The sequence below is a fragment of the Nonomuraea sp. NPDC003560 genome (genome assembly GCF_042878785.1).
Lineage (GTDB): Bacteria > Actinomycetota > Actinomycetes > Streptosporangiales > Streptosporangiaceae > Nonomuraea.
Map to the genome: position 1 here is coordinate 56659 of NZ_JBIAOF010000006.1, position 227171 is coordinate 283829.

A 227171-nucleotide genomic window follows, 5' to 3' on the forward strand; every position below is an offset into this window, starting at 1 on the left:
CGCGCGGGCAACCCCGGCTGCGCCGAGCTGCTCGCGGCCCGGCTGCCGGGGCTGGCGTACGTGCCGCACGAGGAGCTGAAGCGGCTGTCGGCGGGGGTGCGGCTGGCCGTCCGCACCGGAGAGGCCACGCCGTACGCGAACGTGATCCTGCGGTGCGGGGTGGCGTTCTAGGGACGCCTGCCCCGCGCCCCTGGGAAGCGGGCGGAGGAAGATCTACTCTGGCGTCGAGGGAGGCGCCATGACCCACGAGGCAGCAGAGCCGGATCCCGCCCAACTCCGTCGCGTCGCCATGGCGAGCGCGGTCGGCACCACGATCGAGTGGTACGACTACTTCATCTACTCCACGGCCGCCGCGCTGGTCTTCGGCTCCCAGTTCTTCTCCCCGCTCTCGCCCGCGTCGGGCACCCTGGCCGCGTTCGCCACGCTCGGCGTCGGGTTCCTGGCCCGGCCCGTGGGCGGCCTGGTGTGGGGGCACTTCGGCGACCGGCTCGGGCGCAAGGCGATGCTGGTCGCGTCCCTGCTGCTGATGGGCGCGGCCACGGTCGGCGTCGGGCTGCTGCCCACCTACGACCGGATCGGAGTGGCTGCCCCGATCCTGCTGCTGGTCCTGCGGCTGCTCCAGGGGCTCAGCGCCGGCGGCGAGTGGGGCGGCGCGGCGCTGCTCGCCGTCGAGCACGCCCCGCCCGGCAGGCGCGGCCGCTACGGGCTGTACTCCCAGGTGGGCGTGCCGGCCGGGCTGATCCTGGCGCAACTGGTGTACGTCGCGGTGACGGCCGGGCTGTCGGAGGCGCAGTTCGCGAGCTGGGGCTGGCGGCTGCCGTTCCTGTTCAGCGTCGTGCTGGTCGCGGTCGGGCTGTTCATCAGGCTGCGAGTGACCGAGACGCCGGTGTTCCGGGCGCTGTCCGCCGAGCAGGCCCGCAGCAGGCGGCCCGTCCTCGACGTCTTCCGCGAGCGGCCGCGGGCGCTGCTGCTCGCCTCGGCCAGCTTCGTCGCCAACACCGCGATCGGCTACGTGTTCCTCGCCTATCTCCTGTCCTACGGCACCCAGGTGCTGAAGGTGAGCAGGAACCTCATGCTCGTCGTGGTGATCGTCGGCAGCCTGACCTGGCTGGCCGGGATCGTGGCCACGGCCATCTGGTCCGACCGGATCGGCCGCAAGCCGGTCTACCTGGCCGGCTCGGTGCTCCTCGTGGTCTGGGCGGTGCCCTTCTTCCTGCTGGTGGACACCAAAGTGGCGGCGCTGATGGTGGTCGCCGTGGTGGTGCTCAACGTGGGGCTCGCCGCGACGTACGGGCCGCAGTCGGCGCTGTTCGCCGAGCTGTTCGAGCCCCGCTACCGCTACAGCGGGGTCTCCTTCTCGTACGCGGTCGGCGCGCTGCTCGGCGGCGGGTTCGCCCCGCTGGTCGCGACCGCCCTGCACGAGGCGACCGGCACGTCGTTGTCGGTGTCGGCGTACATGGCCGGGGTCGGGCTGATCAGCCTGGTGGCGGTGCTGGCCATGAAGGAGACCCGCCCGCCCGTGGCCGCCGGCTGAGTCAGGCCGTGGCGCCGCCGTCGATCACGTGGTCCTGACCGACGACGAAGCTGGACTCCGGCGAGGACAGCCACAACGCGGCCGCGGCGATCTCCTCCGGGGTGGCGACGCGGCCGATGGGCAGGGCGTGCCGCATGCGCTCGTCGCGCTCGGCGGTCGTCTCGCCGGGACGCGTGGACATGGGCGAGTCGATGGGCCCGGGGCTGACGGCGTTGACGCGGACGCCGTCGGCGATGTGGTCGCGGGCGGCGGTGCGGGTCAGGTGGCTCACCGCGGCCTTCGAGGCGGCGTAGGCGGCGGCCCCGGGCAGTCGCCAGTGGGCGCCGAGGTTGCTGGCCACGTTGACGATCACGCCGCCGCCGTGCTCGCGCATGTAGGCGATCTCGTGCTTCATCGACAGGAACACGCCCTTGAGGTTCACCGCGAGCACGGTGTCCCAGGTGTCCTCGTCGTAGTCGGCCACCGGAGCCAGCATGCCGAAGACGCCGGCGGCGTTCAGCGCCACGTCGAGCCCGCCGTAACGGGTGACGGCGGCCTCCACCATGGCGGCGACGGAGGCCGAGTCGGTGACGTCCGCGGTGAAGCCGGTGGCCCGGCCGCCCGCCGCCTCGATCTCCTTGACCACCGCGCCGAGCCGCGCGGTGTCCCGCCCGGCGGCCAGCACGGACGCGCCCTTCCTGGCGTACGCCAGCGCGGCGGCCCGGCCCACGACTCCGGTGGCCCCGGTGACAAGCACGACTTTTCCTTCGAACACGACAAGCTCCTAGAACGATCGGTCTCAAATTTGCACGGCAATCATGGCCTGTTCGACCGCGTCGCGCAGGCGGCGCGGGTCGGGGTCGGCCCGCCCGAGCACGCGCAGGCCCTGGAGCAGCACGAGCAGGAACCGGGCCAGCGCGTAGGGGTCCTTCGACTCGGGGATCTCCCCCTGGGCGCGGGCGCGCACCAGCGCGGCGGCGAGCGCGGTCTCCAGCTCGGCCCAGCTCGCCGTCACCCGGCGGGCCAGCTCGGCGTCGCGCGAGGCGAACTCCACGGCCGTGTTGACGACCATGCACCCGCGCCGCAGCTCGTCGGCGAGGATCTCGGCCACGTACGCGTCGAGGAAGGCGCGTACGGCCGGCACCGCGGGCCCCGGCTGGGCCAGCGGCTCGACCACGTTGCGCCGGGCCAGGTAGCGCTCCAGCGCCTTGACGTAGAGCTCCCGCTTGCCGCCGAAGGTGCCGTAGATGCTGGCCCGCGCCAGCCCCAGCCGCTCCACCAGGTCGGCCATCGAGGTCGCCTCGTAACCGCGCTCCCAGAACAGGTCGAGCGCCCGGTCGAGCGCGACCTCGGGATCGAACTCCTTGCTGCGTGCCACGCGGCGAAGCTACCACATTCAAGAACGAACGGTCTAGTTAGAAGAGCCTCTACGGTTCGCGGAACTCCGGGGCCTGGCCGTCGTCCGGCGGGTTCTGGGGCGGGTTGAGGTATTCGAGCGGCGTGTCGTCGGCGACGGCCCGCTCGGCGGCGGCGGTCTCCTCCACCGGCCGCTGCCGCGGGATGCTCAGCAGGCCCAGGCTGTCCTGCTCGCCGCGCCGCCTGATGACGTCGTTGATCGCCTCGGCCATCTCCTCCCTGGAGTAGCTGCCCTCGGGCACCTCGTTGAGATGGGCCAGCATGTCGGCGGGGATGTGCACGTGCGCGGAGACCCGCGCGTACACCTCGCGCATCGCCACCCGGTCCCGTCCCTGGAACGCCTCGTCCAGGGCTTCCTGCAGTTCGTCCAGCACGGCCTGGTCAGTCATCGCGATATCCCTTCAGTAGGTCTTCGGCCTGTTCTGTCACGTCGTCCACCGAGACGTCGGCGACCCACGTCCCGTCGTGCTCGCAGCGTTCGGCCTCCGCGTCCACGCCGCTCGCGCCGCAGGTCGGGCACCGGGTGGTCCAGGAGATCAGCGGCCGGTGCGCGGTCCTGCTGAGCGGCCCGGCGTTGATGACGTTGACGCACGAGTAGACGGCGACCGTGGGCGTGCCGACGGCCGCGGCGAGGTGGCGCGGGCCGGTGTCGTTGGCGACCACCAGGGCGCAGCGCTCGTACAGGGCGGCCAGGCCGCCGAGGGTGAGCGTGCCGACGACGGGAAGCACCGGGTGCGCCCGCCCGCGCATGGCCGCGACCGTCGCCTCCACCAGGTCCTTCTCGGCCCAGCTCCCGGTCACCGCGACGGGCCGGGCCAGCCGGTCGGCCACCTCGGCGAATCGTTCGGGGGGCCAGCGCCGCCGCGGGTCCGTCGCCCCCGGATGCAGCGCCACCAGCCCGGCCGGCGGCTCGCCGAACGACTCGGCCAGCTCCGCCCGGTCGCGGGCGGTGACGGCCACCAGCGGTTCGAGCCGCTCGGCGACCCCGCCGACCAGCTCGGCGACCTGGAGGAAACGCAGCGTCTCGTGCTGGAAGTCCGTGTAGGGCACCCACCGGTCCAGCTCCTCGGCGTCCGGGGAGCGCAGCCCGGCGGTCACCCGCGCCCCGAGCGAGCGCACGAACGGGTTGGAGAAGCGCCCGCCGCCGTGGATCTGCACCGCCAGGTCGAACGCCCGTTCCCGCAGCTCGGCGCGGGCCCCGCCGGGGACCGGGTAGCCGGTCTCCGACGTCGAGACCCCCGTGATCGGCGGCAGCGCCACCACGCCGTCCACCGGTCCCGGCCGCCCGGACAGGAACTCGGCGTGCCAGGGCGTGCCGAGCAGGGTGAGCCGGGCGTCGGGGTAGGCCAGCTTGATCGCCTCGATGGCCGGCAGCGCGAGCAGGTAGTCGCCGATCGCGTTGGCCCGCAGGACGGCGATGCTCCGCACGCCCTCGACCAGGCCGGGCCGGGCCGTCATGGGGTCCCCGGCATGTAGTCGTAGCATTCCGCGCTCCTGTCCGCGACAGTGGTCGGCAGCTCCAGGCGGCAGGCCCGCCTGGGCGGCAGCCCGGTGTCCGAAGGGCCGTACATAGCGGCCGGGCTACCCGGCAGGGATGGCCCGTAACTTCGGTTTCGGACGAACCTATTTGAGCTGGTATGCGTTTGAGCTGGGCTTTTACAGGTACTCGCCCTCTATGGGCACCCTGAGGGAAGAGACGGTCAGCGCGGTCGTCGTCGGCGACGTCATGCTCGACTCGTGGCTGCACGGCTCGGCCAAGCGGCTGGCCCAGGAGGCGCCGGTGCCCGTGATGAGCCTGGAGGCGGTCGAGGACGCGCCGGGCGGCGCCGGGAACACCGCGGCCAACCTGGCGGCGCTCGGGGCCCGCGTCCGGCTCGTCGGCGTCGTGGGCGACGACGCCTGCGGCGAGCAGCTCGTCCAGGCGTTGCGGCTGCTCGGCGTGGAGACGGACCTGCAGGCGGTGCCGGGGCGGCGGACCGCGCACAAGCGGCGGCTGGTCACCAGCGGCCAGCTCACCGCCCGCTACGACGAGGAGGACCTCGACGTCATCCCGCCCGAGGCCGAACGCGCGCTGCTGGCCCGCGTCTCCGCGGCCGTGGCCGGCGCGGACGTCGTCGTGGCCTGCGACTACGGCGGCGGCGTGTTCACCCCGGCGGTGCGCCGGGCGCTGGCCGGGCTGCCGCTGCTCGTGGTGGACGCGCACGCGGTCGCGCCCTGGGTCGAGTGCGCGCCGGCGGCGGTGCTGCCCAACTACGCCGAGGTGGTGGGCCTGCTCGGCGAGGTGGACGCCGCGGCCGACCGGCCGGCGTACCTGATGGCGCGCTCCGCGCAGATCCTGGCCGCCACCGGGGCCGGGATCGTGGTGACCACCCTGGACGGCGAGGGCACGCTGCTGCACCGGGCCGGCTGCCCGCCGTACCGGACCTACGCCCGGCCCGCGCCGCAGCACATGGCGACCGGCGCGGGCGACACCTACACCGCGGCCTTCTCGCTCTGGCTGGCCGCCGGCGCGACGCCGGAGGAGGCCGCCGAGGCGGGCCAGGCCGCGGCCGGGGTGGTCGTACGCCGTTCCGGCACGTCCATCTGCACCCGCTACGAGCTGCTGCGCGCCCTGCGCCGCCAGGAGGGCACCGTGCAGGCGGCCGAGCGCCTGGCCCAGCTCCTGGACGAGCACCGGCGCAGGGGCGAGCGGATCGTGTTCACCAACGGCTGCTTCGACGTGCTGCACCGGGGCCACGTCAGCTACCTGGAGCAGGCCGGGCAGCTCGGGGACGTGCTCGTGGTCGCGGTCAACAGCGACGCCAGCGTCACCCGGCTCAAGGGCCCTGGCCGCCCGCTCAACCCGTGCGAGGACCGCATGTCGGTGCTGGCCGCCCTGAACGACGTGGACTACGTGACCGAGTTCGACGAGGACACCCCGGAACGCCTGCTCAGGCTCATCAGGCCGGAGATCTACGTCAAGGGCGGCGACTACACCCCGGAGATGCTGCCGGAGGCGCCGCTGGTGCGCTCGCTCGGCGGCGAGGTGCTGGTGCTGGACTACCTGCCCGACCGCTCGACGACCGCCATCATCGGCCGCATGCGCTCGGTGCCCGGCGCCCCGGACGGTGCCACGCCCGTTCCGCCGGACGGGGTCAGGCCCGTTCCGCCAGCACGTCCATGACCAGCGAGCGCACCATCCGCACCGCCTCCTCGACCGCCCCGCGCACCGGCTCGCTCAGCTCCACCAGCACGTCGTCGGTGACCAGCCGGGCCGGCTCGCAGCACAGCACGAGCACCCGCGCGGGCACCCGGCCGAGCTCGCGCGCCATGCGCAGCACCTTGACCGGGTCGAGGCCGTGGCTCTCGGCCGCGATGCCGCCGGGGCCGCCCGGGCCGGGCATGTCCGGTTCGAGCATGTCGGGTTCGAGCAGGGTGAGCGTGCCCGGCGGCTCGCCGCGCGGCGCGGCGTCCACGAGGATCGCGGCCTCGTAGTCGCGCTGGAGCGCGTAGGCCAGGTCGAGGCCGCGGCTGCCGAAGTCGAGCACGTCGGCGGGCAGGTCGTCGTCGGCCAGGCGGCGCACGACCTCGACGCCGAAGCCGTCGTCGCCGAGGAAGACGTTGCCGATCCCGGCCACCAGGACGCGCGGGCGGCAGCCCCCTCCGACGGGTTCGAGCTCCTCTGCCGAGTAGAAGAACCGGTGGCACGGCAGCCTGGACTCGCCCAGATCGCGCAGCGGGTCGCCGGCGAGCGTGACGCCGACGTGGAAGCCGCCGACGTCGTCCCGCTCGACGCTCTCGATGACCGCGAGGCGGCCGTCGAGCGCGAGGTCGAGGATGTCGGCGCGGCTCTTCGGGCGCAGGCGCACCCGGCTGCCCGGGGCCAGCCGCACGCCGTCGACGATCGCCTCGGCCGGGGCCGGCCGTTCCGTCGGGTACCGAGTGTCCATGTCACGTCTCCCGCATGGTGCCGTGCAGGCGCATGAGCTCTTCCGGGGTGAGCGCGGCGCAGTGGTCGAGGAGCTGGTCGATCTCCATGGCGTCGAACGTGCCGCTCTGAGGGGCGACCTTGGGATGGTCGTAGAGGATGACCGGGGCCGACAACATCGTGTGCCGGTCGCCCTCCTCGCCCACCAGCACCGGCCAGGTGCCGATGTTGTGGCAGCCCGCGGCGAGCGCGCGCAGCGCGTCGGGCGGCTCCGTCAGCGAGACGAACCGGCCGCCCGGCGAGCTCACGACCGTGTGCGCGGAGATCAGGGTGTGCTTCATGGCCTCCGCGCGCGAGTCGCCCTGCCACGGGCTGGTGTTCGCCACCCGGACGGTGAGCCGGAACAGGCCCTCGCGCAGCCGCTCGGCGAACACCTCGGCCCGGCCGCTCAGCGCCTCCCAGCCGCGCAGCAGCACGCCCTCGCCGTCGAGCCATTCGGCCCGCTGGCCCGGCGGCACGTGGATCTCCATGCCGGTCGGGCAGGCCAGCAGGTCGGCCAGGCGCAGCCCGGTCTCGGCCACCTCGCGCTCCTTGGCCTCCTCCCTGGGCAGGTGGCGGGCGCCGCCGACGGTCAGCTCGGGCACGCGGACCAGCTCGCCCTCGCGCCGCACGGCCACCTCGCAGGTGACCAGGTGCAGGAAGCGCACGTGCACGTCCACGACGTCGTCGCCGCCGGCCTCCAGCAGGCACTGGGTCTGGGTCAGCCACGGGTTGCCCTCGTGCGCCCGGCCGTAGGACTCGGGGTGCACGCCGCCGAAGTTCCAGCGCCGCCGGTCGGGCGGGGCGGAGTGGCGGCTGGGCCACAGCAGGTAGCCCCCGTAAAGGACGGCGCGGGCGATGCGCCTCACGTGGTCCATCTGCCGGCTCCCACGCCGGGCGCCGACCGGACGATCTCGACCTGCTCGACCTCGGGGGCCGCGTCGCGCACGGCCCGGCGCACCGCGTCCGCCGAGTTCCCGTCGTCGTCCGGGAGCCGCAGGCGTACCAGGTCGCCCTCGACGGCGATCACCTCGGCGGCGGTGCCGCGCAGCGCGTCCTCGACCCGGGTCCGCACGTCGATCGGGTGGAGGTCGTGCAGCAGCAGCAGGTGCGCGACCACGTCGTCGGCGGCCAGCCGGGCGGCCAGGTCGTCGTCGGCCGCGGCCATGATCCGCGTCAGGCCCTCGCCGTAGAGGTCGAGCAGGGCCTGGGCCAGCTCGACGGCGGGCGGTTCGGCCCGTTCGAGCAGGCTCTCGATCCTGCCGATGCGTGCGTTCAGCGACATGACGCCCCCAGGACGGTCACGCCGTCAGGAAACCAGTCGTATTTAGCGGCATTCATCGGCCTTAAGCCCCCCAAGTGGCCATTGCAGAGGTTCAGCCATGGCGTCGTTCGGTATCCGATCAGTACCTCTACGTAGCGGGCATACCGCGTCGACGAAGTCGGCAAACCATGACCCAGACCCTGCGCGCCCGCGCCGCTAGACCAGCCGGACCGGTCCGGCGTCGATCGGCACCCGGAACAGCGCGTACGGGTACCGCCGCCGGTCCTGTCCCTCCTGGAACCTGGCCTGCCGGTGCAGTTGGTTGGCGGTCACGTACAGGTGGCCGTCGGCCACCGACAGCGTGTCCGGCCACAGCAGGCGGGCGTCGTGGACCAGGGTGTCGATCGTGCCGTCGGGCGTCCGGCGCAGCACCGCGTTGTGCTCCCAGTCGGTCAGGTAGATGCGCCCGGCGTCGTCGGCCTCCAGGCCGTCGGCCGAGCCGCCCTTGTCGCCCTCGTCCCTGACCGTCGCCGCCACTTCGGCGTCGTCCAGCGTGCGGTCGACCAGGGCGTCCGTGGACACGCTGTACCAGCGGCGGGAGAGCAGCGGGCAGTACCAGAGCCGCTCGCCGCCGGCCGGGAGCGCGATGCCGTCCGACCCCATCAGGACGGGCGACGGCGGCCCGTCCTGCGGCCGTTCCATGAACGGCCGGCCCTCCACGACCGGCACGAAGTCCGGCGGCCGCGCCGCCTTGGTGCTCGGGTGGTCGTGCAGCCGGCGCCACGCCTGCCCGCTGGCCAGATCGACCACGATGATCCCGTTGGGCCCCTTGTCGGCGGAGTCGGTGAGGTAGGCGACCCCTTTGCGCAGGTCGAACCGAACATCGTTGAGATAGGACGTCTCCAGGGCGACACCGCGGTCGAACATGATGACCTTGACCACGGTGTCGGTCTCCAGGTCCACGCAGACGAGCTTCGGCCCGCCCTTCCTGGTGGGCCGGAACATGGGGCTGCCGGTGTCGAGGATCCACAGCCGGTCCAGGGGATCGACGACCACGCTCTGCACCGAGACCAGCCACTTCGACGGCTCGTCGGCCTCGGTGTTCCACTCCCGGTCGGGATAGGGGACGGCGTTGCCGTCCCGCAGCTCGACCACGGTCGCCGGAACGTCGTCACCCCATTTGGGGAAGTTCACGAATATCCGGCCGGCACGGGAGACCGTGACTCCGGTCGGCATCGGGCCGGACTCGAAGGCGTGCACGAGTTCCAGCTTCCCGATGGGCTGATCGACCGGCTGAACGCCGTCGCGGCCGTTCCCCTTCGCCATGGTCCCCCCGTTCCCCGATCCGCCGGGCATCTGCCCAGCTCAGGCCGGGAGAAACAGCGCCCTCTCCAGCCAGGGCCGCAGGATGGGCAGCACGTTGGCCGCCTGCATGGCCCCTGCGTGGTCGAGCCCGTCGAGCACCTCGACGTCCCAGCCCAGCGCCTCGATGGCGGCCCGCTCGCGGAGCACCGGGCCGGCGATGCTGACGTGGGCGCCGCCCCACCGCTCGTCGTAGACGATCTCGTCGGCGGAGCCGACGAAGCACAGGCGGGGGCAGGACAGGCGCACCTGGCTGTCGTCGAACCCGCGCAGCGCCCGGTACAGGGTGGCGAACTGCCTGGCCTGGCCCTCGCTCAGCGTCACCTCGGTCGACGACCAGTCGCCCGGCTCGCCCGTCCCCGTGGCCGGCGGCGTGGCGGTCTTCGGCTCGACGGCCATCCGGTACGTGGCCTCGGTGACCTTCAACATCTCGGCGTAGGGCCCGCCGAGCGGCGGGAAGCCGCCCATGACCAGCGCCGAGAGCCGGTCGGTGCGCAGGGCGAGCTGGAGCCCGCTGAGCGCCAGCCAGGAGTAGCCGTAGTAGGCGAACCGGTCGGCCCCTGCCGCGTCGGCCACCGCCAGCATGTCGGCCGCCACGTTGTCGGGGGTGAGCGTGTCCGGCTTGGGATGGGCGAGGACGTGGCCCTCGTAGTCGAAGGCCACGACGCGGAAGCCGTCGGAGAGGCCGTCGATGAGCGAGCGGCCGAGCGCGGGGTCGGCCCCCCACTTCCGCATCTCCTCGGCCGCCTCGCCCTCGACCGGCTTGGGGTTGACGGCCAGGAGCAGGACCGGGCCCGAACCGTGGACCTCTGTCTCGATGGTGCTTCCGTCGTGCAGCGTCGCCGTGGTCACCGGGAGCCTCCGTGAATTCGATACGCCGTAAATTATTGGCCTGGGCGAGGATAGCTTATGGCGTAAAGAGTCGCAAAGGGCTGGGCATGGGCACGCAGCGCATGTCGGCGCCGTCCGCCTCCAGCCAGCGCAGCAGCAGATTGGCCTTGGCGGGCACGTACGCGCCGGCGAGCAGCTCGCGCAGCTCCTCGGGCTCGCCGTGGTCCTCGGCGCAGCCGGCGAACACCGATCTCGCCTCGGCCCACAGCTCGGCCCGCAGCTCCGGGTGCCGCTCGGCCACGGCTCCGGCGATCTCGCAGAGGTTGTTGACGACCAGGCAGTACAGCAGCCGCTCCCAGCCGTAGGCGGGGCTCACGACGGGCGTGCGGGCGCCGGGCAGGCTGTGGCGGTCCGCGGTCAGCTTGACGCCCTCGTGGTCGCGGAAGATCGCCTGGCCGGGCAGGCCCCGCTCGTCCACGCCGATGAGCACGTTCTGCAGGTGGCATTCGAGCACCACGCCGTGGCGGAAGTAGGCGTGCAGCACCGGTGGCACGACGTGGTCGAGGTAACGCCGCCACCACCCGAGCGCCTCGGCGGCGTCGAGGCCGTCCAGCGGGTTGCCGGGGAAGCCCTCGCTGACCCCGGCGGCCAGCAGGGCCGTCAGCCCCGGCCGCAGGTGCCCGCCCAGCCCGTCGCGGACGATCACCGCCAGCGCCTCGCCGCCGTCCCCGTCCAGCTCCAGGCTGCGGTAACCGCGGTCGCCGAGGACGGCGGGCCGCGGCCGGTGCGCGGGCAGGTCGTCGAACGCGACGCCCAGCAGGTCGTCGATCAGGCCCAGCCAGCGCAGGTCGTGCAGCCACAGGCGGCGGATGTCGTTGGTGATCCGCACGTCCAGGCTGAACTTGCAGAACAGGTCCGCCTCCGGCAGGTACACCGTGCGGATCGAGGCCGTCGCCACCGCCCGCGCGGGCGTGACGCCGAGATGGCGCAGCTCCTTCAGCCCGCCCAGCAGCTCCACCTGCCAGGGGTGGGCGGGCAGCAGCGTCAGGCCGTCGGGTGCGGGCGGGCCGAGCCGGTCGAGCGCGCTCGCGTCGCCCTGCTCGACCAGCGCCTCGGCGGGCACCCCGAGCAGCGGCAGCGCGAAGCTCGCGCGCGCCTCCGGCGAGTAGGGCAGCCAGGCGTCCGGGCCTGATCCGCCGCGCGCCTTGGGGGCCGGGTGGTAGCGGTGACCGGCGACGAGCGCCTGCTCCGAGCGCAGGTACAGGTCGGCGGGCGGGGTGGTGGCGCGCTGGGCCGACAGCAGCGCGGCCATGACGTCCCTGCTCTCCATGATCTCCTTGGCCAGGGACGGGTTGGCGTGGCCGGTGCGCGTCCGCAGCTCGTCCTCGGTGAGCGCCACCAGTCCGGCCAGGGAGAGCGGGCGCGGGCCGTCGGGGGTGCGCAGGGCGGGGGCGCCGGGGTACCGTCCGGGGCGGACGTGCAGGACCTGTCCGGTCGCGGGCAGCACCCACACGTCGCCCTCAGCGGACGCGGGTTCGGCCACCTCGCGCAGCAGGCAGTTGAGCAGGGCCGTCACCGCGAGGGCCGTGGCCTCGTCCGCGGCCTGGTGGTCTTGCGCCTCGGGTGCCGGACCGGCCGGTGGGAGGAGGCCGTCGATATATGCCATGGCGACCTGTCCTACCCTTTTGTACCGATCAGTGTCCACAGGGTGCTCACCTGGGCATGTTCCTGACATCGGGGGGGTTCATGCGGCATTCTGCGGCGCGGTTCGCGAGGGAGCTGGCCGCCGTGCGCCCGGACCTCGCGCCCGGCTACGCCGCGGCCCTGCCGGGGGCGCGGGCCGCCGTCATGGGACGGCTGTGGCGGGGCCTGCTCTGCGAGCCTCTGCCCGGTCTCGCCGAGCCCGTCGCCGTGGGCGGCGACCTGTGCGTACGGCTCTCGGACGGGCGCGAGCTGACCGGACGGGCCCGGCTGCCCTACGACCTGGCCGACGAGCCGGTGCTGCGGCTGGACGGCGTCCCGTACCCGGACCCGGCCGAGCTGCTGGCGGCGCTCGGCCTGCCCGGCGCGCAGGGGCTGGTCGCCGACCTGGACAACAGCGTCGCCTCCCTGGCGTTGTCCCGGGCGGGCGCGGCCTCCCCGCTCCGCGAGCCGGGCCCCGAACGGTACGAGCAGAGCGTGGTCGACGGCCATCCCTACCATCCGGGCTGCCGCAACCGGCCGGGGGTGTCGGTGGCCGAGCAACTGGCGTACATGCCGGAGCACCGGCCCGTCGTCGCGCTCGACCTGGTGGCGGTGCCCGCCGCCGAATGCCTGGTCACCGGGCCGTGGCCGGGCTCGCTCATGGACGGCGACCGGCTGCTGCTGCCCGTCCACCCCTGGCAGACCCGGCACGTGCTGGCCGGGCTGGGGGTGCGCCCGTACGCGATCGGGGCGTTGCCGTGCCATCCGCTGATGTCCGTACGGACCCTCGCTCCCCTGGACGGCGGCCCGCACCTCAAGACGGCGTTCACCACCCGGATGACCTCCGGCGTGAGGGACATCTCCCCCGGCTCGGTACGCGACTGCGTCCCCCTGTCGGACCTGCTCACCGCCCTGTCGGCGCGGCTCGGCGGCCGTCCGCGCATCGCCCGCTACCTGTCCGGGGCCGCGGGGGCCGTGCGCGGCGAGCACACCGCCGACCTGTCCGTCATGCTGCGCGATCCGACGCCCCGAGTGCCCGGCCACACCGTGCTGCCCGTCGCCGCCCTCACCGCCCCAGCCCAGTGGGACGTGCCGCGTGGCGAGGAGGCCGGCGAGTGGCTGGCGGCCTTCGCCGGCGTGGCGACGGCGGCGGCGCTCGGCCTGCTGGCCCTCGGGGTCGCGCTGGAGGCCCACGGCCAGAACCTGCTGGTGGTGCTGGACCGGCGGGGCCGTCCGGTCGAGCTGGTCTACCGCGACCTGGCCGACGTCCGGATCAGCCCGGCCCGGCTGGCCCGCAACGGCTTCGGGACGCCGCCGGTCAGCCCCCGGCTGCTCAGCGACGACCCCGGCGTCCTGCACGCCAAGCTGTTCGGCTCGCTCGTCGGCACCACGTTCGGCAGTCTGGTCTCCCTTCTGGGAGAGGGCGACCGTGCCGCCGAGTCACGCCTGTGGGCCGTCGTGGCAGGGGCCGCGCGGCGGGCCTTCGACGCGCTCCCCGACACCGCCGACGTGCGCGCCGACCGCGCGGCCCTGTTCGGCGAGCGGATCCGGGTGAAGGCCCACCTGCTCGCCCAGCTCGCGGGCGCCCCGCCCGGCGACAGCTGGACGACGCTGCCCAACCCCCTCACCCAGGGAGCCTCCTGGACCCTCGCTCACGCACGGTGAGCGCCTGGCTCTTTTCCCGAAGGAGGAGGAGTATGGGGCATGCAGCCGGACCCTGCTGCGCGTCGATCTTCGATCACGCAGAGTTCAGGGAAGGAGCGAATCCGATGATGCAGCTCTCAGTACGGCTCGTGCCCGTGGGCGACACCACCCTGGTGGTCGCCCTGGCGGGCGAGCTCGACTCGACGACCAGCCCCATCCTGGCCGCCTTCCTCGACCCCCTGCCGCGCTCGCGGGTGAAACACGTGATCGTCGCGGCGGGCGACCTCTGGTTCTGCGACCTGAACGGCCTCGAACAGCTCGCGATCACCCACCGGGCCATGCAGGAGAAGGGCGGCCACCTGGCCGTCGCCGAGGCCCAGCCCGCGCTGTGCCGCCTCATCGCGCTCATGACCGAGCACGGCGGCACCGCGATCCCCCTGTTCAGCACGATGCCCGACGCCCTGGCCGGGACCGGCGTCGAGATCTACGAGCAGACCGGCCCACCCAGGCCGGTCAGCCGCCACCTGGCGTGCTTCCGCCGGGCCCGCGACCCCCGCTCCGAGCAGCACCACGGCACCCGCCGGCTCCGGGCGCAACGGGACGAGACGCCCATCACCCCCGACCGCCAGGAGAACCTGCCGCCACCCGGCCGCTGGTCCGCGATCGTCGGCCGGCTGCGCTCGGCCAACGCCGACCTGCAACGCGCGAACGACGAGCTGCGCTCGGCCAACGCCGAGCTGCGTCACGCCAACGACGCGCTCACCGCCCGCGCCGCCGAGCTGCGCCGCGCCAACGACGCGCTGGCCGCCCGCACGGCCGAGCTCGACGAGGTCGGCCGGATCACCGCCTCGCTGGTCCACGGGCTGGGCGACGCGGCGGTGGTGCTCGACGCCGACATGCGGGTGCTCATCTGGGGGGCGGGGGCCGAGGAGTTGTGGGGGGTGCGGGCCGGGGAGGCGGTGGGCCGTCCGCTGGCCTCGCTGGGCACGGGGTTGCCGGTGGAGCGGATCGTCCCGCTCGTGCGCGACACGCCGGCCGGGGGCACGGCCAGGGCCGGAGCCAGGAGGGTCGCGCTCGACGTGGTCAACGGCCGGGGCCGGCCGACGCGGCTCACCGTCGAGCTGTCCCGCCTGCGTCCCGGCGACGACTCCGGGCGCGGCCTGATCATCGCCATGAAGGTGCCGCGCCCCGGGGCCTCACATGATCGCTAGCTGGCCGCCGTCGATCACCAGCTCGGTGCCGTGGACGAACGCGGCGTCGTCCGAGGCCAGGAAGGCGTAGGCGGCGGCGACCTCCTCGGCGAGCCCGGCCCGGCCCAGCGGGATGTGGTCGCGTTCGTAGGCGGAGACGAAGTCGTCGGCGAGCCCTGACGAGATCGAGGCGTTCAGCGGGGTGCGGATGTAGCCGGGGCACAGGGCGTTGACCCGGATGCCGTGCCTGCCGAGCTCGACGGCCATGGTCCTGGTCAGCAGCAGCACGCCGCCCTTGGAGGCGTTGTAGTGGGCGTAGTCGGCCTCGCCGCCGAGGCCGTTGGTCGAGGACATGTTGAGTATCACGCCGCCCGTCCCCCGGTCCACCAGGTGGCGGGCGACGGTCTGGGCCATCAGGAACATGCCGCGCAGGTTCACCGCGATGATCCGGTCCCAGTGGGCGGGGGTGATCTCCAGGAACGGCTCCCGCCAGGCCGTTCCGGCGTTGTTGATCAGCACGTCCACGCCGCCCATGGCCTCGATCGCGGCCGCGGCCAGCCGTGCGACGTCGTCCTCCGAGCTGACGTCGCCGGTCAGCCCGCCCACCTCGCCGAGCGGCGCGAGCTCGGCGACGGTGCGTTCGACCTCGTCGCCGTCCAGCCCGGTGAGCACCACCCGGGAGCCCTCCTCCAGGAACCTGCGGGCGGTGGCGGCTCCGATGCCGCTGCTGCCCCCGCTGATCAGCACCCGCTTCCCGGCCAGTCCGCGCATGACGCCGTCCTTCCTCAACGTGCCGCGACGCGCAGACCTGTGGTGACCTGCCCGTCGGGTCATCAGAAAATAGCACTGGTTCCGTATCCTGCACCGGCGTTCCGGTATACGGAACCAGAGGGCTATAGCGGGGATTTCGGAACTGCATTCTGTGACCACATCGGGTGGGGGTGTCACGGCCGGACGACCGTGACACCTCCGCCGAGGCCCTAGCCCGTGACGGGCGGGGCCCCTGTCACTTGCAGGGCTTGTACGGCGTGTCCTTCAGCGAGTAGTCCACGGCCTTCTTGATCGCGTTGATGCCGAGCCTGGCCGCCTTGGGACAGAAGGCCGACGGCGCCGTCTCGTACTCGACCTGGAACACCGGCTTGCCCGCCTTGACGAAGACGCTCAACTGGCCGCACTCGTCGTACTGGAAGCACTCCTCGTTGACTGCGTAGTCGAAGCTGGACACCAGCTCGGCCGCCTGGCTGAGGTCGTTCTTGAGCGCCGCGGACAGGCCCTTGCGGTGGGCCAGGTCGGCCAGCGCCTTGTTGTAGACGAGCTGGGTGGCGGGGCTGACGGTCCAGCCGGTGACCGACTTGCCCTCTTCGTGGGCGTTGACGACGTCGAACTCGACCCCGTCGAAGCCCGCCTGGACGCACTTGTCGACCCGGGCCTCCATCATCTTCAGCAGGAAGTCCCGCTGGCCCTGGTCGTTGTTGATGTTGGCCCAGCGCTCGTTGGGGAACTCCGCACTGAACGGCTTGCCGAGCAGGGAGTTGCCGTGGCTCTTGTGCCAGGCGACGAACTGCTGGTAGTCGGGCCGGTACTCCTCGATCGAGCCGGCGTCGACGTAGCAGACGGCCTTCGCGCCGCGGGCGTGGACGGCCTTCACCGCCGCGGTGTTGAGCGTGGTGTTGTTGCCCACCACGTCGCCGTCGGCGTAGAGGTCGATGTCGAACACCGCCGGCCGGACGCAGGCGCCGCCCGACTGGGGGACCACGCAGATGTCGACGTTGACGCCGCCGGTGGCGGCGTACTTGGCGTTGCCCTGGAGCTGGTACTGCCAGCGGCTCTGCAGCGGCGGCTTCCACACCCCCGCCTGCGCGGCCTGCGCCGCCTGCCCCGTCCGGGCCGTGGCCGGTGCGGCGAGCGCCGCGAGCGGCGCGCAGCTCAGGGCCGCGACCGCGGCCAGCCGGGCTAAGAGAGTCATGGTTCGCACGTTCGCGCCCCTCATTCCGTCTGGTGGAACTCTAGTCTGCATCGTGGATGCGTGACTATACTCGCCGCACGCAGCGGGCCGCCACGCCCGCCGTGCTCTGTGGAGGGAACCCCATGGCACGACTCATTCACCACATCCGCGAGACCGCCCGATGAGGCCCCGTACGACGCTGGCCGTCGTCGCCCTGGCTCTGGCCGCGGCGAGCTGCGGCGGCGGCGGCGGACAGGAACGGGCGGACGGCCCGGTCGAGATCACCATCTGGCACGGCCAAGAGGACGCCTCGGCGAAGTCGATCGAGAAACTGGTCGCCCGGTTCAACCAGAGTCACCCCGACGTCAAGGTCAGCACCGAGTCCGGCGGCGCGACCGCAGACGGCATGCTACCCAAGATCACTGCCGCGCTCACCTCGGACGCCTACCCCGACATCGCCTACCTGTACGGCTCCTGGGCCCCCAACGTGGCCAGGAACCCCAAGACCGCCGACCTCACCTCCCTGGTCAAGGACCCGGCCGTCGGCTGGGACGACTTCTGGGCCAACGAGCGCGAGGCGGTCACCGTCCAGGGCAAGGTCATCGGCTTCCCCGCCGTCGTGGACAACATGGTGGTCCTCTACAACAAGAAGCTGCTGGCCAAGGCGGGCGTCAAGGCCCCCGGCCCCGATTGGACCTGGGACGACTTCCGCGACATCGCCAGGAAGACCACCGACGCGCAGAAGGGCGTCTTCGGCACGACCTGGGCGATCAGCGGCGGCGAGGAGGCCGTCTGGGGGCTCTGGCCGCTGCTGTGGCAGGCGGGCGGCGACATCCTCACCCCCGACCACAAGAAGTCGGCGTTCAACTCCGCGGCCGGGCAGCAGGCGCTCGGCCTGGTCCGGAGCATGGCCGTGGACGACAAGTCGGTCTATCTCGACTCCAGCCCGGCCGAGAAGGGCCAGAAGCTGTTCGAGTCCGGACGGCTGGCCATGTTCCTGTCCGGCCCCTGGGTCCTGCCCGACCTCCAGGCGGCCAAGGTCGACTACGGCGTCGCGCGGCTGCCCGGCACCAACGGCAACCACGAGACCGTCTCCGGCCCGGACAACTGGGTGGTGTTCGAGCACGACGAGCGCCGCGTCAAGGCGGCGACCACGTTCCTGAGCTGGCTGACGGCCGCGGAGCAGCAGCTCGTGTGGATGAGCGACACGGGCTCGCTGCCCATCAGGGAGTCGATCACCAAGCTGTCCGGTTACCAGGACTATCTGAAGAAATATCCGGGCATCGAGGTGATCTCCGAGAACCTGGCCAACGCCAAGCGGGTCCGGCCGCCCACCACCAAGTACCCCCGCGTGTCGTCCTTCGTCGCCGAGGCCATCGCGCAGGCGCTGCTGGGCAAGGCCGACGCCAAGACCGCCCTGGACGAGGCCGCGGCCAGGTCCGACGCGGTGCTGGCGGTGCCGGGTTCATGAGCAGCGCCGCCGTCGGCGCGCCCGCCGCCCGGCACGCCAGGAAGACCCGCGGGCTCGGCGACCACGTCGCGGGCTGGTCGTTCGCGGGCCCCGCCACGCTGATCATCCTCGGGTTCGCGCTGGTGCCGATGGCGTGGGCGCTGGCGCTGTCGTTCACCGACTCCGACCTGATGAAGACGCCCGAGAACGTCGGCCTGGACAACTACCGGGCGCTGTTCCAGGACCCGGTGTTCTTCCAGGCGGTGCGCAACACCGGGCTGCTGCTGGTGCTCTACATCCCCGCCTCGCTGGTCTTCGGCCTGGCGGTGGCGGTGCTGCTGAACAGGAAGGTGCGCGGGATCGGCTTCTACCGGACCGCCTTCCTGGTTCCGTACGTGGCCTCGGCCACCTCGGCCGGCCTGCTCATGGGCTACATCTTCGACCGCGACTTCGGCCTGATGAACGGTGTGCTCGGCCGGCTCGGCCTGCCGCTCCAGGGCTTCCTGAGCAGCCCGTCACAGGCCATGTACGTGCTCACGCTGATCTTCTTCTGGACCCGGTTCGGCTTCGCGGTGGTGATCTACCTGGCCGCCATCCAGGAGATCGACAAGGCGGTGCTGGAGGCGGCCTCCATCGACGGCGCGGGGCGGTGGGCCACGTTCCGGCACATCATCGTCCCGTCCGTACGGCCGATCACGGTCTTCCTCGCGGTCTGGGGCGTGATCGACGCGCTGCAGTTCTTCGACCTCGTCATGACCACCACCCAGGGCGGCCCGGCCAGCGCGACCGTGACCATCGTCTACTACGTCTGGCAGCTCGCCTTCCGCTACTCGGCCGCCGGGTACGGCGCGGCCGTGGCGTACACGCTGTTCGCCGGGACGCTGCTGCTGATCGTCGCGGGCCTGGTGGTCGCGCGGCGGAGAGGGGCCGTGCGATGAGGCGACGCCTGCCCAGCAAGTGGCACCTGGTGCTCGCGCCGATGTCGGTGGTGACGCTGCTGCCGTTCGTGTGGCTGGTGCTCAGCTCGGTCATGACGCAGGCCGAGCTGAACAGGTTCCCGCCGCCGATCCTGCCGGAGGGCATCGACCTCGGCGGCTACCGCACGGTCATGGAGCGCTCCGAGTTCCCCCGCTGGTTCCTCAACAGCGTGCTGGTGTCGAGCGCCATCGTGGCGGCCCAGGTCGTGCTCTGCAGCATGGCCGGGTACGCCTTCGCCCGGATCCGGTTCATCGGCTCCCGGCTGACGCTGGTCCTGATCATCGCGACCGCGCTGATCCCGTTCCAGCTCACCGTGATCCCGACGTTCCTGATGTTCAGCCGGGCCGGGCTGGTGGACACGCTCGGGGCGCTGGTCATCCCGCAGCTCAGCTCGTCGGTCGGGATCTATCTGATGACGTCGTTCTTCCAGTCCTTCCCGAGGGAGCTGGAGGAGGCGGCGCGGATCGACGGGTGCTCGCGGGTCGCGCTGTTCTTCCGGGTGGTGCTGCCGGTCGCCAAGCCGGCGCTGGCGGCGCTCGCCGTGATCACGTTCATCACGGCCTGGAACGACCTCTTCTGGCCGCTGGTGGTGATCAACTCCGAGGCGAACTACACCGTGCAGGCCGGGCTGACCACGTTCCAGGGCCAGCACCGGGCCGACTGGCCCGCGATCATGGCGGGCACGGTGCTGACCACGCTGCCGGTGCTGGCCGTGTTCCTGTTCGGCCAGCGCCGGTTCGTGCAGGCGCTGACCGGGGCGGTCAAGGGGTGAGGCCGCGGTAGGGGTTGGCGGGCAGGCCGGTGTGGGGGGTGCGGCAGCGCCACAGCTCCCCGCCGGCGCCGCCGTCCCAGGCGGTGGTCACGTACAGCACGTTGAGGTCGGGGCCGCCGAAGGCGCAGCTCGTCACGTTGGTCGCGGGGACGTCCACGGTGAGGTTTGTACGCCCGTCCGGCCGCAGCCGCACGACCGCCGCGCCGCCCCACAGCGCGACCCACACGTGGCCGGCGGCGTCCACGGTCAGGCCGTCGGGGCTCGGGAGTGCGGCAAACTCCCGGCGGCCGTCGAGCGTGCCGGTCGCCGGGTCGTAGTCGAAGACGTCGATCCGGTCGGTCGCGGTGTCCACGTAGTACATCAGGCGCTCGTCGGGGCTCCAGCCGACGCCGTTCGAGATCGTGACGCCGTCCAGCACCTTGTCGCACGTACGGTCCTGGGCCAGGCGGTAGAGGGAGCCCGCGGCGGGGGTGTCGTCCTCGGCCTTGGTGCCGGCGAAGAAGCGGCCCGCGCGGTCGCAGGCGCCGTCGTTCATCCGGTTGCCCTCGGGCTCGGGCGGCCGGGCGACCAGGTCGGTGCGGCCGTCCGCGTGGCGGGCGAAGCCGTCCCTGAGTGCCAGCATGAGGCCGCCGGAGGCGTGCGGCACGGCGACGCCGACCGGCTGGCCCAGCTCGATGGTCTCCCGCTCGTCGCCGGCCGGGTCGAGCCGGTGCACGTGACCGGCGGGGATGTCGACCCACAGCAGGGTGCCCGTGGCGGCGTCCCACCTCGGGCCCTCCGCGAGGGCGGCACGGGGGACGGGGACCTGCTCCAGCTTCATGCCTTGCGCCCTTCTGGTCCGTGATACGGAATGCTGTTCCGCGTTCTGTCCGACCGTAGCCGGTCGAGGTCCCTTTGGGGAGAGGGGGGAAGGAGCCGGCGCCACCGCCCGATGCGGCGGCTGGGGTCAGCGCGGCAGGGGGCGGGGGGCTTGTGGGTGGGGGGTCAGACCTGGGCGGAGATGGCGCGGCGGAGGCCGAGGCCGACCTCTTCGAGGCGGGCGACCGACATGCGGTCCTTGATCGCGGTCACGCTCACCGCCGCCACCGGCGCGGTCTTGCCCAGGAAGACCGGCGCCGCCACGCACCGCACCCCCGGCTCGTTCTCCTCCAGGTCGAGCGCGTACCCCTGCTGCCTGACCTGGTCGAGGTGGGTGGCCAGCTTGGCGGGGTTCGTGATCGTGTTCCTGGTCCTGGCGGCCAGCGGCCCGTGGCGTTCGGCCCACGCCTTGACCGACTCGTCCGTCGGGTACGTCCAGGCCAGCAGCGCCTTGCCCACGCCCGTGCAGTGGGCCGCGTTGCGCCCGCCGACCACCGAGGTCATGGTGATCGACCGCACCGCCTCGACCTTGTCCAGGTAGACGACCTCGCCGCCGTCGAGCATGGCCATGTGCACGGTCTCGGAGAACTCCTCGCTCAGCCGCAGCAGCAGCGGCCGGACGAGCGTGCGCAGGTCCATCGTCTCGTAGAACCGGAAGGCCGTGGCCAGCATCTCGGTGCCGAGGAAGTACGGCCCGCTCGGCTCCGGCTGGGCCGCGAAGCCCCGGTGCTTCAACGCCCCGAGCAGGCGGTGCAGCGAGCTCTTCGGCAGCCGCAGCCTGGTGGCCAGCTCGTCGAGCGTCACTCCCCTGCTGTGTCTCCCGATCTCCTGCAGGATCAGCAGGGCACGATCGACGCTCCCCACAGGGGACTGGGTCTCAGCCACTGAACTCTCCCTCGCCTGTTCCGCTGATCGGAATGCTAGCGCGTAATACGGAACTTTCCGCACACGCGGTCGCACAGTGGTTGTCTCAGCGTAGTCAGCACAGCCCTGTGTCAGCACAGAGCTGCGGGAAAGGGACGGGCGGCTACGCCCGGCGGGGGTCGAGCTCGGCGACCGGGACGCGCCGGAAGACGATGCTCTCGTACGGCCCGAAGTCGCCGGTCTCGAACAGCAGCCCCACCGTGTCACCGTCCACCCTGACCAGGTCGGAGTAGGCGGCGGGCAGGCCCGACACGGTGTGCACGGAATGCCAGGTGACCCCGGCGTCGGTGCTCGCCCGTACCGTCATCAGGGCCCGCGCGTCGGGCGCGGCCGGGCCGGAGAACAGCAGCACGCCGGGCGGCTCGCACCACAGCACGCTGCCCTCCACCACCGGCCCCGCCAGCCCGGCCTGCGGGCGGAAGGGCAGGTCGAGCCGCTGCCCGCCGTCGGAGGAGCAGGCGTCGGCGCGGGTGCCCGGCGCCGCGGAGTCCGTCCTGGCGTTGAGGTAGAGGCGGCCGTCGGGCAGCTCTGTCGCGGTGGTCTCGTTGACGTTGACGTAGCCGTCGGGGTTGTCGTCCACGTAGCCGATGCGCCAGGTACGGCCGCCGTCGTCGCTGAGCAGCGCGTGGCCGCCGTTGTAGCGGCCCTCGGTGCCGTCGTCCGAGCCGGACGGGGGCAGGGAGTGGTTGCCCGGCACCACGACGCGCCCGCTCCGGAGCCGGACGGCGTGCCCGGGGCCGGTGGCGTACCAGCGCCACTCGGGGCGCCTGACCTGGGCGGTGATCTCGCGCGGGGCCGGCCAGGTGATCCCGTCGTCCGCGCTGACCTGGACGAACACCCGCCGCCCTGCCGCCGCCTGCACCTGGCCTCGCCTGATCTTCTCCTCCGTCGCCGACGGGCCCTGCCGGACCGTGACGAGCAGGATCCGGCCGTCGTCCAGCACCACGGGCGCGGGGTTGCCCACGGTGCCGCGGCGCGGTTCGGTGGCGACCACCTGAAGGGGACCCCACGTCAGCCCGCCGTCGGCCGACCGCCTGAGCACCAGGTCGATGTGCCCCGAGTCGCCGGCGGACCCGCGCCGCCCCTCGGCGAAGGCGAGGAGCGTCCCGGCCCCGGTCACCACGACCGCCGGGATGCGGAAGGTGTGATAACCCTCGGTCGCCGCCCGGTACACCACCGACGTGGGGTAAGGAGTCATGCGCGAACGCTAGGCCCCGCAGGTGAACGTCTCCCGGCCTCCGGCGGACGTCCCGATGCCAGCCCGGCGGCCAGGCAGGCCAGCGGGAGAGCCGGTACGACGTACCGCACGTCGTACCCGCTCAGGAAGGACGGCGCCACGACCAGCACGGCGGCGGCCACGCCGGGCAGCAGCGCGTCCGGCCGCCGCCGTACGGCCGCCACCGCGAGCGCGCCGCCGAGCAGCGCAAGGAGCACCGGGTACGGCAGGTAGCCGAAGCGCTGGTAGGCCCGCAGCCAGCCCGCGTAGGGCTCGACGATCCGCGTGTCCGCCGGCCCGCCCTCGTACGCCCCGGCGATCCGCCGTACGGACGCGCGCAGCGGGCGCTCCTCGTAGGGGAACCAGTACGGATTGATCTTCCTGTCGGACGCCTTCCTGGCCGTGGTGCGCTCCCAGCGCAGCAGCCACCGCAGGTCGCGCCCGACGGCGGCCAGGTAGTCGCCGGGCTGGGCGAGGACGGCCGCGCGGGCGAAGCGCCCGGCCAGCGCGTTCCGGTCGCCGGGGACGGCGGCCAGGGTGGGCCCCCACATCCAGTGGGCGGGAGAGGGCCGCCCGGCCACCGGCGTCCGCGGGCAGAGGGGGGCCAGCTCGGGCTCCGGCCTGATGACCGAGCAGTCGGCGAAGGTCGTCGTGCGGGCCCACAGGAACAGGCCGTCGGCCTTGGTCAGGCCGAAGGTGCCGCTGGTGGCCCACATCCAGGAGGCGTACCCGAGCAGCGGCGCCGCCCCCGCCAGGACCAGGCAGAGCAGCGCGCGCGGCCCGGGACGGCGCAGCAGCAGGCAGGCGGCGGCCACCACGAGGACGGCCACCCCGATCGTGCGGGTGACGGCGGCCAGGCCGAGCAGCACGCCGCCGGCGGCCGCCGTGGCCGGGGTGAGCCGGTCCGACAGCGCCAGGATCCCGGCCGTGACCAGCACGGTGAACAGCGCGTCCGCCATGATCATGTGTTCCAGCAGGATCAGGAACTCGTCGTACAGCAGCGGCGCGACGGCGGCCGTCGCGCCCCAGCCGGGCAGGCCGCGCCGCCGCAGCAGGGCGTAGACGGCCACGGCGAGCGCCGGCCCGGACGCGTGCTGCACGGCGGCCACCAGCGCCAGGCTCTTCCCGGGCCCGAGCGCGGCCAGGAAGAGCGAGTACCCGAGCGGCCGGAACGTCCCGGGCACGAGGTCGGCCGCGGCCTCCAGATAGGAGAAGGAGTCCGCCCAGAACCACAGCGCGGGCCGGTACCCCGCCATCGCGAGCAGCCGCAGCGCGACGGCGGGCACCAGCGCGACCAGCAGCGCCCGATGCCGCCCCAGGGCGTTTCCGGGCAGCACGAACACAGGAGACGGCGCCGGCATGGGGAAGCTCCTTCATGGGAGTGCCGAGCGGGCTCCCCCGGACGGCGCGGGCATCTACCCGGTCTCTCCGTCGCGGGCCGAAAGGGTTCACGCCCGTGGCCACCTCGGGTGGCGCGGGCAGGGCATGAAAGAGTGCGAATCGAGGACGAGTAATGGGGAGGCAGCGTGGCTGAGGAGTTCGACGTCATCGTGATCGGGGCCGGTCCGGCGGGCGAGAACGTCGTCGCGCGGGCGGTGCGCGGCGGGTTGAGCGCCGCGATCGTCGAGGAGCGGCTGGCCGGCGGCGAGTGCTCCTACTGGGCGTGCATCCCGAGCAAGGCGCTGCTGCGCCCGATCGACCTGGCCGGCGAGGTGTCCCGGGTGCCCGGGCTCTCGCTGGGGCCGATCGACGTGGCCGCGGTGCTCGCCCGGCGCGACGAGGCGGTCTCACGCTACGACGACTCCGGGCAGGTGAGCTGGGTCGAGGGCGTGCCGGCGGAGTTCGTCCGCGGCAGGGGGCGGCTCGACGGCGAGCGGCGGGTGGTCGTCACGACCCCCGACGGCGGCGAGCGGGTGCTCACGGCCCGCCAGGCGGTCGTGCTGGCCACCGGCAGCACGGCGGCGGTCCCCCCGGTGCCGGGCATGGCCGAGGCGAAGCCGTGGACCAGCCACGAGGTCACCGCCGCGACGAAGGTGCCCGAACGCCTGGTGGTGATCGGCGGCGGCGTGGTCGCCTGTGAAATGGCGCAGGCCATGCACGGGCTGGGCGCGCGGCAGACGACCGTGCTGGTGCGCGGCGGCGGGCTGCTCGGCCGGGTCGAGCCGTTCGCGGGCGAGCTGGTGGCCCGGTCGTTCGGCGAGGCGGGCATCGACGTGCGCCTGCACACCGACGTGGTCAGGGTCGAGCGGCCCGAGCCGGGCGGCAAGGTGACCGTGCACCTGTCGGAGGGGCCGCCGCTGGAGGCCGACGAGCTGCTGGTGGCCACCGGCCGCAAGGTCGCCACCCGTGGGATCGGGCTGGACACGGTCGGCCTGCCCGACGACGCGCCCGTCGAGGTCGACGACAGCATGCGGGCCACCGGCGTGCCGGGCGGCTGGCTCTACGCCGTCGGCGACGTCAACGGCCGCGCGCTGCTCACCCACATGGGCAAGTACCAGGCCAGGATCTGCGGCGACGTGATCGCGGCGCGGGCGCACGGCGACGACCTGCCCGCCATGCGCGACCTCGCCGGCGGCTTCGGCGCGCCGCAGGTGGTCTTCACCGACCCGCAGGTCTGCGCGGTCGGCCGTACGGAGGCCGAGGCCAGGAAGGCCGGCTTCCGGGTGCGCGCGGTCGAGTACGACCTCGGCTCGGTCTCGGGCGCGTACCTGCTGGGCGACGGCTACCGGGGCCGCGCCAAGGCCGTGGTGGACGAGGACAGGAAGGTGCTGCTCGGCGTCACCTTCGCCGGTCCCGGCGTCGGCGAGCTGCTGCACGCCGCCACGATCGCGGTCACCGGCGAGGTGCCGCTCGACCGGCTCTGGCACGCCGTGCCGTCGTTCCCGACCGTGAGCGAGATCTGGCTGCGGCTGCTGGAGACCTACGGGTTGTAGGCGACGTCCGACGTCCCCCCGGACCAGGTCGGGGGGACGGGCGGCGGGACGGCGCCCACCGTCAGCTCCGCCACGGTCTCCTCGACGCTGCCGCGCAGCTCGACGTGGGAGAGCAGGTCCGTCAGCCGCAGCACCGACAGCAGGTGGTCGGACGGGCTGACCACGATGATCCGGCCGCCCGGCTCCGCCTCCATCCGCTGGATCGCCGTGGCCAGCACGCCGATGGCGGAGGAGTCGTAGAAGACCAGGTCGGCCAGGTCGAAGACGAGGACGGGTCCGGGCGACCAGTCCCACACCGCGTTGATGTGGGCGCTGAACCTGACCCGTCCCGCGTGGTCGAGCTCGCCCGTGGCGCGCATGACCGTGCACTGCTGATGCCGGATCGTCTCGATGCTCAAACCGTTCCCGCCCACCCATGACAACTGCCCGCAGAGTGGCGTTATCACAACTGATCACCAGTTTTCCCGCCGAAACGGCGGGTCTCGCAGGTCACGCGGGTCGAGGGAACCGGAGCTCCCGCTAGTCCGAGGTGCCCGACTCCAGCGTCGGCAGGACGCCCGGCACCCGCTCGATCACCACGAGGAACGGCGAGACCGTCGGGCTCGGCAGGACGAGCTCGGTGACGTTCCCGTGGACGGTCTGCCCGAAGGGCCCGGCCACGCCGTCCCTGAGGCTGTAGACGCGCTCCACCGTGGGGGCCGCCGTGCCGAGGAGCTTCCTGGTGGCGTGCCGCAGCCAGCGCAGCTCGCTGTTGACCCGCCGCCAGGTCGCCGGGATCATGCTGGCCGCCTCCGCCTTCGTGCCCAGCCGGAGCGTGATCCGCCCGCTGGCCCCGAACGTGTCGCGCAGCACCGGGTTGACCACGAACATGCCCGACCGCAGGACGCGCATGCCCTGCCGGTTGACGTTGGCCAGGCCGCCGCCGCTGATCAGCGAGGACAGCTCGCAGCGGGAGCCGTCGAGCGTGTCGGGGTCGTAGTCGACCTCGGGCGGCTCCTCGAACACGATCTTGTTCAGCCGCAGCCCGGCCGCCCCGTCCTCCTGGACGCGGCCGGACAGGAACGTGCGCACCTCGTCGCAGACGCCGTCGCCCTCCATGACGTCCAGGGCCTCGACGCAGATCAGCCCGTCGTCCGGGATCTCCTCGGGGGTCAGGTCGAAGGCCACGCGGGCGTGCGGGTTGCGGCCGCGCAGCAGCACGCACTGGCGCAGGCGGCCCTGGGAACGGATCTGGACGCACCGGGGCGTCGTGAAGTCGGGGCCCGTCCTGCCGGTGTGCCAGCCGCTGACCGACCGCTCGTCCATGGACAGCGACATCTGCACCCGCAGCGGCCGTCCCTGCGCGGACACCTTGAAGCCGACCAGCCCGGACGTCTCGAACCTGCCCACGATCTGGCTGCCGCGGTGCAGCCGGTCGATCACCTGGAGCGCGGGGAACCGCCCGCTGGTCACGTGCACGGGCGGGATCGCGGGCAGGATCACCGGGTCGAGCTCTGTGATGGGTCCTGTTCCGGTCATCGGGCGCTCCTCGCGGGGGTCAGTGTGGTCTTGGCCAGGTCCTGGAGGTCGAATCGGGTGAGCACGGGGTCGCGGCGCTCCCACATGCGGCGCACCGCCTCGAAGAGCGGGTCGCCGTCGGGCTCGGCGTGCCGCAGGGCGACCGCCAGGGCCCGCGGGTAGTCGGGGCCGAGCTCCCAGCGCGGCAGGACCTGGGTCGGCACGTCGGCGCCGCAGCGGCGCAGCCACAACCACAGGCGGGCGCGCTCGCGCTGCTCCGGGCCGAGGATCGTCTCCGCCTTGCCGTGCACGGCGACGGCCTCGCCGAGCCGGTCGCGCAGCTCCTCCGGCGTGCGCGCGAGGTGGGTGGCCCCGCAGGCGGCGCCCTCCGACCAGCCGGCCTGGATGACGGGGACGCCGAAGGCGGGCAGGTCGCTGCCGCCGAACGTGACGGCGACGTCGGTCATGCTCCACAGGATGTTCGGCGACAGCAGGCCGGAGCGCAGGCGGTCGAGGAACAGCCAGTTGGCCGACTCCTCGCCGGCCGCGTACCGCTCGGCCTCCTCGAACAGCTCGGTGTCGCGGCCCGGCATGTGCCCGAACACCGTGACGGTGGGCCGGCCCGGGTCCAGGCGCAGCCGGGAGCAGCCGTAGAGGCGGAGCTGGCGGCGTTCGGTGTCGGTGCGGACCTGGTAGCCCTCCTTGGCCCGCCAGGCCGTACGCTCGGCGCTCGGCCGGATCGCCTCCCTGTTGGGCCAGATCTGGCGCTCGAAGAACTCCGCGATCCGGCCGGGCAACTCCTCGCCGAAGGAGACGGGCGTCTCACCCGGGAAGAGCGCGTACGCCTGCAACGACCCGGTGCCGTGCACGTGCACGACCGGGATGTCGGTGCGCACGCCGGGATCGATCCGGCTGGTGACCAGCGCGTCGGGCGGCCCGAGATCGGCGGCGGCCCCGAACGCCTCGGCCAGCGGCCGCCACCGCGGGTCGGTGAGCACGACCAGCCGGGCCGACAGCAGCCCGCACACGGCCTTGGCGACCATGACGGTGCGCACGACCGCCCGGACGTCCTCGTCGAACGCCTCGGCCACCACGCAACCCGTGTCGCCCGCGCTGTCCCCCCAGTACGCCCTGGCGGCCGAGACCAGTTGATCGACCTGCTCCTCGTCGTCCACGACACGACGCATGAAACCCTCCACCAAGGCCAGGAAGAATCGCCCCGGTGAACGTTGCCAGACCCTCGCGCGCGCACCCGCGCGACAACACGCTTCTTTGCCGGGCGCTGCCCGAATCTCAGACGGCCTCGACCTGGTCGATGACGAAACGGCTGTTGGGGACGGCCGGAGCGCGCCACGACGGCATGCGCAGGTCCTGGGCCGGCACGCCGTAGGTCATCCAGCGGGTCAGCGCGGTCACCGCCAGCTTCATCAGGTCCACGGTGATCCACTCGCCGGGGCACCGGTGCCCTTCGTAGTGGTCACCGCCGCCCTGGGGGACGAAGTCGTACTCGCCGCCGTCCCATTCGGCGAACCGTTCCGGGCGGAACTCGCCTGGGCGGTCCCACAGGCGCGGGTCGTGGTCGGTGCCGTACAGGTCGAGCAGTGCCCGCCGGCCCTGCGGGAAGTGCTCGCCGTTCCAGGTGAAGGGCTTGGCCACCTTGGCGGCGACGAACGGGAAGAACGGATAGAACCGGCGTACCTCCTGGACGAAGTGCTCGACGAACTGCTCGTCGCCCTCGCGGACGCGCTCGTAGTACTCCGGGTGGGCGTGCAGTGCCATGGCCGCGAACGTCACGAACCTGGCCACCGCCACCGTGGGCCGCAGCACGTTGTGCAGCTCGACGGCCGCGGTCCTGGCCGGGAGCAGGGTGCCGTCGGGGTCGCGGTAGCCCGCGATCAGACCGGTCACCGTGCCGGCGAAGCGGCCGGGGTCGTCGCGGGCGAAGCGGATCAGGCCGGACAGCCACAGGTCGCCCTTGATCCGGGCGTACCGGCCGCGCAGGTAGCGGGGGCCGAGCCCGCCCGCGCCCTCGATGGCCGCCTGGAGGGTGGCGGTGACCTCGGGCACCCGCGCGGGCGGCAGCGGCACGCCCGTCCAGTCGCAGACCGTCTGGCACAGCAGCCTGCTGACCTCCTCGTACAGGACGACCCGCGGCATGCCCTGCCAGGCGCGGATGCGCTCGCGCCAGCGCCGGCCGGCCAGCTCCGCCAGCCGGTCGCGGCCCTCCCGGCCCATCAGCGACATGAACATGGCCTTGCGCGCCCGGTGGGTCTCGCCGTCGAGGGCCTGCACGCCGTTCCTGCCGAACAGCGTCGCCTGGAGCCGCCGGGGCGCGGCGCCGTCCCGGACGAACAGCTCGGGGTCGTAGAAGACCTCGGCGGCCTGCGCGCCGGTCATGCAGATGGTCGGCTGGAGCAGCAGCCGCGTCTCGAAGACGTCGGAGCCGAGCCGCCGCGCCCGGTCGCCGATGAAGCGGTACGGGTCGAGCAGCAGCGTCAGGGTGTCGTCCAGGACCGGCCTCCGGCGGGGAGCGGTGACCGGCTCACGGACCCGCGCCCGCTCGCGTGGCAACACTCGGTGAGAAGTCATGACCACGCCCTATCCCCGCAGACCCACAGGAAACGAATTCGACGGGAAACCCGGCGAACCAAATCCCGTGCTTCGGCGTCTCACCCGGGGTAGAAGCATCCACCGCCGGCGCGCGCTTCGTCTTTTTACAGAGAGCAGGTCATGGGCGGGTTTAGGATGCACCCAAAAGCCGAGATGGGGAGGTTTTTCCGCATGGGTTCCCGAATGTCGAGCATCGTGCGCCTGACCGGGGCTGCGATGGCCGCGGGAGTGGTGGCCGCGGCCATCGCGTTGCCGGCGGTCGGCGGCACCGGAGCGATGTTCGTCTCGGCGTCCGAGGAACTGAACATCAAACCGGAAGACCTCAAAGAACCGCCGCTCGCCGAGAAGACGACGGTCCTCGACGCCAAGGGCAACCAGATCGCCCAGTTCTACGAGGAGTACCGCGAGAACGTCTCGCTCGACGAGGTGGCCGACATCATGAAGACGGCCATCATCTCCATCGAGGACTACCGCTTCTACGAGCACGGCGCGATCGACATCGAGGGCACCGTGCGCGCCCTCGCCAAGAACCTCAGCAGGGGCGGCATCGCCCAGGGTGGCTCCTCCATCACCCAGCAGTACGTCAAGCAGGTGCTGCTCAACTCGGCCACCACCGAGAAGGAGAAGAACGCGGCCCTCGAAGCCAGCTACGCCCGCAAGCTCAAGGAGCTGCGCTACGCGATGGCGGTCGAGGAGAAGTACAGCAAGAACGAGATCCTCGGCAAGTACCTCAACATCGCCTACTTCGGCGCCGGCGCGTACGGCGTCGAGGCGGCGGCCAAGCGGTTCTTCGGCGTGTCGGCGGCCGAGCTGACGCTCCCCCAGGCGGCCACGCTGGCCGGCGCGGTCCAGGACCCCAACCGGACCGACCCCAACCTGGGCAAGGAGTCGCGCGCGCAACTGCTCAACCGGCGCAACGTGGTGCTCGACCGCATGCTGGAGCTCAAGAAGATCACGCCTGAGCAGCACGAGGAGGCCAGGGCCAAGAAGCTCGGCTACAAGGGCACCCCGCTGCCCGGCGGCTGCGGCGCCAGCCAGTACCCGTACTTCTGCATGTACGTGCGGAACGAGATCCTGAGCAACCCGGCCTTCGGCAAGACCAAGAAGGCCCGCACCCAGTTCCTCAACCGGGGCGGCCTGGAGATCAAGACCACGATCGACCCGAAGATGCAGGAGGCCGCCGAGGAGGCCATCAAGAAGCACGTCTACGCCTCCGACAACCCGGTCGCCTCCGAGGCCCTGGTCAAGCCGGGCACGGGCGAGATCAAGGCCATGGCCGCCAGCCGCAAGTACGGCAACTCCAGGCGCAAGCACGAGATGTCGTACAACGTGGTGGCCGACGCGGTGCACGGCGGCGGCGTCGGCTTCCAGGCCGGCTCGACGTTCAAGACGTTCACCCTGCTCACCGCGCTCAAGCAGGGCATGAAGATCAACGACGGCTTCAACGTGGGCAGCGGCTACACCGCCCCCAACTACTGGGCGTTCAAGAACTGCAAGGGCCAGAACGTCGGCGACCCGAGCCACACCGTCACCAACGACGAGGGCGGCGGCGGCTTCAAGTCGCTGGCCACCGGCACCTGGGGCTCGGTGAACACGTTCTTCATGACGCTGGAGCAGAAGGTCGGCCTCTGCAAGGTGGTCGAGACCGCCAAGTCGCTCGGCATCAAGCGCTCCGACGGCGGCAAGCTCCAGGAGTTCGAGACGTTCACGCTCGGCATCAACGAGATGGACCCGGTGACCGTGGCCACGGCCTACGCGGCGATCGGCGCGCGCGGCAAGTACTGCCCGCCGACGGCCATCACCCAGATCACCGACCGCAACGGCAAGGTGACCGAGTACAAGCCCAAGTGCACGCAGGCGTTCGACCCCGAGGTCGCCGACGCGGCGGCGAACATCCTGTCCGGCGTCTTCACCAAGGGCACGATGCGCGCGGTCGGCGGCATCGGCCGTCCGGCGGCGGGCAAGACCGGCACCACCGACGACCAGGCCACCGCCTGGTTCGCCGGGTTCACCCCCGACCTGGCCGGCGCGGTCAGCATCGGCGACCCGCGCGGCTCGACGACCCACAAGCTGAACGGCATCACCATCGGCGGCCGGTACTACTCCTCGGTCTTCGGCGCCTCCATCCCCGGCCCGATCTGGAACGCCACCATGAAGGCCGCGCTCAAGGGCACCCCGCCGACGGCCTTCACCCCGGTCGACTCCTCCCGCTTCGGCGGCTGCGGCCAGGGCTGCGCCCCCCGCAGGCAGGAGCCCGACGACAACGGGGACCAGGGCCTCACCGACGTCAACCCCGACGGCGACTTCGGCCCCGGCCAGGGTTACCAGAACGGCGACGGCAACGGTCACGGCCGCGGCCGCGGCAGGCGCTAGAGACGGACGTCCAGGGGTATCCGGCGCGTCCCGGATACCCCTAACGGATGGTCAATATGTCGTGATCGACCTGCGGCGGGAAAACCTCCGGCGGTGACCACCGCCCCCACCTGAGCAGATTCGGCGGGCGTCCGCACACCTGGGCGCACCCCCTGCAAAGGCCCTATTAACAGCGGCGAAACATTGGTAACGTGGGAGCGCTCCCAGGATCTTTCCGCGAGGTGCTCCATGACCGAGCAGCCCACACTGGCACAGGTGGCGGCCGCTGCAGGGGTTTCCCCCGCGACCGCATCTCGAGTCCTCACGGGCTCGGTGCGGGTCAGTACCTCGACCCGCCGGCAAGTCTACGACGCCGTCTCCCGCATGGGCTACGTCCGACAACGCGCGCCCAGGGGCAGCGCCGCCAAGACGCTGACCGACGGCGTCACGGCGGTGATCTGCGACCATCTCCCCCGCCTGTTCTCCGAGCCCTACTACGCCAGGCTCCTGTCCGCCGCCGGAGCGGTGATCGCCGAGCACGGCACCCACCTCATGGTGACGACCGTGACGCCCACCTCCTCCACGCTGCCCGCGCTGTCGGGCGCCGTCCTCATCGTCGGCGCGCGCGAACGCCATCCGCTGGCCATCAAGCTGTCCACCGCCGGCATCCCGGTCCGCAACATCGGCCGGCCGCCCCACGACCTCAAGCTGCCCTACGCCGACGTGGACAACCTCGACGGCGGCCGGCAGGCGGCCGAGCACCTGCTGTTACAGGGCCGCAGGAACGTGGCGGCCATCGGCGGCCCGCCCTCCCTGCCCGCCGCCCGCGACCGGCTCGAAGGGCTCGTCCGCACCCTGCAGTCGGCCGGCGCGCCCGACGTCCCCGTGGCCTACGGCGACTTCACCGCGGCCTCGGGCACGCACGCCATGCAGTGGCTGTTACGCCACGCGCCGGGCCTCGACGCCGTCTTCGTCGCCTCCGACCTGATGGCGGCCGGCGCGATCCAGGCCCTGCGCCGGGCCGGCCGCAAGGTGCCCGCGGACGTCGCCGTGATCGGCTTCGACGACGCCCCCGTGGCCCGGCACACCGTCCCGGCGCTGACCACCATCCGCCAGCCCGTCGAGGAGCTCGCCACGGTCGCCACCCGCCTGCTCCTGACCGGGGCGACGGGGATCGACCCCGTCCTCCCCACGGAACTGGTCATCCGTGAGTCAGCTTGAGCCGGGGGACGTGCTGGCCCGGCGGTACCTGCTGCTGGACCCGCTGGCCCACGGCGGCATGTCGGTCATCTGGCGTGCCTTCGACCAGTCGTTGCAGCGGCTGGTCGCGGTCAAGGTGCTGACCGCCTCGCTGCACACCGACCACGGCGAACGCGTGCGGGTGCGCAGCGAGGCCCGTGCCGCGGCGCGGTTCATCCACCGGGACTCGATCGAGATCTACGACTACGGCGAGACCGTCACCGCGAAGGGCGGCGTGGCCGCGTACGTGGTGATGCCCCTGCTCGACGGCACCCCCCTGGCCGAGCGCATCGCCGAGGGGCCGCTGCCGTGGACCGAGGCGGCGGCCATCGCCCTGCGGCTGACCCGCGTGCTGATGGCCGGGCACGCCCGCGGCCTGGTCCACCGGGACGTCACCGCCGAGAACGTGCTGCTCACCGCCGACGGCCCCAAGCTGCTCGACTTCGGCATCGCGGCCTGGGCCGGCGACCCCGACGACGACCGCGGCACCCCGCCCTACGTCGCCCCCGAACGCCTCCTCGGCGCCCCCACCCACCCGGCCGTGGACGTGTACGCCCTGGGCGTGCTGCTGTTCGCCATGCTCACCGGGCGCACCCCGTACCCGGAGACGACGTGGGAGGAGATCGAGGCGGCGCGCCGGACCGATCCCCCGCCCCGGGTGACCGGCGTGCCGCACGGCGTCGCCGCGCTCTGCCAGAGCTGCCTGGCGCACCTGCCCGAGGAGCGGCCCACGGCCGAGGAGATCGTCGCCGCGCTGACCTCGGCGCTCGGCACGGCCGGGATCGCCCGGCAGGTGCGGCGCGGGCTGACGGTGGCCGGGTCGGCGCTGCTGGCGCTCACCGTGCTGCTGTGGTTCCAGCGGTCCGACCCGGAGCCGGTGCTGTCGCCGCAGGTCACGCCGTCCGTCACGCCGTCCGTCACGCCGTCCGTCACGCCGTCCGCCGCGGCGTCGGCCTCCCGGGCGTTGCGGAGCTCACCGGCCGGGCCGGTCACCGTCGAGCAGGCCGTGGACGGCTTCCACGACACGCTCGAAGACGGCGAACCGTGCGACGCGACCGACGCGGACGTGGTGCTCGACCTCAAGCAGGTGCTCGACTCGCTGGTCCGCGGCCCCGCGGTCACCGGCACGGCCGAGGTGCGGCGCAAGGTCGCCGACCGGGCCAGGGAGGGCCGCCTGGCCCCCGCCTGCCGGGCGGAGCTGGAGGCCAGGCTCAAGGTGCTCGACCGGGCCATGGAACCCGGCTGAGGAGCACGCCGGGATCGGCGCCCCTCGCGCCCGCCGGATCATGCGCTGACCAAGATCGGCTGAAAGTTTCACCCGGCGTTGTCGGGACGGCGCCGCCCATGGTTCAATGCGCTGGCCGGGCGGGCTGATCGTGGGCGTTCCTGTGTTCCCCTGCACGAAGGAATCTCCATGAAACACTTTCGAACGGCGGCGCTCACCGCCGCCCTGGTCCTGCTGGCCACCGTCCTGATCGCGCCGCCGCAGGCGCAGGCCCACGGCGTGTCCATGTTCCCCGGCGCCAGGACCTTCCTGTGCTGGCAGGACGGCCTGCGCGAGAACGGCCAGATCCAGTCCTACAACCCGGCCTGCGCGGCGGCCGTCGCCCAGAGCGGCGCGACCCCGCTCTACAACTGGTTCGCCGTGCTGCGTTCCGACGGCGCCGGGCGCACCAGCGGCTTCATCCCCGACGGCCAGCTCTGCAGCGGCGGCACCGGCGGCCCCTACGACTTCACCGCCTACAACGCCGTCCGCTCCGACTGGCCGCTGACCCACCTGACCTCGGGCGCGAGCATCCAGATGCGGCACAGCAACTGGGCCCAGCACCCCGGCACCTTCGTCTACTACGTCACCAAGAACGGCTGGAACCCCGACGGCCCGCTCAAGTGGTCGGACCTGGAGTCGTTCGGCAGCGTCACCAACCCGCCCGCCAGCGGCGGCCCCGGCGGGCTCAACTACTACTACTGGAACGCCCAGCTCCCCTCCGGCAAGACCGGGCGGCACATCATCTACACCCACTGGATCCGCTCCGACAGCAACGAGAACTTCTACAGCTGCTCCGACGTCGTCTTCGACGGCGGCAACGGCCAGGTCACCGGCGTCGGCCCCGGCGGCGGCACGCCTTCGGGCACGCCCACGTCCACCCCGACGGTCACCCCGACGGTGACCCCGCCCCCCGGCGGCTGCACCGCCACCTGGAAGGCCACCGACACCGGCTGGGCCGGTCACTTCCAGGGCGAGGTGACGGTGAGGAACACCGGCACGACGTCACTGAACGGCTGGACGGTCAAGTGGACCTACTCCGGCGGCCAGGGCTTCGACGGCGCGCCCTGGAACGGCGTGCTGTCCGCCCAGCCGCCGAACGTCTCCGTCAAGAACGCCTCCTACAACGGTCAGCTCGCGCCGAACGCGTCCACCACGTTCGGCTTCAACGCCACCGGCTCGATCCCGAGCCCCGCACCCGCGCTGACCTGCACGAGCCCGTGACCGGACCACGTCGCGGGAAGATCGCGGCAGGCGTCGCCCTGGCCGGCCTGGCGCTGGCCGGGGCGACGCTGTTCGCCGCCCACCAGGAGTCGGCGCGGCTCGACCAGGAGCTCGCCGCCCAGGTGACGCTGATCCTCGAACGGGCCACGCCCGAGGAGCACCACGACCACGGGCACGGGTTCGAGGCTCGGGTGGTGTGCGCGGTGGAGCCGTTCGGCACGGACCCGCCGGACGCCACCGGCCTGGCCGAGGTGCGCTGGGTCTACGCCCGGCACCTGTGCGCGATCGTCGGCGAGAGCCGTGACTGGGCGATGTCCGTCCGGGCCTCGGGGCCCATCGCCGTCCGCCTGGGCGTGCCGCCGCAGGTCGAGGTGCCTGCCGCCGGGCCCGGATATCCGGAGCGGGTCCGGGCGCTGATCCCCGCGCGCTACCACGACGAGGCGTTCGCCGACTTCTCGGACGAGGCCGCCATCGACGCGGCCCGCGAACGCTTCTCCCACGCCCAGGACCCCCGCTGACCGCCGGGCAAGGCCGAGCCGTGGGTGGTGCAAACGGACGCGGCCGGCTGGGGGTTCGCCGGCCGCGTCCGTCCCATCCGGGCGGGATGGTGTCGCGGGCAGGATCAGTTGATGGGCCTCACCTCCTTCTTCTCTAGCCGGCGCAGGTGTAGCCGGACGGAACGGACGAGTCGCCGTCCGGACGACCGGCCTGGATCCCGAAACCGGTGGCGGCGCCGGGCGCGAGCGTGCCGTTGTAGCTCAGGTTCCGCGCGGTCACGGTCCGCCCGCTGACCGTCACCGCGGCGTTCCAGAAGCCGGTCACGGTGTGGCCCGCGGGCAGCGTGAACGTCACCGTCCAGCCGTTCCTGGCGGTCGTGCCGGTGTTGGTCACCGTGACGGGCTGCAGGACGTACCCGTTGCCCCACTGGCTCTGGACGGTCCCCACGGCCGTGCAGCCGCCGTCGCCGCCCCCGGCCAGGGTGGTGAAGGAGGCCGTGGGCGAGGCGGCCGACTGGTTGCCCGCCGCGTCCCTGGCCTTGACGTGCACCTGGTAGGCGGTCGAGGGCGACAGGCCGGTCAGGGTGATCGAGGTGGTGGCCGTCGCCCCGAGCGGGACGCCGGCCGAGGTGTAGACGTCGTAGCCGGTCACGCCCACGTCGTCGGTGGCGGCCGGCCAGGTCAGGGTGGCGCCGGACGAGGTGACGTTCGAGGCCGCCGGGGTGCCGGGGGCGCTCGGCGGGGTCGGGTCGGTGGTGCCGCCGCCGTAGACGGACGCCTGCCTGGCCGTGGCGGCGATGCCGTTGGGGCCGTTGAACAGCCGCTGCCCCCACGAGGTGAGCCGGGTGACGTCGAAGCCGGTGACCTGGTCGAGGTACTCGACGCCGCCGCCGTTGCCGCTCCACGACCAGCCCAGGTAGCCGAGGCCGCGGCTCACGGCCTGGGCCATGATCGTGTCCTCGTCGGGGTCGCCGTCGGAGTGGTTGAACCCGAACTCGCCGATGACCAGCGGCAGCCCGGCCGTCCGGAACGCGTCCAGGTACGACGTGATCTCGGCGGCGGTGTCGTAGACGCCGTACATGTGCACCGAGAAGATCGTGTTCTTGTCGGGGTCGGCGGCGAGGACGGCCGCGGCGTTGTCCCGCATGACGTTCTGCCAGTCCTGGCCCCAGGCGGGGGCGTCCACCATCAGCGCGTGGTGGATGCCGTTGGCGCGCAGCTTGGCGATCGCGGCCTTGGTGGCCTCGGCCCAGCCGGGCGTGGTGGCGTTGTTGCCGATCGGCTCGTTGCCGATGTTGACGACGACGTAGTCCTCCTGTCCGGCCAGGGCGCTCTTGACGCTGATCCAGTAGTCGGCGGCCTGGTCGAGCGTGTACGCGCCGCTCTGCTCGCCGTACCCGGTGGTGTCGTGGTCCTCCAGCACGCAGATGAGCTTGTTCTGCTTGCACAGGGAGACCACGCCGGCCACGTCGGAGGCGGAGTTGGCGCTCCACCGGCCGCCGCTGAGCACGACGCGCACGGTGTTGGCCTTCAGCGACCTGATGTCGGCGAACGCCTTGGTCTGGGCCGGGTACCAGGTGTGGGCGTGGCTGGTGCCGCGCATCACGAACTCCTGGCCGTTGCCCTCCAGGATCTTCGTGCCGCTCACGTGGATGCCGGTGGCGGCCCGCGCCGCGGTGCCCGGCACGATCAAGGAGGCGGCCACGAGCGCGGCGGCGAGCGCCGGCGCGGTGAACAGTGATCGCATGTGCTGCCTTTCCCTGAGCCGGTGGATCCGCCCCCGCCCCTGCTCGGCGGCCGGGGCGAGGGCGGGGTCGGCGGGCTCAGGCGGGGGTGCAGGTGAGGTCGGGGGTGGACGGGGTGCCGTTGGCGATGAAGCCGAACGTGGTCGTGGCGCCGGCGGCGAGCCCGCCGTTCCACGCCTCGTTCCTGACGGACACGGACGAGCCGGTCTGGGTGAGCTTTCCGCCCCAGAGCTGGGTGATCTGGTTCGCGGACGTCCAGGCGGCCGTCCAGCCCGTGATGGCCGCGGAGCCGGCGTTCTTGACGGTCACCTCGGCCTGGTACGCGCCGCCCCAGGAGTTGGTGACCTTGAACGTGGCCGCGCAGCCGCCCTGGGGCGGGTCGGCGGTCGTGAACGACGTGCCGTCGGACGGCGTCGAGCTGTTGCCCGCCGCGTCCCTGGCCACCACGTGGACGGCGTAGGCCGTGGCAGGGGTGAGCCCGCTGAGGTCGAAGGAGGTGCCGGTGGCCGTGCCCGCCTTGGCGGACCCCAGGTAGACGTCGTAACCGGTCACGCCCACGTTGTCCGTGGAGGCCGTCCAGCTCAGCTTCGCCGCCGTGCCCGTGATCGCGGAGACCGCGGGCCTGCCCGGCTTGCTGGGCGCTGTCGTGTCCTGCTCCTCCGGACCCGGGGGCTCACCCCAGATCTTGGTGGCGCCGCTGTAGAGGGTGATGTTCTTCGTCTGCACCGGCGTCGCGCCCGGCGTGGCCGGGATGCCCTGGTACGACCAGTCGTCGGCCGGGTTCCAGGCGCCCGCGCTGGTGATCCTGAACTGCACCTCCCTGCGGTGCTGCGACTGCCCGGCCGGGGCGATGGCCTGCCCCGAGCAGTCGATGTTCACGTAGAGCACGCTCCCGCCGGCCGAGCCGAGCGTGGGGGCCTTGCACTGCGTGTAGGCCGACGACACGCTGATCTGCGAGGCGGTCGTCGAGCCGTCGAGGGTGAAGTAGTAGCGGAACGAGCCGTCCGACAGGACCCGGGCGGGCCAGGCCGACTGGTTGCGCACGATGGCCTTGATCTCAGTGAAGTTCGTGCCGGAGGCGTTCACGCCGGCCTCGACGAAGATCTCCGGGCCGTCCGGGGTCTCGGCGGGCGGGAAGTTCGCCGCGGGCGCTCCTCCGTACTCCTTGTAGAGCCGGGCCAGGGCGCTGGTGAAGCCGGCGTTGTAGTCGGTCGCGACCTCGTTCATGACGTAGTCGTCGCGTTTGTCGGCGTAGACGTCGTCGGGGTCGGGCGGGCCGCCGACCAGCGCGCCGTACAGCGTGTGGCGGCTGTTGACCGGGTTGGTGATCTGGTCGGTCCACGAGCCGTGCGCCGTGCGGTGGTGCGGGTTCTTCGGCGGGTTGGCCCCGAACCCGATCAGGTACGAGGAGTTGCGCGGGTTGTCGCCGAGCGCGTAGTTGATCTGCCGGACCGCGAAGTCGTGGTAGCGGGCCTTGCGCGCCGGGTCGGTGATCGAGTCGCTGTGCACGAGCGCGACGAACGAGGTGTTGGCCGCGTACCGCAGCGACCCCCACCGGTCCAGCACGGCCTGGCCGCCCGGCGAGTACCTGACCTTGGAGCCGTTGACGCCGACCGTCCACCAGTCGAGCCAGCGGTCGGCGTCGTCCAGGTACTTCTGCTTGCCGGTGAGCTTGTGCAGCAGCACGTACGCGCCGTACGACTTGTCGTCCCAGGCGATCGTCCACTTGTACGACTTCGTCGTGGTCTGCGGTTCGTTGCCCAGGTTGTCGTAACCGGCCTCGGCCTTGGCCAGGTAGGCGGCGTCGTTCGTGGCCCGGTAGAGCCAGATCGCCCCCCAGACCAGCTCGTCGTTGTAGCCGCTCCAGGAGTTGTAGTAGCCCTGGGCGTCGCTGATGCAGTCGCTGTACTTCTTCCTGACCGTGTCGGCGAAGGAGTACAGCTGCTTGGCGTGCGTCACCAGCTTGTCGGCATACGCCGGATCGGTCGGACGGAAGACGATCGACGAGGCCGCCATCGCCGCCGCCGTCTCCCCCGCCAGGTCCGAACCGCCGCAGGACGCGTCGATCTTGTAGGCGGGCCGGTTCATCTGCATGGCCTCGGCCGGGCCCCACCAGGCGTGGTCGGTGCCGCCGTTGCCGACCTGCCCGTACAGCACGTCGGCCGACGGGTGGGCCTTGACGAAGTAGTCGTTGACGAACCTCAGGTTGTTCAGCAGGTGGGTGAGCTGGCCGGAGCCCGCGTAGGCGTCGCGGTACTCCACGCCGCCCCAGGCCAGCATCGTGGCCGAGAAGGCCATCGGGAAGCCGAACTTGACGTGGTCGCCCGCGTCGTACCAGCCTCCGGTCAGGTCCAGCCCGGCGTCCTTGCCGTCGTTCAGGCCCGAGTCGCCGCGCCAGGAGACGCGGTTCCAGGCGGGCAGGTCGCCCGACTGCTGGGCCTCGTAGAACCACAGCGACTTCTGCAGCGCCTCACCGTAGGAGAAGGCGGGCGCGGCCGCGTGGGCCACCGGCCCCACCCCTGCGAGCAGGGGCAGGACCAGCGACGCCGCGGCGATCATCGCCGCCTTTCTCACGGGAAGAGCCGCCCGTACTCGGCCAGGGCCACGGCCACGTCCACCTGCGCCCAGAAGCGGTGGTAGTTGAACGTCGGCGCGGGCCCGGTGCCCTGGAGGTAGGCGTTCACCTCGGGCCAGTCGGGGTCGTTCTTGTAGAAGGACCTGATCGACATGAACGTCGAGCTGGAGTTGATCGTGTTGCCGTTCGGCATCTTGCCGGTCCAGCCCGGGGGCACGTAGACCGGGTCGTTCAGCCGCTTGTAGTCGGTCTTGGTCTCCGACACCGACACGCCCTTGGCGTCGCGGTTCTTCCACACGCCGTCCAGCAGCGCCTTGGCCATGGTCCTGGCCCCGGCGTTGTTCGCCTTGGCCGCGTAGTACATCAGGGCCTTGGCGTACGAGCCGGCCACGCCGACGTCGTTGGTGTAGTCGGCGACCGTCACGTGCAGGCCGGGGTTGGGCGGCGGCATGCCGTTCGGGTCGCTGAAGTCACCGGCGGGCTGGCCGGTCCACTTCAGCGTGGACGGCATCTGGTACGTGCCGTCCGCGTTGATCGTGGTGTTGGCCATCGCCCAGGCGACCCACTTGTCCAGCAGCGCCTTGGCGTCGGCGTTGCCCGAGGCGTAGTAGAGCTCGGCCACCCGCTCCATGGTCCACGCCTGGAACCCGAACCACTGGTTGGACGGCGGGTCGTGGTAGACCGGCTGCCAGTCGTAGGTCATGCCGTGGAACTTCGGCAGCCCGGCCGGCGGGGTGGCGTAGTGGCCCTCCCAGCTGTTGGTCGCGCCGCCCGCGATGGCGCCCTCGGCCGACTGCAGCCAGGTGTAGAACTGCAGCTGGCGGGTCAGGCTGGTGCTCCAGTCGGCCGCGCCGGTGCCGCTCTTGGGCTTCAGCTCGGCCACGTTGGCCAGCGCCCAGGCCGCGAGCGGGTTCTGGTAGCCGGAGTGGTTGTGGCTGGAGCCGATGCGCCAGGCCCAGCCCGCGCTGGTGTCGCTCGCGCCGCCCCAGGCGTAGTACCAGGACAGCAGGTAGTTGGAGGCGTCCTTGCCGGTGCCCGCGGCACACGAGGTGCTGGTGCAGCCGGGCTTCTTGAAGTACTTGTCGTACATCGCGTACCGCAGGTAGTCGCCCATCTTGGCGGCCTTGGCGACCGACGCGGAGATCTGCGACTCCTTGCCCTGCTGCTTGGCCCACGTCTGCGCCCAGTACGCCGCCTGGACGGCCCGCGCGTCGGCGTCGGGCGCGTTGGTGTACTTCCACTGCTTGGCGTAGTTGCTGTCCTTGGTGAACAGGTCGAGGTAGCCGTTGGGGCCGCCGAACTTGAACGTGTCGCAGGACGGCTGCGGGATGGTCTCGAAGACCGACTCCTCCGGGCCGCGCTGGTAGGTGTTGATGTAGGTGTTCTTGCTCGTGCCGTCGCCGCAGCGGCCGAAGCCGTAGGTGTTGTCGACGTCGAGCAGCCAGTGCATGCCGTAGACGTCACTGGTGTTGTACGCGCTCTTCAGCTCGTTGGCCAGCGGGTCCGAGCCCACGGACACCCCGGAGTCGAGCTGCGTCGGGTACTGCTTGATGTCGTTCCACTCACCGGCGTACGTGGCCGGCTTGGCGGGGTTGTAGAAGGAGTTCGTCGGCTGGTCGGCGGTCGAGGGGATGATGTACTTCTCCATCGAGGCCCACGCGTTGTTGAACTTCGCCCAGTCGCCGGTCACCTGCCCGTAGGTCGCCTCCAGCCACAGGTAGTAGCTGTAGGCCTCGGACGTGGTCTCGTGCCCGTGGTCGGGCGCCTCGACCATGAACGTCTCCACCGAGTGGTACGGCACGCCGTCGGGCGAGAAGTACCCGTTGGCCGGGTCGTGCAGCTCGTTGTACATCTCGACGAACCGCTTGACGTACTCGTTGTCGCCGCCGAGGTCGTCGTCCGCCTCGCTGGCCGTGACCTTGACCGGGGTGTAGCCGGTCGCGCTCACCGTGAACTCGGCGGTGCCGCTGGTGGTGTCGGCGTCGTCCGCCGCCGCCAGGGTGACGTTCTGGACGGTGTTCCAGTTGGCCGGCGTGAAGGTGAGCGAGCCGCCGGAGCCGACGGTCAGGTCGGCGTCGCCGCTGGTGCGGGCGGTGGTGACGGTCACGTTCGCGGCGGGCGCCTGCGAGAGCTTCACGCCGAAGCCCGCGGTGCCCTTCTCCGGCACGGAGATCGTGGTCGGGCTCACCACGAGGGCGGGCCCGGTGTTCTGCGAGACGGTGATCCCGACGGGGGCCGAGGTCGTGGTCGCGCCCCCGTCGTCGGTGGCCTTCGCGGTGATCGAGTAGCTGCCCGCGGCCACGTTCTGCCAGGTGTAGCCGTACGGCGCCGAGGTGTCGGTGCCGAGCAGCGTGGAGCCCTGGTAGAAGTCGACCTTGGAGACCGTGCCGTCGGCGTCGGCGGCGTTCGCTGCGATGGCCACGGTGGCCGGGGCGGTGAACGTCTGGCCGGCGGTGGGCGAGGTCAGCGCGACCGTGGGCGGGGTGTTGGCGCCGCCGCAGGTCACGCCGTTCACGGTGAACGAGGTCGGGCTCGGGTTGCTGCCCGTCCAGGTGCCGTTGAAGCCGAGCGTCGTCGAGGCGCCGGTGGCCAGGCTGCCGTTCCACGGCATGTTGGTGGCGGTGACGTGCGTGCCCGACTGCGTCCAGTTGGCGCTCCAGCCGGTGGGCGTGTACTTCTGGCCCGCGGTCGGGAAGTCGAAGCCGAGCGTCCACGAGGTGATCGGGTCGCCGGTGTTCTTCAGGGTCAGGTTGGCGGTGAACCCGCCCTGGCCCGGGCCGCTCGTCCACTGGTTGGCGGTGTACGTCACGTCGCAGGCGACGGCGGCGTGCGCGGGCAGCGCCGCGAGGGTCGTGGTCGTGCCCGCCGCGAGCACGAGCGTCGCGGCTCCGGCGAGCCGCCTCGACAGGCGGGAAAGACGGGAAGGAGGTCTGTGTTTCAAGGGATCTCCATGGGAGTAGGGGGTGTGGGAGCGCTCCCAAGGGGGATTGTGGGTGACCGGCGGCGTATGTCAACGGATCGCCCGTCCGGTGGCCCCCGCGTTTCCTCTCACCAGGCTGCCGATGATGAAAGTTTCATCCACGTTACGGGGCATTCGGCGAGCATGCGGCCCGGGAACGCCCGCCGCACGGCCGCCCTCATTTACAGGGCCGGGAGGGCGTCTCACTATGGGAGCGCTCCCAGCCAACTGACGTTCTGGAGATGATCGCTAGTGAGACTCCACAGCGGCCCACGCCGATGGGCCGTGACCATGACCGCCGCGAGCGTCGCGGCCCTCGGGCTCGTCGTCGGCCAGACCACGGCCGCCAGTGCCGCGGTGAACTGCGACGTGACCTACTCCGCCAACTCGTGGACGAGCAGCCCCGGTCAGGGCGGTTTCACCGCGAACATCACGTTGAAGAACACCGGCGACCCGATCACCTCGTGGACGCTGGGCTTCGACTTCCCCGGCACCGGCCAGAAGTACACCCCGACCGGCTGGAGCGCCAACTGGACGCAGTCGGGCACGCACGTCACCGCGACGAACATGCCCTACAACGGCAGCCTGGCCACCGGCGCCTCCACCACCATGGGCTTCAACGGCACCTGGACGGGCAGCAACAACCCGCCCACCTCCTTCACCGTGAACGGCGTGACCTGCGGCGGCGTCACCCCCACCACCCCCGCGGTGGTCACCTCCGCCAGCTCGGTCGCGGTCAACGAGGGCGGCACCGCCACCTTCACCGCCAAGCTGTCCTCCGCCCCCTCCTCGAACGTCACCGTCACCACCCAGCGGACCAGCGGTGACAGCGACCTGACCGTCAGCGCGGGCGGCTCGCTCACCTTCACGCCCGCCAACTGGAACACCGCCCAGACGGTCACCCTGGCCGCCGCCCAGGACGCCGACACCACCGCGGGCACGGCGGCCTTCTCCGTCGGCGGCACCGGCGTCACCTCGGCCACCGTCAACGCGACCGAGGTGGACGACGACGCGGTCGTGGAGCAGGCGCTGCTCGTGACGCCCACGTCGGTGACCGTGCCCGAGGGCGGGACGGCGGCGTACACGGTCAAGCTGGCCGCGCAGCCGTCCGCGAACGTGACCGTCACCTCGACGGCGGGCAGCGGCGACGCCGACCTGACCGTCTCCGCCGGCAGCAGCCTCACCTTCACGACGGCCAACTGGAACACCGCCCAGACGGTGACCCTGGCCGCCGCCCAGGACGCCGACTCGACCAACGGCACCCGTCCCTTCACGGTCGCCGCCACCGGCCTGACCAGCAAGACGGTCACCGCCACCGAGGCCGACGACGACGGCCAGCCGCCCACCGGCCACGTCGAGAACCCGTACGCCGGCGCCACCGGCTACGTGAACCCGCAGTGGAAGGCCAAGGCCGCGGCCGAGCCCGGCGGCGCCGCCGTCGCCAACACCTCCACCGCCGTGTGGCTGGACCGCATCGCGGCCATCGCCGGCTCCTCCTCGGCCATGGGCCTCCAGGCCCACCTGGACGAGGCCGTGGCCCAGGACGCGCTCAACGGCACGGCCCCGCTGACCGTGCAGTTCGTCATCTACGACCTGCCCAACCGCGACTGCTCGGCGCTGGCCTCCAACGGCGAGCTGCTGATCGCCGAGAACGGCTTCAACCGCTACAAGGCCGAGTACATCGACGTGATCGCGAACATCCTGCGCGACCCCAAGTACGCCAACCTGCGCATCGTCACGATCATCGAGCCCGACTCGCTGCCCAACCTGATCACCAACACCGGCAACTTCCCGAAGTGCGCCGAGGCCAACGGGCCCGGCGGCTACGTGGACGGCGTCCGGTACGCGCTCGACAAGCTGCACGCCATCACCAACGTCTACACCTACGTGGACGCCGCCCACCACGCCTGGCTCGGCTGGGACTCGAACTTCGGCCCCGCCGTGAACCTCTTCTACAACATGGCCGCGGGCACCACGGCCGGCGTGGACAGCGTGGACGGCTTCATCGTCAACACCGCCAACTACTCCGCCACCAAGGAGCCGTACTTCACGATCAACACCCTGGTGAACGGCCAGACCGTCCGCCAGTCCAAGTGGATCGACTGGAACTACTACGTGGACGAGTCCACCTTCGCCACGGCTCTGCGCACCGCACTGGTCAACAAGGGCTTCAAGTCCGGGCTCGGCATGCTGGTCGACACCTCGCGCAACGGCTGGGGCGGCACCGCCCGTCCGGGCGGCGCGAGCACCTCGACGGACGTGAACACCTTCGTCAACCAGTCACGCGTCGACCGGCGCATCCACGCCGGCAACTGGTGCAACCAGAGCGGCGCGGGCCTCGGCGCCCGGCCGACGGCCAGCCCCGAGGCCGGTTTCGACGCCTACGTCTGGATCAAGCCGCCGGGCGAGTCCGACGGCGCCAGCACCGACATCCCGAACGACGAGGGCAAGAAGTTCGACCGGATGTGCGACCCGACCTACACCGGCAACAACCTCAACGGCAACAACATGTCGGGCGCCCTCGGCGGCGCCCCGCTGTCCGGCCAGTGGTTCTCCGCCCAGTTCCAGGAGCTGGTCAGGAACGCCTACCCGCCGGTCAGCTAGCTCACCGAGCCGGCCGGGGGCTCCGGGGCCCCCGGCCGCCGGACGAGGGGCCCGCCTGACCCGGGCCCCTCGTCCGGTGAGGGAACCCGGGCCCCTTCCGCATCGGTGGGTGCGCCGCTCAGCGGCTCTCGCGCCACTCCGACACGACGCGATCGACGTCGAAGGGCATCAGGTTGAGCGGCGGCCCCGGCAGGCCCTTCCTGATCGCCTCGCGGATCTTCTCGTTGACCTCTTCGAGGATCTGCCGCACCTCGGTCTCGGACCGGGCCCCGCGGGCCTGCCGCAGCGCCTCCTCGGCCTCCTTGCGCAGCGCCAGCGTCGGGGGCAGCGGCATGGACAGCCCCTCGCTCTCCAGCTTCTGCTTGATCCACCACATCTCGTCGTCCCGCCGGTCGAGGCCGGGCAGCGGCTTGCCCGCGCCCGGCAGGTCGTCGAACTCCCCACGCTCGGCCGCCTCGCGGATCTGACGGTCGATCCAGCTCTCGAACGGCATGCCCACCGGCTTGCGGTCGGTCACGGACGCGGCTCCTCTCACGCCAGGTTGTGGCTCGGCGCGACCGGCCCGCGCCAGCCGAGCACGGCCTCGGTCATGCGCACGGACGCCACCGTCGCGGCGACGTCGTGCACCCGCAGGATCCGGGCGCCCTTGAGGATGGAGACGACGTTCGCGGCGATCGTCCCCTCCTTGCGCTCGCCCTGCGGGCGGTCGATGGTCTCGCCGATGAAGTCCTTGTTCGACAGCGCGACCAGGGTGGGATAGCCGATGGCGGTGATCTCCTCCAGCCGCCGGGTCAGCTCCAGGGAGTGGAAGGTGTTCTTGTTCAGGTCGTGGCCCGGGTCGATGATGATCCGGTCGGGGGCGATGCCCGCCTTGAGCGCGAAGGCGACCCGCTCGCGCAGGAAGCCGGCGACCTCGGCGACGACGTCGTCGTAGCTCGGGCGGAAGACCCGCCGGCCGGGGCCGCCGAGGCTGTGGGTGACGACCACGCTGGCGCCGGTCTCGGCCGCGACCTCGGCCAGGCCGGGCTCGCGCAGGCCGTTGGTGTCGTTGATGACGTCGGCGCCGGCCTCGACGGCCGCCCTGGCGACCTCGGGGCGGTGGGTGTCGACCGAGATGACGGCGTCGGTCGCGGCCCTGACCTCGGCGATCACCGGGACCACCCGCTCGATCTCCTCCTCGACGCCGATCGCGGCCTGGGCGGCGCTGAAGGCGAACCCGCCGATGTCCACCCAGTCGGCGCCCTCATCGACGGCCCGCGCGCAGGCCGCGACCGCGCGGTCGAGCTCGTACGTGCGCCCCTGGTCGTGGAAGGAGTTGGGGGTCCTGTTGACGATGGCCATGATGGCGATCTGGCGTTCGAAATCGAACTCCCGCCGCCCGATGCGGCGGACCGGAGAAATGATCTCGGGGGGATTGTTTCCGCCGCTCACGTAGTGGCCCCTTCCGTCTCCTGCCGAGCCTACCCGGGGCCGTGGCAGGGCGGTCGGGCGCGCCCGCGCTCAGACCTGGAAGCGCCCGGACGGCCCGCCGCCGCCGGTGACCCGGATGCGCTTCATGGAGCTCGGGGAGACGGACGCGTGCGGCAGGCGCATGGTGAGCCGGACCGTGGTGCCGTCCGGGCCGGTGCGGACGTCCACGACGTCGCACAACCGCCGGATCAGGTAGATGCCGCGACCGGTGTAGGAGAGGCTGGACGGCCGGACGTCCCCGTCGAGGTACGCCTGCGGGATGCCCGTCCCCTGGTCCGTCGTCTCCGAGCGGATGACGCCGTCGACCGTCCACAACGTCAGATGCCCGCGCCCGCCCGCGTGCTCCACGGCGTTGACCACGCTCTCGTGCACGGCGAGCACGAAGTCGTCGAGCCGCCCGTCGCGCAGCCCGCTGCTCTCCGCCTGCTCGGCGACCGCGCGGCGCAGCTTGGTGACGTCGTGGAGGGTGAAGACCTGGGTCAGGAGAAGGGCCATGGCGCTCCTTCGTGTCGTCACGACACGCAGGCCACGCCTCTGGACCTCGCGTAGAGAACCGTCCCCTTCCCCGGCCGGGCGGGCTTACACCTCCGGATCAGGGGTGGGCGCCGACCCCCGTGGCCAGCTCCTTGACCCGGCCCAGCGGGCCGCCGTCGGGGGCGAGCGGCGGGGTCTCCATGCCGGCGCCGTCGTGCAGGCCGTCCAGCAGCTCGCGCATGGCGTCCCAGGACGAGTGCCGCGGCCGCCAGCCCAGAACGTCCCTGGCCTTGTCTGTCTTCATGACGGGGATGCGCAGGGCCAGTTCGAGCAGGCCGGGCGAGGCGGGCACCAGCCGCAGGTGCCAGCCGGCCGACATCAGCGTCCTGGCCAGCCAGGGCGTGACCGGTATCGTCCGCGTGCCGAGGAGCTTGGCCAGGTCGGCGGGGTCGAGCACGGGTTCGGCGGCCAGGTTGAAGGCCCCCGACACCGTCCTGGTCACCGCCAGCCGGTACGCCTCGGCCGCGTCGTCGGCGTGCAGCACCTGGAGCCGCAGGCCGGGCACGTCGGGCACGAACGGGACGCGGCCGGGCCGGATCAGCCGGCGCGGCAGGAACGGCCCGGCGAACAGGCGGCGCTGCTCGGTGGCCGCCGCCCGCTGGAAGATGAACCCCGGCCGCATCCGCACCACGCGGATCGCCGGGTGGTCGTGCTCGAAGACGTCGAGCACCCGCTCGACGTACGCCTTCTCCCGGCCGTACGCGGCGCCCGGCCAGCCGTGCGTGGGCCAGCTCTCGTCCACCGGCCGGTCCTTGGGGCCCGGCGAGTACGCGCCGACCGAGGAGGCGTGGACCAGCGCGGGCACCCCCGCCTCGGCCACCGCGCGGAACACCCGCATGCTGCCCAGCACGTTCGCCCGCCAGGTCACGGCCGGGTCCCTGGTGGGCTGGAACAGCCACGCGAGGTGCACGACGGCGTCGGCGCCCTCGAAGATGCGGGACAGGTCGCCGGTGGCGACGTCGGCCTGCCGCCACTCGGTCCGGTCGATGCGCCATCCCGGCAGGCGGCGGGCCACGCCCACGATCGACGTCACGTTGTCATCCGCGGCGAGCGCGCGTACGACGCTCGTGCCGACATTGCCGGTAGCCCCGACCACCACGACTCTCATGCCCGCACCGCTGCCCGCGCTCCGGATGACGAAACCCCTGGTCAGGGCTGTAGCAGGATCTTTATCGCACCGTTCGCCTTCTTCTGGAACATCTCGTACGCCTGCGGCGCCTCCTCCAGCCGCATGCGGTGGGTGGTCAGGTCCATGACGCCGAGCGGGTCGGAGTCGTCGGTGACCAGCGGCATGAGCCGGTTGATCCACCGCCGCACGTGGGCCTGGCCCATCCGCAGCGTGACGCCCTTGTCGAACATGCGCAGCATCGGCATCGGGTCGGTCATGCCGCCGTAGACGCCGATGACGGAGATGACGCCGCCCCGGCGGACGGTGTCGATGGCCTGGTTGAGCGCGGCCAGCCGGTCGACGCCCACGTGGGACATCAGCGGCGCGGCCACCGCGTCGGGCAGCAGCCCGGTGAGCGTCTGGGCGATCTTGGCGGCCGGTGAGCCGTGCGCCTCCATGCCGACGGCGTCGATCACCGAGTCGGTGCCGCGGCCCGAGGTGAGCTCGCGGATCGCCCCGGGCACGTCGGAGGTCTCGCTGCCGTCCACGACCTCGATGCCGTGGCGGCGGGCCATCTCCAGGCGTTCGGTGACGCCGTCCACGCCGATCACGCGGTGGCCGAGGTGGCGGGCGATGCGGGCGCACATCTGGCCGATGGGGCCGAGGCCGAAGACGGTGACGCTGCCGCCGTCCGGGATCTCGGCGTAGTCCACGGCCTGCCAGGCGGTCGGCAGCACGTCGGACAGGAACAGGAACCGCTCGTCCGGCGGGCCCTCGGGCACCTTGATCGGGCCGAACTGGGCCTCGGGCACGCGCAGGTACTCGGCCTGGCCGCCGGGCACCTGGCCGTACAGCCTGGTGTAGCCGAACAGCGCGGCGCCCATGCCCTGCTCCTTGACCTGCGTGGTCTCGCACTGCGCGTACAGCTCCAGGCCGCACATGTGGCAGTGGCCGCAGGAGATGTTGAACGGGATGACGACGCGGTCGCCGGGTTTGATGTCGGTGACGGCGGCTCCGACGGCCTCGACGACGCCCATGGGCTCGTGGCCGAGGATGTCGCCCTCGGCCATGAAGGGCCCGAGCACCTCGTACAGGTGCAGGTCGGAGCCGCAGATGCCGGAGCTGGTCACCCTGATCACCGCGTCGTTGGGCTCCTTGATGGCCGGGTCGGGGACCTCATCGACCCGTACGTCCCGCTTGCCGTGCCAGGTGACGGCCTTCATGACGCCTCCAGATGGGATTCGGACGGCACAAATCCCGCATACCCCCACATAGAGCTCCAAACGGTTTGCCCCATAACACGGTGATAGGGGTGTTTTGACACGACCACTCCTCGTATTCGGGCTCGTACCGTGCAGACACCCCCCTGTACGCGAGGAGACGTGCACATGCTCCCCAGGAAGACCGTGACGGCGGGCATCGCGATCGCCGTCACCATGATCAGCGTCCCGGCCCTGGCCTTCGCGGCGAAGGGCGCCACGGCCCAGGACGAGACCCCCTACTCCATCGCCCGCGCCAACGCCGAAGCCGTCGCCGACCCCCCGCAGGGCCTGGTCGACGCCATGAGCCGGGACCTCGGCATCACCGGCCAGCAGGCCGAGGCCCGCCTGGTCAACGAGGCCGCCGCGGCCGGGCTCGAACCCACCCTGCGCGCCCAGTTAGGCGCCTCCTACGCCGGCTCCTGGGTGACCGGCCCCACCTCCACCCCGATCACCGCCACCACCGACCCGGCGCAGGTGGCCGCCATCGCCAAGGCCGGTGTGCAGGCCCGCGTGGTGGCCCGCTCACTGAGCAGCCTCGACGGGGTCAAGGCCAGGCTGGACGCCGCGTCGGCCAAGGCCCCGAAGACCGCCCCCGTCTGGTACGTGGACGTCGTCAACAACACCGTCGTCGTCCTCAGCTCCAACCCCGCCAAGGCCGCCGCCTGGGTGCGGGCCAGCGGCGCGGACGCCTCCGCCGTCCAGGTCGTGCGCTCGGCCGAGCAGCCCACGCTGTTCTACGACGTCCGCGGCGGCGACGCCTACTACATCGGCTCCGGCACCCGCTGCTCCGTCGGCTTCTCGGTGACCAAGGCCGGCTCGCAGGGCGGCTTCGTCAGCGCCGGCCACTGCGGCACCGCCGGGTCCAGCACGTCCGGCTCCAACCGGGTCGCCATGGGCACGTTCCGCGGCTCGTCCTTCCCGGGCAACGACTACTCCTGGGTCGAGGTCAACGGCCAGTGGACCCCGACCGGCGTGGTGTACGGCTACAGCGCCGGCATCCTGCCCGTACGCGGCTCGACCGTGGCCCAGGTGGGCTCGGCCGTCTGCCGCGCCGGATCGACCACCGGCTACCACTGCGGCTCGGTCCAGCAGCTCAACGCCAGCGTCACCTACCAGGAGGGCACCGTCTCCGGCGTGACGCGGACCAACGTCTGCGCCGAGCCCGGCGACTCCGGCGGCTCGTTCATCTCCGGCGACCAGGCCCAGGGCGTGACGTCGGGCGGCTCGGGCAACTGCAGCTCCGGCGGCACGACGTACTTCCAGCCGGTCAACGAGATCCTGTCCACCTACGGCCTGACCCTCGCCACCCAGGGCGGCGGCCCCGGCCCGACCAGCACGCCGACGGTCACGACCACCGTCGGCGGCACGTGGGCCGCGGGCACGACGTACGCGGCCGGCGCGACGGTGACGTACGGCGGCTCGACCTACCGCTGCCTCCAGGGGCACACCGCCCAGCCCGGCTGGGAGCCGCCGAACGTGCCGGCTCTCTGGCAGCGCGTCTGACCCCCTAGACGTCCAGGGCGGAGATACCCCCTCACGACCTGGACCGCACGGCCGGGCGATGTCCCACTCCTCCGTCAGGGACATCGCCCGGCCCATGCGCTTCCCGCGACCGTCAGGACGCCTCTCCGGCCAGCCGCAGGGCCTCCTCGACCAGCGTCTCCACGATCCGCGACTCGGGGACGGTGCGGACCACCTCGCCCCTGACGAAGATCTGCCCCTTGCCGTTGCCCGAGGCCACGCCCAGGTCCGCCTCCCTGGCCTCGCCCGGCCCGTTGACCACGCAGCCCATCACCGCCACCCGCAGCGGATGGGGGAACCCGTCGAGCGCCGCGGTGACCCGTTCGGCCAGCCCGTACACGTCCACCTGGGCCCGCCCGCACGACGGGCAGGAGACGATCTCCAGCCTGCGCCGCCGCAGCCCCAGCGACTCCAGGATCCCGATCCCGACCTTGACCTCCTCCACCGGCGGCGCCGACAGCGAGACGCGGATCGTGTCGCCGATGCCCTCGTCGAGCAGGATCCCGAACGCCACCGCCGACTTGATCGTGCCCTGCATGAGCGGCCCTGCCTCGGTGACGCCGAGGTGCAGCGGGTAGTCGCAGCTGCGGGCCAGCATCCGGTAGGCCGCCGTCATCACCTGCGGGTCGTGGTGCTTGACGGAGAGCTTGATGTCGCGGAAGCCGTGCTCCTCGAACAGCGAGCACTCCCACAACGCCGACTCCACCAGCGCGGCCGGCGTGGCCCTGCCGTGCTTGGCCAGCAGCCGGGGGTCGAGCGAACCGGCGTTCACCCCGATGCGGATCGACACCCCCGCGCCGGACGCGGCCCGCGCGATCTCGCCCACCTTGTCATCGAACTTCTTGATGTTCCCGGGATTGACCCGGACCGCCGCGCACCCCGCCTCGATGGCGGCGAAGACGTACCGCGGCTGGAAGTGGACGTCGGCGACGACCGGGAGCTGCGACTTGCGCGCGATCTCCGGCAGCGCGTCGGCGTCGTCCTGGGTCGGCACCGCGACGCGGACGATCTGGCAGCCCGCCGCCGTCAGCTCGGCGATCTGCTGCAACGTGGCGTTGACGTCGGCCGTCACCGTCGTCGTCATCGACTGCACCGAGACGGGCGCGTCGCCCCCCACCGGCACGGACCCCACCATGACCTGCCTGGACGCCCTGCGCGCCCGATGTCGCACCGGCAGTCCGAGATCTACAGCGGCCACCTGTCCAGCTCCCTTCGAACGGTGTGCGCGATGCCCCGACCGGTGAGCCCGGCCTCGGCGAGCAACCCGGCCCGGCTCCCGTGCGCGACGAACTCGCGCGGCAGGCCGAGGTTGACGATGTGCTGCCGGGGCCCGCACTCCTGCCGGAGCAGGGCGCCGGCCCCGCAGGCGGCCAGGCCGTCCTCGACGGTCACCACCAGCCGGGCGGCCCCGGCCGGCCCGCGCAGACCGGCCGGGACCGGGATCACCCAGCGGGGGTCGACCACGGTCACGCCGATCCCGGCGGCCGACAACATGGCCGCCGCGCCCAGGCACGGCCCGGCCATCGGCCCGACCGCCACCAGCAGCACGTCGGGACCGCCCGCGAAGAGCACGTCGACGTCGCCGAGCCGCCCCACGCGCGGCAGCTCGGGACCGGCGGCCGCCTTGGGGAAGCGCAGCGCGGTGGGCCCGGGGTGCTCGACCGCCTCCTCCAGCAGCTCGCACAGCCGGCGGGCGTCGCGCGGCGCGGCCACCCGCATGCCGGGCACCATGGCCAGCGCCGCCAGGTCCCACATGCCGTGGTGGCTGGGCCCGTCGGGGCCGGTGAGCCCGGCCCGGTCGAGCACGAGCGTCACCGGCAGCCGGTGCAGGGCGACGTCCATCAGCACCTGGTCGAGGGCGCGCCCGAGGAACGTCGCGTAGACGGCGACCACGGGGTGCAGGCCCGCCATGGCCATGCCCGCCGCCGAGGCCAGCGCGTGCTGCTCGGCGATGCCGACGTCGAACATGCGGCCGGGGAAGCGCCGCCCGAAGCAGGCCAGCCCGGTCGGCCCCGGCATCGCGGCGGTGACGGCCACCAGGTCGTCGCGGCGCTCGCCGAGCACGCACAGGTGGCGGGCGAACGCGTCGGTCCAGGTGGCGGCGCCGGCCGCGAGGGGGCGGCCGGTGGCCGGGTCGGTGGCCGGGATCGCGTGCAGGTGCTCGTCGTGGTCGCGCTCGGCCGGGTCGTAGCCGCGGCCCTTGCGGGTGACGCAGTGGACCACGACGGGGGCGCGCAGCTCGCGGGCGGCGCGCAGGACCGCTTCGAGCGCGGCGATGTCGTGGCCGTCGACCGGGCCCAGGTAGCGCAGGCCGAGCTGCTCGAAGACGGTCACGTCGGCGGCCGTGCGCAGGCGGGCGAGGTGGTCGGCGATGCCGCCGTGGGTGGGGGCGTAGGAGCGGCCGTTGTCGTTGAGCACGACGACGACCGGCCGGTGGCGGGCGGCGCCCAGGTTGTTGAGCGCCTCCCAGGCCGGCCCGCCGGTGAGCGCGCCGTCGCCGACCACGGCGACCACCGCCCGGCCGGCGTCGCCGGTCAGCAGGCGCGCCTTGGCCAGCCCGTCGGCGTAGGCGAGCGCGGCGGAGGCGTGGGAGTTGTCGACGTGGTCGTGCACGGACTCCTCCCGGCTCGGATAGCCGCTGAGGCCGCCGCGGCAGCGCAGGGCGTCGAACGAGTCGCGCCGCCCGGTCAGGATCTTGTGGACGTACGCCTGGTGCCCGGTGTCGAAGACGATGGCGTCGCCGGGCGAGTCGAAGACGCGGTGGAGGGCGATCGTGAGCTCGACGACGCCGAGGTTTGAGCCGAGGTGCCCGCCGCGGGCGCTCACCTTCTCGACCAGGAAGTCGCGGATCTCGCGGGCGAGGCCGGGCAGCAGCTCGGCGGGCAGGGCGCGCAGGTCTTGGGGAGTGGAAACGTACGGCAACAGGGTCGTCATGACATCCCCTGACGGTGTTGCGGTGAGCCAAAAGAATAGTTGAAAGGCCCAAGACACTTTACACGCTCTGTATTCAAGTAGTAACTATTGGTAGTGCGTCCCGACCAGAAGGAGCCGAGCGGATGCCGGTGAGCTTCACTCAGCACTACCTCGGATCACGGATCGAGCGACGCCTCGCCGACTTCCTTGAGACGTGGCGTTCGCCCGTCTCCGATCCCGACGTGCAGACGGCCTACCGGCTGCTGACCGAGTTCATCCTCGGCGGCGGCAAACGCATCCGCCCCCTGCTGTGCTACTGGGGCTGGCGGGGCGCGGGCGGCGCCGACTGCGACGAGATCGTCAGCGCCGCGGCGGCCCTGGAGCTGTGCCACGCCGGGCTGCTCATCCACGACGACATCATGGACGGCAGCGAGCTGCGCCGGGGCCGGGCGACCATCCACCGCAACCTGGCCGACCTCCACGACGGCCCGTCCGCGGAGGCGTTCGGGCACGCGGGCGGCATCCTGCTCGGCACGCTCAGCCTGGCCTGGTCCGACACCCTGCTGTCGTCGTGCGGCGTCGAGCCCGTCCGCCTGCGGGCCGCCCACCACCTCTTCGACGCCATGCGCACCGAGGTCATCAGCGGCCAGTACCTCGACATCCTCGCCCAGCTCCGCGCCGGCGCGAGCGTGCCGGAGGCGCTCACGGTGATCCGCTACAAGACGGCCAAGTACACCGTCGAGCGGCCGTTGCAGATCGGCGGCGCCCTGGCCGGCGCCTCACCCGAGCTGCTCGACGCCTTCTCCCGGTTCGGCGTGCCGCTCGGCGAGGCGTTCCAGCTGCGCGACGACGTGCTGGGCACGTTCGGCTCGGCGGCCGAGACCGGCAAGTCGGCGCTCGACGACCTGCGCGAGGGCAAGCACACGGTGCTGATCGCGCACGCCATGGCGCACGCCTCGCCCGCGCAGCTCGGCTACCTGCGCGCCTGGCACGGCAACCCGGCGCTCACCGAGGAGCAGGCCACCGGGCTGCGCACCATCCTCATCGACACCGGCGCGCTCGACCAGGTCGAGTCGATGATCGACGAACGCGTGGGCGAGGCCACGGCCGCCCTGGCCCGGGCGCCGATCGGGCCCGAGGCCGGCAGTGCGCTGTCCGTCCTGGCCGACCAGCTCGCGCACCGTACCAAGTAGGGGGCTCTCCGATGGGACGCGTACTGCTCGCGGCCCCGCGCGGTTACTGCGCGGGCGTCGAACGGGCCATCTTCTCCGTGGAGGAGGCGCTGCGGCGCTTCGGGCCACCGGTCTACGTGCGCAAACAGATCGTGCACAACACGTTCGTGGTGGCCGACCTCACCGAGCGCGGGGCGGTCTTCGTCGACGAGCTCGACGAGGTGCCGGACGGCGCGCTGGTGATCTTCTCGGCCCACGGCGTCTCCCCCGCGGTCCGGCAGGAGGCCGGAGGCCGCGGCCTGCGCACGATCGACGCCACCTGTCCCCTGGTCACCAAGGTGCACAAGGAGGCGGTGCGGCTGGCCGAGGCCGGCCACGAGATCGTGCTCATCGGCCACGCCGAGCACGAGGAGGTCGAGGGCACCCTCGGCGAGGCGCCCGGCCGCATCCACGTCGTCGATCCGGCCAGGCCCCACGAGGTCACCGCGAGCGGCGCGGCGCGCATGACCTGGCTGTCGCAGACCACCCTCTCGGTCGACGAGACCATGGGCGCCGTCGCCGAGCTGCGCGACCGGTTCCCCCAGCTGGCCGACCCGCCGAGCGACGACATCTGCTACGCCAGCCAGAACCGCCAGGAGGCGATCACCCGCATCGCCCCCCGCTGCGACCTGGTCATCGTCGTCGGCTCGGCCAACTCCTCCAACTCCCGGCGGCTGGTCGAGGTCGCGCTGCACGCCGGCGCCCCCGCCGCCCACCTGGTCGACCGGGCCGCCGACGCCGACCCGCGATGGCTCGGCGGCGTCGGCACGGTCGGGGTCAGCTCCGGCGCGTCCGTACCCGACGTGCTGGTCGAGGACCTGCTCGGCTGGCTCGCCGGCCACGGCTACACCGACGTGGAGCCCGTGACCGTGACCGAGGAGACGCTCACCTTCTCCCTCCCCCTGGAACTCCGTTCCTCCCGCAACCCCGGCTAGACCCCACACCGAGATTGGCGGTGCACCATGACAGAAACCACCGACTCCAGCGCGCCCTTGAACGGCAACGGGCAGCTCAGCCTCAGTACCGAGGCCGCCAAACAGCTCGCGACCACCACCAAGACGCCCCCGCAGATGCAGGAGATCACCTCCAGGTGGCTGCTGCGGCTGCTGCCGTGGGTGCAGTGCTCCGGTGGCGTGTTCCGGGTCAACAGGCGCCTGACGTACACGCTCGGCGACGGGCGCATCACGTTCTCCACGACCGGCTCCGACGTGCGGGTCATCCCGGCCGAGCTGACCGAGCTGCCCATGCTGCGCGGCTTCGACGACATGGAGGTGCTCGAAGCGCTGGCCGACCGCTTCCAGCAGCGCGAGATCGAGCCGGGCGAGGCCATCGTCAGGGAGGACGACCCGGCCGACCAGCTCGTGCTGATCGCCCACGGCCGGGTCGGCAAGGTCGGGCAGGGCGCCTACGGCGACGAGCAGAACCTCGGCGTCCTGGCCGACGGCGACCACTTCGGCGAGCAGGCGCTGACCGGCGGCGGCACCTACGACTTCACCGCCACGGCCAAGACGCACACCACCGTGCTCACCCTGTCCAGGCAGACCTTCGAGCAGCTGGCCGAGCAGTCCCCGGCGCTGCGCGAGCACATCCAGAGCCGGCAGGCGGCCGGCGACCACGCCCAGAACGCCTACGGCGAGGCCGCGATCGACATGGCCTCCGGCCACTCCGGCGAGGTCGCGCTGCCCGGCACGTTCGTGGACTACGAGCAGTCCCCCCGCGAGTACGAGCTGAGCGTCGCCCAGACGGTCCTGCGGGTGCACAGCCGGGTCTCCGACCTGTACAACCAGCCGATGAGCCAGCTCGACCAGCAGCTCCGCCTCACGATCGAGGCCCTGCGCGAGCGCCAGGAGCACGAGCTGATCAACAACCGGGAGTTCGGCCTGCTGCACAACGCCGACTTCAGCCAGCGCATCCGCACCCGTTCCGGCCCGCCCACGCCCGACGACCTCGACGACCTGCTGGCCGTCGTCTGGAAGGAGCCGGCCTTCTTCCTCGCGCACCCGCAGGCCATCGCCGCGTTCGGCAGGGAGTGCAGCAAGCGCGGCCTCTACCCGCAGGCCAGCGAGGTCAACGGCCACCGCATCCCGGCCTGGCGCGGCGTGCCGATCTTCCCGTGCAGCAAGATCCCGGTCACCGGCAAGCGCACCACGTCGTTCCTGCTCATGCGGACGGGCCAGGAGAATCAGGGGGTCGTCGGCCTGCACCAGACCGGCATCCCCGACGAGTACCAGCCCAGCCTGTCGGTGCGCTTCATGAACATCAACGAGAAGGCGATCATCTCCTACCTGGTCAGCGCCTACTACTCGGCCGCCGTCCTGGTGCCCGACGCGCTCGGCGTCCTGGAGGACGTCGAGCTCGGCAGGAACGGCTAGCAGCCCCTTCGTCCGTCCGGTCCAAGAATTGGTGGTGTTTGTGTTGACGGAGTCGGATCAGCGGCTGAGCCTGGATACCGCCGCGGCGCGGAAACTCGCCACGACGACCAAGACGCCTCCGCAGATGCAGGAGATCTCCTCCCGCTGGTTGCTGCGGATGCTTCCGTGGGTGGACACCGCCGGCACCTATCGGGTGAACCGGCGGCTCACCTACATGGTCGGCGGTGGCCGGGTGAGCTTCTCGCGCACCGGCGCCCGGGTGCGGGTGGTGCCGCCGAGCCTGACCGAGCTGCCGCCGCTGCACGGGCTCGACGACGACCGCCTGCTCGACACCCTCGCCGGGCTGTTCGAGCAGCGGGAGTACGCCCGCGGCGACACGATCGCGCGGGCCGGACGGCCGGCTGACGAGATCATCCTGGTCGCCGACGGCCGGGTCACCCGGTTCCAGCCGGGCGACTACGGCAACCGCCTGGTGCTCGGCACCCTCGGCGAGGGCGACCACGCCGGGACCGAACCGCCGGGCGAGCGGGCCGTACGGCACGACACGCTGGAGGCCGGCACCAGGTGCACGGTGCTGGCCCTGCCGTGGGAGGAGCTGCGCGCGCTGGCCGAGAGCACGCCCGCCCTGCGCGACCGGCTCGACCGCCACCGCGCCCGGCGGGCGGCCCCCCAGACCAAGCACGGCGAGGCGGCCATCGAGCTGTCGGCCGGCCACCGGGGCGAGCACACGCTGCCGGGCACGTTCGTGGACTACGACCCGGGCCCGCGCGAGTACGAGCTCAGCGTCTCGCAGACCGTGCTGCGCGTGCACACCCGGGTCGCGGACCTGTTCGGCGACCCGATGGACCAGACCGAGCAGCAGCTCAGGCTCACCGTCCAGGCGGTGCGCGAGTCGCAGGAGCGCGAGCTGGTCAACAACCGCGACTTCGGCCTGCTGCACAACGTCGACCCGAGCCAGCGCATCCGCACGCTGACCGGTCCGCCCACCCCCGACGACCTGGACGACCTGGTGAGCCGGCGCAAGAAGTCACGGTTCTTCCTGGCCCACCCGCGGGCCATCGCGGCCTTCGGCCGGCAGTGCAGCGCGCGGGGCGTCTATCCCGACACCGCCGAGATCGAGGGCGTGCCCGTGCAGTCGTGGCGCGGGGTGCCCATCCTGCCGTGCGACAAGATCCCGATCAGCCGGGCGGGCACCACCTCGATCCTGTGCATGCGCACCGGCGAGAAGGACCAGGGCGTCGTGGGCCTGTTCCAGACCGGCGTGCCCGACGAGCGGGAGCCGGGACTCAGCGTGAAGCTCACCGGCATCGACCGGAAGGCCGTCATGTCGTACCTGGTCAGCGCGTACTACTCGTGCGCGGTGCTGGTGCCCGACGCGCTCGGGGTGCTGGAGGACGTGGAGGTCGCGAGCTGATGGCTCAGCCGTTCGAACTGCCCGACTTCTACATGCCGTACCCGGCGCGGCTCAACCCGCATCTGGAGGAGGCCCGTACGCACTCCAAGCTGTGGGCGCGCGAGATGGGCATGCTGGAGGGATCGGGCGTCTGGGAGGAGGCCGACCTCGACGGCCACGACTACTCCCTGATGTGCGCCTACACCCACCCCGACTGCGACGGCGCCGAGCTGTGCCTGATCACCGACTGGTACGTCTGGGTGTTCTTCTTCGACGACCACTTCCTCGACGTCTTCAAGCGCTCCGGCGACATCCAGGGCGGCAAGCGGCACCTCGACCGGCTTCCCCGGTTCATGCCGATGGGCGCCGATCTGTCCATGCCGGAGCCGGCCAACCCGGTCGAGGCGGGCCTGGCCGACCTGTGGCTGCGCACGGTGCCGGGCATGTCGGCCGACTGGCGGCGGCGGTTCGCCGAGAGCACCCGCCACCTGCTCAACGAGTCGATCTGGGAACTGTCCAACATCAACGAGGGCCGGATCGCCAACCCGGTCGAGTACATCGAGATGCGCCGCAAGGTGGGCGGCGCGCCCTGGTCGGCGGGGCTGGTCGAGCACGCGGTGCGGGCCGAGATCCCCGCCCGGCTGGCCGGCACCAGGCCGCTGCGGGTGCTGAAGGACAGCTTCTCCGACGCCGTGCACCTGCGCAACGACCTGTTCTCCTACGAGCGCGAGGTCAGGGACGAGGGCGAGCTGAGCAACGGCGTGCTGGTGCTGGAGACGTTCCTCGGGTGCACGACGCAGGAGGCCGCCGACGCCGTCAACGACCTGCTCACCTCGCGCATGCAGCAGTTCGAGCACACCGCGCTGGGCGAGCTGGGCCCGCTCTTCGTCGAGCACGCCGTCGATCCGCTGTCGGCGGCGGGCGTGCTGGCCTACGTCAAGGGGCTGCAGGACTGGCAGTCCGGCGGGCACGAGTGGCACCTGCGGTCGAGCCGCTACATGAACAAGGGCGCGAAGACGGCCCGGCCGCTCGGCGCGAAGTCGCTGGTCGCCGGCACGGGGGCCAAGCGGCTGCGCAACTTCGCCCACACCGGGCGGCAGCGCGTCGGCCCCTCGCAGATCCCCGAGCTGTACGTGCCCTTCGAGCTGCGCCTGTCCCCCCACCTCGACCAGGCCCGGCGCAACGCGGTGACCTGGTGCGCGTCCATGGGCCTGCTGGAGGCCCAGCCGGGCGTCGTGGGCTCGGCGGTCTGGGACGCCGAGAAGCTGGCCGACTACGACCTGCCGTTGTGCGCGGCGGGCCTGCATCCCGACGCCACCCCCGAGGAGCTGGACCTGGCCTCGCACTGGCTGTGCTGGGGCACCTACGGTGACGACTACTTCCCCGTCGTCTTCGGCCGGTCGGGCAACCTGGCGGCGGCCAAGGTCACGGTGTCCAGGCTCGCGGCGTTCATGCCGCTGGACGGCACGCCGGCGCCGCCGCCCGTGAGCGCGCTCGAACGCGGCCTGGCCGACCTGTGGGCGCGTACGGCGGGGCCGATGCCGGCCGGCGCCCGCGCGCAGCTGCGGCGGTCGGTCGTGACGATGTGCGAGGGCTGGCTCTGGGAGCTGGGCAACGAGGCGGCCCGGCACATCCCCGACCCGGTGGACTACCTGGAGATGCGCCGGCTCACCTTCGGCTCGGAGCTGACGATGAGCCTGTGCCGGCTGCGGCACGCGTACGCGCTGCCCGAGGCGCTGTACGAGAGCGGCCCGATGCGGGCGCTGGAGAACGCGGTCATGGACTGCGGGATGTTGCTGAACGACGTCTTCTCGTACCAGAAGGAGATCGAGTTCGAGGGCGAGCTGCACAACTGCGTCCTGGTGGTCCAGAACTTCTTCGACTGCGACTACCCGGCCGCGCTCGGCATCGTCAACGACCTGCTGACCTCGCGGATGAAGCAGTTCCAGCACATCGCCGCGCACGAGTTGCCGATCCTGTGCGACGACCTCGGGCTCGACTGCGCGGCGCGGCAGGCGCTCGACGCGTTCCTGGCCGACTGCCGCCACTGGCTGACCGGCATTCTCAACTGGCACCGCGGCTGTCTCCGCTACGACGAGCCGTCCCTGCGCCGGCACCACCGGCCGCCGGCCTTCCGGCTGTCCGGCCCCCGCGGGCTCGGCACGTCGGCGGCGACCCTGGTCTACAGCGGCACGTCGTACGGGCGCGGGGCGTAGAACCAGCCCATCATGCGCAGCAGACGTCGCAGGTGCGGCGTGACGTTGCGCAGCCGGATCCACCGTTCGTCCGGGGGCAGCGCGGGCAGCGCCAGCACCCGCAGCCCGGACAGGTCGACGAAGGTCAGCTCGCCGGTGTCGACCACGATGTACGTGCTGCCCCCGCGCGAGTCGGACAGCGTGCTGGCGAGCGCGGGGCTGTTGGTGACGTCGACCTCGCCGGACAGGGCGACGGCCGGGGCTCCGGGGACGACCCGCAGCGTGATGCTGAGCTGCCCGTCCTGATAGAGCAGCCGCTCTTCGAGATCGTTCACGACGTGCGCACCCCCCAACAGCTATGGACAGGGGGTTGCCGGCGGGATGACCGTCAAGCTTCCTCCCGGCCGTGGTGGCCGCCCTGAGGAGGTCGCGGTTCCTTCGCCGCGCTGACGATTAACCCGAAGCCAGATTACACGAAGTATGTTTCGCTATGTAATGTTCAGGAGAAAATGACCGAATTGCAGCCGAATAATGAAGGGTTGCACCGGTCTCCCGCAGACGCACGAAGCCGGCCCAGCACGTAGGGCTGGGCCGGCTTCGGACCGTCCTCTCGGCGGGGCCCGCACGCGTCCCGCCGCGGCCGATCCGGGGCGTTCGGCAAGGTGCCGCCACGAGGGGTCGTGGCTGCCGGAACGCCTTCGGGTCAGCCTGACGGGCGCGCGGACGGGCCGCCGCCGGTCAGCGGTCTCAGTTGTTGTCGCCGTAGTTGCTCTGGGCGTCCAGGACGTTGAGCTCGATGTCCTGGAGGTGCAGGGCGGTGAGGACGTCGATGTACTTGACGGAGTCGTTGAGGACGTCGTTGGCCAGCGTCAGGTCGTCCAGGATGGACAGCTGGCTCAGGATGGCCTTGCCGCCGTTGTAGGCGTTGGGGCCGACGTCGGCCGAGGCGCTCGTGGCGGTGAACCCGAACAGCGCGCCGGCGATGGCTGCACCGGTGAGAATGCGACGCATCATTTTTTACTTCCCTTTCATCGGAATCGGCGCAGCGGTGCGCGTCATCATTTATTACCCGCCTCCCGAGTGGCAGGAATTTCGCGAATAACGATCTCGTGGGGCCGCGGCAGGCCGCAAGGAAAATATGCTAAGCCAAAGTCAAGTACCCGCACTTATTCCTTGGCCGTCGATCGGGCGAAAGACATCCCGAAATGCCCCGAAATAATGTGACTCGTCGGGCACGGCGGGTTGTTTTATCCCCATACTCCCGGAGCAGGTAATCGGGAGAAGTCGCTTGAAACGCCGTGCCGTAACGGCGGCACGGCCGGCCACGCGGGGGTGCCGAATATGCCATGAACGGACTACTGCGATTGTTGGCGATTGCATTGGCGCACACCATTGTGTGCGTTTCCCATTCGATGCCCGCGCAGGGCGCCGCAGGCTGCCATCCGCACGGGTGCCGGGCGCAGGCTCCGGCCGTCCGGTCGGCGGCGGGCTCGATCGCGCTGCGGGCGGCGATAGAGATGATCGGCGTCCCGTACTCGTGGGGCGGCGGCGGTCCGGGCGGCCCCGGATTCGGCATCGGCAAAGGGGCCAGGACCTGGGGATTCGACTGCTCGGGCCTCACCGAGTACGCGTGGGCGCGGGCCGGCGTGGCCATCGGGACGACGACGTACGTGCAGTGGCGGTCCGGGATCCGGATACCGCGGGAGGAGATCCAGCCCGGGGACCTGGTGTTCTACGACAGCGACGTCGACACCCCCGGCCCCGAGCACGTGGCGCTCGCGGTGGACGGCACGCAGATCGTGCACGCGCCTTACAGCGGTGAATCCGTACGGCTCGACGCGCTGGAACGGCCGCGCTTCCTGGGCGTCGTACGCCCGAGCCCGGGCCGTTCCGACGCCTAGGCCGAGCCCGACGGGCCGAGTTCGCCGGCCGGGCCCGCCGCGGAGCCGGGTGCGCCTACGCGTGAGCCTCGCGGCCCAGGTCGTCCTGCAGTGATCGACCTGGGCCGCGAGGCGTTCAGAGCTCGGTGCGCACCAAGCCCGTGCCGTGGCCTCGCGAAATGCCACGGCCCGTACTTTCGGTCCACCTCAAGGCACCAGGAAGGCGACCTTGGCCGGGCGGATCCGCGAATTCTGCTGCGGGTCGCCGATCGTCTTCCTGCCTACGCCACGCGAGGAGGCTCAGTTGTTGTCGCCGTACTTGTCCTGGTTGTTGAGGACGTTGGCCTCGATGTCGTTCAGGTGCAGCAGGGTGAGGATGTCGATGTACTTGATGGAGTCGTTGGCGACATCGTTCAGCGCCGTCAGGTCGTCGAGGATGCTCAGCTGGCTCAGGATGCTCTGCCCGTTGTTGTACGGGTTGGGGCCGACGTCCGCGGACGCGGCGGAGGCGGAGAAGCCGAGAGCGGTGACCGCGATAGCTGCACCGGCCAGAATGCGACGGATCATGTTTGCTTTCCTCCATGGATCGGCGCTGAATTTGTGCGCCATGGTCGTTTGTGCAGGGCTGTGAGGTGCCGCAAATAACCATCGCGGCAGGCAGCGAAAATCGCAACTCGGAATGCCCTAACGAAGGTCAAGGGGACGCCTCGATTTCTTGGCACTCGGTTTCCGCGCTCATCGACGGGGCACTGCATATATCCCGGTCGGGCTGCCCGGCGAACGGGATTCTTTTGGCCTTCCGGCGGCGATGTTGGGGCGTTCGTGCCCTGCCGTTCAGGCAACGATCACCCGAAACTTGAGGAACGACCTACGACGCCGGGGCCCGAGTTCGGCGAATTTGGCGACCAGGTGAGTGGTTATCCAGGTGATCGCCTCGGAGGTGCCGTCCGCCATTACCGGACGACGGTCGCGCCAGATGTCCCGCTGACCTGCGAGAACGCCCCCGAACCAAAACCGCCCCCTCCCGTCGAAGGACAGGGAGGGGGCGGGACGCGAGGGGGGAGAGGCGGGGTCAGGGGGTGATCAGGTGGTCGAGGGCGGCGGTCAGGCGGTGGAGGGCGGTCAGGGACTCACGGGCGGCGTCGAGACCGAGCACGTCCACCAGGCGGTCGGCGAACTCGCGGTGGCCGGGGACGATCCCGGCGATCGCCTCGCGGCCCGCCTCCGTCGGCTGGAGGAGCTTGGCGCGGCGGTGGGCGGGGTTGGGCCGGTATTCGGCCAGGCCCCTCTCCACCAGCAGGTCCGCGATGCGCTGCACACCCTGGCGGGTCATGCCCATCACCCGGGCGATCCCCGCCACCGGCAGCGGCTCCCCCAGGACGGCGCCCAGCACCTGCCACCAGGCCGCCGTCATGCCGGCCGGCTTGGCCAGCTCCTCCGCCACGTGCAGGAACTGGCCGTTGAGCCGGAACGACGCCAGAGCCAGACCGGACAGCAGCTCGGCCGCCACACTCTCACCGCCGTCACCGCTCCCCCCTTGCCCGCCACCGCTCCCGTCGCGGCGGGCAAGGGGGTCTCCGGGGTCGGGGCTGCCGCCGGGGGTCATGCGGCCATCAGCACCTCGAACGCCGAGGCGTCGCTCTTGCCGAACAGGCGGTACCAGGCGTCGAGGACGTCGGGCCGGTAGACGTCGAGCCGGCGGAAGATCTCCCGGGCGAAGGCGACGGGCTCGGTCGGGCCGGCGGTGACGAGGTCGCCGTCGAGCACGGCGTCCGTCTCCTGGTAGCGCCCGGCTCCGGCGTAGCCCTGCTGGGCCCCCAGGTACGGCAGCGCCGCGCTGGTGTGGCCGCGGTCGTCGAGCAGGCCCTCGCGGGCGAGGCCGGCCGTGGCGCCGCAGATGGCCGCCACCGGCACCCCCGCCGCCAGGAACTCGCGCGCCTTGCGGGCGAACGGCGCCAGCTCGTCACCCGCGTCCCACAGGTCGGCCCCCGGCAGGATGAGCAGCGAGCTGCCCTCGGGCGTGAGCCGGTCGAGCGCGAGGCCCGGGGTGACCCGCAGGCCGCCCATGCTGACGACGGGCTCGCCGGTCAGGCCGACGTTGACGATCTCGTACGCCCCCGGCTCGCGCTGGAAGCGCTCGCTGCGCAGATGGGCGGTCGCGTGCCCGGTCTCCCAGTCGGCGAAGGTGTCGTAGACGGCGTGGTGGATGATTCCCTTCATGACAACATACTGTCATTTCGACAGCATGTTGTCAATGGAGAACCGTGCGAGGATAGGCGCCATGGCACAGATCGTCGGCGGAGGACGGCCGGTCAACGACGCCGAACGGCGCGTGATCTCCTACTTGCGCGACCACGCCCCCGCCGACTGGCTGCTGCTGCACAACGTCGAGGTCCCGCGAGGCGACGACGTGTTCGAGGTCGACCTGCTCGTGCTGACCGCCCACTCGCTCGTGGTCGTCGACGTCAAGGGCACCCGCGGCCGCATCGAGGTGTCCGGCACCCGCTGGTACCCGCCGCGCCGGGAGGCGTTCGGCTCTCCGGTGACCAAGCTGCGGGGCACCGCCAAGGCGCTCAAGGGCCTGCTGGTGTCCAGGGCCACCCAGCTCGAACGCGTCTACGTCGACAGCCTGGTCGTGCTCACCTCGCCCGACGCCGAGCTGGTCGACCAGGCCGGCCGCGACGCCCCCAACGTCACCGACCTGCCCGGCCTGGTGGCCACACTGGGCGACGTCTCGCGGGTCAGGCGGGGGTGCAGCCCCGACGTGCGCCCCTACCTGACGGCGGTGCTCGACGCGCTCAACCACACCGTGCGCCGCAGCACCGCGCCGCCCAGGTTCGGCAACTGGGAGGTCGAGGAGCAGCTCGGCGGCGACGCCAAGGTCACCGAATACCGCGCGTTCAACGCCACGCTGCCGGGCAGCGAGACCGTGCTGCTGCGGGTCTACCAGGCCGACCCGCTGGCCGACCACGAGGCGCGGGCCGCCGAGCGCCAGCGCATCGCCAACGCCTACCAGTCGCTGGCCCGCATCCCGCCCCATCCGTGCGTCGTGCGCTCGCGCGACTTCTTCGCCATCGACGACGAGAGCCGGTTCGTGCTGGTGCTCGACGACGTCCACGGCGAGGCGCTGCACCTGTCGCTGGGCAAGGGGGCCCGGCTGGGCGTGATCCAGGACCTGCTGCGCGGGCTCGCGCACGCGCACGCCAACGGCGTCGTCCACCGGGCGCTCACGCCCGGGTGCGTGCTGGTCACCGACGACGGGCACGCGGTGCTGACCGGCTTCGACTACGCCAAGCCGGGGCCGCGCAACTACACGGTCGCCCACGAGCTGGGCAACGTGCTCGACGCCCATTACGTGGCGCCCGAGTGCCAGGAGCGTCCCGACCGGATGACCACCGCGTCCGACGTCTACGCGGCCGGGGCCATCGCCTACCAGCTGCTCACCGGGCAGCTCCCGACCAGCTCCGACGCCCACGGCCCCGACGTCCCCGAGGTCGTGCGCCGGATGCTCGACCACTCCCCGGCCAAGCGGCCGAGCGCCGCCGAGGCGCTCGACGCGCTGCAGGGCGTGCCGTTGCAGCAGTCGCGGCTGCGGCGGCTGGTCCGTCGCCTGGTCTCCGGTCCCTGACGTCCTCCTCAGGCCGGCAGGCTGCGGCGCAGGGCGCTGGCGTGCCTGAGATAGTCGAGGGCCAGGCCGGTGCGCCCGGCCGAGCGGTGCAGCTCGCCGAGCAGCTGGGTGGCCGACGCCTCGCCGCTGCGGTCGCCGAGCTCCTGGAAGACCTCCAGCGAGCGTTCGAGGCCGGTCGAGGCGCGGGTCAGGTCGCCGCGCGCCGCCTGGAGGCCGGCGAGGCTCTGCAGCGCGTACGCCCCGCAGTGGCGGTCGCCGAGCGACTCGAAGATCTCCAGGGCGTGCCGGTGGAACGACATCGCCTGGTGCAGCCGGCCCATCTGGAGGCACACGCAGCCCTCGCGGTGGGCGTCCCCCAGCTCCTGGGCCAGCCGCATGGCCTCGCCCAGCGACTCCGCCGCCTGGACGAGGTCGCCGGAGGTCAGGCAGGCCCGGCCGATGGCCTGCCGGGCGAACGCCTCTCCGTGCCGGTCCTCGGAGGCGACGAACATGGCCAGCGCCCGGCGCAGGTACCCGAGCGACTGGAGGTGCCGGCCGCGGAACTGGTTCACGGCGCCGAGCCCGCAGACCGAGGTCGCCTCGGCCCTGACGTCTCCTATTTCATGAAATATCTGGCGGGAGAGGGTGAAGCCCTCGGCGGACTCGTCGTACCGGTCCTGGTAGAGGCTGACCTGGGCCAGGCCCCTGAGCATGGCGGCCTCGCCGTACCGATCGCCGGCGGCGCGGGCGGCGGCCAGGGCGGCGGTGTGCGTACGGCGCCAGGTGCCGAGGTGGCAGTGCAGGTCGAGGTAGGGCACCATGGCGGCGGCCAGCCCCCAGGCCGACTCGGCCAGGCCCAGCTCGGCCGCCAGGTCCACGGCTCCGGCCAGCGCCTCGTGCTCCGACTCGAACCAGGTGATCGGGTCGGCGGTGAGCCGGTCGAGCGTGCGCGCGGGCAGCCGCCACCTGGCCGCCCTGGCCGCGGTGAGGCTGAAGACGGTGGTGGGCAGGCGGGCCATGGCGTGCTCGGTGGTGGCCGTCCAGGCCGCCAGCACCCTGGCCAGCGCGCCGCGGTCGGGGCCGCGGTCGCGGGCGTGCCTGCCGACGAGGTCGGGCACGCGGTAGCGCGGCTGGCCCACGTCGTCGGTGCCGACCGGGTCCAGCAGGTGGGCGTCCACGAGCAGGTCGGTGACGTCGTGGGCGCCGTGGCGGCCGAGTGCCGCGTCCACCACCCAGCCCGGCTGCGCCCCGGCGGCGGGCCCGAGGACGCCGAGCGCGCTCAGGGCACGGGCGGCCTCCACGGGCAGCCTGCGGTACCCGGCGTCGAGGCAGGCCCGCACCTCCTTCAGCTCGGCCAGCCAGTCCTCCTCAAGCCGCTCGCGCAGCACCGACAGCGACCAGCCGGGCCGGGCCGCCAGCCGGGCTCCGGCGGCCCTGACCGCCAGGGGCGACCCGCCGCACAGCGTGACGACGGCCAGGGCGTCGGCCGGTTCGCGGGCCACCCGCCCGGCCCCGGCGACGCCGCCGAGCAGCGCCAGCGACTCCTCCGGCGACAGCTCGCCGAGCTCGACGCGCAGCGCGCCGGGCAGCTCGGTGATCCGCCGCCTGGTGGTCACGATCACGGCGCTGTCGTTGCCGGGGAGCAGCGGGCGTACCTGGGCGGCGTCGCGGGCGTCGTCCAGCAGGACCAGCATCGGGCGTTCGGCCAGCAGCGATCGCAGCAGCGCCGACCGCTCGCCGGGCGTCGGCGGCGCGCCGGTCACGCCGAGCGCCCGCAGCGCCTCGGCCAGCAGCTCGCCCGGCGCCCTGCCGCCGAGCTCCAGGTAGAGCTGCCCGGCGGGGAAGGCCAGGCGCAGGCGGTGGGCGGCGTGCACGGCCAGGGCCGACTTCCCCACGCCGGGCGGCCCGGAGATCACCGCGACCGAGAACGTCCCGGCCAGCGCGGCCAGGGGGGCGGCCCGGCCGATGAAGTCCGGCAGATCGGGCGGGAGCTGCCGGGGCACGGCCGGCGCCGCCCCGCCCTCGTCGGCCAGGATCAGCTCGTACGCGCCGCGCAGCTCGGCCCCCGGCTCGACGCCGAGCTCGTCCACGAGCTGGTCGCGGACCGCCGCGTACGTGCGCAGCGCCTCGGCCTTGCGGCCCCCGCGGTGCAGGGCGAGCAGCAGCCGGCCCCACAGGTCCTCCCGGTAGGGATGCTCGACCAGCAGGCCGCGCAGCTCGTCGGCGGCGCCGTCGTGGTCGCCGGCCTTGAGGCGCCGCTCGATCAGCGACTCGGCGGCCCGCAGCCGCAGCCGGTGGAGGTGCTCGATCCGGCGGTCCCAGACCGGGCTGCCCGGCAGGTCGCTCAGCGGCGCGCCGCGCCAGAGCGCGAGGGCCGCGCCGTACTCGCCGCGACGGGCCAGCTCCTCGAACAGGCGCAGGTCGAGCGCGCCGTCGGCGACGTCGATGGTGTAGCCGGCCCCGGCGGCGCGCAGGCCGACCGGGCCGAGCTGGGACCGCAGCGAGCTGACGTAGGTGCGCACGTTGGCCAGCGCCGAACGCGGCGGACGCCCCGGCCAGAGCACCTCGGCGAGCCGGTCGGCGCCGACCACCTGCCCCGCCTCCAGCAGCAACGTGGCCAGCAGCATGCGGGGTTTGCCGCCGGAGATCCGTAGGGGACGGCCGGCGGAGCGGATCTCCAGCGGGCCGAGGACGTGGAAGGTGACCGTCATGACAGCATCAGCCCCTTTACGGGAGATCTGACAGCTCTTTGTATCGGTTCTGGATGATTCTTGTGCGGCCAATGCGGACTCTGGTGTCACAGATCCCACTGGAAAGGATCACCCCATGAAGCTCAGCCGATCAATGGTCGCCGGCCTGGCATTGTTATTCGGCCTCGGCACGACGACCCCCGCCTTCGCCGACCCGGAGCCGGAGTCCGCGCAGGCGCAGCTCCTCGCGACGAACTTCCAGATGCCGTTCCCCTGCGGCCAGACCTGGACCGGCAACTCCAGCGCGAGCAGCGCCCACCAGTCGTGGGAGATCGACTTCAACAGGGGCAGCACCGCCGACGCCGACCTCGGCGACCCGGTCGTGGCCGCCGCCTCGGGAACGGTGGTGATCTCGGCGCACCAGGGCTCGACCAACGGCTACGGCAACCTCGTCAAGATCGACCACGGCGGCGGCTGGTCCACCTACTACGCCCACCTGAACACCCGGCTGGTCAGCGCCGGCCAGTCCGTCTCGCAGGGCCAGCAGGTCGGCACGGTCGGCAACACCAGCAAGCCGGGCAACTACATCAGCCCCCACCTGCACTACGAGGTGCGCCTGGGCACCAGCTACCCGTCGAACATCCAGAAGGCCGTCTTCAACGGCGTCACCTTCGGCTACCCGGTGCAGACGCTGAGCTCGAAGAACTGCGGCGGGTCCAGCAACCCGTACACGCCGCAGGAGGCGTGCGGCGCCGGCTACGACGTGATCGACTCGGCCGGGCTCGGCACCGACGGGACCGTCTACCTGCTCTACAACGGCTCCAACGGCAACAACTGCGTGGTCACCATGAAGGCGAAGTCGCTCGGCACGGCGACCGCGACGACCGCCTACCTGGAGGTGCAGGGCAGTACCAGGAAGACCGACTCCGGCAACTACGCGTACTACGCCGGTCCGGTCTACGCCGCCGCCGCGAACACGTGCGTCAAGTGGGGCGGCAAGGCCGGCGCCTCGGCCTACGACAGCCCGTTCGAGCACTGCGGCTGAGGCGGCTCAGGCAGGCGTGATCGTGTCGAGGACGTCGATCACGTACAGCATGGGCCTGTCCCCCGGGGAGCCCACGGCCAGCCGGCTGCCGACCTGGCTGCCGACCAGCGCCTCCAGCCAGGCGGGCGGCACCGAGCCGGGCCTGAGCGTGAAGGCGCTGGGACCGCCCTTCCGGTAGGACGAGTCCACCACCGTGCGGGACGGCCAGGACGCGGCCACGTACTGGATGACCACCTTGGAACCGGCCGTGACGTCCCGTCCCGAACCGTCGATGAGGGTCCGGGGCGGGGAGTCCGGCCGCAGGTCGGACGGGATCGCCGGCAGCGCCCGCCCGACGAGCCGCGCGTCGGGCGGGTAGCCGCCGAGGATGTCGAAGACCACCACCAGCGTGTCGGCCGGCGAGACGCCGGTCAGCGGCACGTTCGGGCCCAGAGCCTCGGAGGCCGGGCTGACCAGCATCACCCGGCTGCCGGCCGGCCTGCCGATGAGCGAGGCCCGCCAGGTCTCGGAGACCTCCCTGCCGTCGAAGACGACCGTGGTGGGCTGGTTGCCGTCGTAGGTGCTGAGATACGGCTTGTTTCCCGACCATCGCCGGATGTCCACGTCGGCGAGCACGACGTCCCCCGGGACCGTACGCCGGCCGTTGCCCACGGAGAGCACCGTGATCCGCGGCGTGCGCCCCGGCTTCCCCCGGGGTATGGCGACGACGGGCTTGCTGCCGAACGCGCCCGTCACGACGGGCTGCGAGCCGTCCTCGGCGACGCCACACGAGGTGGCCAGCATGAGTACGGCAGGCCAGAGCAGGCGCACGATTTCCCCCAAGATGCCAGATCCGAAGGGGTTACTTGCCGCGATCGCCAAAAGGAAAGCTGCGGGTCTCGCCATCTCACGACAAAGGGCGCGGGAGACTGGACCGCGTGAGCAAGCCCAACCTGGCCCGCAGGGTCGCAGAAGCAGCCGAGATCGCGTTGACCACCCGCCACTACGTGACGTTCATCGACGTCGTGACGGGGTTGCGCTGGCTGCGGTCCCGGCACGTGGACCTCTGGCGGCAGGGCCGCGCTGGCACGCTGGCCGAACTGGCCGCGGTCGACGAGGAGCGGCTGCTCGTCACGGCCGGGCTGCTGCGGGAATGGGCGCTGGCCAAGGGGCTGCGGCCGGTGGAGACGCCGTACGTGGCCGGCACCCGCGACCGGCGCGACCTGCGCTTCACCTCCGGCCACGGGCAGGACGCCTTCCGCGTCCACTGGCTCTCGCCCGATCTGAGCGAGGCCCGGGTGCGGCGGCTCACCGAGCGGCAGAGCAAGGCCCCCGACCTGGTGGCCGTGGTCTCCGAGAACCCGTGGACGTGCGCGTCCTGCGGCGACACCGGGCCGTACCTGATCATGGAGGACGACCGGCCCCACTGCCTGAGCTGCGCCGACCTGGACCACCTGGTGTTCCTGCCGGCGGGGAACGCGGCGCTCAGCCGGCGGGCCAAGCAGGAGAGCGGGCTGTCGGCGGTGGTCGTCCGGTACAACCGGCGGCGCAAGGTCTACCAGCGCCAGGGCGTGCTGGTCGAGGAGGCCGCGCTGGCCGCGGCCGAGGAGCGCTGCCTGGCCGACGAGGAGGCGCGGCTGCGCCGCCGCGAGCGCGACCATGTGCGCAGGGCCGAGCAGGACGTCGCCTTCCAGGCGGCGATGGCGGCCGAGATCGCCCGGCTGTTCCCGGGCTGCCCGGCCGAGCGGGCCCGCGAGATCGCCGAGCACGCCGGCCGGCGCGGCAGCGGCCGGGTGGGCAGGACGGCGGCGGCCAGGGCGCTCGACGAGAACGCCATCACGCTGGCGGTGATCGCGTCGGTCCGGCACCTCGACACCGACTACGACCGCCTGCTCATGTCCGGCGTCCCCCGGATGGAGGCCAGGGACCGGATCAGGGACGCCATCGCGGCCAGGCTCACGGAGTTCCGGCGACCGCCCCGATGACCGCGCGGGCCCGCCTTCGGTACCGTCCATGCATGGACGACTGGCACACCGTACGTGCGGAACTGCGGGCCTTCGCGCTGGGGCTGCCCGAGACCCACGAGGACCATCCGTGGGGCGAGACGGTCATCAAGGTCAACAAGAAGGTCTTCCTGTTCCTCGGCCTGGACGAGCAGACGGAGAAGTGGGCCCCGACGTTCGGCGTGAAGCTGCTGTCGGAGGCGCACGGCCACGCGCTGACCGTCGAGGGCGCGGCCCCCAGCGGGTACGGCCTGGGCAGGGCCGGCTGGGTGACCGTGCCGTTCCTGTCGGCGCTGCCCGAGACCGACGTGCTGCTCGACTGGGTCGAGGAGAGCTACCGGGCCATCGCCCCGAAGCGGGCGGTCAAGCTACTGGACGGCCAGCCGTAGCGCGAAGGCGACCAGCAGCACGCCGGTCACCCGCTCGACCCTGGCCCGCACCCGCGGCCTGCGCAGCAGCGCGCTCACCCGGTCGATGATCACGTTGTAGAGGCTGAACCAGAGCACGTACAGCACGGCGATGATCCCCGACAGCAGCAGGGCCCGTCCCAGGGTGTCGCCGTGGCCGGGCAGGAACTGCGGCAGCCAGGTCACGAAGAGCAGCAGCACCTTGGGGTTGAGCAGGTTCGACAGCAGCCCCCTGCGCACGTGCACGAGCGGCGAGCCGGTCGGGGGCGCGGCGCCCTCCACGGCCTTGGCCCGGTTCCGGCTCGACAGCAGGGCGTGCACCCCAAGCCAGAGCAGGTAGCAGATGCCGAGGGCGCGCACCACGGTGAAGGCGGTGGGCGAGGCGGCCAGCAGCGCCGACAGGCCGACCGCGGCGGCCGCGGCGTGCACGGACAGGCCCAGCAGGCCGCCGAGCATGGTCAGCAGGCCGGCCACGCGGCCGTGGGCGAGGGAGTTGCGCATGATCAGGGCCGCGTCGGGGCCGGGGATCATGATCATGATCAGCGTCGTGACCGCGAAGGTCAGCAGCATGGCGGGGGTCTCCCGGAGCTGGGGGCGCGCTCCCGCCCGACCCGCCGGGTGTGCGGAGGTCGCACGGTCACGCGGGCGAACATCGTCAGTGCCTTGTGGGCACCGGCCATGATATCTGGATCAGTTTGCCGAAACACGCCAGGAAAGGCGATAAGGGACCTCTGTGACGAAAGCCACCGCGAGGTCCCTGATCTGCCCGGCGCAGGCCGCCTCTATTCGGCGAAGGCCGCCAGTGCGATGCCGAGGCCGCGTTCGTTCTGGCCCTGGGCCTTGGCGTCGGTGGAGTTGAGCGAGTAGACCACGACGCGGCTCAGGTCCTGGGTGGCGCCGATGCCGGCGGAGCTGCCGTAGCGGGCGCCGGTCTTGCCGTACGCGACGATGCCGCCGGGCAGCACCAGCTCGGTCAGGCCCGAGGTGTAGTGGGCCGGCTCGTCCTCGGTGCCGTACATGGTCACCTTCGGCACGGTGAACATCGGCTTCAGCTGCTCGGCGGGCACGAGCCGGCCGCCGAACAGCGCCTTGGTGAACTTCTCCAGGTCGGCGGCGGTGGTGATGAGGTCGCCCGAGGCCCAGGTGGAGGTGACCTCCATCTCGGTGACGTCCACGACGTACGCGCCGCCGTAGGGGAAGGAGTCGGGGAAGCCCTTGGGGACGACCTGGTAGCCCTGGTTGTGCCGGCCGTGGATCTTGACGGACCTGCCGGGGAAGTAGCTCTGGTTCATGCCGGCCGGACGCAGGATCCGGGCGCCGACCTCCTGCTCGTACGACCTGCCGGTGACCTTCTCGATCACCAGGCCCTCGACGAACGTGTTGATGTTGAGGTAGTGCTGCTTGGTCCCGGGGGTGAACTCGATCGGGTTGAGCACGGCCTGGCGGACGTACTCGCGCGGGGTGATCGTCTTGAAGCGGTCGGCGTAGACCCGCTCGAAGCCGCCCTCCGACTTCGGCGCGGGCAGGCCGCTGGTGTGGTTGAGCACCTGGGCCAGCTTGACCGGCGGGTAGTCGGCGGGCAGCAGCCCCGGCAGGTACTCCTGGACCGTGCGGTCGAGGGAGACCTTGCCCTCGGCCACCAACTGAAGCACGACCGCCGTGGTGAGCACCTTGGTCACGCTGCCCGCCCGGAACCTGGCCCCCTCCCTTGCCGGGTGCTTCCCGCGCAGATCGGTCACGCCGGAGACGCCGTGCCAGGAGCCGGCCGAGCCGCTGACCCTGACCTCGGCCGCGGTGGCGTCCGCCGCGGGCAGCCCGGCGATGCTCTTGCGCAGCGCGGTCTCGTTGATCGGCGGCACCTGGACGGCGGCAGCGGCGCTGTGGGCGCCCACCTCCGCATGGGCGGGCGCGCTCACGGTCAGGGCGGACAGGGCCAGGACGGCGGCGGCGAGACGGGTGCGCTTCATGGGGATCTCTCCAGGTCACATCGGCTTTCGATGGGACAATCCTGGCCGGGGACCCCCTGGCGGCGGATCGCCGACGACGGCGATGTTCCGGCTCGCTCTCAGGAGGGAGGGGACTCGCCCGATCAGGTGACCGCGAGCCGCCGGGCGTACCGCTCGTCCCGCCACAGCTCCTTGTCCAGCACCTCCAGCAGCGTGGTGGCCGCGTCGTGGACGTCGGCGTAGCCGATGTAGAGCGGCGCGAAGCCGAACCTCAGGACGTCCGGCGCGCGGAAGTCGCCGTGCACCCCCCGGTCGATGAGGGCCCGCATGACCGGGTAGCCGTCGGGGTGGTGGAAGCAGACCTGGCTGCCGCGCGAGTCCGGCTCGGCGGGCGAGACCAGCTTGAGCGCGTCGCCGACCAGGTCGACGAAGAGCGAGGTCAGGGCGACGCTCTTGGCCCGCACCTGCGCCATCGGCACCCGCTCCCAGATGTCCAGGGCCGCCTCCAGCGCGGCGAAGGACACCACGTGCGGCGTGCTGACCGCGAAGCGCCGGATGCCCTCGGCCGGGCGGTAGCCGGTCTCGAAGGCGAACGGCTCGGCGTGGCCGTGCCAGCCGGACAGCACGTTCTCGGCGGTGGCGTGGTGGCGCGGGTTGACGTAGAGGAAGGCGGGCGCGCCGGGTCCGGCGTTGAGGTACTTGTACGTGCACCCGACCGCGAAGTCGGCCTGCGACACGTCCACCTCCATGGCGCCCACGCTGTGGCACACGTCCCAGACCATGAGCGCCCCGGCCGCCTGGACCTGGGCGGTCACCGAGGGCACGGGCCGCCGGGCGCCGGTGCGGTAGTCCACCTCCGACAGCAGCACGACGGCCGCGTCGTCGAACCGGCCCTCGGCGTAGTCGCGCACCTCGTAGTCGCCGAGCAGCCGGGCCAGGCCCTGGGCGATGTAGTGGTCGGTGGGGAAGTTCCGCGGGTCGGAGACGATCACCTTGCGGCCGGGGCGCAGCCGTACGGCGGCGGCCAGCGCCTGGTAGGCGGCGATCGTGGTGGTGTTGCCCACGACGACCTGGCCGGGGCCGGCCCCGATCAGCGGCGCGAGCCGGTCGCCGGCGGTCAGCGGCTGGTCGTACCAGCCGGCCGCGTTCCAGCCGCCGACCAACTGGCCGCCCCACTCGTCCTCGACCGTGCGGCGCACCCGTTCCGCGGCGCGGCGGGGCATCGCGCCGAGCGAGTTGCCCACGAGGTAGACGACCCCTTCGGGCAGGACGAACTCGTCCTTGAACGGCCGCAGCGGATCGTCGGCGTCGAGGGCGAGGCAGGCGTCGCGGTCCAGCACCGGTTGTGCTCCTTACGAGGGTGAGATGGTGGCGATTATCCGGTTTACACCATTCTGGTACTCGCGGACGTACCAGTTCTGCACCGGATTGTGGGCCGCGTCCAGGCGGAGCGATCCTCGTGGGCCGTCCAGCTCTTCCACCCCGGCCAGCGCCTTCGTCAGGTCGCCGCCGGCGGCCGCCGCCCGGTCGATCAGCCGCATCGCGTCCCAGCTCTGCAGCGCGACCGCGGACGGGTTCCGCCCGGTGCGCGCCCGCCACCCCGCCACGAACGCGGCGTTGGCCGGGTTCCGCAGCGCGGGCGACCAGAGCCCGACGCTGACCATGCCCTCGGCGTCCCGGCCGACCGCGCGCAGGACGTCCTCGTCGGCCAGGTTCTGGCAGGCCAGCAGCTTGATCCTGGCATCGTAGCCGAACCGCTTGAACGCCTTGACGAACGCGACCGCCTCCCCGCCCGCGTAGAAGGCGTACAGAAGCCGCGCCTCGCGCGGTATGCGCGCCAGGTACGGCTCCAGGTCGGCCTGCCCGCCGAACGGCGTCAGGATGCGCTTGAGCGGCCCGGCGCCGTATCCCTCGGCGAAGCCGGTCAGGGTCTCGGCGCCCGCGGAGTAGTCGGAGGCCATGAGCACCACGTCCTGGCCGGCGTAGTGCTCGGCGGCGTACCGGCCGGCCGCGTAGCCGTGGGCGCGGTTGGTGTAGGACACCCGGAAGACGCCGGGCCCGCCGAGCTGGTCGGCGCCCGCGTTCGCGATCACCACCGGGGTGCCGGCCGCCTCCTTGACCACCGAGACGGCGACCGGGGAGGCGAGCAGGCCGGTGAGCACGTCGGCCCCGCCGTCGATCAGCTTCCTGGCCTGCTCCGCGCCGATCTCCGGGCTGCCGGCGTCGTCGGCCACGACCAGCCGGGCCGGTCGGCCGCCGAGCAGGCCGTGGTGGTCGTCCAGGTAGAGCCGCATGGCGGTCTCCATGTCGTCGCCGAGGGTGGCGTACACGCCGGTCTGCGAGATGATCGCGCCGACCCGTACGGGCTCGTCCTCCGCGGCGAGGGGCACCGAGCCGCCGCAGCCGGCGACCATCAGCGCGACCAGCCCCAGCACGGCAACGCGCATGGGAGCCCCCTTCAGCCCTCGCCCGACGCCCCGGGCACGCGCGGCGCGCGGGCGTCGGTGGCCAGCTAGCCCTTGCCGGGGTGCAGCGCGCCGCACCGGTCACACGTGCGGGCCTTCTCGTCGCCGTAGAACGCCTCGAAGACCGGCGGCAGGTCCTTGACGATGTCGCGCACCTGGAGCTCGACCTCGTGGACCTTGGCGCCGCATTCCGCGCAGTACCACTGGAACTTCTCCAGCTCGCCCTCGGGCCGGACGCGCTCCACCACCAGCCCGACGGACCCGGCCTCCGGGCGCTGCGGCGAGTGCGGCATGCGCGCCGGCAGCAGCCACATCTGCCCCTCCCGGACGTGCACGGTCTCGGGGCCGTTCTCGGTCACCACGTTGACGTGCATGTTGCCGCGCACCTGGTAGAACAGCTCCTCGTACGGATCGACGTGGAAGTCGGTCCTGGAGTTGGGCCCGCCGACCACCATCACGATGAAGTCGCCGGCCCCCTCGAAGACCACCTTGTTGCCGACCGGCGGCTTGAGCAGGTGGGCGTGCTCGTCGATCCACTTGGTGAAGTCAATGGGGGGAATCATGGTCGCTCCTGTGGATGGTGGGCGACGACCTGCATCTCGATGAGCAGGTGCGGGTGCGGGAGCTGGTGCACCGCCACCGTGGTCCTGGTCGGACCCTCCTCGTCGAAGAATTCGGCGTACACCTCGTTGTAGCCCTTGAAGTCGTTCATGTTTACCAGGTACGTGGTGATCTGTACGAGATCCGCGAGTGAGCTTCCGGCGGCCGTGAGCAGGTCGCCGATGTTCTCGATGACCGCCCGCGTCTGGGCGCGGATGTCCAGGTCGGTGACGCCGAACCGGTCGGCGCGGGCGCCCGCGAAGGTGCCGTCGGGCCTGCGGGAGCTGGTGCCGGAGACGTACAGGAAGTCGCCCGCGCGCTTGACGTGCGGGAACCGTCCCCGGGGCACGGCCTTGCCGGGGACGCGGATGGCCTCGCGGCTCACGTGCCGAACACCGCCCGCACCGATCCGAGCCCCTCGATCCTGGCCTCGAACACGTTCCCCGCCTCGACCGGCACGACCGGGCCGAGCGCGCCGGTCAGGACGACGTCCCCGGCGCGCAGCGGGTGGCCGGTGGCGGCCAGCGCGCCGGCCAGCCAGAGTGCGGCGTTCAGCGGGTTGCCCATGCACGCGGCTCCGGACCCGGCCGAGACCTCCTCGCCGTCGCGGGTCATCGTCATCGCGGCCGCGCCGAGGTCGAGGTCGGTCAGCCGCTTCGGCGTGGCGCCCAGGACGTACGCGCCGGAGGAGGCGTTGTCGGCGACCGTGTCGGTGATCGTGATGTCCCAGTCGGCGATGCGCGAGTCGGCGATCTCGATGGCGGGCAGCGCGAACTCCACCGCCCTGATCACGTCCACCAGCGTGAACGGCCCCTCGGTCAGGTCCTTGCCGAACACGAGCGCGACCTCGGCCTCGGCGCGCGGCTGCAGGAACCGCTGCACCTTGATGGGCCGGCCGTCGAGCTCGGCCATGTCGGCGAAGAGCATGCCGTGGTCAGGCTGGTCGATGCCGAACTTCCGCTGCAGCAGCGGGTTGGTGGCGCCGATCTTCCGGCCGACCGGCCGCCGGCCCTCCGCCAGCGCCCGCCGGGTGTTGATGTCCTGCACCGCGTAGGCGTCGGTGACCGTGGTGATGAGATCCCTGAGCGGCGCGCAGGGCTTGCCGGTACGCGCGGCCTCGACGAGCCGCTCGGCGGCCTGACCCCGGGTGTCGACGGCCAGGGACCATTCGTCATGCATCGGGTTGCTCCAGTTTGATGGTGATCGTGGTGGGCTCGGAGTAGAAGTCGAGCGACTGCGTGCCGCCCTCCCTGCCGATGCCCGACAGCTTCACGCCGCCGAACGGGGTGCGCAGGTCGCGCAGGTACCAGGTGTTGACCCAGACCAGCCCCGCCTCCAGGCGCTGGGCCACGCGATGGGCGCGGTCGAGGTTGGTGGTCCAGAGGGTGGCGGCCAGGCCGTACTCGCTGCTGTTGGCCAGGTCGATCGCCTCGGCCTCGCTGTCGAAAGGAGCCACGTGGCACACGGGACCGAAGATCTCCTCTCGATTGAAGCGGGACCACTCCGACAACCCTGTCATTACCGTTGGTTCCACGAAATATCCGGAATCGCGGTGGTCGCCGAACGTCGGGACGCCGCCCCCCGTGAGCACCTTGGCCCCCTCCGAGCGGGCCAGGGCGTAGTAGGACAACACCTTCTCCCGATGCCCCGCCGAGATCATCGGCTGCGGCTCGACCTCCTGGGCGCGCGAGGCCAGCAGGCCGCAGAAGTCCTCGAAGATCGGCCGCTCGACGTAGAGCCGCTCGGTGCACAGGCACACCTGGCCGCCGTTGGTGAAGACCGACTTCACCGTGCCCTCGACGGCCCGGCCCAGGTCGCAGTCCTCGAAGACCAGGCCGGCGTTCTTGCCGCCCAGCTCGAACGAGATCGGCTTGACCCGGTCGGCGGCGGTCTTCATGATCTGCGTCCCGGTCGCGGTCGAGCCGGTGAACGTCACGCCGTCCACGCCCGGGTGCTCGACGAGGAGCTGGCCCGCCGGGCCGTGCCCGAAGATGATGTTGACCACGCCCGGGGGCAGGCCGGCCTCGGCGCAGATCTCGGCGAAGACCGCGGCCGAGCCGGGCGTGTGCTCCGACGGCTTGACGACCACGGTGTTGCCGGCGACGAGGGCGGGGGCCAGCTTCCACGTCATGAGCAGGAACGGCAGGTTCCACGGCACGATCACGGCGACCACGCCGAGCGGCCTGCGCACGGTGTAGCTGAGCACGCCGGCGAGGTGGAAGGCGTCGTCGGGGCGCTGGGAGGCGATCTCGGCGAACGCGCGGAAGTTCGCGATGCCGCGCGGCACGTCCAGCGTGCGGGTCTGGCCGAGCGGCTTGCCGGTGTCGGCGATCTCGGCCGTGACCAGGTCGTCGAAGCGGACCTCGATGCCCTCGGCGAGGCGGCGCAGCCATCCGGCCCGCTCGGCCACCGGCAGCCCCGCCCAGTCGCGCGCCGCCTCCCTGGCCGCGCGCACCGCCCGGTCGACCACCTCCGGATCGGCCTCGTGCACCTGCCTGATCACCCCGCCCGTCACCGGGTCGTGGACCGGGAACGCATTGCCCGCCGCCACCGGCAGCCCGCCGATGAAATGGGTCAGCACAGCAGCCTCCTCTAGCCTCACTCCCGGTATAGATCGTCGGGCGACGGTGAGACAACAGTCCGGCGGGGGCGGGAACCGCGCGGGCCCGTCAGGGCTCGGTGGCGCCGGTGACACTGAGCCACCCCTCGGCCGGCCCCCTGGCGGACCTGTCCATACGGACATCTTCCGGTACCCCTCGGCGGCCCGGGATGATGACCAAATGGCGCGCACATGGGAATTGTGGGGAAATATCATTATCGCTGGGGTTTTTGCGCTTCCAGTGGCCTTCCTGGTGATCATCCTGCTCGCCCGCCGCCGGGCCCGCGCTGGGCATCCGGCGCCGCTGCGCACCTCGCTCGCCGACGTCGGCGTCGTCGTGGGGACCGCGCCGTGGATCTGGATGATCCTCACGCCGTCCGCCGGCCGGTCCGGGGTCGGCCTCGTCCCGTTCATGGACCTCGCCGATCTCGCCGGAGCCTCGTGGGAGACGGTGACGGTGCAGGTCGGGGGCAATCTGCTGGTGTTCGCCGCACTGGGCGCCCTGCTGCCCGTACGGACCGCCGCGATGGCCTCCTACGGCCGGGTTGCGGCCGTCGCGGCGGCCTTTTCGGTCACGGTCGAGTTCCTCCAGTACGCCCTGCGACTGGGCCGGTTCTCCTCCGTGGACGACGTGATCATGAACACCGCGGGCGCGCTGCTCGCCGCGGCGGTTACTCGCCGCTGGTGGGCCCCGCGAATAGCGGCCGGGACCGTTCCACGATAACGGTCTGCATAAACGTCCTCGCATTCATCACACAGGCACGATCAGCTCAAAAGAAGCTCGGGACCAACCTCTGTATCTGTGCGATCGTGGACAAGACGGGGCAAGTTCTCTGGAGACGCCACAACCTGGTTGGTGACAGAGGGTGATCGAAACGTGTCTGAATCCCCGGTACCCCACGAGCCCCCTATTTATCGCCGCATCGCCGACGGCCTCCGCGCCCGGATCCTGTCCGGCGAACTGCGCGACGGGGACCGCCTACCGGGCGAGAACGCGCTCATGGCCGACTACGCAATCGCACGCGCCACCGCCAGGCAGGCGCTTGCCGTACTGATCAACGAAGGGCTGGCGGTGCCCAAACGAGGTTCGGGGGTCTACGTGCGCCTGTTCAAACCGATCCGCAGACACGGCTCGCGCCGCCTGTCACGAGAGCAGTGGGGTCAGGGGCGTGCCATCTGGGACGCCGACACCCGGGGCCGTCCCTTCACCGTGGACCAGGTGGAGGTGGTGCTGGAGCGCGCGTCGGAGGAGGTGGCGGGCGTCCTGGAGAGCGGCGAGGTATGGGTGCGTCGGCGCCGCTACTCCGTGGACGGCCGGCCCGTGCAGCTGGCGACCTCCTCCTTCCCCGCCCGCCTGGTCCAGGGCAGCGCCATCACCCTGCCCGACACCGGGCCGGGCGGCGTCTACGCCAGACTCGGCGACCTGGGCCTGCCCCCGGCCCACTTCACCGAGGAGGTGCGGGCCCGCATGCCCGGCCCCCGCGAGACCGGGCTGCTCGACCTGCCCGGCGGAACCCCCGTCATCGTCATCGCCCGCACCGCGTACACGGCGGGCGGCAGACCCGTCGAGCTCAACGAGATGGTCCTGGACTCGGCGGCATACGTACTCCAGTACGACTTCGACGCCTAGTTCAACCCGATCTGTCAAGCGATAGGTTGACCTGTCCATCACGATCATTGATTTCTCTAGAGAGGTCCCTCATCTTCTAAGGAGATGGAACCGTACAGGAGATGGAACCTTCGCCTGGGGCCCGGGAGGGTGCGCGGATGTCCGTTGACCGGCATCTTGCCGAGATCGCCCGGGAGTACCCCAGGTGGACCATCTGGCGGAGCGACGCGGGCCGCTGGTGGGCCACGCGGCACCATCCGCTCGACGCGGCGCAGCGTGCGGCCGGATGTGCGATGACCATCGACGCGGACGACCCGGACGGCCTGCGCGACCAGCTCCGGGACCAGGAGGAACGGACCGGCCGGCAGCCCCGCTGGTGGGCCGGCCCCGCTCCTCCCTGACGCGGGCCGTGGAGCGTTCCGCGGCTCGCACGCGAGCAGCCCGGTGCCGGGTCCAGCGTCTCGGCGGCCCCGGCACCGGGCCCCCAACGGGGCCACGAACGCGGAAGTCTCCGACCCTATCGGGGGCGGGGGCTTCCGCTCCCCGCCCCTTCATCCTCTAGGTGTGGTACTCGCCCAGCCGCAGGATGTGCACGTCGGTGTCGTCGGAGACGCTCTCCCTCGGCTTCTCCTCGTCCTCCTCGACGATGACCCGCACGTCGTCCTGCACGGACTGCTGCGGGGCCGGTTGCGGGGCCGGCGCGGCCTCGATGGCGGGCTCCGGCGCGGGCGCCGGGACGGCCACCGGCTGCTGGGCGGCGACCGGCGCGGGCGGCAGCGCCGACTCCGGCACGAGCTGCCCGGCCGCCGCCTCGGTGCGCATGAGGTCGCCGAGCACCGAGCCGATCTCGGTCAGCCGCCGCACGACCTCGGTGTGGGTGTTGGTCAGGTACTCCACCCGGCGCCCGGCGTGCTCGTCGAGCGAGGCCGTGCGCTGACGCGCCGCCGCCAGCATCGACTCGGCCTCCGCGTGCGCCCCCGCCACCAGCTGCTCGGCCTGCGCGTGGGCGGCCGCCATCATGCGCTCCGCCTCGGCCTGCGCTCCGCCGAGCACCCGCTCGGCCTCGGCGTGCGCGTCGCGCAGCAGGCCCTCGGCCTCACTGCGGGCCGACCCGAGCTGCTCCTCGGCGTCCGCGCCCGCCTGGGCCAGCATGCGCTCGGCCGCCTGCGTGGCCTCGGCCACCCGCCGCTCGGCCTCCGCCTGCGCCGAGGTCAGCATCTTGTCGGACGTCTCGCGCGACGTCGTCACCAGCCGCTCGGCCTCGGCCCTGGCGCTCTCCCGCACGGCGGTCGCCTCGGCCTCCGCGTCGGCGCGCTTGGCCGCGGCCTCCTCCTCGCCCAGCTTGAGGATCTGCGCGAGCCTCGGGCTGAGGTCCTCGTAGCTCTGGGGCGCCTCGACCATCCGCCGCCTGGCCTCCGCCAGCTCGACCCGGCCCTGCTCCGCCTGGTCGATCGCCCGTGCCAGCCGCTCTTCCAGATCCCGGACCTGGTTCCGGGTACGGATCATGTAGTCGTGCACCTGCCGGCGGTTGTAGCCGCGCATCACGACTTCGAAGGTGTCCTCTTGCATCAGATCGGGAATGCTCTCGTGCTGGTTTGTCATGGGGGTTACCTAAGGGTTTGCGTGAGGCGGGGGAAAACTGCGGGTTGTGAGGGTCTGACGACGAGACGTCAGGAAACGACTTTCCTGCCATCTGCCCACGTCCGCAACCGGAACGCCACACCTGGGGCGGGAATTACGATTGGACGAATGTACATAGCAGCGTTGGACGACGGGGCAGTGCCGGACATCCACCCGGAGGCGTACATCGCGCCCGGCGCCGTCGTGGTCGGGAGTGTGCGGGTGGGCCGGATGTCCAGCATCTGGTACGGCTCCGTTCTCCGAGGGGACGACGAGCGGATCGAGATCGGCGAGGAGTGCAACGTACAGGATCTGTGCTGCCTGCACGCCGACGCCGGCCAGCCCGCGATCCTGGAGGACCGGGTCAGCCTGGGCCACAAGGCCATGGTCCACGGCGCGCACGTCGAGACCGGCGCGCTGGTCGGCATCGGCGCGATCGTGCTCGGCGGCGCCCGGGTGGGCGCGGGCACGCTGGTCGCCGCGGGAGCGCTGGTCGGGCCGGGCAAGAAGATCCCGTCCGGGGTGCTGGTCGCCGGCGTGCCCGGCAGGATCGTGCGCGAGCTCACCGACGACGACCGGGCCTCCTTCGCCCGCACGCCGGACAACTACATGGCCAAGGCGGTCAGGCACCGGCAGGCGTCAGCAGTTTGATCAGGACCTGGTCCGACACCGAGGCGGTGTTGAGCGGGTCGGCGTAGTCCGGCAGCTCGGGGCGGAGGAAGCGGACGAAGTCGACGGTCAGCTTGAGATCGGGGGCGCCCTTGATCTGCTTGGCGTTGGCCTTGGCGGCGTCCTTCTTCAGCGCGCCGTAGCTGTCCCAGTCGGTGTAGGCGGTGACACCCCATTGCAGCACCTCGGGGAGGTTCGAGGGCCAGCGTCTGGCGACCTTCCAGGCGCCGCCGTCCTCCTTGTAGAGCGCGACGGCGACCCGGCCCAGCCTGGCCAGGACGAGGTCCACCCAGCCGTCCTTGACCGCCACCTCCAGCGGCTTGGAGCTGCCGTCCTGGGTGAACTTGGCCTCGACCTGCCCGGCCGCGTCGGCGGTGCCGGTGGTGACGGACATCCACACGGGCTTGTCGTACGTGCCGGGCTGGCGGGCCATGAGCCCGCCGAGCGAGAACTTGCGCGCCGGCCTGCCGCCCTTCTTGCCGGTGACCTTGACCCGGGCGTGCATGACGATGTCCCCGGCCAGCTCCTGGTAGACGAAGGGGCCGCGGAAGGCGTCGTACCAGGTGGAGGTCTTCGGCTCCAGGTAGAGGGCGCCCTTGGCGGTCTTGTTCACGTCGAGCTTGGCAATCCTGTCGACGTCCTTCTCGGTGTCGCTCAGCTTGCTCCACACGGCCAGCTCCGCGGCGTCGGCGAACTCGCTGGAGGCCGATCCGACCTCGCCGCCGGGCGCGGGCGCCTGGGCGTTCTGGACGGTGAGCACGCCGGGACCGGTGGGAGTGGGCGGCGCCGCGGCGGTCCCGCAGCCGCTCACCACACCCGCCACTGCCAACACCCCTGCCACCTTTGCCCTCATAGCGGACATTCTGCCGTGAAATGCCGACGGGTGACGTCGGGCGGCCCAGTACGATGACGGCCGTGCGCCCCTGGGATGCGTTCACCTCGGCAGAGGCGGAGGTCCGCGCGATGGTCGCGGACCCGCGCTGGCAGGGCCTGTCCGTGCCCGACCGCGCGCACGTCCTGGCGGCCAGGGTCCTGGTGACCCAGGACGGCGACCGCTGGCTCTACGGCGCGTACGCGCGCTGGCACCTGCACGACCCCGGCGACGGCCGCTGGCACCCCGCGCCGCCGCCCAGGGGCGAACGGGCGCGCAAGGTGGGGCACGCCACGGCCGCGCTGCCGGACCAGGTGGTGCCCACCGGGCCCGACTTCGCCGCCGAGCCCGGCTCGACCCAGGCGTTCATCGGCCCCGACGTGCTGCCGGTGGTGACCGGGCAGATCGCGGAGATGGTCCGCGGCGCTGGGCGCAAGTCGGAGCTGGACTACCCGCTGACCGCCTTCGGGGAGATCTTCGCCGCCGACGTGCCGAGCACGGTCGCCGCCGTCTGGGGGACGATCATGTGGTGCGCGTACGCCCCCGCCTTCGACGGCAACGAGCGCCTGATCACCCTGTTCGGCGAGTACCTGCGCCGCTCGCTGCCCGGCGACGAATGGGTGCGCTGGCTGCCCGCGCCGCCGCTGCTCGACCTGGTCACGCTGGTGTCCGAGCGCACCCGCGCCGGCCGTCCGCGGGCCGCGCTCCGGCTGGCCGCGCTGATCGCCGACACCGCCCAGGTGCTGCTGTCCGACATCCGGTTCAGGCCGCGGGCGCTGGCGCTGCTCACGATGGTGGAGCCGGTGCTGCGCCGGCCCGGCCGCGACGACGCCACGGCCGCGCGGGGCGACGACGCCGTGCGCCGGGCCTGGCTCGACCGCTGCCCGCCGCGGCTGGCGCTGGCCCTGCTGCCGGAGACCGATCCCGACGCGTACTTCGCCCACTCGGTGTACGACCTGGTCGAGGCGCTGGGCTTCGTGCAGGACGCGTCAGGGGCGGCGGCGGCGTACCTGGCCGATCTGTCGGACTCCAGGAGGATGTTGCCCGAGCGGCTGAACCACCGGTTGCGGCGGGCGTACGTGGAGTTGGAGCGTGCCGGGCTGACGGGCACGTCGGCGGCCGAGCGCACCGAGCCGGAGGGCTTCGCCGTGCGTCCGGGCGGTGCGCCCGTGCCGCAGGCGGCGGTGGTGACGCCGCCCGACCGGGAGAGCAAGGCGGCCGTGCTGGGCGCCGCGTACGCCACGTGCCTGGCGTGGGGCCGGCTGACGGGGGCCAAGGTGCCGCAGCACGGCCTGGCCGGCCAGAGCGCGCTGGTCCGTGAGCTGATCCACGAACGGGACGACCATCACATCGGTCACCCCTAACGCACTATTACCGTTATTTCACCCTTACTCCGCCTATATCCCGCTATCACTTCAGTCACCGGGCAATTCGCTGAATTGTGATCTCGACTTCGGGAAATGATCCCTGTGGGGCCCCCGTGACGCCGAAAGGAATGACTCCGATGGGCCATGTCGCGAGAAGGTCCCCCGCCGTAACCTCGTAGAGGGTGTGGGCTGCGGAAGGAAGGACGACGCGGTGGGGCACGACGACCTGGACTCTCGGGTCCACGACCGTGTCGCGTTGGACGAGATTGCGCTCTACGCCGAGGTGCTCACTGCCGTGGCTGTCAGCGAACGGCGGCTGACCTTGGACGAACTCGACGACGCGCTCGGATTGCGGACTTCGGCGAGTCGCTGAAGACCATCGAAAATTACCTGTCCCGGGCTCCTGTGGGGTCCGGGACAGTGGTTCCCGGCTCTTACAGGTAACTAGTCAATCGAGGGTGTGCCTCTCCTACGTATGGAGGAGACGACCCCCTACGACTTGACCAGGCGGGCGATGGCGGCCGACGCCTCCTTCACCTTCGCCTCGGCCTCCGGGCCGCCCGTGTTGATCGCGTCGGCGACGCAGTGGGAGATGTGCTCCTCCAGCAGCCCGAGCGCCACGGCCTGGAGGGCCCGCGTGGCCGCGGAGACCTGGGTGAGCACGTCGATGCAGTAGGCATCGTCGTCGACCATGCGCTGCAGGCCCCTGATCTGGCCCTCGATTCGCCGGAGGCGCGTCAGATATGCCTGCTTGTCTCCGCTGTACCCATGCATGCTTCTACGGTACCCGTAACCCGTATGAGCTAGCGGAGATCTGACAGCAGCTTCTCCCACTGTTCGGCGACTTCCTCGGCCGAATGGCGGACGGCGGTGTCGAGGGCGCCCGCCGCGAGCGAGCGCCGGCGGCGTTCGTCGTCGATGAGCGCGAGCAGCGCGCCCGCGAAGTGCTGCGCCTCGCTCTCGCTCTCGGGCACCAGCACGCCGTTGTAGCCGGTCGCCACGAACTCCCTGGGGCCCCTGGCGCCCTCGAAGGCCACCACCGGCACCCCGCACCCCATGGCCTCCAGCACGGTCATGCCCAGGTCTTCGCTGCGGGAGGGGTTGGCCACGATCGATGCCTTGGCGAACTCCCCCGCCAGGTCGGGCGTGACGCCCATGAAGTAGACGTGGTTGTGCAGGTTGAGCTCGTTCACCAGCGACCGCAGCCGCCGCTCCTCGGGGCCGCCGCCGTAGAGCCGCAGCCGCCAGTCGGGACGCTTGTCCGCCACGATCGCGAACGCCCTGATCAGCCGGTCGTACGCCTTGACCGACACCCACCGGCCCCCGGCAGCCACGATCCGGTTGTCCATCCGCGAACGCGGCCACGGGCCGCCCGGCAGCGCGTCCGGCACGGAGTGGACGGCGGACCCGTCGCCGAGCAGCCTGCCCCACTCCTCCTGGGCCGACTCCGTGGCCGTCACGACCGCGTCGAGGCGCGGGTAGAGCCGCTGCACCGGCCCGGGGACGGCGGGCCGCCCCCACTCCCTGGCGATCTTGAGGGTTTCACGTGGAGCATGCCGCGCCACCTGGACGCCGATGCCCGGCCTGGTGGTGATCAGCACGTCGGACCTGAGCCCGCGCAGCAGCCGCCAGAGCGCCATCTCGGTGCGCATCTGGCCGCGCGGCAGCAGGTGGCGCACCCCCGGACGGGCGTCGACCAGGCTGCGCATGGCCACCTTGGAGCCGATGGGGAAGAACGGCTTCTCCTTCTGCCGCCGGACGCTGATGACCTCGACCTCGTGCCGCTCGGACAGGGCGGTGGCGAGGTTGAGCGTCGCGCGCACGTCGCCGCGCATGCCGTACGCCGACGCGAGCACCAGGCTGACCTTCATCCGCCCACCTCGATGCGCAGCTCGTCGTCGGCGGTGTAACAGGGCCGGACGGGCACGCCGTCGATCTCGGCCGACGGATAGTGCAGCCGTCTTCGTTTGCCGTCGACGTCGTCGAGCCAGGCGCCCAGCCGCAGCGGCGTGGGCACGCCCTCGACCTCCAGCGCGGGCTCCCAGGTGCCGGCCGTGTCGGGGTCGGCCTCGACCACGTTCACCAGCGACACCGCCGCGTGGAAGCGCACCCCCTGGACGGTGGCGTTGGCCGACACCCGTTCCCTGGTCGGCCTGCGGTCGAGGGTGAGCGTGGCCTCGCGGCGCGCGTCGTCGTCCTCCAGCCCGGTGTACGCCAGCAGCCCCGTCACCTCGAACCGGCCCTCCCTGAACCAGATCGCCCGCACCTCGGCCACCGGCGCGGCGTCGGCTATCTTCAGGGCCAGAAACCCGTTCCGCGTCCGGTACGACCGGTAGGCCAGCGTCCGCCGGCACAGCGCGTACGCGTCGAGGTGGTCGAGCGAGAACCCCGGGTCGACGCTGCGCAGCCTGCTGCGGCTGCCCTCGTGCCGCAGGTAGGCGTCCCAGCGGCCGGCGGTCAGCTCCAGCGGCGCCAGCGAGACGGCCAGCGTGGCCTCCCGCGTCCGGCTTCCCGTGCGGCCCAGGCGCACGTCGCGCTCGACCCCCGTGGCGCGATGGCGCAGCACGAGCTCGGTGCCGTCACGCAGGGGCTCATCGATGGCGAGTCGCAGGGAGAGCACGTCGGCCAGGGTGACTTCGGCGTCCGTGACCACGACGCGCATCACTAGCCCCCTCCCCGTCGAATAAGGCCATGCGACGTTGAGGTTACCGTGATTTTCCCGTTATGTGGATGGGAGATTTCCAGCGAGGAGGCCCGTGACGTGCGGAACTCCTCTACAGAGCCTGTAGAGGAGTCCGACTTTCCGTGGTCAGGAAGCGCCCTTGACCGATTTGATCAACAGCTGCGCGACATCCACGACTTCCAGCGTTTCCTTGGCCTCGCCGTTGTTCTTCTTCTCGTTGATCGCGTCGCCGAGCATCACCATGCAGAACGGGCACGCGGTCGAGACGGTGTCGGGATTCGTGGTGAGCGCCTCGTCGACCCGCTCGGTGTTGATGCGCTTGCCGATGCGCTCCTCCATCCACATGCGCGCGCCGCCCGCGCCGCAGCAGAAGCCGCGGTCCTTGTGGCGGTGCATCTCCTGGGTCTGCACGCCGGGCACCTTCGACATGATGTCGCGGGGCTGGGAGTAGACCTTGTTGTGGCGGCCGAGGAAGCACGGGTCGTGGTAGGTGATCTTCTCCTCGATCGGCGTGACCGGGGTGAGCAGGCCCTCGTCCACCAGCTTCGACAGCAGCTGCGTGTGGTGCACGACCTCGTAGGTGCCGCCGAGCTGCGGGTATTCGTTGGCCAGGGTGTTGAAGCAGTGGGGGCAGGTCGCGACGATCTTCTTGACGCCGGCCTCGTTCAGCGTCTCGATGTTCTGCTGGGCGAGCATGTTGAACAGGTACTCCATGCCCAGGCGGCGGGCCGGGTCACCGGTGCACGCCTCCATCGGGCCGAGCACCGCGAACTTCACGCCCGCGATGTGCAGCAGCTCGGCGACCGCCTTGGTGGTCTTCTTGGCGCGGTCCTCCAGGGCGCCCGCGCAGCCCACCCAGAACAGGTACTCGGCGTCCTCGGGCATCTTCTCCTCGACCAGCTCGACCTCGAAGTCGAGCTCCTCGATCCAGTCGGCCCGCTTCATCTCGGACATGCCCCACGGGTTGCCCTTGTTCTCCAGGTTCTTCACCATCACCCCCGCCTCGGACGGGAACGACGACTCCACCATGACCTGGTAGCGGCGCATGTCGAGGATGTGGTCGATGTGCTCGATGTCCACCGGGCACTGCTCGACGCAGGCGCCGCAGTTGGTGCACGACCACAGCACGTCGGGGTGGATGACGCCGTCCTCGCCGACGAGCGGCTTCTCCAGCAGCGCCAGCACGTCGGTGTCGGCGTGCTCGGTGCTGGCGGCCATCAGGTACGGGGCCACCTTGAAGGCGTGGTCGCGCTGGTCGAGGATGAGCATCTTCGGCGAGAGCGGCTTGTCGGTGTTCCAGGCCGGACACTGCGACTGGCAGCGGCCGCACTCGGTGCAGGAGTAGAAGTCGAGGAAGCCCTTCCAGGTGGTGTCGCCGATCTTGCCGCGGCCCAGGCGCTCGGCGTCGAGCTCCTCGTCCTCGAAGTCGACGAGCTTGCCGTCGACGCGCAGCTCGGACGCGGCGCCGAGCCCGTTGGGACGCCGGGAGAACAGCACGTTGAGCGGCGCGGTGAAGATGTGCAGGTGCTTGGAGTTCACCACGATGACCAGGAACACCAGCATGAAGCCGATGTGCAGGAGCAGCGCGATCTCCTCCAGCAGCGGGCTGGCCGGCAGCGCGTCGCCGAGCGCCAGCGAGACGAACGCGCCGGAGGAGTAGGGGAAGTTGCCGTTGGCCGCCGAGGCGCCGCGGGCCAGGAACAGCGTCCAGATGATGTTGAAGATCATGAACAGGACGAGCCACGCGCCGCCGAGGTGCGAGCCGGAGAAACGCGACTTGCGGCCCAGCGTCTTGGGCGAGTTCTTGACCCGGATGATCGCGAAGGCGACCAGGCCGAGCAGACACGCGACGGCGATGAAGTCCTGGAGGAAGCCGAGCACGCCCCAGGTGCCGATGAGCGGGATGTGGAAGTCGGGCTCACCGGTGATCGCGCCCTGGATGATCGCGCCGTACGCCTCGATGTAGACGGTCAGCAGGATGAAGAACGCCCACATGACGAAGAAGTGGGCCGTGCCGGACGGCGTCCACTTCAGCAGCTTCTTCTGACCGAAGACCTCGACGAGCTGGGCCTTGAGCTCGTCGGCGGCGTGCTCCTTGGCGTACTCGACGCGTTCGGGCGCGGGCGGCCCGGAGGTCGCCAGCCTGAACAGGAACAACACCCTGCGGCCGGCGACGGCCACCGCCAGGACGGTCATGACCAGCCCGATGATCGCTACCCAGAGCACGGGGTCCTCCCACAGACGACGATGGCTGCCAGCATACGGACACGTGTTTCCAGGAAGCTTACCGGCCAGTAACTTCCCGGGATGACATCCATACCCTATGGTCAGTGCCCTATACAGAACAATGCTCTACGCCGTGAAGTACCTCTGTATGGTCGGGGCGATCAGCTCGACGAGCTCCTCCGGATCGGCGCTGGCCATCGGCTCCAATTTGATCACGTGACGGCCCATGATCACGCCGTACATCTGGCCAAAAGCTGCCTCGATGCGTAGGTGCGGAACACCAAGGCGGTCGGCCACCTGGAAGAGCAGCGCGTTCGTGATGAACTCGCGGAACATCGCCGCCGCCTGCTCGTTCGTGAGCGCCGAGCGCATCAGGGCGATCATCGGCTCGCGGGTCTCCGGCTCGGCGGTCACCCGCAGGATCATCCGCACCAGCCGCTCGCCGATCTCCTCGCGCGGGCCGTCCAGCAACAGCGGGACGACCTCGTCGGGGGTGATCGGCAGCTGCATGGCCGCCGCGAACATGCCCTCCTTGGTCTCGAAGTAGTGGTGGACCAGAGCCGGGTCGACCTTGGCCTCCCGCGCGATCCCGCGCACCGTGGCCTTGTCGAAGCCCTTCTCGGCGAACACCCGCCGCGCCGCCGTCAGGATCTCGCCGCGCGTGTCGGCCGACCCGGGCCTGCGGCCGGGACGGCGTCGTACGTTGCTCATGGCCGCGTCCCGCCGGTCACCGGCCCACCGCCAGGTACACCCGCATCGGCACCGACAGCACGCCCTCGGGGAAGGCCTTCCTGAGCTCCCCGCGCTGCCGCCCGACCAGCTCGTCGGCCGCGTCCGGCGACAGCGCCGCCATGTACGAGTGGGAGCGCAGGTCGAGCAGGAAGTCCTCGATGCCGACCAGCCTCGTCCACGGGATCCAGCGCTCCTGGACCACCTCGAAGGCCGCGGCGATCGGCGGCACCGACCACTCCTCGACCGCCGGCCCCCAGTACGTGGGCACCGCCTCGGCCAGCCGCGCCTCGTAGGCGGCCAGCCACTCGGCCTGCGCCGCGTGGTGCAGGTTCCAGCAGCCCACGATCGCGCCGCCGGGCCGCAGCACCCGCCTGGCCTCGGCGATCGAGACGACGGGGTCGAGCCAGTGCCACGACTGGGCGTACGTCACCAGATCGGCCACCCCGTCGGCCAGCGGCAGCGCGTTGCCGTCGGCGATCACCGCGGCGACCGCCGGCGGCTCGCCGTCGATCCGCGTGACCAGCCGGGCCAGCATCTCCGCCCCCGGATCCACCGCGATCACCTGGGAGCCGCGGGCCCGCAGCGCGTGCGTCAGGATGCCGGTGCCCGCGCCCACGTCGATCGCGGTGGCGCCGTCGAGCTCGATCCCGGTCACCTCGGTGAGCGCGCGGTACATCTCGTCGGGATAGGACGGGCGGCCCGCGTCGTAGGCGTCGGCCACGCTGTCGAAGACCCGCGCGAGGTCTCTGGTCGGCCCCACGTTCCTGGTCGGCCCCACGTTCATCGGGACGCCGCCAGGTGCAGGCGGGCGAAGGCCAGCGCCTCGGCCAGGTCGTCGACGCGCTCGGTGCGGCTGGCCGCCTTGCGGGTGTTGATCTCCAGCACCACCAGGCCGCCGTAGCCCGAGTTCGCCAGGCGTTCCAGCATCTGGGCGCACGGCTGGTTGCCCCTGCCGGGGACCAGGTGCTCGTCCTTGTTGGTCACGCCCATGCCGTCGGCCAGGTGGAGGTGGGCGAGCCGGTCGCCGAGCTTGGTGGCCATCTCCATGGCGTCGGAGCCGGACACCGCGGTGTGCGAGAGGTCGAGGGTGACCTGCGGGAAGTCGTAGTCGATCGGGTTCCAGTCGGGCGAGTACGGCACCACGTCGTTGCCCCTGGCGCGCAGCGGGAACATGTTCTCGACCGCGAACGTGACATCGGTCTCGTCACGCATGCGGGCCAGGCCGTTCTCGAAGTCGCGGGCGTAGTCGCGCTGCCAGCGGAACGGCGGGTGCACCACGACGGTCGAGGCGCCGAGGCGCTCAGCCGCCTTCTGCGCCCTGACCAGCTTGGCCCAGGGGTCTCTGCCCCACACCCGCTGCGTCACGAGCAGGCAGGGCGCGTGGATCGCCAGGACGGGCACCTGGTAGTGCTCGGACAGCCGCTCGATCACGTCGATGTCCTGGCTCACCGGATCGGCGCCGACCATGATCTCGACACCGTCGTAGCCCAGGCGCGCGGCCAGTTCGAACGCGTCGGGAGTGCGTTCTGGATATACCGAGGCGGTGGACAATGCGATCTTCGCATTGGGCACGCGGATGACATCAGCCACGTTGCCAGCCTAAGCCGGAGAAGCGCCTCTGGCGCGTGAGCCCCACCAGATAGCCCTACCCAACCCCCCATCCCACCTCAAAGACACTCCCTCGAACCCCGCTACGGTTGGGCCCATGCCACGGATAGCCAGAGGCGCGATCCCCAGCCCGAACATCTGGAACGCTCCCCAGGTCTACGAGCTGGAGAACCGCGCCGTGGACCCCGAAGGCGCGGCCGACGCCGCGATGCGCGAGCTGCGCCCCTGGGCCGGCGCCACCGTGCTCGACATCGGCTGCGGCACCGGCTTCCACCTGCCCGTCCTGGCCGCCGACGCGGCCGCCGTGATCGGCGTCGAGCCGCACGGCGACCTGGCCGCCCTGGCCCGCCGCCGCTGCGCGAACCTGCCCAACGTCTCGGTGCACGCCGCCGCCGCCCAGGACCTCCCGCTGCCCGACGCCGGCGTCGACGTGGCCATGGCCCGCTGGGCCTACTTCTTCGGCCCCGGCTGCGAGCCCGGCCTGCGCGAGCTGTCCCGCGTCGTACGCCGCGGCGGCGCGGCGTTCGTCATCGACCTCGACGCCACCCGCGGCTCGTTCGGCCGCTGGTTCTCCCGCACGGTGCCGACGTACTCGGCGCGCGAGGTGGAGGCGTTCTGGGTCCGTCAGGGGTGGCAGCGGCGGCCGCTCGACCTCACGATGACCTTCGAGCGCCGGGCCGACCTGGAGGCCGTGCTGCGCATCGAGTTCGCCCCCGAGGTGGCCGAGCAGGCCGTCGCGGAGACCCCCGGCCTGGAGATCTTCTACCCGAACGTGCTGCGCTGGCGCTACTTCTGAGCTCATGGCCTCACTGCGTTCGGCGGGCTTGACATTGACGTCGGCGTCAACGTTTACCGTGGTGGCATGCGCATCGGGGAGCTGGCGGAACGCACCGGGGTGAGCACCCGTTCACTCCGCTACTACGAGCAGCACGGCCTGCTCTCGGCCAGACGCGGCCCCAACGGCTACCGCGAGTACGCCGAGGAGGACGTCAAGCTGGTGGCCGAGATCCGGTCGCTGCTCTCGGTCGGATTCACGCTGGAGGACACCCGTCCCTTCGTCGACTGCCTGCGCTCGGGCCACAGCTCGGGCGGTTCGTGCCGGGAGTCCGTCGAGGTCTACCAGCGCAAGATCATGCAGATCGACGAGGAGATCCGGGTGCTGCTCGCCCGCCGCGCCGAGGTCGCCGCCCAGCTCGCCCAGTCGTGTCCCGGCTGTTTCGTAAGGGGAGACAAATGATCAAGTTGACCACGGACAACTTCGAGGAGCAGGTTCTCAAGAGCGACAAGCCGGTGCTGGTCGACTTCTGGGCCGAGTGGTGCCCGCCGTGCCGCATGGTGGCCCCCGTCCTGGACGAGATCGAGGCCGAGCACGGCCTGGCCATCGGCAAGCTCAACACCGACGAGAACCCCGAGATCATGTCCCGCTACGGCGTGATGGGCCTGCCCACGCTGCTGCTGTTCGAGAACGGCGAGCCCGTCCGGCAGATCGTCGGCGCCCGGCCCAAGCGCCTGCTGGTGCAGGAACTGGGCCTCACGCGGTAGTCGAGGATTGTCGGCAGGGGCCGCTAGCCTGCTCGACATGGCCAAGACAGCGCAGAAGCCCGGTTACCGCTGTGCCGAGTGCGGCTGGCGCACCAGCAAGTGGGTCGGCAGGTGCGGCGAGTGCCAGGCGTGGGGCACTGTCGACGAAGAGGGCGCGCGCGCCGGGGTCAACGTCGTCCAGGGCGGCGCGACCACCGGGCCCGCGCTGCCCATCGGCCAGGTCAAGGCCGAGGTGGCCGCGGCCCGCACCACCGGGGTGAGCGAGCTCGACCGGGTGCTCGGCGGCGGCCTGGTGCCCGGCGCGGTGGTGCTGCTGGCCGGCGAGCCCGGCATCGGCAAGTCCACGCTGCTGCTGGAGGCCGCGGCCCGCATCGCCGAGCGCACCACCGTCCTCTACGTGACGGGCGAGGAGTCGGCGGCCCAGGTGCGCCTGCGGGCCGACCGCATCGGCGCCATCCAGGACAACCTCTACCTCGCCGCCGAGACCGAGCTGTCGGCGCTGATCACCCACGTCGACAAGGTCGAGCCCAGCCTGCTGGTGGTCGACTCGGTCCAGACGGTCGGCTCGGCCCAGACCACCGGCGTGCCGGGCGGCGTGACCCAGGTGCGCGAGGTGGCCGCCAACCTGGTGCGCATGGCCAAGGAGCGCAACCTCGCCACGGTCCTCGTGGGTCACGTCACCAAAGAGGGCTCGATCGCCGGCCCCCGCACCCTCGAACACCTGGTCGACGTCGTGCTCAACTTCGAGGGCGACCGCCACTCCAGGCTGCGCATGGTCCGCGCGATCAAGAACAGGTTCGGCCCCACCGACGAGGTCGGCTGCTTCGACCTGCACGAGCGCGGCATCGAGGGCATCACCGACCCGAGCGGGCTGTTCGTCTCGCGGCGCAGCGAGCCGGTCGCCGGCACCTGCGTCACCGTCACCGTCGAGGGCACCCGCCCGCTGCCCGCCGAGGTGCAGGCGCTCGTGGCCCGCACCGAGGCCCAGCAGCCGCGGCGCACGTCCTCGGGGCTCGACACCTACCGCGTCCAGATGATCCTCGCCGTGCTGGAGCGCCGGCTCAACGCCCGGCTCGGCGGCTGCGACGTGTTCACCGCCACCGTGGGCGGCATCAAGCTGGCCGATCCGGCCGTCGACCTGGCGGTCATGCTCGCCGTCGCGAGCGCCGCGGGCGACAAGCCGCTGCCGCCCGGTCTGGTGGCCCTCGGCGAGGTGGGCCTGGCGGGCGAGTTGCGCCCGGTCAAAGACGTGCGCCGGCGGCTGACGGAGGCGTCCAGGCTGGGTTTCAAGCGGGCGCTCGTGCCCGCCGGATCCCTGGAGACGGGCGCCGGGAAGCGCAACGGGCAGCGGGCTCTGGTGCCCGTCGGGCCCGTGGCGTTCGCCCCCGGGTTCGAGGTCGTCCAGGCCGAGAACGTCTGGGACGCACTCACGCACGTCACATAGCACGGCTAAGCTGGGCGTGACCAATCGACACGGGGGTCAGGTGGACAGGAGTCTTGACGACCGCCGTCGCGACGCTTTGGCCGCCGTGGCGCCGGGCACTCCGCTGCGCGACGGCCTGGAGCGCATCCTGCGCGGGCAGACCGGCGGCCTGATCGTGCTCGGCCACAACAGAACCGTCGAAGAGGTCTGCAGCGGCGGCTTCGAGCTCGACGTCGAGTTCTCGGCCACCCGCCTGCGCGAGCTGGCCAAGATGGACGGCGCGATCGTGGTGAGCAACGACCAGAAGATCGTGCGCGCGGCCGTGCACCTCGTCCCCGATCCCGCGATCCCCACCGACGAGTCGGGCACCCGCCACCGCACCGCCCAGCGCGTGGCCAGACAGACGGGCCTGCCCATCATCGCGATCAGCAAGTCCATGCGGATCATCGCCCTCTACCTCGACGGCATCCGCTACGTGCTGGAGGAGTCCGCGGCCATCCTGTCCAAGGCCAACCAGGCCCTGGCCACCCTTGAGCGCTACAAGCACCGGCTCGACGAGGTCTCCGGCACCCTGTCGGCGCTGGAGATCGAAGACCTCGTCACCGTGCGCGACGTGTCGGCGGTGGCCCAGCGCCTGGAGATGGTCCGGCGCATCTCCGACGAGATCAAGGGCTATGTGGTCGAGCTCGGCACCGACGGCCGGCTGCTGTCGCTGCAGCTCGACGAGCTGGTGGCGGGCGTCGACTCCGAGCGCGAGCTGGTCGTGCGCGACTACCTGCCGGCCCCCGCGAGCCGCCGCCAGAAGCGCCTGGTCGAGGCCCTGCACGACCTCGACCACCTGTCGGGCGCCGAGCTGCTCGACCTGTCGGCCGTGGCGCACGTGCTGGGCCACGGCGGCGCCGAGCGGCTCGACAGCCCGGTGAGCCCGCGCGGCTTCCGGCTGCTGGCCAAGGTGCCCCGGCTGCCCGCCACGGTGGTCGACCGCCTGGTCAACCACTTCGGCGGTCTGCAGAAGCTGCTGGCCGCCAGCATCGACGACCTGCAGGAGGTGGGCGGCGTCGGGGAGTCGCGCGCCCGCAGCGTCCGCGAGGGCCTGTCCCGCCTGGCGGAGTCGTCGATCCTCGAACGTTACGTCTGAGGCCGGCCGCTCACCGCAGGTGGAAGACGCCCTTGCCGCTGCGCAGCGCGCCCATGCGGGCGGTGGCCACGTAAGTGCCGGGCAGGGCGGAGGCCGGGGACGAGCGGCAGTCGGTGCTCGACCGGCGCCGGTCCCACTCCAGGGTGCGCACGTACGGGATCCCGCGCTGCAGCTCCCTGACCTCGGTGCCCACCCCGCTGACGCAGTCGGCGGTGGACCAGATGCGGTCGGCGCCCGAGGTGATGCGGATCTCCATGGCCCGCGGCCCGACGTCGGCCGTGCACATCACCGGCCCGGTGTTGACCAGCGTGACGATGAAGGTCGGACGCGCCGCGCCGGTGTAGATCGGCTCCTTGCCGCCCTGAAGGCTCAGCACCAGGCTGTCCTGCGGGCACGGCTCCCCCGGCCGCCTCGGCTTGACGGCCGGGCTCTCCTTGGGCGCGGGGGTGGGCGACGGGCTGGCCGTCCCCATGGCGAGCGTGCGCAGGCCCGCGAGCAGCGGATCGGTGGCGGGCGTCGCGCTCGGTGAGCTCTGCGCGCTGGACGAGCGTTCCGGCCCGGAGCCCCCGCTGGAGCACGCCCACGCCACCACGGCCACCACGACGAGCACGGCCACCAGCACGCTCATGCGACGCCGCCAGTAGACGTCACCGCCGTCGCCACCCATCGAATCCGGATCCATAGGCACAGCATGGTAATTGATCGGCTACCAACAGTGACGACACGCCGAACGAGCCCGTCTACGAATACGCTTGACCGCGTGGTTGAGCCGAACCTCCTGCACGCCCCCGTTCTGGAGTGGTACGAGGACAACGCCCGAGACCTCCCCTGGCGCGCCGACGACGCGACCCCGTGGGGAGTGCTGGTCAGCGAGATCATGCTGCAGCAGACCCCGGTGGTCCGCGTCCTGCCGGTGTGGCTGGAGTGGATGGCCCGCTGGCCCACGCCCAAGTCGCTGGCCGCCGAGCCGCCGGGCGAGGCCGTACGGCATTGGGGCCGGCTCGGTTATCCACGCCGGGCGCTGCGCCTGCACGCCTGCGCCCGCGCCATCGCCGACGAGCACGGCGGCGAGGTGCCCGCCGACCACGCGACGCTGCTGGCCCTGCCGGGCATCGGGGAGTACACCGCCGCCGCGGTCGCCAGCTTCGCGTACGGCGGCCGGCACGCCGTCCTGGACACCAACGTGCGCCGGGTGTTCGCGAGGGCCGTACGGGCCGAGGAGTACCCGCCCACGGCCACCTCGGCGGCCGAGCGGCGGCTGGCCGAGGCGCTGCTGCCAGAGCTGGGCGCGGCCCGCTGGGGCGTGGCCGTGATGGAGCTGGGCGCGCTGGTCTGCACGGCCCGCGCGCCGCGCTGCGCCGACTGCCCGATCGCCGACCTGTGCGCGTGGCGGCTGGCCGGCAAACCACCCCACACCGGTCCCGCCCGCAAGGGCCAGACGTACGCCGGAACCGACCGCCAGTGTCGCGGCCGCCTGCTCGCGGTGCTCCGCGCGGCCCACGGCCCGGTGCCGAAGGCGGCCCTCGACGTGGTGTGGGACGATCCGACCCAGCGCGAACGCGCCCTCGACGGCCTGGTCGCCGACGGCCTGGCCGAGGTGCTCGACGACGGCACGTACCGGCTGCCGCACTCCTGAGCGCCCGCTAGGCCATCCACGGGGGCACGGTGCGGTCCGTGCCCTTCGGGGCCAGGTCGCAGGCGTCCGGCGCGGACTCGCCGCCGGGGTTGTAGACCTCCACGCCCGGCGGCGCGACCACGATCGAGACGAACCCGTGCTCGGGGTCGGCGAACATCTGCCGGCTCACGTCGGCCGGGAGGACCATGGTGTCGCCCGCCCCGACCTCGAACCGCTCGCCGCCCAGCTCGACGACCGCGCCGCCGGCCAGCCAGGTCCACACCAGCTCGCGGTCGGCGGCGTGCACCGGGCCCTCCATGCCGGGGTTGGCGTCCACCCGCCACATGACCTGCCCGGCCCCGCCCTGGGTGGGCGAGGCGAGCGTGGTCATCAGGGCGTTGGGCGTACGGACTTCACGGGCGTCGGCGGACATGACGACAGGCATCACACAAGCTCCTTCTTCTCGGCTGGGCACAGCCCCGCGCCGCGCCCGTTCCTGATGACGATCACGCGATCCACGGCGGCGTGCCGACGTCGGTGCCGTCGGGCATGAGGGCCCTGGCGCCGCCGGCGGCGGTGACGACGGCCGTGAAGCCGGCGTGCTCGTCGGCCACCACCCTGCGCAGGACATGAGCGGGCATGACGACGGTGTCGCCCGCGCCCACCGCGAACCGTTCGTCGCCCAGCTCGACGGTGGCACCGCCGGCGAGCCAGCTCCACACCTGCTCGGTGTCGATGCCGTGCTGGGGCCCCGCCACGCCAGGCTTCGCGTCGACCCGCCAGAGCGCGCACGAGGCACCGCCCTGCGTCGGCGAGGCGAAAGTGGTCATGACCCCGCTCGGCGTCTCGGAACGCCGGGAATCCGCGGCACGAATGACAGACACGCTCTGACCCCTTAAGATAGGCAACTACGTTGTCTATATAGTTAACCAGGTTGTCTATCTTGTCAAGCGACACCCCAGGCTTCGAACTGCCTCTACGACTTCTGCTGGCCTTCCGCACGCTCATCGACGAGCTGCACGCCGAGCTGGCCCGCCAGGGCCATCCGGAACTCCGTCCGAACCACGGGTTCGTCATGCAGGCGATCGGCACGCGCGGCACGACCGCCGTCGACCTGGGCCGTACCCTGGGCGTGTCGAAGCAGGCCGCGGGCAAGACGATCGAGACCCTCGAACGCGCCGGCTACGTCGAGCGCACCAGGGACGACTTCGACACCCGGCGCAAGATCGTGCGCCTCACGCCCCGCGGCGTCGACGCTCTCGACCGCTCGGCCCGCATCTTCGACGAGCTGCGCGCCCGATGGGCCGCGGAGCTGGGCGAGGACCGCCTGCGGGCCCTGGAGTCGGACCTGCGCAGAATGACGCCGGCGAACATGTGGCGGCTGGACACGCCAGGCTGGTTCGCCGGCCTCTGAGTAGCTCAGCCGAGCCGGAACCGGCGCGCCGACCTCTGAGTGGATCAGCCGAGCCGGAACCGGCGCGCAGGCTCGACCGGCCCCGGCCTCTTGATCAGGCGGCCAGTTGCAGGCCGAGGCTGGTCAGGTTCGTACGGGCCCAGGCCAGCTCCTCGGCCAGCAGCGACACCAGCGCGCCCGGCCCCTTCGCGCGCCCCGGCACGAACAGGTTGTGCGTCTCGACCTCGATGTGCGCGCTCCCGCTGACCGCGCCGGACAACATCGCGGTCAGCGTGTCGTGCAGCACCGCGCCGGTGCTCGGCGTCTCGCCCGTGTGGTTGTGCACGTGCCCCAGCTTGACGACGGGCGCACCGGCCTCCGCCAGGCCCTTCAGCGCCGCGCCGGGCTCCTCGGCCCCGCAGGCGAGGTGACAGGCGTCCAGGCACACGCCCAGGTGCTCGGAGTCGATGCCGCCCACCCGCTCCAGCGCCTGCTCGGTCGTCTCCAGGACGCACCCCGGCCACGGCTCGAAGCCGACCCTGATGGTCTTCCCGGTCACGCTGTAGATGCCGCGCAGCTCGCGGGCCAGCCGCTCCAGGCGGCGCGTGGCGATGGCGTGCAGGTCGGCGGGCCAGTCGCGGCGCCAGCCGATCGGGATCGTCGAGATGCTGCCGAACCGTACGTCGTCGGGCAGCAGGAAGGCCAGGATCTTGGCCAGCGCCATGGTGTAGCGGTAGCGCTCGGGCTTGGCCCAGTCGGGGCCGGGGACCTCCTGGTTGCGTCCGCCGGTGCCGTTGAGGCTGACGACCTCCAGGCCGCGCTCCTCCAGGGAGCGGCGCAGCCGTACGAGCTCGATGCGGTCGGCCGTGAGGTGGTCGGCGACGCCGGGCGACAACCACAGCCCGATGCCCATCCGCTCCACGCCCAGCCTCTTGCGCACCGGCACCGCGTAGCGGGTCAGGTGCGCGATCAGGTTCTCCAGGTCCTCGGCAGGGTGGATACCTGCGTTGTAGGCGAGGTGAACGAGCGTTCCGTCGTTGTGACGCAGGCGCATCGGTTCCTCCACGGCTTGCTTGAGTGTTCCCGTCGCCCGCCTCAGACGCGCGAACCCTGTGTGAGCATGCCTGCTTCCGGGTGGCGCACGCGTCCGCCCTGAGTCGATTCCTTACTACTCCCCAGGGAGCAGCTCCGACTCTAGGAACACGCTCTTGCGGATCACTTGGATGAGACTTGGCGATGCTCTACGCAGTGTAGTACTACTACCGGTGGCGGCGTACCCACCCATCCAACAATTAAGCAACAACCCACCCCACCCCCCCTCGAAGCCACCACAGAGGCAGCTCGCCCTGAGGGCCGAATGAGAGGCCCAGCCCCCTCATCGACGTCCAAACGTGCCCCGAACCAGGGACACGCGCCGCGCACCGGAACCAGCCACGTACGGCCTCAGTTCCCGCCCCTGCAGGGTCCTCAGCCGCGTACGGCGCCAGGACCCACCGGGCCCGCCGTAACCGGAGCCAAATAACGGCGCCACAGAGAACCAGCGCCCAGAGAAGGGCGCCGCAGAATGCTGGCACCCCGAAGACGTGCGGCGCTGCAACACCAGCGCCCGGTCGGAGGCCGGGGCCGGTCGTCAGCGATCGGCGGTCAGTGGACGGGGGCAGTGGACGGGGGGCAGTGGCCGGGCGCCGTCGGACGGCGGTCGCTGGTCGCTAGCCGGCGGTCGGGCACCGGCGGTCGGGCACCGGCGGTCGGCTGTGAGTGGACGGCGATCGGCCGTCGGGGCCAGGGAGTCGGCCGTCGGCGATCCGCGGTCAGGGGTCGACGATCCGCGGTCGGCCGTCAGGCGCCGGGGGCCGGGAGCCGGGGGCTGGCGGTCGGGGCCGGCGGTCAGTGGACGGCGATCGGGGATCGGCCGTCGGGCGCCGGGCGTCGGGGGCCGGGGGCCGGACCACGGGCGTCGGGCATCGGGCGTCGGGCGTCGGGCGTCGGGCGTCGGGGGCCGGACGCCGGGGGCCGGACGCCGGGGGCCGGACGTCGGGCATCGGAGGCCGGGGGCCGGACCACGGGCATCGGGCATCGGGCACCGGGCGTCAGGCGTCGGGCATCGGGCGTCGGGCGTCGGGCATCGGGCGTCAGGCGTCGGGGGATGGAACGCGAAAACCCCCGCCGGGGCGGGGGTTTTCGGTGGTGGTCGGTCAGTGCTGGATCGGCGCGGCGATCGCCGCCGCCGAGTCCGGGACCGTCGAGGCGGACTCGCCCTTGAAGACGAACTTGGCGTTGTCGCCTTCGCCCTCGATCGTCACCTTCACGACCTGCCCCGGACGGAGCTCGCCGTAGAGGATCTTCTCGGACAGGGAGTCCTCCAGCTCGCGCTGGATCGTACGGCGCAGCGGCCGGGCGCCCATGACCGGGTCGTAACCGCGGTCGGCGAGCAGCTGCTTGGCCTCCGGCGAGACCTCGAGACCCATGTCGCGGTCCTTCAGCCTGGCGTCGACCTGGGCGAGCATCAGATCGACGATCTTGATGATCTCGTTCGGCGTCAGCTGGTGGAAGACCACGATGTCGTCGACACGGTTGAGGAACTCGGGCCGGAAGTGCTGCTTGAGCTCCTCCTGGACCTTCGCCTTCATCCGCTCGTAGTTGGACTCGGTGTCGTTGGACTTCGCGAACCCGACCCCGATGCCCTTGGAGATGTCACGGGTGCCGAGGTTGGTGGTCATGATGATGACCGTGTTCTTGAAGTCGACCACGCGGCCCTGGGCGTCGGTCAGGCGACCGTCTTCCAGGATCTGCAGCAGCGAGTTGAAGATGTCGGGGTGGGCCTTCTCGATCTCGTCGAACAGGACCACGGAGAACGGCTTGCGCCGCACCTTCTCGGTGAGCTGACCGCCCTCCTCGTAGCCGACGTAGCCGGGAGGCGAGCCGAACAGCCTGGAGACGGTGTGCTTCTCCATGAACTCCGACATGTCCAGGCTGATCAGAGCGTCTTCGTCGCCGAAGAGGAACTCCGCCAGAGCCTTGGACAGCTCGGTCTTACCGACACCGGACGGGCCCGCGAAGATGAACGAGCCACCGGGACGGCGCGGGTCCTTCAGACCGGCGCGGGTACGCCGGATGGACCGCGACAGACCCTTGATGGCGTCGTCCTGGCCGATGATCCGCTTGTGGAGCTCGTCCTCCATGCGGAGCAGGCGCTGGGACTCCTCCTCGGTCAGCTTGAAGACCGGGATGCCGGTGGCGGTCGCCAGGACCTCGGCGATGAGCTCCTGGGTGACCTCGGCCACGACGTCCATGTCGCCGGCCTTCCACTCCTTCTCCCGCCGCTCGCGCTTGAGCTGGAGCTGCTTCTCCTGGTCGCGGAGCGCAGCAGCCTTCTCGAAGTCCTGCGCGTCGATCGCGGACTCCTTGTCGCGGCGGACGTTGGCGATCTTCTCGTCGTACTCGCGCAGGTCCGGCGGAGCGGTCATCCGGCGGATGCGCATCCGGGAACCGGCCTCGTCGATGAGGTCGATCGCCTTGTCGGGCAGGTAGCGGTCGCTGATGTAGCGGTCGGCCAGCTGCGCGGCGGCCACCAGGGCGTCGTCGGTGATGGAGACGCGGTGGTGGGCCTCGTAGCGGTCGCGCAGACCCTTGAGGATCTCGATCGTGTGGCTGAGAGAGGGCTCGGCCACCTGGATCGGCTGGAAGCGGCGCTCCAGCGCGGCGTCCTTCTCGAGGTACTTGCGGTACTCGTCGAGGGTGGTGGCGCCGATCGTCTGCAGCTCGCCACGGGCCAGCATCGGCTTGAGGATGCTGGCGGCGTCGATCGCGCCCTCGGCGGCGCCCGCGCCGACGAGCGTGTGCAGCTCGTCGATGAACAGGATGATGTCGCCGCGCGTGCGGATCTCCTTGAGCACCTTCTTCAAGCGCTCTTCGAAGTCACCGCGGTAGCGGGAGCCGGCGACCAGGGCGCCGAGGTCAAGCGTGTAGAGCTGCTTGTCCTTCAGCGTCTCGGGCACCTCGCCCCTGACGATCTTCTGCGACAGGCCCTCGACGACGGCGGTCTTGCCGACGCCGGGCTCGCCGATCAGCACCGGGTTGTTCTTGGTCCTCCGGGAGAGGACCTGCATGACCCGCTCGATCTCCTTCTCACGGCCGATGACCGGGTCGAGCTTGCCCTCACGGGCCGCCTGGGTCAGGTTGCGGCCGAACTGGTCGAGCACCAGGGACGTGGACGGCGCCGACTCCTGGGGACCGCCCGCGGCGGCCGGCTCCTTGCCCTGGTAACCGTGGAGCAACTGGATGACCTGCTGCCGGACACGGTTGAGATCAGCTCCAAGCTTGACCAGCACCTGGGCGGCCACACCCTCACCCTCGCGGATGAGCCCGAGCAGGATGTGCTCGGTGCCGATGTAGTTGTGACCCAGCTGCAAAGCCTCACGGAGCGACAGCTCGAGGACCTTCTTGGCCCGCGGGGTGAACGGAATGTGCCCCGACGGAGCCGACTGGCCCTGGCCGATGATCTCCTCGACCTGCTGGCGCACACCCTCAAGGCTGATGCCGAGGCTCTCCAGAGCCTTGGCGGCTACGCCCTCACCTTCATGGATCAAACCAAGAAGAATGTGCTCAGTGCCGATGTAGTTGTGGTTGAGCATCCTGGCCTCTTCTTGGGCCAAGACGACAACACGCCTCGCTCGGTCGGTGAACCTCTCGAACATCTCGTCGCTCCTCACAGAGCGGTCAGTCAGGCCGGTAAATCCGGTCCCGTCATCCCGCATGCTAGCCCTGGCTCGGCGAACCGTGCCCACTGCCGCTGACACGCTCTATAGCAGAGACGTTCCCCGAGAGCAGGGCGTTCACCCTCTATCCAACTACTGTTCGGGGGTGACGTGTTCCCGATACGCCGCAAGCGAACGATGTTTAGGCGCTTCCCGGAAGCGCCTGGAATTCGACGCCCGCGGCCCAGGGCGGACCAACACGGATCGGCCGTCGGACGCCGGGGCGAAGCCAGCCTTGGGGTGCCCGCCAGCCACGCATCTCCGATGCCCGCGCCCGTATCTGTTACGTAATCATCGTATGTGCTGCTCCAAACCGCGTCCAAGCGCGGGCGCTACGCCCTGAGCACAACTCGGCACGCAACGCACCTCACACGTATTCCCCATCGGGTCAGCCGGGTTACCGATCGCCGGTGCGCACGAGGGTCCCGCGACGGGACAATGCGCGGCACACGGGAGAGGCCACCGGTTTTCCATCGTGCCCCACCAGTCGCACGCCCGCGTTTTGCCGGTCATCCGCGTCCCGGCCCACCAAGAACCCCGAAGAGAAGCCCGAAGAGAGGCCCGACAAGCCCTGAGAACCCCGCACAAGGCCGTAAGAAGACGGAAGTACCCGGTACCGGAACAGGGCTCGCGACGGCGCTTCCGGAAGCACCGGCTGCCCGATTGTGCGGCGGAGGGTCACCGCTTTGCGCGTACGCCGCAGGAGCCGGGAAGGGGAACATTGCGGCGGGTGACGGCATTGGCCCGTTCCGACTGCGGGTGACGAACACGACGACGAACACGGCGACGAACACGGCGACGAACACGGCGGCCAACACGCGGCGAGCCCGGCGGCGCCCGGGAATTGACACGGACGCCGGCCGCAAAGCCCGGCACGTTCCACTCCCGCGCGGGCGCCTTGTCCGGCGACACGAGCGAGCAATACGCCCACATTTGGGCGAATTAGAAGATCAACAAGTGGTCCGGGGATTCACGAACTCCCCACAAAAACGATCATGCGCTTATGGCGCTCGCCGGGGTCCTAGGCGAACGGCATAAGCGCATGGTCAGGAGATGGCTCTCTCGACGAGGCTCAGTGAGCCGCTTCGTACTTCTCCACGACGGTGGAGGCGATCCTGCCGCGCTCGCTGACCGGCAGGCCGTGAGCCTTGGCCCACTGCCGGATCTCCGAGCTCTTCTCGCGGCTCATCGCACGGTTGCCGCCGCGACCACGGCGACGGGCGGACACGGCTCCTGCCCTGCGGGCGTGCTGCACGAAAGGCGTGAGTGCGTCCCTCAGCTTCTTGGCGTTAACGTCGCTGAGGTCAATCTCATAGGAGGAGCCGTCAATAGCGAAGCTGACCGTCTCATTGGCCTCGCCCCCATCGAGGTCATCGATGAGAATCTCCTGGATCTGCTTGGCCATCTACGCAATCCTTTCCCGGAGCATTGTTTCATTCGCTCGCCCAAACATATACCCGGAAAGGCGCGGAGACAATTCAGCGCTACGGGGATTCGGCTGACTGGCAGATCAGTTCTGGTTCTCGGCCTGATCCTGGCGGTTTGCCCGTCGCCCGGCGCCCTCCGATCGCAGCAACTTCACCGCGCCAAAGATGAAGGCGCCGCCGACCACGACCGGGGGGATGAGCGCTGACAATACGTCTGTTACGGCTTCCATTCGTCCTCGCCTCCAGGGCTAGCAGGGTTTCGGGGGCGCTAAATACGCATCCCGGCGCGACCTGCGGGACCTGCGGGAGCACGCCGGACGCTCATGACGCCTAGGTGACAACTCACCCGGAACCGACCATAGCCACACACAGTCGCCCTCAGGGAGCAGGGGCACCGACATCCGGCAACCCGGACGTCCCATAGCCTAATGCCAGTCTCTCCAGGCTCCTTACCGGATCAAGGGAAAATTTTGCGAAAAGGCATCTTCCCAGGTGTGGACGCCTCAACGAAGATCTTTTACCACCCGCGTTCCGGCCAGCCTGTCATGTGGCCCGCGCTCCAACGGCTTGTCGATCAGGATGAGCAGCCCGACGCCGAACAGCAGCATTCCGGCCAGCAGATTGACCACCGGAATGCCCATCAGCATGACAGGCCCGGGATAGACCAGGGCCCGTTTCAGCAGGGCGCCACGCGGAAGGCCGTCCGGCGCCAGGCGAATCTTCATGATCGCCTGGCCGAACGTCCGCCGGCGCAGGCAATGGGCCCGCCAGTCATAGGCCGTATAACACAGGCCGGCCAGGAACCAGGCCAAGAGCCCGGGGAGCCGTCCGCCGAACGCCTCGACCATCCCGACAGTCCGGAAGGCGCCCCACAGCGCGATGAACAGAATGTAATAGAAGACCCCGAAGACCAGCGCCTCAATGAAGCGGGCGGCGAGGCGTTCCCACCATTCCGCGGGCACGGCGCCCGGCCACGACGGTGTCCCGGCCATATCCCACCTCACGCGGTCGGCGGTCGTACCCCCCATATTGGTACGCCCCGCACACACAAAACAGAGGCCGGCGGGAAGCCGGCCCCTGTTTTACGCTGACGCGGGATTACTTGATCTTCACGACCACCGTGCCCGCGAACTTGTCCGCGAACGTCTGCTGCAGCGGCTTGTCCCACAGCTGCGAGGCGCCGTTGACCGCGACGCACGCCCAGGCGAGCAGCGGGCCGAGGAACGGGATGACGCTCAGGATGTAGCCGCCCCAGGTGACGCCGGCGCGCTTGATCGCCAGGTCGGACGCGAGCCCGCCCGGAGGAAGGGCCTGGCCCACCGGCACGACCTTGATCCCCATGACCATCTTGCCGACCGTCTGGCCGTTCATCTTCGTCAGGAAGAACTCGTAGCACACCCAGACGGCGGTCGTCACGATCGCCGACAGGATGCCGATGACGAAGCCCGACAGGATGCCGGAGGTCGAGCCGGTCGCCGAGTCGTAACCGATCGCGAACAGGCCCAGGATGAGGCTGACCACGAAGTTCACGACGCCGAGGATGACGCCGTCGATGATCCTCGCGACCAGACGCTGCCACCACTCCGCCAGGGGGGCCGGAGCTCCCGGAGGCTGCACGCCGACGGGCTGACCGTAGGGCTGGCCGTAGCCGGGCTGGCCGTAGGGCTGCGACTGCTGCTGCTGGCCGTATGCCTGGCCGTACTGCTGCTGGTCGCCGTACTGCTGGCCGTAACCCTGTTGCTGGTCGCCGTACTGCTGCTGGGCGTAGCCGCCCTGCTGGCCGTACTGGGCGTCCTGGCCGTAGCCCTGCTGCTGGCCGTAGTCGGACTGCGGCTGCTGGCCGTAACCCTGCTGACCCGAGGCGGCCTGCTGGCCGTACTGGGCCTCCTGGCCGTAACCCTGCTGACCGGAGGCGGCCTGCTGGCCGTAGCCGGGCTGGGCGTACTGCTGGCCCGAGGACTGCGGCTGCTGGCCGTAACCCTGCTGGCCCGAGGCGGCCTGCTGGCCGTACTGGGCGTCCTGCCCGTAGCCCTGCTGCTGGCCGTAGTCGGGTAGCGACTGCGGTTGCTGGCCGTACTGCTGCTGCTGACCGTAACCCTGCTGGCCCGAGGCGGCCTGCTGGCCGTACTGGGCCTCCTGCCCGTAGCCCTGCTGACCGGAGGCGGCCTGCTGGCCGTAGCCGGGCTGGGCGTACTGCTGGCCGGAGGCGGGCTGCTGTCCGTAACCCTGCTGGCCGTACTGGGCTTCCTGGCCGTAGCCGGGCTGCGTGTACTGCTGGCCCGAGGACTGCGGCTGCTGACCGTAGCCCTGCTGACCCGAGGCGGCCTGCTGGCCGTACTGGGCCTCCTGGCCGTAGCCGGGCTGCGTGTACTGCTGGCCCGAGGACTGCGGCTGCTGGCCGTAGCCCTGCTGCTGGCCGTAGCCCTGCTGACCCGGGGCGGCCTGCTGGCCGTACTGGGGCTGCTGGCCGTAGCCCTGCTGCTGGCCGTACTGCTGCTGTTGCTGGCCGTACTGCTGTTGCTGGCCATAGCCCTGTTGCTGCTGCTGACCGTATGGGGGCTGGCCGAAGGCATCGTCCGCCCGGTAGCCGACCACAGTCACGTCCGGGTCGGGCTCACCGGGCCGACGGCCGTGGTGCTGGCCGTACTCGGGGTTCTCGCCGGAATCGTCCTGTGGGTACGGCGGCTGTCCGGTGCTCACCGTGTCACCTCGCTTCGAGTGCGCATGTGGCACGTGTCAGGACACATGCCTGTGCTGCCCAACGTATCGACATAGGTATCAACAATCACCTTTCCAAGTGGTCAAGGTCCGCGTCACCCGATGTCAGATGCAGCAGCATGCGGGTGTTGCCAAGGGTGTTCGGTTTGACGTGTTCCAGATCAAGGAACTCCGCCACACCCTCGTCGTACGAGGCCAGCAACTCGGCGTAGACCTCGGGTGAGACCGGTGTGCCCTGGATGGGGCGGAAACCGTGCCTCGCGAAGAAGTCGACCTCAAAAGTCAGACAGAATACACGCCGCAGCCCCAGATCCTTCGCCTGCCGGACGAGTGCCGAGACGATCCGCCGCCCCACGCCCAGCCCCCGGCACGCGGGATCGACGGCCACCGTACGGACCTCGGCGAGGTCCTCCCAGAGCACGTGGAGCGCGCCGCAGCCGACGACCTCCCCGCCCCGCTCGGCCACCCAGAACTCCTGGACGTCCTCGTACAGCGTGACCGTGGCCTTCTCCAGGAGCCGCGGCCCCGCGCCCGCGTAGGTGTCCACGAGACGCCTGATCGCACGCACGTCGGGCGTGCGCGCACGCCTGACCACGACCGCGGTCTCGGGGACTGCCACTTCGGCCACCTGCTCCATGGCTCCCCAGGGTACAGATCTCATTACGGCTCGGCCCTAAATCCCACGTCTCGGGCATCTCATCACATCCCGTGGTCAGGTGAACACGGGCCGACTTGGAGCTTTCCTCCAGACCTCAGCACCCCGAATGCTGGACAAAAGGTGCAGAAGCCCGCTTCCGTACGGCTACCCACGAGATCACCTTGTGACCCTTCAGTTGTGAAACCTCTACAGACTCGGCAGTTCCGGTTGAGCGTGAACCCGGAGTGCATTAGTGTCCAGCGACGATGTTCTCCGCGTAATGCGCGCGGAAAGACACGCCCAATTCCCGCAAGGGAAGCCGGGGAACCAACGGCGGCGAGCACCTGGCGCCACCACTTGGGGTGAATCCGACCATCTCGGTAGGGCTGCTCCGGCCCGAACCCGTCAGCTAACCCGGCCGGCGTCGATGAGAGGAGCTCGGTTGGTGAAGCGGACGTTCGACCGCTCGGGGACGTCCGGGGGCAGGCACGCCCGCCCCCAGGAGCAGGCCAGGCGCGCACACCGCCTCGGCGTCATCGGCGTCACCGTCGCCGCGATGCTGTTCGCCGTCCCCGTCGGCTCCGCCGCCGCCGACCCGAAGCCGTCGCTCTCCGAGCTCTCCGACCAGGTGGAGAAGCTGCACGAAGAGATCGAGACGCTGGCCGAGCAGTACAACGAGCAGCGCGAACGGCTGAAGGCCGCCCAGAAGGCCAACGACTCCGCCCAGAAGATCCTGGCCACCAGCGAGTCCGACCTGGCCGCCAAGCGCGCCAGGGCCTCGCTGCTCGCCCAGAACGCCTACATCACCGGCGGCCTGGACAAGGCCCTGGCCTTCGCCCAGTCCGGCGACCCCGAGACCTTCCTCGACCGGGCCGCGACCACGTACGCGCTCGAACAGCAGCAGGGCGAGGAGGTCAACCAGCTCGCCAGGGCCATGGAGGCCGCCGAGCGGGCCAGGGCCGGCGCCAAGACCCGCATCGCCGAGGTCCAGAAGCTCGTCACCGATCTGGAGAGCAGGCGCTCGAAGATCACCAAGCTGGTCACCAAGGTCGAGAGCAACCTCTACCGGCGGGCCGTCGGCGAGGCCGGCCGTCCCGGCACCCGGGCCGTGCGCGTCAACCTGCCGGTCATCGGCGACGGCAAGGCCGCCCAGGCCGTCAAGTGGGCCCTCACCCAGCAGCTCAAGCCGTACGTGTGGGGCGCCGAAGGGCCGCGCTCCTACGACTGCTCCGGGCTGGTGATGGCCGCCTACCAGCGCGTGGGCATCTCGCTCCCCCACTACACCGGCGACCAGTGGACGGCCGGCAGGCAGGTCAGCCGCGACCAGCTGCGCCCCGGCGACCTGGTGTTCTTCTACAGCGACCTGCACCACGTCGGCATCTACATCGGCGGCGGCATGATGGTCCACGCTCCGCGGACGGGTGACGTCGTGCGGGTCGCCCCGATCGGCGGGCGGCCGTTCGCCGGCGGCGTGCGCATCGCGGACTGACCCGCGCGCCGGTTCGCCCAGCGCCACTTCGCCCAGCGCCGGTTCGCCCAGCGTCACTGGATGATGAGCGCCACCGGATGAGCGCCGCTAGATGAGCTGGCGGCGCGCCGCCCATGCCACGGCCTCGATCGCCGTGGCCACGCCGATGCGGTCGCAGATGCCCCTCAGCCTGCGCCGTACGGTCCGTCCGCTGATGTCCAGCCGCCTGCCGACCCGATCGACCGTCACTCCCCTGGCCAGCTCGGCCAGTAACGCCAAATCCGCGTGGCTCAGCTCAACGCCTTCTGTGAGCACATCCACCGGGAGCCCTCCCCCAAACAGCAGAACTCGGACCTTTCAGGCGAAGCAAAGCCGCTCGTCTCGGTGAAGGTAAACGCATCGCGGAAAGGTCGTCAAGCGCCACAATCGGCGCCCTTGACCAGTGCTATTGACATGATCACTTATATGTGACGTACTCCGCATATGTTGGCACGCCGTGGTCCGCTATGAACGGTCCAAACGATCAATTCGGCGGCCCGGTTCCACCTCCGATGAGCGCCACCGACGTGCTGGGTTTTGATCCCTCGGATCCGCAATTTGTGCGCGATCCGTACGTCCGATATCGCGAGCTGCGAGCCGCCGGGCCGATCTTCAGAACGCGCGGCGGGCTGCTCGTCGTGACCACGTACGAGTTGTGCGCGGCCGTGTTGCGCGACCCCGGGTTCGGTCACGGAACGTCCTCGCCCGCGCAGGAAGAGGCAGGTCAGCCCGGCAGGTCGTTCCTGCTCATGGACCCGCCCGATCACACCCGGTTGCGTGCTCTGGTCAGCCGCGCGTTCACGCCGCGCATGGTGACCCGCCTCAGGCCGCGGATCGAGGCGATCACCGCCGACCTGATCGGGCGGCTGCCGGAGGAGGCGGAGCTGATTTCCGGCTTCGCGTACCCGCTGCCGGTGATGGTGATCAGCGAGATGCTCGGGGTGCCGCCGGAGGACCACGACCGCTTCCGCGGATGGAGCGAGGCCCTTGCCCGCGGACTTGACCCGATGCTGACAGACGCCCTCATGTCGGAAACGGAGCGTTCCAGGAACGAGTTCCGCGACTACTTCCGCCACCTGATCGCGCGGCGGCGCGAGCGTCCCGGCGAGGACCTCCTGAGCGCCCTCGCACACGTCGAGGAGCTCACCGAGGCCGAGTTGCTGGCGACCTGCGTGCTGCTGCTCGTGGCCGGCCACGAGACCACCGTCAACCTCATCGCGAACGGCGTGCTGAACCTGCTGCGGCACGACCTGCTGCACCGCGCCGCCGAGCGCCCGAGGGAGGTCGTGGAGGAGGTGCTGCGCTTCGATCCGCCGGTCCAGCTCACCTCCAGGATCGCGCTGGAGGACCGGGAACTGGGCGGGACGCCGGTGCCCGCGGGCTCGGCCGTGCTCGTGCCGATCGGCGCGGCCAATCGCGACCCCGCCGCGTTCGCCGATCCCGACCGGTTCGCCCCCGGCCGCGAGCCCGGCTGCCGGTGCGGCTCAGGCGGTAGCGTCGTAGCGTTCCCTGGCGGCCTCGACGTCCTCGATGTGCTCCTCGGCCCATGCCTTGATGGCGGTGACCAGCGGCATCAGGCTCTGGCCCAGCGGGGTGAGCGCGTAGTCGACGCGCACCGGCACCTGCGGCGTGATCCGGCGCGCCACCAGGCCGTCGCGCTCCAGGCCGCGCAGGGTCTGGGTGAGCATCTTCTGGCTGACCCCCGCGATGTGCCGGGCCAGGTCGCTGTAGCGGCGCTCGCCGGAGGCCAGCGAGCTGAGCACCAGCGTGACCCATTTGTCGCTGAGCCGGTCGAGCAGCTTGCGGGAAGGGCATTCGGCGAAGTAGGCGTCGAAGGCGAGTCTCGCCTGGTCACGCCGCTGCGCCGCCGTCGTGGTCGCCACCGTCTCACTCCTCGCTGTGTGTTACGCACTTCCAGGTGCCTACTTACTGAAAGAGAGTAACTCTTCCTAGGGTCACGGGCATGACGAACATGCGTGCACTCATCGGCGGCTCCGGCGCTCCCCGGCTGGTGTCCGCGCCACTGCCGGTGGCGGGGCCCGGCCAGGTGCGGATCAAGGTGGCCGCGGCCGGGGTCAACCCCTTCGACCTGGCCGTGGCGTCCGGGGCCCTGGCCTCGTACGGGCTGGCCAGGAAGCTCGACTCGTACGGGATCGGCTTCGACGCCGCGGGGACCGTCGACCAGGTGGGCCCGGGAACCTCCTTCAGCGTGGGAGAGGAGGTCGTGGGGCTCTGCGCGCGGCTGGAGCTGCCGTACAAGGCGCAGGCCGAGTACGTCGTGCTGGACGCCCCGGCGGTGGCCCGCGCGCCGCGCGGCGTGAGCCCCGTCCACGCGGCCACGCTGCCGCTGAACGGGCTCACCGCCTGGCAGGCGCTCGACCGGACCGGCGTCGGTCCGGGTGGCACGCTGCTGGTCACGGGGGCGGCCGGGGCCGTCGGAGGCTACCTGGTGGAGCTGGCCGCCGTGCGCGGCGTCAGGGTGGTGGCCGCCGCCGGCGCCGCGGACGAGGAGCTGGTACGCGGCTTCGGGGCGGAATGGTTCGTCCCCCGCGAGGAGGACCTGGCCGAGGCCGTACGGGCGCAGGTGCCCGGCGGTGTGGACGCCGTGGTGGACGCGGCCGTGCTCGGCCTGCCCGCGCTCGACGCCATACGGGACGGCGGAGCGTTCGTGGCCCTCGCGTCGGGGGTCGCGCCGGTGGCGCTGCGCGGCACGGACGTGGCCACCGTGCTGTTCCGCTCGGACGCCCGGCAGCTCGCGGAGCTGGTGCGCCTGGTCGAGGCCGGACGGCTGACGCTACGGGTGGCCGGGACGTACCCGCTGGAGAAGGCGGCCGACGCCCACGCCCGCCTGGCGGAGGGCGGCCTGCGCGGGCGGCTCGTGCTGGTGCCCTGACCGTCCGGACCGGCGCCCCGCACCTGCGCGGGGCGCCGGACGGCGGCTCAGTGGGTGGGCTTGACCAGCGGGAACAGGATGGTCTCGCGGATGTTCTTGCCGGTGAAGGCCATGATCATCCGGTCGATGCCGGCGCCCATGCCACCCGTGGGCGGCATCGCGTACTCAAGGGCCTGCAGGAAGTCCTCGTCGAGCTGCATCGCCTCAAGGTCGCCGCCCGCGGCCAGCAGCGACTGCTCCACCAGCCGGTGACGCTGGTCGATCGGGTCGTTGAGCTCGGAGTAGCCGGTGCCGAGCTCGGTGCCGAACCCGATCAGGTCCCACTTCTCGGTCAGCAGCGGGTTGTCGCGGTGGAGACGGGCCAGCGGCGAGGTCTCCAGCGGGTAGTCCATGACGAACGTCGGCTGCACGAGCGTGTGCTCGACCAGCGCCTCGAACAGCTCCTGGACGAGCTTGCCCGACCCCCACTTGGCGTCCCAGTGGACCTCACGGCGGTCGGCGATCTTCCGCAGCTCCTCAAGGGTGGTCTCGGTGGTGATCTCCTCGCCCACGGCGTCGGACACCAGGTCGTAGAGCCGGACCCGCGGCCACTTCTCCAGGCCGAGGTCGATCTCGACGCCGTCGTGCACGACCACGGTGGTGTCCAGGGCGGCCACGACGGCCTTCTGGTACATGCGCTGCGTCAGGTCGGCGATGTCGTTGTAGTCGAGGTAGGTGCCGTAGGCCTCGAGCATGGTGAACTCGGGGTTGTGCGTGGAGTCGGCGCCTTCGTTGCGGAAGTTGCGGTTGATCTCGAAGACCTTCTCGACGCCGCCGACCACCAGCCGCTTGAGGTAGAGCTCGATCGCGATGCGGAGGTAGAGCTCCATGTCGTAGGCGTTGATGTGGGTCTTGAACGGCCGGGCCGTCGCGCCGCCGTGGATGGGCTGCAACATCGGGGTCTCGACCTCGAGGTAGCCCTCCTCGTGCCAGAAGTCGCGCACCGCGCGCACGGTCGCGCTGCGCACCCGCGCCATCTTCCTGGCCTCGTCGTTGACGATGAGGTCGACGTAGCGCTGGCGCACCCGCGCCTCGGGGTCGGTGAGGCCGACGTGCTTCTCCGGCAGCGGGCGCAGGCACTTGGCGGTGATCTGCCAGCTGTCGGCGAGGATCGACAGCTCGCCGCGGCGCGAGGTGATGACCTCGCCGGTCACGCCGACGTGGTCGCCCAGGTCGACGTCGCGCTTCCAGGCCGCCAGCGACTCCTCGCCGACCTTGTCGAGCGAGATCATGACCTGCAGGTCGGCGCCGCCGTCGCGGAGTGTGGCGAAGCAGAGCTTGCCGCCCACGCGGTTGAGCATGACGCGGCCCGCGACCCCCACCGTCTCACCGGTGGCGGTGTCGGGCTCCAGGCCCTGGTGTTTCTCCTTGACCTCGGCGTTGGTCGCCGTGCGTGGGAAGTTCACCGGGTAAGGGTCGACGCCCTCGCTGCGGAGGCGGTCGAGCTTTTCCCTCCGGATGCGCATCTGCTCTGGAAGTTCCTCGCTCACAACAACAAAGCGTAGGGGATACGGCGAACTGCAAGCGCTCGTGACGGTTCCCTGCAGGGGCGCTGCAAGGACCCTTTTGTACCAATGACTCACGAGCTCCGGGGGGAGCCGGCAAGGAGCCGGCCCGAGGGGAGCTCCGGGAGAGATCATGATGAAGAAGATCGCGACGGGCATCCTCGCCATCGCCGCCACCAGCGCCGTGGCCCTGTCGCTTCCTTCGGCCGCCAGCGCCACCACCGCCGACTTCGACGACTACTCCGACTACTGGGGCCCGGTGTACGCCAAGCAGCACCTGGCCAAGGCCCAGGGTCACGTCAGCGTCGAGTGGGACGAGGAGGACTCCAACGAGGTCCACGTCACCGGCCGGCTGTACGACCTGGACGACCGCGACTACGACGAGGGCGGCAAGTGCGCGTACGTGAAGTTCCAGGCCGAGGACTCCGACAGCGACTGGTCCACGGTCTACGCCAAGAAGTACTGCGGCTTCCCCGGCTACAAGAAGTTCCACTTCGAGGAGAACGACGTCTTCACTCTGCGGGCCAAGGTCTGCCAGGTTCCCGAGCAGGGCGTCTTCGCCACCAAGTGCGGCCCCTGGAGCGAGCTCTACAGCGCCGAGAACGAGTGACCCTCGCAGGCGACACCACGACCGACAGGCGGCCCCCTTCCCGAGCGGGGGCCGCTTGTCACGTTCTAAGCGGTATTGCGGTGATAAATCAGGCGCAAGCCGATGAGGGTCAGCCACGGCTCGTGCACGTCGATCGAGCGCGACTCGCCGACCACCAGCGCCGCGTGGCCGCCGGTCGCCACGACGGTCACCTCGTCGGGGTCGTCGGCCAGCTCGGCGGCCATGCGCTCGACGATGCCGTCGACCTGGCCGGCGAAGCCGTAGATGATGCCGGCCTGCAGTGCCTCGACCGTGTTCTTGGCGATCACCGAGCGCGGCCTGACCAGCTCGACCTTGTGCAACTGGGCGCCGGCGGCGGCCAGGGCGTCGACCGAGATCTCGATGCCGGGAGCGGTGACCGCCCCGACGTACTCGCCCTTGGCCGACACCGCGTCGAAGGAGGTGGCGGTGCCGAAGTCGACGATGATGCACGGGCCGCCGTACTGGTCGATGGCGGCCAGGGCGTTCACGATGCGGTCGCTGCCCACCTCTTTGGGGTTGTCCATGCGCACCGGCACGCCCGTGCGCACGCCGGGCTCCACGATCACGGCGGTGACGTCGCCGTAGTAGCGGCGGCACATCTCCCGCATCTCGTTGAGCACGCTCGGCACGGTCGAGCAGATGGCGATGCCGCTGATGTCGGCGCCCTTGAGCAGGGGTGACTGGGCCAGCAGCCCCTGGAGCACGACGGCGATCTCGTCGGCGGTGCGGCGGGCGTCGGTGGCCAGCCTCCAGTGCTCGATGACGTCCTCGCCCTCGAACAGCCCCAGCACCGTGTGCGTGTTGCCGACGTCGATCGTGAGCAGCATCAATTACCCCCGCAAATCCAGTGCGATGTCCAGGGCCGGCGCCGAGTGGGTGAGCGCTCCCACCGCAAGGTAGTCAACGCCAGTTTCAGCCACATCACGAGCCGATTCCAAGGTCAATCCCCCACTCGCTTCAAGCGCAACCCTGTTTTTCGCCCGACTTTTCACGATTTGTACGGCATGTACGGTGTCCTCGACCGTGAAGTTGTCCAGCAGGATCTCCTCGGCGCCCTCGTCCAGCAGGGGCTCCAGCTGGTCGAGCCGGTCGATCTCGACCTCGATCGGCACCTCGGGATAGCGCTCGCGCACCGCGCGGTACGCCTCGGCCACGCCGCCGGCCGCCACCACGTGGTTGTCCTTGATCAGGGCCGCGTCCGACAGCGACATGCGGTGGTTGACGCCGCCGCCGCAGCGCACGGCGTACTTCTCCAGGGACCGCAGACCCGGCAGGGTCTTGCGGCTGTCGCGCACCCGCGCCCGCGTGCCCTCGATCGCGGCCACCCACCTGGCGGTCAGCGTGGCCACCCCGGACAGGTGCGTGAGCAGGTTGAGCGCGGTGCGCTCGGCGGTCAGCACGGCCCGCGTCGGGCCCTCGACCGTCATCAGCACGTCGCCGGCCGCCACCCGCTCGCCGTCCTTGGCCCGCCGCTCGGCGCGGCCGGCGCCCAGCCGGAGGAAGACCGCCTCGGCCACGGCCAGCCCGGCCACCACGCCGTCCTTGCGGGCCACCACGTCGGCGGCCGAACGCTGCTCGGCCGGGATCGTGGCCAGGCTGGTCACGTCGCCCGCCTCCTGCAGGTCCTCTTCGAGCGCGCGGTCGATCAGCGCGTCGACCTCGGCCGGGTCGAGCCCGGCGGCGGTCAGCTCCTGCGCCAGCCGCGGCGGCATCGCCTCGCCGTGCGGGGTGTACGTCATGCGAAGGCCCTCCTCGGTCAGGGTCACGTCCAGGTGGCCCAGCCACTCATTGTCGTCCCGGGTCTCGTGGTCCTCGCGCCAGTGGGAGCCGCGGGTCTCCAGCCTGGCCGCCGCCACGCCGGTCAGGACGGCGGCGACGGTGAGAAGGTTGCTCGCCTCCCACGACTCGGTGCAGGCGGGCACCTCGACCGGCGTCCAGAGCGCGTCGCGCAGCGCCTTCGACGTGGCCTGCAGCGACGCGCGGCTGCGCAGCACCCCGGCGCCGGCGCTCATGTGCGCCTGGATCCTGGGCCTGGCCCTGGGGTCCACCAGGCCCGTCGCGGCCCGCCCGGCGACCGGCTCGCCCGGCTCGGGACGCGTCCGGTGGATGTCCTCGGCGATGCGCTCGGCGAAGACCAGGCCCTCAAGGAGCGAGTTCGAGGCCAGCCGGTTGGCGCCGTGGACGCCGGTGCAGGCCACCTCGCCGCAGGCGTACAGACCCTCGATCGAGGTACGCCCGGACAGGTCGGCGCGGACGCCGCCGCTGGCGTAGTGGGCGGCCGGGGAGACGGGGATCGGCTCGGTGACCGGGTCGATGCCGTGCTCCCGGCAGACGGCGTAGATGGTGGGGAAGCGGCTCTCCCACTTGTCCCTGCCGAAGTGGCGGCCGTCGAGGAAGACGTGGTCGCGGCCGGTCTCGCCCATGACCCTGGTGATCGCCTTGGCCACGACGTCGCGCGGGGCCAGGTCGGCCAGCTCGTGCACGCCCTGCATGAACCGGTTGCCCTCGTGGTCGACGAGGACGGCGCCCTCGCCCCTGACCGCCTCGGAGATCAGCGGCTGCTGGCCGGTCGAGCCCTCCCCCAGCCACAACACGGTCGGGTGGAACTGCACGAACTCGATGTCGCGCACGACCGCCCCCGCCCTGAGCGCGAGCGCCACGCCGTCGCCGGTGGACACGACCGGGTTGGTGGTCGCGGCGTAGACCTGGCCCATGCCGCCGGTGGCCAGCACCACCGCCCGCGCCAGGACCGCCCCGACGCCGTCACGCGCGCCCTCGCCCATGACGTGCAGGGTCACTCCCCTGGCCCGGCCGCGGGCGTCCTTGAGCAGGTCGAGCACGAGCGCGTGCTCGATCACCTCGATCGATCCGGCGCGCACCGCCTCGACCAGCGCCCGCTGCACCTCGGCGCCGGTGGCGTCGCCGCCGGCGTGCACGATCCGGTGGCGCCGGTGACCGCCTTCCCTGGTGAGCTGAAGCTCGCCGTCGGGGGTGCGGTCGAACCGGGCGCCGCGCTCGATGAGCCGCCGCAGCGCGCCCGGCCCCTCGGTCACCAGGGTTCGCACGGCCTTGGTGTCGCACAGCCCGACCCCGGCGAGCAACGTGTCGCTCAGGTGCTCGTCGGGGGTGTCGCGCGGGTCCAGCACGGCGGCGATGCCCCCCTGGGCCCACTTGGTGGACCCGGCGGACAGCACGTCCTTGGTGACGACCAGGACCTTGGCCGCGGGATCCAGCTCGGCATGGCGCAGCGCCACGGTCAGGCCCGCGACGCCGGAGCCGACGACGACCACGTCCGCCTCGACCGTCCAGCCGGGTTCGGGGGCCGTCAGACGCTGGGGAATCGCCGGTGCACTCATGGGGGTCTCCTCACTGAGGCGATTTCGTCACTATGACGATAACGCCTGCCGCAGCGTGGACATGCCCCGGGGGCACCGTACGGATCAGTGACGAAGGCTCAGGACGACGTTGTCGATCAGCCGGGTGCCGCCCACCCGAGCCGCCACGGCGAGCACGGCCGAGCCCTCGTAGGCGTCGTCGACCTCCTTGAACGTGGCCGGATCGACCAGTGCCAGGTAGTCGAGGTCGAGGTCGGGCCCGGCCTCGTCGAGCACCGCGCGGGCGGTGGACCGGATCGCGCCGGCGGTGAGCTCGGCCGCGCCCGCCCGCAGGGCGCGGGACAGGGCCAGCGCGACCGCGCGGTCGCGCGCCGACAGGTAACGGTTGCGGCTGGACAGGGCCAGGCCGTCGGGCTCGCGCACGGTGGGCGCGCCGACGATCTCGACGGCCAGGTCGAGGTCGGCCACCATGCGGCGGATGACGGCGAGCTGCTGGGCGTCCTTCTGGCCGAAGATCGCCACCTCGGGGCGGACCAGGTTGAACAGCTTGAGCACCACCGTCAGCACGCCGTCGAAGTGGCCCGGCCTGGAGGCGCCCTCGACGATCGTGCCCATCTCGCCCGCGCAGACGCTCACCTGCCGGTCGGGGCGGTACATGTCCTCGGGCGAGGGCGCGAACACCACGTGCACGCCCTCCTCCCGGCACACGTCGAGATCGGCGTCGAACGTACGGGGATAGCGGGAAAAATCCTCGTTAGGACCGAATTGCAGCGGGTTGACGAAGATGCTGACCACGACCTGGTCGGCGCGTACCCGGGCGGCCCTGATCAGCGACCGATGGCCCTCGTGCAGCGCGCCCATGGTCGGGACCAGCGCCACGCTGCCCGTGCCACGCGCCTTCGCCAGGTCGTCCCGGTTGCCGGCCACGATCAGATCCATTGCTGCCCTCCACACCCGACGGTCAGGTCCATATATTGCCCCCAAGCGCGTCGAGCAGCCGCTCCGCCTCCTCCGGTTTGAGCAGCCCCGCGGCCAGCGCCCGGTCGGCGGTGAGCCGGGCCAGCGCGATGTAGGCGTCGGCGGCCTCCGGGGCGGCCAGGATCAGCGCGTCGACGTGTTTGCGCACGGTGCCGGCGTCGCCGCGGACGACCGGGCCGGTCAGCCCGGCGATGCCCAGCCGCAGCACGTTGTCGAGGGCCGCGCCGAGCAGCGGGCCCAGCATCCGGCCCGGGTGCTCGACGCCGATGCGCCCGAGCAGCTCCTCGGACTCGGCGATGAGGGTGACCATGTGGTTGGCGGCGTTGGCCAGGGCCGCGTGATAGAGCGCGCGGTCGCTCTCGGCGATCCAGACCGGCTCGCCGCCCATCTCGATCACCAGGGCCTCGGCCACCGGCCGCAGCAGGTCGGGCGCGGTGACGCCGAACGAGATGCCGGTGATCTTGTTGAGGTCGTCGTCGCGGCCGGTGAAGGTCATGACCGGGTGGAGCGCGAGCGGCAGCGCGCCCACCCCGGCGGCCGGTTCGAGCACCGACAGGCCGTACGCGCCGCTGGTGTGGACGAGCAGCTTGCCCTGGAGGTCGGCGCCCGTACGGGCCAGGCCGGCCACGAGGTCGGGCAGCGCGTCGTCGGGGACGGTCAGCAGGATGAGCTGGGCGGCGGCCACCACCTCGTCGGGCCGTGTCAGCTCGACCCCGAGCCGGTCGGCGGACCACCTCCGCGACCTGTCGGAGACCCCGCTCGCGGCGACGATCCGGTGGCCCGCCTGCGCCAGCGCGGCGCCGAGCGCGGAGCCGACCTTGCCCGCGCCGAGCACGCCGACGGTCAGCCGTGCCGGGCGATCACCTGCGTCCATGACGTCTCACCCCTGTCGACCGTGATGGCACTGCCGACCAGCGTAACCGGCGGGCGGCGGCGCACATGTCGCGGGCCGACGAACGCGGCCAGGCATGTCCGCCGCTTTACCGCCCGTTGTGTTAACGACAAATGCGACAGGGGCATACGAATCGTGCACCCCCTGTCGAAAGAGATGAGGAGAGGGGTCCACGCACGACGACGGGCGCCGAGTCCTGACAACTCGACGCCCGCCTGGATGCGACCTCTTGGAGGTGCACTGACCGGTCATCCGCCGACTGACCGGCCGGGATCAGAGCCCGGACCGCCCGCGAGCGGTCCGGGCTCTCCCTGCCTCAGCGGCTGTAGACCGCGGTGTTGGGGCTCCCCTGGCAGCCGTTGATCGGCACGGCCTGGATGCCGATGTTGTTGCCGCAGACGGGCACGACGGCGGTGATGGGGAGGTGGATCGGGCTGCCGCTCAGGATGCCGTTGTTGCCGTGGGTGACGTCGTCGGCGTACGCGGGGGCCGCCAGCGCCAGCAGGGCAATGGCACCTGCCATGACCAGAGTCTTCTTCACGGGGGGCTCCTCTCAGTATGCGGCCGTGGTGGCCGCAATGCTTTGGTGGAGCGAACCGGCTCGCCGCTTACCGCGGATGGGCGAAACGCAGTCGCTCGGTGACAGTACGTAAACGTTAGCGCAATGTAGCGACCAAGTGTAGTCAATCAATGACTTAGCGTGTTGGGGGCCGGAGTCATGAGATAGTCAGCCTCATGTGGCTCACCTGGCGCGCCGCGACCGAGCGCGCGCTCTACGGCGAGGAGGGTTTCTACCTCCGCGAACGTCCTTCGGGCCACTTCCGCACCTCGGTCGGAGCCTCGGCCGTCTTCGCCGAGGCGGTCCTGGCCCTGCTGGCGGAGGTCGACTGCGACCTCGGCTCCCCCGAGTGGCTCGACCTGGTCGACATCGGCTCAGGCGAGGGCGTGCTGGTCCGCCGCGTCCTCGACCTGGCCGAGCCCGCTCTGCGCGACCGGCTCCGGGTCACGTGCGTCGACCTGTCACCCAGGCCGCCGGGTCTGCCCGACGAGATCGAGTGGCGCCGCTGCCTGCCGTCCAGCATCACCGGGCTGGCCGTCGCCAACGAGTGGCTCGACAACATCCCGCTCGACGTGGCCGAGCAGACCTCCGGCGGCCCGCGTCTGGTCATGGTCAACACCCGCACCGGGGAGGAGCGCCTCGGCGGCCCGCTGCGGCCCGCCGACCGCGAATGGCTCGACCGCTGGTGGCCGCTGCCGCACGTGGGCACCCGAGCCGAGATCGGCCGCCCCCGTGACGACGCCTGGGCCTCCGTTCTGGTACGCCTCGCCCGCGGCCGGGCGATAGCCGTGGATTATGCACACCCTGTGGATAACCGACCGCTCTGTGGCACGCTGACCGGTTACCGCGACGGCGCCGTCGTCACGCCCATCCCCGACGGGACCTGCGACATCACCGCCCACGTCGCGCTCGACGCGTGCGCCGAGGCCGGGCGGCGGGCCGGCGCGATATCCACAACCTTGTCCACACAGCGCGACATGTTGCGGGCGCTGGGCCTCACCGGCGCCCGGCCGCCGGTCGACCTCGCCCGCACCGATCCGCGCGGCTACGTGCGCGCGTTGGCGCGGGCGTCGGAGGAGGGCGAGCTGATCGATCCGGCCGGGCTCGGCGGGTTCGGCTGGCTCAGCCAGAGCCGGTGACGTCGAGGTCGAGCGAGCGCAGGCCGCGGATGACGAAGCCCGGCTTGTAGACCGGCTCCGCGCGCAGTTCGATGGTCCCTACCCGGTCCAGCAGCGCGGTGAACGACTCCGTCAGCTCGATCCTGGCCAGCGGCGCGCCCAGGCAGAAGTGGATGCCGGCGCCGAAGGAGATGTGCGGGTTGTCCGGACGGCCCAGGTCGAGCCGGTCCGGGTCCTCGAACACCTCGGGGTCCCTGTTGGCCGAGCCGAACAGGCAGGCGACCTCCGAGCCGCGCGGGATCCGCACGCCGTGCACCTCGATGTCCTCCAGCACCCAGCGCTCGAAGAGCTGGAGCGGGGTGTCGTAGCGCAGCAGCTCCTCGATGGCGGTCGGCAGCAGCGAACGGTCGGCGCGCAGCCGGGCCAGCTCGCCCGGGTTCTTCAGCAGGGCCCGCCAGCCGTTGCCGGTGACGTTGACCGTGGCCTCGTGGCCCGCGTTGAGCAGCAGCACGCAGGTGCCGGCCAGCTCGTCGAGGGTCAGCTCGGGGATCGCGGCCAGGGCGCTGACCAGGTCCTCGCCGGGGTTCGCGAGCCGGTCGCGGGCCAGGTCCTTGAGGTAGGACTCGAACTCCTCGGCCGCGCGCACCGCCTGGTGCTGGGTCTCCAGGCTGGGGTTGAGCTCGTACATGCCGCACATGTCGGCCGACCACGGGCGCAGCAGGTGGCGGTCCTGCTCGGGGACGCCGAGCATCTCGGCGATGACGGTGACCGGCAGCGGCTCGGCGACCTCGGCGATCAGGTCGCCGCCGCCCTTCTCGACGTAGGCGTCGATCAGGCTCTCGGCGATGGCCCGGACGCGCGGGCGCAGCGACTCGACCATGCGCGGCGTGAACGCCTTGGACACCAGCCGGCGCAGCCTCGTGTGGTCCGGCGGCTCGACCTCCAGCATGCCGTTCCTGCTGACCCGCCAGAAGGCTTCCTGGAACTCCGGCGCGGGCTGCCGGCCGAACTCCTCGTGCGTGGCGACGTGGGTGTAGTCGCGGCCCAGCCGCCGGTCCCTGAGCAGCGCGTTCACGTCCGCGTGCCGGGAGATCAGCCACTGGTTGGACGGCTCGAAGTAGCGGACGGGCGCCTCGCGCCTCAACTCGTCGTACGCCGGATAGGGGTCGACGACGAAATCCGGATTCCAGGGATCAAAGCGCACGATTTCATCTTATGAGACGGGTTGACCTGCTGAGCTTGCGAATCATGCCCGGGTGTCGGTTATAGTGCCGTCGTAGGTCATGAGTGCCAGCGACAAGCCCCGGCTAGCTGGCCGGCAACCCTCGCGTCCGCGGCGGGGTGCCCCGGGTGAAGACCTGGTCCGTCACGAGGTGTGGCGGGCAAGCGCGGGCTCCGTGGCTGCTCCCAGGGGTCCGACCGACCCGTGAGGAGCTGTGCCGTGTCCACGCTGACGATCTTCAACTCCGTTCCCGCCCAGGCCGCCGCCGAGGCCCCCGCCCCTGCCGCCGCCTCCGGACGGTCGATCCCCGCCGTGCTCGGCGCCGACCTCGAAGTGCCGGTCAAGGGCGGCCGGCTGGTGAGCTACGCCAACCTCGACTACGCGGCCAGCGCCCCCTGTCTTGAGCCGGTCAGCGCCGCCGTCGCCGCCGCGCTCCCGGCCTACTCCAGCGTCCACCGCGGCGCGGGCTACGCCTCCCAGCTCACCACCGCCCGCTACGAGCAGGCCCGCCACACGGTCCGAGCCTTCGTCGGCGCCCGCCCGGACGACGCCGTCATCTTCACCCGCAACACCACCGACGCCACCAACCTGCTGGCCGGCTGCCTGCCCGAGGGCACGACCGTCGTCGTCTTCGACTCCGAGCACCACGCCTCGCTGCTGCCCTGGGAGCGGTCCGTGCGCCTGGCGCCGCCCGCCTTCCCCGGCGAGGCCGTCCGCGCCGCCGACGAGGCGCTGGCCGGGATCGAGGGGCCCAAGCTGCTCGTGGTCACCGCCGCCTCCAACGTCACCGGCGAGCTGTGGCCCATCGCCGCCCTCGCCCACATCGCCCACCGGCACGACGCCCGGATCCTGGTGGACGCCGCCCAGCTCGTCCCGCACCGCAGGCTCAACCTGACCGCGCTCGACCTGGACTACGTGGCCTTCTCCGGTCACAAGCTGTACGCGCCCTTCGGCGCCGGCGTGCTGGTCGGACGCCGTGACTGGCTGGCGGCGGGCGAGCCGTACCTGAAGGGCGGCGGCGCGGTGCGCTCGGTCGGCGAGACCACCGAGTGGCACGACGACCCCGAGCCCCGCCACGAGGCCGGCACCCCCAACGTGCTCGGCGCCATCGCCCTGGCCGCCGCCTGCGACGCGCTCACCGCCACGGGGTGGACGGAGCTGGTGCGCGAGGAGGAGCGCCTGATCGCCCGGCTGCGTACCGGTCTGGCCTCGATCGACGGGGTGCGCGAGCTGTCGTTGTGGGGCGAGGACCACCCGCGGGTGGGGATCGTGTCGTTCGTCGTGGACGGCTACTCGGCCCGCGAGGTGGCCGAGGCGCTGTCCGGCGAGTACGGCATCGGCGTGCGGGACGGCAAGTTCTGCGCGCACCCGTTCGTCCGCCACCTGCTCGGCACCTCGGACGGCGGCTGCGAGGACGGCACCGCCTCGGCGGTACGCGCCTCCATCGGCATCGGCAGCACGCAGGAGCACGTCGACCGCCTGGTCGAGGCCCTGCGCGACCTGGTCAGCCGCTGACGCTCAGCGGTTGGGCGGCTTCTGCTGGTGCGGCTCGTCGGACACCAGGGCGTCGATGTCCCGCATGTCCTCGTCGTTGAGGTGCCCGGGGCGCGGCGCGTTGGGCTGCCGCGGCACGTTGGGCTGCTCGGCCTCGCCCTCGGGCCGGGCCGGCGTCGTCGGGCCGCCCTCGGGCCCGACCTGCGCGGCCGGCCCCTCGGTGACGACCGTCGTCGGCTCGGCGCGCCGGGCCGGCCGGTGCGCGGCGAGGTCGTCCTCGGCGATCTGGCGTTCCCTGCGGCGGCGGTACGTCGAGTGGAAGATGCCGTCGAGCCCGATGCGGCCGCCACCCAGCGCGGCGAGCATCAAGGACAGCGCACCCAGCGCGCCCGGCAGTTCCCAGCCCCCGCCCTGCGACAACACCCCGTGGCCCGCGTGCACGAAGACGATCGCGCCGATCATGTCGATGAGCAGCAGCAACGCCACCGGCCGGACCAGCAGGCCGAGGATCAGCAGTGCGCCGCCGACCAGCTCGACGATGGCGGCGAATCCGGCCGACAACTCGGGCATGGGCACGCCCATCTCCCGGAACTGCCCCGCCGCGGCACCGAGCCCGCCCTGCCACTTCTGCCAGCCGTGCGCCACGAAGATCACCCCGAGTACCACCCGGGAGATCAGGGCCGCCACATCAAACAGGACTCTCTTCACAGTGCTTTCTCCCCCCGTTCCCGGTATTGATCCCCATGTCTGGCTTCGGGATGCGTTGCCATACGATTCCTTGACCATCCCCCACGCTGGATCACCCCGTGGGACGGTGGCAGCATGGGCCCTATGACGGAACGCGTGGTCGGGATCGGCGCCGGTGCGAAGGAGCTGGCGACCGAGGACATGATCCTCAACATCGGCCCCCAGCATCCCTCCACGCACGGCGTGCTCAGGCTCCGGCTCACCCTCGACGGCGAGCGCATCGAGGCGGCCGAGCCGATCATCGGCTACATGCACAGGGGCGCGGAGAAGCTGTTCGAGGTCCGCGACTACCGCCAGATCATCATGCTCGCCAACCGGCACGACTGGCTGTCGGGGTTCGCCAACGAACTGGGCGTCGTGCTGGCCGCCGAACGGCTGCTCGGCATGGAGACGCCGGTCAGGGCCGTATGGGCGCGCACGCTGCTGGCCGAGCTCAACCGGGTGCTCAACCACCTGATGTTCCTCGGCTCCTACCCCCTCGAACTGGGCGCGATCACCCCCGTCTTCTACGCCTTCGACGAGCGCGAACGCATCCAGGCCGTCATGGAGGAGATCTCCGGCGGGCGCATGCACTACATGTTCAACCGGGTCGGCGGCCTCAAGGAGGACCTGCCGCTCGGCTGGCTCGACCGGGTCGCCGCGGCCGTCGCCGAGACCCGCCGCCGGGTGCCCGACATCGAGGGCCTCATCCTGAACAACGAGATCTTCCTCGCCCGCACCAAGGGCGTCGGCGTGCTGACCCGCGAGCAGATCCTCCAGTACGGCGTCAGCGGCCCCATCGCCCGCGCCTCCGGCGTGGACCTCGACCTGCGGCGCGACGACCCGTACCTGGCCTACGGGGAGCTGCCGGTCACGGTCGTCACCCGGCGCGACGGCGACTGCCATGCCCGGTTCGAGGTGCTGTTCGAGCAGCTCAAGGTCTCCCTCGACCTGGCCGACGCGTGCGTCGCCCGGCTGCGCGAGCTGCCTCCCGGGCCCGTCAACCAGCGCCTGCCGAAGGTGCTCAAGGTGCCCGAGGGCCACACGTACGCGTGGACCGAGAACCCGCTCGGCATCAACGGCTACTACCTGGTCTCCAAGGGCGACAAGACGCCGTGGCGGCTCAAGCTGCGCTCGGCGTCGTTCGGCAACGTCCAGGCGCTGCGCGAGCTGCTGCCCGGGAACCTGGTGGCCGACATGATCGCCATTCTGGGCTCGATGTTCTTCGTCGTGGGTGACATCGACAAGTGAGCACTCCCGAACGCGACAAGTACGTCGACTGGCTGCGCGCTCTCAGCCTCATCGTCGTGGTGGTCTGGCACTGGGCGTTCACGATCCTGGAGTGGAAGCCCAGCGGGCCCGAGCCCACCAGCCCGCTCGGCTTCACCTCCGGGTTGTGGATCCTGACCTGGCTGCTCCAGGTGCTGCCGCTGTTCTTCTACGTCGGCGGCCACGTGCACCTGCTGTCCTGGAACCGGGCCCAGGCGCGCGGCGTCGGCATCGGGGCGTTCGTCTGGCGGCGCATCCGCGCGCTGTCCCTGCCCGCGCTGTTCCTGTGCGGCGTGTGGATCTCCGTCGGGGCGATCGTCACCTGGGCGTTCCACGTGGAGTGGATGTGGCGCGTGGTGCTGCTCGTGCTCAGCCCGCTGTGGTTCCTCGGCGTCTACCTGGTGCTGATCGCGCTGCTGCCGGTGGCCCTGTGGCTGCACAGGCGCTACGACGTGCTGGCCCTCATCTGGCTCGGCGGCTCGGCCCTGGTCGTCGACGTCGTGCGCTTCCGCTACGGCTTCGAGTGGGCCGGCTGGCTCAACATGATCATCGTCTGGGGGCTGGCCCACCAGGCGGGCTTCTTCTACGACCGGATCGTCGTCCTGCCCCGGCGGTACGACGTCGGCATCCTGTGGACCGGCCTGTTCGCGCTGATCGGCCTGGTCTACTCGGGCATCTACCCGGGCTCGATGGTGGGCGTGCCGGGCGACAAGTGGTCGAACATGGCGCCGCCCACGTTCGTCATCGTCGCCCTGCTCATCTTCCAGATCGGCCTGGTGGAAGTGCTGCGCCCGGCCATGGAACGCGTGCTCGAACGCCCCCGCTGGGCCCGCGCCAACTCCTTCATCAACCGCTACGCCCTGCCGCTGTTCCTGTTCCACACGACCGGCATGGCGATCGCCTTAGGGCTGTCGTGGTGGTTGTTCGGCAACCTCGGCACGAAGATCCCGCCCGACCTGAAGTGGTGGCTGGAGCGGCCGATCGCCATCGTCGGGCCGCTGATCTGCACGCTCCCCGTCATCTACCTCTTCGGCCGCCGCCGCTAGTCGGGTTTGCGCTCGTCGGAGTCCTTCGGGATCCGGCAGCAGTGTTCCAGGTACAGGGCCGCGCAGACGAGCACCACGCAGGCCACGAACGACCCGGCCGCCACGAAGAACTCCGAGCGCGGCGTCTCCCGGTCGAAGATCTGCAGCGTGTACGCGGCGAACCCGGCGAACATCCCCGCGAACACCGCCCCCGCGTACGCCGACGCCTTGGCCAGCGCCGCCAGCCGGGCCACCGCCAGCGGCTCGACCGGCTTGGTGTCGGGTTTCCTGGCGATCCTGGCCTTCGTCACCCATCCGCTGTAACCCTCGCCGAGAGCGAGCAGCAGCACGGTCGGGATGGCCGTCCAGGGCATGATCGGCAGGTCGGAGTAGAAGTGCCGGACCGCCGCCCAGACGACCAGGGCGACGACGAGCAGGAGAGCGGCCAGCCGGCCGGGATGCGTCGGCTTCAATCGGGCCTCTGCAGCTTCAGGTCGTCACGCAGGCGCACGCCGTGCCGGTCGAGCTCGGCCAGCAGGTCGGCCACCCGGCCCCGGCCCGGCACCGTGGCCTCGGGGTCGATCACCGACCACGGCACCAGCACGAACGCCCGCTCGTGGGCCCGGGGATGCGGCAACGTCAGCTCGGGGTCGTCGGAGACGGTCTCGCCCACGACGATCAGGTCGACGTCGAGCGTACGCGGCCCCCACCGCTCCGCACGCACCCGGCCGAACGCGTTCTCCACGCCCAGCGCCCGCTCCAGCAACGTGCGCGGCGGCAGCGCGGTCTCGGCGACGACTACCGCGTTGAGGTACGGCTCCTGGCCGCCCGGCCCCCCGACCGGGTCGGTCTCGTAGACCGGGGACACCTTGACGAACTCCAGGCCAGGGGCGTCGAACAACGTGTCGATGGCTCCCTGCAACGTCTGAAACCGCTCCCCCAGGTTGCTGCCGAGAGCGAGGACGGCCTTCATGCGCGGCTCCGCTCGATCGTCACGATCACATCGTCGAACGGCAGCGGGATCGGCGCCGCCGGTTTGTGCACACTCACCTCGACCTTGTGCACCAGCTCGCTCGCCAGGCAGACGTCGGCCAGCCGCTGGGCCAGCGTCTCGATCAGCTCGACCGGCTCGCCCCCGACCACCTCGACCAGCGCCTGGGCCAGCTCGCCGTAGTGGACGGTCTTGGTGAGGTCGTCGCCGGCCGCCGCCGGGGCGGTGTCGAGGAACAACGTCGCGTCGATCACGAACTCCTGGCCGAGCTCCCGCTCGGCGGGCAGCACACCGTGCCTGCCCCTGGCCCGCAGGCCCTTGAGAGCGATGCGGTCAGACCTCAAGCTCGCCCTCCTCGTCCTCGTCGTCGTCTCCCTGGAGCACCGGGGAGCCGTGGTGCATCCACAACCGCCAGCCCTGCGCGGTGCGGATGTAGACGTTGCTCGCCACCACCTTTCCCGCGGCGAAGCTGGACTCACCCTCCTCGCCCGCCGTCAGGATGTTCTCCACGCAGGTGAGCACGGCCACGTCGCCCAGCACGGTGGTGTTGACGTCGGTCAGCACGAACTGGATGTAGGTGGTGTTGGCCATGATCAGCGCCCACGACCGCAGCACCTCCGACCGGCCGGTCAGCAACGTCCAGCCCGGATGGACGCAGCTCACCTGGTCGTCGGCGGTGTCCTCGGCCCAGATCTCGGTCATCTTGTCGAGATCGGCGCTCTCGATCGCGGTGTAGAACTCCTCGTTGACCGTCTCGATCGCGGCAGTGTCGACGCTCATGTGCCTGCTCCGGCTCTCTTCCATGCGGCCGCCACGCGCACGGCATCGGCATTGGGACCTACCTCGTGCACGCGCACGCACCAGGCCCCCGCCTGAGCCGCCAGCGCGGTGACCGCCAGCGTTGCGTCGTCGCTCCTGCTGAACGGGCGGGGCGCGCCGTCGGGGCCGGCCAGCAGCCGCCCGAGGAACCGCTTGCGCGAGGCCCCGATCAGCAGCGGGAACCCCAGCTCGGCGAGCTGCGGGATGCCGGCCAGCAACGCCCAGTTGTGCTCGGCGTTCTTGGCGAAGCCGAGGCCGGGATCGAGCACGATCTGCTCGGGGGACACCCCCTCGGCCAGCACGAGATCGACCCTCTTGCTGAGCTCCTCGCGCACCTCTGTCACGACGTCGGCGTAGACGGCGCGGCTGTCCATGTCATGGCTGTGGCCGCGCCAGTGCATCACCACGTAGGGCGCTCCCGTCGCGGCGACCACGCGCGGCATCTCCGGGTCGGCCAGGCCGCCGCTGACGTCGTTGACGAGCCTGGCGCCCGCCTCGACCGCGGCCCTGGCGACCTCGGCGCGCATCGTGTCGACGCTGACGGCCACGCCCTCGGCGTCGAGCGCCCGGATCACCGGGACGACCCTGGCCAGCTCCTCCTCCAGCGACACCCGCGCGGCGCCGGGACGGGTGGACTCACCGCCCACGTCGACGATGTCGGCGCCCTCCCGCACCAGGTCGAGCCCGTGCCGGACGGCGGCCTCCTCGTCGAACCACAGGCCGCCGTCGGAGAAGGAGTCGGGGGTCACGTTGACCACGCCCATGACGAGGCACCGCTCCGTGCCGCCCGGCACGTTGATGGGCACGCTAGTCATGGGGCAAGCCTAGGCGTTCCCCCACACCTGCCGACATCTCGGGTCCCCAGTTGTGGATAACGATCGTCACCTGCCGAGAATCAGCGCCATGGCCTCGGAGCGGGTCTTGTCGCTGGTACGGAAGTCGCCGCGGACCGCCGACGTGACCGTCTTGGCCCCCGGCTTGCGCACGCCGCGCATGGTCATGCACAGGTGTTCGGCCTCGACCACCACGATGACCCCGCGCGGCTCCAGCACCCGCATGAGGGCGTCGGCGATCTGCGAGGTCATGCGCTCCTGCACCTGCGGACGGCGGGCGAAGACGTCGACCAGCCGGGCCAGCTTGGACAGCCCGGTCACCTGGCCGCGCTCGTTGGGGATGTAGCCCACGTGGGCCACGCCGTGGAACGGGACCAGATGGTGCTCGCAGGTCGAGTAGACCTCGATGTCCCTGACCAGCACCATCTCGTCGTGGTCGACGTCGAAGACCTTGTTGAGCACGTCTTCGGGGGTCTGGCCGAGCCCGGAGAACTGCTCGGCCATCGCGCGGGCGACCCTGGCGGGCGTTTCGAGCAGGCCGTCGCGGTCGGGATCCTCGCCGATGCCGTAGAGGATCTCGCGTACGGCCTTCTCGATCCGCCCCAGGTCGACCTCGTGCTGGGTCACGCACTGTCTCCGGACTGGAAGGCGTCCTGGTGGCCGGAGGTGAGCGAGCCGTTGGCCGACTGCTCCTTCGGGGTCAGGATCGGCGGGCGGTCGGAGGGCAGCCGCTTGCCGTAACCCGCGTACGAGGGCCGGTGCTCCTTGACGACCACCGGGGCGAAGATCTGCAGGACCTGCTCGCGGGAGAGGGTCTCCTTCTCCATGAGCTCCAGCACCAGGTTGTCGAGCACGTCGCGGTATTCGACCAGGATGTCCCAGGCCTGGTCGTGCGCCGTCTCGATCATCCGGCGGACCTCCTCGTCGATGGAGGAGGCGATCTTCTCGGAGTAGTCGCGCTCGTGGCCCATCTCGCGGCCGAGGAAGACCTCGGCCTGGCCGGTGCCGAACTTACGGGCGCCGAGCTGCTCGCTCATGCCGTACTCGGTCACCATGCGGCGGGCGACCGCCGTGGCCTTCTCGATGTCGTTGGAGGCGCCGGTGGTGGGCTCGTGGAAGACGAGCTCCTCCGCCGCGCGGCCGCCGAGCAGCATCGCGAGCTGGTCCATCATCTCGGACCTGGTGGCCAGGAACTTGTCCTCCATCGGCAGCGTCATCGTGTAACCGAGCGCGCGGCCGCGGGACAGGATGGTGATCTTGTGGACCGGGTCGGAGTTGGGCAGCGCGTGCGCCACCAGCGCGTGACCGCCCTCGTGGTAGGCGATCATCTTCTTCTCCTTGTCGGACATGACCCGCGACTTGCGCTCGGGCCCTGCCATGACACGGTCGATCGACTCCTCGAGGACCTCCATCGTGATCAGCTTCTGGTCGGCCCGCGCGGTGAGCAGGGCCGCCTCGTTGATCACGTTGGCCAGGTCGGCGCCGGTGAACCCGGGGGTGCGGCGCGCGATGACGTCGAGGTCGACGTCGGGCGCGAACGGCTTGCCGCGACCGTGGACCTTGAGGATGCCCTTGCGGCCCTCCAGGTCGGGACGGTCGACCGTGACCTGCCGGTCGAAACGGCCCGGACGCAGCAGCGCCGGGTCGAGGATGTCGGGCCGGTTGGTCGCGGCGATGAGGATCACGCCGCCCTTGACGTCGAAGCCGTCCATCTCGACGAGCAGCTGGTTGAGGGTCTGCTCGCGCTCGTCGTGACCGCCGCCCAGGCCGGCGCCGCGGTGGCGGCCGACGGCGTCGATCTCGTCGATGAAGATGATCGCGGGGGCGTTGGCCTTGGCCTGCTCGAACAGGTCACGCACGCGGGAGGCGCCGACGCCGACGAACATCTCGACGAAGTCGGAGCCGGAGATCGAGTAGAAGGGCACGCCCGCCTCGCCCGCGACCGCGCGGGCCAGCAGGGTCTTGCCGGTGCCGGGCGGGCCGTAGAGCAGCACGCCCTTGGGGATCTTCGCGCCGATCGCCTGGAACTTGGCCGGGGCCTGCAGGAACTCCTTGATCTCCTGGAGCTCCTCGATGGCCTCGTCGGCGCCGGCGACGTCGGCGAACGTGGTCTTGGGGGTGTCTTTGGTGATGAGCTTGGCCTTCGACTTGCCGAAGTTCATCACCCGGGAGCCGCCGCCCTGCATCTGGTTCATGATGAACAGGAAGATCAGCACGATGATGACGATCGGCAGGAAGCTCACCAGGATGCTGAGCAGGAAGTTCTCCTGGGGCACCTCGGTGGTGAAGCTCTTCGTCTTGTTGGCGTCGACCTGGGCCTGCAGCTCGTCGGTCAGCTTCGCGCCGTAACCGCTGACCCAGTTGGACTGGATCAGCTTCGCCGGGGCGTCACCCGGCCGGACGACGATCGGCTTGATGAGGGTGAGCTCGACCCGATTGTCCTTGTCGACGACCTTGGCGCTGGTGAAATTGCCGGCGCGAATCTGCTGGAGGACCGTGGACGTGTCGGCCTGCTTGAAATTGCCCCCGCCGCTCCAGAGCTGGGTGACGAGCAGGAGCAGCACGACGATGCCCAGGATCCACAGCAGTGGCCCACGTGTAAATCGCTTGAGATCCATCCGATGCGGAACCCCTTGCGGGCCCGTCCCTTCCTGACCATGGCCTGGAACCCCGGGCTGGCCCGGGGCCGCGGCATCCGACACCGCGACTTCTGACTACCCGAAGGGGACTTGCGGTCACCCTTCCGGAGTCTGAAGGTACACCGGCACGGCGCACGGAGGGACCCGCCCGCTACACCGGTCTTGCCCTATCAACGTACGTCACGTTGCGCGATGTTCCCGGCCATGGCCGGGATTACTACTTATAAACGTGCGGCGCGAGCGTTCCGATGAACGGCAAATTGCGGTAGCGCTCCGCGTAGTCGAGCCCGTAGCCGATGACGAACTCGTTGGGAATGTCGAAGCCGACGTATTTCACGTCGATCGGCACCTTCACCGCGTCCGGCTTGCGCAGCGCGGCGCAGATCTCCAACGACGCCGGATTGCGCGACTTCAGGTTTTCCAGCAGCCAGTGGAGGGTCAGGCCCGAGTCGATGATGTCCTCGACGATGAGGACGTGGCGGTTCAAGATGTCGGTGTCGAGGTCCTTCAGCACCCGTACGACGCCGGATGACTTGGTGCCCGCGCCGTAGGACGACACCGCCATCCAGTCCATCTGCACCGGCACGTGCAGGGCTCTGGCCAGGTCGGCCATCACCATGACCGCGCCCTTCAGCACGCCCACGAGCAGGACGTCCTTGCCCGCGTAGTCCTCGTCGATGCGCCCGGCAAGCTCTTTGATCTTGGCCTGGAGGTCGTCCTCGGGGATGAGGACCTTCTCCAGGTCTTTGCCCATGTCGGCAGCGTCCACCTGTGGTTCCTTAAACGATGGGACTGATGGCGAGTATCAGGGTGCCATACCGCCGAACTGCGGACAGACCTCCGGGTAGATCCACCGCCTTCTGCCCGTGCCATTGCGTGACCAGCCGATCGACCGCCAGCACGTGGGTGGCGGAAAGCGCGCCGGAGGGCGTGCCCGCCGCGATGGCCGCGCGCCGCAGCACCCTGCGGCGCACGGCGTCGGGCAGTTTCTCCAACTCCGGTACGGACAGGATGACGGACTCTCCGATATCGCTAAGAGCGCAATTCGGGAACGCCGATTCGGCCCACTGGTCGAGGGCGTCGGCGTCCTCCCGCGCCATTCCGGCGGTCCGCGCGAGCGCCTCGGCCACCCCCGGGCCGAGTTCCTCGTCGAGCATCGGCAGGATCCGCTTCCTGACGCGGACGCGGGTGTAGCGGGGGTCGTCGTTGTGCGGGTCGTCCCAGGGGACGAGGGACATGGCCGCGCAGGCGGCGACCGTCGTGGCCCTGGACAGGCCGAGGAAGGGCCGGCGGTAGCGGCCCGCGCGGGCGGCCATGCCGGAGATCGAGCGCAGGCCGCTCCCCCTGGCCAGGCCCAGCAGGACGGTCTCGGCCTGGTCGTCGCGGGTGTGGCCGAGCAGGACGGCGGCGGCCCCCAGGCGGTCGGCCGCCTGCGCCAGCGCGGCGTACCTGGCCTCGCGGGCGGCGGCCTCTGGGCCGCCGTCGGTGCCGACGGTGACGGTGAGCACCTCGGCCGGGGCCAGGCCGAGATCGGCGGCGATGCCGGCGACCTGCCGGGCGCGGTCGGCCGAGCCCGGCTGGAGCTGGTGGTCCACCGTGACCAGGCTCGCGCGCAGGCCGGCGCGGGGGGCGACGAAGGCCAGCGCCGCCGCCAGGGCCAGCGAGTCGGCGCCGCCGCTGCACGCGGCCAGGACCAGCGCGCCGGTGCCGGCGAGGTCGGTCAGCGACTCGCGGACGGCCCGGCGCACGTCGGCGACGGCTGGACGGGGACCCACAGGAGCCATTGTCCCGGCTGGAGGAACCGGCCGCACGCCACGCGCACGGCCAGGTCCCCCGGGGACGGGAAGGTCAGGCGGGAAGGGCCGGGGTGCCGATGACGCGGTGGATCCAGGCGTCGGGGTCGGCGATCTCGGGGGTCGTGGGCAGGGTCTCCGGGGAGGTCCAGACCTTGTTGAAGCCGTCCATGCCGACCCGGTCGACCACCTTGCGGACGAAGGCGGAGCCCTCGGCGTACTGCTTCATCTTGACCTCGATGCCCAGCAGGCGCCGGACCGTGCGGTCGAGCCGGGAGCCGCCCTCGCGGCGCTGGGCGAACTTGGCGCGGATCTCCGAGACCGACGGGACCACCGAGGGGCCCACGGCGTCCATGACGAAGTCGCCATGGCCCTCCACCAGGGTCATCACGGCCGTCAGGCGGTCGAGGATCTCCTTCTGGGCGGGCGACTGGATGGCGTCGATCAGGTTGCCCTCGCCGCCCCTGACCACGTCGGCCACCGTGTCGGCGGCATTGCGCAGGCGGTCGAGGAGCGTGGGCAGGTCGAGGTCGGAGGCGAGCAGGAACTCGGTCATCTGCGACCTGACGTACTCGCGCAGCCAGGTGACGCCGGTGAACTGCACACGGTGGGTCTCCTCGTGGAGGCACACCCACAGGCGGAAGTCGCGGGGCACGACGTTCATCTCGCGCTCGGCGTGGACGATGTTGGGCGCCACGAGCGTCAGGCGGCCGGTCGCCTCCTGGCCGGTCGGGTCGGGCGGCAGGAACAGCTCGTACTGGCCGAGCACCCGGGAGGCGAGGAAGGCGAGGACGGCCCCGACCTCGACGCCGGTGATGCGCGAGCCCACCGCGGTGACGATGGCGGGCGGCGGGTTGTCTCCGCCGCCCATGCGCTGGGTCAGCGGTTCGAGGACCACGCGGAAGCCCTCGACGTTGGCCTTGATCCAGCCCGGCCGGTCGACGATGGTCGCGGGCTGCGGCGCGGTCTCGGTGTGGATCTTCGTGAACTCGCGCACGTGGCCCTCGGCCTCACGTGACAGCGTGCGGAGCTCGGCGACGGCCTGCCTGGCCTCCTCCTTGCTCACCTGAGGACCGGGGCGCACCAGGCGCGTGCCGGTCGTGACGGCCAGATCCCAGTCGATCACCTGCATGACGTCCACCGTACGTTGTTCTCGTCACGCCTGCGAAGAAGCGGCGGTCAGGATCGCGCGACGATCGCGGCGAGCCTGTCGAGCACGGGCTCGGCGTTCACCGGCACGTCGTCGGCCAGGAAGGCGAAGGTGACCAGCCGGCCGTCTTTGGTGGTGGCGAGGCCCGCCAGGGTGTTGACGTTGTTGAGGGTGCCGGTCTTGGCGCGGACGAGGCCGACCTGGCCCTTGCTGTCGGCGCGGGTGAAGCGCTTGCCGTTGCCCAGCGTGCCGGAGAAGCCGGCGACCGGCATGCCCGAGTCGACGGCCCGCAGCTCGGGGTGCGCGGCCGAGCCGGCGATGGCGATGATCCTGGCCATGGCGTCGGCGCTGACCCGGTTGCGGATGGACAGGCCGCTGCCGTCCGCGACGCTGACGCCCTTGGTCACGCCGAGCCGCCGCATGACCCCGATCACCGCCTCCGCGGCCCCCGCGTACGACGCCTCCTTGCCCTCCTTGATGGCGACGTGCCTGGCCAGGGCCTCGGCCATGTCGTTGTCGCTGTGGGTCAGGGTGTGCTCGACCAGGGCGTACAGGGGGGCGGAGTCGACCCTGCCCAGCTCGGCGGCGCCCGCCGCGGCCCGCTCCTGGCGGATGTCCTTGGAGACGGTGACGCCGTACCTGGGCAGCAGCCGGGCGAAGGCGGCGGCGGCGTACGCGGCCGGGTCGGGCACGCGGGGCCGGGCGCCGGGGCGCTGGCGTCCCTCGTCCATGGCCAGGGCGTGGACGGGGGCCGCCTCGCCGTCGGGCACGTAGTTGGGCTTCCAGCCGGGCGCGACGGCCGGCCCGGTGAACAGGCTGTCGTCGTAGGAGAGCGTGACCTTCCTGACGCCCTTGGCCTTCAGCGCGGCGGCGGTCCGGGCGGCCAGGGTGGCGAGGGAGGCCTGCTTGGGGTAGCCGGGTTTGGCCGACGGCCCGGCGAGCATCGGGTCGCCGCCGCCCACCAGGACGATCGCGCCGGGCGCGCGGCCCTGGACGACGCGGGTGGAGAAGCGGGTGTCGGGGCCCAGCGAGGCGAGCGCCGCCGTGGTCGTGACGACCTTGTTCGTGGAGGCCGGGGTGATGCCCGTGTCGGGGTTGGAGGCGAAGATCCGGGCGCCGGTGGCGGCGTCGAGCACGACCGCGCCCACCCGGCCGCCGAGTGCTTTGTCACCCAGCGCGTCGGTGAGCTGGCGGGTCAAAGTACTCTTAGTCGGGAGAGGTCCGTTCCCTGACGTCGCCGAAAGCTGGGCCAGCACAGGCCCCGAGGTGACCACGGGGGCGGGGGGGATTCCCCGGGGAGACGCCGTCGGCCCGATCGGTGACGGCTGCCTCGTCAGCGCGCTCAGGTTGAAGTCGCTGGTCATGGCGTAGACGCCGATGACGATCGTGACGATCTGAAGCACGGCGAGAGTGGCCAGCATCATCGAACGCTCGTGCCGCGCCACGTCGCCTGACCTCTCTCCTGGTGTTCGCCTACGAGACATTAACGCCCAGCCGGGACTTCCCGGGGGCCTTGAGCGGAGGAACCGCGGTGGAGTTCGACGTTGTCGTTGAGATTCCCAAGGGGCAACGGAACAAGTACGAAGTGGACCACGAGACCGGAAAGATCAGGCTTGACCGGCTCCTGTTCACCTCCACGCAGTACCCCGCCGACTACGGCTTCATCGAGAACACCCTCGGCGAGGACGGTGACCCGCTCGACGCGCTGGTGCTGCTCCAGGAGCCGACGTTCCCGGGGTGCTACATCACCTGCCGCGCGGTCGGCATGTTCCGGATGACCGACGAGAAGGGCGGCGACGACAAGGTCCTGTGCGTGCCCTCGACCGACCCCCGGATGCACCACATCCAGGACATCCACCACGTGTCGGAGTTCGACCGGCTGGAGATCCAGCACTTCTTCGAGGTCTACAAGGACCTTGAGCCCGGCAAGTCCGTCGAGGGCGCCAACTGGGTCGGGCGCATCGAGGCCGAGGCCGAGATCGAGCGCTCGTTCCACCGGGCCAAGGACGCGGGTCACCACTGATCCTCACCGGGGCCTGGTGGCGCCCACCAGGTCCCCTCTCCAGATCGGGGCGACCCGTACCACGTCGCCGGTCTGGGGCGCGTGCACCATCTGGCCCTGGCCGACGTAGATGCCCACGTGGTGGATCGTGCCGGGGTCCTCGGTGATGCGGCCGAAGAACAGCAGGTCGCCGCGGCGGAGCTGGTCCAGCGGCACGTGCGGGCCGGACGTCCACTGGGTTCCGGTCCAGTGGTCCAGGCGCACGCCCACCTGCTCCCAGGCGCGCATGACCAGGCCGGAGCAGTCGTAGGTGTCGGGGCCCGCGGCGGCCCACACGTACGGCTTGCCGAGCTGGGTCAGCGCCCAGTTGGCGGCCAGGTTGCCGCCCGCCGAGCCCGCCGCCAGGCCGGCCGCCGACAGGGCCAGGGTCCGCCGTCTGGCCAGCAGCTCGGCGTGGCTGCGGGCGGCGTTCACCCGGTGCTGGAGCTGCCGCCGCTCCACCCGGAGGGTGCGCGTCTCGCGGCGCTGCCGGGCGACGGCCGCCTCCGCGGCCAGCTTCGCCCGCCGGGCGCGCTCCGAGGCGGCCTGCCGGGCGTCGTAGGCGTTCTGCGCCTGCGTCCGCAGGATGGCGGCGACCTCCTGGGCGTCGCGCATCCTGCGCAGGATCTGGGCCCGCTCGTCGCCGAGCTGGCCGAGCACGCTCGCCCGGTGCAGGAAGCCGTCGACGCCGCCCTCGTCGATGAGCATGCCGACGATCGGGTCCAGCGCCGTCATCCCGCCGTAGCTCTGCGCGGCGAGCAGCGCGACGGCCTGCCGGGCGCGCTCGGCCTCGGCGTCGGCCGCCGCCTGACGCGCCTGGGCCTGCGCGTACGACTGCTCGGCCTGCCGGAGCCGGACCAGCTCGCCGTTGTACGCCTCCACCTGCCGTTCCACGGCCGCGGCCAGCTCGTCGAGCCTGGACTGGGCCACGGCCAGCCCGGCGCTGGCCACCCCCAGTTCCTTCGAGCGCTCGCGGGCGGCCGCGCGCGCCTTCTTCACGTCCTTGGCCGACGGCATGGGGTCGGCCAGCACCGGCGAGCCCGGAGTGAGCGGACACAGGGTGGCCAGCAGGACGCACGCCAGGAGCCCAGCCCGAAATGCGCGCATAGGTCCCCCCGGAAACAGATGGTTACTCTATGCACACAGTTCCCAGCGCTTTCATGCGCGTAACGTCATCACCGCAGGCGGAAGAGCCGTTCTATCCACGGACGGACTCCGATGACCACCGGCCGGGCGGCCCGCGGGTAGGTGAAGACGGGGGTCCGGACGCCGTACGCGGCGTGCAGCTCGGCGGCCTTGCACCAGTCGGCGGTCACGCGGGCCGCGGCCCATGCCGCCGCGATGGCCGGTCTGGCCTCCGGATGGCGGTCGTAGGTCTGGAAGAGGGTCATCGCGGCGTCGGCGGCGGCGTGACCGTCGCCCGGGTAGGCGGTGCCGGCCAGGTAGGGGGCGGTGACGCGGCCGCCGTGGCAGGTGTCGAGCACCCAGGTCCAGTTGGCCGTCACCAGCCCGAGCACGGGCTCGGGGACGTCGGCGGCGGCGCCGTACATGCGGTCCTGGCGGGGGCCGGTCAGGCGGCGGGCGTCCCACAGCCAGTCGAGCTCGTCCGGCTGCGTGCCGCCGGCCAGCCAGGACAGCACCGCCAGCCCGCGCGCGGTGCGCAGGCGGCACAGGTCGAGCACGTGGCGCAGCATGCGGGGGCCGCGGTCGAGCCAGGTCGGCCAGTCGACGCGGTGTCCCCTCGGCACCAGCTCGGCCACCCGCCCCGGGACGGGCGACGGGCAGACCCGGCGCCCCAGATGCGCATCCTGACGCACCTCGAACGCCTCCACGACCCGCCCGGCGAGCCGGTCCTGGTGCGTCTCCAGAAGCTCCACGGGGTGCTCAGCCGCTCTCGACGGGGGTGACGGGCTCCTCGGTGGGGGTGTGCGTGGGGGCGGGCGTCGCCGTCTCCGAGGGCGTGGTGGTGGGCGCGGGCGTCTCGGTGGGCGTCGGGGCGGGGGTGGGGGTCGGCACCGGCGGGGTCCGGGTGGGCGGGCGCGTGCCGGGTTCGCCGTGCGGCGGACGGCCCGGCTCACCGTGCGGCGGATGACCCGGGTGGCCGGTACGGCCGGGCAGACCGGGCTGGCCGTACGTCGGCTCGCCGGGGTCCTCGCCGGGCGGGTCGGTCCGCGGCGGGCCGTCGGGCGTCGGCCGCGGCTCGCCGGGCGCGGATTCGGCGGGCGGCGAGCTCGCGTACGTGGGCACGAGCACGGCCGGCGGCACCGGCGTCGTCGAGCCGAGCATGCCGAACGGCTCGGGCGCGGCGCTGTCGAGGATGGGCGCTACGGTCAACTGGGCGTCCTGCGGGTCGGGTTGCCAGGGCAGTCTGATGCCGGGCGGCTCGCCGGTGGCGGGGAACGCGGCCGTCGCCACCCCGGCGAGACCGCCGTTGTCCTTGCCGAACTGGTTGAAGATCACTGCTATCGCCACCACGGTCGCGACCGCCGCCAGCGCGCCCGCCACCGCCTGAGGCCACCTTCGAGCCGCCGTCTGCGTGGGAACGGGAAATCCGGCGGCGTCCAGGGAGGCCGTGCGCCGGGCGACGTAGCGGCGGTAGGGCAGCAGCTCGGGGTCGGCGAAGCAGCTCATGACCCTGATGCGCAGGGCCTCGGGGAGCGCGGCGGCGGGCAGCAGGCCGAAGACCTTGGCGGCCGAGGCCTGGCGGGCGCGGTGGGGGGCACAGACCTCGCAGCGGGCGACGTGCCCGACCAGGTGCTCGCGCATCTCCCTGGTGAGGTCGCCGGTGAAGCCGGCCAGGATCCGGGCCCGGCGCGGGCAGTCGTAGGGGCCCTTGCGCGCCAGGATCTCGGCGGTGACGGCGTCCGTGAGACGATCGCGCGCCTGCTCCCTGGCCTGCTCGACCTGGCGCGGCGGGATCGCGAGCACCTGGGACAGCTCGGCGGTGTCCAGCGCGTGCCTGGTCGCCAGCTCCAGCACCTCGCGGTCGGCGACGGGCAGGCTCACGACCGCGTTCCAGGCCATGAGCCGCAGGTCGGCGTCGGCGGGGTCGTCCAGCGGCGGAGCCTCGGCCAGGACCTCGTCGGCGCCGGGCGGCGCGGCCATCCGGCGGCGCAGGCATTCCTGCCGGGCCAGGGCGAGCAGCCAGACCCGGAACCTGTCCGGCTGGGACAGCGCGCCCGCGTGCGCCTCGGCGGCGATCAGCGTGTCACGCAGGGCCACCTGGGCGCTGTCGGTGTCGAGCAGGAGGGACCAGCAGTAGCGGTAGACGTTCTCCGCGTGCGTGTCGTAGAGCGCGGCGAGGGCTCCCGGGTCGCGGGTGCGGAGTGCCTCCACCAGGACGCGGTCATTCATGTGACCGAAGGTAATGGATCGGTAACTAGTAGTTCTACCGGTTCCGCCGCTTCTACCGCGACCCCGCCAATTTCCCAAGCAATTTGTTCGGACTAATGCCGTTTATTGCTTTACCTGCCCCATGGCCTCGCTCCCCCGGTCCACCGCGAACGGCTCGGAGGTGGGCTTGACCGTGTGCACCGGGAGCGCGCCGCCCATCGCCAGGTCCTCGTAGGGACGGCCGGTCGAGCCCCAGGTCCGGGCGGTGACGTCGGTCTTGGCGACCTTGCTGTCCTTGGGCAGTCCGGCCACGGTGAGGATGAACCTGGGCGGGCTGCCGGCCTTCACGTCGTCCACGAACGTGCTGCCGCCGCCGAGCAGTTTGCCGGCCGCGTCGCGCAGCAACGCGTTCACCACCAGGCTGCTCGCCGGCAATTGATACGGATTCCCGACATAGCCGGTAATAAGGTAAGAGCCGTCTTTTTGGCGCATTGTCTGGACGCGCGTGATCGGGAACGACTGGAACGACGACGGGATGCGCGCGGCGGACCGCCACTGCGCCGGACGGTACTGGATGGTCACCTTCACCGGCTTCTCGGCGGCGGACGCCTGGCCGGTGAAGGCCAGGGAGCCGCCCGGCGGCACGGCGTCGAGCGGCTGGTCCATGCGCACCACCTCGGTGCCGGCGGCGTCGCGGCCCACGATGGTGGCCACCACATGCTCACCGAAGTGCCACGGGTTGGCGTTGCTGAGCACGCCCGCCCAGTTGACGGCGTAACCGTCGGTGGACTTGGCGATGTTCGAGACCTGCTCCTTGAGAACGAGCGGCTTGAGCGATTGGGCGGGCTGGTCCTCACTTGAACAACCGGCGAGGCAGATCGCCCCGAGTGCGAGGAGGCTGACGGTTCGGCTACGCGGGATCACTTTGCCGTGATAACCCGTGCATGGGCACGGCTGGCAGATGACACGCGCCGGGCGTACCAACTCTTTAACGCCTCCGGACGACCCTCGTCTCGTCCCACACCGGCTCGGACGACTCGTAGACCGTGCCGTCGGAGCCGAAGACCAGGAAACGGTCGAAGTCGGCGGCGAACCAGCGGTCGTGGGTGACCGCCATGACCGTGCCGTCGAACGCGTCGAGGCCCACCTGGAGCGCCTCGGCGCTGGCCAGGTCGAGGTTGTCGGTCGGCTCGTCGAGCAGGAGCAACGTGGCACCCGACAGCTCCAGCAGCAGGATCTGCAGCCGCGCCTGCTGGCCTCCGGACAGCGTGTCGAACCGCTGCTCGGCGATCAGCCCGGCCAGCTCGTAGCGGGCCAGCGTCTTCATGGCCTCGTTCTTGAGCTTGGCGTGCTCGTTCATCACGATCTCGACCGGGGTGCGGCCGAGCAGGTCGGGCCTGGAGTGCGTCTGGGCGAAGTGCCCCGGGACGACCCGGGCGCCGAGCCTGGCCACGCCGGTGTGCGCGACGGGCTCGCCGGCCACCAGGCGCAGGAAGTGGGACTTGCCCGAGCCGTTGGAGCCGAGGACGGCGACCCGCTCGCCGTACCAGATCTCCAGGTCGAACGGGCGCATCAGGCCGGTCAGCTCCAGGCCCTCGCAGATGACCGCGCGCTTGCCGGTGCGGCCGCCGCGCAGGCGCATCTTGATGTTCTGGTCGGCGGGGGCCTGCTCGGGCGGGCCCGCCTCGACGAACCTGCGCAGCCGGGTCTGGGCCGCGTGGTACGGGGCGGCCATGCCGTCGTTGTACCTGGCCTTGTTCTTCAGCATGTTGACCAGGGCCTTGAGCTTGGCGTGCTCTTCGTCCCAGCGCCTGCGCAGCTCGTCGAGCCGCTCGTTGCGGGCCTTGCGGGCCTCGGCGTAACCGGCGAAGCCGCCGCCGTGGATCCAGATGTTGCCCGACTCGACCGTGACGATGCGGTCGGCGGCGTTGGCGAGGAGCTGGCGGTCGTGGCTGACCAGCAGCACGGTCTTGGGCGTCTCGCGCAGCTGCTGCTCCAGCCACTCCTTGCCGGGCACGTCGAGGTAGTTGTCGGGCTCGTCGAGCAGCAGGGTCTGGTCGGGGCCGCGCAGCAGCGCCTCCAGGACGAGCCGCTTCTGCTCGCCCCCGGACAGGGTGGCCACGTCGCGGTACTTCACCCGGTCGAACGGGACGCCGAGGGCAGAGACCGTGCAGGTGTCCCAGAGCACCTCGATCTCGTAGCCGCCGGCGTCGGTGTAGTCGCTGATGGCCTGCGCGTAGCGCATCTGCGCCTTCTCGTCGTCGCGCTCCATCATCACCAGCTCGGCCGCGTCGAGCCGCTCGGCCGCCTGCCGCACGGCCGGCGGGGCGACGCCGAGCAGCAGGTCGCGCACGTTGCTCCCGTCGCGCACGTTGCCGATGAACTGGCGCATCACGCCCAGCCCGCCGGAGCTGGTGACGCTGCCCTCGACGGGCTCCAGGTCGCCCGCGACCAGGCGCATGAGGGTGGTCTTGCCCGCGCCGTTGGGCCCGACGAGCGCCGCCTTGACACCGTCGCCGATCCGGAAGGAGACGTCGTTGAGCAGGGGCCTGCCGTCGGGCAGCACGTACGTCAGATGTCCTACTTCAACGTGGCCCATCCGGGCAGGCTACCGGCCGCCCGCGACCACTGGCACCCGGTTTTCGGCCGGTGATCAGGTGGCCCTGGACAGCAAGTGATCTAATGACTAGAACTGTACGGGACTCCCCCAGCCCCTAGGAACCGGTGATGACGCGATTCCGCTCCTCCCTCCTCCCCCTCGCCGTCGCCCTGCTCGGCCTGGTCGCCGTCCCGCAGCAGGCATGGGCCGCGCCGCCCAAGCCGGTGCCACCGTCGGCCGGCGTGCCGCGGGAACCGTCCGGGCCGGTCTCGGCGTGCGCGCCCACCGTGCGCGGCGCGTCCGTGGACGCCCGGCTGACCAGCCTGTTCACCTCGTACGGCAACGACAACAGCCGCCTGGACGACTGGACGGGAGCCGACGGCACCTACTCGCTCCGGCTGCCGAACGGCCGTGAGCTGTGGGTGTTCTCCGACACCTTCCTCGGCCAGGTGAACGCCGACGGCTCCAGGCCGCCCGTCGTCGAGGAGGGCGGCAGCACCGTGTTCCTGAACAACTCCTTCGCCGTCGAGCGGGACGGGCGGCTGTCCACCGTCCACGACGGCACGGCCGCGAAGCCCGAAGCCGTGATGCCGCCGCGCGACGACGAGCACTGGTTCTGGGCCGGGGACGCCACGCTGGCCGGCGGCCTGGTCGAGGTCACCTACCAGGAGTACGAGCGGTTCGGCCCCGGCGCGTGGGACTGGCGCTGGCACCGCAACGTGGTGGCCAGGTTCGCGCCCGGCCGGCTCGACCAGCCGGTCAGCGTGCACGACCTGCCCTCGGGCCACGGCGTCTCCTGGGCCTCCGGCCTGCTGAAGGACGGCGGCTACACCTACGTGTACGGCGTCGAGGACCTCGGCTCGGCCAAGTACATGCACCTCGCCCGGGTCAGGGGCCAGAGCCTGCTCGGCACGTGGGAGTTCCGAACGGCCGACGGCTCGTGGTCACCGGACGAGACCGACTCGGCCCGGATCATGGGCGGGGTGGCGAACGAGTACAGCGTCACCCGGGTCGGATCCGGATATGTCCTGATCACGCATGACACCACCGAGGTGCTCAGCCCCAACATCGTGGCCTACTCCTCCTGCTCGCCCACCGGCCCCTTCACCGGCAAGCAGCACGTCTACACCACCCCCGAGACCAGCGGGAACGTCTTCACCTACAACGCCCACGCCCACCCCGACGTCGCCGGGAACGGCCTGGTGGTCTCCTACAACGTCAACAGCTTCGTCAACACCGACCACTACCGGGACGTGTCGATCTACCGGCCCAGGTTCCTGGACGTGACGTTCGGGTGAGGCGCAACTGGGCGGCGCGCCTGCGGCACCTCACCCTCGACGGGCTGCGGGCGGTCACGCTGGAGAACGAACGGCTGCGCGTGACCGTCCTGCCGGACAAGGGCGGCGACGTGGTGGAGTTCCTGCACAAGCCCACCGACACCGACTTCGTCTGGCTCTCCCCGCAGGGTCTGCGCGACCCGCGCGACCACCGTCACGGCGCGGCCGACGACGTCGCCCAGTTCGTCGACCACTACGAGGGCGGCTGGCAGGAGGTCTTCCCCAACGGCGGCGCGCCGAGCGAGTACCGGGGCGCGCGCCTGGCCCAGCACGGCGAGGTCGCCGGGCTGCCGTGGTCGTGCGAGGTGGTGGCCGACTGCGCGGAGGAGGTCGCGGTGCGGCTCGCCGTGCGGACCCGGCGGCTGCCGTACCGGGTGGAGAAGGTGTTCCGGCTCCGGGCGGGCACGGCCGCGCTGGAGGTCGAGGGGCGGGCGACCAACGAGGCGGACCTCGCGCTGCACGCGATGTGGGGCCAGCACATCGTCTTCGGGGCGCCGTTCCTGCGGGCGGGCGCGCGGATCCGGCTGCCCGAAGGCGTGCGGGTGATCCCGCACGCGACGCCGATCGGCCCGGCCGGGCGCCGGGTGCGGGCCGGCGGGCCGTGGCGGTGGCCGGTGGTGCCCGCCGACGGGGGCGGGGAGACCGACCTGAGCGTGGTGCCCGAGCGGGGCGGGCCGAGCGACATCGTGTACCTCACGGGTTTCCCGGAGGGTTGGTACGAAATTTCAGGGGATATCGGTATCCGGGTGGAGTGGGATGCGGCGCTCCTCCCCTACCTGTGGATGTGGCAGGAGCTCGGCGCGTCCACCGGCTACCCCTGGTGGGGGCGGGCCTGCACGCTGGGGCTCGAACCGTTCGCCGGCATGCCGACCGACGGCCTGGCCGCCGCCGTGGCCAACGGCAGCGCCCTGTCGCTCGGACCGCAGGAGACCAAGGTGTCGAGATGGCGCGTGGAGGTGCTGGCGTGAGTGAGTTCTCCGGCAAGGTGGCGCTGGTCACCGGCGGATCGATGGGCATCGGGCGGGCGGTGGTCGACCGGCTGGCCGACGGCGGCGCGAACGTGGTCTTCTGCGGCGTGGACGAGGACGCGGCGCTCGACAGCGAGCACGTCACCGGCGTCGTCGCCGACGTGCGCCGGGCCGGCGACATGCGCGACCTCGTGGACCTGGCCGTGACCAGGTACGGCGGCCTCGACGTCGTCGTCACCTGCGCCGGCGTCCAGCGGTACGGCACGGTCGAGGACACCCCGGAGGAGGTGTGGGACGAGGTCATGGACGTCAATCTCAAGGGCGTCTACCTCACCTGCAAGGCCGCCGTGCCGAGGCTCAGGGAACGCGGCGGCGGCTCGATCGTGGTCATGTCGTCGGTGCAGGCGTTCTCGTCGCAGGCGCAGGTGGCCGCCTACACCGCGAGCAAGGCCGCCCTGAACGGCCTGACCAGGGCCATGGCGCTCGACCACGCGGCCGACGGCATCCGGGTCAACGTGGTCTGCCCCGGCTCGGTGGACACCCCCATGCTGCGCTGGGCGGCCGACCTGTGGCGGGGCGACCTGTCGCAGGAGGAGCAGGTCGAGCAGTGGGGGAAGGCCCATCCGCTGGGCCGCGTGGGCCGCGCGGAAGAGGTGGCCGAGCTGGTGGCGTTCCTGGCGGGGCCGCGTTCGTCGTTCATCACCGGGGCCGAGCACCGCGTGGACGGCGGCCTGCTGGCCCGGAACCCGGCGGCGCTCCCCGACTAGGTCGAGTAAGTCCCCAGTCGCCTCCCGAACCTGGCAATCGTTGCGTCAATCCGGCGAAGTGCCAGGTGGTGAGCCTGGTAACCAAGGTCTCTGCGTGTATTCGAGGGTGGGTCCCGAGCCCCCTCACAGCACGCTTGGTACGGGTTCCGAAACGACTCACCGATCTAGGAGAGACCTGTGAGGCTCACCAAGAAGGCCGCCGGCTTCATCGCCGCGGCCGCGCTGTTCACCGTGGTCGTCCCGGCTGCCGCGGCTGAGGCCAGCCCACGCTCGACGTGCTACGGCGGCCGCGTCTGCCTGTACGCCGGTTTCGACTACAACCGGGGCCAGAGCGACCACTGGCGCGACTTCACGGCCGACGACTCCGACCTGGCCGACAACAACTGGCTGAACTGGGACTTCAGCAACACCTGGCACAGCATGGACAACGAGACCAGCTCCGTCAGGAACCGGGTCGGCTGCAGCGCCACCCTCTGGCAGCACGCCGACTACACCGGTGCGCACAGCACCTTCACCCACAACTCCAACGACGGTTACCTGTCGAACAACGCCATCGGCAACAACCGCACCAGCTCGATCGACATCTGGTGCCGCTGAGAAATAACGGGAGTGCCGGTTTCCGGGCTTGGCCGCCGGAAACCGGCTGTCGCGGCCTCCTCGCGGGCGCGCTGCTGCTGTCCGTCGCGGCCTGCGCCGCCGGCGAGCCCGTACGCGAGCGGCCCCCGGCGGGCGTGACCTCGGTGTCGCAGCTCGTGTTGCCGTTCGACGCCTACAAGCCGACTCCCGAGCAGCGGGCCGTCCTGGGCAATGCCCACAACCACCTGGTCGCGCGGTGCATGAGCCGCCGCGGCCTCACCGTCACCCCACCCGCGGAGGACGCCGCCGAGCTGGCGGCGATCGACCCGGGCAACTCCCGCCGCTACGGCGTCGTGGACACCTCGGCCGCCCAGCGGTACGGCTACCACCTGGCCAGGCCCCCGTCCCCGGACACCACCGGCTCCTGGGTCAACAAGCTGCCCAAGCACACCCGCCACCGCCTGTACGGCACCGCCGCCGACCGCGGCTGCCTCGACCGCGCCTCCGCCGAGCTGGAGAGGGGCACCCGCCAGGCGGACTGGCCCTGGCTGGGCCTGCAGGACTCACTCACCCTCGAACAGGCCGCCAAGCACGGCGGCGTGGCCGCGGCGACCAGGCGCTGGCAGTCGTGCATGACCCAGGCGGGACACCCCTACCCCGACCCGGAGTCGGCCATCGCCGACTCCCGCTGGAACCTGGAGAAGCCGGACGTGAGCGAGGAGGAGAAGCTGACGGCCGTCGCCGACACGACCTGCAAGTGGGCCTCGGGCCTGGTCGCCGCCTGGTTCTCGGCCGACGCCGAGCTTCAGCGCGCGGTCATCCGGGACAACCGGGAACGCTTCGACGCGCTCGCGGCCAGCCTGCGGCAGCGGCTGGAGCGCGCCTCACGCCTGCTGTCCGAGCACGAAGGCCGCCAGGTCGGCTGACTGGCGCAGCCTGCTGGGCTCGTGCGCGTACATCATGTGGCCGGCCTCGTAGTACTTGAACTCGACGTTGGCGGCCAGCTCGGCGGGCACGGGCAGGTGGGCGAAGGCGTGCTCGGCCGCGTAGTACGGCGTGGCGCCGTCGTGGTAGCCGCAGGCCACGTGCACGCGCAGGTGCGGGTTGGTGCGCATGGCGGCGCCGAGCCGGTCGGTCACGCTGACGTGCACGCCCTCGAACTCCTTGTACGACCACGGGTGCACCCGCGAGCTGAGGATCTCGTAGGGCAGGTCGTTGGCGTACTCCAGCTCGGTCCGCAGGTAGTGGTTGAGCGCGGCGCTGTAGGGGCCGGTGATGGCGTTCATGCTCGGGTCGGAGACGAAGTGCTCGCGCCCGCCGTCGGGGTCCCAGCCGGTGAAGCGGCCGTCGAGCCTGCCGACGGTCAGCCGGCGCTCGCGCAGCAGCTCGGTGAAGAAGCGGATGTGCTCGATGCGCAGGTCCACGCGGTCGACGTAGTCCTCCGACAGGCCGGACAGGGCGGCGACCCTGGAGACCGCGGCGGCGCGCTCTTCGGCCGTGAGGCGGTTGCCGCGGGCCAGGGCCCACGGGTAGTCCCGGGAGGCGTACTCCTCGGCCTCGCGCAGCACGTCGGCCAGCGGGCGGTCGCCGTGCAGCCCGTGATAGTGCGCGATGGCGGCATAGGTCGGGAGATAGAGGGCGTAGGCCACGTCGTTGCCCTCGTTGAACTCGACGGTCGCGTAGTCGAGCACCGAGGAGATCAGCATCACGCCGTTGAGGTACATGCCGTGGCGCGACTGGAGGTGGTCGGCCAGCCCGGCCGCCCTGACCGTGCCGTACGACTCGCCGGCCAGGAACTTCGGCGACATCCACCGCGCGTTCCTGGTCGTCCAGAGCCGGATCACCTCGCCGACCGACTCCACGTCGCCGCTGAACCCGTGGTACGGCTCGGCCTTCTCGCCCTCGGCCGCCCGCGAGTAGCCGGTGGACATCGGGTCGATGACGACCAGGTCGCTCACCTTGAGCAGGGTCTCGTCGTTGTCGGCCAGCGCGTACGGCGGCGGCAGGAGCGCGCCCGCGTCCCCCATCACGACCCGGCGCGGTCCGAGGATGCCGAGGTGCAGCCACACGCTCGACGACCCCGGCCCGCCGTTGAAGGCGAACGTGACCGGCCTGGTCAGCGGGTCGGCGTCGTCGAGGGTGTAGGAGGTGAGGAACACCTCGGCCTTCGGGCGGTGGCCGTCGAACGTGCCGTCCGTGAACACCTCCTCGCGCACCACCATGGTTCCGGTGGTGGCGGTGTACGCCTGACCGGTCGGCAGGGTGTGCCGGGTGGTGACGAGGTGGTCGGCGGGCTTCTTTGTCTGTACTTCGTCGGACATAGCGGCCAATTATGGGGCAACGTCCACCGAGATCGCGGGGTCGGCGAAACGCTCGTTCGGGACGGTGGCGTACCAGCCGGGACGCCCCGGGTCGCGGTCGTAGGGATAGCCGCCGGTCTCCCGGTAGAACTCGGCGTAGCGGGCCACGCGATCGGGGTCGAGACGCACCCCGAGCCCCGGCCCGGAGGGCACGGCGATGGCGCCGTCCGCGTACGGCAGCCTGCCGCCCTCGATCACGTCGTCGCGCAGCTGGTGGTAGTGGGCGTCGGCGGCGTAGGTGAGGTTCGGCAGCACCGCGCCGAGGTGCAGCATGGTCGCGAGCTGGATGCCGAGCTCGCCCGAGGAGTGCACGGCCACCCCGACCTGGAACGTGTCGCACACCCCCGCCGCCTTCACACACGGCCGGACCCCGCCCCAGAACGTCGTGTCCAGCAGCACCACGTCGGCGGACCTGCGCAGCACGTTGGAGGCGAGCTGCTCGAAGTTGACGACCACCGTGTTGGTGGCGAGGGGCACCCTGACCTGCTCCCGGACGGCCCTGAGCCCCTCCATCCCCCAGACGGGGTCCTCCAGGTAGTCGTTGTTCAGCCCCTCGATGGCCCGGCCGAACCGCAGCCCCTCGGCCACCGACAGGACGGCGTTGGGGTCGTACCTGAGCCGGTCGTCCGGGAACGCCTCGGCCAGGGCCCGGTAGCACTCCAGCTCGTAGTCCGGCGGGAAGACGCCGCCCTTGAGCTTGTGCACGGTGAACCCGTGCGCCTGCTTGAGCCGGGCCGCGTGCTCGACGAGCTGGGCGGGGGTGCGGATCTCCGGATGGCCGTCGGCGGCGTACCGGAAGAACAGGTAGGAGGCGAACGGGACCGTGTCCCGCAGCCGCCCGCCCAGCAGGTCGTGGACGGGCACGCCCAAGTGCTGCCCGACGAGGTCGAGGCAGGCGAACTCGACGGCGGCCAGGAGCTGGGTGCGGTTGTTGTAGAGCGAGGCGGTCGGATTGGCGATCTTGAAGCGCAGCGCCTCCAGCTCGAACGGGTTGTGCCCCTTCAGGTACGGGACGAGCGCCCGGAAGGCCGACTCCGCGCTCTCCCCACCGCCGCCCATCTCCCCCAGGCCGACCAGCCCGTTGTCGGCCTCGACCTCGACGATCGTGCGCACGAACCGGCCCCAGTGGGCGCCGTTGCTGTGCCGCAGCGGCGCCTCCAGCGGGACGGCGACCGTCGTGGCCCGGATGTCAACGATCTTCACGCGCGCTTCCCTCCGACGACGGCGACCCCGCAGGCGGGCAGCCGGACCTCGACCGGATCCCGTCCAGGGACCGTGACCGTCGCCGTCACCGGCTCGGCGGCCAGCGACTGCAACCGGACCACCTGCTCGCCGTCCACCCGGCCGATCGAGGTGATCAGCACGTCGGGGTGGTCCACCGAGGCGTAGGTCTCGGTGGCCCCGGGACCGCCGGTGATCAGCGCGCCGACGAACGGCTCGGTCAGCCCCGAGGCCGCCGCCGCCCCCAGCCTGCTGCCCTTGACGCCGGCCGCCGAGGTGACGGCGTACCGGAAGGTGGTCTCGCCCTGCTGCTGGGCCGGGAAGTTGGTGTCCCAGATGTTGTTGAGCGCCCAGGAGTAGACCGTGCCGTCCTCCTGGTCGAGCGTGGGCGGGAACGGCGCGTACGGCATGTGGATGGTGCCGAGCTGCACCAGCGGCGCTTCCAGGGTGGCCCAGGCGACGGTCAGCTCGGGGTCCTCGAAGGCGATCCAGTGCCTGATCGGCAACATGTACTCGGCCGAACCGGGCACGCGCGGCACGCCGGGGCCGCCGACCCCGCCGGTCAGCTCCCAGGCCGTGGCCGGGCCGGTCGCGAACGGGAACGCCAGGAACACCGCCTCCTTGGCCGGGGTGCCCTGCTTGGCGAGCTGGTAGGTCAGGTCGAGCCTGGGCACGCCCCGGTGCAGCTCGATCGTGGTGCGCAGCCAGTCGACGCCCTTGCCGTGGAGCTCGACGACCAGCTTCTCGCCGGCCGCCGTGCGCACGGCCCTGACGATCGTCGCGTTGCGGGCGACGGCCCGGTCGCCGAGGAGCGTCCTGTCGTGCGCCCCGACGTGGCCCGACAGGTGGTTGAAGTGCGGGGCGGTGGCGTAGCGGTCGTAGACGTACTGGCCGAAGCCGGCGGCGGCGTCGCCGTTGACCAGCTCGCGCCCGGCGGACTTGTCGAAGATCGAGCTGATGTGGCCCTCGCGGACGTCGTAGGCGACCCGGTAGAACTCGTTCTCGATCACGCCGTCCAGGTCCGGCTCGACCGGCTCGGGGGCCTGGCCCGGCCCGCGGACGACGTCCAGCCGCGCGTAGCCGAAGCCTGGGACGTCCGGCACGACCGCGTGCACGTGCCGGCCGATCGGGCGGGTCGGCCAGTCGTCGGGGTCGACGTACTCCTCGTGGTGCGGCACGGTCTCACCGGTACGGGCGTCGACCAGCGCGATCGGCACGTCCACGGCCACCACGTCGCGCGGCAGGAACGCGCGCACCACGTCGGTGCGCGCCCTGGTGCCGGGGTTGAACACGGCGAAGGCGGCCAGGGCAGCGCCTTCCGCGCCCGCGCTCTCCGGGGCCGGGGAGGAGAGGGCGGCGGCGAAGCGGCGGGTGGCGGCGTGCAGCAGGTCGGAGGCGTCGTCCTGGGCCTGGTAGGCGCCCGACGACTTGCGGGTCCACTGCAGGCCGCCGGAGTCGCCCGCCTCCTCGGCGTCCTCCCACGGGTTGGCCGCGCCCCAGGTGTGCTCGTTGAACAGGGCGACCTTGTCGTAGGCCGCGTCGATCTCGTCCGTGGCGTCCGTGCCGGCGATCGTGTGCAGGGTCTCGGCGACGCGCAGGGCCGACTGGGCGCGGCGCACGTAGCCGAGCGGGCGGGCGCCCGAGCCGAGCCCGTCGGCCCACCAGTCGGTCCAGTCGCCCTCGTGCACGGCCAGGCGGTCGTGGTAGCGCTCCTCGACGTGCTCGAAGAAGTCGCTGTTGACCGCCGAGCGCAGGCGCGGCCAGGCCCACGTCTCGTTCCACCGGCGGGCGATGGAGGCGGGCACGATCGACGGCCCGGCGTTGTCGGCGTGCGCGCCCTGCACCCGCAGGTGCAGCACGTCCAGCTCGTACGGCTCGCGCGGCGCGTCCGGCCCCTGCCACCCGAACGTCCCCGGCCCGTACGGGTAGCCCCGCGTGGCCAGCGCCGACAGGTAGCGCGGCAGCAGGTCGTCGGCCAGCTCGTAGGAGTCGGTCAGCCCGACCGTGTTGCCCTCCATGTACGCCATCCCGTGCGGCGTGTCGGTGAACCACACGAGCAGCTCGTTCCCGCTCGGCGCCCGCCACCGGAACGGCCTGGTCAGCTTGTCGCCGCCGTGCAGGTACGGCACCGACCGCCCGGCCCAGTTGTGCGCGGCGGCCAGATAACGCACGCCTGAGGCGTTGAGCGCGTCCACCAGGCCGACGACCGCGCCCGGCACGTCGGTGTGCATGGCGGACCTGGTGGCAAAGCCGTACCGGTCCTGGAGCTGGGCGGTGAAGCGGAGCTGGCGGTAGAGCTCCTCGGTCGAGCACGCCTCGGTGTGCAGCTGGAACGGCAGCGCGGTCACCTCGATCACGCCCGCCCTGGCCAGCGCGGCGAACGACTCGACCTGCCCGGCCGGCCGGGCGTCGAGCCATTTGAGCGCGGGCATCGACGACTCGACCGTCCAGCGGAACTTGGCGTCGTCCGGCCAGGAGGCGGTCTCCTCGGCCAGCCGCACGGCCGCGTCGAGGTAGTCGAGGTGGTGGCGGAGCACCGTGCCCTGGGGGTCGGTGTAGCCGATGTCCAGGTGCGAGTGGTGCACGACGAACACGCTCCACCTGCGCTGCGGGGTGACCGTGACCTGCGCGCTGCCGACCACGCCGGCGTCGTCGCGGCACTCCAGGGTGAGCGTGCGCGGCGCGTCCACCTCGGGCACCAGCAGCGTCACGTCCGTGCCGGAGGCGCTGTCGACGCCCACCAGCACGTGGGTCAGGGGTTGCGTGCTGGACACCCTGACCGCCTGGCGGCCGTCGTGCGTGAACAGCGGCAGCACCGCGACCCGCACCTCCAGCCCGCGCGCGCTGATCACCGGGGTCGAGGTGTCGTTGCGCAGCGCCTGCCTGATCCCGTCGTAGTCGGGGCTACCCAGGCTCCGCTGCAGCAACCGGCTCGTCATCTAAACACTCCCTAGGGACAGGCCCCGTGCGAAGAGGCGCTGGGTGGCCAGGAACAGCACGACCGTCGGCAGCGAGACCACCAGGCCCGCCGCCAGGCCGACGGGGACCGGGGTGCCGGCGTAGACGTCGGTCATCAGCCCGGCCAGGGCGGTCATGACCGGCCGTACGCTCTCGGTCTGGGTCAGCGTCAGGCCGAAGATGAGGTCGTTCCAGATGAAGGTGAACTCCAGGATGAACACCGCCGTCAGCGCGCTGAGCGAGATCGGCAGGTAGATGCGCCAGAAGATGCGCCACGTGGACGCGCCGTCCATGCGGGCCGCCTCGAAGATCGAGAACGCGACCCCCGTGTAGAAGTTGCGCAGCACGAACGCGGCCAGCGGCACGTTGATGGCGGTGTAGATCAGGATCATGCCGAGCCTGCTGTCGTACAGGCCGGCGTCGCTGTAGCCGACGAACAGCGGCACGAGCAGCATCTGCGACGGGAACACGGTGCCGCCGAAGATCAGCAGGAACCACCAGAACCCGTGGCGCAGCCGCAGCACCACGATCGTGTAGCCGGCCAGCGCCCCGATCAGCACGCCGAGCAGCGGCGAGACGACCGCGTAAAGCGCGGTGCTGGCCAGGCTGCCGGTCAGGTCGGCGCTGTCCAGGGCGCGGCCGAAGTTGTCCAGCAGCGCGAAGTCGCCGGACGGCGCCCACGCGCTGGCCGGGTCGTACGAGGCCGCCGGCCTGGAGGCGTTGACGACGAGCAGGTAGGTCGGGCCGAGCCAGATCAGCCCGAGCACGATGAGCACGATGCGCCGGATCATCGCACCTGCCGCTTCAGGTAGAGGTAGGAGGCCAGCCCGGTGACCACGGTGAGCAGCACCGCGACCGCCGAGCCGTAGCCGTAGTCACTGGCCACGAAGGTGTCGCGGTACATGGTCACCGCCAGCGTCTCGGAGTTGCGTCCCGGGCCGCCCTGCGTCAGCACCCACACGATGTCGAACGTCTTCAGGCTCGCCACCAGGGCCAGCCCGACCACGACCGCGGTCAGCGGGCGCATCAGCGGCCAGATCACGTGCCGGAACAGCCGCCAGCCGGAGGCGCCGTCCAGGCGGGCCGCCTCGATGGGCTCCTTGGGGATGGACTGCAGGCCCACGACGAACAGCAGCGTGTTCACGCCGAGCTGCTGCCAGGTCCACACCAGCAGCATGGCCAGCGTGTTGTCCGGCGCGACCTGGAGGAACGCGGTGTCCACGCCGAGCAGCCGGTTGGCGATCCCGTCGTGGGACAACACCGGGCTCCACACCATGGCCAGGCCCGCGCCGCTCAGCGCGTACGGCAACATGAACGGCACCCGGTACCAGGCGCCGCCCTTGATGTCGTAGGACAGCACCGCGACCAGCAGGCCGAGCCCGACCGGCAGCACCATCGTGCCGGCCACCCAGATGAGCGTGTTGCGGGTCGAGGTGAGCAGCGCGGGGTCGTCCAGCAGCTTGACGAAGTTGTGCACGCCGGCCCACGCCGGGGGCTCCAGGCCGTCGTAGCGGGTGAGGCTCAGGTAGGCCGTCCACAGGAACGGCGCGTAGAGCAGCCCCGCGACCAGCACGGCCGCGGGCGCCACGTAACCGTGCCTGAACCGGCCCAGCATCGGGGTCCGGGCGCTCATCACTGATGCGTGGCCCAGTACTCGTCGGCGGCCTTCTGGATGGTGTCCAACACTTCCTTGTACGTGCCGGGCTCGGTGACGAACTTGCCGAAGCCGTCGAGAGCGGCGGTCAGCACCGGCGGCGGCGTGGCTTCGAAGTAGCGGTTGACCAGGCGGTACTTGCCGCCGCCCGCGTCCTTGGTGACCGCGCCGAGCGCTTCGTCGGCGATCTCGACCTTCGGGTTGGCGCTCACGTCGCCCCTGGTGGTGGCCCACTTCTTCTGGGCGTCGGCGGTGGTCCACCACTTGAGGTACTTCAAGCTGGAGTCGGGGTCGGCGCCCTTGGCGAGCGAGCACAGCGGCCCGCTCTCGAAGATCATCGAGGTCTTCGGCAGCGCGGGGTTCACGTTGGGGATGACGAAGAATCCGTAGTCGGTGCCGGACTTCAGGTCGCGCTGCGTCATGCTGGTGCTGAACCAGGTGCCGAAGGAGACCATCGCCGCCTTGCCGGTCTTCATGACGTCCCCGGGGTCGGTCTTGTCACCCGGGTTCATGAAATATCCGGCGTCGATGAGCGACTTCCACTTCTCCATCACCTGCACCACACCCGGGTCGGTGTACTTGGCCTGGCCCGTGGACAGCCGGTCGTACAGGTCGGGGTCGGAGCCGGCCAGGAGCTGCTCGAACCAGACGAAGGAGAACAGCACGCTGGTGTGGTAGAAGGCCTTGACGCCGTTCTTCTTCAGGGTCTCGGCGGCCTGGACCAGCTCGTCCCACGTCTGCGGGGGCTTCAGGCCGTACTTGTCGAAGATCTTCTTGTTGTAGAACATGCCCCAGTAGGCGACGTTCATCGGCACGCAGTACTGCTTGCCGCCGATGGTGTAGTACGGGGCGAGGTCCTGCGACAGGTCGCCCGCCTTGATCGCCTCCTGCCAGACGGCCGTCGTGTCGGCCACCTGCTTCTGCTTGACGATCTCCGCCAGCATCCCCCCGGTCTGCCAGGTGAACAGGTCGGGCTTCACGTCCGTGCGGAACGACGCCTTGATGAAGGCCTGGTACTGCGCGGAGTCGGTGTATCCCGTCGGCTTCATGCCCAGGCCGATCTGCTGCTTGGACAGCGCGCCCATCTCGTCGAAGTATTTCGTCCAGGCGCCCTTGTCGTTGTAGAGCGTCAGTTCGGTCTTCTTCTTCGGCGCCTCGGCGCTGTTGCCGCCGCAGGCGGTCAGGACCAGCGCCGCCACGCCGAGCGTGGCCACACGTGACCGGAACATGGCCGGCCTCCTTGCTCTTTCGGGGGGACTTGCTCTATCTGGGTGGCAACCTCTGTTCGACGACGGTCCGGACGTCGACCAGATGGGCCCGCATGCGCGCCTGCGCCTCGGCGGCGTCACGCGCTTCGATGGCCTCCAGGATGGCCAGGTGCTCCTCGTAGTCGCGGCGCCGGTCGTCGAAGATCTGCAGGATCTCCCGCTGCTCCGGCCCGTGGACGGTGAGCAGCGAGTCGACGACCTCGTGCAGCACGCTGTTGCCCGCCATCCGCGCGGTCGCCCGGTGGAAGGACATGTTGGCCTCGTGCAGCTCGGCGTCCTCGCCGCGCAGGTGCCGGCCGGCCTGGTCGAGCACCCGCTTGAGCGCGGCCAGCTCCGCGCCCTCGGCGTGCTCGGCGGCCATGGCGGCCAGCGGCGGCTCGATCACGATCCGCGCGCCGAGCAGTTCGAGGAGCTGGGCGGCGTGCATCTCGCGCATGTTGGGGTTGGGCAGCACGAGCCGCTCAATGTCGGCGCCGACGTAGATGCCCGAGCCGTGCCGCAGCTCGATGGCTCCGGTGGCCTCCAGCCTGCGCAGCGCTTCGCGCAGCGTCGGGGTGGTGACGGCGAAACGCTGGGAGAGCTCCCTGGTGGAGGGCAGCCTGTCGCCCGGCCGGTGCCCTCCACTACGGATGAGCTCCAGCATGCGCTCGGTCAGAGCGTCGGAAAGCGTCGGCCGCGCAACCTCGGACATATCAAGTGATCTAATCACTTAATCCGACGCACGTCTACGCCGACCGGGGATCTTCCCCGATCAGCGCTTGAGCAGGTCCTTCATCAGGTCGATCTGCGCCTTGCGGGACGCCTGCACCTGCCCCGCCCACTCCTTGACCGCCGGGTCCGCGCCGGAGGCGACCTCGGTGTCCGCCATCTTGATCGCGTCGCCCTGATGCGCGATCAGCAGGGTCATCAGGTCGTGCTCGAAGGACTTCGACTTCTTCAGCGCCCTGATCTGCTTGCGGTCGGTCTCCGGCATGCCGCCGTGGTGGTCGTGGGCGCCGGAGGCGGCGGTGAGCGGCTGCTCCCAGGCGTACAGCCAGCGCAGCATCATCTCGACCTCGTCCTGCTGCGTGCTGGCCACGGCGGCCACCAGGATCCGGAGCTGGTCGTTCGTGGCCCGTTGACTGCCGAGCTTGGCGATCTCTATGCCCTGACGGTGGTGCTGCACCATCATCTGCACGAACATCACGTCCTGGGCGTTCACCGGAGGAGCCTGGGCCCCGGCCGCGCCGCAGGCGGTGGCCAGCAGGAGGCACAGAGCCGCCAGGACGAGCTTCAGGGCGCCGGATCGGGGGGTAGCGGCCACTCTGCGCGCCTTCCATTAAAAAGGAAACCTTCCTAAGAGTTAGACGATTTCCCTCTGGCGCGCAAGGGCCCCTGTCAAGGCGGCGGACCGCCGGCGCGGCGGCCCGCCACGAGGCCGCTCGCCGTCCGACCCGACCGGTGCGGCGGACCGGCATCGGGCCGCTCGCCGTCCGACCCGACCGGTGCGGCGGATCGGGACCGGGCCGCCCGCCGTCCGGCCCGGCCCCTAGGAGGCCGCCTGGCCGAAGACCTCCTTGACCAGCCGCTGCACGACCTCCTGGAACGCCGCCGCCTGGGACATCGCGGCGTCGTCCACGTAGGTCACCGAGGCGGTCAGGGTCCTGCGGCCGTCGGGCGTGCTGTACATCAGCGCCGCCGAGCCCGAAATGCCACCGTTGTGCGTGATGAGGGTGCCGGTGTCGGGGTCCGCGTCCTGGACGAACACCCCCAGGCCGTAGCCGACCTTGGGATGCGCGGCGCGCATCTCGTCCAGCAGCGAGGACGGCAGGAGCCGGCCGCCCATCAGCCCGGAGATGAACGTGTGCAGGTCCCGGGTGGTCGAGATCATGTCGCCGCCGGTGGAGATCCAGGAGGGGTTCTGACGGGTGACGTCGACCGTCTTGTCCTGGCCGTCCTCCTCGTAGCGGTAGTAGGCGTGGGCGTGCGGGCCGGCGATCTCCGTGTCGGTGTCCGGCACGACGGTGTCCGGCAGCCCGAGCGGGTCCAGGACGCGCAGCCGCATCTCCTCGGCCAGCGGCCGGCCGGTGACCTTCTCGATCAGCAGCCTGGCCAGGACGTAGTTGGTGTTGGAGTAGCTCCAGTCCGTCCCCGGCTCGAAGCGGGCGGGCTTGGACAGCGCGAGCCGTACCAGTTCCTGCGGCTGGTAGGTCCTGAAGCGGTTCTCCACCCACTCCTTGCCCGACCAGACGATCCCCGGCACGACGGTGCCGTCCTCGTAGTACTCGCCGGTGAAGTTGAACACGCCGCTGGTGTGCTGGAGCAACATCCGCACGGTGATCCGCCGGTCCAGCCCGAACTCGGGCAGGTGGTCGTCCACGACATCGTCCAGGCCGAGCACGCCGTCGGCCACCAGGCTCAGGACCAGGGCCGCTGTGAAGGTCTTGGTGACGCTGCCGACCCGGAACCGCCCGTCCGCCGGCGGCTCGGCGAGGCCGCCCAGCTCGCGCACCCCGGCGGTGCCGACCCACTCGCCCCGCTCGTCGTTCACCCGCATCTGCACGCCGACGAAACCGGCGTCCACGATCTCCTGGAGGATCTTCTGCAGCTCCGGGCGCTCGGCCACGTTGTCCACGGAAACGCTGTCGTTCGTCATGATTCGTACGCCTTTCAGAGCCTTCGGGCCGATCCCCGAACCGGTGATGGTTCAACCATCCCCGGCCGCGCTGACACGGGACCGTCGCCGTCCTGACGCGCCCGCTGACGCGGCGTCTCCCGTACGGCTACCGGTGGCTCCGGTGCACGGTCTCCGGCCCCACCACCCGCAACAGCTCCAGCGCCTCGAACGTCTTCGACCCGGGCGGCGGCGTGAAGATCAGCAGCCGCTGGTCCTCGGCCGGGGCCAGCAGCACCTCGTAGTCGAACTCCATCGCGCCGATGGCCGGATGCCGGACCCGCATGCGGCTGCCGCGGCGTACCGCGACCTCGTGCCGTTCCCACAACGAGACGAACTCCGGGCTGGCCCGGCGCAGGCGCTCGACCAGGGCGCGGGCCGGCTCGTCGTTGCCCCGGCGGACCACCGCCGCGCGCAGGTCGGCCACATGCACGCGGGAGCGCTCGGCGTGCTCCTCCTCCGGGTATGCCTCGCGCCTGAACGGGTCGGTGAACCAGCGCCACACGATGTTGCGATCGGGCTCCTCGACCGTGCAGCTGCATCCGAACAGGGACTCGGCCATGGCGTTCTGCGCCAGCACGTCACCCAGGTCGCTGAGCACCTGCGCGGGTGTGCCGACGAGGCGGTCGAGCAGGTAGAGCAGGCTCGGCTTGACGTGCTCGCCCGCCCGCGGCCCGGCCGGCGGCCGGTGCCCGGCCAGCAGGTAGAGGTGGTCGCGTTCGTCGCTCGTCAGCCGCAGCGCCCGCGCCAGCGCGCCCAGCAGCTGGGTGGACGGCTGCGGGCTGCGCGCCTGCTCCAACCGCATCAGGTAGTCCGCCGACATGCCCGCGAGCTGCGCCACCTCCTCCCGCCTCAGCCCCGGCGTACGGCGACGCGGCCCCGACGGCAGCCCCACCTCGCCGGGCAGCAGCCGCTCCCGCGAGCGGCGAAGGAAGTCAGCAAGCTCCGCACGATCCATGAGCCCATCCTGCAATACCGCGAAATATCGCAGTCCAGGACTGTCTGTCCTAGGGAATGCGGTCCGCTCCTCATCCGCGACGCCGGCTGGCACGGTGGCGCCCATGACCCGACACCTGACCGTCTCCGGGACCCGCGTCGCCTACCGCACCGTCGGCGACGGCCCCGGCCTGGTGCTCCTGCACGGCACCGGCCCGGGCTCGTCGACCTGGGACGACGTCGCCGAGCGCTTCGCCGACCGCAACACCGTGATCCTGCCTGACCTCGGCGGCAGCGACCTCGTCGAGGACGACGGCGCCCCCCTGACCGTCGAGGGCCTGACCGAGCAGCTCGCGGCCGTCATCGAGGACTCCGGCAAGGCCCCCGTGGACCTGCTCGGGTTCTCTTTGGGCGCGGTGGTCGCCCTGTCGCTCGCCGCCACCCGCCCCGAACTCGTCCGCCGCCTGATCCCGGTCTCCGGCTGGGCCCACACCGAGGACGCCTACCTGCGCACCGCCCTGCAGACCTGGCTCGGCCTGGCCGGCACCCCGGACGCCTTCGCCCGTTTCTCCATGCTGACCGCCTTCAGCCGCCGCTACCTCAACTCCCTCGACCCCGAGGACCTGGAGAGCCGGGCGACGTACTTCCGGCCGCACCCCAACCGCCTGCGCCAGATCGACCTCGGCCGCCGCGTCGACCTCCGCCACCTGCTGCCCGGCATCAAGGCCCCCACGCTGGTCGTCGGCGCCGCCCGCGACGGCCTGATCCCGGTGGAGAACTCCCGCGAGCTCCACGCCGCCATCCCCGGCAGCTCCTACCTCGAACTCGACACCGGCCACGTCTCCGGCGTCGAACGCCCCGACGACTTCGTCACCCTCGTCCGGGACTTCACCACCTGACCTCTGCCCCCCGTCACCAGTCCGGCGTCCGGCGTCCGGCACAAGGACGGCGGGGGCCGGTCCGCTCACCGCGGACCAGCCCCCGCCACCGACCCGCCGGCTCAGACCAGAGTGTCCTTGATCTTGATCTGACCCGCGTCGATCACGAACCTCTGGTTGTTGTTGCCGCTCTGACACTCCCACTGGTAGATCCGGACCCCGTTACCGCGGTCGTTGGTGACGTCCACACACATCGGCCGCGACGTCCCCAGAGTGTCCTTGATCTTGATTTGACCCGCGTCGATCACGAACTTCTGATTGTTGTTGCCGGCCTGACACTCCCACTGGTAGATCCGGACCCCGTTACCGCGGTCGTTGGTGACATCGACACACATCGGCCGCGACGTCCCCAGAGTGTCCTTGATCTTGATTTGACCCGCGTCGATCACGAACTTCTGATTGTTGTTGCCGCTCTGACACTCCCACTGATAGATCCGGACCCCGTTGCCACGGTCGTTGGTGACGTCGATGCACATCGGGTTCGGAGCGGAAGCCGCGGCGGGCAGAACGAGGCCCGCACTGACGGTGACGACGAGGGCGGCTCCAGACAGAAGGCGACGAACCAGCATGAGTGTCCCTCCGAGGGTGCGTTGAACAGGGCTCATGCACCATGTCGCAACTCGCAGTGTTCGATCAATCACCTTCTGTTTACAGTCTCCTTCCCTCCTCCCGGCACACACAGTGACCCCACCCGCGCACACCGGCCACTACGCCCGCTCCCGCCCGCCATTCTCTGCAGCCCGGGAGGACGGCAGTCGCCTGCGTTGCGCCAATTCGGAGATCGAGCCTCTATTCGCCCGCGCCAGGACCGCGAGGGCACGCAGGATCTCGGGCCGCTCATCCGGCCGCGTGCCGCGGAGCGCGACGATCGCCACAACCGTCATCGCCACGGCGGGAATCGCGAGCGTGACAACGGCCGCGATCACGAACACCGACAACTGCATGACCCGCACTCCTCCGCCTGCTCGGGTCGAGCAAGCGGGGGCTCAGCTCGACCAGTGGCACACTGGCAAGCTGAGTTCCCCTCACCTGGCGGGTCTCAGATGGGATTTCGTCATCCCATTCGGTTGTCTCAAGGAACGCCGTTCGATCATGGCCGCCCGGACGACGGTGGGCGCGTTCCATCACCCGAGGTCTCCCCCGCCCGCTCAGGCGGACCGACGGCCCCGGGAGTACAGACAGGGCTTCCAGGGCTTCCCTGTGTGTACTGTGCCGTGATGACGAGGCCGCCGCGAAGGGGTACTCCCCTCGCTCCCAGAGTGCATCGGCACCGCGGCCCCGTCAACCGGCCGGCACCCCGTGCGCCGAGGCGGCCGATTCGGCCGGCCGCTGTACGCCCACGCAAAAGGCCCTCCTGGACGAACCGGGAGGGCCTTTGAACTGGAGCCGCCTTGGGGATTCGAACCCCAGACCCCTTCATTACGAGTACGGGGCAGACGCCTTGTCGATCAGTTCCAGGGTCTCGCGAGCAGCAGGCTCAGGTGATCACCGTGTGCCCGCGTGAGGCGGCGTTGCTGTACGGGTTGCTGTACAGCACAGCTCATCCCTCGGCGTCGCCAGCAGGAGGGTTGGGCTGCTGCACGTAGGTGCCCTTGCCGTGAACGCTCCGGATGAGGCCGCGCTCGCGTAGCTCCTTCATCGCACGCCGAACGGTCATCCTGGCTACGCCGTACTGCTCCGCGAGGTCCAGCTCCGAAGGTAGCCGCTGCCCAGGCTTGAGCTCGCCTCGTTCGATCTTCCCGGCGATGTGGTTGGCCACGACCATGTAGACGAGTTCGGGCCCGTCGCTGTCGATCTCCGGATAGTCGCTCTCCTCCGCCACGCTGCACAACATAGATGCCCTCTGACCTGCAAAAACACCTAGATGCCTCTACAAAGGTATAGAGAGGTCTCTATTCGATGCATGCCCGACGAGCAGCGCGCCCAGGCCGACAGCCTCGGCGACTCACCTGAATGGGAGTGCCCGGCCGTGTCCCCTCATCCGGCACGGGCTCGCGCCAACCACACAAGCCTTGCTTGGACAGCGCTTGCGCCTGAGCGGTACCGCGTCCAGGAATTCACATGCGCCTGCACCGCTGTCTACTACGAGCTGATCGCACACAGCGGCGCCTATTTGATCCACAAGGTCACGCAACTCGACACACCCGTGCACACCTTCGCCGGCCCTTGGCCCCACGCGGAGGCTCGTCGCTGGTGGTCCCTGCTCATCGTCGGTGACGCGCGATAAGAGCAAGTCCCAGCGGACAGCCCCCCGGAGACCGGTGGCAAAGACCGACGAAGTCGATCTGCGGCAGCGATCGCCCCAGCCCAAGGGGCCGGAACCGAAGTCTGCGATCGTCACGGCCTCGACCACTTCAACGTGAAGGAAGAGCAGGCAAGTCCGATCATGTCGATCTAAGTCGGCTGGGACGCCTATCACTTACAAGAACATCCCGGGGAGGGCACGGCAACTTGAGGGAGTCGCAAGCCGGCGGCTTCCCAATTGGCTCCAGCGATTTCTCCCGGGCAGGAGAGGAACCCGTGAGCAACGAGATCCTTCCTGGTCGACGCTGGCGGGCATTTCCCGGCCCCCGTCCTCGTCAGGCTTCCCTACGCGATGACCAGACGATCGCGGCGGCTTGTCGCCGTAGCTATCGAGCAGCACCATCCTCCATCAATATGGTCCCGACAAGTGGCGGATCGTTGTCGAGATTCCAGCACAAGACAGATATGAACGACGCTAAGTCCCTCTAGCGATATGTCCCATACTTCTCAACACGAGGTCTTATGGATGTTTCTCGTACTTTGGTTGAAAAATTAAGCGCCTCGATCATAGTATCGCCACCATTATATATTGCGACATGACTCTCATAAAAAATCAAGTCGCCCGCTTTAAGTTGAGCGCGTGCGATTGTGCGCGTCTCATTCCGTTGATCCTCCACGAGCCTACTTGTGCTGGCTCCTGCTCTTCGATAGGCCCAGTACACCAGTCCAGAACAGTCGAATTCTCTAGGACCCTTGGATCCCAATCGATAGGGAGAGCCTATGCGCGTACGAGCAGCGTCCCTCGCCGCGCGCGCGACCGCCGCGCTGATCGCCAGGCTTCTCGACGAGTCAGACGTGTGGGAGGAAGTAGATATTGACGCCGAGTCCAGACTGGCCACTGCTGCCATTGAATGTAGCGGCGCTAAAGCCTCAGTAACAGCGATCGCGACCAGCGCAAGACTAGCCATTCGCACGCTTTTCATAATATCTCCTCAGATTGATATGGGTCTACGTAGCTGGTTCTCGGCCCTCACGCATGCCATCCGATAACAGCGGGTGCGAGACGTTCCATACCGACTGTCAGCGCCGCGCGAGTTGGAAGGATTTTCGTCGTCGCCCTCAATGTAAGTATGTAAATAAGTTTTCTACCAACTTGCATCGGCGTCTTCCGGAGTCGACCACTTCTATTTCGATGAAGAAATGCGACAAGACCCAATCATTAGCCAACAGATCCCTATAAGCAAGATCATGGCGGATGTCATAGCGAGATTTTATGGGGATGTCGTGATTTCCTGATAACCGGACGGAGTTTCCGAGAGTTGGCGTCCCGCATGGTACTGGTGAACGTCCTACGCGGTTTGCCTGCGTCCGTTGGTGCGGCGGGGTGGCCGGGCGGGACCGGCCCGGAGAGGCCGCACGCCCGCCCGGACCGCCCGGCCGCCCGCCGCCCATCGGGCGGCGGCTTGATGACGTAGGGAAGATATGAATCACGGGCGATCTTGACTGGCTGCCGGGACGGCGTCGTTACTGCGGATGCGCTGCCAGTTCGGCCATGCTGCTGGTCACTGCGTCAGCCCCGGCTTGCGTGAGGCGTTCGGCCTTGGCTGGCTCAGTGGCATAGGCGATGCTGCGTGTTCCTGCGTTGTGTGCGGCCTGCATGTCGAAGTCGGAGTCCCCGATCAGCACGGCCCTCGCTGGCTCGACTCCCAGCGCCTTGCACGCTCGCAGCGTCGATCCCGGGTCCGGCTTCATCTGCTCCGGCTCCCCGATGGGGCGCCCGGAAACCGCGGTGACCCATTCTCCCAAGTCCGCCAGGGCTAGGAACGTCTCGATGGCAGGCTCGGAGTTGTTGCTCACGATGGCGACCGGCTTGCCGGCCTCTGCACATGCTTTGAGAAATTCGCGAACGCCCGGCGTGATCGCGGCGCAGGTCGCGGCCTCGACCTCGTTGGCCATGAGCGCGGTCTCCACCTTGTCGACCAGCTCAGGAGCGCTGTCAGCCGTACGGCGCAACACCTTGAGCGGGTCCTCCAGGGCCTCGACGTCCTGGGGCAGTTGGACGCCTTCCCTGGTGAGCAGTTCCTTGAGCCGGGCCGCGACCACCGATGCGGAAAGGCCGGCGAAGACCCGGCACACCGGCCCGTCGAAGTCGAGCAGCACGGCGTCGGCCTGGCGTAGGAGGTCGGCCGCGGTGGTCACAGTTCGACTTCCCGGCTGATGGTGGTCCACATGCTGTCGAACCAGCGCCGTACCTCGCTGACGTACTGCGAGGCCATCGACGTCGGGTCCTCGGTGATCTCGTAGTGGAAGAGCAGCGCGTCCTTACCCATGACGTCGTACAGCTCGTGGGGTTCCCCCTTGATGCGCACCGTGTGCTTGACGACCGGGTAGAAGCCGAAGAACACGCGCTCGCGGTTGATCACGTAGAACTTGAACGCGGGCGCGGTCTGATGGACGCGTACCTGCACGGTCGCGGCCTTGACGAGTCCGAGGTCGGCCAGCTCGTGCACGGCGTCGGCGATGGCCTGGGCACTGCGCTGCTGGATGCGTAGAGCACGCGTCCGGATGACGGGATCGTCGCTGAGGTCTTCGGCCCGGCAGGGCAGGGACATGGGGTGTTCCATGTCCGGGACCAGGATGCGGATGTTGATGGACTCCGGGGTGAGCCGTCCGAGGCGGATCTTGTCCAGGGGCTCTTGAAGCATCCCGTTGAGGGTTTCGCCGGAGAAGCCGGCGAAGTCGATGGAGACGTTCTGTTCCTCGAAGGCCCGTTCAACGTGCGGACGCAGCTCGACCGGCTGTTCGGTGCGCTCGCGTACGAACACGCCGCTCCCCTGGCGCGAGACGACCAGGCCCTCGTCCCGCAGCAGGCGAATGGCCTGCTGGACGGTCATGCGCGCCACGCCGTACTTCTTCGCGAGGTCGTGCCCTGAGGGCAGCTTCTCCCCCGGCTCGAACTTCTTCGTCAGGATCGCGGCGCGCAAGGCGTTGGCGACCTGCTGATACGGCGGGCGGGGGTCGTCGGGATCGAGACTCATCACGCAAATCAGCCTAGTTCTTCTAGGTTGCCTAGTCCAGTTCTCTCGGGATGCTTGACATGGCTAGCCATGCTGGGCAACATGAAGGCACCGACAAGATGCCTAGCCAAGTTAGGCAACCTTCAGAGGAGATCAACATGCGCAACATCCCCGTCGACATCACCAGCCTGGCGTTCACGGTCGCGGGCGAGCCTGAGCCCAAGATCGTGGATCGCGCCACCGGCGAGGTGAAGCGGGACGCCGAAGGGCGGGAGCTGTACACGATCCCGCTGCTCCCCAAGCCGAACGACGACCGGCGCAACCCGGTGATCGTGGTGACGTTCCCCAGCGAGACGTTCCCGCAGATCCCCGAGGGCGTGCAGGTCCGGCCGGTCGGCCTGGCGGCGTTCTTCTGGTCGATGAACGGCAGGTCCGGTCTCGGCTTTCGCGCCGAGACGATCACGGTGGCCATGCCCAAGGCCGCCTGACCCGTAGGTGCACCCCTGGGAGCGGGCGCGTCGCCTGGCAGCTCGTTCGCCCGCTCCCGGGGCCGGCCCTTTTCGAAGGTTCGAAAGGACGTCCCAAGTATGTCCGACTGGCTGATCCCGTTGGCCATCACCGTGGCCTCGGTCTGCTCGATCCTGCTGGTGTGGCGCGCGCTGCACCCCGTCTCGTTCTGGCTGGTCGTGGGCTACCCGCTCAAGACCCTGCATGTCTACTTCACCTGGGGCAACGTCGCCCTCGGCTGCAGCCTGACCCGTAAGCGGCGCCGCTGGCGCTACACCCTCGACGGCCTTCCGGTCGTCGGCCACGCGACGATCTCGCTCACCCACAAGCGGAAGGTCCGCCGGGTGCAGATCGACAAACCACCCCGGCTCGGCATCGTCCGCCCGTGTCGTCTCGGCTTCCGAGTGAACGTCAAGCTCATGGACGGTCAGACGCCGGACGACTATGCCGCCCGGCTGTCCAACCTCGCCCACGCCTGGCGCGTGCATTCGGTGCGTCTGTTGGCGTCACGGCCTGGCCGGATCACCCTGCTCGCCACCCGAGGTGATCCGCTGTCCGAAGTCCGCACACCCGTGCTGTCGGAAGGGCTGCTGCGGGTGCGGGTCGGGCTGCTGGAGACCGGCGCGCCGTGGGTGGTCGACTTCCGTACGGTCCCGCACTGGCTCAACACCGGTGCGACTCAGTCCGGCAAGTCCACGCTCCTGAACGCTCTGATCACTGGCCTGTCAGGCCAGCCCGTCGCCCTGGTCGGCTTCGATCTCAAGGGCGGCGTCGAACTCACCGCCTACAGCTCACGCCTGTCCGCCATCGCCACCGAACGAGCCGAATGCGTCGGCCTGCTCGATGACCTGATCTGCCTGGTCAAGACCCGCATGGCCCTGTGCCGTACGAACAAGGTCCGCAACATCTGGAGACTGCCCGAAGACCTGCGCCCGACCCCGGTCGTGGTCCTGGTCGACGAGGTCGCGGAGCTGTTCCTGATGGCCCACAAGGGCGAGAAGGACGAGATCGCCTCGACTGCCACCGCGCTCCTGCGGCTGGCGCAGCTCGGCCGGGCGTTCGGGGTCTATCTGGTGGTGTGCGGTCAGCGGGTCGGTTCCGACCTCGGCCCCGGTGTCACCGCTCTGCGATCCCAACTGTCCGGCCGCGTCTGCCACCGGGTGAACGACCCGGAGACCGCAACCATGACGCTGGGCGACACCGACCCGGGCGCCCTGGACGCGGCCCGTCAGATCCCGGCGAACATGCCGGGCACCGCCGTCGTCGTCGGCGATGACGGGCGCTGGTACCGGGCCCGGTCCGTTTACGTCAGCGAAGAGGTCGCCGAGGCCGCCGCCCAGACCAACGCCGAGCTTACGCCCGCCTGGGCCGATCTCCTCACCGGCACCGACACCGTGACCGTCACGGACGCCGAGCTGGAAGCCCTGGCCCGCGAAGGCGAACCCACCTAACCACTCACCTGCCCACGGCCCCGGCGCCGGCCTGATCGCGCCAGGTCCCTACCCACCCCATGCCCGAAACCGAAGGGAGGTGCTCTGCCATGGACCACATCCGCGCCCGGCTGGTCGACACCGGTCCCGTCGTCGTCCTGGCGGTCATCGCCGCTGTCGGGTCCTTCACCCACATCAGCGATCTGGCCGCTCGGCACGGACAAGTCGGCTGGCAGTCCTGGGCGGTCGCCGTGTGCATCGACCTGATGTGCGTCATGGCCGCCCGCGAACTCCAACGCGACAAGCGCACCGGCCGCCACCGACGCGGCCTGATGTCCTGGCCTGCACTCGTGCTCACCGGCGGCATCGTCCTCACCCTGGCAGCGAACCTGGCCACCGCCCGGCCGACCGCGTGGGGCTGGATCACCGCCGCCACACCCGCCGTGGCCTTCCTGGTCTCGGTGTCGATGCTGGAACGCCGCGCCTCGCACCGTCCAGAGAGGCCGGCCGATGCCGAGCCCGCAGAGACCGACGCCGAGATGGCTCAGGCCGTCCAGCTAGACCCCGTCGAACTGCCCTCGGCCGAACCCGAACCCAAACATGCCGTGTCCCCGGCACTGCTGGCCTACGCCCGCCGTCTGGCCGGCGACCACCACACCAAGCACCACCGGCCCATCACCGGCGACCAGCTCGCCATCCGCATGCAGGTCTCGGCTGACGTGGCCAACGACCTGCTCACCCTGATCCGAAGGGAACCCGTCGCATGAACCACCACGACCTCATCATCGAGGCCGCCCGCTCCTGGGCCCGTGGCTCCTACCCGATGGAAGCCGCCGTGGAACTGCTGATCCACCACGGCACGTGGCTACGCCGACCGGACTTCCAGACCCTCGCCGTGGACCTGGAGGAACCGTTCGCGGTCATCGACTGGCAGGCCGTCCACAACGCTCTCACCCGCGGTCACCTGCCCTGCTCTCGCGGAGAGGACGCCATGCTCCGCATCGCCCTCTCGATCGCTTACGCCCTGCCCGTCGAGCTCGGCCCGGCGCTCACCATCCTGGACGCGACCAACCTCGGCTACGTCGTGGCCGCCGTCCGCCACGCCGCCGGCAACCGCGCCGCTTGGGTCCCGGTGCAGGGCGGCCCCGCATGAACCGCCTCTACTGCCGCCGCTGCCTGGGCTCCGGCACCATCACCGCCTACCGCAGTCAGCCCCAGCCCACCGGCCCGACGCTCGTCATCGAGACCACGGAGACCTGCCCCACCTGCCAAGGAAGGGGCACCCGATGACCACCGTGCCCGAACGGGCCAAGGTCGCCTTCCGTGCCGACTGATGCGGCATCCACCCGTGACCCGCTTACCGTGCCCGTTCTGCGCCTGCTGCGCCCGCTACGGCTGCGACTTCGACGGCGACCCGCCCGACTGCGACACCACCACACCCGACCAGCCCTGCCCATGCACCACCCAAGGAGGTGAACCCGAGTGATCTACGCCTACGCCTGCGCCACCTGCAACGGCACCGGCCTGTACGACGACGACACCTGCCGCGACTGCTCCGGCACCGGCATCGACAACCAGAACTGACCGACGACGCCACCACGGGACGGCTCAAGCCTGGCAGCCCGCCGTCCCCGTGGGGCGTCACCCTCCGCATTCAACGAAGGAACTCCAGTATGCGCGACCGGCCCTGCCCGGAATGCGACGGATACGGCTCCGTCCGCGTCCGCTCGATCCAAAGCCACCTTCTGATCATCGTCTACTGCCCGAGCTGCGAAGGCAGCGGAGAGGAGGCCCAATGACCGAAGCGCCCGCACAGCTCGGCGACCTCATCGGTCCCGTCATCCGGGACCTGGCCCGCCGCTCCAACCACGACGTCACCCGCTGGCTACACCAGGTCGACCGACTCCGCGGCTGCACCGACCCGATCCGCCTGACCGGCGAGTCCGCCACCTTGAACGGCACCACGGGCGAAGTCCTGAACGCCTACACCACCCACGACGAGCCACACGGCCAGCTCCTCGTCCGCTGCGGCAACCGCCGCGCCTCCCGCTGCCCGGCCTGCGCCGAGACCTACCGCCAAGACACCTTCCACCTCATCCGCGCGGGCCTGCTCGGCGGAGACAAGGGGGTTCCCGAGATCGTCCGCACCCATCCCAGAGTCCTCGCCACGCTCACCGCCCCGTCCTTCGGCCCCGTCCACCGAGGCCCCGACAAGGACGGCACTGCCAACGTCTGCCATGCACGCCGTACCGGCCCATCGTGCTTCACCCGCCACCACCTAGGAGACCCGACCATCGGTCAACCGCTCGACGCCGACAGCTACGACTACACCGCCCACATCCTGTGGAACGCCCACGCCGCCGCCCTGTGGCACCGCTTCACCGTCTACCTCCGCCAGCACCTGGCCGCCGCCACCGGCCTGACCCGCAAGGAGTTCGCCCGCGTCAGCCGCCTGTCCTTCGCCAAGGTCGCCGAGTACCAGGCAAGGGGCGTCGTCCACTTCCACGCCGTCATCCGCCTCGACGGCCGCGACGGCGACACCCTGACCACCCCGCCCACCTGGGCCACCCTCGACCTGCTCACCACCACGATCCACTCCGCCGCCCAAGCCGTACGCCTGCCCGCCCCGCAAACCGGCCACCCGCTCACCTGGGGCACCATCGACGTCCGCCCGATCCAGACCGCCGGCCCCGGCACCCTGTCCGAAGCAGCCGTCGCGGGCTACATCGCCAAGTACGCCACCAAGGCCGCCGAGACCTCCGGCACCCTGGACCGCCGCGTCACCCACCGCGACCTCACCCGCCTGCACACCCACGGCGTCACCGACCACGCCGCCCGTCTGATCCGCACCGCCTGGGACCTCGGCAATCCCGAAACCCATCCCGACCTGGCCCCACTGCGCCTACGGCAATGGGCCCACATGCTCGGCTTCCGCGGCCACTTCTCGACCAAGAGCCGCGCCTACTCCACCACCCTGACGGCCCTGCGCCGCGTCCGTGTGGAGTACCGCGAGGCCCAAGAGCTGCAACGCCTGCCGTACGACCCGACCAGCACGCTCGTCCTCGCCCACTGGAAGTACGCCGGGCAGGGCTTCACGCCGGGCGAATCAGCCCTCGCCGCCACCGTCAACGGAGAGGGGCGCGCATGACCGCTGACCTCCTCACCGTCCCGGAAGCGATGGCCGTGCTCAAGGTCAGCCGTTGGACTCTCTACAACCTGATCCGCTCCGGCGAGATCACGTCCATCCTCGTCGGCACCCGATGCCGCCGCATCCCGTCGTCCGCCCTGGACGCCTACGTGACCCGTCTATGTGAGGAGGCCGCCTGATGAGCAAGCGATCGAACGGTGAAGGCTCGATCTTCCCGTACAAGGGCGGCTGGGCGGGCTACGTCTGGGTCACCACCCCGGACGGCGAGCGCACCCGCAAGTGGGCCTACGGCAAGACCCGCGAGGAGACCCACGAGAAGTGGCTCAAGCTCCACGACCAGGCCCGCAGCGGCCCTGTGGCCACCAGACACGAGACCGTCGCGGCCTTCCTCAAGCGCTGGCTCGCCGACGTGGTCCAGCCCAACCGGGAGCCGACCACGTACGCGGGATACGAGGCGCTGGTGCGCCTCTACCTCGTCCCCGGCCTGGGCAAGAAGCGGCTCGACAAGCTGACCGTGCGCGACGTCCAGACCTGGCTCAACACCCTTCCGACCCTCTGCACCTGCTGTGCTCAGAAGAAGGAGCGCAAGAAGCCGTGCTGCTCGATCGGCCAGTGCTGCCGGGACTACCCGTCACGCGGAACCATCGAGAGCATCCGTCGCGTGTTCCGCTCTGCCCTCACCCATGCCATTCGAGAGGAACTGATCTCCAAGAACGTCGTCTCGCTCACCACGCTCCCCAAGACGGCCACCAAGAAGCGCAAGCACGTCGTATGGAGCGTCGACGATGCCCGGACGTTCCTCGAACACCTTCGGACCATAGACGAACCGCTCTACGCCGCCTTCGTGCTCATGCTGGTCCTCGGCCTGCGCCGGGGTGAAGTCCTCGGCCTCACCTGGGACAGCATCAACCTCGACGGCCGAGAGCTGTGGGTCTCTCAGCAGCTCAACCGCATCCACGGCAAGCTCCTCCACCGGAACACCACCAAGACCACCGACTCAGACGCCTCGCTTCCGCTCCCTGCCTTGTGCGTCACCGCGCTCAAGCACCGGCGCCGGGTCCAGGAGGAGGCTCGCAAGGAAGCCGGCGACAAGTGGAAGGACTCCGACCTCGTCTTCACCACCCGGTACGGCACACCAGTCGAACCGCGCAACTTCAACCGCTCGTTCGAGCTACGTGGCAAGGCCGCCGGTGTCCCACGCATCCGCGTCCACGACACCCGCCACACCTGCGCCTCGATGCTCGCAGCGCTTGGCGTTCATCCTCGAGTGGCCATGAGCATTCTTCGTCACTCACAAATCTCAGTGACAATGAATGTCTATACACAGATTTCAAGTCCCGCTGCCCGCCAAGCACTCGACCGACTAAACAAGAGCCTCAACCGATAAATAGTTCTCAATAAACATTCGGGGGGCACCATGAGGCGTCCCCCGAATGAGCATCTCGCCAATAGGCCATTTAACGAAGATACTTGGCCAGTACGCTTCGCGCAGCCGCACGAATATTCCGAGACGGGTGAGAGTCAAGCAACTTTCGAACTTCTCTTTCACACCAGAGCGGCTGGTCGACTAGGGATACGTCGTCCGCGTACGCGATTAGCCCGCGCAGAACACCCATTGGTGGCGATATTCCGGGATCACCAAGAAGCTCTCTAACTCGCGATTTCACTACCGCCTTGAGCTTCAAATTACTGACCATACTCAGGTACGCGAGAACATGCGCGGCCCGATGCCTGACGAACGACTCACGATCGAAGGAGAGCTGTGATGCAACAATTATCGGCCAGTCAACATCCGGATTCCGGGATCCAACCAGCAGACATCCTTTGGCGGCCTCAGCACGAATCGTGGTTTCGTTTGCACGGGAGTCTCGAAGTGTTTCCTCCAAAACCTCCTCGGCCCCGAGCAGGTCATGCGCTATATAGAAGTTTCGACACGAGATATTAAGTCGGTCGATCGACGTTGGAAAGAACGCGTCGCGAAGGCCGTCACCCCCAGGTATGCGATTGAGGCGAAAGACTTCTCGAACAGAATCAGGCAACTTCGAAGCCGAGCTTCTCTTGGCCAACACGTCCAGCGCATCGACCTTGTGCTCTGCTGACACATTCGAGTCGAGAAGGGCATCCAGCAGTGGAGGCCAGAGATCGTTCCTACCGTGATCACTGATTAGTAGCGCGGCCAAACCGAACGGTGACCAGAAGTATCCGTGACGGGTGCCTCTTGCGGCATCTTGCCGATCCTCGGAAAGTGTCCTGCCCACTATATCGACGGCCCTATCAAGGTCCTCGACTGTGGGAGAATGGTCGAGGGTTCCATCCAACAATGCGACTACGAACTCGAATCCCGAAAGGGACTCTACCAACGCAAGTGGAGGCGCCTCGCCCATCTCTTTATAGATGCGCAAGTGGTCCGTTGAGAGCACGTTCTTCGGACTAGCTGCCGCCTCGACCGCAGCCAACAACCGCCCTCGAGTTGTGCGCGAAACGGAAGACCAGTCTATGTGGCCGACGAGTTTCGTAAGTGCCGAGAAAGCGAACTGATTTCGAACTGCCTTTGATGTGGCGATGACCTCTATGACGTCGCTCAAGGCAGAAGACACGTGGAGGCCGCTGTCTACGGAAGCCAGAGATGCGATCGTCGATATAGCAGTTTCCGTCCGCGTCCATGAAGCGGCATTTTGATCCTTCAGTCTCCCTGGACGCCTAAGCCTCGCATAGTCCAAGGCCAGTTGAACAGCAATGACTGCACGCTCTGGCGCGATGAGATCCGCTGCCTTCTCCAGCAAAAGCAGATCGGAGGCTGTGACATAGCGCTGAGACTTTCGGGTATCGATGAGGTTCTCAGCCGCCCTGCTCAGGGTGTCTAGCGGCCCTTGTTCACGCACATGCTGCAAGAAGCGCTTCAGATCATCGTGCGCGTCTGCTTGGCGAAACAGTCTTATTGCTTCGCCGGGCCATTCTGGATCATCGGCACCATTGACCAGTCTTATAGCGAAGATGCCGCCCAGTGTTTTTTGGTATCGAGCGGTCCTGGAGATGTCTCCGGTAAGTTCAGCGTTTAGCATTGAAGAATAGGCAAGAGCGAGCGCCGTATCCGCTTGATTGAAGACACGAGTACGAGTGGACGCGTTATAGCTTCTCTTGAAAGTCTCCTCAGCGATCCCTGCGAGCGCTGTTTCCATGTCCCGCGTTTGCCGAACAGCGGCAGCAGGGAATGGCGACCGGACAACATCAACCCAAGAGTTGTCGTTGAGATCAGCTGTATGAGCTAGTAGCGATCTGGCATTTCCGAGTAAAAGCTCCGCAAGCCGTCGCTGTGATTCTACCGCATTCCACGAAATGCCACGCGAAACCGAGAACTCGTCCCAGCCGGCTTCCGAAAGTGCCAAAGTATCGACAACTCGGCTAGCGTATTGGCGGGATTGCTCGATTGCGCCGATCTCAAAATATCTCAATGCACATTGCTGCAATAGTCCAGCGACAATGAGCGACCGCGACCCCTCGCTTCCTGCGCCACTAGACGAGATCGTCCATATCAGGTCATCCAATATCGGGATGGTCTTCTCAGGCTGATCGATCTCAGCATTGGCGCTGGCCATAATGAGCGCGGCCGATGCTCTAGCACCTAGCGCTAGAGCGTTATTCTTAACCGCCTCACGAAGGCCTTCGATTCCAACCAATATAGTTTCCGAGCGCAGCGACTTCAGAGCCGCGTCTGCCAAAGTTCCTTCGCCGGCGTCACTGTGATCTGCTTCTTCGTCTGGATCGCGGTAGTCCATGTACTCACGCCATTGGAACCGGATGACAAGAGCCAAGAGCTCGGGTTCCGACACGTGATCCGTTCGAAAGTTTGGGTGCGGGGCGACATCGGCAGGGGCTAGGCAGGCCACAACCCATTGGACGCCCAAAGGATCAGATTCAATGCTCATGCCAATCCTTTCGTTCCGCCCTCATCGTTATCGGCGCTACCTAACCTGGCCTGCACAATTGCCGCCCGCACAACATTTCTGACGTGCGAGGATATTTCTCTTCGTAAGACGTCGACGGTCGGGCAGGTAACGACCCGCGTGCACTCTTCGGAGTATCCCGCAGCTTTGGCGAGGGCTCGCCCGTCGTCCTCGTTGAAGGGCTCCTCGGACCTGTCAACTGCATAAAATAGGAGTCGTGCAGCTGGGTGATCACGCTGTGCAGCTCTGATCCTGGCCGTGGTCTTGCGCTTTATTCGCTCGAACTGTGCTGCAGATACTACGACGATGAGAGCCGGGGCGCCCGACAGTCCACGCGTGGGTGGCTCAACGGGTAGCCCCTCGATGCCTTCTCCTACGTCCCGGAGGCCGTCGAAGATGGCCTCCTCCCAGCCACCAGTGCCTAGGAAATTTGAGATGATGTAGGGAATGACTGCTCGTGCCGTCCCTTCCTCCACATCTGTGTCTGTCCCCAAGATGTCCGCAGGGGATCTCCCGCTTTGCACAACTGGCGACAGCTCACCCTGCGATATCAGGACATCGCCGTGGATTGTGGAGTTGCTAAAGTCGGCGTGCTTCGCGGACTTGGTGGGCTCATCAGCCTCTTCCCCCTGGGGGCTCGCCTTCACAGATTGAGCGCGCAGAAGCACTACCGATCCAAGAACGATGAGGATGGCGAGCACTCCCACCGACGGCCATGGGTGCCGTCGAAGGTAGTCAAGCCCCCATGGCCACTGCGGACTCGACGCGGCCACATTTTGAACTAGCGCGGCAAGAGTGCCAAGGATGGTCAGGACGACTGTGATCACGACGACGAACATGGATCGCCGACTCACGCGCCCTCCGTCTCCCGTGCGGATGACATGATCACGAGCGACTCAGCCTTGGACGGCCATGGGCTGCCAGTGGTGACACAGATCGGTGTCCGAGGCGGTTGCTGTACTTCCTGGCTGTACAAGGTCAAAAGGGCCGCTCCTGATGGACAGGAGCGGCCCTTGACCTGGAGCCGCCTTGGGGATTCGAACCCCAGACCCCTTCATTACGAGTGAAGTGCTCTGGCCGACTGAGCTAAGGCGGCGTGCCTGTACGGCTTGGAAGAGTCTACAGGAGATCTAAGGGTTCTTGCTCCTCCTGATCATCGGATGCCCGGACAGATCGTGCCGTCCTTCGGCAGCACCCCTTCCACGAGATACCGGTCCACGGCGTCGTCCACACACGAAGAGCCGTTCCCGTACGCGGTGTGCCCGTCGCCGTCGTAGGTCAGCAGCACGCCGGACCGCAGCTCACCCGCCAGCGCCCGAGCCCACCCGTACGGCGTCGCCGGGTCCCGTTTCGTGCCGACGACCAGGATCGGAGGAGCCCCGGCGGCGGTCAGGCGGTGCGGCGAGAAGGTGGGCCGAGCCGGCCAGAACGCACATGGCAGGGACGACCACACGATGTACGCCCCGAACCGGGGCGCCTTCCTGGACGCCTGCGCCGCATCCTCCGCGAACGCCGCGGCCGTCGCCGGATACGGGCCGTCGACGCAGTTCACCGCCAGATTGGCCGCCAGCTGGTTGGAGTAGGTGCCGTCGTCCTGCCTGCCGGCGAGCTGGTCGGCGTTGCGCAGCAGGAGTGAGCCGTCGCCGTTCAGCGCCCGGCGTAGCGCCTCGGTGAGTTCCGGCCAGGAGGCACGGTCGTAGAGCGGCGTCAGCGCGCCGAGGGTGGCCAGCGCCTCGGTGACCCGCCGGCCGCCGCCGTCCAGGGGCCGGGTGTCCGCGCGGTGGATCAGGGCTCCTACCTCGTCCGTCGCCTCTTCGGCCGGCCGGCCGGCGAACGGGCAGTCGCGGTCGCCCAGGCAGTCCTCGACATACGCGCGCAGCGCCTGCTCGAACCCCACGGCCTGCTCGGTGTTGACCAGCATCCGCGAGTCGGCCGGGTCGAGGGCGCCGTCCAGTGCGAGCGCGCGCACCTTGCCGGGGAACAGGTCGGCATAGACGGCCCCGAGAAAGGTCCCGTACGACTTGCCGAGATAGGTCAGCTTCTGGTCGCCCAGGGATTGGCGCAGCAGGTCCAGGTCGCGCGCCACGTCCACGGTGCCCAGGTGGGGCAGGAGCCGGCCCGAGTGCTTCCGGCAGCCGTCCGCGAACCGCCGCGCCGCAGCCTCCAGCGCACCTCGCTCCTCAAGGGTGTCGGGGGTGGTGTCCATGGCGACGAACGCGTCGAGAGCGTCGTCGTCGAGACACTCGACCGGCGCGGACCGGCCGACCCCGCGCGGATCGAACCCGACGACGTCGAACCGCTCCCGCACCTTCTCGCCCACCACCAGCCGGGCGGCCCTGGCGTACTCGACCCCGGACGCCCCCGGCCCACCCGGGTTCAGCACCAGCGAGCCGATCCGGTCGCCCGTCGCGGGCAGCCGGACGACCGCCAGCTCAAGCCGCTCACCGTCGGGACGGTCGTGGTCGAGCGGCACCCGCAACGTCCCACACTCGAAGCCGTCCCCACAGTCGGACCAGCCGAGCCCCCGCACCACCCGCTCCTCCGGACGGCCACACCCACCGGCGAGAAGCACCGCCGGCACCACGCCCCCCGCCACGACGCGGCGCAGCCACCGCGCGCCCCACCAGCGCGACACGCCCGGCACGGGCAGCAGGGCGGGGGCTCCCCGCGAGCGGTGTTCACGCACCGCACCAGCAAACCACCCCCTGAACGCCATCCGGCGAACCGCCGGGCCGAGGCGCGCGCTCGTCACCCTGGATGACTTCCTGCGATACCAGGAGTTAGCCTGAAAAGGCTGCTCCGTCCCCCCGGTGACGGTCGCTCAGTCGACACGTCCGGAGGCAGTCGTCCGGTATGTCCGGCGAACAACGGAGGCATCGATGAACGGCTACCCGCAGATCGCGGACCACGGCATGATCGGAGACCTGCAGACCGCCGCGCTCGTCTCCAGCGACGGCACCATCGACTGGTGGTGCACGCCCCGGTTCGACTCCCCGAGCCTCTTCGCGTCCATCCTCGACAGCGAGCGCGGAGGCCACTGCCGGCTGGCCGCCGACCTGGAGGGAAGCGACGAGGCGGCCGTGCGGCAGCTCTACCTGCCGGACACCGCCGTCCTCGTCACCCGGTTCATGGCTTCCGGCGGCGTCGGCGAGGTCGCCGACTTCATGGAGCCGAACACCTCCAGCACCCCTTCCGGCCGGCACCGCCTGGTGCGGTTCGTCCGGGTGGTCCGCGGGAGCCTGCCCTTCGTCTTCTCCTGCCGTCCCCGCTTCGACTACGGGCGGGCACCGCACACCCTCGCGCTCGGCGACGCCGGATCGGCGGTCTTCCAGGGCCCCGGCACGAACCTCCACCTGCAGGCCGCCGGCCCTGTCGCCCTGCGCCCGGACGGTGAGGACATCGTCGCGGACTTCACCCTCCAGGCCGGCCAGACGGCGGCGATCGTCCTGACCAGCTGCAGCGGCGACGACCAGGCCGTGCCGCCCGTGACCGCCGACGGGATCCGCGACAGCTTCGAGGCCTGCCGCGCCTTCTGGCACCGTTGGCTGCGCGCGTCCCGGTACCGGGGGCGCTGGCGTGACATGGTGAACCGGTCGGCGATCACTCTCAAACTCCTCACGTACGCGCCCACCGGCGCTCCGATCGCCGCCGCCACGATGGGGCTGCCGGAGCAGATCGGCGGCGAGCGCAACTGGGACTACCGCTACACCTGGGTCCGCGACGCCTCCCTGTCCGTCCGGGCCCTGATCGGCCTCGGCTTCGTCGAGGAGGCCCAGGCGTTCCGTACGTGGCTGCATGAACGGCTCCTCGCCGGCCGCGCCTCCGGTGAGCCGCTGCAGATCATGTACCGGATCGACGGGGATCCCCATCTGACCGAGGAAGTGCTCGACCACCTGGAGGGATACCGGCACTCCCGGCCGGTACGGGCCGGAAACGCCGCCTCCGATCAGCTCCAGCTCGACATCTACGGTGAAGTCGCCGACGCCCTGGCCCAGGCCCAGGAGATCGGCGGCATCCGCGGCTGGCGGTCCTTCGCCGCGCTGCTCGACTGGCTGGCCGACACCTGGGACCGTCCCGACGAGGGCATCTGGGAGACCCGCGGCGGGCGCCAGGAGTTCACCTACAGCCGGCTGATGACCTGGGTCGCCTTCGATCGCGGCATCCGGATGGCCACCACCCACTCGCGTCCCGCCGACCTCGTGCGCTGGATGAGTGTCCGGGACGCCGTCTTCAACCAGATCATGGACCGCGGCTGGAGCCCCGATCGGCAGGCTTTCGTCCAGCACTACAGCACCGACGTGCTGGACGCCTCGCTGCTGCTCATGCCCAGGGTCGGGTTCATCTCCCCCCGCGACCCGGCCTGGCTGAGCACCCTGGACGCCATCGACCAGGAGCTGGTCAGCGACAGCCTCGTCTACCGCTACGACCCCGCCGCGTCCCCCGACGGCCTGCGCGGCTCGGAGGGGACGTTCAACCTGTGCAGTTTCCTCTACGTCGAGGCCCTGGCCCGCGCCGGACGGCTGCAACAGGCCCGTTACGCCTTCGACAAGATGCTCACCTACGCCAACCACGTCGGCCTGTTCGCCGAGGAGATCGGCCCGTCAGGCGCGCAGCTCGGCAACTTCCCGCAGGCGTTCACCCATCTGGCGCTCATCGCCGCGGCCGTCGCCCTCGACGAACAACTCGACCGTGCCGAACCGGGCGGGCGGTAGACCGCACACGGCGTCTCGGAGTCACGGCGTCACGGCGTCACGGCGTCACGGCGTCTCGGCGTCTCGGCGTCACGGCGTCACGGCGTCACGGCGTCACCGGGGTCGGCGGGGAGCCGGATCGCGGCGGCCAGGCCCACCAGGGCGAAGATCGCAAGAGCCATCATGGCGAGGGCATAGGACCGGTTCCCTTCGGCCAGCCCGGAGATGAGGATCGTGCCTGCGATCGCCGTGCCGAACGACGAGCCGAGATTGGACACGCTGCGCGACAATCCGGAGATCTCGCCCTGCTGTTCCTCGGGAAAGCTGGACTGCACGACGTTGACCGACGGCGTGAGCATCACGCCCACGCCCAGCCCGATCAGCAACAGCCCCGGCACGAAGGCGACGACCCGCGACGACGCTTCCACCAGGGCGAGCAGGACGGCGATCCCGGCCACGGTCATGGCGAAACCCGCCGAGATCAGGTTCTTCTGGGCGTGCTTCTTGGCGAGCCGCTCCGCCGCCAGGGAACTCACCAGGATCCCCGCGGTCGCCGCGGTGAAGACGACACCCGTCTGGATGGCGTTGTACCCGCGGACCTTCTGCAGGAAGACCGCGACCACGAAGGACGTCCCCATGAGCACCAGCCACTGCATGTTCTGGGTGACGAGGCCGAGATCTGACGTACGGTTCCGGAACAGGCGCGTCGTGAGCAACGGCTCCTTCCCGGCGCGTTCCCGGGCCCGGATGTGCAGGAAGAACCAGATCAGGAAGCCCACTCCGACGACGAGGAACGCCGTCATCAGCAGGGCGTTCTTGCCGGCCTGGAGGATCCCGAACACCACGAAGAACATGCCGACGGCCGACAGGACCGCGCCGGCGGCGTCGAAGGGCCGGGTCGGATCCGGCGGCACCGGGTCGGCGATCCGGCGGCTGAGAAAGACGATCACCGCGACCACCACCGCCTGGAAGACGAACGCGGCACGCCAGGTGATCGCCGTCGCGATGAACCCGCCGATCAGCGGGCCCGCGGCCGCGCCGACACCGCCCAGTCCGCTGATCAGGCCGAAGGCGCGCGCCCGCGACCGCAGATCGTCGAAGGCCATCGTCGCGAGAATGTAGACGGGCGGGATCAGCAACGCTGTCCCCACCCCTTCGAGAACCGAGTTGCCGAGGATCAGCACCGCGAGGGTGGGCGAGAACGCGCTGGTCAGAGCGCCGATCCCGTACAGGGTGAGGCCCGCGAGGAAACACCTCTTGCGTCCCCAGCGATCAGTCAGCTTGCTGCACGGGATCATCAGCACGGCCATGATCAACAGGAAGAGCGTGATCGTGCTCTGCACGCCCTTCACCGTGGTGTTCAGGTCCCGGCCGATGTCGTTGATCATCACGTTCATGTTCGAGCCGGCGAAGCTGCAGATGAACTGGGCGAGGGCCAGCGGGGTCAGCGGGCTCTTCGCGAAGGCGGCCGAGCTCCCGGGGGCTGCGGGTCCGGTCATGGCCCGCCCCGCCGTCGCGCTCGCCGAGCTCGATCGGCGGCGACGGGGGCGGCGCCTTCGCTCCGCCGTCGCGCTCGCTGAGCTTGATCGGTGGCGAGGAGGGTGGTGCCTTCGCCGTACGAACCGGCGCCGGCCCCTTCAAGGACGGGATCGCTGCGGCACATCATCCACCTGCGCATGACCACCTCGATGTGAATCCGGCATGATGCTCGCCGCCTCCGTGGTGCCCGCCTCCGTGGCGGCCGGTTCCGTGGCGGCCGGTTCCGCGGCGGCCGGTTCCGCGGCGGCCGGTTCCGCGGCGGCCGTCGCCACGGATGACCGGCCGCCTCTGCGGTCGGAGTGGCCGTCCCGGCGGGCGTCCGGTCAATGGTGGAACGCGGCCTTCAGCACCACGATCACCAGCCCGAGCAGCAGATTGATCACGCTCGTGACCAGCACCATGCGAGAGGAGGCGCCGATCCCCACGGCCGCCGCGGCCGACCAGCCGACCTGCCCGGCCACCGCGACCCCGAGGGCCAGCCAGGCGGTGCCCTGCGGTTCGAGGCCCAGCAACGGCCCGACGGCCACGGCGACGGCCGGCGGAACGGCCGCCGTGACGATCGGCCACTCCTCGGCGCAGGCCCGGCGGATGTCGGCCACGCTCATGCTCTGGAAGACCGCACGCGCGCCGAACAGGCGGGCGTGGACATGAGCGGCCCAGAACACCGCGCTGGTCCCCAGCAGCAGGATGATCATCTCCAGACGCGGGAACCTGCCGAGCGACGCGGCACCGGCCACCACGGACGCGGCGAGCAGTGATCCGTAGACCGCACCGGTGTAGTCCCTGTGGGCGCCTTCAGCCGGCGACCGATGACCGTCGGCCGGATCGGGCACCTTCCCCATGACGACCTCTCTTGATGATGACCGGGCCACCCCTGGACAAAGGGTGCTCAACTCTCACCCTCGCGACGAAGCGAACGCGCCGCGCTCACGCGGCGAGGCATGGAAGGGCGAGGCGGGGCGAGGCAAGGCGGAGCGAGGCGGGGCGAGGCGGGTGCATCGCGGATCTGTGGCGGTGTGCGGCATTCGGTTCACCGGGCGCCGATCCCCTCCATCATCTCGCGCAGTTGCGCCTCCTCCTCACGATTGAGCGAGGTCTGGATGACATGCCCGCCGTACGACTGGATCTCCGGGATGACCTTGTCCGGCGTACTCTGCACGACCAGGACGAACAGCGCGGCGGTGCCGGGTTCCAGCTTGCCGGCGATTTCCCTCATGAACGCGTCGTTGACGCCGGCGTCGGTCATCGCTGCGGCGGCCGCTCCGGTGGCGGCGCCCATCGCCATGCCGAAGAGCGGCACGAAGAACAACATCCCGATCAGGCCACCCCACAGCGCTCCGCCGGCCGCGCCCATACCCGTCGTACCGCTGGTCTGGTGGAGTTTGATCGTCCCGTCGGCCCGGCGTTCGACGATGGCCACGTCCTCCATCGTGATCAGGTTCTGCCGTTGCAGGTCGGCGAGGCGGTCACGTACGGCGATGGCGGTGGGGAGGTCGGGATAGGAGATCGCGATGAGGTTGCTCATTGGGCTTGTTCCTCCTGATCGGTTGCATCGACGAGCGGCTGCGGACGCCCCCGGAAAGCAGTGCGGGCCGCCGCTGGGAACAGGTCCGTGACCGGCTCTCCGGGCGGACAGCCCCACATGACCCCGGACTCCCAGCGGAAGATCCGCAACGGCCGCATAACGGCATATATGACGGCATCGCCCTGCCAAGCCGCCGTCCATGCTTCTGATCCCCTGTTCCCGATCGGGCGGCCACCGCGAGAAGGCAAAGATTTCCCTCAGGCAAATCTGTGCATTTTTCGGAAATAACCCTCAATGCGCCCAGACAGCGCCCGGGCCGGCAAATCGAAGCAGGGACTTTCCATGCACAACGTCGAGGATGAGCAGCCCCGGCGGCGGGGACCATCCAGTTCGCCTACCTTCCGGCGAGGCGTGATGGAGGGACGTGGACCGCCATGGGATGTCTGTTCGCGATCTTCGCGGGCCTCTTTCCGCGACTTGCCGTTTTCATCATCTGGGTGGCGCGGCCCGCTCTGGTCAGCGCCGCCTTCCACACGTGGATCTGGCCTCTCCTCGGGCTGATCTTCCTGCCGTTCACCACGTTGATGTACGTGATCCTGTACGTGCCCGGCGTCGGCCTGAGAGGCGCGGACTGGTTCTGGATCGCCGTATCGGTCGCGCTGGACCTCTTCCACTGGATCGGCACCGCGACCCAACGTCGCCAGATCCCCGGCTATCCCCGCGGCTGACCGGCCACCGCCCGTACCGTCGCACGTGACACCGGCCGGAGGGCCCAGGGCGGTCTCCGCTCGGCAGCCCTGCCGGAACGATCGTCGATCCGCTCCGGTCCACGTCACTTCGGCGGCGGCGGGCCGGGGCCGTCCTTCGAGGACGTTCCTCCGCCTCCGCCCTTCGGCGGCGCCGACTCGGCGGCCATGGCCTCCCGCAGCTCCTGACGGGTGGCGAACGTGTCGATCAGCGACAGCAGCATGGCCACGATGGGGATGGCCAGCAGCGCGCCCATCGCGCCGAACAGCGACGCCCCCGCGATCACGGCGGCGAAGGACACCCCGGGATGGATGTCCACCGCCCGCGAGCTGATCTTCGGCTCCAGCGTCAGGTTCTCCACCTGCTGGTACACGACGCCCCACGCCAGCGCGGCCAGACCGACCCAGGGACGTGGCGAGACCAGTCCCACCACCACCGGCAGGGCGATGGAGATGTAGGTGCCGATGGTGGGCACGAGCTGGGCGACCAGCCCCGTCCACGCACCGAGCGCCAGCCAGGAGGGCATGTCCAACAGCAGGAACACCAGGGCCGACGCCGTGCCGTTGATGGCGGCCAGAATGAGCCGGGAGGAGACGTACCCACCGGTCTTGATCGTGGAGACGTCCCAGACGCTGGTGAAGACCTGCTGGAGCCGGCCGGGCAGCAACTGCGCGAGCCACCGCCGCAGCCTCGGCCCGTCGGCCGAGAAGTAGAACGTCAGCAGCGCCAGGGTGAACAGGTTGAACAGCGTTCCGGTCACCGTGCCCAGCAGCCCCAGCACCCCGCCGAGCGCGCCCTGCGCGTACTCGGCGGCCTGCTGCGGGGTGAGTTTGATGGACTTGAGAATGTCGGAGATCTCATAGCGGGTGCCGAGACGGGCGTTGACCCACTCGACGACGCCCGCGATGACGTCGGGCAGAGCCTTCAGCAGCACCGCGACCTGCTGCACGAACATGCTGCCGAACAGGACCATGAAGATCACGAATGCCAGGATGAACAACGTCATCACCAGCAGCGTCGCTCGGCCTCGGCGCATGTGCCGCGACATGCGCCGCACGGCGGGCTCCATGGCCAGAGAGAGGAACCAGGCCATCACCAGCATGGCGATCAGCGCACCCGCGTCCGTGATCACGAACCGGACGAAGAACGCCACCGCGACGACGGCCGCCATGGCAAGCCCGGCACGCCAGACGTTGGCAGGTGAGAGCATCACCTGCACTGCGGGCACGCCGTCGCTCGACTGCACCGGCTTCTTCATGACTCTCCAGAGATCTAGATCCCACCTCCGATGACCACGGCGAACGACGAGACCGCAGAGGACAACGAGTCCGGCCCCCACCCCGGGCGCACGGCCATCAGCCCCCGTAGCCTGCGGCCGAATGCGTCATGCACGGAAGTGACGCACCCAACGTACGACGACCAGCCCCTCCAGCCCCGCATCTCCCACCCGACCGGCTTGTCCACCACCCCACCCCACCCCCCACCCCCTGCTGAACGACACCCCGCACACCCACGCCGTACCGAGCCAGTGCCTGGGCCGGGCCAGGCCGGGCCAGGCCGACGCGAGGCGAGGCCGGAGGCACGGGCGGGGCAAGGCCGGAGGCGCGGGCGGGGCGGATGGCTGACTCCGGCACTTCGAACGGACTTCGCAAGCTGGTAGCTACTGCGGTGGTGGGCTGGCGCTTTGGGTGGGGTTGTGAGCTGTTGCTTTTGCCATAGTGAGCCTCATCAATGAGCCCGGGGCCGTTCGAGGGCCGCGCGGAGCCGCCGCAGCCATGCCCCTCGCGTGTAACCCCTACGGCCTCCCCGTCGCCTTCGGGAAGGCGGTCAGCCTGTTACCGGCCGCCCATGAGCGCCACCTGGGCCAGAGCGGGATGAGCGTTCAGACGCCCTCACCACCCCCGGAAGGCTTGTGGTCGGGCGATTCCTCCTGGTTGCCGTACATCGTGTCGTGTTGGATGCGGGGCGAACACACCGACGCGGAAGGGCACGCACAGCGCCTCCCACCATCGTCCAGGCGCACCGTAACCGTGTCGGCGGGGACGTTGTGCCCGGTGACGATCCCCTCGCCCTGAGGCGTGCTCACCCGGCTTCCCGCGCGAGGCATCCTGGACCGGCTCTCGACGTACAACGGGTGCTCGTACTTCAGGCAGCACATGAGCCGCCCACAAGCCCCCGCGATGCGCAACGGGTTGACCGGCAGATCCTGGTCTTTGGCCATGCGCACGGACACGGGCTCGAAATCCTTCAGGAACGTGGCACAGCACAGGTCACGGCCGCAGGGACCGATGCCGCCCTGCAACCGCGCCTCGTCCCTGGGACCGATCTGCCGCAGCTCGACCCTGGCCCGCAGGTTACGGGCCAGGTCGCGGACCAAGGCCCGGAAGTCGACCCGATGAGGGGCCGAGAAGTAGACGGTGTAGACGTTGTCCTGGTCGAGATAGTCGATGCCGACGACCTTCATCGGCAGCGTGTGCCGTTTGATCAGCTTCTTCGACACGCTGCGGGCCTCGGCCCTGCGGCGTTTGTTGGACTCGTCACGCGAGAGGTGTTCCTCACCCGCCGGCCCCTCGCACACGGGCAGACCGTCGATGTCCTCGCTCGTGTACTGCGGCGCCCACACACACTCCGCCACCTCGGGGCCCGAATCGGTCGGCACCAGCACCTTGTCGCCGACCTTGAAGGTGTGCCCGCCCGGATCGAGGTAGTAGAGCCTCCCGTAGCGCGTGAAGCTCACGGCCATGATCATTCCCATGGGCTCGAGCTCGCCTCCCTGACGGCCTCGGGGGTTGTTACGGCCTTCCGTTGCCACACTACGTGTGTCCCCCGGTGAACGTGAGGGGCACCGGGCCCGATCTTGAATCAACCGCCCGTCCGGCAGTCCTGGCCCTTCGGCAGCGAGACCCGGTAGCGGGCCATGGCCAGAGCCGCGTCGACCGTACAACGGCGGTCGACGACGGATGCGACACCCCGCTGCCGTCTCAGGGCCTTCAGCAGCGCGCTCCAGTCGTCGCGCTCCGACCTCATCTGCAACCGGTACGACTCCGGCATGTCCCCGATCTTGGTGGCGGCGAGCAGTGCCTTGTTGTCCTGGTAGCTGCGCTTGAAGTTCTCGTACGCCGTCGACCGGTCCTCGTAGACGATGGACTTGACCTGCTTGGACGCGCGCAGGAGAGCGACGATCTCGGCCTTCTGTCTGGTCGTGGCCCCCTTGCCCTCCTTCACGATCTTGTCGCCGTCCGCCGCACGTTCGGCCCCGCAGGCGGGCAGCGCCGAACCGTCGCCGCAGAGGAAGACGCTGACCTGAGTGCCGGATGACGGAAAAGAAGCGGCGGAGGGCACCAAGTCGATGTCCTCGACCCCCGGGAGCGAGCTGAGTGCCTGCTTCACCGGCACCGGATCCGTGTCGGGCTCCAGCCGCAGCCGGAACGAGGCACGCAGGTCGTCGACCGTCACCGCGTCGAGCAGCCGCTGGTTGTGCACGAAGTCGCGCCGGAAGCTCTCGAAGGCTTCGGCTTGGTCCACATACATGAGCGAGGTGACGCCGGACACCTCCTTCGCCGCCTTGGCGATCGACTTCGTCTGATCAATCGTGACGCCCTGCCCCTGACAGGACGGCGCCTTCCCGCTGGCCGACCTCGAACAGAGGAAGATCGTCAGCTCTTGGGCATCGGCCTGACCGCTGGGGGGGCCGGCCAGCGTCGCCACGTGCTCGTCGCCTCGCACGCCCAGCCAGACGGCGGTCGTAGCCCCCGCGAGCACCACCGCCACGGCCGCGCTCACCAGCCGGAGGTCCACCCGGCTCCGGCGCCGCTCCGGCGTGCGCAGCGGCTTGAGCGCGCCGGTGTCGACGGTCGCGCCGGCCTCGACGAGCGCGGCACGAAGCCTGTCTTCCATCCGACTGTTCATGATTCCTCCCCAAGCGCCCGGCCGAGAGCGGCGAGCCCTCGCGCGATCGTGGACCTGGCCGTGCTCGCGTTGACGCCCATGGTCGCGGCGACCTCCTGGTCGGACAGGTCGAAGTAGTAGCGCAGGGTCAGCGCCTCACGCTGCCTGCGCGGCAGCTCCCGCAGGGCGAGCAGCACCTCCCGACGCTCCTCGCCCAGCAGCGCGGCGCTCTCCGCCGACCAGACCGGCGGCTCGTAGGGCACCGCCCGCCGGAACACCGTCGCCCGTCTGCGCAGGACGGACCGGCACCCGTTGAGCACGGCGGAACGCACATAGGCCAGCGCCTTGTCGGCGTCCCGCAGCCGGGCTCGGCCGGCGTGCGTACGTGCGAACGCCTCCTGTACGACGTCCTCGGCGGTGGCCTGATCACCGACCATGATCAGGGCGAGCCGCACGAGGCCCACATGATGCTCGGCGAAGATCGATGCCACATCGACCTGTTGCCGCGCCAGGGCCTGTTGTTGGGAGAGCAGTTCGACTTCCACGCTACAGAGACGCTTCGCGGGCTCACTTGCTGCTCCGGTCACCCAGCTATCTTTTCGCCCTCCTGACAAGCGAGAAGGCGGAAACCGCAGGCAGCCGCAGCCAGGCCCCCAAGGCGAGCCACCCCAGGCGAGCCCTCAAGCAGCCCGCGCAGCCACCACAAGCAGTGGCCGGGATCAGCTCAGGCCGCCCCGCGCAGCGACAACATCATCGCCTCCACCGCCATCTGCGGATTGACGTTGGCCCCCAGCCGCTCCCGGCACCGCATGATCGCGTCGATCCGCCGCAGCGTCTCCTCCGGCGTGGACGACCTGGCGAGCTGGTCGAGATCGAACCGGATGTCGTCGTTGGCCAGCTCCACCCCCGCCCCGAACTGCATGGCCAGCACGTCGCGGTAGTACGACACCAGCTCCAGCAGCGCGGCGTCGAGCGAATCCCGTTTGATGCGGGTGGCCCGGGACTTCTGCCGGTCCTCCAGCTCCTTGAGTGCGCCCGCCCCGCCGCGCACCAGCCCCCGGTTGAGCCCCTTGCCCGTGGAGCCCTCGCCGTAGATCTTGCGCAGCTCGGCCGTCTCGTTCTCGTTGAGCGCTGCCGTGGCCGCCGCGGCCTCTTCCTCAGCCGTCTTGACCAGGCGTTCGGCGGCGGACACGCACTCGCCCACCCCGGTCAGCGTGCGTGGGATGCCGAGCACGGCCTCCCGCCGGTGGCGGGCGCCCTCGTCGAGGGCCAGTGACCGTGCCCTGCTGATGTGCCCCTGCGCGGCCCGCGCGGCGAACGCGGCGGTCTCCCACGGCACGCTGTCGCGGGTGGCCAGCACGTGCGCGACGGCCTCGGTGGACGGCGTGGTCAGCGTGACCTGGCGGCAGCGCGACCTGATGGTGATCATGAGGTCGTCGGGGGCGGGCGCGCACAGCAGCCAGACCGTGCGCGGCGGCGGCTCCTCGATGGCCTTGAGCAGGGCGTTGGCCGCCGACTCCGTGGCGCGGTCGGCGTCTTCGAACAGGATGACCCGCCAGCGGCCCTGGGTGGGCGCGCCGGCAGCCCGCAGGATGAGCTCGCGGGTCTGCTTGACGCTGTAGGACAGGCCCTCAGGACGTACGGACTCCAGGTCGGGGTGAGAGCCGATGAGCACCTGGTGGCACTGGTCGCAGTGGCCGCAACCGGCGTCGGGGCACAGCAGCGCGGCGGCGAAGGCGCGCGCGGCCTCCTCCCGGCCCGAGCCGGGCGGGCCGGTGAACAGCCAGGCATGCGTCATGCCGGCGCCGCGACCGCCCTTGACGGCCTCGCCGGCCGCCGCAGCGGCCCGCGACAGCACGGAGATCGCCTGGTTCTGCCCGACGAGGTCATCGAAAACTGTCACGGCGTAAGGCTAGTCGCGGATGGCGGGCATCGTGCCCGTGGCGTCTTCGGACTCCCGGGGCACCGGATCGGGCAGGATCTCGCGGATGCGGTCCTGGATCTGGCGGGTCAGCACCTCGGGCGGCATCGTGCCGTCGACCACGAGGTAGCGGCCGGGATCGGCGGCGGCCAGCGCGCGGAACTCCTTGCGCACCCGCTGGTGGAACTCCAGCGGCTCGGACTCGATGCGATCGGCCGCCCCGCCCAGCCGGGTGAGCCCCACCTCGGGCGGCGTGTCGATGAGCACGGTCAGATGCGGCACGAGGCCGCCCGTCGCCCACGCGTTGATCTTGGACACGTCTTCGGGGTCGAGCGCCCGGCCGGCGCCCTGGTAGGCCAGGGACGAGTCGACGTAGCGGTCGCTGATCACCAGCGAGCCCCGGTAGAGCGCCGGGCGGATCACCTTCTCGACGTGCTCGGCCCGGTCGGCCGCGTAGAGCAGGGCCTCCGAACGGGCCGACAGACCTCGCTCGGCCGCGTCGAGCAGGATGGCCCGCAACCGCATGCCGATCTTGGTGGAGCCGGGCTCCCGCGTCTGGACCACGTCGTAGCCCTGGTCGCGCAGCCAGATGGCGATCAGCCGCGACTGGGTGGTCTTGCCCGAGCCCTCGCCGCCCTCGAACGCCATGAACAGCCCCGGCACGTGCTCGGCCGGCTCGGCGGGGTAGCGCTCGCCGCGCACCGCCGCGAGAAGGTCGGCCGACAGCGAGACGCCCTGCCTGTCGTCCATGTGGCGCAGCGCCAGGATCCCGACGGCCATCGCGAGCCCGCCGCCGATGACCAGCACCAGATTGGTGCCGTCGAAGCGGTAGGCGATGGCGCCGAGGCCGAACTCGTGGGCGCCGAAGAGCGCCGCCAGCGGGTTGGCCACCGCCACCACGAGCAGCAGGGTGACCCGCGCCGTGGACTGCAGGAACGAGAACGTGCGCCCGCGCAGCGCGTCTTCGACCTCCAGCCCGATCAGGGTGTAGCCGATGATCCACGCGATGCCCGCGCACGCCCCGAGCAGCACGGTCAGCATGACGACGATCGGCAGGTTGTGGATCAGCGCGATGGCCACGAGCACCACCCCGGCCACGGTGATGGCCAGGCCGAACAGCCGCCGCCGCGACAGCCCGCGCAGCAGCCTGAGGCCGACGAACATGCCCAGCGCCATGCCGACGAAGACCGCGCCGAACACGACGCCGTAGGCCGCGTCGCCGCCGCCGAGGGCCACCACGTAGATCTTCGCCACGCCGACCACGGCCCCGCCCGCGGCGAACGCGCCGAGCATGCCGATGATCAGGCCGCGCACGAGCCGGTTGCCGCCCACGAAGCGCCAGCCCTCGACGACCTGCTTGAGCACCGAGGGCGTCGAGATCGCGCCGTCGCGCTTGGGGATGCCGCGCAACGTGAAGATCAGGAAGGCCGACACCAGGTAGGCCAGGGAGTTGACGATCAGCGCCGGAGCGGTCGGGTCCATGCCGTTGAGCAGCGGCAGGACGCTGCGCCCCATGTCGCCGGCCAGGGACAGCGCGGCGAACAGCAGGGCCGCGATCGGCGCGCTGCCGTAGGTGACCAGCAGGTTGAGCCGGTTGGCGGATTCGAGCTGGTCCTTGGGCACCAGGTTGGGCACCGTGGCGTCCTTGGCCGGGACCCAGAACAGGTTGACGCACTCGACCAGGACGGTCGCGACGATCACCCACTGGTAGGTGCCGATGACCGGGATCGACAACACGACCGCGAACCTGGCCAGGTCTGCGGTGAACATGGTCAGCCGCCGGTCGAACCGGTCGGCGAACACCCCGGCCAGCGGCCCGAGCAGCACCGCCGGCAACATCTTGGCGATGAACACGCCGCCCACGGCCAGCGACTGCATGCGGTAGTCGCCCTGGTTGAGGTTTCCGGCGAGGGCGGTCAGGGCCAGGATGTTGAGCCAGTCGCCCAGACTGCACACCGACATGGCCGTCCAGAGACGGCGGAACGGCGCATGGGCCAGCACATGTGCAGCGCGCCTAGGGGCAGTCATGATTTCAGCGTATCCAGGTGTCGGCCGGACATGGGAAGGCGGGAGACAACGCGGAATTACCCGCTTGTCCGTGGCTGAGGGTATTACGTTCGCGGGTCGGCGTGCAGGTTACCCGCATGGAATAGGCCCTCGAAAACGTCGTCAATTCATTACTCCGGCCTCTTGCCTGATCTGCTCCACCAGAGGCATCCAGGCGGCGCGGACGGCGGCCGGCAGGGCCAGCTCGCCCCAGAGCTCGACCAGCAGCGCGCCGTCGACATGGTCGAGCAGGTCGGCGGGGCCGCCCTCGCTCAGCAGCGCCGAGTAGGCCGCCCGGCGCTGGTCGCGGTCGGCCAGGTCGTAGACCCGGCCGCCGAACCGCAGGACGCCCAGCGCCGCGGCCACCGGCAGCCGCCGCAGCCGGCTCGGGACGTGGAAGCTGCGCCCGCCCGCCGACTGCACGGCGAACTCGACCTTGGGCTCAAGGGCCAGCCGGAACCCGGCCGCGTCGAGGATGCGCCCGGCGGTCTCCAGCGTCGGCGACTTCCTGCCGTGCTCGTAGGCCGACAGCGTGGTGCGCGAGGTGCCGCTCCTGCTGGCCAGCGCCTTCTGGTTCATGCTCGCCGCGTGGCGCGCCTGCCTGAACAGCAGCCCGCCGCGCCTGGCCCAGAAGGCGACGTCGGGCGCGAGCGAAGCCGCTTGACGCAACGCCCCTTCCGCCGGGGAGGACACCATGCTCACCTCCTGCGAGTATCCGGTCGGATACTACGCCAAGATGACACCACGTGGCGACCGCGTCGCGCAAAGTCAGGAGCGCAGCTCCAGCATAGTGATCTCCGGCGGCGCGCCGACCCGTACCGGCGGCCCCCAGAACCCCGCGCCCCTGGTGACGTACACCTGCACGCCGTCGACCGTGGCCAGCCCCGACACGACGGGCTGCTGCAGGCCCACCACCAGGTTGAACGGCGCGATCTGGCCGCCGTGCGTGTGCCCCGACAGCTGCAGGTCGACGCCGAAGCCGGCCGCCTGGTCCACCTGTACGGGCTGGTGCGCGAGCAGCACGGTGGAGCGCCCGGGCGTCCGTCCGCCGAGCGCCTTGGCGAAGTCGGGCCCGTCGCCGACGGCCTCGCCGTTGAGGTCGTTCACCCCGGCCAGGTCGAGCACGGCGCCCTGGTGGCTGATCTCCACACGCTCGTTACGCAACGAGCGAACGCCGAGCTGGTCGAGTTCCTCGATCCATTCCTGGGGGCCGTTCTGGGTGTAGTACTCGTGGTTACCGGTCACGAAATATGCCCCGTAGCGGGACTCAAGGCTTTTGAGGGGCTTGGCGAGGGCGCCCAACTGCGCCACGGACCCGTCCACCAGGTCGCCGACGATGGCCACCACGTCGGGACGCAGGCCGTTGATCATCCTGACGATGCGCTCGGTGTGGCCGACGCCCGTGAGCGGGCCCAGGTGGATGTCGCTCACCACGGCGAAGCGCAGGCCGTTCAGCCTCGGGTCGAGCTTGGGCAGCCGGACCCGCACCGGCTCCAGCACCGGGTCGCCCAGAGCGCTGGTCATGCCGTAACCGACCGTGCCGAGCGCGCCGACCCCGGCCACCACCGCGGTGGTGCGCCCCAGGAAGAGCCGCCTGCTCATGGGCGGCGCGGTAGGGGGAACGGGCTCAGTGGCGGGCCCGGACGGCGCGGCGGCGGACGCCATCGCCGCCACCGGAACCGGCTCCTTGACCGCCACCGACCCGCGCTCGCCCCTGCGGATGATCATCGAAGCGACGGCCCGCGGCACCTCCAGCACCAGCAGGAACACCACGAGGTAGAACATCAGCGCCACCCACAGGTAGCCCGGCCAGGCCAGCCAGTTGCCCAGCTCCATCCGCGTGCCCGCGAACGCGGCCACCACGAGCAGGACGAGCCCGACCAGGCCCCAGGTCAGCGCCTTGCGGGCGCGCCCGGGGCGGGTCGCGGAGCGCACCATCCGATGCCACAGATAAAGGTGCGCCGCCACGACGAGAGCGACGAAGACCAGCACGATCACACGTCGATGCTACTTACGATTTGGCCGCCGGCTTCTTCGCGGTCGTCTTCTTCGCCGGGGCCTTCCGCGTGGTCTTCTTCGGCGCGGGCGCCCGATCGCGGCGCTCGGCCAGCAGCTCGGCGGCCCGTTCGATGGTGATGTCCTCGACCGTGTCGCCCTTGCGCAGCGACGCGTTCGTCTCGCCGTCGGTCACGTAGGGACCGAAACGCCCCTCCTTGACCACGACCGGCTTCTTCGACGCCGGATCGTCACCCAGCTCCCGCAGCGGCGCCGCCGCCGCGGCCCGCCGCCCGCGCTGCTTGGGCTGCGCGAACAGCTCCTTGGCCTGCTCGATCGTGACCGTCAGCAGGTCCTCTTCCGAGGAGAGCGAGCGGGAGTCGGTGCCCTTCTTGATGTACGGCCCGAACTTCCCGTTGTGCGCCACGACCTCCTCGCCGTCGAGCTCGCCCACCACCCGGGGGATGGCCAGCAGCTTGAGCGCGTCGTCGAGGGTGATCGTGTCGAGCGACATCGTCTTGAACAGGGAGCTGGTGCGCGGCTTGGGGGCGTCTGCCTTCTTCGTCCGCTTCTTCGGCGTCTCGTCCTCGGCCGGCTCGGGCAGGATCTCCGTCACGTACGGCCCGTAACGGCCGTCCTTGGCCACGATCATGTGGCCGCTCACGGGGTCGCGCCCCAGCTCGCGGTCGCCGGTCGGCCGCGAGAACAGCTCCTCGGCCTTCTCCGCCGTCAGCTCGTCGGGCGTGGTGTCCTCGGGCACGTTGACCCGCGCGCCGTCTCTGTCCAGGTACGGCCCGTAACGCCCGACCCGCAGGACGATGTCCGTCCCCTTGATCGGGAACGAGCTGATCTCCTTGGCGTCGATGTCACCGAGGTCGGTGACCATCTCCTTCAGGCCCTCGTCACCGTCGCCCGCGCCGTAGTAGAAACGCTGCAGCTCGGGCACCCGCTCGGCGCGGTCGTTGGCGATGTCGTCGAGCACCTTCTCCATCTCGGCCGTGAAGTCGTAGTCGACCAGGTTGCCGAAATGCTGCTCAAGCAGGTTGACCACGGCGAAGGCCAGGAAGGACGGCACCAGCGCGGTGCCCTTCTTGAACACGTAGCCGCGGTCGAGGATCGTGCCGATGATCGACGCGTACGTCGAGGGCCGCCCGATCTCGCGGTCTTCCATCTCCTTGACCAGCGAGGCCTCGGTGTAACGGGCGGGCGGCTTGGTGGAGTGGGCGGCCACGTCGAGCCGCGACACGGTCAGCGCGTCGCCCTCGGCCAGGTTGGGCAGCCGCTTCTCGGAGTCGTCGCGGTCGGTCGAGGGGTCGTCGGCCCCCTCGACGTACGCCTTGAGGAACCCGTAGAAGGTGATCGTCCGGCCCGAGGCGCTGAACTCGACGTCTTCGCCGGAAGCCGAACGACCGCCGACCTTGACGCTGATCGACTCGCCGACCGCGTCCTTCATCTGCGAGGAGACGGTGCGCTGCCAGATCAGCTCGTAGAGGCGGAACATGTCGCCGGACAGCCCGGTCTCGCCCGGCGTGCGGAACTCCTCGCCGGAGGGCCGGATCGCCTCGTGGGCCTCCTGCGCGCTCTTGACCTTGCTGGTGTAGACGCGCGGCTTGTCGGGCACGTACGCGGCGCCGTAGAGCTTGATGGCCTGCGAGCGGGCGGCGGCGATCGCGGTCTCCGACAGCGTGATGCTGTCGGTACGCATGTAGGTGATGAAACCCTGCTCGTACAGCCGCTGGGCGACCTGCATCGTGTACTTGGCGGAGAAGCCCAGCTTCCGGCTGGCCTCCTGCTGCAATGTGGTCGTCCGGAACGGCGCGTACGGCTTGCGCGTGTACGGCTTGCGCTCGACGGACTTGACCGAGAACGACGTGCCCTGGAGCCGGCCGGCCAGCTCACCGGCGGCGGCCTCGGACAGGTGCAGCACGTCGGCCGTCTTGAGCTGCCCGGTGCTGGCGAAGTCGCGCCCCTGGGCCACCCTCTTGCCGCCCACCGAGGTCAGCGTCGCGGTGAAGTCACGCGGCCGCTCCTCGGGCTTGCCCGAGTCGAACAGCGCCTGCAGGTCCCAGTAGTGGGCGGAGGTGAACGCCATGCGCTCCCGCTCGCGCTCCACCACCAGCCGCGTCGCCACCGACTGCACCCGGCCGGCCGACAGCCGCGGCTTGACCTTCTTCCACAGGACCGGGCTGACCTCGTAACCGTAGAGCCGGTCGAGGATGCGGCGGGTCTCCTGGGCGTCGACCAGGCGGAGGTTGAGGTCGCGCGGGTTCGCGACGGCGTCGCGGATCGCCTGCGGCGTGATCTCGTGGAACACCATGCGGTGGACGGGCACGGTCGGCTTGAGCACCTCGCGCAGGTGCCAGGCGATCGCCTCGCCCTCCCGGTCCTCGTCAGTGGCCAGGTAGAGTTCGTCAGCACCCTTCAACAGCTGCCGCAGCTTGCTGACCTGCGCCTTTTTGTCGGGGTTGACGACGTACAGCGGCTCGAACTCGTGCTCGACGTTCACGCCGAGGCGCGCCCAGGACTCCTTCTTGAAGGCCTCGGGGATGTCGTCGGCCCGCTCCGGCAGGTCACGGATGTGGCCGATGCTGGACTCGACCGTGTAGCCGGCGCCGAGGTATTTCTCGATCGTCTTCGCCTTGGCGGGCGACTCGACGATCACCAGGCGTGTTCCGCCGGAGCTGCCGTTCTTGGCTGGCACGCTGCTTCCTACCTCACTGTTCGCTTGCAATCCCCCTGCCGGGAGTCGGCATAGATCTGAAAGGTAACCCGACTCGCGGAAATTTCCTTCCCCCGGGCTACCCACTAGCTTCCGGGTCCACCCACAAGCACGCAGAATAAGCCCCATCGAGCGGCATGGCGCCCTGACTCACCCTGGAGACTAATCGTTGTGCTCGACTACTCCTACATGGATATCTTCATTCCGCGCGACCTCACTCGCGAAGCCGCACGTCAACTGCTGACCGAACACGCAGAGTACGGCCAGTGGGAGCTCGCGCGGGTGCGGGTGCACCCCGACGGGAGCCGGCACGTACGGCTGCGACGCAAGGTCATCCGTGTCCGCAGCACGCTCTGAGCCTGGACATGGCTTTGCCCGCTCCGGGCCGCGCCCCCGGAACGGGCAAAGCATCTATCGCCTACCGCTCCCAGGCGGTGGAGCGGTAGCGGTATCTGTGGTTACCGACCTATGCCGTATATCTACTTACGGCCGAACCGGAACCGACGGGCGGTCGCGAACAGCGTGGCCGACGCGGCGAACATCGAGCCGAGCAGCAGCGCGAGCAGCGAGCTGGAGTTCATCCCGGTGAGACCGGCGGGCTGGGCGGCGCTCATGAGGCCCAGGTTGCCGACCGGCAGGCCGCCGGTGGCCGAGGTCACGGCGCCGCCGACCGGGGTGGAGGAGAGCAGGTCGGTGGCCGGGGAGAGCGGCGAAGAGGGACGGGCCGGCGCCCTGCGCACGTGGTCGGTCCTGTCAGCCATGTGACGCTTGCCGGGCCGGACGGGCACCCGCTTCTCCCAGGACTTGGCCGGCATGTCCGCCTCGCCGGGCCTGGCCCGCGCCGGAGCCTGCGCCTGGCCGGGAAGGCCGGGCAACTCGGGCAGGGCCGGCAGGCCCAGGGTCTTGGACGCGTCGTCCACGAGCGGCAGCGAGGACAGGCCGCCGCCGACCGGCAGGCCCGAGCCCTCCAGCTGCTGCGTCACGTTGCCGGGGAGCGGCAGGCCCGAGCTCTGGAGCTGCTGCGTCACGTTGCCGGGAACCGGCAGGCCGCCCGCCTTCGGCAGGCCGCCGACGTCGGGCAGACCGGGCACGGCGCCGGTGCCGTTGACACCGTTGAGCGCCGGGACGGCGGGCACCGCGGGCAGCAGCCCGCTCTTGGCCGCGGCCTGGTGGCCGGTGGACCGCAGGAACTGGCCGTAGCCGCCCGGGTTGCCGGGCTTGCCGACGTGCGCGCCGCCCAGGCAGCCCGCCGCGGCGTCGCCCAGCACGGCCACGGCGTTGCCGCAGACGTTGACCGGGGCCGTGATCGGCGCGATCACCTGGTTGCCGCTCAGCACGCCCGAACGCCCGGAGGTCGAGTTGCCGCCGCCGCCCACACCGTTGTGCGGCCAGACGGCCGCGCCGCCCTTGCAGTGGGCGCTGGAGGCGCCGAGCACCGCGGCCGCGTTGCCGCAGACGTTGAGCGGCGCCGTGATCGGCGCGATCACCTGGTTGCCCGCCCCGACGCCCGACTGGCCGGAGGTGTGGTTGCCGCCGGCGCCCCGGCCGCCGTTCTTGACCGAGACGACGCCCCGGCACCCGGCGAACGCCTTGCCGAAGGCGGCCACCGCGTTGCCGCAGACGTTGAGCGGAGCCGTGATCGGCGCGATCACCTGGTTGCCGCTCAGCACGCCCGAACGCCCGGAGGTCGTGTTGCCGCCCGCCCCGGAACCGGCGCGGGTGTTCAGCACCGTCGCGCCGCCCCGGCAGTTGGCCACCGCGTTGCCGACGGCGTTGCCGCAGGCCGTGATGGGCAGGTTGACGGGGGCGATCACCTGGTTGCCGCTGCCGGCGCCATAACGCCCGTCGGTGTCGTTGCCCGTGGAGCCCGGCGCGGCCATGTGGTGCAGCCAGCCGCCGCCGCCCGAGTTGGTGACGCTGGCGCCGCCCTGGCAGCCCGCGAACGCCCGCCCGAACACCGCCACCGCGTTCCCGCAGATGTTGATCGGCCCGTTGACCGGCGCGATCACCTGGTTGCCGCCCAGCGCGGACGAGCGCCCGGACGTACGGTTGCCGCCCGCGTTGCCGACGCCGCTGTTGTGCACGGAGGCGCCGCCCTTGCAGCCCGCGGTCGCGTCGCCGAAGATGGCCAGCGCGTTGCCGCAGGCGTTGATCGGAGCCGTGATCGGCGCCGTGAGCTGGTTCCCGCCGATGAGGCTGGAGTCGCCCGAGGTCTGGTTGCCCCCGGCGCCGCCCTTGCCCTTGTTGTGGACGGTCGCGCCGCCCCGGCAGCCCGCGTCCGACTTGCCGAACAGGGAGACCGCGTTGCCGCAGGCGTTCAGCGGCGCGGTGATCGGGGCGTTGACCTGGTTGCCGCCCAGCACGCTGGAGTTTCCGGAGGTGCGGTTGGGGATGTCGCTCGGGCCGGCGTTCTCGACCGAGGCGCCGCCGTGGGACCCGGCGGACGACTGGCCGGCCGCGCCGACGGCGTTGCCGCTGATGTCGATGGGCAGGTTGATCGGCAGGTTGACCTGGTTGCCGCCGCCGACCGAGGAGTTGCCCGAGGTGTCGGCGAAGGCCGCACCGCTGCCGAACGACATGACCGCGACCGCCAGAAGGGCCGCAGGAGTAGATGCTCTAGCCCACGTACGCATGGTGAATGCTCCTAGTGGTTCTTGGGGGGATACCTGAAACGGTTCGCGGGCAGCCGAGGCCGTGCGAGGTCGCACACAACGGTGACCTCGGATTCGCGAACAGGTTGACTGACGTCTCACCCGCCGGCGGAGGGGATCTGACCACGCTCCGCCGTCGCTCTCCGGACGGGACGTCCGGGGCGTGTGGAGATGGCGGGATCAGTCAGGTGAGAAGGAAGGGTCGTCCGCCGCTGTGCGGACGACGGGGGGCAGCACACGCGCCATGACGGCGGACTGGTACTGCAGCCGCGGGTCGACACCGGACCTCGCGACATCCCCCATACCGGGCCCGAACGGGCCGCTGCCACCACCGTTGGGCACCAGTCCATCGGTGTCCAAGATCTTTCCGGCGGAGGATGGTGGTGGCAGACCAGGATCCTGCTGGCTGTTGAGACCGTCCACGGTGCGGCCGGCCATCGCCTCGGCGTTGTCCGACGCCGAGGGGTAGCCGGGGACCGAAAGGGGAGCGGGGGCCGCGTCGGCGGCTCCTGTGGTGGCCGCGGTGGCATCCGCGGCCGCCGGAGCGGCGGACATGGCTCCGAACACGACGGCGAGCAGCCATCCGGCCGCCACGAGGGCGCCCATCGTGACTGCCCGCACGACAACCCTGCGGGCACCGGCCGCGAACCGCGCCATCCGGTCGGCCCGCTCGGCGGTCGTGTCCTGCTCCGGGAGCGTCGTGGGCACGCGGCGCACAGCGAGGGACGACGCCCTCGACTGCCCGACCTTCGTGCGTGCCACGTGACCTCCCAGCTTCCGGAACCGGCCTCACGTCGTGAGGCCGGTCCGTGGACTCACCCCTCAACGATCCGTAACCGTAGCAGCACCCAAAGTTGCCGCAAGGGCTTTTCAGCAGAGACCCCGAAAAAGGCCAAGGACACGCTGGTGCGCTTCACGGAAGACACCTGGGAGGGTCATCAGGACGGTCCGGCGGGGCCGCCGGCGGGCCGCCGGAGAGTCGGCGCCGCCCCCCTGTGCCGATACTTGGTATGACTCACCCCCCAGAGTTTGCTAACCTTACGGAGCCGACGCGAGATGACGTCCCGCGTGCAGGCACCAAGTCCGGGTGGCGGAATAGGCAGACGCGCTAGCTTGAGGTGCTAGTGCCCAGTGATGGGCATGGGGGTTCAAGTCCCCCCTCGGACACACCGCACACATGTGGAGGCACCGGTTGACCGGGCCTCCACATTCTGCTTTCCGGGGCAGTACGTGAATCAGCCGGGGACCCCGAGCCCGCAGACTCCCTTCTCCATGACGATGCTGCGCTGCGCCACCGTGAGCACGTTCAAGCCACGTCGTGGGGCGGTGAGGGCCTGGGGAGCGGATGAGGAGGGGGCGGTTCCCGGGGGCGGCGATGAGTTTCGTCGGTGGGGGTGGTCAGTATGGGGGTGACGAGGACTGCTGACGAAACCCATGACCGCCAGGCCGGCCGTGACGAGGTCGGGCCCGAGACCGATAGAGGTACCGTGTCCAGCCCACAACTCGAATCATCTGCCAAGGGCGTGTCCGCCGGGTCGGGCCGTACGCCCGCCGTGATCCGGTTGCTGGTGCTGGCGACGTTCGTGGTCGTGCTCAACGAGACGATCATGATCAACGCGATCCCCCGGCTGATGGACGCCATGCACATCACCGAGCAGACCGCCCAGTGGCTCTCCACGGCCTTCATGCTGACCATGGCCGGGGTCATCCCGATCACCGGCTGGTTCCTGCAGCGGGTCACCACCCGCACGGCATACACCACCGCCATGGGGCTGTTCCTGCTGGGCACGGCGCTGGCCGCGGTCGCGCCGGTGTTCGGGGTGCTGCTGGGGGCCCGGATCGTCCAGGCGTCCGGCACGGCCGTGATGATGCCGCTGCTGATGACCACGCTGATGCAGGTCGTGCCGGAGAAGGACCGGGGGCGGGTGATGGGCAACGTGACGCTGGCGATCTCCGTCGCCCCGGCCATGGGTCCGGCGATCTCCGGGGTGATCCTGCACTTCGGGTCGTGGCGGCTGCTGTTCGCGGTGGTGCTGCCGATCGCCGGGCTGATCACGTGGAGCGGCCTGCGGCAGCTCAGGAACACCGGCGAGCCCGAGGTCAGCACGATCGACTGGTTCAGCGTGGTGACGGCGGCGGCCGGGTTCGGCGGGCTGGTCTACGGGCTCAGCCGGTTCGAGGGCGGTGACGTGCGCGTCGCCGCCGCGATCACGGCGGCCGGGCTGGTCACCATCGCCGTCTTCGTGGTGCGCCAGCTCGTGCTGCAGAGGCGCGGGGCGCCGCTGATGGACCTGCGCACGTTGCGCCACCGCACGTACACGGTGGCGCTGGTGCTGATGTCGGTGGCCTTCATGGCGATGCTCGGGTCGATGATCCTGCTGCCTCTCTACCTGCAGAACGTCCGGGCGCTCAGCCCGCTGGAGACCGGGCTCCTGGTGATGCCGGGCGGGCTGGCGATGGGCCTGCTCGGCCCGGCCGTCGGCCGCGTGTTCGACAACCACGGCGGCCGGGTGCTGGTCATCCCCGGCGCGATCGGGATCATGCTCGCGCTGGCCGGGTTCACCCAGGTCACGATGACGATGCCGTACTGGCAGCTGCTGGGCCTGCACGCGCTGCTCATGGTGAGCCTGGCCGCGACCTTCACCCCGGTCTTCACGCTCGGGCTCGGGGCGGTCCCGCCGCACCTGTACCCGCACGGCAGCTCGATCCTGAGCACGCTCCAGCAGGTCGCCGCGGCGATCGGCACCGCGCTGGTGGTCACCGTGATGAGCGCGCGGGCCGACACCCTGCGGGCCGAGGGCCTCACGCAGGCGCTGGCGACCCTCGGCGGCATGCGGCTGGCGTTCGTGGTGGGCGCGGTCCTGTCGGTGGCGGTGGTGGTGACCGCGCTGCTGCTGCCGTCCCGGGCGGAGCGCGCCGTCGAGCACTAGAAGCGCGCCGTCGAGCACCAGGAGCGCGCCGTCGAGCGCTAGGGGGCGGTGGCGCCCAGGTAGGTGAGGACGGCGCGCACCCGGCGGTTGGTGTCGTCGTCGGCGGCGAGGCCGAGCTTGGCGAAGATCGTGGTCGTGTACTTGCTGATGGCGCCTTCGCTGAGGAACAACCGGGCCGCGATCGCCGCGTTCGACAGGCCCTCGGCCATCAGTTCGAGCACCGAGCGTTCGCGTTCGGTGAGGGTGGCGAGGGGGTCGGCGTGGGCGGGGCGGCCGAGCAGCTTGGCGACCACCGTCGGGTCAAGCGCCGTGCCGCCGTCGGCGACGCGGGCGAGCGCGTCCATGAACTGGCCGGCGTCGAGTACGCGGTCCTTGAGCTGGTAGCCGACGCCGCCCTGGCCGTCGGCCAGCAGTTCGCGGGCGTAGAGCTGCTCCACGTGCTGGGAGAGGATCAGCACGGGCAGGCCCGGCACCTCGCGGCGGGCGGCGAGCGCGGCCTGGAGCCCCTCGTCGGAGAAGGTCGGCGGCAGCCGCACGTCCACGACGGCCACGTCGGGACGGTGGCCGACCAGCGCTTCGAGCGCCGCGGGGCCGGAGTCGACGGCCGCGACGACGGTGTGCCCGTACGCCTGGACGAGACGGACGAGCCCGTCGCGGAGCAGGAAGAGATCCTCGGCTATGACAATTCGCACGGCACCGCCACTGAGACGCGGGTGGGACCCCCGAGAGGGCTGTCGATGTCCAGACGGCCGCCGAAAGCGGCCATCCGGCGTCTGACGCCGTCCAGCCCGGAGCCGGCGGACGCGCTCGCCCCGCCGGCGCCGTCGTCGGTGACGGTCGCGGTGAGGGTCCGCGCCTGCGGCTGGTAGCCGAGCTCGACGGTCGCCCGGGTGGCGCGGGCGTGTTTGGCCACGTTCGCCAGCAGCTCGGCGACGGCGAAGTAGACCGCGGACTCGACCGGACGCTCGGGCCGCGCGGGCACGGAACTGCGTACGGCGACCTCGACGGGCGCGTCCAGCGCCAGGGCCCGGACGGCGTCGACCAGGCCGCGCTCGGTGAGCACCGGCGGGTTGATGCCGCGCACCAGCGAGCGCAGCTCGGCCAGCGCCGCGATCGACGAGGCGCGGGCGTCGGCCAGGATGGCGCGGGCGGCGGCGGGGTCGGTCTCCAGGAGATGTTCCGCGGCCTGCATCGACATGCCCATGCCGACCAGCCGCGCCTGGGCCCCGTCGTGCAGGCCGCGCTCGATGCGTTCGAGCTCGGCGGCCTGGGTCTGGGTCAGGTCGGCGCGGACGGCCTCCAGCTCCGCCACCCGCCGGCCGAGCCGCGAGTCCGGGATCGGGCCGAGGAAGCGGCCGGCCAGGGGGCCGAGGACGCGCCAGGCGAACGGCGCGGCGGCCAGTCCGGCGACGATCAGTGCCAGGCCGAGGCCGCGGAAGTCCGGGACGAGCGTCAGGTAGCCGCCGCCGGCCAGGCCGACCAGCGGCAGGGCGGCGACCGGCAGCACGGTCAGCCCGGCGAGCACGCACCACAGCCCGTCCCAGTGCAACTGGGGGTCGTGGAAGCGGGCGTTCATCCGGGCGCGGCGGCGGGCCTCCCGTTCGGACTTGTGGTACTCCTCGCCGTCCCACCAGTGGCCGGTGGCCATGCGGGTGACCGGCGAGGGGGTGCGGTAGGCGACCTCGATGCGCAGGCCGAGCCAGCGCGCGGCGAGCCGGCGGGCGGCCTGGCTGAAGGTGCGGCTGGTCAGCGGGTGCACGACCCAGAGGGCGACGGCGATCCACAGGATCACCACCAGCGTCTCGCCCAGCAGCGCCAGGGCCACGACGAACGGGGGCGCGGTCAGGTTCGCCGACCAGGAGTAGGCCAGCTCGGCGCCGAAGTGGCCGACGACGACGCCGACGACCGGCATCAGGCAGGTCAGCAGGACCAGGACGGCCGAGCGGCAGAGCCCGAGCACGATCTCGGCGCCCCAGCGCAGGGGCCCGCCCCTCGCGGGCGGTCTCACCTGCCAGCGTCCTTCGGCACGGCGCCAATTGTGCCAGGCTGCCCTTTTCGGCAAGGGCCGGGCCCCTCCCCGGTATCCCGCTACGCCCCCGTACGAAGGGGGCCCAGACCCACCGCGACGCCGACGGCGGCGCGGACGAACGCGGCCACCGCCGGCGAGCGGGACCCCTGCGGCCACCCCACGGCCAGCTCGGACGGCGACAGGTCGGCGACCTCCCGGTAGGCGATGCCCGGCCGGGGGTGCCGCCGCGCCACCGAGACGGGGACGAACCAGACGGCGCTCCCCAGTTCCACCAGGTTGCAGACCTGGGCCAGGTCCAGGCCGGTGCGGCGCGGCGGGTGGCCGGGGAGGGGTTCGGCGCCGTCCCGCTCGGCGGGGGTGCCGTCGGGCAGCGGCCGGCCGGCCAGGTCGGCCATGGCGAGGACGGGCCGGGCGGCCAGCGGGTCGGCGGCCGGCAGCGCGACCAGCCGGGGCTCGCTCAGCAGCGGCTCGGTGTCGAGGTCGCGGTCGTCGAAGGGGGTGGTCAGCAGCGCGACGTCGGCCCGGCCGTCGCGCAGGGCGGGGGCCTGCTCGTTGCGCCCGCCCAGCAGCAGCTCGACCGGGAGCGCGCCCTCCTCGTCGCGGTAGGCCGCGAGGATCCGCGGCAGCAGCCCGGCGTCGTAGTCGGCCTTGAGCGCCACCCGGAGCCCCGGCTCGGGACGGGCCGCGTGCCGGACCCGGCGGGCCGCCGCGGCGACCGCGTCGAGGGCGGCCCGGGCGTCGCGCAGGAAGACCTCGCCCGGCGGGGTGAGCGCGACCTGCCGCGTGGTGCGCTCCAGCAGGCGCACGCCCAGTCGGCGTTCCAGCTCGCGGATCGCCCGGGACAGCGGGGGCTGCGCCATGCCCAGCCGCTCGGCGGCCCGCCCGAAGTGCAGCTCCTCGGCCACGGCCACGAAGTAGCGGAGCTCGCGGACCTCCAGGTCATTCATATCCGCAGGGTATCAATGGTGATCGGATCGGTCCTTCAGGTTCGCCGCCGCGCTCGGTTGACTGGCCGTGCCCCCCCAGCACGACTGTCACCGATTCCCCCTGGAGTTCTCCTTGATCGTCATCACCACGCCCACCGGCCGGATCGGCCGGCAGGTTCTCGACCTCGTCCTGGCCGCGGACGAGCCGGTCCGCGTCGTCGTGCGGGACCCGGCCCGGCTGCCGGCGGCCGTGCGGGAGCGGGTGGAGGTCGTGCCGGGTTCGCACGGCGACGCCCGCGTCGTCGAGGAGGCGTTCGCGGGCGCCGACGCCGTGTTCTGGGTCGTCCCGCCGAATCCGCGAGTCGCCGGACTCGACGCCGCCTACCTGGACTTCAGCCGTCCGGCCTGCGAGGCGTTCGTGCGCCGCGGGGTGGGCCGGGTGGTCGGGGTCTCGGCCCTGGGCCGCGGCCTGCCGCTGAACGCCGGTCTCGTGACGGCCTCGCTGGCCATGGACGACCTGATCGCCGCCACGGGCGTGCCCTACCGGGCCCTGACAATGCCCTCGTTCATGGACAACCTGCTCGACCAGGCGGCGGTGATCAGGGACCAGGGCGTGTTCTTCTCGCCGGTCCACGGTGACCTGAAGGCCCCCGTCTGCGCCACCCGTGACATCGCGGCGGTGGCCGCCGGGCTGCTGCTCGACCGCGACTGGACCGGGCGGGCCGACGTCCCGGTGCTCGGTCCGGAGGACCTGTCGGGCGAGGACATGGCGCGGATCATGTCGGAGGTGCTGGGACGGCCGGTCGGCCTGCGGCACGTGCCGATGGCGGCGTTCAGGGCCATGCTGGCCGAGCAGGGCTGGTCGGAGGCGATGGCCCAGGGGATGGCCGACATGATGGAGGCCAAGAACCAGGGGCTGGACAACGCCGAGCCGCGTACTCCGCAGGCCACCACGCCCACCGGTTTCCGCCAGTGGTGCGCGGACGAGCTGCGGCCGGCCGTCCTGGGCTGAGCGGCCCCTTGTGCGGGGCTGGGGTGCGGCGTAGCGTGACTGATGACCAGATTTCACATCCAGTCACGAGGTGTGGCGCATGGCGGAGAGGGCGGACCGGATCCTCGACGCCGCGGGCGAGCTGCTCCTGCGTCACGGCTACCGCAGGGTCACCGTCGACGACATCGCGGGCCGCGCCGGGGTCGGCAAGGGCACCATCTACCTGCACTGGCGGACCAAGAACGAGCTGTTCGAGGCGCTGCTGCTGCGGGAGTCCATCGAGGTCGTGGAGGAGTTCGCGGCGCTGCTGCGGCACGACCCCGCCCAGGTGCTGCCGCATCGTTTCTCGCGGGCGGCCTTCGTCTCCATGAGCCGCAGGCCGCTGCTGCGGGCGCTGTTCACCACCGACATCGAGCTGCTGGGCAAGCTGGCCAAGCATCCGCTGCGCAGCCACGACGTCCTCGCGGCCGAGCGGTTCCAGCGGGTGGCCGACCGGTACGGCCTGCTCAGGCCCGACATGCCGCACCCCCGATACACGCTGAGCGCCGCGTCCACGGGTTTCTACCTGCTCGGCGGCATCGACACCGTCGGGACGGAGCTGAGCGTCGAGGAGCAGGCGGACGCGCTCGCCTTCACCGTGCGCCACGCCTTCGAGCCCGCCGTGCAGCCGTCCGCCGAGGTTCTGGAGGCGGCGGCGGCGGAGTACGTCGCAATTCTTGAGGAACTGATCCCGCCCTACCGAAAGTGGATCTACGACTAAGGAGAGGCGATGTCCGACATCGTCGAACGGTACAACATCTCCAAGCAGCACTTCTGGCTGCACGGGCCGCGATCGGGCCCGTCCGTCGAGTACGACGCCGCCGCCGGGATGTACAACGTCCACGGCTACCAGGAGGTGCACGACGTGCTCGCCGACCCCGTCACGTTCTCCTCCGACACCATGCGGCTGATCCCCAAGGGGCTGCTGCCGGAGGGCGAGGACTTCTCGATGAAGGGGTTCATCACCCAGATCGACCCGCCGGAGCACGGCAAACTGCGCAAGCTGGTCAGCAGCGCGTTCACCCGCAAGGTCGTCGCGGACCTCGAACCGCGCATCGCCCAGCTCACCCACGAACTGCTCGACGCGGCCGACGGCCGCGACCGCCTGGAGCTGGTGGCCGACCTGGCCTATCCGCTCCCCGTCATCGTCATCGCCGAGCTGCTGGGGGTGCCGAGCAGCGACCGCGCCCTGTTCAGGCAGTGGGCCGACGGGCTGTTCCAGCGTGACGCCAAGGTCTCGCTCGCCGAGCCGGTGGAGAGCCAGAGCGCGAACGTGGCGAACACCCTCAAACCATGGCGGGAGATGACGCAGTACCTCGCCGGGCACGCCGCGGAGCGCCGCGCGCGGCCCCGCGCCGACCTGCTCACCAAGCTGGTCGAGGCCGAGGTGGACGGCGAGCGCCTGCCCGACGACCAGGTCGTCAACTTCGCGATACTGCTGCTGCTCGCCGGGCACATCACCACGACGATGCTGCTCGGCAACACGGTCGTGTGCCTGGACGCCTTCCCCGGCCAGCAGGACAAGGTACGGGCCGACCGCTCCACCGTGCCGGCCGTGATCGAGGAGTCGCTGCGGCTGTTCACCCCGTTCGCCGGGCTGGCCCGGTCGACCACCCGCGAGGTCGAGCTGGGCGGGGTGACGATCCCGGCCGACAAGATGGTCATGCTCTGGCTCGGCTCGGCCAACCGGGACCCCAAGCAGTTCCCCGACCCCGACGTCTTCGACGCCGGCCGCGACCCCAACCCGCATCTCGCCTTCGGCCGCGGCATCCACTTCTGCCTGGGCGCTCCGCTGGCCCGGCTGGAAGGGCGGGTGGCGCTGAACATCCTGCTCGACCGGGTCGGCGTCCTGCGCACCGATCCCGGCGACCCGGTGGTCTTCATGCCCACGCCGACCATGACGGGGGTGAACCGGCTTCCGCTCGTGCGGTGACCCGCCGCCGCGCGGAGGGCCGGTTCCCGCCCTCGTCAAGCGCGGGTCCAGGACGCGGCAAAGTGCCGCGCGTCGCCGTGGGCGTCCCGTCCTGTGGGGGCCAAGGTGGCTTGTTCACCTTCGTCGCACCACAAGAGGGGACGATCCTGGCTATGAGCGGCAAGCAGCGGAAGCTGGAGCTGAGCGTGCCGCAGATCGTGGGAAGCGCCCTGGCCGCGGTCACCGCCGCGGTCGCGGCCTCCTACCTCGGGACGGCGGGGACGGTGATCGGCGCCGCGATGATGAGCGTGGCCAGCACCGTCATCGCCGACGTCTACACGCATTACCTCAAACGCACGGGCGACAGGGTGAAGCAGCGCACGGCGGTCGCCCTGCGCCGGAAGAGGCCGCGGTGGGCCAGGGTGGGCGGCGCCGCGGCCCTGGTGTTCACCGTCAGCATGGGCAGCATCGTGATCTACGAGGTCATCGCGGACCGCACGGTGGCCGACCAGGTCGCCGGACGGACCCCGGGCCAGGCCGGCAAGGCCCCCGGCCGCAAGGACCGCCGGGACGGGCGGGCGGCCGGGGAGCCGCGGCACGAACGTCCCGCGACCCGGCCGCCGAGCCCGACGCCGTCACCCGGGCCGTCCACCGGCCCGTCCGCGACGCCCACGCCGTCCGTGCCGGTCACGGTCACGCCGACGCCCACGCCGGGCGGGACGGGCTCGGCCGGCCCGTCCCCCACGGCCACGCCGGACGCCACCCCCTCGGACCCCGTCCCCACCGCCCTGCCCTCGCCGACCGACAGGGACCCGGGCGAGCCGGCCGACCCGAACTTCGGCGACCTCCTCTTCCGCTGACCCGGCTGTCGGGCGGTCGCCGGCGGGCGGTGCGCCGAGCAGTGGATCCCAAGTGGCTTCCAAGTAGGCGTTCCTAGGCTTGCCGCGACTTGAGCGGAGAGGCGGGTGAGCCATGGGGGTGGCGGGTGACGGTTCCAGGCGGGGGGCGCCGGCCTTGAACGATCCGTACGGCAGGACGCGCCCCGCCCCGCGCCACGCGGCGCCCCCCGCGCGGGACCCGCGGGAAGGGCAGGGCATCTACCGGGAGGAGGCGTTGCGGCACCGGGCGATGTCGCGGGTCACCCGGATGCCGCCGGTGATCAGCACCCCGTCGTTCCTCGCGCTGTGGCTGCTGGTGGCCGCGCTCCTCGCCACCGGCCTCCTGCTGACCATGGCCGCGGTGGAGGCGGTCGCCTGATGTTGCGCCGCCTGCCCGTGCTGCTCCAGAACACCGACACCGAGTGCGGCGCGGCCTGCCTGGCCATGGTGCTGTGCCACCACGGGCACCGCACCACGCTCCACCAGGTCGCCGAGCGCCTCCAGGTCGGCAGGGACGGCCTGAGCGCCAAGGCCGTCGTGGACGGCGCCCGCGACCACGGCCTCAAGGCCCGCGCCTTCTCCCTGGCCCCCGAGGATCTGGCCCGCGTGCCGCTCCCCGCCGTCGCGCACTGGGAGTTCAACCACTTCATCGTGGTCGAACGCTGGTCCCCCGACCGCGTGGACGTCATCGACCCCGGGCACGGCCGCCGCAGGCTGACGCCGGAGGAGTTCGGGGCCGGGTTCACCGGCGTGCTGCTGGTGTTCGAGCCGGGCGAGGGGTTCCGGCGCGGCACGACGTCGGCGGCGAGCGCCTGGCGCAGGGAGTTCGTCCGGACGCTGTTCCGGCGGCGCAGGGGGCTGCTCGCGCAGCTCATCGCGGCCTCGTTGCTGCTGCAGGTGCTCGGGCTGGCGCTGCCGATGTTCTCGCAGCTCCTCCTGGACTCCATCGTGCCCAGGCGGGCGGTGGACGTGCTGTCCCTGCTGGGCGTCTCCGTGCTGCTCGCGGGGGCGGCCCAGCTGGTGATCGGGTACCTGCGGGCGGCGCTGCTGGTCGCCGTACGGGCCCGTGCCGACCAGGAACTCACCGAGAGCCTGGTCAGCCATCTGGTGGCGCTGCCGTACCGGTACTTCCAGCAGCGCGGCAAGGGCGACCTGGTGACCAGGGCGGGCAGCGTCTCGACGCTCGGCGACATCCTCACCGGGCAGGTCGTGGCGGCGCTGCTGGACGGCCCGCTGGCCGTGGGCTACCTGGTGCTGGTCTACCTGTGGGACCCGGTGTTCGGGCTGGCGCTGACCGGGCTGGCCGTGCTGCAGACGGTCCTGCTGCTGGCCACGACCAGCCGGATCGCCACGCTCACCCGGCAGGAGCTGACGGCGCTGTCGGCGTCCCAGACCAGCCTGATCCAGACGATCACCGGCATCGAGACGCTGAAGGCGTCGGGCGCCGAGAAGCGGGCCGTGGACCAGTGGTCGTCGCACTTCGCCAGGCAGCTCAACGCGGACGTGCGGGCCGGGCTGACCAGGGGGCTGCTGGAGTCGGCGCTGGCCGCGATCCGGGTGACGGCGCCGCTCGGGCTGCTGTGGCTGGGCGCCTGGCGGGTGCTCGACGGGCAGCTCACGGTGGGCGCGCTGGTGGCGCTGAACGCCATCGCGCTCGGCGCGCTGACCCCGCTCGGCTCGCTGATGACCGGGCTGCAGAGCCTCCAGCAGGCGGGCGCGCACTTCGACCGGCTGTCCGACATCCTGGCCTCGGAGCCGGAGCCGAGCAACGGCATCGAGGTGCTGCGGCTGCGGGGCGCGGTCGAGCTGCGCGGGGTGAGCTTCCGCCACGACCCACGCGCCCCCTGGACCGTGCGCGACGTCTCGGTCTCCATCCGCCCTGGTCAGAAGGTCGCCCTGGTGGGCGCGTCCGGCTCGGGCAAGAGCACGCTGGCCCGGCTGCTGCTCGCGCTGCACACGCCCGTGCTCGGCGAGATCCGTTACGACGGCGTCCCGGCGGCCGAGCTGAACCTGCGCACGCTGCGCCGCCAGTTCGGGGTGGTCACCCAGGATCCGTCCCTGTTCAGCGGCTCGATCAGGGAGAACATCGCGCTGAACGAGCCGGGCGCGTCCCTGGAGCGGGTGGTCGCCGCGGCCCGCCTGGCGGCGCTGCACGACGAGATCATGGACATGCCCATGGGGTACGAGACGATGCTCACCGACGGCGGCGGCCTGTCGGGCGGGCAGCGGCAGCGGCTCGCCCTGGCCCGCGCCGTCCTGTCGCGCCCGAAGGTGCTGCTGCTCGACGAGGCCACCAGCAACCTCGACAGCGCCACGGAGGCGGCCATCGAGGCGAACCTGAGCCGGCTCGTCCAGACCAGGATCGTGATCGCCCACCGGCTCAGCACGGTCAGGGACGCCGACCTGATCCTCGTGATCGACGCGGGCCGGGTGGTGCAACGCGGCACCCACGACGAGCTGACGGCCATCGGCGGCAAGTACGCCGAGCTGGTCGCCGCCCAGGCCGTGCTCTCCTGACCCCGTCACGACAGCCGGACGGTCACCGTCACCGAAGCGCCCTCCAGGTCGGCCGTCGGCCCGAAGGCGAGCCTCAACCGGTCGCCCGTCGCCGCCCCCGTGAGCAGCGGGTGGCCGCGCAGCACGGCGGTGACCGGCCGGTCCCAGGTCACGGTGAGCCCGTCCAGGTCGCGCCGGGGGTCGGCCACGGTGACGGTGGCCGTGCCCGCGGCGTCCTCCCTGACCAGCACGGCGCAGGGCGCGGAGGCGGCGAGCGGGCCGGCGGCGCCCTCGTTCCAGAAGGCGGCCGCGGTGACGCCCAGCGCGTCCACCCGGACGGCCTGCCGCCGCGCGGTGTTGGCGAGCACGCGGGCCCACCCGGGATCGGCGGCCCTGGCGGCCGTGCGCGCGCGGCTCGCGCCCGGCATGAGCGTGTAGACGTAGTCCGCCTGGTCCGGATCGACGCCGTGGTCGAGCCAGAGCGTGACGTAGTCGCGGTCGCCGCGCCGTTCGCGCAGGGTGCGCAGGCCGTCCGGCACCACGTAGCCGCCGTGGCCGTCGAGGTGCGCCCACCCCGCCCGGAGATCGGCGGTCAGGGGGGCGGCGGTCCTGCGGTTGTCCACGATCGTCTCGACCGGCACGCCGTCCGCGGCGCTGATCCCCGCGCCGAGGCAGACCACGGCGTCGTCGAGGAAGAACCACGACTTGAACGCCTCCATCGTGCTGTCGAGGCCGTTCAGGTGCTGGCCGACGACGGCGTACGTGCCGTCCGTGGCGCCGCCGACCCAGCGGCCGGGCGGGCAGGTGTCGCCCCAGGCCGGGCCCGCGCCGTCGGGCAGCCGCCGGGTGGAGACGGTCGTGCCGGGCAGCCGGTAGGGGTCGACGGTCGTCCAGAACGAGTCGGAGTACTGGTCGGCGTGGCCGTCGGCCCACCAGTAGAGCATGCCGGAGCCGGTGTGCCAGCCGCGCGGGTTCTCGCCGTTGCCGTGCTCGTAGTGGCCGATCGTGGCGGAGGCCATGCTGAGCGCGGCGCACCAGCCCGGCCTGCGGTGCACGGCCCGCGCGCTCATCGGGAACAGCCGGTGGCCGACGGGCTCCGGCGCGGCGGGCACGGCGTCGTCGGCCAGGACGGCGGTCAGGCGGGCGTGGAAGGCCGGGCCGGCCTCGTCCTGCATGGGACGGCACGTCTGGCGTACCGCCCAGCCCTTGACCATCGCCTGCCAGCGGGCCCGGTCGGCGGCCGGGGCCACCTCGCCGAGCAGCAGGATCGCGGCGGCCAGCTCGCGGCCCCTGTCGTGGTCGCCGAACGGCTTCCTGCCGATCCCCCTGCCGCGCACCAGGTCCATGCAGAACCCGTCGTGCACGAACGGCGCGAACGACCGCTCCACCATGGCGAACACGGTCGGGTCCACGACCTCCCACGGCGTGCCGCGCAGCACCGCGAACAACGTCGCCAGCCCGGTGAGCAGCGTCACCCCGTAGCCCCCCTGGTACGGCACGGTCGAATGCTGGACGAACGAGCCGTCCCGGTAGAAGCCATCGCCCTCGGCGACCACGCGGAACACCGGGGCGAGCGCCGAGGCCGCCAGCGCCGCCTTGCCGGGGTCGGCCCTGAGCATGGCGCGCAGCACCATCACCACGCACAGGTCCACCCGGTTGGCGGCGGTGCTGGTGCCGCTGTAGTCGCCGAGGCGGCTCTCGGGCACGAAGTGGTCGAGAGCGTCCCGCAGCGCGGCGCCGCGCCGCTCGCCCAGGTGCGGCCCGACCAGCACGGCCGCGTCGAGCAGCGCCCTCGGCACGCCGATCTCCCAGTGCCACCAGTTGCCCGCCGGGTCGGCGCCGGCGGCGTACACGTGGCGGCGGTAGTGGTCGATCCCGGCGGCGACGGCGGCGGCCAGCGTGGCGTCGCCGGTCAGCCCCGTCCCCGGCAGCGCGTACGCGCGGGCCATGGCCAGCAGCCGCCCCGGCGTCGCGGCGAACGACGGGAACGGCTGGTCCGCCCAGAGCGACGTGCCCGTGTACGCCATGGCCGCGCGGTACCGGGCCGCCCGCCGCCCCGTCTCGGCCAGCCGCGTCCGGTACGGCTCCGCGCCCGCGTCGAACCCCGACCCAAGCGTCACCTCGCGCCACTGGCGGCGCAGCCTGACGAAGGAGTCGTCCGGCGTGTGGGCGGGCTCGGACCGGGCGAGCGCCCCCGCCACGGCGGCCACGGCGACCGCGCCCGCCTGGAGGAGGAGTCGCCTGGACGGCCGGTGCACGCCTCGATTATGGCCCCCGCATCCCAGGGCCCGCGGGCGGTCAGACCTCCAGCAGGGTCTTGCCGTTCACCGCGCGGGCCTCGATCGCCGCGTGCGCCTCGGCCGCCCGCTCCAGCGGGAACGTGCGCCCGACGACCGCCTTGAGCCGCCCGGCCGCCGCCTCGGCGAGCGCGTGCACGGCCCGCTCGTTCCCGTCCTGGCCCAGGGCGAACAGCTGCTCCAGGCCGATCACCGTGACGCCCCGGCGGTCGGCCTCCGCCGGATCGACGGTCGTGGCGCTGCCGCTGGACGCGCCGTGCACGGAGAACCGCCCGCCGCGCGCGGTCACCTCGAACGCCTGGCGGCCGAGCTCGCCGCCCACGCCGTCGAAGACCACGTCGGGGCCGTGCCCGCCGGTCGCGTCGAGGACCTCCTGGGTCCAGCCGGGACGCGAGTAGTCGACGGTCGCCTCGGCGCCGAGCCCGGCGACCACCGCCAGCTTGGCCGGGCTGCCCGCCGTCCCGACCACCCGGGCGCCGGCCGCGCGTGCGAGCTGCACGAGCAGGCTGCCGAGCCCGCCGGCCGCGGCCTGGACGAGCACCCGTTCGCCGGGCCGGATCGCGGCGTTCGCGAACAGGCCCACGGCCGTGTTGCCGTCGATGAGCAGCGCCGTGGCGTCGGCCAGCGCGAGCGCGTCCGGCACCTCGATCAGGTCCGCGGCCCTGGCCACGACCAGCTCGGCGTTCCCGCCGCCGAAGCCCGGCGTACGGGTCACCACCCGCCGCCCCACCAGCCCGGCATCGACGTCATCGCCCACCGACAACACGAGCCCGCCGACGCCCGCACCCGGCACGTACGGCGGCTCCGGCAGCGGCGGCCCCGGCGTGATCCCCCGCCTGAGCTGCGTCTCGATGAAATTGATCTCGGCGAAGCGGACCTTCACCACGACCTCGCCCGGCCCGGCCACCGGGTCGGGGAAGGTCCGCGTCTCCAGCACCTCGGGCCCGCCGAACCGCGTCACCTGCACCACTCTCATGACCACTCCTCATCCCGGAAAACGTCCACGGCCAGCGTGCAACCTCAAGACGACTTGAGGTCAACTCGTCAGCCCGGCGCCCGCCCGCTTGATGGTCCTGATGATCGGCGCGGTCTCGATGTGCCGGATGGCGGGCAGCGCGCCCAGGCTGTCGGTGAGGTAGCGGTAGAAGGCGGTGTCGTCGCGGCACACCACGCTGGCCGCGAGGTTCGTCGGGCCCGTGGTCGCCCCGGCGAAGGCGACCTCCGGGTGCTCGGCCAGCGCGCGGCCGGTGGCGTCGAGGTCGGCGGGCGGCACCGACATCCACAGCTGGGCCTCGACCCGGTAGTCCAGGAGCCGGGGCAGCACGTCCATGTCGAAGAACAGGGCGCCGGCCGCGCACAGCTGTTCCATCCGCCGCCGGACCGTGGACTCCGACCAGCCGGTCGCCGCCGCCAGGTCGGCGTGGCCGGTGCGGCCGTCGCGGGACAGCTCGGCCAGCAGCGCGTCGTCGCCGGGGCCGAGCGTCACGTCCTCGCCGGTGTCGCGGGGGGCGTACACGCGGCCGGCCCGCAGGTGGGCGACCTGGTCGGCGGAGAGCGCGGCGAGCCCGGCCCAGCCGATGCGGCCGCCGACGAACATGTGCAGGGTCCGGTGCGCCGACACCGCGAGCACCCGGTTGGTCCTGGCCAGCTTGGTCAGCAGCAGCGGCTCGCGTTCCCGGTCGAGGCGCTGGATGGCGCCGCAGGAGATCTCGGTGCCGCCGGACAGCAGGTGCACCCAGAACGTGTCGGGCCGCCGTCCGAGTGCCTCGGCGATCGAGGCGCCGGCGTCGGGCGTGCAGCGCAGCCGGATGGCCCACGACTGGTGGCCGAGCCGCTGCCGGTCCACCACGCCGACGACCCGGATCCCGCCGCCGGAGCGCAGCCGCCGGTAGCGGCGGGCCACCCGCTGGTCGGACACCCCCAGCACCTCGGCGATCCGGCTGAACGAGGCCCGCCCGTCCACCTGCAACGCGTGCAGCAGCCCGCGGTCGACCTCGTCGAGCGTGACGTTTTCCACCAGATCAGGCTACTGAGCGCGGAAAACCGGCAGAAGAGCCTCGACGGCTAGGGTCATCCCCCGTCCGGGCCGGACCCTTGCCGCCATGAACACGACACTGACCCGTACGAGCTGGTGGCCGCTGGCCGCCGCCTGCCTGGGCGCCTTCATGCTCCTGGTGGACGTGACCATCGTCATGGTGGCCCTGCCCGGCATCACCGCCGACCTGAAGATGTCCTTCACCGACGCCCAATGGCTCCTGGACGGCTACGCCCTGGCCCTGGCCGCGCTGCTGCTGGCGGCCGGCTCGGTCGCCGACCACGCAGGGCGGCGCAAGGTGTACCTGATCGCCCTCTGCGTGTTCGCGCTCGCCTCCCTGGCCTGCGGCCTCGCGCCCACCGGGGGCCTGCTGCTGGCGGCCCGCGTGTTGCAGGGGGCGGGCGGCGCCGCCATGATGGCCACGACGCTGGCCCTGATCAGCGCCACCTACCACGGCCGGGAGCGCGGCATCGCGTTCGGCGTGTGGGGCGGCGTGAACGGGGCCGCCGCGGCGCTCGCCCCCGTGCTGGGCGGGCTGCTCACCGAGCACCTGCACTGGCGGGCCGTCTTCCTGGTGAACCTGCCCATCAGCCTGGCCGCCGCCTGGATGACCTGGCGCACGGTCGGCGAGTCCCGCCTGCCGGGCGGGGGCCGGCTGGACCTGGCCGGGATGGGCACGTTCACCCTGGCGGCGGGCGCGCTCACGTACGGGCTGATCGAGGCCGGGCCGAACGGCTGGACGTCGGCGCGCACGCTGGCGCCGCTCGCCGTGGCGGTGCTCGCGTTCGCCGCGTTCGTGCTGGTGGAGTCGCGCGGCGCGCATCCCATGGTGGACCTGCGGCTGTTCGCGAACAAGGCGTTCAGCGGGATCATGGCGGGCGCCGGGCTGCTCATGCCGGCCGCGTTCGCCTGCCTGGCCTTCACCTCGCTGTGGTTGCAGCAGGCCGGCGGGCTGGGGCTCGGGCCGGTGCAGGCGGGGCTCGCGCTGACGCCCATGGCCGGCACCTCGCTGGTCGTCTCGGTCGCCGCCGCCCGCCTGCTCCCCCGGCTGACGGCGCGCGCCGCGGTCGGCGGCGGGCTGCTGCTGATCGCCGCGGGCGCGCTGCTGCAGGGCATGCTCGACGAGCACTCCACGTGGACGGCGCTCGCGCCGGGCCTGGTGGTGACCGGGATCGGCGTCGGCCTGGCCATCCCGGCCCTGAGCTCGGCCGCCATGGCGCACGTCCCGCCGCACCGGGCCGGGATGGCGGCGGGCGCGGTCAACACCGTCAGACAGCTCGGGTACGCCCTCGGCGTCGCCGCCTTCGGCATCCTGTTCCAGGACGGCATGACCGGGCCGGGTTCGTTCCCCTCGGCGCTGAACGCCGTCTACCTGGCCGCCGCGGTCACCGGGCTGTTCGCCGGGCTGCTGGTGCTGGCCGCCGTCCGGCCGGCGCGGTCAGCGTGAGCAGGGCAGCCGGCGCGGTCAGCGTGAGGGGGGGGAGCCGGCGCGGTCAGCGTGAGCGGGGCAGCCGGCGCGGTCAGCGTGCGCGGGGCAGCGGCTGGCGGGCCAGCCAGGTGAGGGCGGCCAGCAGGTGCACCCGCCACCAGTAGCCGTCGTGGCCGCCGATCCACGCCGTGCACCGGTGGGCCACGCCCGCCCCGGCCAGGCGCGCGGCCAGCGAGCGCGCGCAGTCGAGCGAGGCCGGTTCGAGGGTGCCCGCCGCGAGGTAACGGGGCACCCGTACGGAGGTGTCGAGGAGCTGCGGCAGCAGGTCGGGGCTGAGGGCGACGGCCGCGGCGATCCGGCCGGGACACCGGTCGGCGGCGGTCAGCGCGAAGGCCGCCCCTTCGGAGAAGCCGGCGCTGATGACGTGGCTCGCCTCGGGGAAGCCGGGCAGGACCTCGCCGACGACGAACGCCAGGTGCGCCGCGAAGCGCCGCGGGTCGGCGTAGGGCAGGTACTCCCTGGCCCGCCCGTCCGGGTACGGCCCCGGCGCGCCGGCGGCGTGCGGGCCGACCAGGATCAGCGGCGGCAGCGCGCCGGCCAGGATCGCCGGCTCCAGCACCCGGGCGTGCGACTCGGCGGCCTGCCCGTCGGCCAGCAGGCACAGGGGCATCGGCCGGATCGGGCCGGGCGGCCGGTAGACGGTGATCGCACGGCGCTTGCCCAGGTGGACGCTGCTGATCTCGCGGGTGACCAGCGTGCCGGCGAGCCGGACGGCCGTCGCGGGGGCGGGGGCGGCGCGGGAGCCGTGCCAGATCCGCTCCACCGGCCGGCCGCCGGGAGGCACCGCGGTGACGCCGATCACGGCCCGGTCCAGGTGCCGTACGCGCAGGGACAGCTCCCACAGGTCGGCCGCCCCCTTGACCGGCCACATCGGGAACCGCACGCCGCCGACGAGCTGGGCGTTCGGCCCCTGCCAGAGCACGTGCAGCACGTCGTCGTCCTCGCCCCAGACGGCCAGCGGCCCGCCGGTCAGCAGGGGCCGCAGCTCGGCCAGGGCCCGCCGCCGCCACACGCGCGCGAAGTGCACGCCGTCGGGCAGCTCGTGGGCGTAGCGGCGCCTGGCCCGGCGGCGGTTGCCCCGCAGCAGCGCCTGGTTGCGCTGGGCGAGCGTCTCGCGGCCGGCGGCGGCGCGTTCCTCGTCCGTCACGCCGGCCTCGCCGAAGGCGACCTTGTCACCGTGGAACTCGATGGTCTGCACGGCGAGCCGATCACCTGGGGGCATACCCGTACCAAAGCCTGCCGGCCCGCCCTGCGCAAGAATCCCAGGTCAGTGGACGCGGCTCCGGATCAGCCGGTCGAGCAGGCCGTGCACCTCGGCGGGTGACAGGGCGGCGCCCTCGCGCAGGCACTCGGCCAGCTCGGCGGCGGGCAGCGCGCGCCGGATCAGCTCCTCCCGCTCGGCGCCGTCGGCCGGGTCCAGCTCCGGCGGCGAGAAGCCGACCCGGGCCCCGACCGCCTCGACCGCGCCGAGCAGGCGGGCGCCGTCCCGCGGCAGCCCGCCCGCGGTGAGCACCCCGGCCAGCGTGTGCGCCATGACCAGCCAGGACGTGACGTCTTTGTCCTCGTCGAGCATGCGCAGGATCGGCAGCCCGGACGCCAGCGGCCGGTCGGTACGGCCGCCCAGCAGGTCGATCTTCATCAGCAGCCAGGTCGAGGAGGCGGTGACGAAGCGGTGTCCCGTCCTGGTGGCCACCTCGATCGACCGGGTCAGCCAGCCGGCCGCCTCGCCCGTCTCCCGGGCGAACACCAGCAGCATGCCGAGCACCATCAGCGCCTCGGCGTGCAGCCACGCCATGCCGGCCACCTCGGCCAGGTCGAGCGCGGCACGGGCGTCGGCCAGGGCGTTCGGCGCCCCGCACAGGCCGCCGAACAGCGCGCGGTAGGTCAGGGCGCGCCCCTCGGCGACCAGGTCGTCGGCCAGGCGGGCCATCTCGGCCGCCTCCCTGGCCCGCCGGCTCGCGGAGACGAAGTCGCCGGCCAGGTAGTGCAGCCCGGCCATGCCGATCAGCGCCTGGGAGCGCACGCCGGGCTCGGCGTCGGGGTAGAGCTCCATGGCCGCCGACAGGCTGGCCAGCCCCTCGGCGACGTGGCCCCGGCGGTACCAGAACCACGACAGCAGGCCGGTGAGCCGCAGCGCGTACCCGCCGTCGCCGGCCAGCATCGCCGAGGTGAACGCGGCCCGGTGCTCGGCCTGGTCGGCGAGGAGCACCTCCATCGCGGCGGTCGCCCCCTCGCCGCGGATCCTGGCGTCGGCGGCCTCGGCGCGGCCCAGCACCCAGGCGCGATGCGCGGCCTGGGCCTCGGCCAGCTCGGCCGGGTCCTGCCGGGCGCGGGCGAACTCCTTGATCGTCTCCAGCAGCCGGTAGCGGCGCGGCGAGGTGCCTGGCTCGACGGCGACCAGCGACTTGCGCACCAGCGCGCCCAGGCCGCCCAGGACCGGCCGCCCGCACACCGCGGCCGCGGCGTCCAGGTCGAAGCCGGAGGCGAACGCGCCGAGCCGGTGGAACAGCTCGCGCTCGGCGGGTTCGAGCAGGTCGTAGCTCCACTCCACGGTACGGGCCAGCGTGCGGTGCCGCTGCGGGCCGGCGCCGTCGGTGAGCACGCTGAACCTGTCGTCCATCGAGGTGAGGATCTGCTCGACCGACAACATGCGGCACTGCCCGGCGGCCAGCTCGACCGCCAGGGGCAGCCCGTCGAGCCCCAGGCAGAGGCGTTCGGCGTTGGCCAGTTCGGCGGGCGTCGGCTCCCAGCCGGGCGCGGCGGCCCTGGCCCGGCTCAGGAACAGGTCGCGGGCGTCCGCCGTGGACAGTGGCGGCACGTCGTACAGGGCCTCGCCCGGCACGCCGAGCGTCTCGCGGCTGGTGGCCAGCACGCGTACGCCGCCCGCCCCGGCCAGCAGCTCGGACACCGTGTCGCGGACGGCCGTCACGAGGTGCTCGCAGTTGTCGATGACCAGCAGCGGGCTGCGGCCGCGCAGCGCGTACGCCAGGCGTTGCCCGGTGACCGGCCCGGTGAGCCCGAGCACCTGGGCGATGGCCCCGGCCACCAGCGAGGGGTCGGCCAGCCCGGCCAGCTCGACCAGCCATGGTCCGTCGGCGTCGTCCCTGGCCCGCGCGGTCTCCAGCGCCAGCCGGGTCTTGCCGATGCCGCCCGGCCCGCTGAGCGTGACCAGCCGGTGCTCGGCGAGCAGCGCGGCCACCTGCTCGACCTCGGCCGCCCGGCCGACCAGCGCGGTCACGGGGAAGGGCAGGTTGCCGCCGCGTTCCGGTAGCGGCGCGGCGCCGCCGGGACGCAGCGCGTCGTCCTGGGCCAGCACCGCCGCCTCCAGCTCGCGCAACCCCGGCCCCGGATCGATGCCCAGCTCCTCGGCCAGCACGCGGCGGGCGGAGCGCAGCGCGGCCAGCGCGTCGCCCTGGCGGCCCGACCGGTACAGGGCCAGCACCAGCAGCTCCCAGCCGCGCTCGCTCATAGGCTGCTCGGCGGTGAGCTTCTCCAGCTCCGGCACCACGGCCGCGTGCCGTCCGAGGGCGAGCTGCGCGGCGAACAGGCTCTCCCGCGCCGACAGGAACAGCCCCTGGAGCCGCGCGATCTCCGGGACGGCGAAGGCCGCGCCCGCGAACTCCCCGTACGGCTGCCCGCCCCACAGCTCCACGGCCTCGCTCAGCACGGCCAGCGCCGCGCTGTGGTCGCCCGACTCCAGCAGGAGCTGCCCTTCCGCGACCTTGCGGGCGAACCGCTCGGCGTCCACGGCGTCGGGCTCGACGCGCAGCGTGTAGCCGTTGCCGACGCGGGCCAGCACGCTCTGCGGCGCCCGGCTGGTCCGGCCGGGTTCGAGTGCCTTGCGCAGCCTGGTGATGTAGGAGTGCAGGGTGGGCATCGAGGCGGGCTCGCCCTCGTCCCAGGCGGCGTCGAGCACGCGTTCGGCCGAGACCACCTGCCCGCGCGCCGCGACCAGCACGGCGAGCACCGCGCGCTGTCTCGGGCCGCCGAGCGCGACCTCCACCCCGTCGATCTCGGCCACGATGGGCCCCAGCACCTTGACGCGCAGCGCCACTTTCCACCTCGGTTCCGCGGCCCGGGCCGCCCCGGGTCAAGGAAGCTTAAATGAGGTTCGGCGCCTATGGCTGCTTTGTTACGACTTGACTCATTCGTCATCTCCCCAGTTCGGAGCCAGGTCCCTGGCGATCCGGATGTCGTCGTTGCTCGTGCCGGCGGGCACCATGGGCCACACCATCGCGTCCCGGTGCACGACGAAGTCCACCACCACCGGCCGGTCGTCGATCGCCATGGCCTGCTCGACGGCCGCGTCCACGTCCTCGGGGCGTTCGCAGCGCAGGCCGTGGCAGCCGTACGCCTCGGCCAGCGCGACGAAGTCCGGGATGCGGCGGGCGGCGCGCAGGTCGGTGTTGGAGTGGCGGCCGTCGTACATGAGGGTCTGCCACTGGCGGACCATGCCGAGGCTGCCGTTGTTGATGACGGCCACCTTGATCGGCACGCCCTCCAGCGCGCACACGGCCAGCTCCTGGTTGGTCATCTGGAAGCAGCCGTCGCCGTCGATCGCCCACACCGTGCGGTCCGGGCAGCCGATCTTGGCCCCCATCGCGGCGGGGATCGCGAAGCCCATCGTGCCCGCGCCGCCGGAGTTGACGAACGAGCCCGGCCGCTCGTGGGCGATGAACTGGGCGGCCCACATCTGGTGCTGGCCCACGCCGGAGGTGTAAACGGCCTCAGGACCGGCCAGGGCGCTCAGCCGCTGCATGACGTACTGCGGGGCGAGCGCGCCCTCGACCGTCTCGTAGCCCAGCGGGTACGTGCGCCGGTACCCCTCCAGCGTGCGCAACCAGTCCGCACGGTCGCCCGGCCGGCCGTCCAGGGCGGCGGTCAGCTCGGCCAGCACCTCCTTGCAGTCGCCCACGACGGGCACGTCGGCGTGCCGGTTCTTGGAGATCTCGGCCGGGTCCACGTCGGCGTGCACGACCTTGGCGTGCGGCGCGAACGTGCCCAGGTCGCCGGTGACGCGCTCGTCGAACCGGGCGCCGAGCGCGACGATCAGGTCGGCCCGCTGGAGGGCTCCGACGGCCGCGACCGAGCCGTGCATGCCGGGCATGCCCATGTGCAGCGGGTGGCTGTCGGGGAACGTGCCGCGGGCCATGAGCGTGGTGACGACCGGGATGCCGGTCAGCTCGGCCAGGCGCAGCAGCTCGGCGGACGCGCCCGCCTTGTGCACGCCGCCGCCGACGTACAGGACCGGCCGCCGGGCCGTGGCCATGAGCTCGGCGGCGGCCCTGATCTGCCGGGCGTTCGGCCGGGTGACCGGGCGGTAGCCGGGCAGCCGCATGACCGGCGGCCAGACGAAGGCGGTCTCGGCCTGGAGCGCGTCCTTGGTGATGTCCACCAGCACCGGACCCGGACGGCCGGTGGAGGCGAGGTGGAACGCCTCCATGATCGTGCGGGGGATGTCGGCCGCGTCGGTGACCAGGAAGCTGTGCTTGGTGATCGACAGGGTGATGCCCGTGATGTCGGCCTCCTGGAAGGCGTCCGTGCCGATCTGCGAGCTGGGCACCTGGCCGGTGATCGCGACGATCGGCACCGAGTCCATGTAGGCGTCGGCGAGCGGCGTCACCAGGTTCGTGGCCCCCGGGCCGCTGGTCGCCATGCAGACCCCCACCTTGCCGGTGGCCTGCGCGTAGCCCTCGGCCGCGTGCCCGGCGCCCTGCTCGTGCCGGACCAGCACGTGCCTGATCGAGGTCGAGCGGTACAGCGGGTCTTAGGCGGGCAGGACGGCGCCGCCGGGGATGCCGAACACGGTGTCCACGCCGACCCGCTCAAGCGCCCGCACCAAAGCCTGCGCACCCGTCATCCCGCACTCCCCTCCCGGCGATCGACTCCCCTGGCGATCGTCAGGAGAGTCGATCAGGGAACCCTTGTCATCCGCTGGTGGCCAGTTGCAGGTGCTTGCGGCCGGGTCCCCGGCGGGCCTCGGCCGCCCGGTCGCGCCACCAGGTCAGGCCGTTGCGGGCGGCCAGCCGTTCGAGCTCGGTCAGGTGGCGGACCGCGCTCTCGTGCCGGCCGGTCGCCTCGGCCAGCAGCGCGAGATGCCAGTCCACCGGCCCCACCCAGGCGCAGGCCGACAGGACGGTGATCCGGCCGCCGAAGGGCAGCAGCGCCTCGTAGAGCAGGCGGCACTCGTGCACCCGGCCGAGCGCCGCCGCGGCGGCGGCCCGCAGGCACAGGGTGGACGGGCGCGACCGGTCGAGCAGCGGTTGGCCGTCCAGCTCGCGGGCCTCGTCCAGGCGGCCCTGGGCGTGCCGGTGGAGGGTGCGGGCGGCCTGGTCGAGGGCGTGGTTCGCGCCGCGCAGGACGTCGATGAGCGGGCCCGCGGCG

The 227171-nt window shown here is 71.1% G+C and carries 204 protein-coding genes, 2 tRNA genes, 2 pseudogenes and 2 riboswitches (2 of these 210 only partly in view); of the genes and pseudogenes, 75 read left to right on the plus strand and 133 right to left on the minus strand.

Annotated features, from left to right (window positions below):
* Both rbsD and ACFYUV_RS23870 read left to right on the plus strand, forming a co-directional pair.
* Positions 1-171: the 3' portion of a D-ribose pyranase gene (rbsD, locus tag ACFYUV_RS23865; RefSeq protein WP_352320692.1), read on the plus strand. The gene continues 219 nt to the left of window position 1, outside the view; only the last 171 of its 390 coding nucleotides appear in the window; its start codon lies beyond the left edge, outside the window; the stop codon is at positions 169-171.
* Positions 172-238: 67 nt separating this feature from the next.
* On the plus strand, positions 239-1534 hold the full coding sequence (locus tag ACFYUV_RS23870; RefSeq protein WP_387671375.1) for an MFS transporter: 1296 nt from the start codon (positions 239-241) through the stop codon (positions 1532-1534).
* Between the two features lies 1 nt (position 1535).
* Here ACFYUV_RS23870 and ACFYUV_RS23875 read toward each other — a convergent pair whose 3' ends face one another.
* From ACFYUV_RS23875 to ACFYUV_RS23890, 4 genes are read right to left on the minus strand one after another with little or no spacing between them, the layout of a single operon-like run.
* Positions 1536-2270 carry an SDR family oxidoreductase gene (locus ACFYUV_RS23875; protein ID WP_364332392.1) on the minus strand — a complete coding sequence of 245 codons (735 nt, stop codon included), beginning with the start codon at positions 2268-2270 and terminating at the stop codon, positions 1536-1538.
* Between the two features lie 42 nt (positions 2271-2312).
* Entirely contained in the window at positions 2313-2891 is a 579-nt protein-coding gene (locus ACFYUV_RS23880; protein ID WP_358291730.1) for a helix-turn-helix domain-containing protein, read from the minus strand.
* A 49-nt stretch (positions 2892-2940) separates the two neighbouring features.
* Positions 2941-3318 carry a hypothetical protein gene (locus ACFYUV_RS23885; protein WP_358291728.1) on the minus strand — a complete coding sequence of 126 codons (378 nt, stop codon included), beginning with the start codon at positions 3316-3318 and terminating at the stop codon, positions 2941-2943.
* Positions 3311-4414 (minus strand): glycosyltransferase family 9 protein, encoded by a 1104-nt coding sequence (locus ACFYUV_RS23890; RefSeq protein ID WP_387671377.1) that lies wholly within the window; start codon positions 4412-4414, stop codon positions 3311-3313. The genes ACFYUV_RS23885 and ACFYUV_RS23890 overlap by 8 nt, the downstream gene beginning before the upstream one ends.
* Positions 4415-4604: 190 nt before the next feature.
* Between ACFYUV_RS23890 and rfaE2 the strand changes: the two genes are divergently transcribed.
* Positions 4605-6092 carry a D-glycero-beta-D-manno-heptose 1-phosphate adenylyltransferase gene (gene rfaE2, locus ACFYUV_RS23895; RefSeq protein WP_387671378.1) on the plus strand — a complete coding sequence of 496 codons (1488 nt, stop codon included), beginning with the start codon at positions 4605-4607 and terminating at the stop codon, positions 6090-6092.
* On the opposite strand, the gene ACFYUV_RS23900 is transcribed toward rfaE2, so the two are convergent.
* From ACFYUV_RS23900 to ACFYUV_RS23925, 6 genes are all read right to left on the minus strand, one after another.
* Complete coding sequence (locus ACFYUV_RS23900; RefSeq protein WP_387671380.1) at positions 6064-6858, minus strand: hydrogenase maturation protease; 795 nt, start codon at positions 6856-6858, stop codon at positions 6064-6066. The two genes, rfaE2 and ACFYUV_RS23900, sit on opposite strands and share 29 nt — an antisense overlap.
* A gap of 1 nt (position 6859) precedes the next feature.
* Positions 6860-7753 (minus strand): hypothetical protein, encoded by an 894-nt coding sequence (locus ACFYUV_RS23905; RefSeq protein ID WP_387671381.1) that lies wholly within the window; start codon positions 7751-7753, stop codon positions 6860-6862.
* Positions 7741-8160 (minus strand): hypothetical protein, encoded by a 420-nt coding sequence (locus tag ACFYUV_RS23910; protein WP_387671383.1) that lies wholly within the window; start codon positions 8158-8160, stop codon positions 7741-7743. Before ACFYUV_RS23910 ends, ACFYUV_RS23905 begins: the two co-directional genes overlap by 13 nt.
* A gap of 195 nt (positions 8161-8355) precedes the next feature.
* Positions 8356-9465 carry an L-dopachrome tautomerase-related protein gene (locus ACFYUV_RS23915; RefSeq protein ID WP_387671385.1) on the minus strand — a complete coding sequence of 370 codons (1110 nt, stop codon included), beginning with the start codon at positions 9463-9465 and terminating at the stop codon, positions 8356-8358.
* Positions 9466-9504: 39 nt separating this feature from the next.
* A complete protein-coding gene (locus ACFYUV_RS23920; protein ID WP_387671387.1) occupies positions 9505-10353 on the minus strand; it encodes an alpha/beta fold hydrolase in 849 nt (282 codons plus the stop codon).
* Between the two features lie 55 nt (positions 10354-10408).
* The gene (locus ACFYUV_RS23925; protein WP_387671388.1) at positions 10409-11998 is read right to left on the minus strand and encodes an IucA/IucC family protein; all 1590 of its coding nucleotides are present in this window, start codon (positions 11996-11998) and stop codon (positions 10409-10411) included.
* Positions 11999-12078: 80 nt separating this feature from the next.
* Here ACFYUV_RS23925 and ACFYUV_RS23930 point away from each other — a divergent pair, with 80 nt between their 5' ends.
* On the plus strand, positions 12079-13680 hold the full coding sequence (locus ACFYUV_RS23930) for an IucA/IucC family protein (RefSeq protein ID WP_387671389.1): 1602 nt from the start codon (positions 12079-12081) through the stop codon (positions 13678-13680).
* Positions 13681-13784: 104 nt separating this feature from the next.
* On the plus strand, positions 13785-14870 hold the full coding sequence (locus ACFYUV_RS23935; RefSeq protein ID WP_387671391.1) for an STAS domain-containing protein: 1086 nt from the start codon (positions 13785-13787) through the stop codon (positions 14868-14870).
* Here ACFYUV_RS23935 and ACFYUV_RS23940 read toward each other — a convergent pair.
* Positions 14856-15620, minus strand: a complete 765-nt coding sequence (locus ACFYUV_RS23940) for an SDR family NAD(P)-dependent oxidoreductase (protein ID WP_387671393.1) — start codon at positions 15618-15620, stop codon at positions 14856-14858. The genes ACFYUV_RS23935 and ACFYUV_RS23940 overlap by 15 nt on opposite strands.
* A 235-nt stretch (positions 15621-15855) precedes the next feature.
* Entirely contained in the window at positions 15856-16815 is a 960-nt protein-coding gene (locus ACFYUV_RS23945; protein WP_387671394.1) for an endo alpha-1,4 polygalactosaminidase, read from the minus strand.
* Between the two features lie 160 nt (positions 16816-16975).
* Here ACFYUV_RS23945 and ACFYUV_RS23950 point away from each other — a divergent pair, with 160 nt between their 5' ends.
* The 3 genes from ACFYUV_RS23950 to ACFYUV_RS23960 are packed head-to-tail and all read left to right on the plus strand — an operon-like array spanning position 16976 to position 19994.
* Positions 16976-18265 (plus strand): ABC transporter substrate-binding protein, encoded by a 1290-nt coding sequence (locus ACFYUV_RS23950; protein ID WP_387671395.1) that lies wholly within the window; start codon positions 16976-16978, stop codon positions 18263-18265.
* Positions 18262-19182: a carbohydrate ABC transporter permease gene (locus tag ACFYUV_RS23955; protein ID WP_387671397.1), complete on the plus strand. Its 921-nt coding sequence runs from the start codon at positions 18262-18264 to the stop codon at positions 19180-19182. Before ACFYUV_RS23950 ends, ACFYUV_RS23955 begins: the two co-directional genes overlap by 4 nt.
* On the plus strand, positions 19179-19994 hold the full coding sequence (locus tag ACFYUV_RS23960) for a carbohydrate ABC transporter permease (RefSeq protein WP_387671399.1): 816 nt from the start codon (positions 19179-19181) through the stop codon (positions 19992-19994). Before ACFYUV_RS23955 ends, ACFYUV_RS23960 begins: the two co-directional genes overlap by 4 nt.
* Here the strand turns inward: ACFYUV_RS23960 and ACFYUV_RS23965 are convergent.
* The 4 genes from ACFYUV_RS23965 to ACFYUV_RS23980 all read right to left on the minus strand — a co-directional run bounded on the left by ACFYUV_RS23965 (position 19984) and on the right by ACFYUV_RS23980 (position 24353).
* Positions 19984-20814, minus strand: a complete 831-nt coding sequence (locus tag ACFYUV_RS23965) for an SMP-30/gluconolactonase/LRE family protein (protein WP_387671401.1) — start codon at positions 20812-20814, stop codon at positions 19984-19986. The two genes, ACFYUV_RS23960 and ACFYUV_RS23965, sit on opposite strands and share 11 nt — an antisense overlap.
* Before the next feature lie 164 nt (positions 20815-20978).
* The gene (locus ACFYUV_RS23970) at positions 20979-21737 is read right to left on the minus strand and encodes an IclR family transcriptional regulator (RefSeq protein ID WP_387671402.1); all 759 of its coding nucleotides are present in this window, start codon (positions 21735-21737) and stop codon (positions 20979-20981) included.
* A 142-nt stretch (positions 21738-21879) separates the two neighbouring features.
* Complete coding sequence (locus tag ACFYUV_RS23975) at positions 21880-22974, minus strand: exo-alpha-sialidase (RefSeq protein WP_387671404.1); 1095 nt, start codon at positions 22972-22974, stop codon at positions 21880-21882.
* On the minus strand, positions 22971-24353 hold the full coding sequence (locus ACFYUV_RS23980; RefSeq protein ID WP_387671405.1) for a hypothetical protein: 1383 nt from the start codon (positions 24351-24353) through the stop codon (positions 22971-22973). Before ACFYUV_RS23980 ends, ACFYUV_RS23975 begins: the two co-directional genes overlap by 4 nt.
* 165 nt (positions 24354-24518) lie before the next feature.
* On the opposite strand from ACFYUV_RS23980, the gene ACFYUV_RS23985 reads away from it, so the two are divergent.
* Positions 24519-25925, plus strand: coding sequence for a dihydrolipoyl dehydrogenase family protein (locus tag ACFYUV_RS23985; protein WP_387671407.1), 1407 nt, complete (start codon positions 24519-24521; stop codon positions 25923-25925).
* On the opposite strand, the gene ACFYUV_RS23990 is transcribed toward ACFYUV_RS23985, so the two are convergent.
* The 4 genes from ACFYUV_RS23990 to ACFYUV_RS24005 form a co-directional block, all read right to left on the minus strand.
* Positions 25913-26323, minus strand: coding sequence for an STAS domain-containing protein (locus ACFYUV_RS23990; RefSeq protein WP_387671409.1), 411 nt, complete (start codon positions 26321-26323; stop codon positions 25913-25915). The genes ACFYUV_RS23985 and ACFYUV_RS23990 overlap by 13 nt on opposite strands.
* 121 nt (positions 26324-26444) lie before the next feature.
* On the minus strand, positions 26445-27443 hold the full coding sequence (locus ACFYUV_RS23995) for a hypothetical protein (RefSeq protein ID WP_387671411.1): 999 nt from the start codon (positions 27441-27443) through the stop codon (positions 26445-26447).
* Complete coding sequence (locus ACFYUV_RS24000; RefSeq protein ID WP_387671412.1) at positions 27440-28609, minus strand: hypothetical protein; 1170 nt, start codon at positions 28607-28609, stop codon at positions 27440-27442. Before ACFYUV_RS24000 ends, ACFYUV_RS23995 begins: the two co-directional genes overlap by 4 nt.
* Before the next feature lie 106 nt (positions 28610-28715).
* Positions 28716-30011, minus strand: a complete 1296-nt coding sequence (locus ACFYUV_RS24005) for a cytochrome P450 (protein WP_387671414.1) — start codon at positions 30009-30011, stop codon at positions 28716-28718.
* Positions 30012-30215: 204 nt separating this feature from the next.
* Between ACFYUV_RS24005 and ACFYUV_RS24010 the strand changes: the two genes are divergently transcribed.
* The 5 genes from ACFYUV_RS24010 to ACFYUV_RS24030 all read left to right on the plus strand — a co-directional run bounded on the left by ACFYUV_RS24010 (position 30216) and on the right by ACFYUV_RS24030 (position 36629).
* The gene (locus ACFYUV_RS24010; RefSeq protein WP_387671415.1) at positions 30216-32405 is read left to right on the plus strand and encodes a transglycosylase domain-containing protein; all 2190 of its coding nucleotides are present in this window, start codon (positions 30216-30218) and stop codon (positions 32403-32405) included.
* A gap of 228 nt (positions 32406-32633) precedes the next feature.
* Entirely contained in the window at positions 32634-33605 is a 972-nt protein-coding gene (locus ACFYUV_RS24015; protein ID WP_352358712.1) for a LacI family DNA-binding transcriptional regulator, read from the plus strand.
* On the plus strand, positions 33592-34869 hold the full coding sequence (locus tag ACFYUV_RS24020; protein ID WP_387671418.1) for a serine/threonine-protein kinase: 1278 nt from the start codon (positions 33592-33594) through the stop codon (positions 34867-34869). The genes ACFYUV_RS24015 and ACFYUV_RS24020 overlap by 14 nt, the downstream gene beginning before the upstream one ends.
* A 168-nt stretch (positions 34870-35037) precedes the next feature.
* Complete coding sequence (locus ACFYUV_RS24025; RefSeq protein ID WP_387671420.1) at positions 35038-36111, plus strand: lytic polysaccharide monooxygenase; 1074 nt, start codon at positions 35038-35040, stop codon at positions 36109-36111.
* Positions 36108-36629 (plus strand): hypothetical protein, encoded by a 522-nt coding sequence (locus ACFYUV_RS24030; RefSeq protein WP_387671422.1) that lies wholly within the window; start codon positions 36108-36110, stop codon positions 36627-36629. Before ACFYUV_RS24025 ends, ACFYUV_RS24030 begins: the two co-directional genes overlap by 4 nt.
* Before the next feature lie 133 nt (positions 36630-36762).
* Here ACFYUV_RS24030 and ACFYUV_RS24035 read toward each other — a convergent pair whose 3' ends face one another.
* The 3 genes from ACFYUV_RS24035 to ACFYUV_RS24045 all read right to left on the minus strand — a co-directional run bounded on the left by ACFYUV_RS24035 (position 36763) and on the right by ACFYUV_RS24045 (position 43869).
* Complete coding sequence (locus ACFYUV_RS24035; RefSeq protein WP_387671424.1) at positions 36763-38355, minus strand: cellulase family glycosylhydrolase; 1593 nt, start codon at positions 38353-38355, stop codon at positions 36763-36765.
* A gap of 76 nt (positions 38356-38431) precedes the next feature.
* Positions 38432-40912, minus strand: coding sequence for a glycoside hydrolase family 9 protein (locus ACFYUV_RS24040; protein WP_387671426.1), 2481 nt, complete (start codon positions 40910-40912; stop codon positions 38432-38434).
* Positions 40913-40923: 11 nt separating this feature from the next.
* On the minus strand, positions 40924-43869 hold the full coding sequence (locus ACFYUV_RS24045; RefSeq protein ID WP_387671428.1) for a glycoside hydrolase family 48 protein: 2946 nt from the start codon (positions 43867-43869) through the stop codon (positions 40924-40926).
* A 309-nt stretch (positions 43870-44178) separates the two neighbouring features.
* Here ACFYUV_RS24045 and ACFYUV_RS24050 point away from each other — a divergent pair, with 309 nt between their 5' ends.
* Positions 44179-46491, plus strand: coding sequence for a glycoside hydrolase family 6 protein (locus ACFYUV_RS24050; RefSeq protein ID WP_387671430.1), 2313 nt, complete (start codon positions 44179-44181; stop codon positions 46489-46491).
* A 118-nt stretch (positions 46492-46609) separates the two neighbouring features.
* Here ACFYUV_RS24050 and ACFYUV_RS24055 read toward each other — a convergent pair whose 3' ends face one another.
* The 5 genes from ACFYUV_RS24055 to ACFYUV_RS24075 all read right to left on the minus strand — a co-directional run bounded on the left by ACFYUV_RS24055 (position 46610) and on the right by ACFYUV_RS24075 (position 50826).
* Positions 46610-47008 carry a DUF1992 domain-containing protein gene (locus tag ACFYUV_RS24055; protein WP_387671431.1) on the minus strand — a complete coding sequence of 133 codons (399 nt, stop codon included), beginning with the start codon at positions 47006-47008 and terminating at the stop codon, positions 46610-46612.
* Between the two features lie 14 nt (positions 47009-47022).
* A complete protein-coding gene (gene folP, locus ACFYUV_RS24060) occupies positions 47023-47922 on the minus strand; it encodes a dihydropteroate synthase (protein WP_387671433.1) in 900 nt (299 codons plus the stop codon).
* Positions 47923-47991: 69 nt separating this feature from the next.
* Positions 47992-48456, minus strand: a complete 465-nt coding sequence (locus tag ACFYUV_RS24065) for an ATP-binding protein (RefSeq protein WP_387671434.1) — start codon at positions 48454-48456, stop codon at positions 47992-47994.
* Positions 48457-48553: 97 nt separating this feature from the next.
* On the minus strand, positions 48554-49603 hold the full coding sequence (locus tag ACFYUV_RS24070; RefSeq protein WP_352358694.1) for an NAD-dependent epimerase/dehydratase family protein: 1050 nt from the start codon (positions 49601-49603) through the stop codon (positions 48554-48556).
* 41 nt (positions 49604-49644) lie between these two features.
* Positions 49645-50826, minus strand: a complete 1182-nt coding sequence (locus tag ACFYUV_RS24075; protein ID WP_387671436.1) for a zinc-dependent alcohol dehydrogenase — start codon at positions 50824-50826, stop codon at positions 49645-49647.
* Between the two features lie 165 nt (positions 50827-50991).
* On the opposite strand from ACFYUV_RS24075, the gene ACFYUV_RS24080 reads away from it, so the two are divergent.
* Positions 50992-52368 carry a carbohydrate-binding protein gene (locus tag ACFYUV_RS24080; protein ID WP_387671437.1) on the plus strand — a complete coding sequence of 459 codons (1377 nt, stop codon included), beginning with the start codon at positions 50992-50994 and terminating at the stop codon, positions 52366-52368.
* Positions 52369-52480: 112 nt separating this feature from the next.
* On the opposite strand, the gene ispG is transcribed toward ACFYUV_RS24080, so the two are convergent.
* Positions 52481-53584, minus strand: a complete 1104-nt coding sequence (gene ispG / locus ACFYUV_RS24085; RefSeq protein WP_387671439.1) for a flavodoxin-dependent (E)-4-hydroxy-3-methylbut-2-enyl-diphosphate synthase — start codon at positions 53582-53584, stop codon at positions 52481-52483.
* Positions 53572-55320: a 1-deoxy-D-xylulose-5-phosphate synthase gene (locus tag ACFYUV_RS24090; RefSeq protein ID WP_387671441.1), complete on the minus strand. Its 1749-nt coding sequence runs from the start codon at positions 55318-55320 to the stop codon at positions 53572-53574. The genes ispG and ACFYUV_RS24090 overlap by 13 nt, the downstream gene beginning before the upstream one ends.
* Positions 55321-55448: 128 nt before the next feature.
* On the opposite strand from ACFYUV_RS24090, the gene ACFYUV_RS24095 reads away from it, so the two are divergent.
* Genes ACFYUV_RS24095 through ACFYUV_RS24115 form a run of 5 tightly spaced genes read left to right on the plus strand, consistent with a single transcriptional unit; the run spans position 55449 to position 62491 of the window.
* Positions 55449-56492, plus strand: a complete 1044-nt coding sequence (locus tag ACFYUV_RS24095) for a polyprenyl synthetase family protein (RefSeq protein WP_387671443.1) — start codon at positions 55449-55451, stop codon at positions 56490-56492.
* 11 nt (positions 56493-56503) lie between these two features.
* Positions 56504-57445: a 4-hydroxy-3-methylbut-2-enyl diphosphate reductase gene (locus tag ACFYUV_RS24100; RefSeq protein WP_358291646.1), complete on the plus strand. Its 942-nt coding sequence runs from the start codon at positions 56504-56506 to the stop codon at positions 57443-57445.
* Between the two features lie 27 nt (positions 57446-57472).
* A complete protein-coding gene (locus ACFYUV_RS24105; protein ID WP_387671445.1) occupies positions 57473-58882 on the plus strand; it encodes a family 2B encapsulin nanocompartment shell protein in 1410 nt (469 codons plus the stop codon).
* A gap of 43 nt (positions 58883-58925) precedes the next feature.
* Positions 58926-60296 (plus strand): family 2B encapsulin nanocompartment shell protein, encoded by a 1371-nt coding sequence (locus ACFYUV_RS24110; protein ID WP_387671447.1) that lies wholly within the window; start codon positions 58926-58928, stop codon positions 60294-60296.
* Positions 60296-62491 (plus strand): germacradienol/geosmin synthase, encoded by a 2196-nt coding sequence (locus tag ACFYUV_RS24115; RefSeq protein WP_387671449.1) that lies wholly within the window; start codon positions 60296-60298, stop codon positions 62489-62491. Before ACFYUV_RS24110 ends, ACFYUV_RS24115 begins: the two co-directional genes overlap by 1 nt.
* Here ACFYUV_RS24115 and ACFYUV_RS24120 read toward each other — a convergent pair.
* A complete protein-coding gene (locus ACFYUV_RS24120; protein ID WP_358291638.1) occupies positions 62458-62805 on the minus strand; it encodes an STAS domain-containing protein in 348 nt (115 codons plus the stop codon). The two genes, ACFYUV_RS24115 and ACFYUV_RS24120, sit on opposite strands and share 34 nt — an antisense overlap.
* 412 nt (positions 62806-63217) lie before the next feature.
* Positions 63218-63484: a hypothetical protein gene (locus tag ACFYUV_RS24125; RefSeq protein WP_352322994.1), complete on the minus strand. Its 267-nt coding sequence runs from the start codon at positions 63482-63484 to the stop codon at positions 63218-63220.
* Between the two features lie 398 nt (positions 63485-63882).
* Between ACFYUV_RS24125 and ACFYUV_RS24130 the strand changes: the two genes are divergently transcribed.
* Complete coding sequence (locus tag ACFYUV_RS24130) at positions 63883-64371, plus strand: C40 family peptidase (protein ID WP_387671451.1); 489 nt, start codon at positions 63883-63885, stop codon at positions 64369-64371.
* 279 nt (positions 64372-64650) lie between these two features.
* Here the strand turns inward: ACFYUV_RS24130 and ACFYUV_RS24135 are convergent, their stop codons facing one another.
* The 3 genes from ACFYUV_RS24135 to ACFYUV_RS24145 form a co-directional block, all read right to left on the minus strand.
* Positions 64651-64917, minus strand: a complete 267-nt coding sequence (locus ACFYUV_RS24135; protein ID WP_352322992.1) for a hypothetical protein — start codon at positions 64915-64917, stop codon at positions 64651-64653.
* Positions 64918-65422: 505 nt separating this feature from the next.
* Positions 65423-65860, minus strand: coding sequence for a MarR family winged helix-turn-helix transcriptional regulator (locus ACFYUV_RS24140; protein WP_387671453.1), 438 nt, complete (start codon positions 65858-65860; stop codon positions 65423-65425).
* Between the two features lie 92 nt (positions 65861-65952).
* On the minus strand, positions 65953-66570 hold the full coding sequence (locus ACFYUV_RS24145) for a DJ-1/PfpI family protein (RefSeq protein WP_387671455.1): 618 nt from the start codon (positions 66568-66570) through the stop codon (positions 65953-65955).
* A gap of 61 nt (positions 66571-66631) precedes the next feature.
* Between ACFYUV_RS24145 and ACFYUV_RS24150 the strand changes: the two genes are divergently transcribed.
* A complete protein-coding gene (locus ACFYUV_RS24150) occupies positions 66632-67978 on the plus strand; it encodes an NERD domain-containing protein (RefSeq protein ID WP_387671456.1) in 1347 nt (448 codons plus the stop codon).
* 8 nt (positions 67979-67986) lie between these two features.
* Here the strand turns inward: ACFYUV_RS24150 and ACFYUV_RS24155 are convergent, their stop codons facing one another.
* Entirely contained in the window at positions 67987-70668 is a 2682-nt protein-coding gene (locus ACFYUV_RS24155) for a BTAD domain-containing putative transcriptional regulator (protein ID WP_387671458.1), read from the minus strand.
* Positions 70669-70783: 115 nt separating this feature from the next.
* Between ACFYUV_RS24155 and ACFYUV_RS24160 the strand changes: the two genes are divergently transcribed.
* Entirely contained in the window at positions 70784-71692 is a 909-nt protein-coding gene (locus tag ACFYUV_RS24160) for a M23 family metallopeptidase (RefSeq protein ID WP_387671460.1), read from the plus strand.
* 6 nt (positions 71693-71698) lie between these two features.
* Here the strand turns inward: ACFYUV_RS24160 and ACFYUV_RS24165 are convergent, their stop codons facing one another.
* The gene (locus tag ACFYUV_RS24165; protein WP_387671462.1) at positions 71699-72502 is read right to left on the minus strand and encodes an FKBP-type peptidyl-prolyl cis-trans isomerase; all 804 of its coding nucleotides are present in this window, start codon (positions 72500-72502) and stop codon (positions 71699-71701) included.
* Positions 72503-72609: 107 nt separating this feature from the next.
* Here ACFYUV_RS24165 and ACFYUV_RS24170 point away from each other — a divergent pair, with 107 nt between their 5' ends.
* Together ACFYUV_RS24170 and ACFYUV_RS24175 are read left to right on the plus strand one after the other, a co-directional pair.
* Positions 72610-73656 carry a DUF2293 domain-containing protein gene (locus ACFYUV_RS24170; protein ID WP_387671464.1) on the plus strand — a complete coding sequence of 349 codons (1047 nt, stop codon included), beginning with the start codon at positions 72610-72612 and terminating at the stop codon, positions 73654-73656.
* 32 nt (positions 73657-73688) lie between these two features.
* Entirely contained in the window at positions 73689-74063 is a 375-nt protein-coding gene (locus ACFYUV_RS24175) for an MmcQ/YjbR family DNA-binding protein (protein WP_358291625.1), read from the plus strand.
* On the opposite strand, the gene ACFYUV_RS24180 is transcribed toward ACFYUV_RS24175, so the two are convergent.
* The 8 genes from ACFYUV_RS24180 to ACFYUV_RS24215 form a co-directional block, all read right to left on the minus strand.
* Entirely contained in the window at positions 74043-74651 is a 609-nt protein-coding gene (locus ACFYUV_RS24180; protein ID WP_352322983.1) for a LysE family translocator, read from the minus strand. The two genes, ACFYUV_RS24175 and ACFYUV_RS24180, sit on opposite strands and share 21 nt — an antisense overlap.
* Before the next feature lie 212 nt (positions 74652-74863).
* Complete coding sequence (locus ACFYUV_RS24185; protein WP_387671466.1) at positions 74864-76048, minus strand: serine hydrolase domain-containing protein; 1185 nt, start codon at positions 76046-76048, stop codon at positions 74864-74866.
* Positions 76049-76170: 122 nt separating this feature from the next.
* Positions 76171-77367 (minus strand): kynureninase, encoded by a 1197-nt coding sequence (gene kynU / locus ACFYUV_RS24190; RefSeq protein ID WP_387671468.1) that lies wholly within the window; start codon positions 77365-77367, stop codon positions 76171-76173.
* Positions 77368-77379: 12 nt separating this feature from the next.
* Positions 77380-78474 (minus strand): ABC transporter substrate-binding protein, encoded by a 1095-nt coding sequence (locus tag ACFYUV_RS24195; RefSeq protein WP_387671470.1) that lies wholly within the window; start codon positions 78472-78474, stop codon positions 77380-77382.
* A gap of 65 nt (positions 78475-78539) precedes the next feature.
* Complete coding sequence (locus ACFYUV_RS24200) at positions 78540-79055, minus strand: 3-hydroxyanthranilate 3,4-dioxygenase (RefSeq protein ID WP_352358647.1); 516 nt, start codon at positions 79053-79055, stop codon at positions 78540-78542.
* Positions 79052-79477, minus strand: coding sequence for a RidA family protein (locus ACFYUV_RS24205; protein WP_387671472.1), 426 nt, complete (start codon positions 79475-79477; stop codon positions 79052-79054). Before ACFYUV_RS24205 ends, ACFYUV_RS24200 begins: the two co-directional genes overlap by 4 nt.
* Positions 79474-80271 carry a 2-keto-4-pentenoate hydratase gene (locus tag ACFYUV_RS24210; RefSeq protein WP_387671474.1) on the minus strand — a complete coding sequence of 266 codons (798 nt, stop codon included), beginning with the start codon at positions 80269-80271 and terminating at the stop codon, positions 79474-79476. The genes ACFYUV_RS24205 and ACFYUV_RS24210 overlap by 4 nt, the downstream gene beginning before the upstream one ends.
* Positions 80264-81673 (minus strand): aldehyde dehydrogenase family protein, encoded by a 1410-nt coding sequence (locus tag ACFYUV_RS24215; protein WP_387671476.1) that lies wholly within the window; start codon positions 81671-81673, stop codon positions 80264-80266. The genes ACFYUV_RS24210 and ACFYUV_RS24215 overlap by 8 nt, the downstream gene beginning before the upstream one ends.
* Positions 81674-81932: 259 nt before the next feature.
* On the opposite strand from ACFYUV_RS24215, the gene ACFYUV_RS24220 reads away from it, so the two are divergent.
* The 3 genes from ACFYUV_RS24220 to ACFYUV_RS24230 all read left to right on the plus strand — a co-directional run bounded on the left by ACFYUV_RS24220 (position 81933) and on the right by ACFYUV_RS24230 (position 83701).
* Positions 81933-82415, plus strand: a complete 483-nt coding sequence (locus ACFYUV_RS24220) for a VanZ family protein (protein ID WP_387671478.1) — start codon at positions 81933-81935, stop codon at positions 82413-82415.
* A gap of 153 nt (positions 82416-82568) precedes the next feature.
* On the plus strand, positions 82569-83321 hold the full coding sequence (locus tag ACFYUV_RS24225; RefSeq protein ID WP_358291615.1) for a GntR family transcriptional regulator: 753 nt from the start codon (positions 82569-82571) through the stop codon (positions 83319-83321).
* Positions 83322-83458: 137 nt separating this feature from the next.
* Positions 83459-83701, plus strand: a complete 243-nt coding sequence (locus ACFYUV_RS24230; protein ID WP_352322973.1) for a hypothetical protein — start codon at positions 83459-83461, stop codon at positions 83699-83701.
* 157 nt (positions 83702-83858) lie between these two features.
* Here ACFYUV_RS24230 and ACFYUV_RS24235 read toward each other — a convergent pair whose 3' ends face one another.
* Positions 83859-84902, minus strand: a complete 1044-nt coding sequence (locus ACFYUV_RS24235; protein WP_387671480.1) for a hypothetical protein — start codon at positions 84900-84902, stop codon at positions 83859-83861.
* 147 nt (positions 84903-85049) lie between these two features.
* Here ACFYUV_RS24235 and ACFYUV_RS24240 point away from each other — a divergent pair, with 147 nt between their 5' ends.
* Positions 85050-85571, plus strand: a complete 522-nt coding sequence (locus tag ACFYUV_RS24240; protein ID WP_352358632.1) for a gamma carbonic anhydrase family protein — start codon at positions 85050-85052, stop codon at positions 85569-85571.
* Here the strand turns inward: ACFYUV_RS24240 and ACFYUV_RS24245 are convergent.
* Positions 85543-86421, minus strand: coding sequence for a hypothetical protein (locus tag ACFYUV_RS24245; protein WP_387671482.1), 879 nt, complete (start codon positions 86419-86421; stop codon positions 85543-85545). The two genes, ACFYUV_RS24240 and ACFYUV_RS24245, sit on opposite strands and share 29 nt — an antisense overlap.
* Positions 86422-86495: 74 nt before the next feature.
* Between ACFYUV_RS24245 and ACFYUV_RS24250 the strand changes: the two genes are divergently transcribed.
* Positions 86496-87824 (plus strand): hypothetical protein, encoded by a 1329-nt coding sequence (locus ACFYUV_RS24250; protein ID WP_387672189.1) that lies wholly within the window; start codon positions 86496-86498, stop codon positions 87822-87824.
* Between the two features lie 214 nt (positions 87825-88038).
* Positions 88039-88200 (plus strand): hypothetical protein, encoded by a 162-nt coding sequence (locus tag ACFYUV_RS24255; protein ID WP_020540796.1) that lies wholly within the window; start codon positions 88039-88041, stop codon positions 88198-88200.
* Between the two features lie 119 nt (positions 88201-88319).
* Here the strand turns inward: ACFYUV_RS24255 and ACFYUV_RS24260 are convergent, their stop codons facing one another.
* The 7 genes from ACFYUV_RS24260 to ACFYUV_RS24290 all read right to left on the minus strand — a co-directional run bounded on the left by ACFYUV_RS24260 (position 88320) and on the right by ACFYUV_RS24290 (position 95058).
* Positions 88320-88601 (minus strand): metal-sensitive transcriptional regulator, encoded by a 282-nt coding sequence (locus ACFYUV_RS24260; protein ID WP_352327377.1) that lies wholly within the window; start codon positions 88599-88601, stop codon positions 88320-88322.
* Positions 88602-88630: 29 nt separating this feature from the next.
* Positions 88631-89698 (minus strand): glycosyltransferase, encoded by a 1068-nt coding sequence (locus ACFYUV_RS24265; protein WP_357975264.1) that lies wholly within the window; start codon positions 89696-89698, stop codon positions 88631-88633.
* Positions 89695-90489 (minus strand): hypothetical protein, encoded by a 795-nt coding sequence (locus ACFYUV_RS24270; protein ID WP_352327379.1) that lies wholly within the window; start codon positions 90487-90489, stop codon positions 89695-89697. The genes ACFYUV_RS24265 and ACFYUV_RS24270 overlap by 4 nt, the downstream gene beginning before the upstream one ends.
* A 147-nt stretch (positions 90490-90636) precedes the next feature.
* Complete coding sequence (locus tag ACFYUV_RS24275; RefSeq protein ID WP_387671484.1) at positions 90637-92736, minus strand: (Fe-S)-binding protein; 2100 nt, start codon at positions 92734-92736, stop codon at positions 90637-90639.
* Between the two features lie 126 nt (positions 92737-92862).
* Positions 92863-93447 (minus strand): TetR family transcriptional regulator, encoded by a 585-nt coding sequence (locus ACFYUV_RS24280; protein ID WP_387671486.1) that lies wholly within the window; start codon positions 93445-93447, stop codon positions 92863-92865.
* 16 nt (positions 93448-93463) lie between these two features.
* Positions 93464-94252 (minus strand): class I SAM-dependent methyltransferase, encoded by a 789-nt coding sequence (locus ACFYUV_RS24285; RefSeq protein ID WP_387671488.1) that lies wholly within the window; start codon positions 94250-94252, stop codon positions 93464-93466.
* On the minus strand, positions 94249-95058 hold the full coding sequence (locus ACFYUV_RS24290) for a sugar phosphate isomerase/epimerase (RefSeq protein ID WP_358291607.1): 810 nt from the start codon (positions 95056-95058) through the stop codon (positions 94249-94251). The genes ACFYUV_RS24285 and ACFYUV_RS24290 overlap by 4 nt, the downstream gene beginning before the upstream one ends.
* A 115-nt stretch (positions 95059-95173) precedes the next feature.
* Here ACFYUV_RS24290 and ACFYUV_RS24295 point away from each other — a divergent pair, with 115 nt between their 5' ends.
* The 5 genes from ACFYUV_RS24295 to disA all read left to right on the plus strand — a co-directional run bounded on the left by ACFYUV_RS24295 (position 95174) and on the right by disA (position 99179).
* Positions 95174-95872 carry a class I SAM-dependent methyltransferase gene (locus tag ACFYUV_RS24295; RefSeq protein WP_387671489.1) on the plus strand — a complete coding sequence of 233 codons (699 nt, stop codon included), beginning with the start codon at positions 95174-95176 and terminating at the stop codon, positions 95870-95872.
* A 66-nt stretch (positions 95873-95938) separates the two neighbouring features.
* Complete coding sequence (locus tag ACFYUV_RS24300) at positions 95939-96313, plus strand: MerR family transcriptional regulator (protein ID WP_352358614.1); 375 nt, start codon at positions 95939-95941, stop codon at positions 96311-96313.
* Positions 96310-96618: a thioredoxin gene (gene trxA / locus ACFYUV_RS24305; protein WP_387671491.1), complete on the plus strand. Its 309-nt coding sequence runs from the start codon at positions 96310-96312 to the stop codon at positions 96616-96618. The genes ACFYUV_RS24300 and trxA overlap by 4 nt, the downstream gene beginning before the upstream one ends.
* 37 nt (positions 96619-96655) lie before the next feature.
* A complete protein-coding gene (radA, locus tag ACFYUV_RS24310; RefSeq protein WP_358291604.1) occupies positions 96656-98062 on the plus strand; it encodes a DNA repair protein RadA in 1407 nt (468 codons plus the stop codon).
* A 40-nt stretch (positions 98063-98102) separates the two neighbouring features.
* Positions 98103-99179 (plus strand): DNA integrity scanning diadenylate cyclase DisA, encoded by a 1077-nt coding sequence (gene disA / locus ACFYUV_RS24315; protein ID WP_352358608.1) that lies wholly within the window; start codon positions 98103-98105, stop codon positions 99177-99179.
* A 10-nt stretch (positions 99180-99189) separates the two neighbouring features.
* Here the strand turns inward: disA and ACFYUV_RS24320 are convergent, their stop codons facing one another.
* A complete protein-coding gene (locus ACFYUV_RS24320; RefSeq protein WP_387671494.1) occupies positions 99190-99861 on the minus strand; it encodes a hypothetical protein in 672 nt (223 codons plus the stop codon).
* Positions 99862-99939: 78 nt separating this feature from the next.
* On the opposite strand from ACFYUV_RS24320, the gene ACFYUV_RS24325 reads away from it, so the two are divergent.
* On the plus strand, positions 99940-100815 hold the full coding sequence (locus tag ACFYUV_RS24325; RefSeq protein WP_387671496.1) for an A/G-specific adenine glycosylase: 876 nt from the start codon (positions 99940-99942) through the stop codon (positions 100813-100815).
* A gap of 7 nt (positions 100816-100822) precedes the next feature.
* On the opposite strand, the gene ACFYUV_RS24330 is transcribed toward ACFYUV_RS24325, so the two are convergent.
* Both ACFYUV_RS24330 and ACFYUV_RS24335 read right to left on the minus strand, forming a co-directional pair.
* Entirely contained in the window at positions 100823-101239 is a 417-nt protein-coding gene (locus ACFYUV_RS24330; RefSeq protein WP_387671497.1) for a cupin domain-containing protein, read from the minus strand.
* A 61-nt stretch (positions 101240-101300) separates the two neighbouring features.
* Positions 101301-101624, minus strand: coding sequence for a cupin domain-containing protein (locus ACFYUV_RS24335; protein WP_387671499.1), 324 nt, complete (start codon positions 101622-101624; stop codon positions 101301-101303).
* A 113-nt stretch (positions 101625-101737) separates the two neighbouring features.
* Here ACFYUV_RS24335 and ACFYUV_RS24340 point away from each other — a divergent pair, with 113 nt between their 5' ends.
* A complete protein-coding gene (locus ACFYUV_RS24340) occupies positions 101738-102208 on the plus strand; it encodes a MarR family winged helix-turn-helix transcriptional regulator (protein WP_387671501.1) in 471 nt (156 codons plus the stop codon).
* 94 nt (positions 102209-102302) lie between these two features.
* Here ACFYUV_RS24340 and ACFYUV_RS24345 read toward each other — a convergent pair whose 3' ends face one another.
* The 6 genes from ACFYUV_RS24345 to ACFYUV_RS24370 all read right to left on the minus strand — a co-directional run bounded on the left by ACFYUV_RS24345 (position 102303) and on the right by ACFYUV_RS24370 (position 111726).
* Entirely contained in the window at positions 102303-103241 is a 939-nt protein-coding gene (locus ACFYUV_RS24345; protein ID WP_357702269.1) for a TIM barrel protein, read from the minus strand.
* A gap of 1141 nt (positions 103242-104382) precedes the next feature.
* Positions 104383-106884 (minus strand): ATP-dependent Clp protease ATP-binding subunit, encoded by a 2502-nt coding sequence (locus ACFYUV_RS24350; protein ID WP_387671502.1) that lies wholly within the window; start codon positions 106882-106884, stop codon positions 104383-104385.
* A gap of 1132 nt (positions 106885-108016) precedes the next feature.
* The gene (locus ACFYUV_RS24355) at positions 108017-108349 is read right to left on the minus strand and encodes an Lsr2 family protein (protein WP_125641669.1); all 333 of its coding nucleotides are present in this window, start codon (positions 108347-108349) and stop codon (positions 108017-108019) included.
* A 525-nt stretch (positions 108350-108874) separates the two neighbouring features.
* On the minus strand, positions 108875-109363 hold the full coding sequence (locus ACFYUV_RS24360) for an RDD family protein (RefSeq protein WP_387671504.1): 489 nt from the start codon (positions 109361-109363) through the stop codon (positions 108875-108877).
* A gap of 106 nt (positions 109364-109469) precedes the next feature.
* Complete coding sequence (locus ACFYUV_RS24365; RefSeq protein WP_387671505.1) at positions 109470-111071, minus strand: RDD family protein; 1602 nt, start codon at positions 111069-111071, stop codon at positions 109470-109472.
* Positions 111072-111156: 85 nt separating this feature from the next.
* Positions 111157-111726, minus strand: a complete 570-nt coding sequence (locus tag ACFYUV_RS24370; protein WP_358291588.1) for an amino-acid N-acetyltransferase — start codon at positions 111724-111726, stop codon at positions 111157-111159.
* 287 nt (positions 111727-112013) lie between these two features.
* Positions 112014-112165: riboswitch (cyclic di-AMP (ydaO/yuaA leader) on the plus strand.
* 6 nt (positions 112166-112171) lie between these two features.
* Between ACFYUV_RS24370 and ACFYUV_RS24375 the strand changes: the two genes are divergently transcribed.
* Positions 112172-113215, plus strand: a complete 1044-nt coding sequence (locus ACFYUV_RS24375) for an NlpC/P60 family protein (protein WP_387671507.1) — start codon at positions 112172-112174, stop codon at positions 113213-113215.
* Between the two features lie 87 nt (positions 113216-113302).
* On the opposite strand, the gene ACFYUV_RS24380 is transcribed toward ACFYUV_RS24375, so the two are convergent.
* Positions 113303-113515 carry a LuxR C-terminal-related transcriptional regulator gene (locus tag ACFYUV_RS24380; RefSeq protein WP_132597751.1) on the minus strand — a complete coding sequence of 71 codons (213 nt, stop codon included), beginning with the start codon at positions 113513-113515 and terminating at the stop codon, positions 113303-113305.
* Between the two features lie 743 nt (positions 113516-114258).
* Between ACFYUV_RS24380 and ACFYUV_RS24385 the strand changes: the two are divergent.
* Positions 114259-114684, plus strand: a pseudogene (locus ACFYUV_RS24385) (cytochrome P450); the annotation flags it as partial.
* Positions 114685-114717: 33 nt separating this feature from the next.
* Here ACFYUV_RS24385 and ACFYUV_RS24390 read toward each other — a convergent pair.
* A complete protein-coding gene (locus tag ACFYUV_RS24390) occupies positions 114718-115116 on the minus strand; it encodes a winged helix-turn-helix transcriptional regulator (RefSeq protein ID WP_387672192.1) in 399 nt (132 codons plus the stop codon).
* 80 nt (positions 115117-115196) lie between these two features.
* Between ACFYUV_RS24390 and ACFYUV_RS24395 the strand changes: the two genes are divergently transcribed.
* The gene (locus ACFYUV_RS24395; RefSeq protein WP_387671508.1) at positions 115197-116126 is read left to right on the plus strand and encodes an NADP-dependent oxidoreductase; all 930 of its coding nucleotides are present in this window, start codon (positions 115197-115199) and stop codon (positions 116124-116126) included.
* Positions 116127-116173: 47 nt separating this feature from the next.
* Here the strand turns inward: ACFYUV_RS24395 and lysX are convergent, their stop codons facing one another.
* A complete protein-coding gene (gene lysX, locus ACFYUV_RS24400; RefSeq protein WP_352358581.1) occupies positions 116174-117655 on the minus strand; it encodes a bifunctional lysylphosphatidylglycerol synthetase/lysine--tRNA ligase LysX in 1482 nt (493 codons plus the stop codon).
* A 148-nt stretch (positions 117656-117803) separates the two neighbouring features.
* Here lysX and ACFYUV_RS24405 point away from each other — a divergent pair, with 148 nt between their 5' ends.
* Entirely contained in the window at positions 117804-118280 is a 477-nt protein-coding gene (locus ACFYUV_RS24405) for a hypothetical protein (protein ID WP_387671510.1), read from the plus strand.
* 65 nt (positions 118281-118345) lie between these two features.
* Here ACFYUV_RS24405 and ACFYUV_RS24410 read toward each other — a convergent pair whose 3' ends face one another.
* The 5 genes from ACFYUV_RS24410 to ACFYUV_RS24430 all read right to left on the minus strand — a co-directional run bounded on the left by ACFYUV_RS24410 (position 118346) and on the right by ACFYUV_RS24430 (position 124047).
* Entirely contained in the window at positions 118346-119128 is a 783-nt protein-coding gene (locus ACFYUV_RS24410) for a type III pantothenate kinase (RefSeq protein ID WP_352318636.1), read from the minus strand.
* Positions 119129-119131: 3 nt separating this feature from the next.
* Positions 119132-121657: an L-aspartate oxidase gene (locus ACFYUV_RS24415; protein WP_387671512.1), complete on the minus strand. Its 2526-nt coding sequence runs from the start codon at positions 121655-121657 to the stop codon at positions 119132-119134.
* 84 nt (positions 121658-121741) lie between these two features.
* On the minus strand, positions 121742-122575 hold the full coding sequence (panC, locus tag ACFYUV_RS24420; RefSeq protein WP_387671514.1) for a pantoate--beta-alanine ligase: 834 nt from the start codon (positions 122573-122575) through the stop codon (positions 121742-121744).
* Between the two features lie 22 nt (positions 122576-122597).
* Positions 122598-123488, minus strand: a complete 891-nt coding sequence (locus tag ACFYUV_RS24425; protein ID WP_387671516.1) for a Rossmann-like and DUF2520 domain-containing protein — start codon at positions 123486-123488, stop codon at positions 122598-122600.
* A 334-nt stretch (positions 123489-123822) separates the two neighbouring features.
* Positions 123823-124047: a chaplin family protein gene (locus tag ACFYUV_RS24430; protein ID WP_352358570.1), complete on the minus strand. Its 225-nt coding sequence runs from the start codon at positions 124045-124047 to the stop codon at positions 123823-123825.
* Between the two features lie 194 nt (positions 124048-124241).
* Here ACFYUV_RS24430 and ACFYUV_RS24435 point away from each other — a divergent pair, with 194 nt between their 5' ends.
* Positions 124242-125204 carry an SAM-dependent methyltransferase gene (locus ACFYUV_RS24435; protein WP_387671518.1) on the plus strand — a complete coding sequence of 321 codons (963 nt, stop codon included), beginning with the start codon at positions 124242-124244 and terminating at the stop codon, positions 125202-125204.
* On the opposite strand, the gene ACFYUV_RS24440 is transcribed toward ACFYUV_RS24435, so the two are convergent.
* A complete protein-coding gene (locus ACFYUV_RS24440; protein WP_358291568.1) occupies positions 125188-126387 on the minus strand; it encodes a cytochrome P450 in 1200 nt (399 codons plus the stop codon). The genes ACFYUV_RS24435 and ACFYUV_RS24440 overlap by 17 nt on opposite strands.
* A gap of 75 nt (positions 126388-126462) precedes the next feature.
* Positions 126463-126578, plus strand: a riboswitch (SAM riboswitch).
* Between the two features lie 46 nt (positions 126579-126624).
* On the opposite strand from ACFYUV_RS24440, the gene ACFYUV_RS24445 reads away from it, so the two are divergent.
* Entirely contained in the window at positions 126625-127920 is a 1296-nt protein-coding gene (locus ACFYUV_RS24445) for an aminotransferase class V-fold PLP-dependent enzyme (RefSeq protein WP_387671520.1), read from the plus strand.
* Between the two features lie 3 nt (positions 127921-127923).
* Here the strand turns inward: ACFYUV_RS24445 and ACFYUV_RS24450 are convergent, their stop codons facing one another.
* A complete protein-coding gene (locus tag ACFYUV_RS24450) occupies positions 127924-128607 on the minus strand; it encodes a DoxX family protein (protein ID WP_387671522.1) in 684 nt (227 codons plus the stop codon).
* Positions 128608-128730: 123 nt separating this feature from the next.
* Between ACFYUV_RS24450 and ACFYUV_RS24455 the strand changes: the two genes are divergently transcribed.
* Positions 128731-129876, plus strand: a complete 1146-nt coding sequence (locus ACFYUV_RS24455) for an NADH-quinone oxidoreductase subunit D (protein ID WP_387671524.1) — start codon at positions 128731-128733, stop codon at positions 129874-129876.
* Complete coding sequence (locus ACFYUV_RS24460) at positions 129873-130940, plus strand: acyltransferase (protein WP_364332656.1); 1068 nt, start codon at positions 129873-129875, stop codon at positions 130938-130940. Before ACFYUV_RS24455 ends, ACFYUV_RS24460 begins: the two co-directional genes overlap by 4 nt.
* On the opposite strand, the gene ACFYUV_RS24465 is transcribed toward ACFYUV_RS24460, so the two are convergent.
* The 11 genes from ACFYUV_RS24465 to dacB all read right to left on the minus strand — a co-directional run bounded on the left by ACFYUV_RS24465 (position 130937) and on the right by dacB (position 140343).
* Positions 130937-131392 carry a DUF3180 domain-containing protein gene (locus ACFYUV_RS24465; protein WP_352358558.1) on the minus strand — a complete coding sequence of 152 codons (456 nt, stop codon included), beginning with the start codon at positions 131390-131392 and terminating at the stop codon, positions 130937-130939. The genes ACFYUV_RS24460 and ACFYUV_RS24465 overlap by 4 nt on opposite strands.
* Positions 131389-131892, minus strand: a complete 504-nt coding sequence (folK, locus tag ACFYUV_RS24470) for a 2-amino-4-hydroxy-6-hydroxymethyldihydropteridine diphosphokinase (RefSeq protein WP_352358556.1) — start codon at positions 131890-131892, stop codon at positions 131389-131391. The genes ACFYUV_RS24465 and folK overlap by 4 nt, the downstream gene beginning before the upstream one ends.
* Entirely contained in the window at positions 131889-132254 is a 366-nt protein-coding gene (gene folB, locus ACFYUV_RS24475; RefSeq protein ID WP_387671527.1) for a dihydroneopterin aldolase, read from the minus strand. Before folB ends, folK begins: the two co-directional genes overlap by 4 nt.
* Positions 132244-132690 carry a nuclear transport factor 2 family protein gene (locus ACFYUV_RS24480; RefSeq protein ID WP_358291555.1) on the minus strand — a complete coding sequence of 149 codons (447 nt, stop codon included), beginning with the start codon at positions 132688-132690 and terminating at the stop codon, positions 132244-132246. Before ACFYUV_RS24480 ends, folB begins: the two co-directional genes overlap by 11 nt.
* On the minus strand, positions 132687-133493 hold the full coding sequence (gene folP, locus ACFYUV_RS24485; RefSeq protein ID WP_357975464.1) for a dihydropteroate synthase: 807 nt from the start codon (positions 133491-133493) through the stop codon (positions 132687-132689). Before folP (ACFYUV_RS24485) ends, ACFYUV_RS24480 begins: the two co-directional genes overlap by 4 nt.
* A 117-nt stretch (positions 133494-133610) precedes the next feature.
* Positions 133611-134189, minus strand: coding sequence for a GTP cyclohydrolase I FolE (gene folE / locus ACFYUV_RS24490; protein WP_352318609.1), 579 nt, complete (start codon positions 134187-134189; stop codon positions 133611-133613).
* A complete protein-coding gene (gene ftsH / locus ACFYUV_RS24495) occupies positions 134186-136180 on the minus strand; it encodes an ATP-dependent zinc metalloprotease FtsH (protein ID WP_352358549.1) in 1995 nt (664 codons plus the stop codon). The genes folE and ftsH overlap by 4 nt, the downstream gene beginning before the upstream one ends.
* Positions 136181-136418: 238 nt before the next feature.
* Positions 136419-136970 carry a hypoxanthine phosphoribosyltransferase gene (gene hpt / locus ACFYUV_RS24500; RefSeq protein WP_352318606.1) on the minus strand — a complete coding sequence of 184 codons (552 nt, stop codon included), beginning with the start codon at positions 136968-136970 and terminating at the stop codon, positions 136419-136421.
* Positions 136971-136980: 10 nt separating this feature from the next.
* Complete coding sequence (gene tilS / locus ACFYUV_RS24505; RefSeq protein ID WP_387671529.1) at positions 136981-137985, minus strand: tRNA lysidine(34) synthetase TilS; 1005 nt, start codon at positions 137983-137985, stop codon at positions 136981-136983.
* Positions 137986-138049: 64 nt separating this feature from the next.
* Positions 138050-139126 (minus strand): zinc-dependent metalloprotease, encoded by a 1077-nt coding sequence (locus ACFYUV_RS24510; protein ID WP_352358545.1) that lies wholly within the window; start codon positions 139124-139126, stop codon positions 138050-138052.
* 47 nt (positions 139127-139173) lie between these two features.
* Complete coding sequence (dacB, locus tag ACFYUV_RS24515) at positions 139174-140343, minus strand: D-alanyl-D-alanine carboxypeptidase/D-alanyl-D-alanine-endopeptidase (protein ID WP_387671531.1); 1170 nt, start codon at positions 140341-140343, stop codon at positions 139174-139176.
* 332 nt (positions 140344-140675) lie between these two features.
* Here dacB and ACFYUV_RS24520 point away from each other — a divergent pair, with 332 nt between their 5' ends.
* Positions 140676-141167 carry an inorganic diphosphatase gene (locus ACFYUV_RS24520; RefSeq protein WP_352318598.1) on the plus strand — a complete coding sequence of 164 codons (492 nt, stop codon included), beginning with the start codon at positions 140676-140678 and terminating at the stop codon, positions 141165-141167.
* A gap of 3 nt (positions 141168-141170) precedes the next feature.
* Here ACFYUV_RS24520 and ACFYUV_RS24525 read toward each other — a convergent pair whose 3' ends face one another.
* From ACFYUV_RS24525 to ACFYUV_RS24545, 5 genes are all read right to left on the minus strand, one after another.
* A complete protein-coding gene (locus ACFYUV_RS24525; RefSeq protein WP_387671533.1) occupies positions 141171-142292 on the minus strand; it encodes an NlpC/P60 family protein in 1122 nt (373 codons plus the stop codon).
* A 68-nt stretch (positions 142293-142360) separates the two neighbouring features.
* Positions 142361-143062, minus strand: coding sequence for a hypothetical protein (locus ACFYUV_RS24530; RefSeq protein ID WP_387671535.1), 702 nt, complete (start codon positions 143060-143062; stop codon positions 142361-142363).
* Positions 143063-143069: 7 nt separating this feature from the next.
* Entirely contained in the window at positions 143070-144539 is a 1470-nt protein-coding gene (locus ACFYUV_RS24535; RefSeq protein ID WP_387671537.1) for a hypothetical protein, read from the minus strand.
* Between the two features lie 102 nt (positions 144540-144641).
* Positions 144642-145442, minus strand: coding sequence for a hypothetical protein (locus ACFYUV_RS24540; RefSeq protein ID WP_387671538.1), 801 nt, complete (start codon positions 145440-145442; stop codon positions 144642-144644).
* Between the two features lie 64 nt (positions 145443-145506).
* Positions 145507-147117: an ATP-binding cassette domain-containing protein gene (locus ACFYUV_RS24545; RefSeq protein ID WP_358291541.1), complete on the minus strand. Its 1611-nt coding sequence runs from the start codon at positions 147115-147117 to the stop codon at positions 145507-145509.
* A gap of 128 nt (positions 147118-147245) precedes the next feature.
* On the opposite strand from ACFYUV_RS24545, the gene ACFYUV_RS24550 reads away from it, so the two are divergent.
* The 5 genes from ACFYUV_RS24550 (at position 147246) to ACFYUV_RS24570 (ending at position 151691) form a co-directional block, all read left to right on the plus strand.
* A complete protein-coding gene (locus tag ACFYUV_RS24550; protein WP_387671540.1) occupies positions 147246-148415 on the plus strand; it encodes a DUF4185 domain-containing protein in 1170 nt (389 codons plus the stop codon).
* On the plus strand, positions 148412-149422 hold the full coding sequence (locus tag ACFYUV_RS24555) for a DUF4432 family protein (RefSeq protein ID WP_387671542.1): 1011 nt from the start codon (positions 148412-148414) through the stop codon (positions 149420-149422). Before ACFYUV_RS24550 ends, ACFYUV_RS24555 begins: the two co-directional genes overlap by 4 nt.
* A complete protein-coding gene (locus tag ACFYUV_RS24560) occupies positions 149419-150189 on the plus strand; it encodes an SDR family NAD(P)-dependent oxidoreductase (protein WP_387671544.1) in 771 nt (256 codons plus the stop codon). Before ACFYUV_RS24555 ends, ACFYUV_RS24560 begins: the two co-directional genes overlap by 4 nt.
* 177 nt (positions 150190-150366) lie before the next feature.
* Positions 150367-150786 carry a peptidase inhibitor family I36 protein gene (locus tag ACFYUV_RS24565; RefSeq protein ID WP_358291533.1) on the plus strand — a complete coding sequence of 140 codons (420 nt, stop codon included), beginning with the start codon at positions 150367-150369 and terminating at the stop codon, positions 150784-150786.
* Positions 150777-151691, plus strand: coding sequence for a hypothetical protein (locus tag ACFYUV_RS24570; RefSeq protein ID WP_387671545.1), 915 nt, complete (start codon positions 150777-150779; stop codon positions 151689-151691). Before ACFYUV_RS24565 ends, ACFYUV_RS24570 begins: the two co-directional genes overlap by 10 nt.
* Here ACFYUV_RS24570 and ACFYUV_RS24575 read toward each other — a convergent pair.
* The 10 genes from ACFYUV_RS24575 to ACFYUV_RS24620 form a co-directional block, all read right to left on the minus strand.
* Entirely contained in the window at positions 151650-153086 is a 1437-nt protein-coding gene (locus tag ACFYUV_RS24575; protein WP_387671546.1) for a S10 family peptidase, read from the minus strand. The two genes, ACFYUV_RS24570 and ACFYUV_RS24575, sit on opposite strands and share 42 nt — an antisense overlap.
* A 9-nt stretch (positions 153087-153095) precedes the next feature.
* Complete coding sequence (locus ACFYUV_RS24580; protein WP_387671547.1) at positions 153096-154328, minus strand: enolase C-terminal domain-like protein; 1233 nt, start codon at positions 154326-154328, stop codon at positions 153096-153098.
* On the minus strand, positions 154325-157285 hold the full coding sequence (locus ACFYUV_RS24585) for a glycoside hydrolase family 38 C-terminal domain-containing protein (protein ID WP_387671548.1): 2961 nt from the start codon (positions 157283-157285) through the stop codon (positions 154325-154327). Before ACFYUV_RS24585 ends, ACFYUV_RS24580 begins: the two co-directional genes overlap by 4 nt.
* Positions 157286-158095, minus strand: a complete 810-nt coding sequence (locus ACFYUV_RS24590) for a carbohydrate ABC transporter permease (RefSeq protein ID WP_387671549.1) — start codon at positions 158093-158095, stop codon at positions 157286-157288.
* The gene (locus ACFYUV_RS24595; RefSeq protein ID WP_387671550.1) at positions 158092-158937 is read right to left on the minus strand and encodes a carbohydrate ABC transporter permease; all 846 of its coding nucleotides are present in this window, start codon (positions 158935-158937) and stop codon (positions 158092-158094) included. Before ACFYUV_RS24595 ends, ACFYUV_RS24590 begins: the two co-directional genes overlap by 4 nt.
* The gene (locus tag ACFYUV_RS24600) at positions 158937-160187 is read right to left on the minus strand and encodes an ABC transporter substrate-binding protein (RefSeq protein ID WP_387671552.1); all 1251 of its coding nucleotides are present in this window, start codon (positions 160185-160187) and stop codon (positions 158937-158939) included. The genes ACFYUV_RS24595 and ACFYUV_RS24600 overlap by 1 nt, the downstream gene beginning before the upstream one ends.
* 34 nt (positions 160188-160221) lie before the next feature.
* On the minus strand, positions 160222-160917 hold the full coding sequence (locus tag ACFYUV_RS24605) for a FadR/GntR family transcriptional regulator (RefSeq protein WP_352318565.1): 696 nt from the start codon (positions 160915-160917) through the stop codon (positions 160222-160224).
* 60 nt (positions 160918-160977) lie between these two features.
* A complete protein-coding gene (locus tag ACFYUV_RS24610; RefSeq protein ID WP_387671554.1) occupies positions 160978-161529 on the minus strand; it encodes a DUF305 domain-containing protein in 552 nt (183 codons plus the stop codon).
* A 225-nt stretch (positions 161530-161754) separates the two neighbouring features.
* On the minus strand, positions 161755-162861 hold the full coding sequence (locus tag ACFYUV_RS24615; RefSeq protein WP_387671555.1) for a serine hydrolase domain-containing protein: 1107 nt from the start codon (positions 162859-162861) through the stop codon (positions 161755-161757).
* Positions 162862-162988: 127 nt separating this feature from the next.
* Entirely contained in the window at positions 162989-163837 is an 849-nt protein-coding gene (locus tag ACFYUV_RS24620) for a helix-turn-helix transcriptional regulator (RefSeq protein ID WP_387671557.1), read from the minus strand.
* Positions 163838-163940: 103 nt separating this feature from the next.
* On the opposite strand from ACFYUV_RS24620, the gene ACFYUV_RS24625 reads away from it, so the two are divergent.
* The gene (locus tag ACFYUV_RS24625) at positions 163941-164714 is read left to right on the plus strand and encodes an alpha/beta fold hydrolase (protein WP_387671559.1); all 774 of its coding nucleotides are present in this window, start codon (positions 163941-163943) and stop codon (positions 164712-164714) included.
* Positions 164715-164815: 101 nt separating this feature from the next.
* Here ACFYUV_RS24625 and ACFYUV_RS24630 read toward each other — a convergent pair whose 3' ends face one another.
* The 6 genes from ACFYUV_RS24630 to ACFYUV_RS24655 all read right to left on the minus strand — a co-directional run bounded on the left by ACFYUV_RS24630 (position 164816) and on the right by ACFYUV_RS24655 (position 170035).
* The gene (locus ACFYUV_RS24630) at positions 164816-165322 is read right to left on the minus strand and encodes an RICIN domain-containing protein (protein WP_387671561.1); all 507 of its coding nucleotides are present in this window, start codon (positions 165320-165322) and stop codon (positions 164816-164818) included.
* A gap of 138 nt (positions 165323-165460) precedes the next feature.
* Positions 165461-165697 (minus strand): hypothetical protein, encoded by a 237-nt coding sequence (locus ACFYUV_RS24635; protein WP_387671563.1) that lies wholly within the window; start codon positions 165695-165697, stop codon positions 165461-165463.
* Between the two features lie 596 nt (positions 165698-166293).
* Entirely contained in the window at positions 166294-166575 is a 282-nt protein-coding gene (locus ACFYUV_RS24640; protein WP_387671564.1) for a GntR family transcriptional regulator, read from the minus strand.
* A 907-nt stretch (positions 166576-167482) separates the two neighbouring features.
* Positions 167483-167980 carry a C40 family peptidase gene (locus tag ACFYUV_RS24645; RefSeq protein WP_387671566.1) on the minus strand — a complete coding sequence of 166 codons (498 nt, stop codon included), beginning with the start codon at positions 167978-167980 and terminating at the stop codon, positions 167483-167485.
* Positions 167981-168521: 541 nt separating this feature from the next.
* The gene (locus tag ACFYUV_RS24650) at positions 168522-169196 is read right to left on the minus strand and encodes an HAD family hydrolase (RefSeq protein ID WP_387671567.1); all 675 of its coding nucleotides are present in this window, start codon (positions 169194-169196) and stop codon (positions 168522-168524) included.
* Entirely contained in the window at positions 169193-170035 is an 843-nt protein-coding gene (locus ACFYUV_RS24655; RefSeq protein ID WP_387672195.1) for a GntR family transcriptional regulator, read from the minus strand. The genes ACFYUV_RS24650 and ACFYUV_RS24655 overlap by 4 nt, the downstream gene beginning before the upstream one ends.
* A gap of 137 nt (positions 170036-170172) precedes the next feature.
* On the opposite strand from ACFYUV_RS24655, the gene ACFYUV_RS24660 reads away from it, so the two are divergent.
* The 9 genes from ACFYUV_RS24660 to xerC all read left to right on the plus strand — a co-directional run bounded on the left by ACFYUV_RS24660 (position 170173) and on the right by xerC (position 176486).
* On the plus strand, positions 170173-170502 hold the full coding sequence (locus tag ACFYUV_RS24660) for a hypothetical protein (RefSeq protein ID WP_175605243.1): 330 nt from the start codon (positions 170173-170175) through the stop codon (positions 170500-170502).
* A 99-nt stretch (positions 170503-170601) separates the two neighbouring features.
* Complete coding sequence (locus tag ACFYUV_RS24665) at positions 170602-171972, plus strand: FtsK/SpoIIIE domain-containing protein (protein ID WP_387671569.1); 1371 nt, start codon at positions 170602-170604, stop codon at positions 171970-171972.
* A gap of 89 nt (positions 171973-172061) precedes the next feature.
* Positions 172062-172718, plus strand: a complete 657-nt coding sequence (locus ACFYUV_RS24670; protein WP_387671570.1) for a DUF2637 domain-containing protein — start codon at positions 172062-172064, stop codon at positions 172716-172718.
* Positions 172715-173104: a hypothetical protein gene (locus ACFYUV_RS24675; protein WP_387671572.1), complete on the plus strand. Its 390-nt coding sequence runs from the start codon at positions 172715-172717 to the stop codon at positions 173102-173104. The genes ACFYUV_RS24670 and ACFYUV_RS24675 overlap by 4 nt, the downstream gene beginning before the upstream one ends.
* The gene (locus ACFYUV_RS24680; protein WP_387671574.1) at positions 173101-173241 is read left to right on the plus strand and encodes a hypothetical protein; all 141 of its coding nucleotides are present in this window, start codon (positions 173101-173103) and stop codon (positions 173239-173241) included. Before ACFYUV_RS24675 ends, ACFYUV_RS24680 begins: the two co-directional genes overlap by 4 nt.
* A 58-nt stretch (positions 173242-173299) precedes the next feature.
* Positions 173300-173437 (plus strand): hypothetical protein, encoded by a 138-nt coding sequence (locus ACFYUV_RS24685; protein WP_387671576.1) that lies wholly within the window; start codon positions 173300-173302, stop codon positions 173435-173437.
* A gap of 309 nt (positions 173438-173746) precedes the next feature.
* Complete coding sequence (locus ACFYUV_RS24690) at positions 173747-175099, plus strand: replication initiator (RefSeq protein ID WP_387671577.1); 1353 nt, start codon at positions 173747-173749, stop codon at positions 175097-175099.
* The gene (locus ACFYUV_RS24695) at positions 175096-175278 is read left to right on the plus strand and encodes a helix-turn-helix domain-containing protein (protein WP_387671579.1); all 183 of its coding nucleotides are present in this window, start codon (positions 175096-175098) and stop codon (positions 175276-175278) included. The genes ACFYUV_RS24690 and ACFYUV_RS24695 overlap by 4 nt, the downstream gene beginning before the upstream one ends.
* Complete coding sequence (xerC, locus tag ACFYUV_RS24700; RefSeq protein WP_387671581.1) at positions 175278-176486, plus strand: tyrosine recombinase XerC; 1209 nt, start codon at positions 175278-175280, stop codon at positions 176484-176486. Before ACFYUV_RS24695 ends, xerC begins: the two co-directional genes overlap by 1 nt.
* 70 nt (positions 176487-176556) lie before the next feature.
* Here xerC and ACFYUV_RS24705 read toward each other — a convergent pair whose 3' ends face one another.
* The 4 genes from ACFYUV_RS24705 to ACFYUV_RS24720 form a co-directional block, all read right to left on the minus strand.
* Entirely contained in the window at positions 176557-179025 is a 2469-nt protein-coding gene (locus tag ACFYUV_RS24705; RefSeq protein ID WP_387671582.1) for a hypothetical protein, read from the minus strand.
* Entirely contained in the window at positions 179022-179882 is an 861-nt protein-coding gene (locus ACFYUV_RS24710; RefSeq protein WP_387671584.1) for a hypothetical protein, read from the minus strand. Before ACFYUV_RS24710 ends, ACFYUV_RS24705 begins: the two co-directional genes overlap by 4 nt.
* A 180-nt stretch (positions 179883-180062) precedes the next feature.
* Positions 180063-180139 (minus strand) — tRNA-Thr (locus ACFYUV_RS24715).
* 57 nt (positions 180140-180196) lie between these two features.
* Entirely contained in the window at positions 180197-181729 is a 1533-nt protein-coding gene (locus tag ACFYUV_RS24720; protein WP_387671586.1) for an alpha/beta hydrolase, read from the minus strand.
* Between the two features lie 193 nt (positions 181730-181922).
* Between ACFYUV_RS24720 and ACFYUV_RS24725 the strand changes: the two genes are divergently transcribed.
* A complete protein-coding gene (locus tag ACFYUV_RS24725) occupies positions 181923-183755 on the plus strand; it encodes a glycoside hydrolase family 15 protein (RefSeq protein WP_387671588.1) in 1833 nt (610 codons plus the stop codon).
* Positions 183756-183832: 77 nt separating this feature from the next.
* Here ACFYUV_RS24725 and ACFYUV_RS24730 read toward each other — a convergent pair whose 3' ends face one another.
* The 3 genes from ACFYUV_RS24730 to ACFYUV_RS24740 all read right to left on the minus strand — a co-directional run bounded on the left by ACFYUV_RS24730 (position 183833) and on the right by ACFYUV_RS24740 (position 186798).
* Entirely contained in the window at positions 183833-185233 is a 1401-nt protein-coding gene (locus ACFYUV_RS24730) for an MFS transporter (protein WP_387671590.1), read from the minus strand.
* Between the two features lie 363 nt (positions 185234-185596).
* Complete coding sequence (locus ACFYUV_RS24735) at positions 185597-186115, minus strand: hypothetical protein (protein ID WP_364332741.1); 519 nt, start codon at positions 186113-186115, stop codon at positions 185597-185599.
* A 188-nt stretch (positions 186116-186303) separates the two neighbouring features.
* Positions 186304-186798: a DUF1269 domain-containing protein gene (locus ACFYUV_RS24740; protein WP_387671592.1), complete on the minus strand. Its 495-nt coding sequence runs from the start codon at positions 186796-186798 to the stop codon at positions 186304-186306.
* Positions 186799-187232: 434 nt separating this feature from the next.
* On the opposite strand from ACFYUV_RS24740, the gene ACFYUV_RS24745 reads away from it, so the two are divergent.
* On the plus strand, positions 187233-187526 hold the full coding sequence (locus tag ACFYUV_RS24745) for a hypothetical protein (RefSeq protein WP_352358484.1): 294 nt from the start codon (positions 187233-187235) through the stop codon (positions 187524-187526).
* Positions 187527-187630: 104 nt separating this feature from the next.
* Here ACFYUV_RS24745 and ACFYUV_RS24750 read toward each other — a convergent pair whose 3' ends face one another.
* From ACFYUV_RS24750 to topA, 9 genes are all read right to left on the minus strand, one after another.
* Positions 187631-188803 carry an AI-2E family transporter gene (locus ACFYUV_RS24750; protein WP_387671594.1) on the minus strand — a complete coding sequence of 391 codons (1173 nt, stop codon included), beginning with the start codon at positions 188801-188803 and terminating at the stop codon, positions 187631-187633.
* Positions 188804-189427: 624 nt separating this feature from the next.
* Positions 189428-190357, minus strand: coding sequence for a stage 0 sporulation family protein (locus ACFYUV_RS24755; protein ID WP_387671596.1), 930 nt, complete (start codon positions 190355-190357; stop codon positions 189428-189430).
* Positions 190358-190407: 50 nt separating this feature from the next.
* Positions 190408-191442 carry a permease-like cell division protein FtsX gene (locus ACFYUV_RS24760; protein ID WP_387671598.1) on the minus strand — a complete coding sequence of 345 codons (1035 nt, stop codon included), beginning with the start codon at positions 191440-191442 and terminating at the stop codon, positions 190408-190410.
* Positions 191443-191450: 8 nt separating this feature from the next.
* Positions 191451-191978, minus strand: a complete 528-nt coding sequence (locus ACFYUV_RS24765) for a SigE family RNA polymerase sigma factor (protein WP_358291493.1) — start codon at positions 191976-191978, stop codon at positions 191451-191453.
* Between the two features lie 179 nt (positions 191979-192157).
* Positions 192158-193336: a DNA polymerase III subunit delta' gene (locus ACFYUV_RS24770; RefSeq protein WP_387671600.1), complete on the minus strand. Its 1179-nt coding sequence runs from the start codon at positions 193334-193336 to the stop codon at positions 192158-192160.
* A gap of 9 nt (positions 193337-193345) precedes the next feature.
* On the minus strand, positions 193346-195382 hold the full coding sequence (gene tmk / locus ACFYUV_RS24775) for a dTMP kinase (RefSeq protein ID WP_358291489.1): 2037 nt from the start codon (positions 195380-195382) through the stop codon (positions 193346-193348).
* Between the two features lie 141 nt (positions 195383-195523).
* Positions 195524-196096, minus strand: a complete 573-nt coding sequence (locus ACFYUV_RS24780) for a helix-turn-helix transcriptional regulator (protein WP_387671603.1) — start codon at positions 196094-196096, stop codon at positions 195524-195526.
* Positions 196097-196168: 72 nt separating this feature from the next.
* Complete coding sequence (locus ACFYUV_RS24785; protein ID WP_387671605.1) at positions 196169-197398, minus strand: metallophosphoesterase; 1230 nt, start codon at positions 197396-197398, stop codon at positions 196169-196171.
* A 13-nt stretch (positions 197399-197411) separates the two neighbouring features.
* Complete coding sequence (gene topA / locus ACFYUV_RS24790; protein WP_387671607.1) at positions 197412-200096, minus strand: type I DNA topoisomerase; 2685 nt, start codon at positions 200094-200096, stop codon at positions 197412-197414.
* Between the two features lie 207 nt (positions 200097-200303).
* Here topA and ACFYUV_RS24795 point away from each other — a divergent pair, with 207 nt between their 5' ends.
* Positions 200304-200471 carry a DUF5703 family protein gene (locus ACFYUV_RS24795; protein WP_379478577.1) on the plus strand — a complete coding sequence of 56 codons (168 nt, stop codon included), beginning with the start codon at positions 200304-200306 and terminating at the stop codon, positions 200469-200471.
* Positions 200472-200593: 122 nt separating this feature from the next.
* On the opposite strand, the gene ACFYUV_RS24800 is transcribed toward ACFYUV_RS24795, so the two are convergent.
* Both ACFYUV_RS24800 and ACFYUV_RS24805 read right to left on the minus strand, forming a co-directional pair.
* Positions 200594-202747, minus strand: a complete 2154-nt coding sequence (locus tag ACFYUV_RS24800) for a chaplin family protein (protein ID WP_387671608.1) — start codon at positions 202745-202747, stop codon at positions 200594-200596.
* A 198-nt stretch (positions 202748-202945) separates the two neighbouring features.
* Positions 202946-203527, minus strand: a complete 582-nt coding sequence (locus ACFYUV_RS24805) for a hypothetical protein (RefSeq protein ID WP_387671610.1) — start codon at positions 203525-203527, stop codon at positions 202946-202948.
* Positions 203528-203846: 319 nt separating this feature from the next.
* Here ACFYUV_RS24805 and ACFYUV_RS24810 point away from each other — a divergent pair.
* Together ACFYUV_RS24810 and ACFYUV_RS24815 are read left to right on the plus strand one after the other, a co-directional pair.
* Positions 203847-203932: transfer RNA gene (locus ACFYUV_RS24810), tRNA-Leu, on the plus strand.
* Positions 203933-204252: 320 nt separating this feature from the next.
* Positions 204253-205695 (plus strand): MDR family MFS transporter, encoded by a 1443-nt coding sequence (locus ACFYUV_RS24815; protein ID WP_387671612.1) that lies wholly within the window; start codon positions 204253-204255, stop codon positions 205693-205695.
* 38 nt (positions 205696-205733) lie between these two features.
* Here the strand turns inward: ACFYUV_RS24815 and ACFYUV_RS24820 are convergent, their stop codons facing one another.
* The 3 genes from ACFYUV_RS24820 to ACFYUV_RS24830 form a co-directional block, all read right to left on the minus strand.
* Positions 205734-206387, minus strand: coding sequence for a LuxR C-terminal-related transcriptional regulator (locus ACFYUV_RS24820; protein ID WP_387671614.1), 654 nt, complete (start codon positions 206385-206387; stop codon positions 205734-205736).
* The gene (locus ACFYUV_RS24825) at positions 206372-207703 is read right to left on the minus strand and encodes a sensor histidine kinase (protein ID WP_387671615.1); all 1332 of its coding nucleotides are present in this window, start codon (positions 207701-207703) and stop codon (positions 206372-206374) included. Before ACFYUV_RS24825 ends, ACFYUV_RS24820 begins: the two co-directional genes overlap by 16 nt.
* An 80-nt stretch (positions 207704-207783) precedes the next feature.
* Positions 207784-208671, minus strand: a complete 888-nt coding sequence (locus ACFYUV_RS24830; RefSeq protein ID WP_387671617.1) for a LysR family transcriptional regulator — start codon at positions 208669-208671, stop codon at positions 207784-207786.
* 112 nt (positions 208672-208783) lie between these two features.
* Here ACFYUV_RS24830 and ACFYUV_RS24835 point away from each other — a divergent pair, with 112 nt between their 5' ends.
* The 6 genes from ACFYUV_RS24835 to ACFYUV_RS24860 all read left to right on the plus strand — a co-directional run bounded on the left by ACFYUV_RS24835 (position 208784) and on the right by ACFYUV_RS24860 (position 214987).
* Positions 208784-209662, plus strand: a complete 879-nt coding sequence (locus ACFYUV_RS24835) for an NAD(P)H-binding protein (protein ID WP_387671619.1) — start codon at positions 208784-208786, stop codon at positions 209660-209662.
* A gap of 79 nt (positions 209663-209741) precedes the next feature.
* Complete coding sequence (locus ACFYUV_RS24840; RefSeq protein WP_358291469.1) at positions 209742-210401, plus strand: helix-turn-helix domain-containing protein; 660 nt, start codon at positions 209742-209744, stop codon at positions 210399-210401.
* Between the two features lie 9 nt (positions 210402-210410).
* Positions 210411-211613: a cytochrome P450 gene (locus ACFYUV_RS24845; protein WP_387671620.1), complete on the plus strand. Its 1203-nt coding sequence runs from the start codon at positions 210411-210413 to the stop codon at positions 211611-211613.
* A gap of 152 nt (positions 211614-211765) precedes the next feature.
* Positions 211766-212452, plus strand: a complete 687-nt coding sequence (locus ACFYUV_RS24850; protein ID WP_387671622.1) for a hypothetical protein — start codon at positions 211766-211768, stop codon at positions 212450-212452.
* 154 nt (positions 212453-212606) lie between these two features.
* On the plus strand, positions 212607-212849 hold the full coding sequence (locus ACFYUV_RS24855) for a hypothetical protein (RefSeq protein ID WP_387671624.1): 243 nt from the start codon (positions 212607-212609) through the stop codon (positions 212847-212849).
* On the plus strand, positions 212849-214987 hold the full coding sequence (locus tag ACFYUV_RS24860; RefSeq protein WP_387671626.1) for a peptidase domain-containing ABC transporter: 2139 nt from the start codon (positions 212849-212851) through the stop codon (positions 214985-214987). Before ACFYUV_RS24855 ends, ACFYUV_RS24860 begins: the two co-directional genes overlap by 1 nt.
* 5 nt (positions 214988-214992) lie before the next feature.
* On the opposite strand, the gene ACFYUV_RS24865 is transcribed toward ACFYUV_RS24860, so the two are convergent.
* Genes ACFYUV_RS24865 through ACFYUV_RS24875 form a run of 3 tightly spaced genes read right to left on the minus strand, consistent with a single transcriptional unit; the run spans position 214993 to position 219280 of the window.
* Entirely contained in the window at positions 214993-217224 is a 2232-nt protein-coding gene (locus tag ACFYUV_RS24865) for a polysaccharide lyase 8 family protein (RefSeq protein ID WP_387671628.1), read from the minus strand.
* Positions 217225-217264: 40 nt separating this feature from the next.
* Positions 217265-218239, minus strand: coding sequence for a zinc-binding dehydrogenase (locus ACFYUV_RS24870; protein ID WP_387671630.1), 975 nt, complete (start codon positions 218237-218239; stop codon positions 217265-217267).
* A gap of 60 nt (positions 218240-218299) precedes the next feature.
* Positions 218300-219280 carry an AsnC family transcriptional regulator gene (locus ACFYUV_RS24875; protein WP_358291456.1) on the minus strand — a complete coding sequence of 327 codons (981 nt, stop codon included), beginning with the start codon at positions 219278-219280 and terminating at the stop codon, positions 218300-218302.
* Between the two features lie 85 nt (positions 219281-219365).
* On the opposite strand from ACFYUV_RS24875, the gene ACFYUV_RS24880 reads away from it, so the two are divergent.
* The gene (locus tag ACFYUV_RS24880) at positions 219366-220745 is read left to right on the plus strand and encodes an MFS transporter (RefSeq protein WP_387671632.1); all 1380 of its coding nucleotides are present in this window, start codon (positions 219366-219368) and stop codon (positions 220743-220745) included.
* 73 nt (positions 220746-220818) lie between these two features.
* Here ACFYUV_RS24880 and ACFYUV_RS24885 read toward each other — a convergent pair whose 3' ends face one another.
* The 4 genes and pseudogenes from ACFYUV_RS24885 to ACFYUV_RS24900 form a co-directional block, all read right to left on the minus strand.
* Positions 220819-222009 (minus strand): alpha/beta hydrolase, encoded by a 1191-nt coding sequence (locus ACFYUV_RS24885; RefSeq protein ID WP_387671634.1) that lies wholly within the window; start codon positions 222007-222009, stop codon positions 220819-220821.
* A 45-nt stretch (positions 222010-222054) separates the two neighbouring features.
* Positions 222055-224841 (minus strand): BTAD domain-containing putative transcriptional regulator, encoded by a 2787-nt coding sequence (locus ACFYUV_RS24890; RefSeq protein WP_387671636.1) that lies wholly within the window; start codon positions 224839-224841, stop codon positions 222055-222057.
* Between the two features lie 90 nt (positions 224842-224931).
* Positions 224932-226647, minus strand: a pseudogene (locus ACFYUV_RS24895) (acetolactate synthase large subunit).
* Positions 226648-226714: 67 nt separating this feature from the next.
* Positions 226715-227171: the end of a BTAD domain-containing putative transcriptional regulator gene (locus ACFYUV_RS24900; protein WP_387671638.1), read on the minus strand. Its footprint extends 2834 nt past the window's final position; 457 of the gene's 3291 nt are visible here — the last part of the coding sequence; its start codon lies off the right edge, out of view; the stop codon is at positions 226715-226717.

Coding starts and splice junctions, on each gene's coding strand:
- ACFYUV_RS24635 (WP_387671563.1), bottom strand. CDS start 165,697: ATGCAGTTGTCGGTGTTCGTGATCGCGGCCGTTGTCACGCTCGCGATT.
- ACFYUV_RS24080 (WP_387671437.1), top strand. CDS start 50,992: ATGCTCCCCAGGAAGACCGTGACGGCGGGCATCGCGATCGCCGTCACC.
- ACFYUV_RS24480 (WP_358291555.1), bottom strand. CDS start 132,690: ATGAGCGTCGACACTGCCGCGATCGAGACGGTCAACGAGGAGTTCTAC.
- ACFYUV_RS24590 (WP_387671549.1), bottom strand. CDS start 158,095: ATGATCCGGCGCATCGTGCTCATCGTGCTCGGGCTGATCTGGCTCGGC.
- ACFYUV_RS24200 (WP_352358647.1), bottom strand. CDS start 79,055: ATGATTCCCCCCATTGACTTCACCAAGTGGATCGACGAGCACGCCCAC.
- ACFYUV_RS24230 (WP_352322973.1), top strand. CDS start 83,459: ATGTCCGTTGACCGGCATCTTGCCGAGATCGCCCGGGAGTACCCCAGG.
- xerC (WP_387671581.1), top strand. CDS start 175,278: ATGAGCAAGCGATCGAACGGTGAAGGCTCGATCTTCCCGTACAAGGGC.
- ftsH (WP_352358549.1), bottom strand. CDS start 136,180: ATGGATCTCAAGCGATTTACACGTGGGCCACTGCTGTGGATCCTGGGC.
- panC (WP_387671514.1), bottom strand. CDS start 122,575: ATGGATCTGATCGTGGCCGGCAACCGGGACGACCTGGCGAAGGCGCGT.
- ACFYUV_RS24730 (WP_387671590.1), bottom strand. CDS start 185,233: ATGACCGGACCCGCAGCCCCCGGGAGCTCGGCCGCCTTCGCGAAGAGC.
- ACFYUV_RS24175 (WP_358291625.1), top strand. CDS start 73,689: ATGGACGACTGGCACACCGTACGTGCGGAACTGCGGGCCTTCGCGCTG.
- ACFYUV_RS24335 (WP_387671499.1), bottom strand. CDS start 101,624: ATGACCACTTTCGCCTCGCCGACGCAGGGCGGTGCCTCGTGCGCGCTC.
- ACFYUV_RS24100 (WP_358291646.1), top strand. CDS start 56,504: ATGGGACGCGTACTGCTCGCGGCCCCGCGCGGTTACTGCGCGGGCGTC.
- ACFYUV_RS24600 (WP_387671552.1), bottom strand. CDS start 160,187: ATGTTCCGGTCACGTGTGGCCACGCTCGGCGTGGCGGCGCTGGTCCTG.
- ACFYUV_RS24435 (WP_387671518.1), top strand. CDS start 124,242: ATGTGGCTCACCTGGCGCGCCGCGACCGAGCGCGCGCTCTACGGCGAG.
- ACFYUV_RS24665 (WP_387671569.1), top strand. CDS start 170,602: ATGTCCGACTGGCTGATCCCGTTGGCCATCACCGTGGCCTCGGTCTGC.
- ACFYUV_RS24605 (WP_352318565.1), bottom strand. CDS start 160,917: ATGTCCGAGGTTGCGCGGCCGACGCTTTCCGACGCTCTGACCGAGCGC.
- ACFYUV_RS23925 (WP_387671388.1), bottom strand. CDS start 11,998: ATGGCATATATCGACGGCCTCCTCCCACCGGCCGGTCCGGCACCCGAG.
- ACFYUV_RS24725 (WP_387671588.1), top strand. CDS start 181,923: ATGAACGGCTACCCGCAGATCGCGGACCACGGCATGATCGGAGACCTG.
- radA (WP_358291604.1), top strand. CDS start 96,656: ATGGCCAAGACAGCGCAGAAGCCCGGTTACCGCTGTGCCGAGTGCGGC.
- ACFYUV_RS24525 (WP_387671533.1), bottom strand. CDS start 142,292: ATGCGCGCATTTCGGGCTGGGCTCCTGGCGTGCGTCCTGCTGGCCACC.
- ACFYUV_RS23870 (WP_387671375.1), top strand. CDS start 239: ATGACCCACGAGGCAGCAGAGCCGGATCCCGCCCAACTCCGTCGCGTC.
- ACFYUV_RS24000 (WP_387671412.1), bottom strand. CDS start 28,609: ATGCGTCGTGTCGTGGACGACGAGGAGCAGGTCGATCAACTGGTCTCG.
- ACFYUV_RS24585 (WP_387671548.1), bottom strand. CDS start 157,285: ATGACGAGCCGGTTGCTGCAGCGGAGCCTGGGTAGCCCCGACTACGAC.
- ACFYUV_RS24660 (WP_175605243.1), top strand. CDS start 170,173: ATGCGCAACATCCCCGTCGACATCACCAGCCTGGCGTTCACGGTCGCG.
- ACFYUV_RS24750 (WP_387671594.1), bottom strand. CDS start 188,803: ATGAAGAAGCCGGTGCAGTCGAGCGACGGCGTGCCCGCAGTGCAGGTG.
- ACFYUV_RS24330 (WP_387671497.1), bottom strand. CDS start 101,239: ATGCCTGTCGTCATGTCCGCCGACGCCCGTGAAGTCCGTACGCCCAAC.
- ACFYUV_RS23945 (WP_387671394.1), bottom strand. CDS start 16,815: ATGACTCTCTTAGCCCGGCTGGCCGCGGTCGCGGCCCTGAGCTGCGCG.
- ACFYUV_RS24680 (WP_387671574.1), top strand. CDS start 173,101: ATGAACCGCCTCTACTGCCGCCGCTGCCTGGGCTCCGGCACCATCACC.
- ACFYUV_RS23905 (WP_387671381.1), bottom strand. CDS start 7,753: ATGGACCACGTGAGGCGCATCGCCCGCGCCGTCCTTTACGGGGGCTAC.
- ACFYUV_RS24355 (WP_125641669.1), bottom strand. CDS start 108,349: ATGGCCAAGCAGATCCAGGAGATTCTCATCGATGACCTCGATGGGGGC.
- ACFYUV_RS24645 (WP_387671566.1), bottom strand. CDS start 167,980: ATGAAAAGCGTGCGAATGGCTAGTCTTGCGCTGGTCGCGATCGCTGTT.
- ACFYUV_RS24885 (WP_387671634.1), bottom strand. CDS start 222,009: ATGCCCCCAGGTGATCGGCTCGCCGTGCAGACCATCGAGTTCCACGGT.
- ACFYUV_RS24850 (WP_387671622.1), top strand. CDS start 211,766: ATGAGCGGCAAGCAGCGGAAGCTGGAGCTGAGCGTGCCGCAGATCGTG.
- ACFYUV_RS24025 (WP_387671420.1), top strand. CDS start 35,038: ATGAAACACTTTCGAACGGCGGCGCTCACCGCCGCCCTGGTCCTGCTG.
- ACFYUV_RS24625 (WP_387671559.1), top strand. CDS start 163,941: ATGACCCGACACCTGACCGTCTCCGGGACCCGCGTCGCCTACCGCACC.
- ACFYUV_RS24070 (WP_352358694.1), bottom strand. CDS start 49,603: ATGAGAGTCGTGGTGGTCGGGGCTACCGGCAATGTCGGCACGAGCGTC.
- ACFYUV_RS24795 (WP_379478577.1), top strand. CDS start 200,304: ATGGATATCTTCATTCCGCGCGACCTCACTCGCGAAGCCGCACGTCAA.
- ACFYUV_RS24040 (WP_387671426.1), bottom strand. CDS start 40,912: ATGATCGCCGCGGCGTCGCTGGTCCTGCCCCTGCTCGCAGGGGTGGGG.
- ACFYUV_RS24280 (WP_387671486.1), bottom strand. CDS start 93,447: ATGAGCAACGTACGACGCCGTCCCGGCCGCAGGCCCGGGTCGGCCGAC.
- ACFYUV_RS24840 (WP_358291469.1), top strand. CDS start 209,742: ATGGCGGAGAGGGCGGACCGGATCCTCGACGCCGCGGGCGAGCTGCTC.
- ACFYUV_RS24395 (WP_387671508.1), top strand. CDS start 115,197: ATGACGAACATGCGTGCACTCATCGGCGGCTCCGGCGCTCCCCGGCTG.
- ACFYUV_RS24535 (WP_387671537.1), bottom strand. CDS start 144,539: ATGAATGACCGCGTCCTGGTGGAGGCACTCCGCACCCGCGACCCGGGA.
- ACFYUV_RS24155 (WP_387671458.1), bottom strand. CDS start 70,668: ATGACGGTCACCTTCCACGTCCTCGGCCCGCTGGAGATCCGCTCCGCC.
- ACFYUV_RS23940 (WP_387671393.1), bottom strand. CDS start 15,620: ATGCGCGGACTGGCCGGGAAGCGGGTGCTGATCAGCGGGGGCAGCAGC.
- rfaE2 (WP_387671378.1), top strand. CDS start 4,605: ATGGGCACCCTGAGGGAAGAGACGGTCAGCGCGGTCGTCGTCGGCGAC.
- ACFYUV_RS24415 (WP_387671512.1), bottom strand. CDS start 121,657: ATGAGTGCACCGGCGATTCCCCAGCGTCTGACGGCCCCCGAACCCGGC.
- ACFYUV_RS24695 (WP_387671579.1), top strand. CDS start 175,096: ATGACCGCTGACCTCCTCACCGTCCCGGAAGCGATGGCCGTGCTCAAG.
- ACFYUV_RS24260 (WP_352327377.1), bottom strand. CDS start 88,601: ATGCATGGGTACAGCGGAGACAAGCAGGCATATCTGACGCGCCTCCGG.
- ACFYUV_RS23980 (WP_387671405.1), bottom strand. CDS start 24,353: ATGCCGGCGCCGTCTCCTGTGTTCGTGCTGCCCGGAAACGCCCTGGGG.
- ACFYUV_RS24870 (WP_387671630.1), bottom strand. CDS start 218,239: ATGAGAGTGGTGCAGGTGACGCGGTTCGGCGGGCCCGAGGTGCTGGAG.
- ACFYUV_RS24180 (WP_352322983.1), bottom strand. CDS start 74,651: ATGCTGCTGACCTTCGCGGTCACGACGCTGATCATGATCATGATCCCC.
- ACFYUV_RS24800 (WP_387671608.1), bottom strand. CDS start 202,747: ATGCGTACGTGGGCTAGAGCATCTACTCCTGCGGCCCTTCTGGCGGTC.
- ACFYUV_RS24780 (WP_387671603.1), bottom strand. CDS start 196,096: ATGGTGTCCTCCCCGGCGGAAGGGGCGTTGCGTCAAGCGGCTTCGCTC.
- ACFYUV_RS24185 (WP_387671466.1), bottom strand. CDS start 76,048: ATGAAGCGCACCCGTCTCGCCGCCGCCGTCCTGGCCCTGTCCGCCCTG.
- ACFYUV_RS24125 (WP_352322994.1), bottom strand. CDS start 63,484: ATGATGCGTCGCATTCTCACCGGTGCAGCCATCGCCGGCGCGCTGTTC.
- ACFYUV_RS24710 (WP_387671584.1), bottom strand. CDS start 179,882: ATGTTCGTCGTCGTGATCACAGTCGTCCTGACCATCCTTGGCACTCTT.
- ACFYUV_RS24250 (WP_387672189.1), top strand. CDS start 86,496: ATGACGGCCGTGCGCCCCTGGGATGCGTTCACCTCGGCAGAGGCGGAG.
- ACFYUV_RS24115 (WP_387671449.1), top strand. CDS start 60,296: ATGGCTCAGCCGTTCGAACTGCCCGACTTCTACATGCCGTACCCGGCG.
- ACFYUV_RS24845 (WP_387671620.1), top strand. CDS start 210,411: ATGTCCGACATCGTCGAACGGTACAACATCTCCAAGCAGCACTTCTGG.
- ACFYUV_RS24410 (WP_352318636.1), bottom strand. CDS start 119,128: ATGCTGCTCACGATCGACGTCGGCAACACGCACACGGTGCTGGGGCTG.
- ACFYUV_RS23955 (WP_387671397.1), top strand. CDS start 18,262: ATGAGCAGCGCCGCCGTCGGCGCGCCCGCCGCCCGGCACGCCAGGAAG.
- ACFYUV_RS24135 (WP_352322992.1), bottom strand. CDS start 64,917: ATGATCCGTCGCATTCTGGCCGGTGCAGCTATCGCGGTCACCGCTCTC.
- ACFYUV_RS24300 (WP_352358614.1), top strand. CDS start 95,939: ATGCGCATCGGGGAGCTGGCGGAACGCACCGGGGTGAGCACCCGTTCA.
- ACFYUV_RS24050 (WP_387671430.1), top strand. CDS start 44,179: ATGACCGCCGCGAGCGTCGCGGCCCTCGGGCTCGTCGTCGGCCAGACC.
- ACFYUV_RS24860 (WP_387671626.1), top strand. CDS start 212,849: ATGTTGCGCCGCCTGCCCGTGCTGCTCCAGAACACCGACACCGAGTGC.
- trxA (WP_387671491.1), top strand. CDS start 96,310: ATGATCAAGTTGACCACGGACAACTTCGAGGAGCAGGTTCTCAAGAGC.
- ACFYUV_RS24345 (WP_357702269.1), bottom strand. CDS start 103,241: ATGCGCCTGCGTCACAACGACGGAACGCTCGTTCACCTCGCCTACAAC.
- tmk (WP_358291489.1), bottom strand. CDS start 195,382: ATGACTGCCCCTAGGCGCGCTGCACATGTGCTGGCCCATGCGCCGTTC.
- ACFYUV_RS24295 (WP_387671489.1), top strand. CDS start 95,174: ATGCCACGGATAGCCAGAGGCGCGATCCCCAGCCCGAACATCTGGAAC.
- folP (WP_357975464.1), bottom strand. CDS start 133,493: ATGGGCGTGGTCAACGTGACCCCCGACTCCTTCTCCGACGGCGGCCTG.
- ACFYUV_RS23915 (WP_387671385.1), bottom strand. CDS start 9,465: ATGGCGAAGGGGAACGGCCGCGACGGCGTTCAGCCGGTCGATCAGCCC.
- ACFYUV_RS23975 (WP_387671404.1), bottom strand. CDS start 22,974: ATGACTCCTTACCCCACGTCGGTGGTGTACCGGGCGGCGACCGAGGGT.
- ACFYUV_RS24735 (WP_364332741.1), bottom strand. CDS start 186,115: ATGGGGAAGGTGCCCGATCCGGCCGACGGTCATCGGTCGCCGGCTGAA.
- ACFYUV_RS24880 (WP_387671632.1), top strand. CDS start 219,366: ATGAACACGACACTGACCCGTACGAGCTGGTGGCCGCTGGCCGCCGCC.
- ACFYUV_RS24285 (WP_387671488.1), bottom strand. CDS start 94,252: ATGAACGTGGGGCCGACCAGGAACGTGGGGCCGACCAGAGACCTCGCG.
- ACFYUV_RS23965 (WP_387671401.1), bottom strand. CDS start 20,814: ATGAAGCTGGAGCAGGTCCCCGTCCCCCGTGCCGCCCTCGCGGAGGGC.
- tilS (WP_387671529.1), bottom strand. CDS start 137,985: ATGGCTCCTGTGGGTCCCCGTCCAGCCGTCGCCGACGTGCGCCGGGCC.
- ACFYUV_RS24670 (WP_387671570.1), top strand. CDS start 172,062: ATGGACCACATCCGCGCCCGGCTGGTCGACACCGGTCCCGTCGTCGTC.
- ACFYUV_RS23890 (WP_387671377.1), bottom strand. CDS start 4,414: ATGCTACGACTACATGCCGGGGACCCCATGACGGCCCGGCCCGGCCTG.
- ACFYUV_RS24350 (WP_387671502.1), bottom strand. CDS start 106,884: ATGTTCGAGAGGTTCACCGACCGAGCGAGGCGTGTTGTCGTCTTGGCC.
- ACFYUV_RS23960 (WP_387671399.1), top strand. CDS start 19,179: ATGAGGCGACGCCTGCCCAGCAAGTGGCACCTGGTGCTCGCGCCGATG.
- ACFYUV_RS24575 (WP_387671546.1), bottom strand. CDS start 153,086: ATGTCCGACGAAGTACAGACAAAGAAGCCCGCCGACCACCTCGTCACC.
- ACFYUV_RS23995 (WP_387671411.1), bottom strand. CDS start 27,443: ATGACCGGAACAGGACCCATCACAGAGCTCGACCCGGTGATCCTGCCC.
- ACFYUV_RS24010 (WP_387671415.1), top strand. CDS start 30,216: ATGTCGAGCATCGTGCGCCTGACCGGGGCTGCGATGGCCGCGGGAGTG.
- ACFYUV_RS23900 (WP_387671380.1), bottom strand. CDS start 6,858: ATGGACACTCGGTACCCGACGGAACGGCCGGCCCCGGCCGAGGCGATC.
- ACFYUV_RS24675 (WP_387671572.1), top strand. CDS start 172,715: ATGAACCACCACGACCTCATCATCGAGGCCGCCCGCTCCTGGGCCCGT.
- ACFYUV_RS24690 (WP_387671577.1), top strand. CDS start 173,747: ATGACCGAAGCGCCCGCACAGCTCGGCGACCTCATCGGTCCCGTCATC.
- ACFYUV_RS24210 (WP_387671474.1), bottom strand. CDS start 80,271: ATGCATGACGAATGGTCCCTGGCCGTCGACACCCGGGGTCAGGCCGCC.
- ACFYUV_RS24705 (WP_387671582.1), bottom strand. CDS start 179,025: ATGAGCATTGAATCTGATCCTTTGGGCGTCCAATGGGTTGTGGCCTGC.
- ACFYUV_RS24595 (WP_387671550.1), bottom strand. CDS start 158,937: ATGAGCGCCCGGACCCCGATGCTGGGCCGGTTCAGGCACGGTTACGTG.
- ACFYUV_RS24425 (WP_387671516.1), bottom strand. CDS start 123,488: ATGGACGCAGGTGATCGCCCGGCACGGCTGACCGTCGGCGTGCTCGGC.
- ACFYUV_RS24130 (WP_387671451.1), top strand. CDS start 63,883: ATGCCCGCGCAGGGCGCCGCAGGCTGCCATCCGCACGGGTGCCGGGCG.
- ACFYUV_RS24760 (WP_387671598.1), bottom strand. CDS start 191,442: ATGGAAGACAGGCTTCGTGCCGCGCTCGTCGAGGCCGGCGCGACCGTC.
- ACFYUV_RS24455 (WP_387671524.1), top strand. CDS start 128,731: ATGACGGAACGCGTGGTCGGGATCGGCGCCGGTGCGAAGGAGCTGGCG.
- ACFYUV_RS24015 (WP_352358712.1), top strand. CDS start 32,634: ATGACCGAGCAGCCCACACTGGCACAGGTGGCGGCCGCTGCAGGGGTT.
- ACFYUV_RS24405 (WP_387671510.1), top strand. CDS start 117,804: ATGATGAAGAAGATCGCGACGGGCATCCTCGCCATCGCCGCCACCAGC.
- ACFYUV_RS24510 (WP_352358545.1), bottom strand. CDS start 139,126: ATGCAGGTGATCGACTGGGATCTGGCCGTCACGACCGGCACGCGCCTG.
- ACFYUV_RS24265 (WP_357975264.1), bottom strand. CDS start 89,698: ATGAAGGTCAGCCTGGTGCTCGCGTCGGCGTACGGCATGCGCGGCGAC.
- ACFYUV_RS23950 (WP_387671395.1), top strand. CDS start 16,976: ATGAGGCCCCGTACGACGCTGGCCGTCGTCGCCCTGGCTCTGGCCGCG.
- ACFYUV_RS24105 (WP_387671445.1), top strand. CDS start 57,473: ATGACAGAAACCACCGACTCCAGCGCGCCCTTGAACGGCAACGGGCAG.
- ACFYUV_RS24145 (WP_387671455.1), bottom strand. CDS start 66,570: ATGAAGGGAATCATCCACCACGCCGTCTACGACACCTTCGCCGACTGG.
- ACFYUV_RS24240 (WP_352358632.1), top strand. CDS start 85,050: ATGTACATAGCAGCGTTGGACGACGGGGCAGTGCCGGACATCCACCCG.
- ACFYUV_RS24620 (WP_387671557.1), bottom strand. CDS start 163,837: ATGGATCGTGCGGAGCTTGCTGACTTCCTTCGCCGCTCGCGGGAGCGG.
- ACFYUV_RS24075 (WP_387671436.1), bottom strand. CDS start 50,826: ATGAAGGCCGTCACCTGGCACGGCAAGCGGGACGTACGGGTCGATGAG.
- ACFYUV_RS24090 (WP_387671441.1), bottom strand. CDS start 55,320: ATGACGACCCTGTTGCCGTACGTTTCCACTCCCCAAGACCTGCGCGCC.
- ACFYUV_RS24545 (WP_358291541.1), bottom strand. CDS start 147,117: ATGGGCCACGTTGAAGTAGGACATCTGACGTACGTGCTGCCCGACGGC.
- ACFYUV_RS24320 (WP_387671494.1), bottom strand. CDS start 99,861: ATGGATCCGGATTCGATGGGTGGCGACGGCGGTGACGTCTACTGGCGG.
- ACFYUV_RS24550 (WP_387671540.1), top strand. CDS start 147,246: ATGACGCGATTCCGCTCCTCCCTCCTCCCCCTCGCCGTCGCCCTGCTC.
- ACFYUV_RS24615 (WP_387671555.1), bottom strand. CDS start 162,861: ATGACGAACGACAGCGTTTCCGTGGACAACGTGGCCGAGCGCCCGGAG.
- ACFYUV_RS23885 (WP_358291728.1), bottom strand. CDS start 3,318: ATGACTGACCAGGCCGTGCTGGACGAACTGCAGGAAGCCCTGGACGAG.
- ACFYUV_RS24630 (WP_387671561.1), bottom strand. CDS start 165,322: ATGCTGGTTCGTCGCCTTCTGTCTGGAGCCGCCCTCGTCGTCACCGTC.
- ACFYUV_RS24270 (WP_352327379.1), bottom strand. CDS start 90,489: ATGCGCGTCGTGGTCACGGACGCCGAAGTCACCCTGGCCGACGTGCTC.
- ACFYUV_RS24740 (WP_387671592.1), bottom strand. CDS start 186,798: ATGAGCAACCTCATCGCGATCTCCTATCCCGACCTCCCCACCGCCATC.
- ACFYUV_RS23935 (WP_387671391.1), top strand. CDS start 13,785: ATGATGCAGCTCTCAGTACGGCTCGTGCCCGTGGGCGACACCACCCTG.
- ACFYUV_RS24005 (WP_387671414.1), bottom strand. CDS start 30,011: ATGACTTCTCACCGAGTGTTGCCACGCGAGCGGGCGCGGGTCCGTGAG.
- folK (WP_352358556.1), bottom strand. CDS start 131,892: ATGAAGGCCGTCCTCGCTCTCGGCAGCAACCTGGGGGAGCGGTTTCAG.
- ACFYUV_RS24035 (WP_387671424.1), bottom strand. CDS start 38,355: ATGCGATCACTGTTCACCGCGCCGGCGCTCGCCGCCGCGCTCGTGGCC.
- ACFYUV_RS24360 (WP_387671504.1), bottom strand. CDS start 109,363: ATGGCCGGGACACCGTCGTGGCCGGGCGCCGTGCCCGCGGAATGGTGG.
- ACFYUV_RS24150 (WP_387671456.1), top strand. CDS start 66,632: ATGGCACAGATCGTCGGCGGAGGACGGCCGGTCAACGACGCCGAACGG.
- ACFYUV_RS24745 (WP_352358484.1), top strand. CDS start 187,233: ATGGGATGTCTGTTCGCGATCTTCGCGGGCCTCTTTCCGCGACTTGCC.
- ACFYUV_RS24830 (WP_387671617.1), bottom strand. CDS start 208,671: ATGAATGACCTGGAGGTCCGCGAGCTCCGCTACTTCGTGGCCGTGGCC.
- ACFYUV_RS23910 (WP_387671383.1), bottom strand. CDS start 8,160: ATGTCGCTGAACGCACGCATCGGCAGGATCGAGAGCCTGCTCGAACGG.
- ACFYUV_RS24235 (WP_387671480.1), bottom strand. CDS start 84,902: ATGACAAACCAGCACGAGAGCATTCCCGATCTGATGCAAGAGGACACC.
- ACFYUV_RS24655 (WP_387672195.1), bottom strand. CDS start 170,035: ATGAGTCTCGATCCCGACGACCCCCGCCCGCCGTATCAGCAGGTCGCC.
- ACFYUV_RS24065 (WP_387671434.1), bottom strand. CDS start 48,456: ATGGCCCTTCTCCTGACCCAGGTCTTCACCCTCCACGACGTCACCAAG.
- ACFYUV_RS23930 (WP_387671389.1), top strand. CDS start 12,079: ATGCGGCATTCTGCGGCGCGGTTCGCGAGGGAGCTGGCCGCCGTGCGC.
- ACFYUV_RS24370 (WP_358291588.1), bottom strand. CDS start 111,726: ATGGAGCAGGTGGCCGAAGTGGCAGTCCCCGAGACCGCGGTCGTGGTC.
- ACFYUV_RS24195 (WP_387671470.1), bottom strand. CDS start 78,474: ATGCGCGTTGCCGTGCTGGGGCTGGTCGCGCTGATGGTCGCCGGCTGC.
- ACFYUV_RS24160 (WP_387671460.1), top strand. CDS start 70,784: ATGAAGCTCAGCCGATCAATGGTCGCCGGCCTGGCATTGTTATTCGGC.